The organism is Bacillus horti (assembly GCF_030813115.1).
Lineage (GTDB): Bacteria > Bacillota > Bacilli > Caldalkalibacillales > JCM-10596 > Bacillus_CH > Bacillus_CH horti.
Genome location: NZ_JAUSTY010000004.1, coordinates 1 through 230,686 on the forward strand (window position 1 = coordinate 1; position 230,686 = coordinate 230,686).

A 230,686-nucleotide genomic window follows, 5' to 3' on the forward strand; every position below is an offset into this window, starting at 1 on the left:
TTACCTATGGAAAGAGCTCAAAGTAGTGATAGCTCTTATGAAATCGTGAATGAATTACCTATGGAAAGAGCTCAAAGTAGTGATAGCTCTTATGAAATCGTGAATGAATTACCTATGGAAAGAGCTCAAAGTAGTGATAGCTCTTATGAGATTGTGGATGAACTTCCTATAGAGAGAGCTCAAAGTAGCGACAGCTCATATGAAATGGTGAATGAATTACCTATAGAAAGAGCTCAAAGTAGCAATAGCTCATATGAAATGGTGAATGAACTTCCAATAGAGGGAGCTCTAAGTAGCGACAGCTCACATGAGATTGTGAATGAATTACCTATAGAAAGAGCTCAAAGTAGTGATAGTTCCTACGAAATAGTGAATGAACTCCCTCTAGAAAGAGCTCAAAGTAGTGATAGCTCTTATGAGATAGTGAATGAACTGCCAATAGAGAGGGCCCAAGGTAACGATAGGTCTTATGAGATAGTGAATGAACTCCCTCTAGAAAGAGCTCAAAGTAGCGACAGCTCATATGAAATTGTGGATGAATTACCTGTTGAAACTGGCGAAAATTTTGGACGTGTAATTGAAGCTACAGATATAAGAATTGAAGCAGGAGATTCCGAGAGTCAACGCTATGATGTCACCTTAAGTCAATTTGAAGCATTTGAAAATAAAGAAAGCTATAGGGAAGGTAAATTAGAGCAAGTGGAAGACTTCAGTATGGATCAAAGTCAAGTAGATAGCTACATATCTTCTTTTGATTATGCTGATTTAGCGTCAACGATCGCCGAAACTGATGAAGTTTCGTTAGATAGCTCTAACTTATCTACTATATCTTCTGAGCTAAATGTAGCAGATTTAGAAAATGGTTCTTTTGATGATAGATATACAGATACAAAACTAAATAAACTTGATCAAAGCTATTTTTCAGATCTAAATAATCAAGGGCACATTGAGTTTAGTGAAATCTCTGAAATTAGCAATCTCACAAATGAGGTTCATTCACTTGATATTAACCAAGCTCATGGTCCATTCGATAATCAAATGGCTAGTATGACAGAAGAAGATCATGCAAGCCGGGTAAGTGACACTAATATGGTTGATTTAATAGAAGAAATTACATCAACATCCCATAAAAATGGGGAGATAGCTCTTATAGATGAAGAAAATATGGGAAGCATTGTATGGAATAACTCGTCTGTATTACCTCTAGAAGAAGAGGAGTCGTATAAAGCTTTTGAGACAAAATCACTTATTAGTGAAGATGAAACTGGTATGAGGAAAAAACGCGAGCGAAAAATTACTCTAACTGAAGATAATAAAGGAGTTTGGAAAAAGGCACGCTTGATTAGGCCTCCTGCTGAGGATGATGAAGGGATTGGTCGATTACCAGATCCAGATAGACCACCAGTAGATCCAAAAGATAAGAAAAAATCTTGGTTAATCATGGGTAAACCTTACCCAGGCTGGAACGGATGGAATCCTAAAAAGACTAGATAAGGGGAATATGATGAGTATTTACAGAGTCAGAAGTGGTTTGATATTTGATGATAGATTTTCTTCATTAAATACTGAGAGATGGACAATATCCCCTTCTGGCTCCTACTCTCTCCCAGGAAATGGGCTGTCCTTGAGACATAGTATGGTAGGTGAAACAGTTGCCTTGTTTCAAATTCCACAAGAGGAGGAAGAATGGTTATTTGAGGTCAAGGCAAGCTATACACCTGTGAGGGTAGGAGATGAAGGGGGCGTAGTGATTTGGAAATCTGCAACGGAAAAGGTTGAATTTCTGGAGAGTATAGATTCCACAGCAGATTCTGAATACAGCAACTGGAGAATTATAAAACGGGGAAATCTATTTACATTCTTTGCAGAAAGAAATGGAGCTTGGGAGTTATTCGACTCCTCGGTCTGTATCAATCCAGTAAGAGCAGGATTAGTTTTAAAAGGGCAGAATGATGCTGGATATACGCCTTTGTTAGCAAGAAGATCAATCCTATGCAAAAATTCACATATTACAGTAGCCAATGTAAATAGTGGATACATGATTAGACTATTAGACGAAAATCAGCGAGTAGTAAGAAATCAAGAGGTTCCAAAAGGCTTTTCTGGAATTAAGATAGAGCTTCCGACTATACCTTTTGTAGGAAAGATACAGATTAGTGAAATAAATAGGGAAACTGGCCGAACAAACGTTATTTCTGAGATGGATGAATTCGTAGACATGTATGGTGGAGATGAATTTCTTTCAGGTATAGATTTGCATGTTTACTGGAATGACACGCAGCTGGATCAATATATACCAACACATTTAGGTGCTATAAAAAGAGGCACTCTTCTAGAGAAGATGACTTTAGTCAATCCTTCCTCAGGAAATATAGCTGATCAAATTAAAGTAAGGATTGCAAAGTATGAGGAAAGTTTTGGTTGGGAATGGGCAGATATAGCAGAGGATGTAGCTGGGAGTCCAGGAGAATTTGGGCATGAGATATCCCTAGGAACACTTTCACCAAATCAGTCTAAGGATTTCTGGATAAGAATTGAAAGACAAGACTATGAGGGCTCCAATCAACCTACATACTTCTTACTAGATATAGATAGTGAATAGGAGGTAAGTGGAATGGCCGGAGGGACGAAAATGACTCTTCTTAGGTATAGTCCTGTAACCCTAGATTGGAACATTATAGAACTTATTGTGGATCAAGATTTTATTGATCAGAATGGTTTAGTCATTCCTATCGAGCATCCTTATGGATTAGGTTTAGGTTTGCTAGAAGTTTATTATAATGGGCAGCTTCTCCATCCAGGAGGTGGGTATTCAGAGATTGATCAAGCGATTCAGCTTCATTTAGGGATCGACTCAGACTCAGGGATACCGAACCAACTGGAGGTTGGAGATGAAATTTATATAAAGGTATATAGGAATCAATATTGCAGTCGTGGTGGAGGATCATTTGCTACTTTCTCGGAGTTTAATGATCTAAGAAATGAAGTCTTAGAAGCTAGAAGATACAGATCATCTGATCAAGCATTTCCATCATTAGATAGCCGACTAGACTTTATTCAACGATCCATTGAATTGATAGAGAACGGCATGGCCAATGTAGATATTGAATATGAACATAACGAAAATGGCCAAATCACAAGGCAAATTATAACTGGTGAATATAACCTACAGAGAGAGTTTGAGTTTAACTCAATAAACCAAATTTCTAAAGAAATCATTACTCATAACGAAACAACATTGATTAAAGGTCATATCTGGGATCTAGATACGGGAAGGCTTTTACGAACTCGTGTGAGAATTATCTAGGTATTTCTTATAATAGCTTACACAAACAATAAAGGAGGTTTCCATATGGCAGGAACAAGAGGTATTGCCAAGTTAAGAGGAGAACAGCTTAACGATAAAATTATTCGTAATCGACATTTTGATGAGAATCAAAAGATTGATGAGAAATATATTGCACTTAGTTGGAACGAACACAAAGAAATCTTAGAGGATACAAAAATTGATGTTTGGGTGCAATCAAATGGTCATGCTGTAGATGGATCAGATAGCATTGATGTTACAAACGCAATTTCTGGCAGACCCGTTTCTACAAGTATTGATACAGAGGGAGTTGTACTTGGACAAAAAGTAGAGCTACGTAAGGCTGGCACAGATGATACACCAAAGATTTCTTCCACAGGTAAAAAGGTTTATGGGCGCTTAAGAGGCGGAGTAGGAACAGATGAGGGTAACTTCTATCTTGATTTTTACATTAATGGAGATGCAGGAGAGGAAGCGTATATATTCTCCGCTGATGCTGAGGATATTGACTTTAGATTTATAGTAAGAACGAATCTAGCTGTATTGCCTGTAGATGCGTTAGTTAGTGGTGGATCAGGATTTGTTGAAGGAGCTACAGATGCTAAGGCTTACATGAATTTACTACAGCTTATGAAGGACCTTTACGGTGCTGCGGGCTCTCTTAACGGAGATGGTAACGTTACATTAACTAAGTCCATTATTCAGCAGCTTGAGGATGAAGCATTGGAAAGAGCTGAAGCAGATCAACTGATTGTAAGCAACCTGTCTGATAGAAATGGTTCTGGATTAGTAGGAGTTGTTCTAGATCCTAATTACAGTGGCGTAACTGTTCAACAGGTAGTAAGTGAATTAGCTGAACGATTAAATGCTCAAGAAGAACTTAGTAACTCAGATGTAGTTGCTGCTAGAACTAGGGATGAAGATACTCCAAATGGTTTCTTCGAAGCTAATCAGTTTGATACTTTAAAGGACAGATTAGTAGATACAGAAAACAAAATGGATGCGACCTTAAAATCCCACGCGGATAGATTGCTAGAAATTGAAGTGCAGGATGAAAGAGAAGTATATGAAGCGGTTGGAGGAGAGTCAAGCTATGTGTTAACAAATGGAGTAGCAAAAGCTAATACTCTGTTTCTCTCCTTGAATGGACAGCTTCAAGCTCCCGGACTTCATTACAGTGAAATTTTAGATGCTGATGGGAATATTACCGGGGTAGAATTTGAACCGGACTTACTAGAGGTACATGAGGAAAAACCTGATGTTTTGCTACTTTGGTATAAAAAAGTGATCAATCTATCTGCTTAGGTAGACGTACTTCACGTATTTCATACTAATCATACAGTTCGCTCTAACTAACGAATTATGGTCACGTAAGGTGGATAAATATGAATTTTAATTCATTTAATAGAACCATATTAAATAGTATAAAAATTAATAGCTTAAAAGCGAGGACAATGGTTTTCGTGCTTCCGGGACATCTTGCTTCTAGCGCTTCGGGAATAGAGCTTAGATTTCCTGAGAAGGGAAGAATTGTTGATATCTATGCCTCGTGCTCAACACGTGGTTCAACGGATACAATTATGACAATTGAGAAATGCAATCAGATCGATTACGACACTAATCCCTACTGGGTAAATATTTTAAGTTCAAATATTATATTAAATGCTCATTCAAAATCTACAAACACGTCTGCTAGCCTTCCTATTGCTGTACAACCGAATGTGGAGAAGAACGATCACTTTAGAATAAATGTTTTAAGTGTAGGACAGGGTATTGCTGGTGTCACAGTAGAGGTAGTTGTAGAGTTGGATATTAAATAAGGAGTTGAATAATATGGCAGTTTCAACGAATCCCGTTATTTCATGGTGGAATAGGGATAATACAAGTCAAGTTACTTTATGGGACATTGGAGTTGTAGATGCAGGTACTGAATCGAACCATCTTGGTGTCCTTATTTGGAATAATAGAGGTGGCGATGAGGATGTAGCAAACATTGTAGAAGCTAGCTTAACAACTAGAGCTATGGATGCTTCAGAAACAGGATTTGTCGTAGAGGGAAAATGGATTAGAGCGAAAGTAGATTCTTTACACGAGGTAGGATTTACACCAATCGGAAAAGGCGCAGATCATCCAGTAAGAACAGAGGGATCAACGATTGTTGATGGGATTTCCCATACTCCTAGTGATCCTGATTATGTAACTGATGCAGGTAGAGTTAGTGCTCTAGGTCTTAAAAATGATGGAACTAAAGAAAATTCAGCAGGAAATTTTATTGAAGTAACATTAATGGCTTTACCAGACGCATTAGCTCCTGCGGGAACCTTCGATTTCGTCGTCCGTTTTTCATATACTTTTACGTAAGTTATCGCCCCAATGGGGCGATGTATTTTTATTCGAGGGGGATTTTTCGGTGATACTACGTCAAAAAATTAAGAGCCCTGTACCCCAACAGATGCTGTGGGTCGCGGAATATTCAAATGGTACGTATCTGTCTGAGTTTGATCTGCAAACACAAAAACCGAATCAGTTTAACGCAATTAGAAGACAGGATGTTATTCGATTTGGTTTAGTTGGAATTGATGTGCCCGTTTATTATGAAGTGTTCGGTGGATTTTTTAATATTGCTGGAAGAGGAATTCAAGCTAAGTATGTTACTCAAGATGGAAAAGAATATTTCCTCATTGGTCACAACAAACCATATAACAATATCATTCAATTTAAGCGTGGCGAATCAGAACTAAACCTTCTTCAACCCAAGCATGATTCAGTAATTTGGGGGAAAAACGCGGGTGAGGTTGTGGAGCATAGCTTCGGCTACAAAGCGAATATCAGCGTAGAGGATGTTAATTTTGAATTTGAAGCGTTGTGTAGGATTCCCTATCAACAGCCGGTTCTTATGACTTTCAAGCTAACTGCAGATAAAGATTTAAATGGAGCATTAGTTATTTTAAGAAATAGCACTGAAGTAGCCAGTATTGATGCTCCACTAGAAGTTGGTATTCAAGGTGAAACATCGTGGGTGGTGAAATAAGTGAGTACAGTAGCATTAAGGTTTCCTAGTAACGCTTCTAGAGTAAATTCAGCGAATCTAAGTACACACAGCTTTGATGAAGGAATTACATTTGAAGTTTGGGCTAGGAGAGAGGGGAATGGAAATCGCGGAACTAGAGGAATTGCTTTTAGTAATGGGACATGGTATGTAGATTTCTATAATTCTTCTGTCTTTCGAATTTCTACTAGAATAAGTAATACACAAAGGACATGGCACTGGGGAACCATGGTACCTAACCATGGTTGGGTGCATCTAGCTTTAACCTACAATAGACAGACTGTGAAATTTTATGTGAATGGAGAACTAGCAGGATCTACAAACATTTCAGGAACAGTAACAGGAATAGGTGAACAGGTTCTAGGTGGATATTCTGGGGGAACAGATTATTCCTTCATTGGTTCAATAAAAGGGCATAGAGTTTACAATTTAGAAAAAACACAAGAACAAATTAAACATGATATGTTTCTTTCGGTCCCTACATACTCTAAGGGCATTATATTAAATCATTCATTAGAGGAAGGTACTGGAGAAACAGTAAAGGACCTCTCTCCATATCAAGTGGAAGGGCAGGCTATATCATGTGAATGGGTAAATGATGGTATATTCCTAACTTCTCCTATAGACCTAAAGATAAAAGAAAATGAAATTATTGTTCGGAGAGCCACTGATTATCCCTTTGAGTTTCAAATTATAAATAATGGTGTTGGACAATGGAAACGAAAAGACTTTGATTCAGTAGCTTCACATCAATTAGGTAACCTAACCGTAACGGAATATGATGTAGAACCTGAAAAATGGGAAGATATTACGAGTTTAAGGGTGAAATAGCATGGATTTAGAAATGCTAGATTTAAGAAGAGGAAACTCTGACAGGAGTTCAGTTTATATAGCCGCAAACGGTGTTGTTGTAACTTCATCAGCTAACACTTACTCTAGTGGCAGTAATTATTACCTTGCGTACCTTTTTAATAGATCGTATGGTACAAGTAACACTCAATACTGGATGACCGGTTCAAGTGGAAACCAATCGCTAACCTTCGACTTGAGATCAGTGTCTGGCTTTCATACGAAAAAGATAAGGATATACCCATACTCTAGGACAAACGCATCTTCTAATTACAGAATTGATGTTTCTCGCGATGGTCATGAGTGGGAGCAAATAACAGGCTGGATAAACAACCATCATAGTACCAATAACTCAAATTATATACCTTCAGGACAATACAGAGAGCATGATGTAGATTCCTATCTCGACATTCGCTTTATACGATTAACGTTAACTAGAAATGGTAGTTATGGAGTAGCCCTAAATGAAATTGAGTTATATGGAGTAACTGTTCCTCCCCCTAATAGAGTGCGAGAGGTATTTGTTCCAAGACAAAGATATTTAGCTGGTGAGCAAATTTTGGTAAATTGGTTACCAACAACAGATCCTGAAGGGAGACCTATTACCTATAAAGTTGACATACTCATTGACGGAGTATGGAGAAACATGGCCCAGACTACAGGGCGAGAGGTAATGTTTACTGTTCCTAATATTACCACTTTTATGGATTCAAAAATAAGGGTTATCCCATGTAATAGTGAACACTGTAATGAACCTACCGAAACGGAGATCATTGTCATTGCTCCTTATGTGACATTATTAAGGGAAGGTAATGACTATCTAACCATTAATGAACAGGGAGCATTAGAACATGTAAATGCTGATCAAGTGAGTATGGTGGAATCAGGAATGCTTACTTTGTCTAGTGTAACTCAAGATATTCTATTACGTTTAGAAAATCCTAAAATAATTATAATAGAGCATACACCTTTAGAGAGAAAAGTAGAGACAGAGGGGATTGCAAAGATAGGGTTTACTTATGAAGCTAAGTTAATCAGTAATGGAGAAAGTACTTTTATCCCCTTAAGCCCAACCTTTTTTGACAATAGTAACGTTGTTACTATAATTCAGAGTTCTATTTTTAATATAATTCCTTCCTATAAAGTGCTTGTTTATGTTTACTTAGAAAATGGCATTACTTTGCTAGAAGCAGCAACTGTTTCAATTATTAATACAGCGCCGGTTATTGATGCTAGCTTTCGTGAAAACATGCTGAATATAGTTATATCTGACCAAGAAGGGGATTTGTTCAAGTATCAAGTGAAGCTGAACGATCAAGTGATTTATCCCGTTCATAGAGAATGGTCAGATTTTACTACTAGGATGGAATTCAGTAGGCAACTAAATAGCCGTCAAATGAACATAAGTGAGCAAAACAGAATAGAAATTACAGCTAAAGATCACTATGGTGAAGAAAATACAAAGGTCATAGAGTTCATAGGGGAATATATTGGATTAATGTTTACTGACATGGCTGGAGACTTCTATTCTACAGAGCTAGGGGAAGTATTGAAATACATGCAAATTGCTCCTATGATGGCTGGTCAGTCCTCATTAATCTATTCAGTTAAGCTCATAAATTTCTATAACTTTAAGGTCCAGAACGTTCTGTTATGGTCTTCTAATAGAGACATAGATGGTCTGCAAATCCAATTAAGTAAAACAGCCTCACCGTTTGAACCCATATTTGAATTGAATTATGGGGAGTTAGAATTAAATAAGTATGATGAGATCATATTTTATGTCAGGCTTGTATCTCATCATAGTGCTCTAATTGGAGGAGTTTTTGATGTCTTTACTAAAGCTAAGGCTGTTGCAAGCGGATAGGAGGTGCTGAATATGGCAGATGGAAATTTTGCCGGTGGAGACGGGTCGGTTGAATATCCTTTTCTTATTGAGGATATTTATGATTTAAGTGCGATTAGAAACAATACTTCTGCTCATTACAAGTTAATAAAGGATATTGATCAGGAAAAATTCCCTCTGTTTAACAATTTTATTCCGATTCCTACTTTTGATGGAAAATTGGATGGGAACGGGCATTGGATATATAATTTTAAAACTACAGGATCTGGTGCTAGAGGAATGATAGTAAGTCTATTAGGAAACTCAATGATTTGTAATATTAATTTTTCAAATGCTCTAAGTAGTAGCAGTGCCTCAAATTCTAATTTAGCAATTATAGTTGGTGAAGCTTTTGGAAATTCAATATTAAAGAATTGTTATGTATATGGAGTAACTTCTAGTACAAGTACTAATAATGTTTCAGCTAGCTCTGGATATGGTCTAATAGCGGGTGTGTTAAGTGAATACAGTTCGATAAAAAACTGTTATGCAATAGGTACAGTAACATATAGTAGGAACAATTCGTCGGGTGGGAGGAGAGGAGGCATTTGCGGTAGAGCTCAAAATAATGCAACCATAGAGAATTGTTATTCTAGAGTTATTGTAAATGGGTCAAATGCTGTTGGATCTGGGTTAGTAGCGGTGGTATCTGACGATGCACAAGTCATTAACTGCTTCTGGGACTCTAGTATAGAGAGTAGAACGGGTACACCTGGAACAGGAGCCAACCAAACAACAGGAACACCATTAATAACAGAACAATTAATGGAATCTATAAATTTTGTGGAGTGGGATGGAGACTACCAAGAGCCTGTAGGGGACGAACAACCAGTAAAGACTTGGTCTATAGTGAATGGATACTTCCCTAGATTATTCCACCAGATTCGGAACAGAATGATGATGGTTGAACCAAGAGATAATACAGAAATCACAGACATTAACTTTGGTTATATTGTAGCAGGTGGCCAATCTGCCATACGAGAAGTGACACTCAGAAGTAAATACTTATTGGACTTAGAAAAAATAGAGGTTTGGTGGAACAGAAAACCTACAATAAGTCCATACACCAGACTTAGATTAAGTCGTACAATAGAACCTTTTGAGGAATTAGAGGTCATACAGCTTTCTGAACTGGAGTTGAAATTTATGGAGGAAGTTAAATTCTATGTAAAGGTAAGCACAGATGAAGAGTTGGATGAAGGTGGAGCATTCGACCTTAACGTAAGAGTGACACCGAAATAATTAGGAGTTGGTGAGCATGTCTAATAATGGTGGTGGGATTATACTGTGGACACAGGGATTTGGCATGTCTCACAACACCTATATAGATCATATTGGAAAAGAAAACAGCCATTTTACCGCACACCACAATGTGCTTCATATAAATACTTTATCTACATTTAATGTTTATCACTCTACTCCTTCTAGTGAAGAAGCAGATTTCAGAGGGAGAATATCCGTACCAGATTACGGAGAATCAGACGTAGAGGGTCTTATTTATGTACGGGGTGGAGAGCATTTACCTGCCAAAATTAAGGTCATTAGATTCCATACATTTGATGCTTTAATTGAAGTAGCTAATCGAAAGTTCTCGGATCAAGAAGCTACGATAAGAGTAAATCCTTACTATGACTTTAGATGTCGCATTAAAGTCTTAAGGTTTTCTGATATCCTTGGAACAATGACTGTCCGTTCCTATGAGGACATGAGAGGACAAGTCTCTGTTCCACCTGGGAACCAGATGTCTGGATTTGTGGATTTAGTTCCGATACCAAGGATGAATCTAGAATTAGAGCCTATTAAGGATGCTTTTTTTAGAAACGGTGTCAGAAGTCTAAACTATGGAACAGAAAGCACAATGGTTACAGGTAGCATAAGTGACAGTCCATATACATTTGACCGACATGAAGTTTTCAGATCAATCCTACAATTTAACCTTGAGAGATTACCGGAGACAGCCATAGTGGAAAAGGCTATACTCCGCCTAACTCCGTCCTCTGCCCTCTCTAATCAACAGTTAGAGGTGACAGATTCCCTAGGAGATTGGCAAGAGACTATAGTCGCTTGGATTAATCAGCCAGCTATGGGCTCTTACAGCAAAGTAGTGCAAACGAATCAAGGGCAGCTTTCAAGCATCGAGATCAATATCTTAGAGCTTGTAAAAGATTGGGTTGAAAATGGTAAAGAAAATAGTGGCCTTTTTCTAAAAGCTTTAGATGAAACACAGCTTGGGTTAGCAGCTTTTTTTACCAGAGAAGCTCCAATCTCATCAAACAGGCCGAAACTAGAGATTGTTTACTATGATCCTGCTATGGTAATTAGTCCAGGAGCAGCAGATCTTAGAAGCAGGATTTCAATTAATGCCCATCGCTCAGAGGACCTGAAATCAAGTTTAGAAATTATAAGCCGTTTGGGTGAGCAATTTCTCCCTGCCACAATGTATGTTAGTAATCCTAATTTCCGTGAAGGCAGGATAACGATTAATAGAAGAAAGCTTCATGCTATTCTTTATGCTAGACAATTTGCAGACAAAGGGATATATGGACGTATCATAGTAAAGTCAGCACGATTAGCAGAAGAATTAAATGCAGCAATTACTATAAACAAACGTTTTATAGTGGGTAGAATCCACATTAGGCACTATGGTCATCATCATCAAGATTCTACTATTAGAATTTCAAATAATAAAGAGCATGATGAGATCTTTAAGGTAACAATAAACCAGCTTCTAGTAAGAGGGATTCTTACTGTTAAAGAAAGAAGCTTATTAGACTCGAGTATCATTATTCCAAATGATAGGGAAGAGCTAACTGATTTCAAGGTCACCGTAATAAGGAAACACTTAGTTTCTTGGATAACAATTAAAGCTAATGATAGTTTGGAAAGTTCGATTATCATACCGAACGAGATGGATGATACCTTACCTGGTCAGGTAATAGTGAATAATGATATTCTTAAGAGTAGGATTAAGGTTTTACGTTTTGAGGATTTAACTTCTAGAGTAATAGTAGGTCAATACTACGATCAATCATTTAACTCAAGGATATCTGTTCACAGAAAGATATTAGTAAGTAGGATATCTATCACTAAGCATGACTATATAGAAGGGCAAATGATTGTCAGTAGGACTGAGGAAGATCAATTACCAGCTCTTATCTTTATCAGAGGTAGAAGTGAATTTACAGGTAAAATAGATGTTGAGCCAGCTGATTACTTACAAGCCGTAATTCGCACAATTTCTCCATATCTGCCCTCTAGAATAGCGATACCTGGCAGAGATGCTCTTAATATAAACTCAAATATTACAGTAAATGTAAAGATGATTAATGAGTTGGATACCAACCTCATAGTTAAGAATCCAAGAGATTTATATTGTATGATTGAAATAATAGGCAGAGAAAGGCAATCAGCCTACGCCTTTATCATGTAATAGCCATTTGAAAAGACTAGCCTCTTACGTAACGGAGGCTATTTTTTTATGCTTTTTCCTTATAATGTCTTTGAGAAATAAGTGTAGGTAAAAGCTTTGGACAAATCATTTATCCAAATTTTATCTATTATTTTTTTTATACAACTAGAACATTTTACTAGAAAAAGAAGGTGGGTATCATACTAGCAGAAAATATTGTAACCTCCTTAGTAAGCTTAGCAGGCATGTTTATAACAGGACTCTTTGGCTATTTGGTTGCAAAGGGAAAAGCAAGAAAGGAATTTATTATTAGTGACAGAAAGCTTTTGTCTGTAGATGAAAAGCAATTTAGAGCAGCCTTAATGGAGGAGCTTCATAGAAACAGAAAAGAGATTACAAGCTTACGTAAAGAGGTAGAAAACCTTCGGCGTATGAACATTAACCTAGAGCTTGAGAATAAACAACTGCAGGCTAAAATCGATGGACTTAGAGTTGAGCTAAAGCGTTGGGAGGCTAATGACAAAAAGAGAATGTAGCCTTTTTTACTTAAGCTAGAAAGGATTGTATATGCAAATAGTAGACATTCGTAAGGACATGCCTAGACATCCAAATGTAGGACTATCTTATAGGAAAGAAACTGATATTCGATCATTGGCCATTCATCACTCTTTGACAACATCAGGATCTCCTCAGGCATTTGCTAATTATCATATTCATACTAATGGCTGGTCTATTATGGGTTACACCTATGTCATCATGAGAGACGGTACGATTTATTGGTGTGCAGATCATACGATCGTTACTCCACATGTGGGAAACTCTAATAGACATGCGTTAGGTATAAACCTAGTTGGTGATTTTAGGAGAGGAAAGCAGCAACCTACCGTTGAACAAAGGGCATCACTTTCTTGGTTAATCGCTTTCCTTAAAAGTACATTACCTAATCCAAACTTTGATATTTTAGGTCATCAGGAATACCCTGGATACTCACGTAAGGATTGCCCCACTAATTATCAAGATGTTAGGGCATTTATGGATAAGATTCGATTAGATAGTAATCAATTTATGAAACTGAAGGAGGCTGGAAAAATGCTTAAGTTAGACAAGCCCTGGATGTATGAGACTCTTGCTCAGAATCTTAAAGGGCTATATAACGCTAAAATACTGAATAGCTTGGAATGGTATGAGAAGGCTAAGAAACAGAAAATCACTGTAGATGAGCTGGCTTGGGTTAACAATGTATGCTTAACAAGACATATTACAAATAAATAGGAACATACTATGGGAGGTATTCCAAAATGAAAATGGAAGGGATATTTATAAAACTATCAAGCAGAAAGTTTTGGAGTCTTCTGGCAGGATGGTTGACTAGTTTATTAATATTATTCAACTTTGATGAAAATACAACGGCTCAAATTGTAGCAGTAGTTGGGGCATTTGGATCAATAGTTGTTTATATCTTTGCAGAAGCGTATGTGGATAGTAAGTCAGTCCAGTCAGTCAAAAATAGCAAACGTTACACAGATGATATCTAGAAAATTTATTTGGATAAAAACTACGTTATAATAGTTATAGAGTAAACGAAAAGAGGTCATTCTACAGGATAGAATAGACCTCTTTTAATATCTTTCATTTACCCACAGGTAGTTAAGAAATTGCTTCACTAAGCAAGGAATCATAATAATGAGCAAATAGATTATAATATAAATTAGGAAGAATCTTAATTGGTTTTTTCTAATAATTGAATGGCTCTTTGACGAATGTAATATAAGATTCTTGCTGAGTATTTATTTATATCATAACCACATACATCAAGAAGTTCCTTAATCTCGTCTATCTTCAAAGTAGTGCCTGTTTCCTCCATTTCTTCGAAGATAAGCTTGACCTCTGGATCATATTTAGAGTTCCTTTTATCTGTCATAACCATTTTATTTTTTATCTTTTCTAAGGCTCTACTAATCGTCATAGGATAGACCCCAAGTGTAGTGGCGATTTGAGAATTATTTAATCCATTCATAATTAATTCAGTAATCTTTTGTTCGAAAGCAGTTAGGTTTGCTTTATCCATTAAGCTCTGGACATATACTTTATTAATGACGTCTTTTTCAAAGCTATAAGACGAATTTATTAAGTCAAAATCATTTGAAGATTCAAAATATTTAAGGTCCGAAGCGAAGCGGAGAACCTCCTCAATCCGTTCTAACGGAACTTGTAACAGGCCAGACATTTCTTGTTGTGAAGGAAAATAGCCTAATGAATTTTCGATTTCCTCCATTTGTTTAATCAAGTCAACTGCACTACGGCTTAATCTCACTAACTTTGAATCTGAGTATAATAGCTGATTCACTTCCCAAATGATAGGCCTAAAGGCATAGGTTGAGAATTTTATTCCTTTATCAAAATCAAATTCTCTAAGAGCTGTTATCATGCCAATATAAGCATGTTGAAGTAATTCCTCCTCAGATACATTAAATCTGTCTTTTAAGAGCTCAATATTACCTTTATATTGGGATAAGATCAGAAAGATAAATTCTTTGTTTTTCTTTAAAAACTCCGAAAGAAGATCATTATCCTCTTTACAGGCACGTAATAGTTCGTTGTTGTGGAGGTCAGGAACACCCTGCTTTGCTAAATTCCTGTACAAGTCGCTCAAATTCGTTTACCTGTCGAATCTTTTAATAAAGACTCAATTAAGTGTTGATAGTTAGTCTCTACTGAACGCAATAAGGCTTCAGAAATAGGATGATCTTCAAGATTTTTAATAAATCGTTCTGTTAATGATTGATTGTTGTACAGGTTCAGCAGAGTCTCAATATCCTCCATTTTTTTCTCAAAAGCTGCTAATGTTTCATCCTGCCATTTGATGATACTAACTAGTTTATTTTGACACTTTTCTATTTCTTGCTTTGCTACTTCTTTTACTAGCTGCATTTCTATTTGAGTCTCTGTCATTAGATTTATTAAATCTATATCAACGGAACGATTTACTGTCCTTGAAGCAGCTTTTTCTCTACCTTTCTGCTTACTGTCAATATCCCCACGTAGATTACCGCTCAAAAGTGATTCCTCCTCATTCATTCTTCTCTATACAAATCGAACTGGTGTGCCCAAGAGTTGCAGATATTCATAAAAGTTTTTTAATTTCAACGTTACTCCTGAGAGTGATTGATTTATTGGTTTGTTGCTTATGTCTCATTCATTGCACGAGGATTTCAATCATGGTAGTTCTCCATAACTTACTATAGTGATATCTATGGTTTGCCGCCCTAATTTAATGGCCTCTTGTTTGCTCTGGACAAGGAGATCAATACGGTTTCCTTTGATAGCACCACCAGTATCCAAAGCTATAGCTTGTCTAGTCGAGCCCTCAAGTTCAAACTCTATAATGGAATAAGGTGGGATCACATTTGGGTCAGTAGCCACAATATTCAGTTCTTCATAATAAATCGTTTCACGGACGTCATACTCTCCCCATCTAGTAAATCCCGTACAGCCCTTACATTTAGAGGTATAAAAACTAAATTCCATTGATAATACTTCTTCCCTAGCTTCTCTTTCAATGTGACCCTCAAATTGTTCATTTTTTTGAAGTAATTGTATTTCTCCTTTTATATCTTTTGTATTTACGAAGTTCTCAGATAGTTGTTCGACATAGCTACGAGTTTGTTCGTCATTGATTTGGGAAGGATAATGAACCATGTCTTTAGCGAAGTTTACAGGAATATTTGCATAGAACGGTAGCAAGCAAGAGAATGTAAACCAGGAAAAAGCAAAGAAGTAGTGTAATTCTTTCAGTGTAAGTTACTCCCTTCGTTATATAAGCTAACTTAGATCATTTTTTACTCAGTGCCTCCTTCTTTGAGTTAGTATAGGTATCGTTATTTAATGTAGGTCAGTTGCAGAGAGCTAGATTTAACGAGTAACTGTTCATAAAAAAGACCAAGAGCGAAAGCCCTTGGCTAAATGGAAAGATCAATACATTCAAGACAACGATTAAGAGACAAAATATAATCATCAAACGATATATCTTTAAAACTAAACTCACTGTTCAGCAGTTCTCTGTATGCCGATTTAGTCCTAACTAAATCTTTTTCTAGGATACATTTGACTGAGAGCTCGCATTCTGAGTTCATTATATCTAATTCCATTTGTTCAATAGCACTTTCTATGCTTAAAACCTCTTGATATAGATCATTTAGTTTTACGTTCCCCATGGTACATCTCCTTTAAGGTTAGCGTGAAGCTCTAAATCCTATGATTGATTTATAGTAGGATAACCCAATATTTCTTGCTTACCGGTGTATTGCCTGATACAGCTACCAGTACATACTTTCTTTTTCTCTAATAATTTTTGTAAATTCAAATCAGATTCTAGCTCAGATTTAAGTAGGTCTTCTCTAATTCCCTCTATTTCAGCAACAATTTGTCTTATAGTATCTACTGAGTAAGGAGTAGAATGCCTCATTTTTTTTCTAAGCTGAGTAATGATTGAATCTATTTTTTTTAAGTGCATAACAGTTGTTTCTAAATCTTTAGCCATACTAACCTCCTTATTAAGTTTTACTTTATTATAGGAAAAGTGGAGAAAGCCTTAACGTATTTAGGTAATGAGGGGTAGGTTGTTCATTATTTAATAATTGCTCTTTCATCTCATCCTTTGTATCTAATACGGAATCAGTTGCATAGATTGTATTAAGCCTTATCCAAGTAGATAACATGATCTAGGCTGTCAGAGAATATATTGAATAAAACTTCATATTTGAATACGTCATACTCTGGGTAGCCAATTTATGAGAGGAGGGAGCCCATGGATATTTTAAAGAAGATTTCAGACTATCGGGCTAGAGAAGAAAGCTTGCGTTGGGAAGGAACGTTTAGGGAATATTTAGATATTGTAAAAGGCAACCCTCATGTTGCTGGTACTGCACATACACGCGTATATAACATGGTTAAGGAAGCGGGAATAGAGACGAAGAAGGATGGGACGACAGAGTATTTATTTTTTAGCTCAGAAATGTTTGGCTTAGAGCGCTCCATCCAGCGTTTGGTGGAGGAGTATTTTCATTCGGCAGCTAAACGCCTTGACGTAAGAAAGCGTATTTTGCTTCTTATGGGACCAGTTAGTGGAGGAAAATCAACGATTGTGACCATGCTCAAAAAGGGATTGGAGAGGTTCTCTAGAACTGAGGCAGGGGCGGTTTACGGGATAAAAGGTTGCCCAATGCATGAAGAGCCTTTACATCTCGTTCCAGATGATTTGAGAGAGGAATTTGAGCAGGAATTCGGAGTGAAAATAGAAGGGAAACTATGTCCTTCATGCCGTCTAATGCTTGATCAAGAATATGATGGGCGAGTTGAGGACGTTATTGTAGAACGTATTTTCTTTGATGAGGATCGTCGAGTAGGGATAGGTACATTTAGTCCTTCTGACCCTAAATCTCAGGATATAGCTGATTTAACAGGAAGCATCGACTTTTCAACGATTGCTGAATATGGTTCAGAATCTGATCCAAGAGCGTATCGCTTTGATGGAGAGCTTAACAAGGCAAATCGAGGACTGATGGAGTTTCAGGAGATGTTAAAGTGTGATGAGAAGTTTTTATGGAACCTCTTGTCCTTAACACAGGAAGGGAATTTTAAAGCTGGACGGTTTGCCTTAATTAGTGCTGATGAGCTCATTGTGGCGCATACTAACGAATCAGAGTATCGCTCCTTTATTTCTAATAAAAAGAACGAGGCTCTACAATCTAGGATGATTGTTATGCCTGTACCCTATAACTTGTCTGTCTCAGAGGAAGAAAAGATATATAGTAAGCTCATTAAACAAAGCGATATTGGTCACATGCATATTGCTCCACATGCCCTCCGTGCTGCTGCTATTTTTTCCGTGCTAACTCGTTTAAAGGAGTCCAAGAAGCAGGGGGTAGATCTGTTAAAGAAGCTGAAGCTCTATGATGGTAAAGAGGTTGAGGGCTTTAAGCATGCTGATGTTGAGGAGCTATATAATGAGTACCATGATGAAGGAATGAGTGGAATTGACCCGCGGTATGTGATAAATCGGATTTCCAGTGCACTCATAAATCAGGATAAGGATTATATTAACGCACTCGATGTCTTGCGTTCTTTAAAGGACGGCTTAGACTCTCATGCTTCTATTTCTAAGGAAGCACGTGAAAAGTATCTTAATTTCATCTCTACAGCTCGGAAGGAATATGATGAACTGGCGAAAAAGGAAGTACAAAAAGCATTTGTTTACTCCTATGAGGAGTCAGCAAAAACGTTATTAGACAACTATCTAGATAATGTTGAATCCTATTGCAATTGGCAGAAGATTCGGGACCCTATCACTGGGGAAGAGCTAGATCCAGATGAGAAGCTAATGCGATCTATTGAGGAGCAAATTGGTGTTTCCGAGAACGCCAAAAAAGCTTTCCGTGAAGAAATTCTCATCCGCATATCTGCTTACGCTAGAAAAGGAAAGAAATTTGATTATAATGCTCATGATCGTTTGCGCGAAGCGATTCAAAAAAAGCTGTTTGCTGACCTTAAGGATGTCGTGAAGATTACAACCTCAGTTAAAACACCGGATGAGAACCAGCTAAAGAAAATTAATGAAGTAATCAGCCGACTTGTTGAGGAGCATGGCTATACGGCTACATCAGCTAATGATCTACTGCGTTATGTAGGAAGCCTATTAAATAGATAGTTCCGTCCATCATATAAAAAAGGGGGGAGCAGTAATGAACCACAAGCAAACGTTCATATTGTCCAAGGAAGATTGGTCCCTCCATCGAAAAGGGCATGAGGATCAGGCTAGACATCAGGAAAAAGTGAAGGAAGCCCTTAAAAGCAATCTACCCGACTTAGTGACGGAGGAAAGTGTCATTCTATCCAATGGACGTGACATTATTAAGATTCCCATTCGCTCCTTAGATGAATATAAATTTAGGTATAACCATCAGAAGCAGCAGCATGCCGGACAGGGAGATGGGGACAGCCAGGTTGGTGATGTAGTTGCTCGTGATGGGACGCCGAAAAAAGGTGCGGGAAAGGGTCAGGGTGCAGGTGATCAAGCCGGTGAGGATTACTATGAAGCTGAGATTGACCTTGAAGAGCTAGAGGAACTACTATTTTCGGAGCTTGAATTGCCGAACCTGAAGCAAAAGGAAAGAGATCAGATTACCGTAACTGATATTCAATTTAATGATATTCGCAAAAAGGGTCTAATGGGTAACATTGATAAAAAGCGTACCCTACTTGAAGCAATACGTCGAAATGCGTTGAAACAAAAGAAGGATTTGTTAAGGATTGGGCTAGATGATTTGCGTTTTAAAACGTGGAATGAAACCATTCAACCTCACTCAAACGCTGTAATTATAGCCATGATGGATACGTCTGGCTCGATGGGCATTTTCGAAAAGTATGTAGCTAGGAGCTTCTTTTTTTGGATGAGCCGCTTTCTACGAACTAAGTATGAGCATGTTGAGATTGTTTTTATCGCCCACCATACCGAAGCTAAGGAAGTGTCTGAAGAGGACTTTTTTACAAAAGGAGAAAGTGGTGGCACTATTTGTTCATCCGCGTATCGGAAGGCGCTCGAGGTTATTCATAGTCGCTATTCGCCTGAGCGCTATAATATTTATCCCTTCCATTTCTCTGATGGAGATAATCTAACCTCTGATAATGAACGCTGTTTGAAGCTTGTAAGAGAGCTTATTGAACTCTCGAACATGTTCTGTTATGGCGAAATTAATCAATACAATAGAAGCTCGACTCTAATGTCCGCCTACCGCCACATAAAAGATCCGCGATTTCGTTACTCCATTATCAAAGAAAAAAACGAAGTGTATCACGCCTTAAAAACATTTTTTCATAAGGAAAACGTTACTGCTGTATAGCATATATAAGATCGTGGTACTTCAGCTGCCGCGATCTTTATTTTACAAATGTTTATTGAAAAATTTTACAGCAAAAATGTTGACTAACATCTTTTCAAAAAGGAGGAGAGTGAAGTGACTCCCCAAGAACATAAGGACTTAGAAAGAGCCATTCATGACATTACTGAGATTGCGGAGGGCTTTGGGCTTGATTTTTATCCCATGCGGTATGAGATTTGTCCTTCAGATATTATTTATACGTTTGGAGCGTATGGAATGCCTACTCGTTTTTCTCATTGGAGCTTCGGTAAAGCGTTCCACCGGATGAAGCTACAATATGATCTAGGCTTAAGTAAAATCTATGAACTAGTGATAAATTCGGATCCGTGCTACGCGTTTCTCCTAGAGGGGAACAGCTTAATACAGAATAAGCTTATTGTAGCTCATGTACTGGCCCACTGCGATTTTTTTAAAAACAATATCCGTTTCACGAATACGTCACGCCATATGGTCGAAAGCATGTCTGCTAGTGCAGATCGGATACGTAGGTATGAGCTAGAGTACGGCAAGGACGAGGTAGAAAAAGTGATCGATGCTGTGCTGGCCCTTCAAGAGCATATTGATCCCTCAATCCTACGACCAGGACTAGAGTGGAAGAAGAGGCTTGAAGATAGACGACCAGGTAAGAAAGAGCATGGGCTTGAAATAAAGCAAAGCTATGATGATTTATGGTCACTGGATGAAGAGTGGAAGCTAAAAAAGGAACAAGAGCTTGTTCAGCAGCAAAGGAAGAAGCGTTTTCCAGAGAAGCCAGAGAAGGATCTTTTACTTTTTGTAGAGGAATACAGCAGTCGTCTAGAAGAATGGCAGAGAGATATAATAACAATCCTAAGAGATGAGATGCTCTATTTCTGGCCTCAGCTAGAGACTAAAATTATGAATGAGGGGTGGGCTTCTTACTGGCATCTTCAAATTGTTAGAGAGCTTGATCTAACGGAAGAGGAAGTCATTGAGTTTGCTAAGCTAAACGCCTCTGTGCTTGCTCCTTCAAGCACTAGTATTAATCCGTATCATCTGGGCTATAACATGTTTGTAGATATTGAAAAGCGCTTTAATGAACCTACATTAAAAGAGCAGGAGCGATACGGTAGAAAACCAAATAGTGGGCGTCAGCAGATCTTTGAAATTCGTCAGGTAGAAAATGATAGCTCATTCATCCGTAATTACCTCACAAAACAATTAGTCGAGGACCTGGATCTATATTTGTTTCAGAAAAAAGGTAATGATTATGCGATTGTGGACAAGGATTGGAAGAATGTTCGCGATCAGCTTGTGAATATGAGGGTAAATGGAGGATTCCCTTATCTGATGGTGGAGGATGGAGACTATCAGCAAAGAGGAGAATTGCTTGTTAAACACTACTATGAAGGGATGGAGCTAGACCCTAAATATATTGAAAAAACACTACCATATCTTCATTATTTGTGGGGTAGAACAGTTCATTTACTAACAATTGTAGATGGCAAAGAGGTATTATATTCGCATGATGACAAGAAAATAAATAGACGTTTTGTATAGACAAAAGTAGGAGATGGTGAGATTCTACCTGAGGGCTAGCTGGAGATGCTACATTATCATAAAATATGTATAAAAGTACAATTGTTTAGGAAATATATGTTATGAAGTGAAACATTTCCTGAAGAGGTGATCAACATGGCTAATCGGTCAAATCAATTGGTGGCTCCACAGGCTCGGGATTCATTGGATCAGATGAAGTATGATATTGCACACGAGTTTGGCGTTCAATTAGGTCCAAATTCTACCTCGCGAGCGAATGGATCAGTTGGTGGAGAGATTACAAAACGTTTAGTGCAAATGGCAATGCAGCATATCTAATCCCTAATTTAATCGAAAGAATCAAAGAAGAAGTTTTGTTCTGTAATAGGCTTGTTTAGATCAGGGCCAACTCTTACTCAGCTCATGGTATAGAGGGGGCTTTTTCTTTTATATCTCCGCAAATATCTCCCTTCCACCTTTCAACAAAGAGGCATAGATTATAAATAGAAGGGAATGTTACTCAGGCGTTAAGGAGGATTTTTATATGGTTAATAAAGCAAGAGGGAAAAAAATAGGCTTTCTCATGTCATTCCCATTTCAATCAACAATGAATCCGTTTCAGCATCCTTTTTTCGCTACTCCCCCGCAAGGAGGAGCAACCGTTCAACAGCAGCAATCCACTCCACCTTCTATTCAACAAAATCAACCAACTCAACAGAATCAAGCAACACAAAACTCATCAAATCCTAGACCCCAAGGCTTTTCTTTTCAAGGTCTAGATTCAATGTTCCAAAATACAAAGAAGTTCATGGGATATGTTGATCAAGCTAAGCCTTTATTTAAAAATCTAGCTCCTATGCTCCAAATGTTTACTGGAACTCAGGCGAACGCAGCCATTTCCAGGGCACAGAAAAGTGTAGGCGAAAGGGCTATTTATAAGCAAAAAAAGGGATGATCTTGAGGTTTCAGAGATGGTGTGAAGAGAAGAAGTTGAGAAAGAGCTTATTGAAGGAAACTGATAATGAAGCCACCAAACCATCATCATTATTTAAGAGGGTAGAGCGGCTTCTTCTTTTATTATACTTTTTTTCTGGGACCTGACACATGCACTTCTGGTCCATGTACTTCAACATGTGGGGCGGGAATATGGAAGCCACCACCATGAACTGGAGCCGGATAGTGTGTGACACTACCATGACTGAATGGAAGATGAACGCTCCCCTGTGGAATACTGACATGACTAACTGGATAATGAACGCTTCCCTGTGGAACAATAGGAAAACCTTGCTGAGTAGGCTGAGCGATGTGAGTAATATTAGGCAAAGTACCATATGCGGCTGAGGGATACGGGTACTGAGGATAAATAGGATAGGGATAAGGATAAAAAGAATAAAAAGGGTATGGTTGCTGAGAGAAGCTAGGGTAATTAGGGAAAACGGGGTAAGGATACATAGAAAACGCTCCTTTATATATATTCTTTTATTCTTAATGTATTCTGGGTCTTTCTAGTTGACCGCCTATTTTAGATTTAGAGTTAAATTAATGAATTAAATTTGAACAAAGTAAGCAATAAAAAATGTTAGTTAGGAGAGTAATCATGTATGATGTTATTGTTATTGGAGGTGGAATAGCAGGCTTACAGGCTGCTATTCAATTAGGAAGATATATGTATCAAGTCTTGGTTATTGATTCTGGAATTGGTCGTTCTACGATTAGTCAATCCTATCACAATATTCTAGGCTACCCTGATGGGGTGAGTGGAAATCAACTGAGGTTAGTAGGTCAACAGCATGCTGTCAAGCTAGGTGTGAAATTTATAAAAGGGTATGTTCACGAAGTAAAAAGAAGGGGAGAGGCTTTTGAATGTTACGTAGGTGAGCAGAAGCCTCTTTTAGCAAAAAGGATTCTTCTAGCTACAGGTGTCATGGATCGTATTCCCGCTTTTCCCGAGCTTTATCCCTGCTTAGGTCTTTCTGTGTTTGTTTGTCCTGACTGTGATGGCTATGAGGTGAAAAATAAAAAAACAATTGTACTTGGTGCGGGAAATACAGGCGCTAAAATGGCCTTAACTTTAACACACTGGACAAATCAACTTGTCTTTGTTAATCATGAGAAAAAAGGGATAGATGATGAAATAAAGAAAACGGTAAAAGAGAAAAATATAGAGATCGTCGAAGAACAGATTGTAAAAGTGTTAACCCAAAACCATTCAGAGTTTACAGGTGTCGAGCTAGTAAATGGACAGGTAATATATGGACAAGCAGGGTTTATTGCGTTTGGAGGAAATGAGGTGAAGTCTCAATTAGCTGAAAAGCTAGGAGTTAAATTGTTAGAGAATAGCCATATTGCTGTCGATCCTAGAACCAAACAGACTAGTGTAGAACATGTTTGGGCAGCGGGAGATATTGTCGCTCATTCAGAGCAAGTAACGATTGCCATGGGAGAAGGATCACAGGCAGCGATTTGGATTCATAAAAGCTTAAAAAAGTAAAAGCCTAATAAAAGTAAAAAACGCTAGGAAACATCCTAACGTCTTAATCATTTCTTATTCGACTTTTAGCATATGAAGATAAAGAACTACTCCTGCTTTTCACTTTCCTCAAGCACACGAGTTACACGTTTTGTTAGCATCTTCATCCCACCGTCACCAGCCTGAAAGTGACGTAAAACACCTGTTTTATCGAATACGTAGTAAGCAGGAACATACTGATTTTCAAATGCATCCGTAAGCTTATGCTCGCTATCTACATAGGTTGGCTGAGAAATATCAAACTCAGCAGCTACCTCTTTGATTTGCTCTAAGTCAAGGTCCTTCTCAGAACGCGGCATGTGTACAGCAATCACATTTAGCTTACCTTTATACTCGTCTCTAAACTCATTAATCTGTGGCATAGCTTCTTTACATAGACCACAGCTAACAGACCAAAAATGAATTAAGGTTGGCCTGTCTCCAACAAGCTCATCCTTTGTCACTTCTCCATTTAACCACGCTGTTGCTCCTTCAAGCTCAGGCATTGGTGTACGTAATCTCATTACGATCGCCTCCAATCTATCTGAATAGACAGTTCACATGTCAGAATACATTTCAGCTGGGTGAACTATCATCTAATCAGTTCTAGCAAAATGAATCCTAATCCTACTATTTATAAAGGTACCCACTTAACAGCTAAGTTAAGCGGATACCTACATTTAAGAAGCGTGTTTAGCTTATACAGATAGTGTAGCTTGTCCTGGCTTCCAGTTAGCCGGGCAAAGTCCGCCTGTTTGTAAAGCTTGAAGTACACGAAGAACCTCATCTACTTCACGACCAATGTTATTGTGATGTACGACAGAGTACATTAACTCACCCTCTGGGCTGATGATGAATAATCCACGTAAAGCAATCCCTTTGTCTTCAATAAGAACACCGTACTCACGTGATACTGTATGGTTTGTATCAGCAGCAAGTGGATATTTTAAATCACCTAAGCCGTTTGTGTCTCTTGGAGTGTTGATCCAAGCTTTGTGAGTGTGAATGGTATCAGTAGAAACACCAATAACCTCAGCATCTAAATCTTCGAACTCATCATAGCGATCACTGATCGCGATAATTTCAGTCGGGCAAACAAATGTGAAGTCCATTGGATAGAAGTATAGAACTGTCCACTTGTCATTTTTGATGTTTTCCTCAAGGCTAACTTTTCCAAACTCCTTATTTGGTAATACAGCTTCCATTTCAAAGCTAGGTGCAGGTTTCCCTACTAAACGATTTACTGCCATAATATGATTCCTCCCATAATTATAGTTTCTATTGAACTGTGTAACAAATACACAGCCTTTAATCATTATTTTATCCATAAAGTGAAGCAACAAACAATACATTTGCTCAAAAAATGAACAAAAAGATGACTTTTGTCGAAAAGACAGCAAAAACGAAAGAAAATCTGCCATTGATTGTAAAAAAATATGTTAATTTTTATGACAAAGTGAAGGATTCCTACTTTATCATCACATATACTGTTCTTAATACTAACGATCCTATTCCATAAAACTAATCATACTTTAAACTGGGGCTTCATATAACTATTTGATAGGAGAAAAGAGGAGGTGGAAATGTTGGAGGTTTCCTTTATGATTGATCCAGGGAGAAGACTAAATTACGAGCAAATGCGGGAATTGGTGAACGGAGCAAACTGCTATCAATGTTCTATTCTAGCGGAGGGGGATTCTAAAGAAATTAATATGAAAAGCTTAATGAGTCTCCCATTACTATTTCGATTTAAAGGAGGGATTAAGATAAAAGCGGTAGGGAATGACGCAGAAGAAGCTATTAATCATCTGAAGAAAATCATATAAAAAAGAGCATCGGATTACGCGATGCTCTTTTTTTTGTACGTTGTTCTTGGGACACTATATATATAAAATCTTCTCGTGACTTCAGATCAAACACTTAGTAAAGCGCGAATCTAGACTATTCTTAGCTACATTAGCTTAGTTCTTTAGAGCTTCCTCTAGCTCATACCAATAATAGCAAAGAGTACGTAGTCCCTGATCAAAGTTTTCTAAGTGAAAATGCTCATTAGGAGCATGGAAGTTTTCTTCAGGTAGTCCAAAGCCCATTAGCACAACTGGAATATCTAGAAGAGTGCCAAACGTCTCAACGATAGGAATTGATCCCCCCATTCTCGTATAGGCAGGTTCAACACCATAGGCTTTTTGATAGGCACGACCTGCTGCTTGAATAGCAGGATGATCAAACGGTGTAACAAATGGCTTTCCTTGATCAAACAAAGAAGTAGTTACGGTGACACCCGGAGGAGTATGCTCCTTAATATGTTCAATGATAAGTTCGGCAATTTCCTGTGGATCTTGATCTGGCACTAGGCGACAGGTAATTTTGGCGTGAGCTTCAGCAGGCAGAACTGTTTTAATGCCTTCTCCTTGGAAACCACCATATACGCCGTTAATTTCTAAAGTCGGGCGGACCCATGTTCTTTCCAATGTTGAAAAGCCTTCTTCTCCAAAAAGCTCAGGAACCTCAAGCTCGCAGCGATACTGCTCAGCATCAAAAGGTAAAGCCTCATACGCTTTACGCTCCTCTTCAGTTAGCTCTTGAACTTTATCATAAAAGCCTTTGACCATAATTTTACCCTGATCATTTCGTAGTGTGCTAAGAAGCTGGACAATGGCATGTAGAGCGTTTTGTACGGCTCCACCATAAAGACCTGAATGCAGATCCCCTTTTGCTCCTTTTACATCAATTTGCATACCACATAATCCGCGTAGTCCATAGCAAATAGCTGGTTTTCCTTTAGCGTATAGAGTTGTATCTGAGATAACGAGCACGTCCGCCTTTAGCTTATCCTTATATTGCTCAACAAATTGATCTAAGTTGACGCTGCCGATCTCTTCCTCTCCTTCAATACAGAACTTCACATTAACAGGTAATGTACCTTCTGTTTTTAATAAAGCTTCAATGGCCTTGATATGCATAAAAACTTGACCCTTATCATCACTTGCGCCACGGGCATAAAGCTTTTCATCTCTAATCGCAGGCTCAAAAGGAGGTGTATCCCAAAGGTGGAGAGGATCTACGGGTTGTACATCGTAATGCCCATAAATCAACACAGTAGGTTTTCCTTCAGCTTTTAACCATTCGCCGTAAACAACCGGGTGACCAGCTGTAGGCATAATTTCAACATTTTCAATTCCTATCTTTCGTAGTGCATCGGCTGTCCATTCGGCTCCCTTTGCTACATCTTGTTTATGATCAGATAAAGAGCTGATGCTTGGGATAGCTAAATACTCCTTCAATTCATCTAAGTGTTTCTCGCGATGTTCCTTGAAATATGATTCTATAACGGTGTGCTTCATTGAAGCTCACTTCCTTCCGTTCTAAGATTTAGTTAACCAGCGGTCCAAAAATCGGGCTACTTCCGTATACGCTGTAATATTATTTTCTGTACGCACAAAAAAATGTCCTTCATTCTCAAAGCAAATATACTCAACAGGATGATCTCTTTTCTTGAGATCAGCTACAATCTGCTCCGCTTCTTCCACTGGTACTCGCGGGTCATTAGCACCATGCAGAACAAGGAGAGGAGCTTTAATTTTGTCTGTGTAGTGAATGGGATCAATTTGATCGAAGAAATCGCTATCCTCTTCAAGCGACCCATATTCAGCTTCACGTAGCTTTCTACGCCAGACACTCGTATTCTGCAAGAAGGACTTGAAGCTTGAAATTCCTACAATATCTATAGCTGCCGCCCATAGATCAGGATGATGGGTAATGGCTGCGAGCACCATAAATCCACCATAGCTACGTCCCATAATTGAGATCCGTTTTGGATCTGCGTCACCTTCAGCTTTCAACCAGTCTACAAGAGAAACCAAGTCTTGAACAGAGTCCATTCTTTTGCGCTTATCATCGAGGTGGATGCTTGTCTTCCCGTAGCCTGAGCTTCCTCTAACATTTGGTGTACAAACAGCATACCCATGATGAATAAAATATTGCAAGAAAGGGTTGTAGGTTGGTCGAATTTGGCTTTCTGGACCACCGTGTACAAATACTAAAACAGGCAAGGGGCCAGTCGTATTTTTCGGTTTATAATAAAAAGCAGGAATTTTTAGCCCGTCAAAGGATATATATTCAATGAGCTCTGGTTCTACTAGCTCTTCTTGAACAGAGGGTGAACAGGAAACGTAGGTTAGCCTTTTCGTTTCATTTTTCACAAGGTCGTATTCCCAAAGGTCTGTTGGATGTGTAGCTCCGTTAAGAACAAAAGCTAGTTTTTTTCCGTCAGGAGAGAACGAGATTTTCTCAATAACCCCCTGAGGGTGCTCCCAATGTGTTTTTGTACCATCTTCTAGTCTGTACAATACAGCCTTTGAGTACCCACCTTCATTAATGGAGTAGGCTACATGTGTTTTAGCTTTATTTATAGCAAGCTTTTCTAAGTCCCAAAATTCTTGATCTAGCCATGTCAGCTGTCCAGTGGTCGTACTGATTTCAGCTAGCCCGACATATTCATGATCCATATTCGTAAGAACAAAGATCGAATCTCCAGATTGGCTAAAATGAGCATGATAAAATCCTGCTTCACCATTATGAGAAGTTAGCCACTTTACCTCACCAGATTGAAGATCTAGTAAGCCTAAATCCTGATCTAGATTTGTATTCGTCTTTTCAATTAATAGAGCTTCCTGCTGAGGGTGCCAGGCGATAGGAGCATAGCTTCCATCTACTTCATAGACACATCGAAACTCAAGGGATTCGAGGTCCTGAACATAGATATCAAAAAAGCGTGGGTTACGACGATTGCTAGCCCAAGCAATCCGTTTGCCATCAGCGGACGCCCCGCCATATTTATGAATGAAATCAGGCTGATCTGTTAATGGAGTGAGAGTAGAATCAGAGTGAAGTAAATAAAGCTGCTGCCTCTCATTGACCCCTTCATCCATGCCAATAATTTTTTGTGAGCTACCAGAGATGTATCCTACAAACATGATTCTCTCACTCGTAAAGGAAAGCTGGTAGTTTAACTCTTTTTCGCGATCATATTCCCATACCTGAGGAATACCAGTCATATTACTAAGATAAGTAACTCTGTCAGCAGTAGGATGATAGACAGGGTGTGTAGCTGATTTTACAAATAGAAAAGGTTCAATTCTCAACGTGCTGTCGCCTCCTAGGTTTTACTTTTTCAAGATAAGTTATGTTATACTATTCTGAAAAAATAGAGTTAATAGTCTCTCTGAAAGCTCTCTATACAATAGTGTACATGAAAATCTAATATTTCGAAATACGAATTATAATCTGATTAATTTTGAGATAGATTTGATCTAGTGGTAGAGATAGTGGATATAATAAATGAAGAAAGGTATCATAGACTTTAAAGTTGATAATATAAGAGGAGGAAGCTAAATGAACATTGCTATGATACAGGTTTCTACTTTACTCGGTGAGCCTCAAAAGAATAGAACTTTGATGGAACCCTATATTCAGCTAGCTATTCAGCAGGGGGCTGATGTGCTGGTATTACCTGAAACCTGGAATGTAGGCTTTTTCCCAAAAAATATTCACGAGCTTGCCAAGGAGGCCGAGCAGGATGATAGTTTAGCTTGGCTACAGAAAATAGCACAGACCTATAAGGTGAATGTAGTTGGTGGTTCTATTGCGATGAAAGAGCAGGACAAAGTGTACAATAGATGTTATGTATTTAATAGAGAGGGCGCTCAAGTCTATAGCTATGATAAAATTCACTTGTTTTCACCAGGATCAGAAACGAACTATTTTGAACAGGGCAAAAGCAATCAAATTTTTGAGCTAGACGGTATCCCGTGTGCGGTTCAAATCTGCTATGATTTAAGGTTTCCTGAGCTTGCTAGGGGCTTAGCTCTTCAGGGAGCGAAAATCCTATTTACTCCAGCTCAATGGCCACACCCACGTTCAGAGCATTGGTTAACGTTAAATCGTGCCAGAGCAATAGAAAATCAGCTTTACGTTGTGGCTGTAAATGGCTGTGGGGAGGCAAACGGTGTTCATTCCTGTGGTCATTCTGTCATGTATGATCCGTTTGGAGAGGTGCTTGTTTTGGCTGATGAGGAGCAAGGAGTTTATATATCGCCTGTATTTGAGGAAAAGGTTGACCATGTAAGACAGCAAATCCCTGTATTTGTTGATCGAAAACCTAATTTATATAGAGAAATAGAGAGTAAGAATATAACAAGCGAGTAAAAGATATGTACCCTTATATAATTGGTACCATATCCATAAGATTGAAAGTTGTGGTAGGTTAGATTTGAAAATAGTAAGGAGAGCTGAGGGGATTCTTCAGCTCTCCTTTTGAAAATGTCGCCCTTTGGCGGGGGCACCTCCCATTGTACAAAAAATAATGAATCAATAACATGTGTAAATTATGGAAGGAAAAAAGGAGAAAACCTCCTATCTAAAGAAACTATAGGGTTACACTGGCCAATTTTTTCATACTAGTTAGGTGTACAGGAAGACGAAATAAAATTGGATACATTAGTAGAGAGGAAGTGAGTGGATATGACACAGCAAGCTTTTATTGAAGCCCTTGTCCCCCATGTGACTAAACTTTTTGCTGAGGGATCCAGTATTTTTCCCTCTATTCGTATTGCTCAATCTGCTTTAGAGACTGGATGGAAGGTTCCGAGTTGGAACAATCTTGGAGGCTATAAGGTAGGAAACGGAAGACCTAATGAGTTTTGGACTGGAAGAGTGGTTAATAAGGGAACCTGGGAGGTGTATGACGGTCAGCGTGTAGATATTGTTGCGGCCTTCAGAGCTTACGAATCTATTGAGCACTTTTTCCATGATCAGGATTTGCTTTTCGAACTCCCACGGTACCAACGAGTAAGGGAAGCCAGAAGTCCTGAAGCACAAGCTGAAATGCTTTATCAGTGCGGATATGCCACAGATCCTCAGTATGCGAACAAGCTACTTTCTATTATCAATAGCCATCAGCTTAAGCAATATGATGAAAGGAGACAGACGTATATGCTCAAAAAAGAGGATGCTGACAAAATGATTAGGTTTTTAAGTGCTGGCTGGTTTACTGTTCAAGGGAATAAAGAAGCGGAAAAAGAATTTAATCGCCTAGCCAATGAGTTAAGAAAGGCAAGTGGACAAGAGTCTAAATAAAAAAAATAGGGCTAATAACCAAACAAATTAATAACTAAACAAAACAAGTGCTTAGAGTAGGATGTGACTCTTTGCACTTATTTTGTTTTAGATATTTATTCAAGGAGCTTATAAATTGCCCTAATTTAGAACATCTTCCTTAGTCCATTCTCCTCCTCCAACCCATACTGTAGGCTTTCCTGTAGGTCCTTCAAACAAATGAAAGGCAACCAATCCATTATCCAAACATACCTTAAGACTAGGAATATTATCTAGGGCAATTCTTCCGTATATTTTGTTAAGCTGAGAGATAACCGTTTGAACCATACGCTTTGCAATACTATGATTTCGATTTCTCCGATCTACAACAATAACGCCTTCTTCAATGCCATAATTGGCAGCAATCAAAACACCGATTACCTTGTTCCCTTCACTAGCCACGATGACTACTGTTTCCTCCTCGCTAAGCCTAGTAGGATTAACACGCTTGACCCATTCAATCGCGTCCTTTGTAATTCTTTTATCTCCGTTTTTCTGAATGAAGAGAGTAAGCTTTGCTCTATGCCTTTCGAACTGAGCAGGGCTAAGATTTTTAATATTCAAAGATATGTTCCTCCTTGATGCTTAAGAGTACATTATGAATGGTTAAATGTTAGATGCTTGGAATAATCAATAAGATTATTAAGTGATTTAGTGCGTATCGTAGGCTCATCAAATTTCATAGGTTTTGAATTAGCTTCAAAGAACCAAAGTCTCTTTTTTTTATCCAACCCAATATCCATGGACATCTCACCGAGAACATGATAATTAGCTTCTAGGATTTTGGCAATGGCTAAGGCTAACTGATGGATGTTTGCCAAAATCAGTGGGGCTTGATTCGGATAAAGAGCTTCAAGCACAGAATTAGAATTTTCTATTCTTCCCCCCTGAGGAACATGTGTTGTAATCCTGTTTTTTCCGGCTACCCTTGTTCCAACTCCTGTAACCTCCCATTGTCCTGTCTTATTTTTCTGTACGAGTACTCTAAAGTCAAAGGGCTGATCTTGAATGGTCTCAAGTTCTATACCTTGTTGAGCAATATATGGAGAGGATATTCTGTATTTCTGGTAGAGTCTCCATAGTTTTTCTACACTAGTTACGGTCATTGAAATGATTTGGTTAGAAAGCTGTGAGGTAAACAGAAAGTTTCTTTCATTGGGCTGTATAATGATTCGTAAAATGCCTTTTCCTGCTTTACCCTTAGTGGGTTTTAAATAAATCGTTTGATGCTTGCGAAGCATTTGAACTAAATCCTGTTTTGTTTGTAAGATCTGAGTATCAGGAAGAAAGCTACTTAGCTCCCTAGACGATTTTAATAGCTGAAAGGTATCCTGCTTATTAAAGAAATGTGGGTTAAACAGGGTAAGTCTTTTACCATACGCTTGAAATCTAGATATGGCTTGCTGTGCGTCTGAAGATGATTCCTGTTCACGAGTAGAAATACGGTTGTAGATCACATTTGGAAATGGAAAGAGGGCTTCTTGCCATCCTTTAACGGAAAAGTTGTAAAACCAGCCTCGGATTTGTTCATTTTCCCAATCAATTTGATCAGGGGTAAACACATAAAGAATAGCTCCATTTCTTTTTCCGGTTCCAATAAGATCTATGAAATTTCTGCGATTTCCAGTAAATGGTGCATTATTCCCTTTGGCTGCCATAATTCCAATAAGCGGGACAAGGTACCCCTTTTTTCTTGATTCTCTACTTTTAACTGTATTAATAGAAAAAGAAGGCTGTGAGTCTGGCAGTTTCGGAACGAAAAGCTTTTGAATCGGGGCATGATTCGCCCCCCAGGAGTACGTACTTTCCTCTTTACTTCTCTGATGCTTTTTGATAAACCAAGCATTCTGTTTTGGATGATAATAAACTTTCACTTTGCTTGAAGAACTCATGAAGCATGCACTTCCTTCTTAGTAAAGCCGGATAAAAACAAGGAATAATCTAAAATATTGCGTCTTGTAATGACATCCCATTCTTTTAGTTCGGGCAAGGCAAACACATGTCTTCCGGGCTGTGAATTGGCCTCAAACATCCAAGGATGTCCAGTAGCATCCAAACCGATATCAAAGCCTATCTCTCCGACATAGCCTGGCAGACTATCCTCGATCACTTGTGCTAGAGTGAGGACGGCTTGCTTCAGCTCCTGATAAATTTTGTTCTGGGTCTCTTTTGAGAAAAACTTTTCCATAATGGAATCAAAGCTTAGCACATGGCCACCTGTTCGAATATGTGTCGTCACACTGCCTTTTCCAGATATTTTTCCTGCTATACCAGTCATGTTCCATTGACCATGTTCATCCTTGTTAACGTGAACCCGGAAATCAATATTTCTCCCTGCATTCTGAAGTAGGGAGATACCCTGCTGAGCGATATATTTTTTTAAAGATCGCCCTTTAAAGAATTGCTTGATAAATAATTTCATGGAAGGATAAGGCTTGAGATGGTTTTTTCCATGACGATTAAAGCGACATGAAATACCTTTTTCTGGATTCTTGTTGATTTGGATGATCCCTAAGCCCATATAGCCTTCAGCAGGCTTAAGATAGATCATTTTATGCTTACGCAAAAGTCTTTTTAAATCCTGTAGACTTGGATCTAAAATGCTTTCAGGCAAATACTCTTGTACAGCTGGGTTCGTAGAGATGAGCTCATGGATATTCCATTTATTAAACGTAAAAGGGTTAAAGACTTTGGCTCCAGCATTCTCAAGAATGGCGCGCCCATGCTTGACGACACTCATTTTTTCCCCACGCCTAAAAACTCTATTATAGACAACATTAGGAAAAGGAACGCTGTATTTCTTCCAGATTTTCTTTCCCTTATTTTGGATTAGAAAGTATCCGCTTACTCGATTAGATACTGTCGAAACGTCTAACGGAGAAAAGAGAAAATAGGAAGATGGGACATATTTCTGACATACGATATACTCCTTAAAAAAATCGGTGCGTGGGCCAAGTGGTGCCTTCGAACTCGGGGTGAAATTTGTCGTCATGATGCCTACTAATGGCCCTAGGCTAATTTTTTCGTGATCCGTTTTTACATGTAACTTGTGTGGGAAGGGAAGGGAAAGTCTATCCCATACATCCTTAGAGAAAATTACATGCTCAGAATTCTTGATCGGAGTAACGATTGCCTGTACCTGCTCTAAACCATAATGAACCGTTATAATTTCTCCTCTTTTGTAATGTGAAGAGAACTCGGGACCTAAGAAAATTCTATTTTTTGAAGCTTTATGCGCTTTAATTGATACGGTATACAAGGCACTCATTAAACAACGTTACCCCCAGACTGTGAAGCGATAAAACAGGCATAGTTAATAGGGCTCTGAATAGAAGCCTGATACGCTTTTAGGTTTTTAGAAAGTTTTAGGGATTCTCTACCAGGCTTTGAGTTAACTTCTAAAATCCACACATGACCTGACCGATCAACTCCTAAATCGACGCCTAGTTCAATCAGTTGACCATGTCGCTCTTCAAGGTTTTTAGGTACATGCTTTAGGATCGTCGAGATGTCCTGATTAATTTGTTTGACTTGAGTCGGTGCAAAAAACTGATTAAGCAGGTAATTTGCCTCAAGAGCTGTCCCTCCACCTTTTATATTAGAGGTGAGGGTAAATTTTTGACCTATTCGAGCAGCTCGCCCTGTTTCTCTCCATTGTCCATGCTCATCCTTTTGCAGAAGTATCCTTAGATCAAAAGGGTGCCCTTCCGTAGAGTCTAATTGTAAATAAGGTTGGATAATATAGCTTCTAGAACTCATAAAGCTTTTAATCCACTCATTGGCCTTCTTAACGGAAGGAAAGGTCCTTTGGAATACTTTGTTGGCTTTATTTCTCCCTTGGATCAAAACCTGCTGATTTACTGTCCATACTCTGAATACCCCTTTTCCGTTGCTTCCTGAGGCTGGCTTGAAAAAGATAGATGTATGCTCCTGCAGCTTTGCTTCCCAATTAAGGTCTGGTTGATAAAGAATGGTTTCAGGTAAAAAAGATTTGATTTCCGGGATATCTTTGACCATGTTGTAGACATTCCATTTGCCTGGAAGACCTCTCCCGAGTAAAGAAATATTTCTATTTTGAACTAGCCTTGTAATAGCAGCATGGTGCATTCTAATTTGAGATCGATTGGAATAAGCAATACGATCATATAAAATATGGGGTACGGGGTAGTCACCCTTTTCCCAGATCTTCTTTTTCTGGTTGTAGCGATAGCCTTGAACCTTTTTTGCTTTCCAATCCATAAAAAGAGGGGAAAATACCGTAACCGTCACTCCTGTTTTTTCTCCATAAATAGATAGATTTTTGAAATAGGATTGCTCTATAAATGGAGGATGCTTAGTTGTAGATTGATAACGAACTAAAATACCTAGGTGAGCTTTTTTCATAGTAAGAAGACACCTCATTTTAATAATTGATTGGACAAAAATTGGGTATAATCCAGCAGGCGGTGCACAGAGGGGCGGCCTTTTGATCCCTTTGTCTCTATGGAAGGAATTGTATCCTCTGTTTTTGAAGGCTTTGAGTTGATTTCTAATAAATAGATACGACCTTGTTTATCTAAACCAAGGTCCACACCCAACTCGCCAAACTGATCCTTGTATGAATTCTCAATGCCCTCACAAGTTTTCTTAGCTACGTGAATAAGCTGCTGTCTCATTATTTTGGGCTCTTTAAACCCACATGCCGACAATACTGAATTAACCTTAACAATTTCTCCGCCTCTTGCTATATTTGAAACAAAGCGATTAAGTGGGCCTACTCGTGCAACCATCGAGGTTACGCTCCATTTACCAAGTTTGTTTTTTTGCATGAGTGCTCTAAAATCAACGGTACGCTCCTGAAATTGAAGGAGGGGTATGCCCTCCTGGATGATATGCTTTTTGGTTGATACTCTTTTACTTAAATAGCTATATAGCTGATTTTGATGAGCAAATTGCTTATGAATTTGCCCGTTTCGTGTAGAGTATTGGGTTATATACCCATCTCGGTGTTTACTTATCTTATAAATGCCATTTCCTAAAGAGCCATGAATTGGTTTTACATAAACAGTCGAGTATTGACTAAGCATCATCCGTAAAGGATTAGCTCCAAAAAGTTTAGTTTGTGGAAGGTATGGAGAGAAAGCTCGGTCTTCACTCAGTTTGTCGTAAACCTCCCATTTATCTAAAAACGTTTGATTAAATAAATGCACTTTTTTCTTTTCTAGTAATTCCTTCAGATCACGATATGCATGAGAGTTTTCTACTTTTCTACTTCCAATACGGTTGTAGATGATTTGCGGATAGGGGACTACTTCTTCCGTCCAACTGCCCTTGGAAAAAACCCAGCCCATTATTTTATCCGTGCCTTTAAGCAACTGATCTATAGAAGTTACGTAAGGAAGGATATGACGATTTCGAGCATAAAGGATGACTTCTTCAAAAAATGGGTTAAGCTTAAAATAAGGTGGGTGGCTTTTGGATATTTTGCTCACAAGAATAGCTAAAACTGGACCTAGTTTTAGCTTGGCAGTAATAGGTGAGTAACTTATTTGTAATTGACATTGATCCGGAATCCCTAAATGCTTAGCAAACTTTTCATCCACTTGTACATGTCCCAGCTTGTAGGGCAATGGTCGACAAAGCACTTGGTTATGCCCAGTTGAGAACTGTAATTGGAGAGGATAATCGTATGGAATGCGAAGTTTTTTTATGAGTGCAGCAGGTATGTTGATCATTGGTAATCCATGTGAAGAATCAGGTGTGTGTGATATGATTACTTTTGAATCAGTCATCGGCTTCTTCCCCTCTAAAAAGCATAAGTAGATAATATAGACTATGTTTCATTCACAGACTAGGTGAAAATTTGATGAAGGATGGGCGATAGATGTGGTGGATTAGCTTTGTTTGGATAATTAGTATCATAGCAGGAGCTTTTATTGGAGGGATAACGAATGTGGTCGCCATTAGCATGCTTTTTCGTCCATATAAGGCCAAATTTTTCTTTAGCTGGAAGCTTCCTTTTACCCCAGGACTTATTCCGAGGAGACACAAGGATATTGCCTATCAGCTTGGGCAAATCATTGAGCAGCATTTAGTTACAAAAGAATCTCTCGAAGAGTATCTACAGACACCAGAAGTTCAGCACCAGCTTCGGCAATGGCTAGATGATACTTTTCAAGACTATCTACAGCGTATAAGGTTAGTTAAAGTAGGAGAAATAACGAGCAAACTTGGATTGGAAACTGAACAAATGGCGGAGCATGCAGCAAATGAAATTTTGAAGAGAGGCAATCGGCTTGTTACTTCCATAGAAGGTGAGCGTTTAATTTATCAATTTATGCAGAACGCTTTACAAAAGCAAAGTGGTTTTCGAAAAGTGATAGACGCTTTACTTCCCAAGGAACGAATTGTGCACAAAATTCAAGAGGTTATAAGTGAAGGCTTAGCAAGCTATACAACTAAACATTGGGTTAGGGAATATATATATACTGAGATGAGAAAGCTTGAGCTGATGGAACTAGGAGAGTTATTAACGATACAGACTGAAAATAAAATCCAGGAACAAATTCCAAAACTTCTAGAGCAAATTGTGAATACATTAAATCAACAAATTGTGCAGCTTGTGGGTAGGCTTAAGCTAGCTAAAATCGTTGAAAATCAGGTTCTATCCTTCCCGTTGCCTAGGCTTGAGGAATTAATTAAATCGGTAGCTCATCGTGAATTAAAAATGATTACCTGGTTTGGTGCTTTGCTTGGAGGTATACTTGGTGGAATTCAAGCGCTAATTTTTACCATTCTTCAATTTGTTTCATAACACATACAAAAACCTATCTAATGAGAGGAAAAGGAGGAGAAGCATTTGGAGAAAATCTATTATTTTGCTTATGGTTCATGCATGGATCAAGTGGACTTTACCAGAACAATAGCAGAGTTTGAGGTGCTTGGGTCAGCGATACTAAAGAATTATCGTTTAGCCTTTACACTATACGGTGAGAGTCGCTATGGGGGTGTAGCAGATGTCGTTCGTTCCTTAGGTGATGAGGTTCAGGGAGTATTATATTCTTTTGCTCAGGAGGAATTACCTCACCTTGATCAACGGGAGGGTGTTCATCTTGGGAAGTATGAGCGAATAGAAGTAGACATTCATTTTCAAGGAAAAAGGGTAAGAGCCTACACATATCAAGTTGTCGATAAAGCACAACAGGAAATTGCTCCGTCTGCTTATTATGCAGGTCTAATGATTAATGGAATGAGCAAGTTTGCAACAGAGGAATACAAAAAAAGCTTTACAAATCGACTACAGCAAGGCTTTGGCTTGAAACTATAAGGCAAAGAGGGGATGCTGAAATCATGGTAGCAGGTCAGGAAGGCAAAACGCTAGAATACTCAGTTCAAAAGCAAAAGGATTATTTTATATCAGGAGCCACTAAGAGTGTATCTAAACGATTAGAGCAGCTTCAATTATTAAAAGAAGGGATAAAAGAATTTGAACAAGACATAGTAGACGCCCTAAAGCAGGATCTTAATAAATCGGAATATGAAGCATACACCACTGAGGTTGGCATTTTATTAGAGGAAATTAAATTCACGGAAAAGAGGCTACACAAGTGGGCAAAGCCCAAAAAGGTGAAAACAGCTATAACCCATATCGGCTCAAAAGGGATGATCATTTCTGAGCCTTATGGAGTAGTCCTTATTATAGCACCTTGGAACTATCCTTTTCAGCTTGCAATTTCCCCGTTAATAGGAGCAATTGCTGCAGGAAATACGGCGATAATAAAGCCTTCAGAGCTTACACCACATATATCGAAAGTGATTGTAAAGCTAATCGAGAAGGTGTTCAAGCCTGAGTATGTTACGGTGATTGAAGGTGGTGTAGAAACTAGTACTGAGCTTTTAAAGCAACCCTTTGATTATATCTTTTTTACGGGCAGTGTGCAGGTAGGGAAGGTTGTCATGGAAGCAGCAGCTAAGAATCTTACCCCTGTAACCCTTGAGTTAGGTGGTAAAAGTCCCTGTATCCTTCACGATGATGCAGATATAAAGCTAGCGGCTAAACGAGTGTTGTTCGGAAAATTTACAAATGCAGGCCAAACCTGTATCGCTCCAGATTATTTGTTAATGCCTAGCCGTATCAAGGCTGAGTTTATAGAGGAATGTAAACGAGTGCTTCAAGCGTTTTACGGAGAGGATCCTGTGCAGTCTGACAGGTATGGACGTATAGTAAGTGAAAGACATTTTGATCGATTGTTACGTTTTATGGGAAATGGTAATGTAGTGATAGGTGGTCAGTATGATCGGGAGGCTTTGAAAATAGCCCCTACTTTTATTGACCAAGTAAGCTGGGAGGATCCTATTATGCAGGAGGAGATTTTTGGACCTCTTTTACCGATCTTAGAGTATGAGTCTATCGATCAGTGTATCGCTAAAATAGTAGAAAGACCCAAGCCTCTTGCTCTGTACTTATTTACCAAAGATACACAGCTACAAGAAAAGGTTATGGAGCAGGTTTCATTTGGCGGTGGGTGTATTAACGATACTTTAATGCATATTGGCACTCCTTATCTACCGTTTGGTGGGGTTGGTGAAAGTGGAATGGGTAGCTATCATGGTAAGCAAAGCTTCAAAACATTTTCTCACGAAAAAAGTGTATTAAAGCAAACGAATCGTTTTGATATGGAGTTTCGTTACCCTTCCTCAAAAAATGGTCTTAAGCTGATAAAGAAACTTTGGAAATAAGAAAAAGCACCGTCAATACTCTTTTCTAGCAAAGGTAGTTACTCGAGAAAAGATTGCAGACGGTGCTTATTTTATAATCTATTTCGTATTATAATGAGTAAAAAAGGTTTGGATGATCTATTGGTGTTTTATACGAAAATTTGACAATTACAAGATTTCCGCTATGATACGAAGTAGAGAAAACAGATAGGTGAAGCATCATAATCTAAAATAGCTGGAGCAAGGAGATTTAGGATGAAACCATTATATAAGCTTTTGACAAACCTATCGTCAAACAAACTCATTTCAAGAACTACAGGTAGATTCGCTAAGCATAGAGCAAGCAAAGTGTTCATTCACCGTTTTGCTAAAGCTTATAACATTAATATAAATGAAGCGGAGAAATCCATACATGAATATGAAAGTCTTAATGAATTTTTCACTAGAAGGCTGAAGAAGGAAGCTCGTTTCATAAATGTAGAAGAGGATATTGTCGTCAGTCCTGTGGACGCAATAGTAACCGGAATAGGAGATATTAGACAAGGAACTATTCTTAATGTAAAAGGACAAGCCTACACGGTGGGAGATATTTTAGCCGATCCACAGAAGGCAGAAGTGTATCAAAACGGTACGTTTATCGTCCTTTATCTTAGTCCTACTGACTATCATCGAATTCATTCTCCGATAACAGGTACAATTAAAGAGCATGTTCATTTAGAGGGAAGGGTGTACCCTGTGAATGATTTCTCATTAAAAAATATGAAGCAGGTTTTGAGTAGAAACGAGAGATTAATTACATATATAAAAAATGAGCATACAGAACTAGCCCTGATTAAGGTAGGAGCGTTAAATGTAGCAAGCATTCAGCTAACCGACCGTATGCGCTCAACGAAAATTGGTAAAGGGGAAGAATTTGCTTATTTTGAGTTTGGTTCAACGGTTGTTCTTCTAATGAAAGGCCAGAGTGTTCTGCTCAATCATAATCTGGTTGTAGGAGCAAAGGTGAAAATGGGAGAAGAAATTGGGCGGTATTCCTACAACTAAAGCTACACAATAGGAAGAAAATAGCTGGAGGACAACATGACTAGTTGTCCTCCTTCTTTGTGTGGTGTTTTTTACTTATAGGATGACTAGCTGAGCGGTATGCTGTTCCATTTAGTTGTTCATATCCCTTTTATGAGCATAAAACGAATCTTTGTAAAAAAGAGACTGATCAAATAAAATCAACACATATGTTAACCAATAAAAAAAATAAGTTGATATATATAGTTCTATTCCTTTATACTATAGAAGGATTCATTATTGAAGGGTTATTTTTAGAGTGATTTAGTTAAGGGAGAGAATGGATATGAAAGTCAAGGATATGGTATACGTATCAATGTTTACAGCTATTGTAGCAGTCTTAGGAATGATTCCAGCCTTTTATTTACCACTGTATACAGTTCCTCTTACTGTACAGACGATAGGAGTTATGCTGGCAGGATCTATTCTAGGAGCAAAAAGAGGGGGATTAAGTTTGCTGCTCATTGTATTACTAGTAGCAGTCGGAGCACAAATCCTTTCAGGTCCAAGAGGCGGATTTGGAGTGATTATTGGTCCTACAGGAGGGTTCCTCTTAAGCTGGCCAGTTGCTGCTTTTGTGATTGGTTATTTGGTCCAAAAAAATTGGTATACCCTTTCCTTTTGGAAGCTACTGTTGATTAATTTTCTTGGTGGTGTGTTAGTGATCTATGCGGTTGGTATTCCATACGCTGCATTCATTAATAAGGTACCTTTGTGGCTAGAGGCTACAAGATCACTGGCCTATATTCCTGGAGATATCATAAAAGTCATCATAGCTAGCTATATAGCGTTGAAGGTCAAAAAAACAATGCCTTTTATTCAGGCACCTGTTGAAAGCAATAAAACGATTGCATAAAAGCTTCATCATTCACCGATTTAAGGAGAATATGCTTTAATACCATTAAGAGAATAATGAACGTCTGCTATAAATTGACTTCCCCTGTCTAGGTCATGGGGTTAAGCTTTGCTAGCAGACGTTTTTATATTTATCTACAAATTTATTTTTTTCGGGTCATTTTATCTGTTTTGGGAAAAATATAATGGTATAGAACTGAGAATTAAATAAAGCGAATGATAAGGAGAATGGTGAATGGACTATGCTGTACTTTTACAATACCTATGGGTTCTTGTTATCCTTATAGCTCTTGAGGGCATTTTAGCAGCTGATAATGCGTTAGTGATGGCGATTATGGTTAAGCATTTGCCTGAAAAGCAAAGAAAAAGGGCATTATTTTATGGGCTAGCTGGAGCTTTTGTCTTTCGATTTGGTTCGTTATTTGCCATTTCCTTTTTGGTGGATGTGTGGCAGGTGCAAGCGATTGGAGCCATTTATTTATTTTTCCTAGCGATCAATCATTTAGTACGTAAATTTGTGCTAAAAAATAGAAAAAATAAAACCGGTAAGGAACAGAACTCAGGCTTTTGGATGACGGTGCTGAAGGTTGAAATTGCCGATATAGCTTTTGCTGTAGATTCTATATTAGCAGCCATTGCCCTTTCAGTGACACTCCCAAGAACGAATCTTCCCATCATTGGAGGAATGGATGGGGGTCACTTTTTAGTTGTGTTTACTGGTGGACTTGTCGGTTTAATTATCATGCGTTTTGCAGCTACGTTTTTTGTTGGTTTGCTCCACCGTAAGCCAGGCCTTGAGACAGCCGCTTATCTTGTGGTTGGTTGGGTCGGTGTAAAGCTTGGAATGTATACATTAGCCCATCCTAGCATTGATGTCATTTCTCATGATTTTGTTGAATCCACAGTGTGGAAGCTCATTTTCTGGAGTGTATTAATTTTATTATTTGTATTAGGATGGTTTTTATCTAAAGAAGTGAAAGACACTACTGAGCTTACAGAGGAGCAGGTTGTTGAAGCTGAAGAGCTGATTGAGGAAGCTGAGGAACAAATAGAAGAGCATCAAGTGGGGGAGGAAGAGGACTCTATAGTTTTTAGAAATAAAGATAAGGTATAATAGAGCAAGCATGGGGAGAGGAGAGTGTAGAATGAATATAGAAAAGCTATATAACATACAGAGGGAATTAGATCAGAAGATCGTTTCTAATCATCAGTTACAGAAGGATAACCTAGTTCCAGCAAAGCTATTAGCTTTACAGGTAGAACTGGGAGAGCTAGCGAATGAAACGCGTTGCTTTAAGTATTGGAGTCTAAGGCCAGCCTCGGAAAAAGAAGTGATTTTAGAGGAATTTGTGGATGGTCTTCACTTTGTTCTGTCAATTGGGCTCGACTTATCCTTTGATAAGGACGTAATTCAAGACTTTTTCTTAGATAGCGAGGAGGAGCCGATGGTTGAGCTTCAGGATATAGATGAGGGGAGTAAGACAAAGAACAAGGCCTTGGAAGGCTTCTTAGAGGTATATGCTCTTATTTCGGCCGTTCATCAGGAGGCATCAGTAGTTAATTACAAATTATTACTCAAAAAATACATTCAATTGGGCTATACTTTAGGTTTTCAGTGGGCTGCCATTGGACAAGCCTATTTATCAAAGAATGAAGTAAATCATCAAAGACAAGCAGAGGGATATTAGAGAAGATTTCACGTTATAAAAGCTAAATTAAAAACCATTTTTTACGAAGGAGGTTCGTAGAAAATGGTTTTTTTGTTAGATATCATAAATTGTAGTGTGTAGTCTTAATCCTTCCATTCATCGGCTCCAAAGAAACCGCTTGGCTTGGAATCTGGATCAGAAAAGCGTTCCTCTTTGAACGGGTTAGCCGTCATGGAGTAGCCCCTATTTTCCCAATACCCCGCTTGATCCTCTGTCATAAATTCAATGCCTGAGACCCATTTTGTGCCCTTCCAAAGATAGAACGTATCAGGAGGTATAAAACGTAAAGGATAGCCATGCTTAGGGGAGATGTTAGCCCAATCATGAGTATCATCCTTCCAACGATAAACAAATAAAGAGTCATCACCTAATAAGGCATCAAGAGGAAGGTTTGCCGAATACCCGTAGGGATCGTCATCTAAGTATCCATAAATACGGATAAATTTAGCGTCTGAGTGAGGCTTAATTAGCTTTATGAACTCACGGAAAGGAATACCTTCAAACGTAGTTCCAAATTTAGACCAGGTGGTTACACAGTGCATATCCACTGTTTTTTGAAGCTTCGGTAGCGTCATCACCTCGGAAAAGGAAAGACTTAGTTCTTCTTCAATGGCACCAAAAAGCTTAAAGCTCCAGCTTGCTTCATCAAATTGATAAACGTCTCCTTCATGGAGGATGGGCCATTTTACAGTTGCAATCTGACCAGGTGGAAGCTGTTGAGACATGTGTGAACTCCTCCTACTTACTATGATTTGCAACATTATATCACAACACTTTACTAGCTAAAAGCTTTTCCGTTTTGTCTAGTCACTTCCTTGATTCGAAGTGTGCAAATGTCTGAAAAATGAGTGAACTCCCTTTCCAATCTTTGGTTAGATGCGGTATAATAAACGAAGGAAAGCGCATTCATAAGATACTGATAAATAGAAAAAGGGTGGGAGGAATCAGAAAGTGATGAATGAAGTGTTTTCATTGAAGGGGAAAACGGCTCTTGTTACAGGGGCTAGAACTGGTATCGGACAAGCTATATCTGTTGGATTGGCAGAGGCAGGGGCTAATTTAGTCTTATTGGGTCACCAAGATAATATGCAGGAGACAGAGCAGCTTATTAATCAAACAGGTCGTTCTTATAGCACTTTTCTTGGAGATCTTTCAAACACGTCTCAAGTTGGTGAGCTATGTAAAGAAATTCTTGAAAAACACCAAATTGATATCCTAGTAAACAACGCTGGAATCATAAGACGTGAGCCAGCAGCTGATTTTTCACAGGATAATTGGGACGCTGTCATTGCTACAAATCTTTCATCTTTATTTTTCTTAACACAGAGCCTTGCTCGTCCAATGCTTGAAAGAAAACAGGGTAAAATAGTTAATATTGCTTCCCTTCTTTCTTTTCAGGGAGGCATTACGGTTCCCTCCTATACGGCGAGTAAACATGCCGTTGCAGGTTTAACGAAAGCATGGGCTAATGAATGGGCAGCTCACAATATTCAGGTTAACGCTATTGCACCGGGATATATTTCAACGAATAACACGGAAGCCTTACGGAATAACGAGGATCGAAACACATCCATTCTCTCTCGTATTCCTGCAGGACGCTGGGGGGAAGCTTCAGATATGGCTGGAGCTGCTGTATTTTTAGCATCGCCTGCTTCTAATTATGTGAATGGTCATGTATTAGTTGTAGACGGTGGATGGCTAGCCAGATAATATAGTGCAGTAAATTGCTTGTGATAATGAAAGGACAATAGGTTCAATCTGAGCCTACTGTCCTCTTTTGAACTTTAAATGTACTTGTTACCTTAGAAGTCTTAAACCGTTCAAGATGACTAGAATAGTTAATAGCATACCCTTAGTTGTTTCAAGAAGGGTATGCTATAAAATCATTATATGATTGTTCTAATAAAATTTTAAGTTATTATGGCATCATGGTTTAGTGACATTATCATCTTCTTCATAACGTTTTGTTGCTTCATCTATAGCTTGCTGTCCACCTTTAGCTAGCCACTCTGCCACCATCGTGTCGTGATACTCAATAGGTTCACGACCGAGGATAATTCTTACTGCTCCACTCATCCATACATCAGGAGGTGTATCACTTCCAGGACGAATATCGGGGTTGCTTACTAAGCTTTCGAGAGGAGGATCAAATTGTATCGAATCACGTCCCTCCTGATCCAAAACACCGTCAAATGCTTCCATTAAAGTTTGACCTTCCTCTGTAAGCTCTAAGATACCTTTTGTATAGGTTGCATCTTTTATTAACCAGAGCCAATAGGAGCGATAGCGTTGTTCATTAAGACCATTTGAATCTGTAGGGATATCGTAACGAATTTCTCCATTTTCTACAGTGTACGTATCTCCTTCAATTCCATAGGTAAAGAATCTTTGTGCTTCTTCAGAAACCTGCCAGTTAAAGAATTCAATGAGCTTTGCCGGATCTGCTTTAGTGTTGTTATTAATATAAAATGAACGTGTGAGGCTGTTATACAAGTAATGCCCTCCCTGACCATCTGGGCCGACTGGTGAAGGAATAATGGCTACTCTTGCCTCAGGAACATGCTGTTGAATTTCTTGCTCCCATGCTATAAGCTCCTCTGCGTTCATGCTCCACATCCCTGCATTCCCTGCGATAATATTGCTTCTGAACTGCTGCTGAGGGGTTGTTAAAAATTCTGGATGAATCAATCCCTCGTTATACATAGTACGATAAAACTCTAAAGCATCCTTGATTTTGTCGCCAGCCATGAATTTTGGAACAACCTGACCCTCGTAGTATTCCCATTGATAAGGGAATGCGTCAAATGCTCCAAAGAATGTATCAGCATACTTGAAGTTTTCCCTTCCTTGATATGGATTTTGGACGCCAAGCTCCTTAAATGCCCGGAGTACTTCTAAATATTCCTCAGTAGTTCGAGGGATGTCTAAGCCTGTTTGCTCAAGCAGATCCATACGAATAAATGTAGCTCTCCGTGAACGGTTTGAAAGATAATCAGGAATCGCGTAAATCTTCCCTTCATACGTAACCTGATCCCATGCTTCTTGAGGAATCACCTCTAACAGTTCCTGCCCGTGTTCTGCTAAAAGATCATCTAAAGGCATAAATACGTTGGCTTGAACAGCTCCTGCTAATTCTGCTCCCCAAATTCCGCCTGATGCCTGAACGACATCTGGAATATCTCCAGAGGCAAGCATTAATGTCATTCTTTCGATATATTCAGCGTGAGGAACAAGCCTGATGTTAATATCCGTATTCGTTAATTTTTCAAGCTCATGTACCCATTTGTCATCATTGATCTCAGGGTGACTTTCAACATAAGGTGTAGCTAGAGTACGCATAGAAATAGAAAATTCTAAGGGTTTTTCAGTGTCAGTAGCTTGATCTGTGTCTGCAGAACTTGAATCATTCGCTTTGCTTCCTGTTTCCTCATTGCCACAGGCAGCTAAAATAAATAAAACGCTTAGTAATAGGATAAGTGTAAAATAAGCCTTTTTACGCATAACCGACCTCCGTTTTCTTAAAATCAAGAAATGTAAGTGCTTTCATAACTAAGGTAACAAGGAATGAAGAATTAATAAATGTCCTCGTTTTAGTTCTTCTTGTGCATTTTTTAGCTCCGATCCTTTCGTTCCATTTAGTTATAGCACCTAACGCTATAAAAGTGAATGTCTATACATTCCTCTATTCCTTAATTCCTCCAAGCATAAAGCCTTTGATGAAGAACTTTTGTAGAAAGGGATAGATCGCTAGGATAGGAATGGTAGCTACAACAATTGTAGCCATCTTTATTCCTTCAGGAGAGCTCGATAACATAGATGAAAACATATCCGAGGTTGGATCAGCTACTAGAGTATCATCTACAATCATTTCTCTTAGCTTAACTTGTAGGGGATATAGCCTTCTATTCTCAATATACATAAGCGCATTAAAGTACGTATTCCAATGGAAGACTGCGTAAAAGATCGCCAAAGTAGCTAATGCTGGTTTAGATAGAGGTAAAATGATTTTAAATAAAATGCGCAGCTCTCCACAGCCATCAATTCGGCTTGAGTCTATTAGCTCAGAAGGAATCTGAATAAAGAAGGAACGCATAACAAAGAAATTGAAAGCACTGATGGCTGTTGGTAATATGAGAGACCATACTGAATTAAGTAAACCTAGCTTTTGTACAAGTAGGTACGTAGGAATTAAAGGTGCCGAAAAAATCATAGTGAAAAGGACCATAAACAATACATACCTTCTCCCGATAAATTCCTTGCGGGACAAAGGATACGCTAATGAGGCTGTGGCTAGAAGATTAATGGCCGTACCCACAACAGTAATAAAAATGGTTACCCCAAAGGATCTCCATATAGAAATATCCTGAAAGACGTATTGATAATTGGCGAAGGTGAACTCTATTGGCCATAGAATAACATCCCCGCGATCAATAGCCTCCGAGCTACTAAAGGATTGAGCAAAAACATGTAGTAGGGGAAGGAGCATAATAAGGGAATATACAATTAATAAAGTAAGGTTAATTTTTAAAAATAGCTTCCGAGATGGACTGTCCTTTATAGACATAAGAACTCCTCCTTATTAATACAAGCTGTTTCCTGTAGTTTTTCGGCTTAAAAAATTGGCTCCAACGAGAAGGATAAGTCCAACGACAGATTTAAAAATACCAATAGCTGTCGTGTAACTAAATTGATTCTGGAGTAATCCAACCTGATAAATATACGTATCAAAAATTTCCCCATTTACCCGATTCAGAGGATTCAAGAAGACGTAAACACGTTCAAAGCCAAAGTCTAAAAAGTTTCCAATTTGCAGAAGGAAAAGAATGGTGATAGTAGGCAACAGGGCGGGCAGGGTAATACTCCAAGTCTGCTGCCATCTATTGGCTCCATCTACCTCAGCCGCTTCATAAAGATTTGGATTAATACCTGCTAATGCGGCAAGGTAGATAATTGTTCCCCAGCCAGTGTCTCTCCAAATCCCTGATCCAACAATGATGGACCGGATAAAGCTTTCATCCCCCAAAAAATAGATAGGATCAAAGCCAAACATTTTAACCACAGCATTTACAATTCCTGTAGAAGGTGAAAGGATACCAATGAAAATCCCACTGATAATGACCCAAGATAAGAAATGGGGCATGTACACAATCGTTTGAATAAGCCTCTTAGCCAACACCTTGCGCACCTCATTAAGCATAAGCGCTAGAATAATCGGAGCACTAAAGGCAAAGAGAATGTCGTAGGCGTTAATGAGCAAAGTGTTTTTTAAAATCCGTCCAAACTCTGGATAGAGAAACATTTTCTTAAACTGATCAAGTCCTACCCAAGGGCTATCAAAGATTCCTTGAAAGATATTATAATTCTGGAAGGCAATAACGGAGCCTAGTAAGGGAACATACTTAAACAGTAGAAAATATATGATTCCAGGTAACGCAATCATATAGAGTGCTTTGTATTTCCACATCGAACGCAGTGTAGCCGAAAGCTTCATGCAACAACCCCCAATCAAACGTAATGTACTTAAAATACTAGGATTTGAAAAGGCTTACATCAAGAGACTATATTTTGCCTGGCTTGTGTTTTTTTTAGATGACAATCAGAAAATTATTTCAATTTAATTTGTTTTCTGTATAATAGCTATATAAGAAAGCGCTTTCTTTTGGGAAGGGGGTCAACGTGATGAAGGTGTTAATCATTGAGGATGAGCCTTTAATTCGAAAAGGATTAAGTACCTTACTAAGGCAGGTGGATGTGAAGGATTTTACCCTTGAACAGATCGTAGAGGCTGAACATGCAGAGGAAGCGGAAAGATGGTTAGAAAGGCAGAGCTTTGATTTTGTTTTAACAGATATTGAAATGGGAGAAATGAACGGTCTGCAATTAATTAAAAGATGGCGGCAGAAAAGAGAGGATACTCAGTGGGTGATTATCTCTGGATATGATTATTTTGAGTTTGCCCAAGAGGCGATCTTAAATGGAGTACGTGAGTATGTCTTAAAGCCTGTCACAAAAAGGAAAATGAAGGAAGTAGTTGAGCGTCTAGTGGAGCATTACCGTGCCAGGCAGCCCGATTTCATAGGGGCCGATGAAGTAGAGGAGATCATTGGTCATTTAGAGGAGTTTATCTGGTCTCTAAAGCAAACAGAGGTGAAAAAGATAATTGATGATTGGTCAGAGCAAATGAAGACACGCCAGCTTAGTCTTGCTTACTTCAGCAGATTAGTTGAGCATATTTTCGGGGTGCTACATTCTCGTTTAGGTCAGAAAGGGAGTCATTTTTCCTTTGAAAAGCAGGTTCAAATGGAGGGAGAGAGCCTACGGGATATCTCCCAAAAATTTGAGCAGCAGTGTTTGTACCTCTTGCATAAAGTAGAAGACCAACGCAAAGGAAACGAAATTGATCCAATTGAGGTGGCAAAGTCTTATATCCTAGAACATATTGATCAGGAGCTAGGACTTGATGATGTAGCTAGAAGACTTGGTCTAAATTCCTCCTATTTCAGCCAATTGTTTAAAAAGGAGACCGGGGAAACGTTCGTAAAATATAGAATGAGGTTAAGGATGGAGCGGGCTAAGGAGCTTCTTTTGCGAAAAGATATTCGGATTATTGATATCCCTAGCTTAATTGGCTGTAATGATCACCCACATTTCACTAAAACATTTAAAAAGTATACAGGACAGACTCCGTCTAAGTTTCGCGTCCAAATGGGAGTAGATCATTGAAAAAATGGCTCTATCGCTTGAATCTTAATTTGCGTTTGCTTTTATACTTTTCTTTCGTCATCACTATAGCCATTGTTTTAGTTACGTGGATGATTTACCTCCAATCGACCTATCAAATTAAGGAGCAGGTAGAGACATATTTAGAGCACATCGTAGAGAATACAAGCTACCAAACAGATCGATATATTCACGATTATGAGCTAGCTACCTTGAGTTTGTTAACGGACACTCGGATCAAACGATTTTTAGATTTAACTGAAGGTCAGAGCTTTGAAAGATATACACATTACCGTGAAATAAAGAAGAAAATGAGTAATATTTCTCTTCAGTACCACGATATTAATCTAATTTATATTATTGGGGAAGAGGGGCAGGCTGTACTATCTGAGGATAGAGTATTTAGTCAGGATGAGCTTTTTCCAACGAAGGAGGTTTATGAGAAGCTGTATGGCAGTACCCCTGAAAGTGGAAAAATCGTACTCTCTGCTGATGCGAGTATTTATCATCAAAACCAGTATGTCATCACAATAACTAGGAAGGTAAGAGGAATGTCTAGTTTTGCTCCTAAAGGTATATTAGGAATTGAAATAAAAGCTAGGGCACTTGCTGACCTGTGGAATATTGCTCATTTACAGAATAATACTTCTTTGTGGATCTTGGGGCCAGAAGGAGAAATTGTCTATCATTCGGATGAAAGCTACTTAGGACAGCAGTTGGAAAGAACTCTGCATGAGGAGCTGAAAGAAGCGGATCAAGGAAGCTTTACAGGGCAATGGGGGGAGGAGAAAATGCTGTTTTATTTTACAACGTCTCCCTACACAAATTGGAAGCTAGTAGCAATGACTCCGGAAAAGGATATTCTAGAGCCCATTTCAGGAATAAAAAACACGGCAATAAGTGTTGGAGTGGTGGCTTTTTTTATAGCTATTCTTATTTCAAGTGCTTTTACAAAAAGTATAGTGAAGCCCTTACGCAAGGTGCAAAAAGGGATGAAGAGGATGGAGCAAGGAGAATGGGAACGAATTCCTCAGCTCAAAGGCAATGATGAAATTAGCAGTGTAGTTGAAAGCTATAATAAAATGGTGGATAAGCTTTCGCAGCTAGTGGATGATTTATACAAATCAGAGCTTAAGAATCAGCTCGTTGAGATTGAAAAGCAAAGGATTGAGCTCCAAGCGCTACAATCACAAATTAACCCACATTTTTTACACAATACTCTTGAAACAATGAATGCATATGCCATTATGAATGAAGCGGATGAAATATCGGAGATGGCTGAAGCCCTGTCCTCCATGTTCAGATACTCAGTGCGTAATCTTGAAGTGGTGACCTTATTAGATGAGCTGAATCATGTAAAGAATTTTTTAGTGGTTCAGGAGCACAGGTTTCAGAAAAAGATGATCGTTTCCATTAACGTGAGTCCTGAGCTATATGAAGAAGAAATTGTGAAACTAACACTCCAGCCCATCATAGAAAATGCCATTCATCACGGATTACGCAAAATGAACTATGAGGGTGTTATTTCTATTACAGCCAGTGTGGAGAAGGAGTTCCTCCTTGTTCAGATACAGGATAATGGAGTAGGGATTTCAATGCAGCGTATGGAAGAAATTCAAAGAAGGCTGGCTTCAGATCAAGCACATGAAATTTCGAAGCATATGGGTATTGGAGTAAGTAACGTGGATCGCAGGATAAAGCTGGTTTTTGGACAGGAGTATGGTCTTAGGATTAGTAGTAGTGAAGGAGAGGGAACGAATATTCAAATGAGGTTTCCTCGCAGCAATTGGCTTAAGAAGTATGGGTAAAAGAGCTAAAAAAAAGACAAGGCTAGCTAAAGCTAGCCCAATTGCAAAGTCAACCATCTGCTATAATAAGCATCAAGACTATTTAATCTATAGAGGAGTGAAACGAATGGCGGTAGAATGGCAACAAGCAGAGCCTGGTGTAAAAAGAAGGATATATCCACCTGGTGCTACTTTGATGATGATGGAGGTACATTTTGAAAAAGGAGCTAGAGGATCAGAGCATAGCCATCCTCATGAACAATTCACCTACTGCTTGAAAGGGTGCTTTGAATTCACTATTGATGGGGAGAAGCACATTATTAAGCAGGGTGAGACTTTATCCATTCCTAGCAATAAAGTACATGGAGCGCTGGCGCTAGAAGAAGGGGCTTTGCTAGACTGCTTTACACCATTGCGAGATGATCTTTTAAACTCATATTAAGCGCTAATTCAGGGAATAGCTTAACGATAAGTATGAAGGTCTAAAATAGGATATGTATTAAAAGCTTAGGTTACGAAGATATTCTTTGTAGGCTAAGCTTTTTTAAGTGAAGGGTTCAAATTAAAAGTTCGGATTAAAGTTGCAGCATGATTCCCTGAGGATCTAAAAAAAAGCGATAGCAAGCTAAAGAATATCCCTAGAGCCCGCCTGTAGGAGTGCTAAAATGAGGAGGAATACGAGTTTAACAGAGTAAGCTGAAATGTAAGCGTTTTAAAGGAGGGTGCTCTATGGAAAATCGTTATGCTACGAATCCACAGGAGGCTAAGCATTACACAACAGAAAAACTGAGAGAAGAGTATTTAATTGAGCTATTATTTGAGGACAACAAGCTTCACCTTACTTATTCTCACGAGGATAGAGTAGTGATAGGTGGGGCAGTTCCGAAAGACAAGGTACTTAAGCTCGATGCGGGAAACTTTCTAAAGACGGCTTATTTTCTTGAACGGAGAGAGATTGGGATTGTTAATATAGGCGGTAATGGTGTAATTATGGTAGGAGACATGACCTACGTATTGTCTACGAAGGAAGCTCTTTATATTGGTAAGGGGAATAAAGAGGTACTTTTTGAAAGCAGGGATATAGCCAATCCTGCAAAATTCTATTTAGTCTCAACAACGGCACATCAAAGTTATCCTACAGTTAAGGTATCACTAGATGAAGCACAGCCTGTTCATCTGGGTTCTGATGCTGAATCCAATAAAAGAACAATTTATAAATACATTCATGCTGATGGAGCAAAAAGCTGCCAGCTTATGCTTGGTATGACTATTCTTGCCCCTAATAACATGTGGAACACAATGCCAGCACATCTTCATGACCGGAGAATGGAGGTTTATCTCTATTTTGATTTAACTGAAGCAGGAAGAGTGTTTCACTTCATGGGTCAGCCCCATGAAACGAGGCACCTCGTAGTGAAGAATGAACAAGCGATGATTTCCCCACCTTGGTCAATTCACTCAGGGGTAGGAACGAGTAACTATACGTTTATTTGGGCGATGGCAGGGGAAAATGATAGCTTTGCCGATATGGAGCCTGTAGCTATGGAAACTTTGAAATAAGGGGATTAGACCATGGGTCAGAGTCATTTAATGGATCGCTTTATGACACTATGTGACTGGGTGTATAGACTCTCTATCCTACAGCTTCTATGGTTTGTCTTCACCTTGCTTGGTGGGATAGTTCTTGGAATTTTTCCAGCTACAGCAGCTCTATTCGCTTCGCTAAGAAAGCTACAGAACGGAGAGTCCATTCACCTGTTAAGTACGTTTGTCAAAGCGTATCGAGCTGAATTTTGGAAAAGCCAGCAGCTGGGCTATTTGTATCTGTGTACGGGTCTTTTTATCTATATTGATTTACTCTTATTAATTAGTTATCAGCATCCAGTAGCCATGATAGGAATTGTACTATTTACAAGTTTATTTATCCTATTTCTTAGTGCAAGTATGTATGTTTTTCCTATATATGCTCATTTCAGAATGACTCTAGGGACAATGATAAAACTATCCTTTTTTCTGGCTGTTACACAGCCACTTTTAACACTAGGAATGGCTCTAGGAACTGTGCTTATTTATTGTATTCTATGGTTTATTCCAGGATTGCAGCTGTTCTTGAGTATTAGTGTATTTTGCTTCGTTTATATGAAGCTAGCCAGTATTGGCTTTGAGAAAATCCAGAAATCTGGATTTATTAAGGATAGATATGAGGCAGAATTAGGAGCCTAATAGGAACCTTACTAGGTGTATGTTTTAGTTAGAAGAAACAATAAAAGAAAGGGAGAGAAGAGCTATGAAGGTGGATCTAACAGGTAAAAAAGCCTTGGTAACAGGAGGCGGAACTGGTATTGGAAGAGGGATTGCTATCGGTCTAGCAGAAGCAGGTGCTGATGTCGTTGTGCATTATGGGAGCAATGTGAGTGGTGCTGAAGAAACGGTAGCAGAAATTCAGAAGCTTGGGCGTCAAGCGAGAGCTGTCCAAGGTAATGTGAAACATAAAAAGGAAATTACTAGCTTAATGCAAGAGGTAGAGCAATTTGCTCAAGGAAAGCTGGATATCCTAGTGAACAATGCAGGGCATCTCGTACAGCGTTCATCTGTTGAAGAGATGAGTGAGGAGCTGTGGCATAGCATTATGGACGTAAATGTAACAAGTACATTTCTTGTTTCTCAGCAAGCGATTCGTTTAATGAAGTCTCATGGTGGAACAATTGTCAATATGTCTTCAGTTGCCGCACACAACGGTGGTGGGCCCGGTGCAGCTGCATATGCTGCATCTAAAGGGGCTGTATTAACTTTTTCAAAAGGGCTAGCCAAGGAGCTAGCTCCGTACAATATAAGGGTCAATACCGTTTCGCCTGGATTTATAGGTGAAACTCCATTCCATGACACGTTCACCACGGAGGAAGGTAGGCGAAATACGGTTAAAGGAATTCCTTTAGGAAGAGAAGGACGACCAAAGGATGTTTTAGGAGCTGTCCTTTATCTAGTTTCAGAATTAGGAGAGTATATTACAGGAGAAACGATAGAAATCAACGGAGGTCTGTTCATGAGATGATGGAGGAGAGAAAAGTACAAGAATCATTCATTGCTCTTTATCAGCCAGAAGCGGGAGAATTAAATGTACCGTACAGTCCTTCAGAGGAAACAATTATCTTAGAGAATCCACCACGTTTTACATGGATGCCAGCAAAGCTAGAGAATGATGCCTATGTCCTTGAGCTCTCCACAACGGAAAGCTTTGAGCAGGAGCACACATGGATCTATCAGCCCATACAGCTTAATTTCTTCACTCCTGACCATGCGCTAGAAGCCGGTCACTATTATTGGAGGTATGCCCTGTTAGATCAGAAGCAGGAGCAACGTATTTCTTCTTGGAGTGCTGTTCGAGCCTTTGAGCTACATGAGAGCCTTCCAGAGACACCACTTCCAGGCAGAACAAATCGCTATAAAGGAATAAGTGATAGCCATCCACGTTTATGGCTGACACAAGAAAAGCTCCTATCATTCAGAAATAGCATCCAGAACGATGCTGAATATTGCGGATGGGAAAGCTTTTATGATCATGCAGTAATGCCTTATCTTGAGGGAGAGCTTATGCCTGAGCCTGCCCCTTATCCTAACCAACAGCGTGTTGCAGAGCTGTGGCGGAAGATGTACCTAGATTGTCAGGAGGTACTATATGCTGTCAGGCATTTAAGTGTAGCAGGTGTCGTTTTAGAGGACAACCGTTTGCTTCAAAGGGCTAAGGAGTGGTTGCTCCATGCTGTCTCATGGAACCCTGAAGGAACAACCTCTAGAGATTATAATGATGAAGCTGCCTTTCGCATAGCTGGTGCCCTGGCTTGGGGGTATGACTGGCTTTATGATGAATTGTCAGAAGAGGAGAGGGAGTCAGTTAGAAGGATTCTTTTCATAAGAACGGAACAGGTTGCTTTTCATGTGATAGAGAGATCGAAAATTCACCATGTTCCGTATGATAGTCATGCTGTACGTTCCCTATCCTCCGTATTAGTGCCGTGCTGTATTGCTCTATTTGAGGATGAACCTAAAGCAAGAGAGTGGCTTGATTACACATTGGAGTATTATAACGCTCTTTATACCCCTTGGGGTGGAATGGATGGTGGTTGGGCAGAAGGTCCTCATTACTGGATGACAGGAATGGCATATGTAATTGAGGCAATGAACTTGATTAAGAATTTTAACGGGCTAGATTTATACAAACGACCATTTTTTCAAAAAACGGGGGACTTCCCACTATACGTATACAGTCCAGATACAGCCCGCACAAGCTTTGGAGACATTGCTAATTTGGGAGAAAATCCAGGCTTAAAGGTTGGCTTTAATATTAGACAATATGCGGGTGTTACAGGTAACCCATATTATCAATGGTATTACGAACGTACTAAGGAATGGGATACGGATACTAAGGATGCGTTTTATAACAAAGGATGGTGGGATTTTTACTTTGATGACATGCTTTATCAGCATGACTATCCTGCTGTGGAGGCTCAGGTTCCAGTTGATATTGAACCGGTCAAATGGTTTAGGGATGTAGGTTGGGTAGCTATGCATCATAATATGCATGATCCAGAAGAGCATATTATGTTCCTTACTAAAAGTAGTTCATATGGGTCAATTAGCCATAGTCATGGTGACCAAAATGCGTTTGTCTTACATGCTTTTGGTGATCCCTTAGCTATTCACAGTGGATACTATGTTGCCTTTAATAGCACGATGCATATGAAGTGGAGGAGGCAAACGATCTCCAAAAATGCCATCTTAATCAATGGCAAAGGGCAATTTGCCGAGAAAGATAAGTTTCTAGGCAAAGAGGCAAGTGGATTTATTGAAACCGTAGAGTCTTATTCACACTATCATGTCGTTCGCGGTGATGCAACAGCAGCGTATCAGTATTACGTTCCTACACTGCAGAGATATGTACGAGAAACTTATTTTGTGCAGCAATCCTATTTTGTCATGGTGGATTATGTAGATCTTGAGGAAGAGGCTAGTATTGATTGGCTCTTACACTCACTTCATGAAATGAAGCTACATCATCAAGCTTTTATGGTTGAAGGAGAGAAGGGAGCCCTAGAGGGGCGTTTCGTGTACTGCTCAAGTGGAGAGCTTGAACTTAAGCAGTATAACGATTTTCCCGGTGTTGATGATGCTGAGCTTGAAGGTCTGCCTGACCAGTGGCATTTACAAGCGAAGACTAAGCCGGCCAAACGTCACCGGCTCGTTACACTACTGACACCAATGAAGCTTCAATCACCAAAGTACATTTCATATGTAATGGATGATCAGGATCACGGTATTCAGTTCTATTTTACTGAAAATGGTCAGACGTTTCGATTAGAGGTTGCTAAAGCGTACTCTCTGTAATAATGTTTTTCTATTCGTCAGGTGCAGCATGCTTAGGGGGAAATGTTGCTGTTACCTGATCAATAGAAAAAATTTTTAATTCTAATAGATGGAATATTACAAAAAAATAGGAGGAATCAAATGTCTAAAAAAGGAGTAAGTAGAATTCGTGCTTTGTGTCTGATGTTTAGCTTCATACTTATCCTTACGACCGTACTAGTAAATCCAAGTACTTTAAGCTATGCCCAACAGGTAAGTAATGATCAACCTCCAGTAAAGCTTGAAGTGGTAGAAGTAACCGCCAGCGAGCATGATGGGAATTTTCCGGAGAATACGATTGATGATGACCTTTCTACAAGATGGTCAGCACAGGGAGAAGGACAATGGATTCAGTTTGGTCTTGGTAGTGTCCAAAGAGTTGGTTATCTAGGTATTGCTTTTCATAGTGGGGATATCCGCAGTAGTACGATAGCTATTTCAGTATCTACTGATGGTACGACCTGGGAAGAGGTATTAGGGCATTCTGAAAGCAGTGGGACAAGTGTTCAGCTAGAAGCGTTTGATTTTGATGATGTTGATGCTAGATATGTAAGGATCACGGGGTATGGCAATTCGGTGAATCAATGGAATAGTTTGACGGTTGTTCATATCTATAGCCCGAATCCGGATGGTCCAATTGTGGAGGAGCTTGAGCAAATTGATCCTGGACCTATACCAGGGACAAATCCTTTCACTACACCGGGACTTCATAATCCGGATGGTACAGCACACACTATTCATACGCCCAACCCTGTATTTGGAAGGACACTGAATATTTTGGATTATGGAGATTTTGAGGTAGAGGGAGTACAGGATGCTGTTCTAGCTATTATCGCTGCGTTAGAGGATGCTGAATATGGAGACGAAATTTATTTTCCAAACGGTGTGTATCAGCTTATAAGCACTTGGCCAACAGACGGAACCTCTAATATCTATGTAAAGAACGGTGTGAATTTGAGAGGAGAAAGTGAAGAGGGAGTACAGCTTATCTCTCATTTTGATATGCAGCAAACACCTAATAGTAAGATTATCACTTCCTATGGAAGGCACGATGTCCAAATTTCAAACCTTACATTAAGCTCTACATTCGACAGGGAATTCTCTGACGTTCCTGATCAAAATAATCCAGAGCGTGGAGGCCCAGCGTATGGAATATTTATTGCGGATTATGCTGGAAATCCTTCGTATCATGTGACTATTCAGGATGTTACGATAGAAAAGTTTCAACGAATGGGAGTGAGAATTGAAAAAAGTAGGGACATTGTCATTGAAAACAGTACATTTAAGAACGCCACAGATGTTGGTGGTGGAGGGGCCGGATATGGAGTTGCCATTCAAGGGGTCCAAGGTATTGACCGTTTAGGACATAAAAATGATACTCATTTTAACGTTGTAAGAAACAGTACATTTGAGGGACCATATCTTAGACATGGAGTGTTAATTCAAAATTTCGCTCATAACAATCTTGTCGAAAAGAACGAGTTCTATGATAATATTCACGATGCCATTGACTTACATGGCCAGGGTGAATATCTCAATGAAATTAAAGGCAATATTATTGAAGGTGTGATAAGAGGGGGGATTGGAGTTGGCAATACGGGTGGTACACCTCCAAATTCACATTCAGCCTCTGGAGCGGGGAATCTGATTCACTATAATAAGCTCACTAATACAAGAGATGGGATTACGGTGATTATGGGTTCACCAGAAACAATTATAGAAAAGAATATAATTAAGAATACGCAGAATCCTGCGAATTCTAAAGGGATTTATCTGCTTAATGCCCCTAGAACGGTTGTTAAGGATAATATTATTGTAAATAATCATGCGCATAACTTTTGGGGAATCCTTGTAGCAGAGGATCATGGGGACAGGAATAATGACAATAAGGGAGCAGGAATCCCTGAGGATATTCTGATAAGCGGAAATAAGCTTATAAATAATTCAAATGGAATACGCTTGGAAGCGGGTCGAAACATTGTTCTTGAAAATAACACGATTAAGAAGTCACTAGGTGATGATTTTGTGAATTTAATACCTGAGGATTAAACAAAAGCAGCAAGCAGTGAGATTACTTATAAGACGATCCCCTGCTTGCTGCTTTCTTTTCATTTTATTTGATTAATGAGGATTATTCATTTTCAGAGCGATTTACAATCTCTTCTTGGACTAGCTGCTCAAGCTTTTTAATTCTTCTCTTTTCTCTCCGCCGCTCCTCTGTTATTTCCGCTCGCAGAGCTTTGTTAATAGAAACGGTCATAAAGAGCATAATGATGGCAAATGGTAAAGCTGCCACAATCGATGCTGTTTGCAAGCCGTTGAGTCCCCCACTGAGTAATAAAGCTCCAGCGATAGAGGATTGTAATACTCCCCAAATTAATTTAATTGAGTTTGCCGGATTATGTGTACCGTTGGAGGTGAGCATTCCCAAAACAAATGTTGCTGAATCAGCTGAAGTAACAAAGAAGGTGACAATTAAGATGACAGCTACAACCCCAATAATCCAACCAATCGGTAACTGCTCCAGCGTAACAAATAAGGCTAGCGTTTCGTCAGCCTCAACAGCATCAGCAATCGGGAAGATATTGTTCAATTCAAAGTTTAGTGCTGTTCCCCCAAACACGGCAAACCATATGCATCCTAAAAGCGTAGGGACAAAGAGGACTCCAAGGACAAATTCCTTTACAGAGCGTCCTTTTGAAACGCGGGCAATAAATGCTCCAACAAATGGTGCCCATGCGATCCACCATGCCCAATAGAATAACGTCCAGGTCCCAATCCAATCTCCGCCGGTAAAAGGCGTCATACGAAAGCTCATCGGAATAATGTTGCCAATATAGCTTCCAATGGTTGTAGTGAAAGCTTCAACCATAAATTGTGTTGGTCCTAGAAAGAATACAAATAGAAGTAGACCCCCAGCTACAGCAATGTTCAGATTACTAAGATATAAGATTCCTTTATTTAGACCTGTCATTGCCGAAATCATATAGATGATCGTGACTACACCAATAATGGTTAATTGTGTTGCGACATTATTAGGGATACCAAATAAGTGATTTAATCCTCCACTGATCTGTAAGGCTCCTAATCCTAAGGAGGTTGCTACACCAAATGCTGTAGCAATAGCTGCAAACGTGTCAATGGATTTACCAAGTGCTCCATCTACTCGATCCCCAACTAAAGGGCGAAATGTAGAGCTGATGATTCCTGTTTCCCTTTTTCTGAATTGGAAGTATGCAATCGATAGACCTACGATTGTATAGATAGCCCACGGATGAAGACCCCAGTGAAAGAAGGAATAACGTAAAGCCATGGAGGCGGCTGCAGTAGACCCTGCTGGAACATCAGATGAAGGAGGTGCTAGATAATGGAGGACAGGCTCTGCGACACCCCAAAACACAAGTCCAATTCCCATTCCAGCAGAGAATAACATCGCTAGCCAGGACAAATAAGAGTATTCAGGTTCATCATCATCAAGACCTAGTTTAATTCTCCCGTAGGGGCCAAATGCTAAATATAGAGCGAACCCCAAGAAAATAAAGGTTGCTAATACATAAAACCAGCCAAAACTTTGGGTTGTAAAAGTAAGAGCTTGCTCAGATATCCTTTCTAAATGATCAGGAAAAAAGAAGCCCCATAAAACGAATAAAGCTACAACTACGACTGAAATATAAAAGACGGATCCAATTTTACCATTAGATTTCATTCAATCACCTCTGTTTTAATATTCTAAGATGTTGTAAAAACTATACTTGTCCCAATGTAAAGCTCGTATGTACGCCGTATGTTTCCAGTTCCTATTGCACAGCACTTTTCCCATCATAACGAAAAATTCACCCCGTACACAAAATGGATTAGAGGGCATATGGCATGAAATAGTGTATTCACATTGTTCCTATCGCATCTATACCCTGATTTCACAAAGATACTTCAAAATGCTTTTGAATATGAAAAAACGCAATGCTCACTCTGATAAGTGAACATTGCGTTTATCATCATTTTCAAACACAAGCTGATACATATATAATTTGTACAATTAAACGTTAGTTAGAAATCCTATTTAGTTAGCTCTAAAAATTCTTTTACATCCTCAATAGATAAATCAATAGCACTCTGCCAAAAATCAGGTTTTGTCAGGTCAACACCCAAGTGCTTAGAGGCTAGCTCTTCAACAGGCATACTTGCCGTATCCTGAAGTAAAGCAATGTACTTATCCTCAAAGCCTTGCCCTTCCTCAAGAGCACGAGCATAAATGCCTGCACTAAAGAGATAACCAAATGTATAAGGAAAGTTGTAAAACGGTACTCTTGTTAGATAGAAATGAAGCTTTGAAGCCCAGAAATGTGGATGATAATCCTTCAGTGAGTCCTTAAACGCTTCTTTTTGAGCTGATACCATGAGTTCATTTAATCGATCAACACCAACAAGTCCTTTTTTTCGTTCCGTATAGAAGTTCGTTTCAAAGATGAAACGAGCATGGATATTCATATAAAATGCTACTGAACGTTGAACCTTGTCCTCTAACAGAGCTAAACGTTCCTCTTCATTTGATGCTGCTTTAACTGACGCATCAGCAACGATCATTTCGGCAAAGGTAGAAGCCGTTTCAGCAACATTCATAGCGTACTGCTGGGCAAGTGGAGGTAAATCATTCATCACATGCTGATGGTAGGCATGTCCAAGCTCATGAGCTAATGTTGAAACGTTTGAAGCTGTTCCAGAATAGGTCATGAACACACGAGTTTCTTTGCTGTCAGGTAAGCTTGTACAGAAGGCCCCTGGTCTTTTTCCGGCACGATCCTCGGCTTCAATCCAGCTTTGATTAAAGGCATGAGTTGTGAAGTCAGCCATTTTGGGACTGAATTTATTAAATTGTTCAACAATGAAATCTGCAGCATCATCATAACTAATCTTGTTAGAATCACTGCCAATCGGAGCGTTCACATCGTTCCAGGACAGCTTATCAACACCAAGAAGCTTTGCTTTTCTTTCGAAATACGTCAAAAAGATATCCTTGTTTTTATCAATTGTTTCCCACATGACGTTCAACGTTTGCTGAGACATACGGTTATAGTCTAGAGGCTCTTTATGTAAGTCCTCCCAGCCTCTGTGTTTATAAAGACTTAGTCGGAAGCCTGCTAAATGATTGAGTGCATCTGCACAAAAATCGGCATTCTTACTCCATGCTTCCTCCCACCTATTAGACATCTCATCTCGTACTGCTTTATTAGGATCACTTAATTTATTCTGTGCCTGTCCAACGGAAAGGTCTTTAACTTTTCCATCTTCCTCAAACGGTATAGTCATTTGGCTTACGGTTGTGTTATATAGCTCACCCCAGCCATGATAACCGTCAACGGCTAGATCGTTGACCAAAGCTTCTTGCTCTGGTGGAAGCTTGTCGCTAGCGAGTCTTCGCTTCTCATCTAATGGAAAGGCAATGTCTTTAAAACGATCATCATTTAGGATTTCTTGCCAGGTAGATCCATCAATCTCCATTAGGATCTGTTCGAATTGAGTTAGAGCAGAAGCGTATTGGGCGGAAATGGTCTTAGTACGACCGCCTAGTAGGATTGCTTGCTTATCTTTTTGATTTTGTGCCGTAAGACACCCAATAAATGCACCGGCTTGTCGAATCCTAATAGCAACACTCTGTAGAAGAGTTACTACATCCGCTAATGGCTGAATATCCCGTGCATTTTCGGGAGTTTTCAGTTTTTTTATTTGAGCAGAAAGCTCGTGGATGTCTGATTCGTTTTTTTCCAAGTAATCATGAAAAGGTTTAGAGCTGCTTCCACCCGGGAATAAAGACTCTAAATCCCAAATCTGAGAAAGTGGCTTTTTCATCGTTAGATCTCCTCTCAACTTAGACATAATATAAGTCCACAATAAAACTATATCAGATTATATTTCGTTAAGCTAAATTTTTTTCTGATCTCAGAAAAAAATTTTTTCCAAAAATATTGTAGAACCTTATAATCTACTTTTTAATCTAATTCATGAACAAAGTAGCTTATTCTAGGTTTTGCCTTGTTTGTGTTGGGAATTGAGCTTATCGTTTTGTATTTTGATCACTCTCTTTTTTCACATTATCACCTGTACTTAATTATCATTAGCACTCATTACATGAAATAGGATTTAGATTCACATTAAATTTTGACACTTACTACTTGTGCAATTTCTTACGGGTATTATAAACAAACTGAATAGGAGCGAGCTATTGCCTATGATCATTTTTTTAGATGATAGCCTGGGATTTAAAGAGTTACTTCCAGAGCTAGAGAAAAAGTTTGATTCTTATTCTTTCAAAGAGGTACCTACACAACTAAAGGCAACAGATGAGGATTTACATACATACCTAGCAGCTAAGAAGCCTTTTTGGAGAAGAAGAATTAAAACAACGCCTTACACGCTAGAAGAACAAATTCAATTTTTTATTGACAAACTTGATGAGTATAAGAGAGAGTGTGCTAAATCTCAGGATAACAGGGATCAGAATCAAGGAGAGGAATCGAAGGTCGTCCTATACTTCTATGATTCTACAATTACAGATTGGGAGCTTGTTCGAAGGGTAAAGAATTTGATTTATCCTGAACATATCCTTATACCTATTTATTTGAACCAAAACCGAGCCATTCTATTGTATTTCATGTATGAAGTTCTATCCAAAATCCAGTCCAAAGCACTTCCTCCAACAAGTGTTCATATTGAACTGGAGAAGAAGAAAGTACTGGAGTCAAGTGATCAGTTTATTATTTCAAATCGTTTGAAGCCATGGAAGAGAAAAATGAAAATCTGGAAGCTTTACTCACAGAAAAAAAAGGATCGTTATTTTTTACTAAAAGTAAATCAAAATGGTGGAAAAAAGAAGCTGAGTAAAGGAACCTTTGCTGAAGTGATAGCAGCCTTTGAGGAACAGCACTCAGGAGAGAAGAGCTTTGCAGTGACTAAGCAAAAAGAGACAGATGAGCATGTAGAGCAATTTTCTACTCATATATCACTTTCTGATCATACATTACCGTCTAAGGTGAGCTATGTTCATATCGTCTGCCGTCGGACTGATACGTTTAATTGATTAATGGAGGATTAGCATGATTGATTCGAAAAGAAAAGCATTTATTTTTTTAACATTGGCTTTTTTATTAGCCGTTTTTGCCGCTTCCCTTTTTGTTTCTGAGGTTCGCAAGGCCCAGGAAGCGTTAGGAGAGACCGTACAGGTGGCAGTCGCCAACGTTGATATCGCTACTTATACAGAAATTACAGAGGATATGGTGAGATGGGTTGATATTCCCAGGAATGAGCACTTAGAATCCTCATTTATCCGTCATAGCAATGATTTTCTTGATTCTATTTCTATCGTTTATGTTCGAGAAGGAGAAATTGTTACCAAAAACATGATGCGCTCCAAGGTTGATCTGCCGGAGGATCACCGAATTGTTTGGTTAAATGCCTCTGACAACGTTTTGATCGATCAGCAGGTTGGAGAAGGTGACATTGTTGATATCATAATCAGCTACGAGCAGGAGAGTAATCGAATTACCAAGAGACTATTCACAGATATTGCTGTTGTAAGCTCAGAGCGTGGGGAAGAAGGTAGTGTTGTCAAGGTCTCAGTGCCTATAGAGGACGCGGAAAATCTTATTCATTATCAGAATCATGCTCGTCAAATTAGGGTGCTTCTAGTCAATCAAGTAGCAAGAGGTGAGAATCTAGATAGCCAGGCAGATGATGGTCAGGAAGAAGGAGAGCTAGAAGACGATTCTCAAACTGAAGTAGAAAATGAAGAAGTAACCCCAGAAAATAATCAAACTCAGAATGAACAAGGCTCTCCATCTATTGAAGGAGAAGAGGAAGAGGAGCAGCCTTCTAACGAAGGATGATCTGATGAATTCCAGCAGTAGGTGCAGAACGAATAGAGATCTAACAGTGGGTTCTAAGTAGAGAAAGAAAGGAAGGAAATCACTATTTTGAGAGAGATAAATGCTTTAATCGTATCAACAAACCAAGATTTAGTAACACAGCTTTCAGCTATTCTAAATGAATACGGAATTAAGCCAGATTTTAAAGAAGAATGGCAAGCTTCATCAAGAGGCTTAGATTCCTATACGTATGCTTTTGTTGATGCTCAACAATTAAAACAGAGTACCATACAGGATTTTTCTTTAAGTCGTTATGTCATCGTATTTGATAGGCAGGCATCTGTAGATTCTGTAAGGATATGGTTAAAGAGTGGGGCTCACGATGTTGTTCTTCTACCCGAAGAAGGATCAAGGGTCAATGAATTACTTCAAAATTCTATAAGTATGGTTCAAAACAATGAAGCTATCCCTCAAATGAGCGACCAACAAGATAATAAAATATTTAGTTTCTTCAGCAGTAAAGGTGGATCAGGGAAGTCGCTAATTTCAACCCTATTTGCTCAATCGTTACAGCTTTACAATAATAAACGTGGAATTCTCATTGATCTGAATACCCAATATGGAGGATTAGAAGTATTATTCGGACTTGAACCAGCAAGGTCATATTTGGATTTGGAACCGGTTATTAAGGAGCTCTCCATTAATCACATCCAGAACATCGTACATAAAGACGAGGGAACGGGTCTTGATATTTTACTTGGACCTGCCAAACCAGATATGACAGATAGAATTTCACAGGAGCTCATTGTCAATACACTTAGGGTTTGTAAAAACCATTATGATTTTGTGGTTGTTGATCTCCCAAGTGGCTTTAATAGGATTAGTTATACAGGATTATCAGAGTCAGATGAGATATTTTACCTCATTACACCAGACAGTTTATCTATAAGAATGTTTAAGCATGCTCTTAAGCTTCTAGAACAATATCAGGTATTAAATAAAGCTCAGCTACGGTTAGTCATGAACCGTAAGGATAAAAAAAGTGAGCTTACTGAGAAGGATATTCAGAAAATCGTGAATCAAAAAGTCCTTGGAACGATTCAATCCAATTACTATGCTGTTCAGCCATATGTCAATATGGGAAGAACGATGTTTGAAAAAGGTAAGCCTAAAACAAAAGTAGCTTCTGATGTAAAGCGTATTGTTGAGCGCCTACTCCGTTAATCAAAGCTTGAAGGGAGGGATAAAGCGATGTTTAAGGGTTCAACTGAGATAAGCACCACACTTAACTTTTCTGATGTACAAAATGATTTTACGTACACCAAAATCGAAGAATATGTCAGGCATTATAAAGCTCGATTAATAAAAGAAGCCAATTTGGATAAAATTATTGTTCTTGAGCCAACCGAAAGAAAGCAGAAAATTGAACGGCTCATACACGGCATGATTGAGGAAGAGCGGGTTATCATACCTAGCTTTGATATAAAGAGAATCATCGAGGAGATCATTAATGAGTCTGTAGGATATGGGCCACTAGAAGAGCTACTTAGTGATTCTAGTATTACAGAGATTATGGTTAATGGACCCGACGATATACACATTGAGAGAAAAGGTCGCTTAGAAAAAACATCGATCCGATTTAAGGATGAGCAGCATATTCGTCATATTATTGATCGAATCATTGCTCCCTTGGGCAGACGAATCGATAGCAGTTCACCGATGGTAGATGCAAGATTACATGATGGAAGTCGTGTAAACGCCACTATACCACCTGTAAGCTTAGATGGCCCTGTTATATCAATTCGAAAATTTAATGCCAAACCCTTAGGCTTAGATAATCTTATTTCCTACGGAAGTTTAGTTCCGGATATGGGCAAGTTTCTACAAGCAGCTGTCCAAAGTAAGGCGAACATTTTGGTATCTGGAGGTACAGGAAGTGGTAAAACGACACTTTTAAATGTCCTTTCAAATTCCATTCCCGTGGGGGAAAGAATCATTACGATTGAAGATATGGCTGAATTGCGCTTCCAATATGAAAACATGGTAAGAATGGAAGCAAGACCTCCAAATATGGAGGGAAAAGGTGAAATTAGCATTCGCCACCTTGTGAAAAATGCTTTGCGGATGCGTCCAGATCGAATCATTGTGGGGGAGGTAAGAGGGTCTGAGGCGATTGATATGCTTCAGGCTATGAATACAGGACATGAAGGATCCTTGACAACGATTCACGCCAATTCACCAAAGGATGCAATTGGAAGACTAGAAGCGATGGTTATTATGTCAGGACTGCCTTTAACGGTAGATGTTATTCGAGGGTATTTTGTAGGAGCTCTGGATTTAATTGTTCAGACCTCTCGTCTTGCTGATGGTAAAAGAAAGATTGTGAGTATTGCCGAGGTCGTTGAAATAGAAGGAAGCATGCAAATCAATGAAATCTTTCGTTTTCGCAGAGACGGTGTGAATGAATCAGGTGATGTTATGGGGGAGTTTGAAGCTACAGGATATCTGCCTGAAATCGTTCAGCGCTTTAAAAGCTTTGGTGTCTCTCTTCCAGATTCTTTCTTTGAGCAGAGGAGCCTGTCATGCTAGATCTATTTATTGTCCTAACCCTATCTATATTTTGCTTTTTTATAGCCGTCTTCTTTATTTGGAAAAGAATCAGTTATAAACAAGCGAATAAAAGGATGAAGCCTTGGTTCAAAGAGTATGCCGGAGATGAACGAAGCAGTTTTTTCTTAGCCCTAGGAGACAAATATGATCAATCAGAGCTCTCAGAGGATTTGAGAAAGAGATTGAAGCAGGCAAACTTATCCATTAAGCCCTCAGAGTTTACAGGACTTAGAATCGTTATCTTTCTAGTTTTGTGGGCACTGTTTGGAATGGTATTAGGCTTTGTTTTTCCATTAGACCTTGCCTTAGCCCACCTTACGGTGTGGCTTAGCTCAAAATTCTATTTAAGCTCTAGAAAAAATAAAAGGTCTAAGGATTTCAACCAGCAGCTTCCAGAAATCTGTCGTATGCTTAGCAGCACGGTGAAGGCAGGATTGACCTTAAACCAAGGGGTTTCAAGGCTTGGTCGGGAGTTCTCTGCTCCTGCTGGCCAGGAGTTTGCCACTATGGATAGAGAGCTAAGTCTTGGCGACAACTTTGACGCCGTTTTTAACCGTTTGAAGGAGAGAATCTCTAGTAAAGAGCTTAATATTTTTGTAAACACAGTAGTAATCCAGCGGAAGGTTGGAGGTAATTTGGCTGAGGTTCTACAACTAATGGCAGAAACTTTAGAGGAACGCTCACGCATAAATAAGGAAGTTGATACAGTTACTGCTGAATCAAAGTATGTTGCATATATTCTACCTGTCTTACCAATAATTATGGCGTTTATGATGAATATGATCATACCCGGTTTTTTAGAGCCTTTATTTTCACCCATAGGTCTGATCCTTCTTGCCGTTTGTGCAGGTATTCAAATTCTAGCTTTTATCATTATCAAAAGAATAAGTGAGGTCAAGGTGTAGCTATGAATGGTGCAATAATAGGACTCATCTTAATACTAGTTATCCTTGTGTTTCCACTCCTGCTGATATCGTTCATTTATTTGTGGATGTATGCAGCCAAAAGGCAGAACGTTCACGCTTATATTAACAAGCATGAGCGGGAGGTAAGGTCAAAACGCAAGTTTAAGGAAGGGATTCAGGATAAGCTGTTTCAAGCGGCAAATTATGTAGCGCCAACAGCTGCTAAATATCCGTTGTTTGCTAAGAAGGAACGGGATGAAACCTTGCTCGTTCAAGCCGGCAATCCTATGGAAATGAATCTGAAGCAGTTTTACGGAATGCGTTTGGTTGTCTTTTTTATCGTATTTTTTATCGGATGGTTTTATTTCATATTGGGATTCCCATTTAGAGGCTTTGTTTTTCTTATTTCCATGGCAGGTGGACTATTCGTCACGAATCTATGGATATGGTTAAAGGCTAGAGAAAGACAAGAGCAAATTAGTCTAGAAATGCCAGATTTTCTTGATACGGTAAGTGTTTCATTAGTTGCCGGAGCTTCCTTGGATGGAGCGTTAAAGCATGTTTCTGAGCAATCAGAAGGACCGTTAAGTGAAGAAATTAGGAGATTGATTAGAGAGCTTGAGCTAGGTGTTCCGAGGCGTAGAGCGTATCACAATCTATTAAAAAGAAACAAAGCGAAAGAGCTGGAGGTGCTAGTTCAAGCTCTTTTACAGGGCTCAGAGCTGGGGGTTCCCGTTTCTACAACGTTCAGGGTTCAGGCTGAGGATTTAAGAGCATCGAGAGGCTTTTCAGCAAAAGAAAAGGCAGCAAAGGCAAGTCCAAAGATTACAATTGTTACAACGATGCTAGTTGTTCCATCTATCTTTTTGTTTATAGTAGGGTTGCTATTCTTAAACTTTATGTATCAGCCAGAAAGATTTGGAATTAATGCCCTATTTCAATAGAAATTGAGGCATTTAACATAGATTAAGCTATATAAAAGGAGAGGGTATATCATGTTAAATATTTACGTTAAAGCAAAGGCAATGGCTTCTAATCTGAATCAAAGGGTAGAGTCGCTAGTTAAGAACGAGAAGGGATCTATCTCTCTTGAGTGGATTATGATTGGACTACTTGGAGTTGCCATTATTGGAGTAGTAGCCACATGGCTTTCTGAAAGTGGAAGTGGTGGAACGTTGGGGAACGCTATTCTTAGCAAACTAGCTGATCTAGTAGGAAATATTGGAGGCGGTTGATCTCTGATAGGAGGCTGGTTAGGTTGAGAAAAATTAGAAGGCTGATTAAAAATGAACGTGGCTCACAGCTCTTAGAGTTTGTGGCCATGTTCCCGCTTATTATATTTGCCTTTCTGTTTATTTGGCAAATGGCCCTAGCTGCCTACACGGTTGTAGTGGCTGAAGCAGCTGCTCGTGATGGGGCGAGGGTTGCCGCTGTAGGGGCTGATGCAGGTTCTGTGCAAAATGCGGTTCAGCGCTCGGCTTATGGTTTAAACACTACTTCAAGTGTTCAAGGGCCTCAAGCTGCTTCATACGGTGGCGAAGAGATTACTGTTGTGGTAAAAGCAGAGCTACTTACGATTCAGGTTCCTTTTATAAATGAGCTTGAATTTACTGTAACGGCTTCCGCTACAATGCCTTTTGAAGGAGTTGATGAGCCATAGCACGCCATTTAAAGAATCAAAAAGGCGGTACGATGATCATTGTTATTGGCTTGGTTATGGGCGCTATATTTATAAGCTTTATTTTCTTTGATATGTTCACTGTGTTTATGAATAAAAGAGTGAGTCAGACAAGTGCTGATGCGGCTGTGTTAGGTGCTGTACAAGAAATTAAAACAGTCTATGAAGAAAGCTTGACGGAGCAGCTTAAGACCGAAATGGAAGAGCTTGAAGAAAAGGTAGAGGAACGACTTGAAGAAATTCTCGCTATCATTGGAGACGATGAAGGGGATGATGAAGAAAGCAATGAGGATCCGCCTTATGATACAGATGACAAGGATGAGTTAATCAAATTGATTCTTGAGGACATGGACGTACCTGAGGAGCTTCATTGCTACTTTGAAAGTCCAAGATGCCAATTAAATGCAAATGCTGCATTAGCCTATTTCTTTGAGGATATCGGGACGACCAGTCGGGTCTGTCAAGCGATCGGCTCTAACTGGAGTCGTGTTGAGCAGGCTGCTCAATACTATGCCACCAAAAATGGGGCACAGGATGAAGTTGAACTCATTTTTCCATATAGAGATCAGTTTGCTATCTATGCTGCTGTATATACCGAGGCTTCCTTTGTAACGGTGGATGATGCTAGCTTCGGAGCGGGTGCTCGAAATGTGGAAGCCGCTGCTGCAGCAAATATTGTTTTTCCTGAGGGACTAACGTTTGTTTTAGGCTCTTGTAGGTGAATAAATATCTTCAACAGATTTATATATAGCTCAAAATTACTTAAAAATACTGAAGGGAGAGTTCAATGAGTAATCGAATGAATAAAGAAAACAACAAAATAGCCTTGAAATTACAACGATACTCAAAGGATGATCAAATCGTGCACCAAGCAGGATACAATAGAGAGGCGTTGAATGGGCTTTACCGCTTCATTATGCTCTCTATGATTCTGCTAGTTCTCATTGCTTCTTTGGTTAGCACTCTTCCTTCAACTACATATGCAGTTGAATTACCAACAGACTTTATTTTTGATTACGATTACCCACCACACCTGATTCCTAGGGAAATTGATATACCTAATTGGGGTGGTGGTGGCCCAGGAGGTTCAAGCTGGTGGGATAGATTTACTGGCTGGCTAGGATCTGGAGCTAACTGGTTAGGTGATCAGTTTAGTAGCTTTGGAGGCTGGATTGCAGATGGTTGGAATTCTTTTTGGAGCAGCGTTTCTGGATGGTGGGATGGCTTATCTGATTCAACTCAGGGACTAATCCTTGGAATATTAGTAGGGCTAGGTGTCGCCATTCTTGTCGTCATTGTTGGTTTATTGATCCTAAAATTAGGACTTGTACTTGTCATTGTCGCTGCAATAGCAGCCGTAGTGGCAGCTGCTATTTATGGATTTATGGTTGGGGCAGAGAATTTCAGTTTCCTTGAAGCTGCATTATATGCGGTAGCTGGTGTTCTTGCCGTTATAAGTGTGGTAAAGCTTGGAGGTATCCTTGCAGGAACGTTTGCTTTTCTTCGCACAGGATTGCCATTACTATCAGCTCCATTAAAGGGTTTTTTCTCAGTTGCAGGTTTGGCTTTTCGTTCATTCTTTACTAAACTAGGAGGAGCTGCACTTGGGTTCCTGACGCGTATGGGTGGAGCACTGAAAGGTATGTTTACTGCCTTGGGACTAGGGAAGGCGCCGTTGATACGTGGAATGGTAGGTGCATGGCAAGCTATTGCAGGAAATATGCGTCTTGCCTGGATGGCATTCCGTACAGGAAGTTGGTCTGTCCTTTTTGGAGCAGTGGGTAATGCATTTAGAATGGCAGCAAGCCAGTTGTTCTCAGGCCTAAGGATAGCTGCCAGTAGAATATGGGCTGGAGCGATGGGTACAGGTGGGCTGCGTGCTGCTTTCCAAACGGCTTGGAGTGCTGGTGGGGCATTAATGCATGGAATTCGTGCAGCTTTTAGCACATTGGGAAGAGGTTTAAGTATAGCTGCATCTCGATTCAGCTCTTTATTTGCTGGTACAGCAGCAAGCGCTTGGGCGCCAGCCCTAAAAGGAATAACACAATTTTTTCAAGCATGGGGAATTTGGACAGGTGTGAATTTAATGACCTCTGTATTCTTTGATTATATTACTGGAGGAGACATTAACATAGGGCAATCTTTCAAAACTGCACTAATAGGTGGAGGAATTGCGGGACTCCTGTTACCATCTAGTCGTTTTGCTACCATGCTGGCAACTACTCAATCACGCTTATCTGCTACTGGGTTCGGTGTATCTGTTGCTTCTATAGCTGGTATAGGAAATGTGTTTGGAACATGGTGGGCAACTGGAAGTGTCTCTATCTATGATTTTTATGTTGGTTTTGGTGTAGGTTCAACTTTATTTGCTTTTAATATTTTTGGTGGAAATTTCTTGTCTAGTTTAACAACTGCAACCGCTACTGCGTTTGATGCTGTAGTGACAAAACCTTTAGAGAATCTGTTCAATTCAATAAAAGACTTTTTTAAAGGAGATAGTGCCACTTCTGGAGAAAAATGATGATTTGAGGGGTGTAGATATGGGTTTTAGAAAAGTGAAGCAGTATTGGAAAGAAGATAAAAGAGGAAGCTTGACAGCCTATTGCTTTTTTATGGCACTCCTTTCCTTTACTCCATTCTTTGCTCTCATTATGTATTTTGGTTATAGTGATGGGATTATTTATCAAGATCAAATACCAGCGTTTGTGAGATATATTATTTTTCCTTTGTCCTTTCCATTAGTTATTATATTTGGTGTCCTTGCTTTTACTGGGCTCTATGCTCAAATATACAATAAGAAGCTAAGCAAGCATTCTCTTATTGTAGGAATCTTTATTTTTTTAATTATGATATCCACCATTATAATACCTAGAATGTTGAGCTGAGGTTTTGCCTATTCAGATTTGAGAATTGGTTATGAGGTTTAAGAATAATTAATTTTTTCAGGGTGCAGAAATGGTACATAAAAAAATCAAGAAATTTTGGGACAATAATGATGGAAAGAAGCTATCTACTTTTTCCTTTTTTATGATGGTTGTGTCTATGACACCCTTTGCTATTTTAGCGTTTTATTTCGGCTATATTGATGGAAGTATTTATTATGATAGGCTGCCATGGTCTGTCATGTATATTTTGTTACCAGTATCTATGACTATCTTTACATTTTTTTTGGTTCTTACACTTACTGGGCTGTATGCTCAAGTGTATAAAAAGAAGCTATCAATGCATAGCATCCTAGTTGGAATAATTATGGTAGTTATTATGTACTTAATCAATTTCTTACGCTGAGACCATAAAAGAGAGAGTAGGTATGTTTTTACGAAAAGTAAAGAAGTATTGGAAGGAAGATAAAAGAGGGAAATTAACAGCATACAGCTTTTTTATGGCATTTCTCTCTTTTGCACCATTCTTTACTCTCATTATGTATATGTCAATTCTCCCCTCAGAAGCAAGTTCTAATCTTTACACTATTACTACACTTTGCGTATGTTGATGGAAGTATCTACAAGAATTTTAGTTAATTGTATAAATGAGAGGGATGACATGGTAGTAAGGGAACAAGTACCTTGGTTTGTAACGTATATAATCTTACCATTAACAATTCCTTTTACTACTTTTTTCTCTGTACTTGCTTTAATTGGACTTTATGCTCAAATTTATAAAAAAGAATTAAACAAAAGTAGTGTCATTGGTGGAATTGTACTATTCTTAATTTTATTACTGACTATTATTATCCCAAGAATTTATAAGTAATTATAATTTAACTTATTATTCCATTTGGATGTATGGGTATTACTTGAGTTAATAAATGATTACACATCAGTATAGGAGGCTACTACATGATACTAAAAAAAATTAAGAAATACTGGGATGGTGATCAACCTCGCGAGCTTACTAAATTTAGTGTGGTCATGACGCTGATTTGTATAGCTCCATACTTTCTCATGATGCTCATATTCAATGGCTTTGAAAATCCTGAACAAGTTCCAACGGTATTAGGTTTTGTAGTGCAGGCTTTTAGCACCATTACTGCTTGTGCATTCGGTGTTTTCGCTTTAACTGGAATTTATGCGATGATGGCAAAAAGAAAATTAGAAAATAATACTTTTTTTGTAGGGTTAGTATCCTTGTTGATCGTATTGTTTATCATTACTAGGTAGTATCAGTTGTTTTAAGGGTTTTTATTAGAGTGTGATACACTAATAGAGTAACTGAGAACTAAATGAGAACTATTTGATATATGGCAAAGCATTTTTAGTGGGGTGGAAAAAATTGTACATAGTATCTACAGCAAAGTTAAGTGATAAACATCAAGCTAACCTAGAAAGAGAGTTTCCTAGTAGCACTTTTGTTTTTTATGATCATATGAAGCAGGTTCCCGCGGATGTGCTGGCTCAGGTGGAGGTGCTGGTGACGTATGGTGAAGATATTACTCCTGAAACAGTTGAACAAATGCCGTCTTTAAAGTGGGTGCAGGTGCTTAGTGCAGGACTAGAGCTTATTCCATTTTCGGAGCTTGAAGCAAAACAGGTTGTCCTTACTAATGCCAGAGGAATTCATCGGATTCAAATGTCTGAGTATACATTAGGTATGATTCTGCAATTGGCTAGGAAGGGCTACGAGTTCTATGATCAGCAAAAAAAGGGGATCTGGAATCGCTCACTTCGAGTAAATGAGATACATGGAGCAACTTTGGGAATCCTAGGACTGGGAGCAATTGGTCAAGAGATTGCAAGGAAAGCAAAGGCCTTTGATATGAAGGTTATTGGTTTACGTAGAAGTACGGATCAGGCATCATTGGATTACGTAGACGAGCTTATCCCTTCGGAACAGAAAAGCAGGATATTTGAAGAAAGTGATTATGTGGTGGTTATTTTACCGCATACTTCTAGTACAGAGCATTTTATCAGTGAGAAGGAATTAGCTCAAATGAAGGAATCAGCCTACCTAATTAATATTGCAAGAGGCAAAGTAGTTGATGAGAAAGCTCTTATTCAAGCGCTAGAGCAGAAAAAGATCGCTGGTGCAGTGTTAGATGTATTTGATGAAGAGCCTTTGCCAGAAGAACATCCACTATGGAATATAGACAATACTATTCTCACTCCCCATGTTTCTGGTCGTTCGCCTATGTACATGACCAGGGCGTTAGACATTTTTACACATAACCTTAAGCTGTATCCAAATAAAGCTGATATGATAAACCTTATACCGATGCAACGAGGGTATTAAATGCAAAAGCTAAGCACCGAAAGTATCATGAATACTTCGGTGCTTTTTCTTTTGTGCCTTAGTTTGTCATAAAATAACTAAAAATTTAAGCAAAAACATCTTGAAATGAGCAGAGATAATAGGTATACTTACAATGATAATGATTCTCAATGTCAAATTTTCTCCGATAGATGAACTAACCGTTGAATTTATTACACTTCATAGATGTTGTGTAACAGATGGGCAACAGAAGGATTAGATGAACGTATGTCGAGTCAAGAATCAAAAACGAATCAAGAATTAAGTGATCAAAATAAACAGGTCAAAAAGGAAGTGAAGCTACGCTCACGCCCGCTGATAGCTACAATAATTTTAATTGTAGGCTCAGTAGCCTTAGCCCTAAGTCTAGGACTATCTATTTCTGTAGGTGCGGCAGATATTGATTTTGGAACAGTTTGGGAGGGTGTCTTTCAATTCAACCCTAATGAAACGGCTCACCAAATTATCCAAGAGCTGAGAATGCCTCGTGCTCTAGCAGCTGCATTAATCGGTGCTTTTCTAGCCGTATCCGGAGCTATCATGCAAGGGATGACACGTAATCCCTTAGCTTCACCGTCCATCATGGGAGTTACGGACGGATCAGCGTTTGCGATTGCGATTGCCTTTGCTTTTTTCCCTGGAACCTCGTATGTTGGTTTACTTATGTGGTCCTTTGTTGGAGCAGGTCTTGGTACTCTTCTTGTATTCGCCATCGGCTCATTTTCCAAAACAGGATTAACTCCAGTTAAGCTAGCTTTAGCTGGAGCAGCTGTGGGGGCTTTACTGAGCTCACTTTCCTCAGCTATCGCTATCCGCTTCGATGTGGCACAGGATATTAGCTTCTGGTATGCAGGAGGCGTTGCTGGGACGAAATGGGTTAGTATTCAGCTTATTGTTCCCGTGGCTATTGTCGGTCTAATCCTTGCCTTTATACTAGCCAGATCTGTTACCGTGTTAAGCTTAGGTGAAGATGTAGCTAAAGGACTAGGTCAGCGTACCGTTTGGGTGAAGATCATTGGTACGATTGTGGTTTTACTTTTAACTGGTGCTGCAGTTTCCGTTGCAGGTCGGGTTGGATTTATTGGTTTGGTTATTCCACATATCACTAGATTTTTAGTCGGAGTGGATTATCGTTGGATTATTCCTAACGCTGCTATCTTAGGTGGCCTGCTATTGGTTTTAGCAGATGTAGGGGCTAGGATGGTGAACGCTCCTTTTGAAACACCTGTGGGAGCCATTACGGCGGCAATAGGTGTACCCTTTTTCCTTTACTTAGCAAGACGTGAAGGGAGGGGCTTATAGATGCAGCATTTGAAACAGAAGAGTAAAAATCCAGTCTTGATTATGGTGACTTTATTTGTCCTGATTGTGATTACTTTTTTTATAAGCCTTAATCTAGGAGTTATTCGTATTCCTCCTATTGATGTGTTGAAAACCTTTTTAGGGCAAGGTACAGATAGAGATCAGCTAGTATTGTTTGATTTTCGTTTACCTAGAATGGTGATATCGATTCTAATTGGAGCAGGTTTGGCTGTTTCAGGTGTTATTCTACAAGGGATATCACGTAATGGTCTTGCTGATCCAGGGATTTTAGGAATTAATGCAGGTGCAGGGTTAGCGGTTGTTTTATTTATTTACTTTTTCCAAGGTAGCTTGACTGGACTAGGCACTCTTTCCATCTTTATTATGCCGTTCTTTGCTTTAGCTGGTGCTACCTTAGCGGCGGTCCTGATTTACGTCCTTGCTTGGAAAGATGGTGTAACACCTGTCCGTCTTATACTAGTTGGGATTGGGATCAACGCAGCATTTGGTGCAGCCTTGATTATCTTCCAATTGAAGATGAATCCTAGGGACTTTATGCAGGCAACGATTTGGTTAGCAGGGAGTATATGGGGAACGAATTGGAAGTTTGTTTTTGCTACATTGCCATGGATTTTAATCCTTATTCCGATAACCTTACTTAAAGCAAGATATTTAAATGTACTTAACTTGGGAGATCAGACGGCAACTGGTTTGGGGACAGCCGTTGAAAAGGAAAGACGAACCCTTCTTTTACTTGCTGTTGCTTTAGCAGGTTCTTGTGTAGCTGTCGGAGGGGGAATATCCTTCTTAGGATTAGTAGCTCCCCATTTAGCTAGGAGGCTTGTTGGACCAAAGCATCAGCTTCTTATTCCTACCGCTGTACTTGTAGGAGCACTTTTATTACTTGCTGCTGATGCGATTGCCAAAAATCTGTTGAGTCCAGCAGAAATACCAGTTGGAATTGTTGTTTCCGTATTAGGCGCTCCGTATTTTATCTATTTATTAATGAAAGCAAACTAGAGGAGGAAAAAGCATGGTCACTTTAACGACAGAAAAGCTAGGCATTGCTTATGGTGAAAGAGATATTGTGAAGGACCTTAACCTTAAAATTCCAGAGGGTAAAGTTACTACAATTATTGGTCCTAACGGCTGCGGAAAGTCTACGATTCTAAAGACTATGGCCCGTATTCTACAAGCGAAGACGGGAGTGGTTTATCTAGATGGTAAGGCCATTCACAAGGAGTCTACAAAGGAAATCGCTAAGAAAATGGCCATTCTACCCCAAACACCTGAAGCCCCTAGTGGTTTAACGGTGACCGAGCTAGTTTCCTATGGTCGTTTTCCTCATCAACGAGGCTTTGGTAAGCTGACAGCAGAAGACAAAGATATTGTCCGTTGGGCGTTAGATGTTACGGGGATGACCGAATTTCATGATCGCACAATTGATGCGTTATCTGGTGGTCAGCGTCAGCGCGTCTGGATTGCGATGTCCTTGGCTCAGGAAACGGATTTACTTTTGTTAGATGAGCCTACAACATACTTAGATTTAGCTCACCAGCTTGAGATTTTACAGCTTCTTGAGCGTTTAAATCAAGAGCAGAAAAGAACGATAGTCATGGTTATTCATGACCTGAATCATGCCGCGCGCTTTGCTCATCATATGGTGGCAATTAACGGTGGTAATATTGTCAAGGAAGGATCGCCAAGCGAGGTTATGACCTGCTCTGTATTACAAAAGGTATTTAATATTGATGCGGAGATCGTAACAGATCCTAGAACACAGAAGCCAGTTTGCATTACGTATGACTTACTTGGAAAATGCCCGGTGATGCAGGATCATCCATTAGGTCTAGCGAAGGCTCTTTAATATTGTAGTTCTATTTAGGCATGAGCTTGTCCTATAAGTTATATGCACAACTTTCTCTAGTTCAAAGAAGCTAAGCCTATGTGCTTTATGAGATTTAAAACCTCTATTTTCCCCAATGCGTGTGGAGAGATAGAGGTTTTTTGTAGTACTTGAAAGTATAGAATTGATACAATGTTTTGCTTTTGAAAAAAACGTTACTTTTTTGATACAGTACCGTAAGATAAGAAGATGAGCAAATTATTGAGGAGGGAAGTATGTGATTGAAGTAAAGGGAGTTAGTAAAGCTTTTCAAGATAAGAAACAAACGGTATATGCAGCTAAAGACATCTCTTTCACAGTGAAGCAGGGGGAGATTGTCGGGTTATTAGGGGAAAACGGCGCAGGGAAAACCACGCTTTTGAGAATGATAGCGACACTACTTGAACCTAATGAAGGTAATATTACAGTTGCAGGCTATGATACGTTACAGCAGCCCATGGAGGTTAAGAAAAGAATTGGGGTACTGTTTGGTGGTGAAACGGGACTTTATGAACGTTTAACAGCTAAAGAAAATTTAGAGTACTTTGCTACTCTATATGGCATGAGTAAGCAAGAAACGAAAGAGCGAGTAGAAGTGTTAGCTGTTCAATTTGGGATTGAAGATTTTTTAAATAGAAAGCTTGGAGGGTTTTCTAAAGGAATGAGACAAAAAGTAGCGATAGCTCGAGCCTTGATTCATAATCCTCAGATTATCTTATTTGATGAGCCGACAACCGGATTAGATATTACCGCAGCGAACGTTTTCCGTCAGTTAATCCATCAGCTACGTAAGGAAGGAAAAACGATTATTTTTTCTAGTCATATTATGGATGAGGTAAAACATCTTTGTGAGTCCATTCTATTGATTCATAAAGGGGAATTAAGGTATAACGGAACATTGCAAAATTTGTATGCAGAAGCACAAAATGATGATTTGAATGATATTATGATGTCAAAACTAATGAGGGTAGACAAATGATTAAAAGGATATATGTAAAAGAGCTTAAAGACATGTTCCGTGATACGAAGACCTTACTACTGAGTGTTGTCGTTCCTGTTATCATGATTTCCTTAATGCTTTTCTTCTTTGAAAGCATGTTCTTCTCAGAAAACAAGGTAGAGCTAAGTAGAGTAGCCGTTACTGCTGAGCTTAATCCAACGATTAAGGAGTCTCTAGAGCAAAATCCGACCATTGAGCTGCTCACCGTTAGTGATCCTATGCAGGCTGCAGTAGATGGAGAGGCTAGACTTGCATTATTAACGAGTGAGACGGCTTCAGCAGCTGATGCAAATTCCTTACCTAACATAACGATTTATGCGGACCAATCAAGTACGAGTTCATCAAATGCAGTTGGAGTTGTTATGGGTCAGCTAGAAGTACTTAAAGATCAAATTATGTTAGAAAGACTGAATAGCCTTGGAATAGATAGACAAGATATAACGGCTTTTGAAACAAGTGTTCAATCGTTAAGTGGGGGAGAAGAGGTCTCCTTAATGCTCTTATCTATGCTCTTCTCTATAGTTATAGTGATGTCCGTTATGCTAGGCGGCTTTCCTGCGGCAACTGATTTATTTGCTGGAGAAAAGGAACGAAAAACAATGGAAGCCTTACTGATTGCACCGGTAAGTAGAATGAAGCTGATTACAGCAAAATGGTTGACTATAGCAACAATTGGGAGTATCAGTGGAGTCTTTTCAGTATTAGCCTTCCTGCTCATTACGAGGACATTAACTCCTAACATAGCTCAAGCCATTGACTTTGGAAGTCAAAGCGTTATTCTATTCCTATCCGCTGTTGTAGGTATCGTTGCCTTTGCCTTGATGTTTTCAACGATTCAAATGATGATTAGTATCATTGCAAAAAGCTTCAAGGAAGCACAGAATTATCTGTCTCCAGTTATGTTTGTAGGAATGGTTCCTTATTTCTTGCTTCTAGGAGTTGTTCCAAATGAATTTACCTTTGGACACTATGTCATTCCTTTTATGAACATTTACGTCCTATTAAAGGAATTAATCTATGGAATCTATTCGATTCAGACCATTTTGTATGTCGTTGGGAGTACAGCACTTGTCGTTGCTGTTGCGTTTACCATAGCAAACTGGATGTTTACAAAGGATAAGTGGGTGCTAGGGAAGTAACTTTATATCATACTTGCTTATTTGCGGATTATGAAAGGATAATAGAGGGTACCTTACTTAGTGATAAGAAAGCTGAAAGGAGTTTTGTAATTATGGCAAATGATGTAGTCGGTCAAAAGGTTCCTGATATTAAGCTTCCAGCTAGTGATGGAACAGAAAAGTCTTTACTTGATTTCGAAGGAAAAAATGTGGTGCTTTATTTCTATCCAAAGGATATGACTCCAGGCTGCACGACACAGGCCTGTGATTTTAGAGATTATCATCCGAAGTTTGCAAAGCTTGATACGGTAGTAGTAGGAGTAAGCCCGGATGATCTAAAATCTCATGATAAGTTTATTCAGAAGCATGATTTACCCTTCTTATTATTAGCAGATACGGAGCAAAAGCTTGCTGAGCACTTTGGTGTATGGAAGCTTAAGAAAATGTTTGGTAAGGAATTTATGGGTGTTGAGCGCTCAACTTTTGTGCTGAACAAAGAAGGAGAGATTGTTAAAGCATGGCCTAAGGTTAAAGTGGATGGGCATGTTAAAGAGGTTCTTTCCTTTATTGAAGAGATTTAGGTGAGTATCTTAGAGAAAATTAGTTCCCGTATCGTATAGTGTATAAAAAAGTAAGGGTTCCCTGAATATATTTAGGGAGACCCTTACTTTTTAATCTGTATAAGTCACGCAAGTACCTGCAATGAGGTCGTGCAGAGCTCGTTTATCTTCTCTTACACAGACCATAACGACACTTACAATAGCTGCTATCCCAAAAGTAATTCCGTAAATAATACCACTAACAATAACTCTTAGCAACATATTCCCTATGTGAACGTCCTCTCCGTTCGTTTTTACAATCCGGATACGACAGATAGCTTTCCCTACGGTTTGTCCGGACCAAAATAGAGGAAGGAGTAAGTAATAAAGACTTGATAAGAGCCTTGAGATATCTTCAGCAAAATCTATCTGAAATAAGAAAAAAAGAACAATATTAATAGGTAAAAAAATGATAATACTATCTAAAAGTGTGGCCCATAACCGAATCCAAAAGCCAGCAGGAACAATATCCTCTTCGGTAAAATCTCTTGTGTCCATAAAACTCTCCTTTTGATTAATATCGTTCTCATTTTACAGCATAAATGGATGGAAATCTTCATTTTTTCTATATTTTTTCTGTTTTTATTTTTCAAAACAAATATTTTGGCAAAACTAACATTTTGAATTTTACCAAAAATCAGTGATTGGATATATCAGTATGGTAATGTAGTTTAAAGGATGATTAATAGCGCAGAGGAGATGACGCAGATGAGCGGTAAGTTAGATTTTTTTCAAGAAAAGATTTCTTTGCAGGACCCAAATCATGTTGAGCAAAAATTAGCTCAGTTACTGCAAAAGGAAATCCATTCGGTGGAAGACCTTGAGCAATTCTTATTAGAAGAGACAGAGCTAATAGAGGCTATAGATGAAGTACTAAGTGGAGATTATATTGCTTTTAATCGCTATAACAATGATCCTGAGATCAAGAAAAGATACGAACATAATCAAGAGGTTATTCAACCACTTCTTAAAAAATATGAAGCTCTACTAGACAAAAAATTCTACGAAAGCCCATATAGAGAGCAGTTAGATCAACAGAAATATAATGTGCTTATCAAATCTAAAGTGAATTCCATTGAGATTTTTAGAGAAGAGAATATTTCTTTACAGGTGAAAGAGGATCAGCTACACAATAGGTACTTTGAAATTACGGGAAGCATAACAATAGATTGGAATGGGGAAGAAAAGACAATTCCTCAAATGCGGAAGTTCCTAATGAGCTCAGACCGTCAGATACGTGAAAAAGCCTGGAATTTAATTTGGGATGAAGTGGGTAGTAAGGAGCAGCAGCTAAATGAAATCATGAATGAGCTTATTCGGCTTAGACATCAGATTGCTCAAAATGCGGGCTTTAAGACGTATAGGGATTATATGTTCAAGAAATACGAGAGATTTGATTATACACCAGAGGACTGCTTTCAGTTTCATGACGCAGTAGAAAAGCATGTGGTCCATTTGGTTCAAGAGATAAAGAAAAAGCATCAGCTTGAGATCGGGGTAGAGGATTATCGACCTTGGGATACACAAGCTATTCCTAAGGGGCAGGAGCCCTTAATCCCGTTTAAGGAAGCAGATGAGCTGGTAAAAGGAACGATAGATATATTTGAGCAGCTTGATCCTGTCTTTGCAAAGCTTGTTCAAGATATGAATGATCATGATTTGCTTGATTTAGAAAGCAGGAAAGCAAAATCTCCAGGAGGCTTCTGTTCGAGCTTACCTGTTACAGGATTGTCCTTTATTTTTATGAATGCTGTTGGAACACAGGATGATCTTTCTACTATGGTTCATGAAGGTGGACATTGTATTCATAATCTGTTGGCCAAGGAACAAGCTTTGGCGAATTATAAATCTGCTCCGATGGAGTCTGCTGAAGTGGCCAGTATGGCTATGGAGCTATTTACGATTGATAAATGGGATCGTTTCTATCAGGATGAGACTGATTTGAAGAGAGCGCAGAAGGAGCACATTGAGGGCATTATATCCTTTTTCCCATGGGCAATGGTTGTGGATCGTTTTCAGCATTGGATATACGAAAATCCGCAGCATAGTATCAAGGAAAGAAACAAAGTATTTATGGATCTAATTCAACGCTTTACATTGCCTGGTATCAACATTGATGGAGTAGAAGAGAAGATAAAACTTCGATGGCTATTACAACTCCATATCTTTGAAGTTCCATTTTACTATATTGAGTATGCTGTTGCTCAGCTGGGAGCTTTACAGCTCTGGAAGAAGTATACGGAGGACCCTAAGGGGGCTATTGCAGGATATAAGGAGGCATTAGCTTTAGGCGGATCAAAGTCACTACCAGATGTGTATGCAACTGCAGGAATAAAATTTGATTTCTCTACTGATATGATTCAAGAAATGATGCAGTTTGCCAAAGTGCAGTTAGACAGATTAAAAAGCTAATGTTTTTAACTATAGCTCTTCTTTCAATACCTATTGTTGGCTATTTATTCTTTTTGAATCTCGTAGCCCTATTAAAGAAGATAAAGCAAGGTGAGGTGACTCATGAAAATACTTTCTTTGGGGGACTAATGCTTGCTTGGATTCTTTCCTTAATGATGTGGCTAATTATAAATTCCTAATAGTATGTCGATTATTGCCAAGGAAATAGTATACATTTAATAGGGTAATAGAGAGTGACTTGAGAGAGAGGATGTCTTTTGAAGGTCACTCTTTTTGGACAGCTAAGAATTTATAAATTTGAACAATGATTTCTTCAAGTTTTATAAATTCTGGCTTCATGTAAAAGTTTCCTCTAACGATGGGCTAGGCAGCCTCTTCGATAAGGCTTCAATAGAAGCTTTTCTAATGAATTAGTTTATTGAAATGCTGTAATGACCAAGTAGTTACACATAAGTTGAGCGGATTGGGCATATATATTTCCTTGAAGCTATTTATTTTTGCTTTGTTTTTGTCGATATTATATAGAGGGGAAGTAGGGATGGTCGTTTATTTATTGCCTGATACGTGTGTCGGACAAGCTTAGTGGAGAGGTCCATGATGAAGGAAAAAAATATTTTTTAATCAGTCGGGAAAACGGAAACTTTTTATTCAAAAGCAACGTTATATAATTGATCAAGGAAAATTAAGGTAAAGAGTAGGAGGAGCAAGTGTGAAAAAAATAGTCGCTATTTTTACACTAAGTATTTTAGTGCTTTCTAGTTTATTTCAAATTCAACCAGCTTCTGTAGAGGCATCAACCACAAAAATTGTGATTAACGGTACGGAGCTGAAAACAGACCAACCACCTGTCCAGCGCTCAAATCGAACAATGGTACCTCTTAGAGCCATCTTTGAAGCTTTAGATGCGAGGGTAAGCTGGAATCAAAGAACGATGACAGTAGGGGCAACAAAGGATGGTACGTCCATCTCATTAACGATTGGTTCGAGTGTCGCTAGAGTAAATAATCAATCTGTAGCACTAGATGTCTCAGCAATGACGATTAATAATAGGACGATGGTTCCTATCCGATTTGTCAGTGAAGCTTTAGGGGCAAACGTAAGATGGGACGCTGCAACACAAACTGTATTTGTTACAAGTAATACAGAATTAAGAAGCGCTTCTAATGTTAGAGTCAAAGATATTAGTGACCATGGCGATGGACGTGACCTAGAGGTTACCTTTAATAGATCTGCGGACGAGGCTAATGTTGATCATTATCGTGTATTGGTTGTTAAATCAAGCAATGCTAGAAACTTTAACCTTTCTAGAGCAGAAGAGCTATCATACCGTAATTACACAGTAGTAAACAAAACGGGTCAAAATCAAACAGTAAAGCTTACCGACCAAACTCGTGATGTAGATGGGAACTTGATTCGTAACAATGAATCCTATGTCGTCTATGTTTTAACAGCAGGAAATCAAAGAGTGAGCAACAGAAATGTATTATCTGGTGCTTCTCAGGCTATCGTTCTAACTGAAAACATGACTTCCTCTAATGCTGCTACTAATGTAAGAGCTTTAGATGTTAGTGATCATGGTGACGGAAGGGACTTAGAAGTAACTTTTACAAAAGCAAGGCAGGATACGGGCATTGCTAACTATAGAATTATGGTTGTAAAAACAAGTAAAGCGAATAACTTTAATTTGAGTTCAGCTAACAATGTAAATAGTGCGAATTACACAGTTGTATCTAAACAAGGATCATCATCTTCAAGTACAACTATCAGATCTTTGTTAAATTCAAATACTAGAGATACAGATGGAGATTTTATTCGTAACGGAGTTTCTTATACTGTATTTGTTCTATCTGTAGCTAATAACTCTAACTCAAGCAACAATCGACTTTCATCTGCTTCTTCTACTATTACGTTAAGTAGCAATAGCCCTATTCAAGCACCGACAAACATTCGGGCTGAAGATGCAGGGGATTATAACGACGGTAGGGATTTACGAGTTTTGTTTAACAGATCAAGTGATGAGTCTAAGGTTGCTAATTATCGTATTTTTGTAGTTAGGGAAATTGATGCGAACAGCTTTAATCTAAATACAGCAAACAACCTGGCTAACTCAAATAATACTAGAAATCGGTATGTAGATGTTCCTAAAACAGGATATGACATTACTACAACCTTGCCATCTTCTGCTAGAGACACAAGAGGAGACTTAATTTCCAATAACGTACCATACAGAGTATTTGTTATGGCGGTAGGGAACAATCAAGCTAACTACACGAATGCGTTGTCTTCTACTTCTGCTTATATTAGTTTAAGTACGAATCAGCGAGTAGAGGCGGTTACAAACGCTACTACGGACGTTGCTAGTGTTTATGGGGACGGGAGAGATCTAAGGGTAACAATTGCTAAACCAATTAATCAAAGCGGTATTAATCAGTATAGAGTTTTTGTTGCTAAATCAAATAGTAGCTTTAGCTTGGAGGATGCAAGAAACAATGCTAATTACCTTACTATATCTACATCTACATCTACTAACCAAAATAGTGTAAATTTTAATGAGAACTCTACAGATACAAGTGGCGAAACTTTAAAAAGTGGTGTAACTTATAGAATCTATGTTCTGTCAGTGAGCTCTAGTAATACAAATACTACTAATGCATTATTTAGATCATCGTCTATTTTTTCACTTACTGCAACTCCAGTAGATGCAGTATCAATTAATAATTCTGATATCGTACCTAGCTGTGAACAAGGGGGATGTTCAATAACTGTAGAGTTTACTGAACCTGAGAATAAAAGTGGAATTGGACAATATAGAGCATTTGTTGTTCCAGAAAATATAAATTTCACTTTAGGTATGGCCAATGCACGAAGTTCCTTTTTCACTCAAATCCCAGTTGTTCAATCATCAGGCTCTCCGTCATCACCGGCAACTCTAAGCATTAAAAGCGACTACAATGGTGGCACTAACAACGGTGGATATAGAATCTATATTCTTTCAGTATCATCTAATAGCAATTCATTAAACAGCCTTTCAAGTCCATCTAGAACATTTATGCTAAGCTTTGACCAACCTACCTCAGGTGAAAATGATTAAAGATAAGATGAATGTTATTGAGAATCATGCCGAGTTTACGGCATGATTCTCTTCACTTTTTTATATACTTGAATCTCATCCGAAATTAAGGGAAAATAAGGATAAAGCTAAGACGAATCATAGAAGTACTATATAATGGGTACATAACAAGCAAATAGATAAATAAAGGATGGGATCGATGTGTCGGCATTGCTACAGGTAGATCAGCTTACTGGAGGCTACGGAAGTGCGACTCCAGTTTTACATGATGTTTCTTTACAAGTGAATGAGAGTGAGATTGTAGCCCTTATTGGATTAAATGGGGCAGGGAAAAGTACAACCATCAAGCATATTCTAGGACTTCTCCATCCACATAAAGGGACGATACAGATTAATGGTAAAACCTTTACGGAAGACCCTGAAGCCTATCGTTCTCAGTTCAGTTTTATCCCGGAGTCACCAGTTTATTATGATGAACTAACCTTGTGGGAGCATCTTGAGCTAGTAGCGATGGTCTACGGATTAGATAAATCCACTTTCGAGACACGTGTACATGCCCTACTTAAGGAATTTCGGATGGAGGACAAGGTTAAGCGCTTCCCATTCCAATTTTCAAAAGGGATGAAGCAGAAGCTGATGATTATGATGGCTTTTTTAGTGCAGCCGCCTCTTTATATCATTGATGAGCCCTTATTAGGATTGGACCCACTTGGGATTCGTTCTCTATTAGAATGGTTAACGAAGGCTAGACAAGAAGGCTCAGGGATTTTAATGTCCACTCACATTCTTGCTACAGCCGAGAAGTATTGTGATCGTTTTGTTATTATTCATGAAGGTAAGGTCAAGATACAGGGTACTCTTGGTGAGCTTAGAGAGGCGAGTAAGCTACCGCATGCGTCTTTAGATGAGATATATATGGAGCTTACAGTAGGTGGGGCTCAATGAAACTCGATGTAAAGGAACTTTATCAGAAAAGGTTTAAGGAGTTTACTGTGGAAATTCTGAAATACCGCAGTGCGTTTGCAAACAACGGGTTATTGGTTACGATAATATTCCTGACCATTTTAGCAGGTGTGTACTATAGGCAAATGATTGATTTAATTCCAGAGCAGTTTCCAGTGGACTTAGCGTTGACTGTATTGCTTGCCATTGTGCTCACTGTCGGTCGTCATCGGACGTTTCTAAAAGAAGCGGATATGCTGTTTTTACCTACTCTAGAGCGTGAGATGGAGCATTATTTTAGTAAAACATTAAGATACAACTTATTGCTTCAGTGTGGTCTTGTTTTTGTACTACTCCTTATGCTAAAGCCCTTATACGATGCAAAAATTCCACTTGAGCAGCAGAATCTACTATTATTTTATCTGATCCCCGTCTTGGCAAAGGGTTGGAACGTTTATTCCTCTTGGAATGTCCTTAGGGTTCCTTATCCAGATAAGCGCTTTCTGCATGGAGTAGCTAGGCTGTTATTCAACGGGGCACTCCTGTATTGGTTTTTTTCAGGAGGAACATTTCTTATTTTTGAGAGCTTCATCATCGGGGGAGCTGTACTCGGATTAGCTGTTATTGCTTTCTTTATGTACGAGAGAAATATGATTAAGCGTTATTTATATCGCTGGATGAATTTATTAGAGATGGAGCAGAAGCTTCAGGCGAAATTCTACGGGTTTATTAATCTGTTTGTAGATGTCCCGCATATTGGGAAAAAGGTAAAGGAGCGAAAATGGCTAAGCTGGCTAGGGAATATATTGCCCTTTAATAGGAAGCAGGCGTATTTATATCTCCTTTTAAAAACATTTATGAGAACAGAGGAATATTCAAGTCGATTTTTCAGATTAAGTATTGTAGCTATGCTACTGATTTGGTGGCTTCCAAATATTTATGTGAAGGCTGCAATAGGTCTTGGTTTTATCTTTATTACGTTTACACAGATGAAAGGAATGAAAAATTATCATCAGCGTCAGTTTTGGCAAGGGGTTTTTCCTTGGCCGCATCATCTGCAACAAAGCTCATATAGAAAGCTAACCATTAGTCTAATGATGGTTCAGGCTGTTCTATTTAGTCTAGTTCTATTTGTTACTCAATGAGGATAAAGAAAGCTAAAAAGCCTTAACCGACCGCCACCACTGTACAACATCCTAGCCCGAGAGTTTCGCACGGTGCGAAGAAGTAAATGGGTTAGATGAAAATAAGCTCACATGGAAAAGAGGCTGTTGAATTACTCAACAGTCTCTTCCCATTTCCAAACACCGTCTGCTTTTGTTAAAACCTTAGAATGATCTCCAAGACATTTACCACAGGTGTCAACATAGGAATCAAATTGCTCTGTAATTACATCACTACATACGCGACAATGCTTAGGACCGACATTTGAACTGAGAGGGCTCATTTTCATTTCTCCTTCTTTCTATATTTTTTATAGACAGGTAAGAAAAGCTTTTATTGAAGCCTTTTCGAAGAAGTCCTCTAGTCCATCGTTAGAGGAAGCTTTTACATGCAGCCAGAATTTATAAAATTTGAAGAAATCATTGTATCAAATTTTATAAATTCTTAAACGGTAAGAAAAACAGAATGGGGAAGAGGACGATGTCGTATTTAAATGCTAAATGTATTATACTCATTTTATTCTGTTATATAACAATATGACACAATATTTAAAATTATACAACAGTTAATGGCGGAATTTTTAGAAAATAATTTCAAGTAGGTCTACGATTAGTCCCATTTATCACATCATTGCTTGATAAGCTTACATACAAAAAGACCACGAATGATTGTGTAATCGTGATCTTTTGCTAGCTTATTATGTTATTGGTTATTTATACGTAAGCTTACGCCAAATCCATTCTGCTGGTCCAAACTGATAGCGCTTGAGCCATAAATGGCTAAAGAAAATTTGTATAACATAGATACTAAGAGCTAGAACAACAGTCCAGAAAGGAGAAACATCACCATAAAGTCCTAGTCCATAGCTATAAAAAATAGAAGTACAGATGATAGATTGTAACAAGTAATTGGTCAAACCTAATCTTCCTACAGGTGCTAATAGCTGTAGCCCTTTTTTAACAGCAGATTGCTTATACAGAAAGGTGAGCGAGATCAGGTAAAAGATCGTCATAGCAGGTCCACCGATTAAGGCACCTAGGATTTCTATTGTCGCACTATGTGTGAAGGTAGCATAGGCAATTGAAAGTGGGATACCCACAAGCATACTTATAAGCCATGCCCTTTTCAGTTTAGATTTTAATTCATCCATACGTTGGAAAACATGAATGCGAATCATAAACATCCCTAATAGGAACATCCCAAGCACAGTAGGAAGACTGACGATAGAGTTAGCGTACATAAACATGAGCTCATTGATTCTAAAAGTTAAAATTTGAGCATACGTACCTTCACTATAAACGTTTAAGGCCTGTTCAGAGATTAGTGTATAGGTCTGTATCATGCTTTGATCATCTAGATTACTTAGCTCACTTGAAGCCCCCAGCAACAATGTAAACAATAGAGCAGGGAGGATTAAGAGTGAAAAAGCCCATTTTAAAATGGTTGAAGGCTTTCTGTTTCTAAACAGCAATAGAAACAAAGACAGCAGTGCATAGGTCACTAGGATATCGCCCATCCAAATAAAGATGGCATGAATCAAGCCAATTCCTAATAGGATGAATGCCCTTCTTTTATAAAGAGCACGACTGTTAACCTGCTTTTGTTCAGCTCTGGTCATGAATAACATAAAGCCTGCTCCAAATAAGAAGGAGAACATGGGATAAAACTTACCTTCCGCCAAAAAAGCAACCAACCACTGTGTGCCTCGATCTAAGGAGCTATCCCACCATTGGATATTGGCCACATTCAGATAAATAGAAGGATAGGAAAAAATACTCATATTGACTAGAAGAATGCCTAGCAGAGCCAATCCACGAATACTGTCTAGTAATTCAATTCTTTCATTAGCCTTTATTGGTTGAAGCTGGTTCATTACGTATCGTTCATCCTTTCAAACTAAAGAATCTCACTAATGTGAGATCCCTTCATATAGAATGATATTAATATTTACTATCTGGATGATGAGTTATTCCTAAAAATGTTTCAATTCTAGTGGTAAGCTCCTGTGCCGTACTAGCTAGGTCATAGTTTGGGATCACAATATCACAGGATGATTGATAGTCCATTATTTCATCGTAGTGGCTTAGATGTCTTTCGATTGTTTGTGGGTCGTCACCACGTTGGATTTGTCTTTGAGTAACCGTTTCCTTGTCTGCTTGAACAAAGATAGTTAAGGTCTTGTCAAAAAGCTTCTTAAAAATCTCACAGCCTTCAGGGCTTAAGATAGCAAAAAAGCTACCATTCTCCTTCAAGAGCCTTTCACAATCTACTTTTGTGATACCGTAACAAATACCATCCGCTTGAACAACTTCAATAAATTCCTCATTCTGCTCCATTTGCTTAAACTCAGACTCGGTAATATAATGATATTCCTTTCCTTCTGTTTCCTTAGTCCTTTTCTCTCTTGTTGTATAGGAAACAACGCGGGGAATATGCAGAGTAATCCCGATGGCCTCAGCTAAAGTAAATCGTCCAGATCCGTCAGGTCCAACAAATAGCAATGCTCTCCCGTCCATCATGATCCCTCCTTAGTTAAATTTTAAATCTTCAAAAAACAGATGATTATTTCCAGTATATCATAATAGAAGGAAGAATGACAGGGGAGAAGGGGGAATGCGGGGAGAGTATGATATAATAGTAAGGAACACGAAGTATTGAGTTAATCGTGAAGTGGAGGAAAATAATACATGAACGCTGAGCAAGACAAAACTATTCCTCATTCTGAACCATCAGAGCGTCTTTGGACGCCAAGGTTTATCACATTAAGCTTTGTAAATTTCTTAATGTTTACAAGCTTTTTCTTTCTTACCCCTACCTTGCCTATCTATTTAGTTGAGGAGCTACAGGCTCAAGAAAGTCAGGTAGGACTATTAATAGCGGTATTTACACTTGCTGCCGTTGTTTCTAGACCACTTACAGGCTATTTTATGGATAAATCTAGCCATAAGAAAGTGTTTGTATTAGCCGTTATCATATTTTTAATGGCTACAATTGGTTATTTATGGGTAAAAACATTAGCTTTTTTTATGCTCGTTCGTTTGATTCATGGCTTTGGCTTTGGGATGGCCACAACGGCTGGAAGTACTATGGCAGCAGAATGGATTCCTGCTAATCGTAGGGGTGAAGGAATAGGCTACTTTGGAATGTTTGTCGTGGTAGCCATGGCTTTAGGTCCATTAGTGGCAGTCTATCTTGTAGAGATGTTTACATATACTCAGTTTTTTGGCATATGTGTCTTTTTTGCCGCTTTAGGCGTAATCCTCGCTATGTTTTTACGCCCACCTACAAAAATAATTGATGCACATAAAAACAAGAATGAGGTAAATCCCTCAAACGAGAAGAATGAATCAATTCAGCCTAATGAGGAGAAACAAGAAAATTCACTTACTAAGCTTAAGAGCTTATTTTACAAGCTTTTTGAACCAAAGGCTTTCCCAATTTCACTTTGTGTTCTCTTGATTGCCATCGTATTTGGTGGAACGGTAACTTTTATTCCACTCTATGCTGTAGAGCTTGGGGGCTCTAAGCTGGCAGGTGCTTATTTTTCTCTTTATGCTTTAGCTCTGGTATTCTCTAGACCCTTAGCTGGAAAATGGTTTGATCGTAGAGGTCCATTTCTCATTGTTTTACTTGGAGGGATTATCTATTTTATTGGTATTATCACTCTTGGGCTTGCTACAGGACCAGCCTTGCTTTACATAGCGGCCGTTATTATTGGTATTGGCTATGGAAGTCTTCAGCCTAGCTATCAGGCCTTGGTGATTGCTGTATCCCCTGAAAATCGCCGTGGAGCAGCGACAGCCACATTTTTCTCAAGCTTTGATATTGGAATTGGTCTAGGAGCTGTTTTATCAGGCCTTGTTGTTCAATGGGTTGGCTATGGTTCTATGTTTCTGATCTTCTCTGGATTTATTTTAGTATCATTGACTCTTTTTCTTATTTATCATAAACGGAGTACTAACGAATTAGAGATTAATAAGCAGAGTTGAAACCTCTTACTGCTATCCTCGTAGTGATAGGAAGAAGTTAGGGATGTCTGATCGTTAAAGAATACGATTCTGTAGAGGCAATGAAGATAATTCAAAACATCAAGTCACTGTAATACTATAATTGACTAAGAGAACCTGACCGAATGAATCATTAATTGGTCAGGTTTTTTGGATTGTACAAAATAGAACCAATAAGCCCTAGCAGACTTATAATAAGGTAAATCCATTGAGTGGATGAAAGACCTAACAAAGCAGAAGTAGGCTGATAGATAGCTGTAGAGATAGCTAATAAGCCGATCCCTAACAAAAACAAAGAATGAATGGTGCCTACACCACTCCCAAATCTATCTTTTAAGCTTAATAGATATAGTAAAATTGCTGTTCCTAGTAAAAATTGATATAAAAAAATGGGATGATAATTCACAATATTTTCGGCAGATGGGTTAATTATGATTACCTCGTCTAGAGGGATGCCCCAAGGCATTTGAGTAGGCAAGCCGTAGGTTCGTTGGACTACCCAATACAAAGTTAACGTAGCCGTTAGCCACACAGTGAACACATCAAAAAAACGAGCTATAGGGAGATTTCTCTTTTTTAAAGAATATAAGAGCATTCCTAAAGCCGTCAGGACACCTAAAACCATTCCAATCGTACCACCAGTTGCATAAAGAATAGCACTTGGGTTCTGAAAAAGAATCAAAGGCTCGACTAGAACAAAAGAAAACTTCCAAACGATCAAGTATCCAATTATGGCATTCGTCCACACATCACGCCATTCCAAGTAAGGAAAACTAACTTTATTGCACAGCCATTTTACAGGGAATAACAAAGCTAAGCCTATTAATAATAAGATAAGAGTCCTTAGAGGAATGGCTAGTCCTCCAACTGAAAGGAGTTCAGGAATAGAAAACATACCTAATCAACCAGCTTTCTTAACTGTTCTTGTAGCTGTGACCTTGTGGCAGCTCCAACATGCTTATGAACAATGACATTATTTTTATCTACAAAAAACGTTGTCGGGACGGCTAAGACTTGATAGCTCTTACTAACAATCCCGTCTTGATCCAGAAGGACAGGTAAAGCAAACTGATAGTCCTCCATAAATTTATCAACGTTTGGTCTATAGTCTGTATCGGTCATATTAATCGCATAGAATTGAACCCGATCCTTATACTCTTCGTAAACAGAGTTTAAATCAGGTGCTTCATCCTTACATGGACCACACCAGGAAGCCCAAAAATTGATGAGAATAGGCTGATCATTAGACTCAAGGCGATGAGTAACCTCTTCATTTAGGCCTAGCAATTCAAATGGAGGAGCTTTAAAACCAACCTCCGGTTTATGTGCCATAGTTTCTGTTTGGCCTGAGAATGCGCTATAAAATGTAACACCAACAACGATAACAAAAAGGACTAGGAATAAGCCTTTAGATTTCATGTGCAACCTCCTATGTCAACCTAGGTAAATTTTATCATAGTTCCGATTCCTATATTATGAGCATATTATGAAAAATTTAGTATAAGAATTGAAAAAAGCAGCACTCTAAAACGCCGATTTAAGACAAGCGGATGAGTCTAAAATCGGCGTTTTAATAGCTTTAATCTATGCTTTCCTTGCTAACATTTATCAATGGCATTGCTTATAGCTTATGACCAGCCCCGCTCATATTGGTTAGGAGGAGCTAATTCTACATTCAGCTCTTTAGCCGCTGTACGAGGCCAATAAGGATCTCGTAATAGCTCTCTAGCTAAGAATACTAAATCAGCTCTTTCGTTATGCACAATTTCTTCTGCCTGTACACCGGATGTTATAAGACCAACAGCCCCCGTTGCAATGTTAACCTCTCGACGGATAGCTTCAGCATAAGGAACCTGATAACCGGGAAAAGCATCAATCTTGGCCGGTACCACAGCCCCAGAGCTACAATCGATTAAATCAACACCCTGCTCCTTCATTTTTTGTGCATAGTATACGTAATCGTCGATACCAAGTCCTTCAGGGTGAAAGTCATTAGCAGAAATGCGAACAAATAGTGGGCCTGACCATACAGCTTGCACACGATCAATCGTTTCCTCCAGAAAACGATAACGCTTTTCGCGATCTCCACCATATTGGTCCGTACGCTCATTCGTTAATGGAGAAAGAAATTCATTGATTAAATAGCCGTGAGCTGCGTGTAGCTCAATAACATCAAAGCCAGCTTCCTTTGCTCTTCTAGCCCCGTCTAAAAAAGCCTGAATCGTCTCTTCAATTTGCTCGAGACTCAATTCTACAGGTGTCTTGAATTTATCATTAAAAGGAATAGGGGATGGAGCAACAATATCTCCTTCAACCATCGCTTTACGACCAGCATGGGCAATCTGAATCCCTACTTTAGCTCCTTGCTCATGAACAAGCTCAACAAGCTCTCTTAGCCCTTCGATGTGGTCGTCACTCCAAATTCCTAAATCCTGAGGAGAAATTCTGCCTTGAGGTGTAACAGCAGAAGCTTCTAAAATAATGAGCCCAACCTGACCAACAGCTCTGCTTGTGTAGTGTGTCTTATGCCAGTTCATGACCTTTCCATCCTGATTCATACATGAGTACATACACATTGGTGACATAACAATACGATTGGGAAGGGTGACTCCTTTAATCGTGTATGGAGAAAATAAATGAGCCATTTTCAACAGTCCTTTCTCGGTTAATTCAATCACTTAACGAATGTAAGAGTAAAGCTATAAGCTAAGACTAAACTTTCTAAGATATGTTTATTTGAAAAATGAAGTTTAAGCTTATTAAGTAAAGTCTATCAGATAGATGAAACTTCTAATGCAGATTGGAACTCTTCTTTAATCTTCCGTAATAAATCAGCATCCTGTAGAACAGCAAGACCTGTTAAAGCGAGTGCCTTTGCTCCTATTAGCATGCCCTCAAATCCTTCTGAACTTAACGCAGCTTCTCTAAATTCATGGGTATGCCCGATTATTGGTGTCTGTGAAATCCTTATGTAAGGATGAATAGCTGGCGTGGCCTGACTAACATTCCCCATATCTATGGAGCCACTGCCACCACCTTCCTTCTCCTTAATCTCATCATCGCTAATACCAAGGACTGAAAGCTGTTTTGTAAAAGTATCTGATAGTGCCTGGTTTGTTAGCATATCATCATAGCTGAGCTCGTAAAAGGACGTCCCCAAAGTAGCTCCAGTAGCTAAGGCTGCGGCTTCAGCACATGAAATAACTTTTTGCAAAACTTCCTTTAAATATGAACGACTTGCCGCACGGACATAGAATTGAGCTTTGGCATAATCAGGAACAATATTAGCCGCTTGTCCACCCTCAGGGATAATGCCATGAATTCTAACATCAGGCTTTACATGCTGGCGAAGCGCATTGATTGCGTTAAACGTTTGGATCACAGCATCCAATGCATTGACTCCCTCATGAGGAGCAGCCGCCGCGTGAGCCGCTTTTCCGTGGAACTCAAACTGTATGGCATCCATAGCAAGAGATGAGCCGCTTTTTTGATAATGAGAAGAGGGATGAGCCATCATAGCTACATCTAAGTGATTAAATAGTCCTTGCTCGGCCATTGTAACTTTACCTCCACGAGTTTCCTCTGCTGGAGTTCCATAAACAAAAACACGTCCTCCCGTGTGTTCAACAACCTTGCTTAAGCCGATTCCTGAAGCAATGCCCATCGTGCCAATCAGATTATGACCACAAGCGTGGCCTAGACCCGGTAAGGCATCATATTCACACATATACCCTATAGTTGGACCAGGCTTTCCGCTATCAAATTCTGCTGTAAAAGCAGTAGCTAGTCCTGCTGTTCCCAGCTCAACCTGAAATCCATGAGCCTTAAGCTCTTTAGTTAAAATTTCAGCAGCTTTAAATTCTTCATGTCCAAGCTCAGGGTGATGCCCAATATACTGACTAATCTCAAAAAAACGCTGCCTTAAAGCATCAATCTCCTGCTGAATTTGCATCGATAATACGGAATCCTGTAGCCCCATTGGTTATCTCCTTATCATTTCAATTAATTGAATACTATATTAAACCTAGTATTTCATGAAAGGAATAGTTTTGTAAATATTTCTGCTTACTTTATATTAGTGAGAAAAAAGGCATCAAGTTTCTTTTTTCAAAAAGGTCTTCAGTAAGTTAATAGAAGATCACGAGTATTTGCTAGTACAAGCAGACAGATTGGTTAAAATTTTATACAAAAAAGAGGCTAATAGATAGCCTCAAATTTAAAAAGTGTATTCAATTCGATTTTTGTTTAAAATCTCTTTTTAGCGTTGGTTCATCTTTGGATTGATTACGGATTCTATCCTTCAATTCTTCCTCAGATATTTTGCCTTTAATGAAGGCTAAGATATTTTTTGATATGGATTTAGACATTTTTCTTCTCCCTATAGATGGAACATTGGGGGTCATTTCATCTGAGAGGTTTACTCTTATGCAACACCACAATATTCTTCATCATGAATATGTTATATTCTATGACTACAGGGGAGAAGAATATACATTCTACCTATATCTTTTTATCCTTTATCAACTGATTTTCCTAAAATAGACCTACTGCTTTACCTTCGGCATCAACATCCATGGCTAAGGCAGATGGAATTTTCGGTAATCCAGGCATCGTCATCACATCACCTGTTAGTGCTACGATAAACCCTGCTCCGATAGATGGCTTAAATTCACGGATCGTAATACTAAACTCTTGAGGGCGACCAAGCTTTGTTGGATCATCACTTAGTGAGTATTGTGTTTTAGCCATACAGATAGGTAAGTGCTCCCAGCCGTTCTTTTTAAACTCAGCGATTTGCTTTTGCGCTTTAGAGCTTAATTCAACATGTGAAGCTCCATATACCTTCGTTGCAATAGCATGTAGCTTCTCTTCAATCGTTTGCTCTAGCTCATACGTGTGAGTTAGCTTTGTGTTTAACAGGGTCTTCGCTTCAATCAGTGGCAATAGCGTATTGGCCAAATCCTCACCACCTGCTCCACCTTTAGCCCAAACCTCTGTAAGAGCAACAGGAAAGCCTTGCTTCTCACACCAGTCCATGAGCACCTTGATTTCTGCATCTGTATCAGTAACGAAACGATTAACAGCAATGACAAACGGAAGTCCAAAGCCTTGAATCGTTTGAGCATGCTTTTCAAGATTCTTTAATCCGTTCAATAAGGCATCAACATTTTCTTGCTTCAACTGATCCTTAGGAACTCCTCCGTGCATTTTGAGCGCACGAATAGTTGCTACAATGACAACGGCACTTGGATCAAGCTGACCAATCCGTGCTTTAATATTTAAGAATTTTTCTGCTCCAAGATCCGCACCGAAGCCAGCCTCGGTCACAGTATAATCAGCAAGCTTCAGGCTTAGCTTTGTGGCAGCTAAACTGTTACAGCCATGAGCGATATTGGCAAAAGGCCCACCATGAATAAGAGCAGGTGTGTTTTCTAGTGTCTGAACTAGATTTGGCTTTATAGCTTCTTTTAACAATAATGTTAAGGCTCCTTGAGCTTTTAAATCGGCTACAGTGACAGGCTTTTTCGTGTATGTATAGCCAATGACGATTTGAGCTAAACGAGCTTTCAACGCATCTATATCCTCACTTAAGCAGAGGATCGCCATAATTTCTGAAGCTACGGTAATATCAAAGCCATCCTCACGTGGTACACCTTGGAGCGGGCCACCCAGCCCAATAATGACCTTCCTTAGAGCACGATCATTTAAATCTACAACACGCTTCCAAATGACACGTCTAGAGTCGATTCCAAGCTCATTCCCTTGATGGATATGGTTATCAATCATGGCAGCAAGAGCATTATTTGCCGTTGTAATGGCATGCAAATCCCCTGTGAAGTGTAAATTAATATCCTCCATAGGTAAGACCTGTGAATAACCTCCGCCAGCTGCTCCACCTTTAATTCCCATTGTAGGACCAAGCGATGGCTCACGAAGGGCGACAATCGTTTTATGTCCTAATCGATTAAGAGCTTGCCCTAAACCGACCGTTACAGTTGATTTTCCTTCACCTGCTGGAGTTGGATTAATAGCTGTCACTAGAATCAGCTTTCCGTCAGGCTTTGTACGTAATCTATTTAATACTGTACCATTAATCTTAGCTTTATAATGACCATATGGCTCTATATCATCCACTGATAATCCGATTGAGGCAGCAATGTCTGTAATCCTTTTCATTTTTGCCTGTTGGGCAATAGTAATATCATCTTCAATTTTAGTCTGTTGTACCATGTTAGAACCTCCCTATTTGGTTTACTTTTCTATGGAAATGAACACCGTAATAGGGCATTAGACATAGTAAGACCGCCCTATTATAGACACCCCCCTTATTCTACACTTAACTGTTTCTAATTTCATTACTTTTCACCATAATTAGCTTATTCATTTTGTTTTCAGAAGAGACAGTTATCTATCCATATGGTTTGCTTTTTCACAATCCCTTAAACACCAAAACTTAGCAAAGGGATGCTTAAGGAAATAAATTGACAATTTGAATAGATCAATGTTAGTATGAAGCCATATTTTCAAGTAGGAGGATTGCCATCTATGTTACATTCCATGCGTATTCGTTAAGCGTGAACAAAAGAGAAGATATTTCCACAAATGTGGGCTTTTTTGTACTGCTAATTTATACGTATATAGGGACATAGATGACGATTAGGTGAGCGTAGTAGCTTTATTTGCTATACCTGTTAATGATGATGTTCTTATATATAAATGTATTCAAAGGCAGATCATAGCCCCTAGTGGACTTGGTCTGTTTTTTTATGAGTTAACAAATAGAAAATTAGAAAAGAGGGTTGAGAAAATGCCAAAGATGCATTGGTACTTCTTCATATAATCTTCACTTCTTAAATCGCAGATATTCTGCGATCAAAAACTGCGATTTTTGAAGGAGGATATAATAATGAATAGATTAATTAAAGCCAAAGAAATTTATGTTGAATATGCAGGACGAGAGATATTGGATATCGATAAACTAGAATTCTATAGCTATGATCGGATTGGTTTAGTTGGAGCAAATGGGGCAGGAAAGAGTACTTTATTAAAGGTATTATTGGGTGAAGTAATACTTTCAGGTGGAAAGATTGTTCGAGACGGTCATGTTTCCTATCTTCCTCAGCTTGAGGATGAAAAAATGGATGAGTTTATGGACTATGCTTTAATGGGGAAATTAAAAATTACTCAAAATGATGTAAACACCAAAAGCGGCGGAGAAGAAACGCGAATGAAAATTGCACAGGCTTTATCGAGCGATGCTCATGCTATTTTTGCTGATGAACCTACAAGCCATCTTGATCGAGAAGGAATAGATTTCTTAATAAACCAATTCAACTATTATTCTGGAGGCTTACTTATCATAAGTCATGACCGCTATTTTCTTGATCAGGTAGTGGACAAGATTTGGGAGCTGAAGGATGGAGAAATTACAGAGTATTGGGGAGGCTATTCCGATTATCTAGCACAAAAGGATGAGGAGAGGCACATTCAATCTGCGCAATATAAACAATATACCTCAGAGCGTAATCGGCTAGAAAAAGCTATCGAGGAGAAGAAGACTAAAGCCCAAAGGATGGATCAAAAAGCTAAAGGCTCCTCCAAGAAGAATAAGTCTGAAGGTGGAGGAAGACTCGCTCATCAGAAGACAGTTGGCAGCAAACAGAAAAAGCTCCATAATGCAGCTAAGAATATGGAGCATCGAATTGAAGCACTTGGAGATGTAACGCCACCGGAAGACTTGCGTAGCGTTCAATTTCGACAAAGTAAAGCGTTAGAGCTTCACAACCCGTATCCTATTATGGGAAGAGAGATCAGTAAGAAGCTTGGAGATAAGGATATTTTCGAGGGAGCATCATTTCAATTTCCTCTTGGAGCCAAAATTGCTATCACTGGAGCAAATGGAGCAGGTAAGACCACTCTGTTTCGCCTAATACTAGAGGGAGATGAGGGCATTACTTTATCTCCAAAAGTAAAGATCGGCTACTTTGCACAAAATGCCTATAAGTATAGGCAAGATCAAAGTGTCATGGAGTTTATGCTAGAAAGCTCAGACTACCATGCTTCTGAGATACTCTCTGCTCTAGTATCGATGGGATTTTCACATCAGGATGGCAAGAAAAAGCTTGCTAATTTAAGCGGGGGAGAAATGATTAAGCTGCAGCTTACAAAAATCCTTCTAGGTCAATATAATATCTTGCTTCTAGATGAACCAAGCAATTTCCTTGATCTCATGGTGATAGAAGCGCTAGAAAATATGATGAAGGAGTATAAGGGAACGATTATTTTTATTACACATGATGCTCGTCTGGTGGATCATGTAGCGGATGTAGTCTTTGAAATTAAGGATAAACAGATATTGAGGAAGAGATAAAAGGAGTTACATCTAAACGTTAAAACGGTTTGCCTAGAATCTTTTGTCCAATCTCTCCAATAAACTAGAAAAACGACCTCACCGTCTTATGATGGCGAGGTCGTTTCTTTTTAGAAATAATAATTATTTATTTAATTGACGAAGGACAGTTTGCAGGATACCACCGTTACGATAGTAATCTACATCTACAGTGCTGTCTAAACGTACGATTACTTGGAAATCAAACGTAGAGCCATCTTCACGAGTAGCTTTAACCGTTAATTTTTGACCAGGAGTCACGTTATCGTCTAATCCAACAAAGTCGAATGTTTCTTTACCAGTGATTCCAAGAGAAGACCAGCCTGTACCCTCTACGAATTGTAATGGAAGAACGCCCATTCCAACAAGGTTACTGCGGTGAATACGCTCAAAGCTTTCAGCAATAACAGCTTTAACACCTAGCAGGAATGTTCCTTTAGCTGCCCAGTCACGAGAGCTTCCTGTACCGTACTCTTTACCAGCTAGAACAACAAGTGGAGTTTGATCTTCCTTGTACTTCATTGCTGCATCATAGATGGACATTACTTCGTCTGTTGGAAGGTAAGTTGTGTACCCACCCTCTGTACCTGGAGCCAGTTGGTTACGGATACGAATGTTAGCAAACGTACCACGCATCATCACATCGTGGCTTCCACGACGTGAGCCATAGGAGTTGAAGTCCTTACGCTCAACACCACGAGCAGTTAGATACTTACCAGCAGGGCTGTCCACTGCGATGTTTCCAGCTGGAGAAATGTGGTCTGTTGTTACAGAGTCTCCAAGAAGGGCTAATGTTTTAGCTCCATTAATTCCGGAAATCTGCTCTACTTCAGGAGCAAGATCCGTAAAGAAAGGAGGCTCTTGGATATAGCTAGAGCTATCATCCCACTCATAAAGCTTCCCAGCAGGAACTTCGATTTGATTCCATCTTTCATTAGAGTTAAAGACGTTGTTATACTCCTTCTTAAACAAGTCAGAGTTCACATTGCTAATCGCTGCTTTAAGCTCTTCAGATGTTGGCCAAATATCCTTCAGATAAACAGGCTGACCGTCTTTCCCTGTTCCAATTGGGTCATTTGTTAGGTCGATATCTACCGTACCAGCAAGTGCATAAGCAACAACTAGTGGTGGTGAAGCAAGATAGTTGGCTTTAACTTGAGCATGGATACGTCCTTCAAAGTTACGGTTACCACTTAATACAGCAGAAACAGTTAAATCCTCAGCAGAAATAGCTTCAGAAACTTCGTCAGGTAATGGACCGGAGTTACCGATACATGTTGCACAGCCATAACCAGCAACATGGAAGCCAAGTGCTTCTAAAGCATCCATAACGTCAGCATCATAAAGGTATTGAGTAACTACCTTAGAGCCTGGTGTTAGTGAGCTTTTTACGAATGAAGGCTTAGTTAAGCCTTTTTCAACGGCTTTTTTCGCCAAGATTCCAGCTCCAAGCATTACACTCGGATTGGACGTGTTTGTACAGCTTGTAATAGCCGCAATAACTACAGATCCTGTTGTAATAGATGTTCTTTCTCCATTTGGATGCTTGACTGGAGATTGCTTAGCAATTTCTTCATCAGAAAGCCCAAATCCACCTTTATCGATTGGTGTTCTTAGAACATCATTAAAGGCTTCCTTCATGCTTGTTAGCTCTACACGATCCTGAGGACGCTTTGGACCAGCAAGGTTCGGTACTACAGAGCTAAGGTCTAATTCGATCACATCTGTAAATACTGGATCTGGAGTACTATCCGTACGGTATAGCCCCTGAGCTTTATAGTATTCCTCAACAAGCTTGATTTGTTCCTCATCACGACCAGTCATTCTAAGGTAATTCAACGTTTCTTCATCAACAGGGAAGAATCCAACTGTAGCGCCATACTCAGGAGCCATGTTAGCTACAGTAGCACGGTCAGCTAAGCTAATGCTGGATAAGCCTTCACCGAAGAACTCGACAAATTTACCTACAACGCCTTTTTTACGTAGGATTTCTGTTACTGTAAGGGCAAGGTCAGTTGCTGTTGATCCCTCAGAAAGCTTGCCTTTTAATTTAAAGCCGACAACGTCAGGAGTAACGAAATATAGAGGCTGGCCAAGCATTCCAGCTTCTGCCTCAATACCACCAACACCCCAGCCGACAACTCCAAGACCGTTGATCATTGTAGTGTGAGAGTCTGTTCCTACAAGAGAGTCAGGGAATACAGTGTCTTCACCGTCCTCTGTTTTTGTAGCCGCAACTGTTGCCAGATACTCAAGGTTAACCTGGTGGACAATCCCAGTTGCCGGAGGTACAGCACGGAAATTATTAAATGCTGTCTGTGCCCAGCGTAAAAATTTATATCTTTCTTCATTACGTTCAAATTCTAGGTTCATATTATACGTAAGAGCATCCTTAGAACCAAATGCATCAACCATAACAGAGTGGTCAATAACTAGATCAACCGGCACTAATGGATTGATTTTTTCAGGGTCTCCGCCTACCTTTTTCATTGTAGAACGCATTGCTGCTAAATCTACAACAGCAGGTACACCTGTGAAGTCCTGAAGCACGATACGTGCAGGCTTAAAGGGAATTTCCTTCCCTGCTCCCTCACCGTCAGCCCAGTTAGCGATTTGACTAACATGCTCTTTTGTAATCGCTCTTCCGTCAAACTGACGTACAGCTGCTTCTAACAAAACTTTAATGGAGAAAGGTAATTTCGATACAGAAGAAAAACCTTGTTCTTCAAGCTTTGGAAGAGAGTAATATGCATATGATTTACTTCCAACTTGAAGCTCTGACTTTACTGAATATTGATCTTTAGCCATGTAAAACCCTCCTAATCCTTTGGAATTCAAACACAAGAAAATAGTAGGTAGAAAAACTTAGCCTATCCCTAGCAATTAGCGGAAATCTTATTTTTCTTATCTACAAACTGCCCACGAATATATTAAAATGACCTAGTACAAAAAACACCTGTTTCATAGGGTGAAACTACGTTTCCTCTACTGATATAATTATATCGTAAAAAGCACCTCTCGTACATAGTAAGATCATCTTTTTAGGAAAAAAATCGGTTATTATGGAATCAAGTATGAAGCTTGAATAAGATGGTGGTATACGTACTGATAGTGATATATACTTTACAAATATAACCTATTCTATCCATAATTTAGATACAATAGGTTTGTTTTCATGTAAAGAGGATGAAAATCTGAGGTGAGTTCATGTTAAAAAAGAGTTATTTAGCCTACGGGCTATTCTTTGTAATAGCGATCATTTTGATACTTGTCTACAGACATAGTCAGCCTCCAAGCGAGGATGATGTATTTTCCCAGAATTTGTATTCAGCCCCTATTGAGGAGGTATATTTGATAGATCAATCTTATGGTGAATGGGTTACTTTCTTTGAAATGAATCATTCTTTTCATATTAGTAAGTTGGAAAAAGACTGGTTAGGGAACTGGAAGCTTGTTCATTGGGATGGAGAGCCAGGATTTATTGGGGGAGCAGCTATGGATTTATCTAATAATGATGGTGTTATTTTAGGCGCATCAAGTATAACAAACGATCATGAAAACAAGCATACCTCCTTTTACTATGGAATGATTGCAAATTCAAAGGTTGATCAGATAAAGCTGGAAAAAAAGGAGTGGACTGATAAGAATGTAGCTTTGATTGAAACCGAACGGTATAGGTTTTTCTTTTATGTTGCTTATGATAGGCTTGATCCTTTCTCACTACAGGCTTTATCAAATGGAGAGGTCATTCAGCAATTTGGTGGTGGTATACCAGATTAATTAAGAAGAAGTCTAAGTCCTGTAGATCTTTATAATAACAACAGTTCATTATTCAAATGCTCTTTTCTTGTATTTACATTTCCAAATAGAAGGTTATAATTTTAAGAAGCACAATCATGTGTTTTACTTAGTGGAACAAATTATCGTTCCATTCACATAATAGAAACTAGCAGACTAACAACATGATAATACCAGATGAATCCATTTATTAAGACTGATGAAGGTGGTTCCAGTATGGGAGAACAAACGGCAGTACGCTCTGTTGAAAGAGCATTGGATATACTACTATGTTTTACAGATAAAACAGAGCTGAGCCTAACAGAGATATCACAGCGGGTAGGGCTGAATAAAAGCACAGTTTTTCGTTTATTAGCATCCCTTGAACGTAAAGGCTTTCTACAACGAAACGCTGAGAATGAGAAGTATAGATTAGGATTTAGACTGTGGGAGCTGTCCGCACATTTATCAAGAGTGGATGACCCTGCGGTTATGCTCCTGCCTGAGATGGAGCGCTTGAGAGACGTACTTGATGAAACGATCAGCTTATATGTGAGAGACGGGAAAGAAAGAGTAAGGGTTCAGGCCGTTGAAAGTAAGCAAACGATTCGGAGGGTGGCCCCAATTGGGTCAAGGCTTCCTTTATCTGTAGGAGCATCAAGTAAAATTTTAGTTGCCTATGCAGATCCAGAGACTCAGAAAATGATTCTTAATGAGCTCAACTGGAGTTCCTCTAAGGATAAGGAGGAATTTATGCTTCAATTGCTTCATATCCAGCAAACAGGGTATGCTACAAGCATTGAGGAAAGAGAAGTAGGAACATCAGCCATTGCTGCTCCGATACGGAATGGTGCGGGTCAGCTAGTTGCTGCATTAGCTATTTCTGGCCCAGTTGGAAGACTTACCATGGAGAAAATGAAAGAGTTTGCTCCTATTGTCCTTAACTTTGCTTCGCGTATGGGGAGTATGGTTAAATAGTGGGAAGACGCGCCCTTTATTGATTTTCTATGTGCATGAAAATAGGAGAAGATCAAAAAATAAAGTATTGACGAATAAAATTCTGAGTTGTATAGTATATTCAATTATTAACGTAGTTTAATGCATTTGCATATTACTACGTTAAAGTAGAATTGAACTGAAAACAAAATAATAACTACTCTTATCCAGAGCAGGCTGAGGGACTGGCCCGATGACGCCCGGCAACCGACCATTTATCGAATGCTATCATTCATATTTGATACGGTGCTAACTCCTACAATCACAAAAGATGTGGTTGAAAGATAAGAGGCCGAGTCCATGTTGTCAGAAGCCTCTTTCTTTTTATAGAAAGAGGCTTTTTTTCTTAACAAAACAATCATAATTGGGGGAGAGAACAGTGAAAATCAGAGGAAGAAAATCAAGCTTCATAGCCATAGCATGGGTTTTGCTACTTAGTGTATTTTTAGGTGCATGTGGTCAAGGGGCTACAGGTGGAACAGGAGATCAGTCAGGTGGAGAAGCAGAAAATGGACTTCAAGGAAAAAGGATTGCTTTAATTATGCAGCTTAACATCGGTACCTTCTCTGCACAATATATTGATGGAGTTAGGGATCAGGTGGAGAAATTTGGTGGAGAGCTACAGGTGTTCAACGCTGAGGAAGATTTAGCTCGGATGGCTTCCCATTTAGATTCAGCGATCACTCAACAATTCGATGGTATCTTAATTGACCATGGAACACCAGAAGCGCTAGATCCGGGTATCAGAAAAGCACTTGAAGCGAATATCCCGGTGGTAGTCTTTGATGCAGCTATAGATATTGAGGGTGTGACGCTAGTTGAACAAGGTGATCTACTACTTGCTGAGCAGACACTAGAGAAGCTAGTTGAGGACAATGGGACAGATGCTAATATCGTAAAAATTTGGGTGGCAGGCTTCGCCCCTATGGAGCGTCGTCAGGTAGCCTATGAAGAATTCCAAGAAAAGTATCCAGATGTAACAGAGCTAGCAGCTTTTGGTTCAGCAACATCAAATACAGCTCTTGATACACAGTCACAGATGGAGGCTATTCTAAGACAATATCCTAATAAGGGAGATATTACAGCTGTATGGGCAGCGTGGGATGAATTTGCCAAAGGAGCAAGCCGTGCTATTCAACAAGCGGGTAGAGATGAAATTAAAGTGTACGGAATTGATTTAAGTGATGAAGATCTACAAATGATTCAGGACCCGAACAATCCGTGGGTAGCGTCAGCGGCCGTTGATCCTTCCGATATCGGTCGAATCCAAGCACGTCTGTTGTATAAAAAGCTTAACGGAGACTCAGATACCCCAGATCGCCATATCCTCAAGCCAGTTATGGTAACAAGGGATGACCTTCCTGAAGAGCCTGTGACCATGAGTAACCTGCAAGAGCATGTAGAAGAATGGGGACAAAGTGATGATGTGTATGAGGATTGGATGAAAGAGCTAGAAGAACAAGTGAAGGGTGAGTAATATGTCTCACCTTCTTCAAATGAACAAGATCATCAAGAATTTCTCTGGCGTGCAGGTTTTAAAACAGGTGGACCTCACACTGGTAGGTGGAGAAATTCATGCCCTGTTAGGAGCAAATGGAGCGGGAAAAAGTACCTTGATTAAAATCCTTTCTGGAGCATATAGCCTTGATGATGGAGAGATTATACTGGACGGTCATGAGGTATCCATTTCTTCACCACAGGAAGCTAAGGAATTAGGAATTCATACGGTGTATCAGGAGGTGGATACGGCTTTAATCCCTACTTTATCAGTAGCAGAAAACATCTTTATTGACGATTATGCTAATCTAAAAAGTTCCTTCTTTGTAGCTTGGAAGGATCTATATAGTAGGGCGGAGGAACTCCTTAACAGGGTCGGAGCAAGTATTTCGGTAAAGGCAAACATATCAGAGCTTTCACTTTCCGATAAACAGCTTGTCCTTGTAGCACGTGCATTAGCCCAAGAGGCTAAGTTTGTTATTTTAGATGAACCAACAGCTCCTTTAAGTGTGACTGAATCAGAGAACTTATACAGGATTATGCGTCAGTTAAAGGATAGTGGGGTGGGAGTCGTTTTTATTTCACATCGTTTAGCCGAGGTGTTTGAGCTTAGTGACAGAATCACCGTTCTCAGGGATGGACAAAACGTATCTTCAGAATCAAAGTCAGAAACCTCAATGAATCACGTGATTGAGGCTATGCTAGGTCAAGCTTTAGTAGAGGAGTTCCCTAAGTCATCTGTTAGTATTGGGAAACGCTTATTTGAGGCACAAGGGTTAGCTGATGGTGGTCGAGTGAAGAAGATAAACCTTCATGTATCAGAAGGAGAAATCGTTGGTATCTTTGGTCTAGTAGGGGCAGGGAAGACCGAAACAGCTAGACTGCTATTTGCAGCAGATCCTGCGAAGTATGGAGAGCTTTATCTATATGAGTCTGGTAAAAGGAGAAAGCTCCAGCTTAAGCAGCCTATAGATGCTGTTCAGCATGGCATCGTCCTTGTGCCTGAAGAAAGGAGAAGGGAAGGGCTAATTACGCAAGAAACGGTGCGTAAGAACATCTCCTTATCCACGTTAAAAAAATGGTCTAAGCTTGGATTTATTCAACAAAAAGTAGAGAAAAGCACAGTTGAACAGATCATTTCAAGCCTAGGAATTAAGACGAACTCGATGAATCAGCATGTGCATGATTTAAGTGGGGGTAATCAGCAGAAGGTAGTCGTTGGCAAGTGGTTGCTTGAGGAGGCAAACGTATATATCTTTGATGAGCCAACAAAAGGAATTGATGTCGGAGCAAAAAGGGATATGTATCAGCTCATAGGTGATCTAGCTAATCAGGGAAAAGGAATTCTTTATTTTTCCTGTGAGCACAATGAGCTTATAGGTATTGCAGATCGCGTTCTTATTATGTATGAAGGGCAAATCGTTAAGGAGTTAATGAGAGAAGAATTAACTCAAGAGAAGCTAATGTATTATGCAAGTGGGGGGCAAGAGAGTGGAAACAATCAAGCGGGATGATGGACAAACAAGACGATCAACGGACTCTACTGTAAAGGACACAGTGTTCCAATTTATTTTCCGATATGGGACACTGCTTGTTACCCTCTTTGTATTGATTTATTTTAGCGTGACGAATCCATATTTTCTAACCTACTCAAATATTACGGATATCTTGCGTTCTATATCAATCGTTACTTTAGTAGCCATTGGCGTTACTTTTTCTCTAATAGTAGATGGGTTTGATTTATCTGTTGGTTCAACGGTATCTTTAACAACGGTAATAACAGCGTCATTGATGGTCTGGTACGAGCAGAGCTTATTGGTCATATTAACTGTTCCTATACTTATAGGAGCAATTGTGGGACTTTTAAACGCGTTTTTTATCATTAAAATCAAGATTCCAGATCTCTTGGTTACACTTGCCATGCTTTATATTATAAGAGGGATTCACTTGACGTATACGAAGGGGTATTCTGTGTATACTAACATGCCTTTAGGTGGAGGGGTAAATGCTCCAGGAAAGTTCTCAGATGCTTTTTTATGGCTAGGACAGGGCTCCCTATTTTCTTTTACAATAGGAGGTCAGTTAATTTCTGTCCCTGTTCCAGTTGTAATCATGCTCGTTATCGTTGCTGTCGTCCATATCTACTTAAATTACACGCGACAAGGGCGACTTTTGTATATTACGGGTGGTAATCAGGAAGCAGCAAGGCTATCAGGAGTGAGGGTGAATCGGTATAAAACCCTAGCATATGTACTATCAGGAATTTGCTGTGGAATTGCGGGTATTCTTCTAACGGCTAGGATCGGTACTGGACAGGTTGATGCAGGTGGGTCTCTACTCATGGATGCTGTTGCTGCCGCCTTTGTTGGATATTCGGTATTTGGTGCAGGAAAGCCTAACGCTATAGGTACATTTGTAGGAGCTGTATTAATTGGAATTCTATTAAATGGTCTAACCATGCTGAATCTACCCTATTATGCCTATGATATTATAAAGGGCTCGGTGCTTCTATTAGCTTTAGCAATAACGTATTATCATATGAAACAAAGGAACAGATAAGAGCTAATTATAGCTTTCTTTACAAATTCCCTTCAGTTCAATACTGGAGGGAATTTAATTTGGATAGAATTCTGTCTTCAACGGACTATTGGAATTTGGATTTCTTGAGTTCTATAGCTTGGGTTAAGATTTTTATCTAACCTATACCATGGGTACCTATCTGTAGGGAGGTTGGCTTCTACGAAATAAAAATGCTGACCAATTCAATATTTTGAAACTCAACGTTCTATATATCGTATACTAATAGTAAGCGCAAAGTACATATGGTTCAAGATTAGAGTAAAAATTTTACATCCATTCACTGAGGGAGTTTTTTAAAATTGATGTGAAAACCAAAATACCTGTTTTCTAAAGGGGGATAAAAGGGTAATACATATAGCAGGTTATCATTCATACATATGCCTCCTTCCTTCTCTACTTGAGGAGCCATAGCGTGATCACCACAATACTTAGAGATAAAGGAGATAGCTAATGAGAAAAACATTTACATTCCTATTAACCTTACTTATGGTGTTTTCGCTTGCAACTGGAGCCTTTGCGGAAGCACAGCCTATTTCGGTTCACTTAGATGATGTAGAGCTAAGTTTTGGCAGTCAGGGAGTTGTAGTTGAAAACGGGATTTCCTTAGCTCCAGCTCGATCATTTTTGGAAGCTCTTGAGCTAGAGTTCTTATGGGATCAACAGTCAGGTGAATTAACAATTATGAATGATGGAACAACGTTAACCTTCAAAGTAGATCATCCTTACGTAGAAATGAATGGTGTAACAGAAGCGTTGCTTGCACCAGTTAGGTCTTTTGAGGGTGAAACGTACGTGCCCATTCGTTATATTGGAAAAGCCTTTGGCTACGAAGTTGAATGGGTTGGTTCAGATAAAGCTGTAGCTATTTATTCTGATTTAGTAACTGGTCCAGAGCCTGAAAATGAGGAACCAACCCGTGGTCTCATGTGGGAGGTTGAGCATGAAGGGAATACTGTTTATCTCGTAGGCTCTATTCATGTTGGAATCGAAAGCATGTATCCAATCAATCCTGCTATTGAAGAAGCGTTTGCTTCATCTGACAGTTTAACACTTGAGATTGATCTATCTAAAGCAGCAGATCCAGAGACTACACAAATGATGCTTGAAAAGAGCATGTATCAGGATGGAACGACACTACCAGATCATATCTCTGAGGAAGCCTATGCAGAGCTTGGTGAATTTTTAGAGGAGATTGGGGCAGACCCTACTGATATGGATCTATTCAAGCCTTGGTATGTGGCGACAAATATTGAAATGCTCCAAACTTTTGTTGCTGGATACGATACGGAACTAGGTATTGATATGCATTTTGTAAGACATGCGCTAGAGCAAGATATTCCGATATTAGAGCTTGAAAGCCTTGAAAGTCAATTAGCTATGTTTGAGGACTTTTCTGATGAGCTACAAGAGCAATTATTAAGAGATACGATTCGTAACTTTGATGCTAGCCTAACAGAGCTTGATGAATTAGCAAATCTTTGGATTGAAGGAAATGAAGATGATTTACTTGCCTTTATTGCAGAGATTGAAGACAATGATGAGTACAATAGAGGTATGTTGATAGATCGTAATATTCCAATGACTGATCAGATTGCCGAGTATCTACAATCTGGAGACGGAAACACTTACTTTGTGGTTGTTGGAGCGGGTCATATGCTTGGTGAATATGGGATTGTTACATTGCTAGAGGAGAAAGGATTTACTGTTGTAAGAAGATAATAGATATTTAATGCTCGCAAAAATAAAGCAAGCCGGAAGCGTATGCTGAAATACGTACCGGCTTGTTTATTTACAGTCTAAGAATTTATACAATTTGATACAATGATTTCTTCAAATTCTATAAATTCTGGCTGTATGTAAAAGCTTCCTCTAATGATGGACTAGACAGCCTCTTCAAGAAGGCTTCAATAGAAGCTTTTCATATCTTAGCTAGTCCTTAGCCATTGAATTATGACCTCATATGGGAGAGAATAGGATATAGTAGGAAGATAAATCTATGAATATGGTAATGATAATCATAACTAGCTTTTACAACAAGCATATTAAGGGGGAACTATGGAACCACTAGCTACCCAAATCTATTATAAGGTTCAGCGTGAAGTGGATGGTTTATCACAAAGGAATGTTGAGTATGAACGAACCATTTATCTGTATGAAGACCGAGTAGTGACCCAATATCGCGAATTCCCATTTTATGATGTGTATGATGTTTCCTATCGTAGAATGGGGAAGGAGAAGGGGCTGCTATATTTGCACACAAGAAATGGGATTTACTCTTATACAGTAAAGACAGATCCAGATAAATTTATAAAAGTATATAAAAAGTATAAGAGAGAAAGTCAGACTCTGAGGGATGGAAAGGGAGAATAGTTAAGCAGGTAAAAGAAAGTGAGACAAGCAAAAAGAAGTGAGAACAAAGTGATAGAAAAATAATGAGAAAGGGTGAAGATAATGTGTAGAAACATTAGACCACTATTTAATTTTGAGCCTGAAACCACTTCGGAGGAAGTAGAAGCAGCAGCCCTACAATTTGTCCGTAAGATTTCTGGATATAACAAGCCTTCTAAAGCGAATGAAGAAGCTTTTAATTTGGCTGTCCAGGAAGTATCACTGGCTGCTCAAAAGCTCTTAAGCTCACTGGTCACTAATGCAGAGCCACGTAATCGTGAGGAAGAAAAAGAAAAGGCAAAAGCTCGAAATGCCAAGAGATTTGGGACGGCTTAAGCCCCCAATGAACAAATGAAAAAAAAACTTAGACAAATCATCTAGAAGGAGCAAGGGGAAAATCCCTTGCTCTTTACTATTTTGTGCCCGTTGTAAGCTATAAAGCACAGCGTGTGAACATTACGTGATAATAATCAAAAAATTCTATTGTCAAATGAAAAAGAACGGGTTATAATTCTAAATGAAAATGATTATCATCATCACATTTTATAGATGTACTGGGGGAACAGAAATTGAAAAATCAACGTAAGCTAGTTTTTTTAGCCCTTTTCGTTGTTGCTATATTCACTATGCTTGCTGGATGTGGAACGACTAGCGACGGGGAAACAACTGGAACACAGCAAGGTGATAGTCAAGGCACTGAAACAGAAAGTCCTAGTGAAGCTTCAGGGGAAGCAGAAGTTGAAGAAGCTGGAGAGGTTAATCTTTACTCTGCGCGACATTACGACATTGATGCTGAGCTTTACGGCATGTTTGAGGAGCAAACAGGAATTAAAGTAAATGTAGTTGAGGGTGACGCTCCAGAGCTTATAGAACGTATGAAGCGTGAAGGAGCAAGTACACCAGCTGATCTATTCATCACGGTAGACGGTGGGATTTTAAATACGGCAAAAGTGGCCGATATTCTACAACCAATTGAATCAGATGTGATAGATGCTCAAGTGCCAGCCGATTTAAGAGATGTTGATAGCCATTGGGTTGGACTTTCAACTAGAGCAAGGGTGCTTGTTTACGCTAAAGATCGAGTGGATCCAAGTGAGTTATCTACATATGAGGATCTAGCGACTGAGAAATGGCAAGGAAGGGTGCTTGCACGCTCTTCATCTAATCTATACAACCTATCATTGATTGCATCCCTAGTTGCTATTAATGGAGAGGAAGAAACACAGGAATGGGCAAACGGAATAGCTGCTAATTTAGCTCGAGATCCAGAAGGTGGAGACCGTGACCAGGCTAAAGCTGTTGTAGCTGGAGCAGGAGACGTAGCTATTATGAATACGTACTATATTGGTCGGATGACTGTCTCTGATGATGCTGAGGAGGTAAAGGTTGCGGAAAGTGTAGGCATTTTCTTCCCAAATCAAGAGACGACAGGTACACATATTAATCTAAGTGGTGTGGGTTTAAGTAAATACAGTCAAAATAAAGAGAATGCTATTAAGCTAATTGAATTTTTAACGGATGTTGAAGCACAATCAATCATCTCGCAGGCAAACTTTGAGTATCCGGTAAATACAGATGCAGAGTGGCCAGAGATCCTAGAAAGCTGGGGAACTTTTGAGCATCAGAAGATAGATTTTGCAGCGTATGGTGAAAATAATCCGAAGGCTGTAGAAATTGCTAATAAAGCAGGCTGGAAATAAGGCGTGCGTGGAAGAACATTAATTAGAAACGCCAAGCGTCAGCTGAACGCCTGGCTAGTCATCAGCTTAATTGGGGCGGCAGTTATTCTGCTGCCTATTGCCTTTGTTTTGTTTAGTTTGTTTCGAGCAACTAATGATAATTGGGCTCATGTTAGAGAATATTTATTAGTTGATTATGTGCTTGGCTCATTAACACTAGTGATGTTCACAACTGTATTTGCTACCATCATTGGTGTAGCTCTTGCTTGGCTCGTAGTAGGGTATTCTTTTCCTTTAAGGCGTTTTTTTCAATGGGCTTTAATTCTCCCCTTAGCTTTACCGCCTTATATTGTGGCCTTTACGTACCGTACGATGACGAGCTATACCGGCTTTATTCAATCGACCCTGAGAAATCAGTTCGGTATTGTTATTCCACCTGATACCATCGAAGTGATGTCGACAAGGGGGGCCATCTTTGTCTTAACGATGTGTCTATTCCCGTATGTGTTTATGATTACCCGTACATTTTTAGAGAGACAAAGTGCTTCTTATATAGAAAATGCGAGCTTATTAGGCAAAAAGAACTTCAATTTGTTCTTCCGTGTGGTAGTACCTATTGCTCGACCAGCTATTATCGCTGGAATGATGCTTGTTGTATTTGAGGTATTAAGTGATTACGGGGTGGCTACGTACTTTGGAGTACAAACCGTATCAACAGCCATTTTTCAAACGTGGTTTGGTATGTATGACGTAGACTCTGCTCTACGATTAGCCGCTTGGCTGATGGTCATTGTGATAGGAATTTTTGTGTTAGAGAGATTTCTAAGAAGGAACCGCCAGTTTTCAGCAACGAGTAGTCAGGGAAGACCACTTACTCCTCGTAAACTCCGTGGTTTTGCTGCCGCTGCCGCAGTAGGGTTTTGCTCACTGATTTTTCTACTTGCCTTTGCTATACCCGTTGTCCAAATTATGGTCTGGAGTACATGGACCTTCGATAAGGTTTGGACTAGTGCATTTTTTGATCTTGCTGCTAATACGGTTAAAGGTGCAGCTATTGCTACCACGTTGATCGTTCTCATATCATTCATAACCGCAAGAGTTTGCCGTCAGATGTCTTCGTCCTTTGCTTACGGACTTTCTCGTTTAATGACAGCAGGCTATGCGATTCCGGGAGCAATTATAGCAATTGGTGTTCTAGCGGTTTTTATTGCCTTAGATAATTGGCTCTCGCCAGTCTACGCCAGCCTGGGCAAAGGAGAGGGAGCACTAGTTCTAAGCCTGTCCCTAGTCATGCTGATTACAGGGTATGTAATAAGATTTATGGCTCCAGGCTATAACGCTGTTGAAGCAGGATATGAGAAGATACCCCGCTCGTTCTCGGAGGCTTCTCGCACGCTAGGTAGGGGAGCTACTTCAACCTTTTTCAGAATTGAGTTACCTATGCTAAAAGGAACCGTATTGGCAGCCTTTGTCCTAACGTTTGTGGAGATTGTCAAGGAATTACCACTTACTATGCTTCTACGACCGTTTAATTTTGAAACGTTAGCTACACAAACATACAAGTATGCGATCGATGAAAGAATCTATGAGGCAGCCTTACCGTCTTTGTTATTAATTTCGGTTAGCCTCGTGTCCATTATTATTTTTAATCAAATTGGTCAAAGAAAGAGGGAGAAAGCATGACGTTTGTTTCGATTGAACAGTTAACCTACCGCTATACAGCCCAACAAGATCCGGTTATTGATGAGCTTTCGTTTACCATGGAGCAAAAAGAAATTGTGGGGATTTTAGGGCCAAGTGGAAGTGGGAAAAGTACATTTTTACGTTTAATGGCAGGCTTAGAGCTTCCTGAGAAGGGAAGCATTACCATTGCTGGTCATACAGTAGTTGATGAAAACAAATTTGTTGATGCTGAGCACCGGGGAGTTGGCATGGTTTTTCAGGATTATGCACTATTCCCACACTTGACCGTAGCGAAGAATATTATGTTTGGTCTGCACCAAATGAATCGGACAGAACGTCATCAAAGACTAAAGGAGATGCTCGAGTTAGTTCAATTAAGTGAATTTGCTCAGCGTTATCCTTACGAGTTAAGCGGAGGACAACAGCAAAGGGTAGCATTAGCCAGGGCTCTTGCACCGAAGCCGGCCATTTTATTAATGGATGAACCATTTAGTAACCTAGACACTAATTTGAAGGAATCGATTAGGAAGGAACTGAGAGATATTCTTCATAAAGCAGGGATGACGTGTATTTTAGTTTCTCATGACCATGAGGATATTAAAGCGATTTGTGGTCGGACGGTTCAGCTTGAATCAGCTCGCGTTCTACAGCCTTCGTAGCTGTTGATTACAATCAAACTATTGCAAGCTCCTACTTTATAAAATGAAACCTCTTGATTAAAAATGGACCAAAAGATAGTCATACATCGTATGGCTTTTTTTTGTTTGATTTTGAATGTGCTCGAAAAGGTTTAAAGGACAGCAAAAAAAGGAAAAGTTAGATACATAATTTGCTGCGGTTAGCTTAGTTACATTCAAGAAAGGAAGAAGTCCCATGAGGAAAGGATATACAAAACTATATATTATTTTTGCCATTGGAAGTATCCTTTTATTATTGTCAGGCTGTCTAGAAGATGCTGGTCTTGGAGAGGGGATGGCTACAGAAAATGAAAGGGAGGATCATTTAGAGGCTCAGATCGAGCGTATAGAGCGGGAACTTGAACAGAAAAATGAGCAGCTAGCCGAATATGAATCCCATGGAACAGAAGAGCAGGGTATGGAATCACCTGTTGCAGAGCTACAATTCCATGTTAATTTTGGTATGGAGTCCAAGATTCTGGTAGATGAAATAACAGATACCGGTATTGTGTATAGGTATTATGATTATCAGCATCAGGCTGAGCCTGGAGCCAATCAGGAAGAGATGACTTTTGAAGAGCTATTTCGAGATGAAGAGTCGGGGAATTCCGATCCATTTCCAGTCCATATCCTAGAGCTCTACTTAAATTTCGGGGATAAGCAGTATCAGCTTCATGTTTCCACAGAATTTGAGGAAGCGTTTAGGAAGGACGCACAGTTTAGACAGCGGGTAGCTAATCACATAGGCGAGCCTATTAGTACTGAGTTTAATGACATAATTAATGGCAACAAATAAACACCTAGTTTTATTTTAAAAGGTGTACTGTTAAAATAGCAGTGTACAAACCAAAATGATATGTGCACTGCTAAATTTGGATATTAATCATTCTTTTTTAATGATAAGTACTTTGGCACAACTTCTCTCTTTAGTTTCAGTTGATTATTATCTGAGAATTGATCTTCGATATGATCTCTTCCATCTAGGTTGTATTTTCCGTGATTGTAAGACATAATATTCCAAGCAAATTCCTGATCTCCACTAACCCCAAAGTCAGATTTAGCTAAGAAAAGGACATATTGAGCATTTTCAACCAATGGAGAATATCCTGATGGAGTAAAAACATAGTCATTTTCTAAATCCATAAAAATGTGTTGGGCAATAATGATTTCTTCTTCTTCAAATTCTCCTTTAATGACCTGATGAACCTTCACAGGAGTATCAACCCAAAATTCTCCTAGAATTTCATTCTCTCTTAGTTTTATCTGGCTCTGTTTTAAAGATTTTAGATTTTTAGTAGGTTCTCCGATTATAATTAGATCTACATCCTGTTCAAGATCTTCTAAATTATTGTTTTGCTTATAGAATGACTCACCTGCTTTCTTGATAACGAATCCCTCAAACTCTACTTCAACTGAAGCTTCTGAATGGTCAAGTTGTTGATACATTACACCACCTATTATGACTAATGCTACAAGAACTACACTAAAAATGAGCAATGTTTTATTTCTCATAGCTTTATTCCCCCCACTTCTGGTGAATATGGTCTCTGTCGGCGCTTAAGACTCCTAATTGCATAGGTTAATTATACAAAATTGTTTGAACAATGAAACATAATAAATAATAAAGAGGTCAAATATATCATAATTAGGATTTCTAAAGTTTAATGAAATCTCTAGTGAATGTTAAGGAGGCTAAACTATGAAGAAAACAAGAAAACTACTTCTGATTCTATCTGTTGCGACTCTCATATTTACCTTCAACCCTAACTCTACCTCTGCCTGTTCCTGTGCTGAGCCACGTCCAGTAGAGGAGGCTTTAGAGGAGAGAACCGCAGTGTTTTCAGGGAAGGTTAAAGATATCTATATAGCCAATAAAGGGCTTACATTATCATCAGTTGATCCAGTGATGGTTACTCTTGATGTATATGAGGTATGGAAAGGTGATGTGCCCCAAACGGTCATCATTGAAACAGTTAGATTTACTGCAAGCTGTGGGTACGATTTTTCTGTAGGTGAAGAATATATTGTCTTTGCGTATGGTGAGCCAGATGCTCTGAAAACAGGTCTTTGCGAACGAACTAAACCTCTAGACGCAGCATCAGAAGAGCTTGCCGTCCTTGGTGAAGGAAAAAGACCTGAGCCACTTGATATTGATTCAAATAATAGTATGGAGCGTTCTGCCATCCAAGAAACAGAGAACAGAGCATTCATCCGTTCAGGTCAGTATATTACTACGGCTATACTTGTTCTGTCAATCCTAGTCATCAGACGAATTGGGTATAAGCCATAAAGTCTTTTGCTATCCTTCTTGCTATCATATAATAGCAGGTAGGATAGCATTTTTTTAGTAAGGAGTGGAGCAGCTTTGAGTAAACAAACAAGCGAAGGAGTCACCTTAGAAAAATTAGAAAAAGGTGATGCTGAACAATTGGTAGAGCTTGCCGCATTAGTTCAATGGGATTATACATTAGAGGATGTACATACGATTTTAAGTTCTGGAACGGTCTTTGGGCATAAAACTGAACAAGGAAAGCTTTTATCAAGTGCTGCTCTTTTCCCTTATGGAGGAGGAAAGCACTCATTTGCTTCATTAGGTATGGTTATTGTCCATCCTGACGCTAGGGGAATGGGACTTGGTCGTAAGGTTACAGAGGCTTGTGTAGCTATGGCACAAGGAGAGCCAGTTGTTCTTGTGGCAACAAAACAGGGAGTTCCTTTATACGAGAAGCTAGGCTTCAAAAAGGTGGCGACTCTACAGAAGCTTCTAGCAGAATCAGTGGGATCTCCGTCTGCACCTATCTTAGCAAATATGGAATTACCGAGTATATATCAATGTAGAGCATATGAAGAAGCAGACTTTGAACGAGTTGTAGAGATAGATTCTGCTGCCTTCGGAGCGACTAGAGAGACGTTTCTTAGAGTGCGAATTAAGCAATCTAGAAAGGCGATAGTTCTTATTAATGAGCAGCAAGATGTGGTTGGTTTTGGGTTAGGAATAGCTGTCTCTCAATTGCTGCTTATTGGTCCGTTGGTAGCCCCATCCGACTCTACAGCAGAATTAGTAATGAGAGAGATAGTCAAAGGACATGCTGGACAGGTAAGAATCGACGTCCCTGAAGGTCATTCTAGTTTTATAACATTACTGAGTTCATATGGGTTCCAAATTGCTAATCAGCCACCAGTGATGCTTTGTCATGCTAATGAGTTACCTAAAAGAAATGGTTGTTTATATGGTATTGCTAGTCAAGCATTTGGGTAACAGCTGAACTGGTGAATATACAAGCAATTCATATAAATCATGAGAAAACCCTGCTACAGAGCAGGGTTTTCTAGTATCCTACAGCGCTGATTTTCAAATAAATTTCCCCCTTGACTTAGAGTGCGCTCTAGCTTGTAGGATGAACATAATAGGAGGAATAATCATGAAAAATGAATTAACTATTCAAGAGGTGGCAAAAAGAACGGGTCTTACTCTACATACCTTAAGATATTACGAAAGGATTGGATTAATGGATCCTATTAAACGAGAGGCGAATGGGCATCGTTCTTACAATGAAGACGACCTCGAATGGATTACGATACTCCTACATCTACGGTCTACAGGGATGCCTATAAGTGAAATGCAGCGCTTTGCCAATTTAGTTCGAGATGGACATTCGACTATTTCGGAGCGTAGGGAGCTGCTGGAAGGTCATGAGCAGAAGCTTCAGCTACGGCTTAAAGAAATTAAAAGCACACTGAAAATCTTAGACAAAAAAATATCTCACTACAGAAATTTAGAGCAAGAGGAAAAGTGAAAAGGAGCTGTTGGAAAGATGAGAAAATTACCTTTAGGGAAAACGGGATTAACCGTTAGTGAATTAAGTTTGGGCTGTATGAATTTTGGTACTCGTACTGATGAGGAGACATCAGTAAAAGTCCTGGATCAATATGTAGAGGCAGGTGGAAGCTTTCTAGACACATCTAATAATTACTCATTTTGGAATGAAGGAGGTGCAGGAGGAGAAAGTGAGAGGCTACTAGGAAGATGGATGAAGGAGAGAGGGAATCGGGAGAAGCTTTTTGTAGCTACGAAGGTTGGAGCGATGCCTACAGAGCCTGGGGCAGGTCTAGAGAAGAAGGAAGGACTAGCCAAAAAAGTCATCGAAAAGGCTATCGACAAAAGCCTTAAGCATTTAGATACAGAATATGTAGACCTTTATTATGCCCACATTGATGATCGAGATACTCCGTTAGAGGAAACGTTAGAAGCATTTAATAGCTTAATCCAATCTGGAAAGGTTCGAGCTATTGGCTGTAGTAACTATCTTACTTGGAGAATAGAACAAGCAAGGCAAATAAGTCTTTCTAATCAATGGGCAGAATACAGCTGTGTCCAGCAAAGATTTACCTATCTTAGACCTAAGACAGGATCAAGCTTTGGTATTCAATACAGTATTAATGATGAAATGCTAGACTATGGCAAAGCACGTGAGGATTTAACTCTGATAGCTTATTCCCCTTTACTAGGCGGATACTACTCAAACCAAAAGAGTTTGATAGAGCAGTATGAATGGACGGACTCAGATCATAGAATGAAGAATTTGTTTGAAGTAGCAAAAGAAGTAGAGGCCACCCCTAATCAGGTCGTTCTAGCTTGGCTTCTTCAAAATTCACCAACAATTATCCCTATAATTGGGGCTAGTCATTTAGAGCAGCTAAAGGAGAATATTGAATCATTGAAGGTTAAGCTGAGTAAGGAGCAACTTGATCGATTAAATAATAATGAAGTGTAAGATTCTAAAATACGTTCATTTCAGCCGCTTGATATGATAGGGTAGAGATTAAGAGATATCTGATCAGAGAGTATGAAATATGTGACTAGGGGGCAATGTACAATGAAGACGATCGGTTTATTAGGAGGAATGAGCTGGGAATCGACACAGGAGTATTACAGAGTTTTAAATGAGGAAGTAAAGGCTCGGTTAGGCGGCTTACACTCTGCAGAATGCTTGCTTTACAGTGTCGATTTCGCAGAGATAGAAGAGTGTCAAAGAAATAATGATTGGGATCGTGCCGCTGATATACTAACTGAAGCAGCGAAAAAGCTAGAAAGAGCTGGTGCTGAAGCAATCGTGATTTGCACAAACACAATGCATAAGCTGGTTGATTTTATCCAATCCAATATCCAAGTACCGATTCTTCATATTGCTAATGCTACTGCAAAACAAATTCAAAAGAAAAGCCTAACAACCATTGCACTATTGGGCACCAGATATACGATGGAACAGGATTTCTACAAAGAAAGAATTGAAAGCCAAGGAATCAATATTTTAATTCCTGACAAAGAAGATCGGGATACCGTTCACCGAGTCATTTATGAGGAGCTTTGCTTAGGAGTAATAAATCAAGATTCTAAGGCTGAGTATAAGAAGATTATTGAGAGTCTAAGAAAGAGAGGGGCAGAGGGAGTTATTTTAGGTTGTACAGAAATCACCCTACTAATTAAGGATGAAGATGTTTCTCTCCCTCTCTTTGATACAACTAGAATTCATGCGCAAGACGCTGTAGATTTTATGTTAAATAAGTAAGCCGAGGAAAGGCGTTTAATATCAATGACCTATATAGTTAACTATGCTTTGAATTGAAAAGTGCCTGAAAGATACTATTTTGGCTCAATCATATCCTCAGGACGTACGAATTGCTCAAATTGTTCTTCGGTTAGCTCCCCACTTTTTATAGCAGCTTCTTTGAGGGTTAGACCTTCTTGGTGGGCAAGCTTAGCAATACCGGCTGCTTTTTCATAGCCTATATGTGGATTTAAAGCAGTTACTAGCATAAGAGACTGCTCCAAATGCTTTTGGATAATCTGATGATTCGGCTTAATTCCTTTAACACAATGCTTGTTAAAAGACGTGATCCCATCAGCCAGCAAACGAACAGATTGAAGGAAATTGTAAATAATAACAGGCTTAAACACGTTAAGCTCAAAATTCCCTTGGCTAGCAGCGAAGCCAATAGTGGCATCATTGCCAAAGACCTGACACGCTACCATCGTTAACGCTTCTGCTTGAGTTGGATTGACCTTGCCGGGCATGATAGAGCTGCCGGGCTCATTAGCAGGGATGGTAATCTCTCCTATTCCAGAGCGTGGTCCGCTTGCCAGCCAGCGGATATCATTAGCTATTTTCATCAGATCGGCTGCAAGAGCTTTTAGTGCTCCATGAACGTAAACAAGTTCATCATGACTCGTTAGCGCATGAAACTTGTTGGGAGCGGAAACGAACTTTTTACCAGATAATAGACTTAGCTCTTTAGCCATTTTATCCCCAAATTGAGGGTGTGCATTGATCCCCGTTCCTACGGCTGTCCCTCCGATAGCTAGCTCCTGTAAAGATTGAGCGCTCTCCTGAATCATTCGCTTTGTTTTCTCTAGCATTCTTAACCAGCCACTCATTTCCTGTCCTAGCGTTAACGGTGTAGCATCCTGAAGATGAGTTCGACCAATTTTAATAATGGAGGTAAACGCAGTGCTTTTTTCCATCAAGGTTTCTTTCAGCTCAGTTATGGCTTCCAAGAGACGTCCGTCAATGGCAATGACTGCAGCTATGTGCATAGCTGTGGGAAAGGTATCATTTGAGCTCTGTGAACGATTGACATCATCATTCGGGTGAATGCGCAGGGAGCTTCCTGAAACTTTCAATTTTTCATTGGCTAGGTTAGCAATGACCTCATTCACATTCATATTTGTTTGTGTACCGCTACCTGTTTGCCATACGGCTAAAGGGAAATGCTCATTCCACTGACCAGCAATGATTTCATCTGCTGCTGAAACGATAGCTTCGGCCTTTTCTGCTTCAAGCCTCCCAAGCTGTTGATTGACGGTAGCTGCGCTTTTTTTGAGCATAGCAAAAACTTGGATTAGCTCAATTGGCATGAGCTCTTCACCGATTCTAAAGTTCTCTATACTTCTCTGAGTTTGGGGCCCCCACCATTTATCTGTGGGTACATTTATTTCTCCAATCGTATCTTTTTCAACTCTGTATTTCATGCTTTTTTCACCTCATTGTCATCTTGTTAATCGAGACTTAATAGATACTAGTAGCTATTCCCCTTTTTATTTTTCTATAATCGAATCTTATTCCAAATCAAGATCAAATATCTTCAAAATTTTACAGGAAAGTAATAGCTTCGTAGAGAAATTTGTAGTTTAGAGTAGGAAAAATGAATAGGAAGAGCTACAGAAACGGTAAGAGTAGGGGGAGTATCCGTGGAGTACATGAAAGGATTAAGAAAGCTAATTGGTACTAAACCTGTTATTATGGCGGGTTCATGTGTTATTGTAAAGAATTGTGAGGATAGGCTTCTTTTTCAGCAGAGGTCAGACACCGGGGAATGGGGGCTTCCTGGAGGGGCGCTTGAGCTAGGAGAATCACTTGAGGAAGCAGCAAAAAGAGAATTGTTTGAGGAGACAGGATTAATCGTTAAAACTATGAAGCTATTAGCTGTTCTTTCTGGTCAGGAAATGTACTTCAAATATCCTCATGGTGATGAAGTATATAACGTAACGGCTGTATACGAGACTACAGAGGTGGAAGGGAGTTTAGTTATGAACGATGGTGAAAGTACAAAACTACTCTATTTGTCTGTTGACGAAGCTCAAATGAATTTAAACTCAGTAGCTTATCAAATTTTAAAGAAAACAGGCTATCTAAAGTAAAGGGTAGTTAGTCGTATTTATTACTTTAATGAAAAAAAAGGAGTATAATAGATGGGGAATTTTTTAGAAAACGCAGGATATGTTCTAACAGCTATAATCTTAGGTATTATTTCTTTTTTTACTCAAGAAATTGTTACCTATTTTATGTTGGGTATGATTTTGATTGCCCTAATTAACATTCTTAATGTACTAAAGGTCATTTCAAAGAAATTAAATTATTAAGCTCAGACCACTTTAGAGGAGAAGGACGATGAAACAAACAAACGTAGAACAACTAATTTTACATATCCCTTTGCTAAAAAACGCAAAAAGAATCACTCAAATAAATAAAGGCTATTCCCATGATCAAAAGCTTCTTGTCCTGCTTGAGAATGATGAAAAAGCTCTTCTGAGATTAGCAAAGCAAGAGGAGTTTAAAGCTAAGGAGCAGGAGTTTCAGCATTTAGAGGCTTTACAAGGCTTTGGTGTAAAATGTCCCCAACCATTAGCAGTAGGACGAATACCCGAGCTTGATTACTGCTACTTTCTTTTGAGCTTTTTGGAAGGAGAGGATGCACAGGAGGAGCTTCCTCAGCTTGAGGAGGGGGTTCAGTATAGGATCGGGCTTGAGGCAGGACAGGATTTAGCAAGGATCCATCAGTATGTAGCTCAGTCAAATCTACCTTCTTGGTATGAAACGAAAAGTAAAAAAAGTGATCGATACATAGAAGCGTATAAGAATTGTGGGATAACATTCCCTTATGAAAAAGAGACTTTACAGTTTATCGCTGAGAACAGTAAATATATGAAGGACAGACCTAATCTGTTTCAGCATGATGATTTCACCTGTGGAAACCTCATTGTGAAGGATCAATCGTATGGTGGGGTCATTGATTTTGGTCGCTTTGATTGGGGAGACCCAATTCATGAATTTATAAAAGTGGGTCTTTTTAGTACGGAGGTCAGTATTCCTTTTAGTATCGGTCAGATTAAAGGGTATTTCAAAGAAGGAATTCCAGAGTACTTTTGGAGGCTCTACACCTTATATATGGCGATGGCTGTTATCTCCTCTATCGTGTGGAACAACAAATTTTTCCCGGAACAAAATGATGAGATGCTCGCCCGATTAATTCGAGTAACAGAGGATCATAAAGGCTTTCAAGAGCTAAAGCCAACTTGGTTTAACGAACAATATGAAGGATAGAGAAGGGGATGAGACGATCACAGTGAATATAAAAGAGAACCTTCCTAGTGAGTTGAAAAGGTTGATTGGAGACGCGACCTGGCAGCAAAGCCAAGTAGGACATTCAGGAACAGACGTGTATAAGCTAACAAAGCTAGCAGACGCAGAATCAGCCTACCTTAAAATAGCCAAAGATAACAACGACCAGGAATCATTACGGCGTGATGTAGAAGTATTACATTGGCTAGAAGGAAAGCTTCCAGTTCCACAGGTATACGCTTACTTCGAAGATATAGATAATGGTTATCTGCTTATGTCTGAGATCAAAGGTCAGCATGGGGCTACACAGGAGCTGCTAGAGAATCCCGAGCTTCTGGTTCGCTGTTATGCAGATGGACTTAGAGATATTCATTCTATTGCCATAGAGAATTGTCCCTTTAATCAAAGCGTAGAGGTTAAAGTAGAGCTTGCTAATAAAAGAGTACAGCTAGGCTTAGTGGATGAAGGTGATTTTGAAGAGGAATACAAAGGCTTTTCAGTAGAGAAGTTATTTACTCAACTAAAGAAGACAAGACCTACTACGGAAGATATTGTGTTTACTCATGGAGATTATTGCTTACCCAATCTGATTATACAAGAGAATGAAGTTAGTGGGTTCATAGATTTGGGTAGAGCTGGATTAGCTGATCGATATCAAGATATCGCTTTAGCAGTTAGAAGCTTAAAGCACAACAATCTAGGCCAATGGGTCGACTCTTTTCTTGATTGCTATGGGCTTCAGTCTATCGATCAGGAAAAGGTGAAGTTTTACATCCTACTCGATGAATTCTTCTGATGGAGGTGCTAACATGATACGCCAAGCAGTTGGAGGCTTCGTATGGTGGGGAGAAAAGCTCTTACTTATTGAAAAAGTAGAGTTGTCCGATACTCTAAGTAACAAAAAAGATAATATTAAATCCGAATGGGATATTCCCAAGGGTGGAGTGAAAACATCGGATACAAACCTAGAGCGCGCATTGCTGCGAGAGCTAGAAGAGGAGACAGGATCTGTAGCTTACTCGATACAGTTTAAATATCCTGAGCAGCTAACCTTTACATTTCCCAAATCAGTACAAGAGAAAATAGGATTTATCTCTCAGAGCACGAATCTTTTTCATGTGAATTATATAGGAGATGGTACAGACCTCATACCCAACGATTCTGAAATTCGGCAGGTGATGTTTGTTCCAGTTGAAGAGGCGCTTAATAAGTTGACCCATGCAGAAACAAAGAAATTTATTACAAACATTATTCTATAAGTAGGTGGAATAGATGATGTAGCAAAACTATTTGCAGGACTCTAATGGAAAAAGGTCCATTGATGAAGGGGGATGAGGATGATACGTAAAGACTCAGGTTATTTTTGGCTGATAAGTGGACTTCTAGTTTTAGCTGTCGTTGTGTATACAATAATAGACTTTAATCAAGCTCAAGCTGAAATCAATGAAGCAAGTCTGCTAGAAGCTACAAGTACATCAGAAGTAAAACCGTACGATTCAGGGACCTTTAGCAAAATAAGCTATTCTTTTCTTATTCAGCTATCGCCTGATATGACAAAGCAGGATATTGGTCAGATTAAAATACAAACTATTTTTCCTGAGGAAGCGATTCATATCCTAGGGCATTCAGCTAGTGGGATTAATCAGGGTGGACTTAAAGAAGTGAATGAGGAAAAAGGAATGTATGAATACCAATATTCCTTCGGTGGAGATCATTTGACTGAAGCTGATTTAACTAGACTTCAAGAGCTGGCACCTCTTGTTCAATTGAATCTTAGTTATAAGAAAAAAGACGTTATACTTAGTTACAATGGAGATTCATAGATCCTACTTTGAAATACAAGCTTGTATTTAGCTTTGTGGACTGCAGCCTTAATGATAAAATATAATAAAACAGCAGAGAAAGAGTGGTATTGATATGTTATCCGAACGATTACAGCAGCAAGTTACATTCCTTATGGAAATTGATAAAGTAAAGCAGGTCTTTCGAAGATCATTTCTAACGGACAAATCACGTAATGAAAACGACGCAGAGCATTCCTGGCATCTTGCTGTATATGCGATTTTACTTGCAGAATACTCAAAGCACGATAATTTGGACTTATTGAAAGTACTTAGAATGATTCTTATTCATGATCTTGTCGAGATCGATGCCGGAGATACGTTCGCTTACGATGTAAAAGGATATGAGGATAAAGCAGAGAGAGAAGAAAAGGCGGCAAAGCGGATTTTTGGTCTTTTACCAAATGATCAAGGAGAAGAGTTCTACCAGCTTTGGACAGAGTTTGAGGAGATGCAAACTATTGAAGCTAAATATGCAGCAAGTCTAGATCGTCTTCAGCCTTTGCTTCAGAATTACTTTACTCAAGGGGCATCATGGCAGGAGCATAACATCACAAGTGCTATGGTGCTTGAACGTAACAAGCATATTAGGGATGGCTCTGAGGAGCTATGGAGCTTAGTAGAGTATCTAGTTGAGGAATCTGTAAAGAACGGATATTTGATCAGGTCTTAAGATACCTGAGATTTTTCTTGCATAGAGTATGGACTCCATGAATTGAAACTAAATAGGGAATAAACAAGTATCTGTCTATGTGATTAGTAAAGAACAAACCTGCGTTAGGAAGTAGAACGAAATGGATTCAGCTTGTATGAAGTACAAACTCCCACATCTAAACTTCAGTAAGAAGTGGGAGTTTTTTATGATCCTAATGTTTCGCTTGAGCTAATAGTATCAAAATTTATTTGCCCCTAGGGTCTTCAGTCTCCCAATGACCATCGGTATTTCTAATGTAATAGAAATAAGGTATATCTTCATGATTTAGGACAATGACGTAGCCCTCTGACTCATCGTTGTTCAGATACACAAAAGGAGCATCAGTTCGTTCAACTTCTCTATCTATAGTAGTCAATACAGGTCTCAAAAGATTTTTATATATAAAAGAATAAAGCTCCTTGTTACTTTCTAGTTCATTGAAATTCTTAAAGGAATAATTATTTATGGGGATACTAAACTTTTGTGCTACTTCCGCTGCCTCTTTTAAATCTCTCTCGATAAATGTAGGAATAGAGTCTGAAAAAGGCTGAACGTTAATAACGATATCCCCAATCATTTGGTCATCCACATACAGAAATAATTTCCAAAGACCGTTATCTGGAAAAGCAAAGAACTGTCTAGCCTGCCAAATTTGATCGTCATAATGCTGTAGCTCTGTGTCAGGAACAAGTGTAACGGATTCGCTAGGATAATCAAAATTTTGGGCAGTGACTTTAAACTGCTGACCATCTATTTCTTCAGAAGGATTTAAAATATACCAGTTGTTAGAGTATCCCTCTTCGGCAAAAAAGAACCTTGGTAAAGACGGATCCTGTGGGGATGTTTCGATATGAGGAATCGCTTCAGATAGCACCTCTGTGATTTCTAATCCATACTCTTCCTCATCGCCTATAGCATAAACTGGCGAAGAATCTTCAGGTCCGGAGCGTATTTCAAAAACGGGGCTTTCCTCCCACACTTCAGGTGCTTCACCAGTAAGCTGCTGATGATCTTGAGAATTTGTAAATGGTAAAGGAAAAGAGAGTTCAGATTGAGACACCCAATTGGCGCTTAGGATGATGGCAAGGATCATCGGAACCGTGATCATGGCACGTCTTATCCATTTAATACGATGTTCTCTAGCTTCAATCTGTTCAATCTGTTCCATGATTTCAGATAAATTTGCTGAGGAACGCTCTTCATTCATTTGAAATGCAGGTGGTTGATCAAGAAGCTGTTCAAGTAAGTGAAATTCATTATGATTCTTTCTCATACCAAATCCCCTCCTCTTTCTGTACTGAAGCCATGAGCTTTTTTATAGCTCTATGAAGCGTTATTTTTACCTTGCTTTCCTTCCAGCCTAAGATTACAGCTGTTTTCTCAACAGAAAACCCCTGAATCTTGCGCAGAACGATAACCTCTCTATATTCTCTTTTAAGTGTATCCAGCAATCTAAAGATTTCCTTTGCCTCTTCTTTTATTTCTAGCTTTTCAGGTGGGCCGCTTTCCTCTGAAGCTATATCATATAACCGGTCAATGGAAACAAGTGACATAAATTTCTTTTTCCGTTGATGATCTATCACAACATGTCTAGCTATAGTAAATAACAAGCTTTTTGGATTATGTATATGATCAAGCTGATAATGGCTTTTATATAACTTAATAAATACCTCCTGCAATAAATCCTCAACATCTAGATGACTTGAAAGATAAACGAGAAAATTGAAGACATCTTGGTGATACTCTAAATAAAGCTCCTTCACCTCTTCTTTATCCATGGCATAACCTCCATTTCTACTACAGTAGACGAAATTTATCTAATGAGGTTACACTTTACATTTTTGAAGTCAAGAAGAAATCATGACTGAACAGATCATTGGCTGTTAGAGATAGAAAAATCATGGTCTTGCTTCAAGGGCTAGAACATGGTATGATTCAAAACAGACTAATGAAAATTTCATAGAAATTGCTCATATAATAGCAGTAATATGGTCTGCAAGTTTCTACCGATCCACCTTAAATGGAGCGACTATGAGTGATAATCGGTGCTACTGTTAGATTAACATAGCTTGTTTTGAAGCTTGTAAAGCCAGATATTTTACTGATCTAATGGATTGATATTTGGGAGTAGAATTAGCTTCTACTCTATTAAAGCCTACTAGGATTGTCACTTATGACAGCCATAGTAGGCTTTTTTTGTTGGAAAATATCGGTTGGACAAGCTTTACACACTACAACACTTTATAACGATGAAAGGGAGAGGCTCCTACATGCAAGAATTGAAGAAGAAAATCCTGCAAGAGGGAAGAGTATTATCTGATCAGGTATTAAAGGTTGATTCTTTTTTGAATCATCAGGTTGATCCACAGCTTATGGTGGGTATCGGCAAGGAATTTTCCGCAAGAATCCATGAAGGCTACGCCACAGAAAACAAAAAAGTAACTAAAATCTTAACGATTGAATCCTCTGGAATTCCTGCCGCTTTGACAACTGGCTTAGAGCTTGATGTACCAGTTATTTTTGCCCGCAAGAAAAAATCCTTAACGATGACAGACGAAAATTATGTGTCTCAGGTTTACTCCTTTACAAAGGAAGAGACAAACGATATCACCGTATCAAAAAAATTCTTGGATGCTGATGAGCATGTGTACATTATTGATGACTTCTTAGCACATGGTGCAGCAGCTCACGGATTAATTGACATTGTTCAACAGGCTGGAGCTACAATTGCTGGAATAGGAATTATCATCGAAAAGTCCTTTCAGGATGGTGGTCAAAAGCTACGGGATTTAGGGTACCCTGTACACTCTTTAGCCCGAATTAAGAGCTTAAGAGATGGAATCGTAGAATTTATGGAGGATGAGCATTCATGATAAACAAGCAGGCGGTAAAGTACCCGTGGTACAAAAAAGAAGACACTGACGCTTTTTTCGCGTTGTTTCAAAATAATTTAGCTAACTTCGTTATTATAGCGGTAAGTATGCTGGGGATGGGTTTCCCTGCGAGTATTGTATTTGGTAAGGTCATTCCTGGTGTGGCGGTAGCTGTATTGGTAGGGAATCTCTACTACGCCTATATGGCCAATCGCTTAGCTAAAAAGGAAAACCGTACGGACGTAACAGCGCTATCTTATGGAGTAAGTACACCCGTTATGTTCGTCTTCCTATTCGGAGTTCTGCTTCCAGCAATAACGATTACTGGTGATCCGGAGTTAGCTTGGAAGATTGCTTTAGCGGCTGCATTTATTAGTGGATTAATCGAAGCATTAGTAAGTGTTACAGGAAACTGGCTACGTGACCATCTTCCAAAGGCTGCTATTTTAGGGGCTTTATCTGGGGTTGCCTTAACTTTTATAGCGGGAGAAATGCTTTTTAAGACGTTTGAATTACCTGTGGTGGGGCTATTAGTTTTAGCTATTATTTTAATTGGAATCCTTGGAAAGCTCACCATGCCGTTTAAAATTCCTGCTTCATTGTTCGCTATTGTACTCGGTACGGTGCTGGCCTATGCATTAGGTCAGGTGGATACGGGTCAAATTCAAGCAGGGCTAGAGAACTTTGGGTTTTATCCAATGCTTCCTTCCTTTGCTGCCTTCGAGGGATTAAGCTATTTATTTGGTACATTAATTGCTTTGTTTGCTGTTGTTCTTCCCATTACTCTATACAATGCGATTGAGACGATGAATAACGTAGAAGCGATGGCTTCTACAGGAGATCGTTATGATGTTAGAGAATGTCAGGCTGTGGATGGAATCGGAGCTATGGTAGGGGCATTGTTTGGTGGGCCTTTCCCAACTACTGTGTATATCGCTTCTGTTGGATCTAAATGGATGGGAGCAGGACGAGGATATAGTATTGTTAACGCTATAGTGTTTGGTCTTACAGCGATTACTGGTGTCATTGCAGCCTTGTCTGCGATTATTCCTGCTGCTGTTGTAGCACCAATTTTAGTGTTTGTAGGGATATCTATGGTATCAACAACGTTCCAAACGAACGAAACGAAATATTATCCAGCGGTAGTCATGGCTATGCTTCCTTATCTGTCTAACTATATTATGACTCGCTTTAACAATAATGCTGGTGAAGTGGTTCAAGGGATATCGACTGGTATTGTGCCTTTGGGCCATGGAGCAATGTTTACAGGTATTATTTTCGGGGCAATAACTGTGTACATCATTGATCGTCAATTTAATAAGGCTGGTGTGTTCTCGCTTGTCGGTGCTTTACTTTCCTTTATTGGTTTGATTCATGCACCTGCGTTAAGCCTTGGGGCAGCTAATGATTTTGCTATCGGTTATGTCATAATGGCGATTTTCTTCTTTTACTACAGCTGGTACTACGCCAAGAAGGGACGTTTAGTGGATAAGGCTAATCTTCCTTTAAATCAAGGGAAGTAGAGTCAGTTCTCAGACATAAAATTTCATTTATCCAGATATAAACGAAACTATTCTTCGACGAGAGGATGGTTTCGTTTTTGGATAGTTAAAAAATTTATATGTTTATAAGCTATCTAAAAAAAGTGAAGATAAGAGTAATTGCTTTGACTCCGAGGCTAATAAAAGAAGAGGAAGATTTTTTATTGTAGAGAGCGGAGCGTATCAAATTTCCAAAGTACGAAAAACGAAAAGAGAATGACGAAGCTACTACAATAAAGTAAGATTAAAGATATAGAAATATTAAGTGAAAGAGCAACAGAAGTCATACCATATGACAATGGTATTAAACCATTGGAGGCCGTTGACATCATCCCCATTACGCGACCTATTTTATCAGAATCTGTTTGTTCTTGAATGATGGCCCTAGTTGGATATCATATAAGCAAGATTCTAAGCACGGCATATATAGAGCTATGGTATAATAAACAAAATGAAACCGTTCTTCCTTTTGGGAGAATGGTTTCGTTTTAGGTAGATCATTTAGAAGATACAAGTTAGAATTTTGTAAAGGGGATAAAGGAGAACAAAGAGATGAAAACGATAGCCTATTATCAGGAAAGTATAGATTCTGCTATTCAAGCATTAGGTGGTTATTGGAGACCTTTATCCAGCCTAGCTCGACTGCTTGAAGAAATAGGGGAGGTTAATGAACTTCTTCTACAGGAAACTAGGGATATGGCTTGGAAGGAAGAATTGGCTGCTGAGCTAACAGATTTATTTTTTATTTCAACCTGTCTGGCTCATCAGTATGCCGCTCAGTTAGAGAATGAGTATAAGAGAATTCATTGCCCTGTTGTTCCTGAGGAAATGTACGCGGAGCTTGACCAGTTTGAAACTCCTATTCAAGGGCTACTGCATGTAACCGCCCAAAGTGGTCAGATCGCTCGGATTCTTAATCACTACGAGGGAGACAAGAAGAAAAAGCCAAGTGAGCAGCATAAAAGTGTGGCAACCGAAGTAGCACATCTTCATAAGCTACTAATTAAGTTAGCCAATACGGTAGAGGTTAAGCTTTTTGATCATGTTGAAGTCATCATTAGCCGAAACCTTGTTAGAGATAAAAATAGGTTTGATATCACACATGACCCGATAACTGAAGGTTCAAGGGCAGAGTATTTGCAAGCCTTAAATGAGAATGGGCAGGACAATACACCAAAGGTGTGGGGAGCCAATGCTTGGGATTCTCAAAAGACCATTGAAGAGAACATTCTTCATTCTCTTCCTACCATTAAAAGGTGGGTCAAATGTGGACAGGCTGAAGGCATTGAAGCGGTGGTTTTTCAGCTTCCTGGTAAGCTTAAAGAAGCTGATCATATAATTATTACACAGAGAATGATTGACTTTATTGGATCGAATATAGATAGTCAAATAGAGCTAACGGCTACAACCTATATTCCGCAAGCTAATGAGCATGTATTTGTCCTTTTAAAAAGAATGAATAGGTATTCTAATATCAGAAAGATGGATGGGAGGAAGTAATAATGAGGATACAAATGGCCAGTATAAGTGAAATCCCTAAGATTGCGGAATTAATTTCACGATTAAATGCTTTTTCAGAACAGCATATTGGTTATTGTGGGCAGCAACAGGATGAAATTGAACAAACCTTAAGGAATGATTGGGGAAACGAAGGTGAATTTTCTATCGACCAATCCTTTGTTGTTGCTTTTGATGGTGAACAGCTAGTTGGAGTGCTTGGCTTTGATATCGACGTTGAAGGTGGTCAAGCTGAGGTATGGGGTCCATTTGCAGCTGATCAAAACTTGATATCTCATGAACAGCTATGGAGCTACTGGCTTTCAAATGGTGTAGCAGAGCATGTGCAGCACTATTTCTTTTTTGTAAATACAGCGAATAAGACAGTGATTAACTTTTTAGATCACATTCAAGCTAAGAGAAGAAGTGAGGAGGTTATACTTGTGCTAGATAAAGCTTCCTTCAGCTCACCAGAGCATGCTGCTACAGAGCTACCTCCACAGCTTGAAAAGGACTTTATTCGGCTTCATGATCAAGTGTTTCCTGACACTTACTACAGTGGAGCAGATATACTTAAACGCTTAGAGCAAAAGGAGCACCGAGTTTTTATACATAAAGAGGATGAGCAGCTAGCAGGATATATTTATGTGGAAGCTGATCTCGAATTTGGAGAGGCAAGTATTGAGTTTTTTGGCGTTCCGGAAAAGTATAGAGGCAGAGGGATTGGAACAAAGCTTATTCAAACAGCTATTTCTTGGTTTTTCACCTTTGATCAACTATCTGAAATTAGGCTTTGTGTTGGGGCTGAAAATGCAGAAGCATTGCATGTGTATGAAAAAGTCGGCTTTGGCGTTAAGCATAAACTAATCGCGTATTTAAAAGAAGGGAAGAAGAGGGATGGGTCTTGAAATTGAAAGAAAGTATTTGCTTGAGAAGTTTCCGCAGGATAGGATTAGTCAAGGTCAGTTTAAAGTTCTAGCTAGACAAAGCTTTGAACAAACCTATTTAGCTCTAACGGATTATCAGGAGCTAAGAGTTAGAAAGATTGTCGAAGAGAAGGAAGGACAATGCACGAAAAGCTTTGTTCATACGTTTAAAGAAGGGCAGGGTATAGCAAGAAAGGAAATTGAATACGAGATCTCAGAGGAGCTGTATGATCAGCTTATTGAAGGAAAAAAACCATTAAAAAAGGTGCGGACAACGGTAGTAGAAGAGGGTATGGTTTATGAAATAGATGAGTACAGCGGCTTTGACATGATGACCATAGAGGTCGAATTTAAGACGGAGGAGGAGGCTAAGAGTTTCTCTGCTCCTGAATGGTTCGGTGAAGAAGTTGGAAGCGAAAAGGAGTATCGTAACAAAACCCTATGGGCTTCCTTACAGAAAGAAGATCACTATATTGCTTTGAAGAAAACAGACATATTGAATGAGGTGCAAAAATCTCGGGGTGTAGATTCTCCTGCTTTCTCCAATGTACTCGCACAGCTAGCTCATACTTTTTCAACGAGTGGTGTAGTTTGGGGAGTTGGGGGTTCTACTCTTCTAGCTCAATACAACCTTGTGAAACAGCCGAGAGATTTGGATATTATTGTTCAGCAGGAAGATACCGCTCAAGCTGAATTGCTCCTGACACGTGAAGGGGAGAGACGAGCTCTAGAATCAAGAGCTCCCTTTTTGACCAACAGATTCTATCAAATAGTAATGAAACAGGCAGAAATTGATGTCATGTGTGGTCTCAGAATTGAGCATGATGAGGGAATATTTGATTACACATTTAACCAATCTACGATTGCTTATCATAAAGAGATCCAAGGTCAGCTCGTACCATATTCATATTTAGAGGACTGGTATGTTTTATATAGCTTAATGCCGGGCAAGGAGCAAAGAGTCCATGTTATTGAAATGTACTGGGCTAAGCATGGAATGGAGCATCCAGATCGAATTCAAGCTTTCCTAAATGAAGAAGTTAATTTGCCACAGAGATTGAAGGAAAAGCTACTCGTGCTCAAAGAGCAATATAAAAGTTATACAGAGAATTAAGCACTTAAAATTAAGCACTTAATTAATTAGCAGCCTATGCTGATCAACAAATGTATGGTCGCAATCAGGCTGCTTTTTTATATATAAAAAGACACAAAATAAAACTTTTAGTTGCAATATATGCTATACTTAATATAATTATATTATAATTAGTATAACCTATATTGAGGAGGAAACAGATTAATGACAACCAAAATTGCAATTAATGGCTTCGGGAGAATAGGGAGAATGGTTTTCAGGCGTGCTATTAAAGATTCTTCTCTTAAGATTGTTGCCATTAATGCCTCCTATCCGGCTGAAACGTTAGCTCATTTAATTCAATATGATTCGGTACAAGGCAAATTTGATGTACAGATTGAAATAGAGGAGAAGGCTCTTATTGTAGACGGTAAGCGTATAGAGCTTTTAGCGAAAAGAGACCCTCTTGAGCTTCCTTGGGGAGAGCTAGGGGTAGATATAGTCATAGAAGCAACAGGTCAATTTAATCATCGTGAAGCGGCGTCCAAGCATTTTATCAGTGGAGCGAAAAAGGTCATCTTAACCGCTCCTGGTAAGCAGGAGGATATAACGATTGTTATGGGAGTGAATGAGAGAAAGTACGATCCTGAACAGCATCACTTGATTTCTAACGCTTCCTGTACGACAAACTGCCTTGCTCCTATTGCCAGCATCCTAGACAGTCAATTTGGGATTAGGGAGGGAATGATGACAACGATTCATTCCTACACAAACGATCAGAAGAATTTAGATAATCCACATAAGGATCTTCGCCGGGCTAGAGCCTGTGCTCAATCCATTATTCCTACAACAACGGGGGCTGCTAAAGCGGTATCTAAGGTTCTTCCACAGTTAGAAGGTAAGCTTAATGGATTAGCCCTTCGTGTCCCAACTCCTAATGTTTCAGTTGTTGATTTAGTTGTGAATGTGGAGCAAGAGGCTACGGTTGAGCTGGTCAACCAAACGCTACAGCAGGCTAGTGAACGTCAGCTTAAGGGAATTATAGAGTATACGGAAGAGCCACTTGTATCTATAGATTATGTGGGAAATTCACATTCAGCTATTATTGATGGATTATCTACCATGATGATGGGTTCAAATCAGATTAAGGTGATTGCCTGGTACGATAACGAGTGGGGCTACTCCTGCCGTGTAGTGGATTTAGCTAAGTTTGTGGGGGAACGATTATTGATTAATAGGCAGGAAGCTGTTCTTCATTCATAAGCTTCTTGATTAAACAGAACTACCTTTATGGATAGCTTCTAATGACATAGCTATTTAAATGACAGATATATTTATTAGATAGTATTTGTAGGATAACCATACTCAGGCGTGGTTATCCTTTTTGCGATTTGATTTTGTATGTCATAAAGTTATAAAGCCATAAAGCCAATATAGAATATAATCCTCGAAAGGACCTATTTCTCTTTGCTCTAATCTAGAAGGCTTTGCTATAATAGATGGTAGTGTGTTAAAGAGGAGGAGTGTTCATGGGATTTAAGGATTTTTTTTCTAATCGAACGGAAACATTAGAGCAGCATCGAAATAAAGATTTGCAAACTAGATACTACAAGGCCAATAAATCTAAAGTCATGCAAGCGGTTAAGTCGATTATTGAAAGTGATCCACAGCTTCGTCTACTAGACTACTCGGAGGATCATGGAGAAATTACAGCAGAATACATAAAACCAAGAAAAGCATTTGTTGTTGTAAGTGTCATTACGGTGTTTCCATATCGGACAGCTGTAGATTTTACGATTACAACTAGTACACTTTTTCTGCCTATCGATTGGGGCTTCAGCCGAAAGGCAACGTTACATCTTTATGAAAAGGTGAATAAAGAGCTGGAATTCATCGGAGTAGGATTGACTGAAAAGAAGGATGCTTGATCTTTATCGTCATTAGGCACCTGCACAGCTTCTTGAATAAGGTAAGTTATGTAGTAAAGCCCTAAGAGAAATCATATCCATATTTAGGTACAAAAAATCCCCCAATCATTGCTGAAAGGGGGATTTTATTATGCCATACAATGGTTGTCAGCATGTATCTATTTCTATGCAACAACCTTTGCTTTTAATTTTAGCTCAGAGTGAGAGCCTTTTAAAATATGCATGGTTACTTCTGGTCTGCAACCAAGACGAAGGTTAGCCCCTGTTTGTCCTAGGCCACCACTAATATAGTAAGGACCATGCTCGTGCTCCTGGAGTCCACATAGATACTTTTTGAACGGTTTTAGTCCCATTTTTAAAGAATGAACAGGGAGCGGATAATAAATTTGTCCAGAATGGAAATGACCACAGATTAAATAATCAAATGACTGTTCGATATCTTTAACCACTAGAGGATCATGCGTTAAAATGATGCGAATGCCTTCATCAGTAACATTACGGAAGGAGGCTTCAACATCGGCATGCCCTGAATAGCGATCGTCAATCCCAATGAGCTGAAGAGGAACACCAAAATCGTTTTCCTCAATCACATGTGTTTCATTAGAAAGCACTACAACACCGAGTGCTTCTAGCTTCTTCTGGATTTCAGGTAAATGATCAGCTACGATCCAATCATGATTACCCCAAACAGCGTAAACGCCATATTTGGTTGGGATCTTCATAATAATTTTCATGAAATCAATAAAGCGATCAATACTCTGTACCCGATCTAAATAATCCCCTGTCAGTGCAATGAAATCAATTTCTTCATCTTTAACTAACTCTAGGACTTTTTCAGGCTTAACCGAAAGTTTCTCAATGTGAATATCTGTTAAATGGAGGATTTTGAGCTCTCCATTAAATTTTCTTGTTGGTTGGAATTCTATATCAATTTGCTTGTATTCCGGTCTAAACGTATTCCAATATGCTTTTGACAAGATTGAAAAACCAGCTATCGTAGCTAATGAAGTTAAAAGCACGGATCCATCTCCTTTATAGATTTACTTCTCTATCTATCCAATCCTTTTTTCATACATATTCTATCATATAGGAATAATACTTCGAACTCTACCCCAAAAATATGACAATTGGATGAGGAGTAATAAGCTACTCCCTGCAAATTGCTTATAGCAAAGCTATTGTAAGTATAGCATAAAACAAAAAAGCCTTCTTATGGCAGAAGGCTTGAATTTTTTAAGACTTAGGTCGTACTTTTACTCTTATTCTCCATATAAAACATATTGAGCAATATTCTTTGAATGATCACCCATACGCTCTAAATTACTTAGGATATCCAGAAAAACAGCGCCTGAATTTCCACTACATTGGTTCTTGTTAAGACGCGAAATATGATTTTTACGGAAGGTACGTTCCATTTTATCTATTTCACTTTCATTTTGTAGAACCTGCTCGGCAATTTGCTTATCTTCATTTTCTAAAGCAGCTATGGCTAGACCTATCGTTTTATCTGTTAGATTGATCATTTCCTTTAATTCTTTTATCGCATCCTCAGAAAACTCAACTTTGTGAGCAACAGAGAACTCGGCTAGCTCCGCAATATTTTCAGAATGGTCCCCAATTCGTTCAATATCATTAATGGTTTGCATCAAAATAGAGCTTCGTGCTGATTCATCCTCACTTAGTGAGCTTTGCTGAATACGGACGAGGTATTCTGTTGTCTTTTTATCTAAATCGTTCACAATTTCTTCTTTCTGAAGAGCTAATTTACCAAACTTTTCATCTCTAGTGAAGAAATAATTTACAGCGTCATTCAGTGTTTCTTTAGCGAATTCTCCCATGCGCAGAATCTCGTGAGTTGCATTACCAAGAGCCACAGACGGATTAGACAACAAGCGCTCGTCCAAATGGATCGCTCCGAATTGAAGCTGTTTCATCTGTCCTGGAACCACCTTTGTGACTAAGATGGCGAGTAATGTGACAAATGGCAAATGAATTAATGTATTGGTCATGTTAAAAATACCATGGGCATATGCAATTTGCATTCGAATATTTGCTCCAGTAATATCTCCTAGCCAAGCTATGAATGGGATGAAAAAGCTCATCACAGACATGAAAATAAAAACTCCGATTAGGTTGAAAATAACGTGAAAGGCTGCTGCTCTTCTAGCTGCTACAGTTGCTCCAATAGAAGCAAAGACGGCTGTTATTGTAGAACCCAAATTATCTCCTAGCAGGACCGGTAATGCTCCTGCAAGTGGAATCAATCCTTCATAGGCAAGAGATTGAAGAATAGCAATTGCCGCTGATGAGCTTTGAACGATGACTGTAAAAACTGTCCCTACAATAGCTCCCAAAATTGGGTTTGAAGACAAATCGGTAATAAAATCATGGAAAGCCTGGAGATTAGCTAATGGTTTGACACCACTGCTCATCGTTTTTAACCCTAAAAATAGAAGTCCAAACCCTAAAACAATTTGTCCAACGTACTGATATTTGCGCTGTTTAACGAAAAGAAATAAAAGCACTCCTACAGCGATAATAGGCAGGGCGTAATCATCAATTTTTATCCCAATAATAAAGGCAGTCAGGGTTGTTCCAATATTAGCTCCCATAATGACACCAATTGCTTGTCTCAAGGTCATTAACCCTGCATTGACTAGACCAATCGTCATAACCGTAGTTCCCGTCGAACTAGATATTAAGGCCGTTACCAATATACCAGCTAAAACTCCTTTCAACGGATTAGAGGTGTATTTCTCTAAAATACTTCTCATTCGGTCACCTGCGGTTTTTTGTAATCCGTCAGACATAAACTTAATCCCGAATAAGAAGATGGCTAGTCCACCAACAAAATTAAATAATAATTCCTGCCAGTCCATAAAAGATGAGCTCCCCCTTGTCCTATGCCGTTCTTTGAAGTCATGTGAATGTATGCTACAATTCAATATATTTACATAAAAACAATGTTGTTAACAAAAAAAACACTCGTCACATATTATAGCGGAATATGACGAACAAGAAAAGCGTTAATCATTATCTCTTCTTGACGAAAAACACAGAATAAGCGACACTAAGGATAAGCTAAATTGGAGTTGATGATTATGCGTTGTCCATACTGTGGGCATTTAGGGACAAGGGTTTTGGATTCTAGACCTTCTAATGAAAATCGTTCAATACGTAGAAGACGGGAATGCGAATCCTGTTACCAACGATTTACTACTTTTGAAATTGTCGAAGAAACTCCGATCATGGTCATAAAAAAGGAAGGCACGAGAGAGGAATTTAGTCGAGATAAAATTCTCCGCGGGCTTATTCGTGCTTGTGAAAAGAGACCGGTTGCTCTTGAAACGTTAGAAAATATCGTGCACAAAATTGAAAATGATCTACGAAATACAGGACAACAGGAGTACCCTAGTCAGGAGATCGGAGAAAAGGTGATGGACGAGCTCTACCTCATTGATGAGGTTGCCTATGTCCGATTCGCTTCTGTATATAGACAATTTAAAGATATTAATGTATTTATTAGTGAGCTAACAGATTTACTAAAGAAAACATGAGCGCTTTGACATTTATATAAGAATGGGTGATTACTGTTATGGCTCTAGTTTGGAATGAGGTCAAACCTATAGACGGATTTCGTGTACAGGCCAAAAGGATTTTGAGTCATACTGAACATAAAACACTAACACATCTTTACCAGCCTATTATTGGCGCACTATCCTATGCGTTATACCTAACACTGTTAGATGAAGTGGAAGGAGAACGCTTATTTTCTGTTGAAAAGAATCATCAATGGCTAATGAAGGTCATGAATCAATCATTAGATGTGATCTATCAATCGAGGCTGAGATTAGAAGCATTAGGATTATTAAAGACATATGTGCTGCATAAGGATGAGGATCAGACTCTCTTTGAGTATGAGCTGTATCATCCACTTACCCCTGAGCAATATTTTGGAGATGATTTGTTAAGTATCTGTTTATATAATCAGGTAGGGGCCCAGCGGTATAAGGAGCTACGAGTTCGATACTCAGCAAATACGATTCAAGGCGGAGAAAATCTCCAGAAGCAAAAGCATGAAATTACAAAGGAATTTCATCAGGTTTTTTCTTCCCTTTCTCCTTCGGAGCTTGTAGCTAAACGAGGTAGTGAATTAAATGATCAGCTTAGTGAATTAGAGCAAAGCTATCCGCTACCAAAGCAGGCGGATTCTTATTCTGGTTCCCCAACCTTTGAGCGGTTTGCATTAGATATTGATGTACTAAAGAGTTTGCTCATGAAAGGGTTAAAGGCGGACGAAATTTACAACGGACAATCCCTTCCTTATATTAAAAAGATCGCTTTTTTCTATCAGCTAGATGAATGGAGCATATCCAGAATCGTCCAAGATTCACTGTCAAATCAGGAGCAGCTGGATTTAGGTGTACTGAGCGAAAAAGCAAAGGAATGGTATCGTTTTCAGGAGGGGGGACAGCCTCCTCGTATCATTCATGATGTACAGCCTATTGAAAAAAGAGTGTTCACTAAGCCTGAGGAACTGACGGAAGAGGAGCGACATTTGTATCAGCTTGAGAATCTTAGCCCCCTGCAGCTGCTAGAGCAATTTCAACGCGGAGGTAAGGTAGCTGAAGCTGATGTCAGGTTAGCCGAGGAGCTTTTATTGGAGTATAAGCTAGAGCCAGCTGTTATTAATCTTCTTCTGGAATACATCTTTTATACCAATAACTACAAGCTGCCAAGAAGCTTAGTGACGAAGGTTGCCGCTCATTGGAAAAGGTTCAACGTGCAGACGGTTAAGGAAGCACAAGAGCTTGCTTTGAAGGAGCAGCAGCAATATAAGGAATGGCAAAGTAAACAAGAGCAAAAGGATGGGGGCAGTAAGAGTACTGGAAGGGCAAATTCACGGAATAAGCAGCCTATCCGGACAGACAAGCTTCCTCCATGGATCGAAGCTCAGCAGAAGAATGAAAGGGAAATGCAAAGAGCTGATAGTAAGATAGAGAAGGAAGAGAGTATGGGGCTTACTGAGGCAGAGCAGGAACGAAGAAGACGAATAGAAGAAAAGCTAAAAAGTCTAGAAAGCATGAGATCAAAGTGAGGAGGCTAAAGGATGGAACCCATTAAGTATGTTCTGCAGGATTGGTTAAGAGAGCGTGGAGTTTCACAGGAGGATATTCAGAAGCAAAATCACTACTATCTCAGTCATCCTATATTTCAAAAGTGGTGGCAGCATCATCCTGAATGGCAGCCCGATCAGCTCCTTCCATATATGAATAAGATTAAGGAATTTGTAGGTGAGCAGCAAAGCTGTCAAAGCTGCCGAGGTCTTCATGAATGTAGCAATATGATGAGTGGGCATGCTGCACACCTAGAGACCTACCACACGATTATTGAAGCTACTTATAAGCCTTGTTCTTATCTGCTAAGAGCAGAGGAATCCAGTAAGAGACATACTCTTGTAAAAAGTCATAAGATACCTAAGGACATTATGTCTGGTTCAATGAGAAATGTTGATTTAGACGACCCACAGAGAGCCGAGGCGTTTGAAGCTGTTCTTGATTTTGCTAAAAAAGCTACTCCAGGTGAGGACTTGATCGGTCTTTATTTGTACGGCCCACTAGGTGTAGGAAAAAGCTACTTACTTGGTGCTGCCTGTAATGCGCTAGCAGATCGTGGCATTGCCTCATATATGGTCTATAGCCCGGATTTCTTTCGCGAAATGAAAGGGGCCATTGCTGAGCAAAATTTAGAGGAGAAGCTACAAGTATTAAAAGAGGTCCCTGTGTTAATATTTGATGATATAGGAGCGGAAAATATTTCAGCTTGGGCCAGAGATGAGATTCTCGGAGCCATTCTCCAGTATCGAGTAATGGAAAAGCTACCAACGCTATATACTTCAAACTATGATTATGATCAGCTAGAGGAGCACTTGTCCTATTCTCAAAAAGGAGGAATAGAGCAGCTGAAAGCGAAAAGAATTATGGAACGGATTAGGCATTACACAGATGCATATTTTATTGAGGGACGTAACCGCAGATCAAGAGCATAATAGTTTCATTGTACTATCAGAATTTATAAGCTTAGAGGTAGATAGTAGAAAAACTAAGGCTTTCGCTAGGACTTGGCGATAAGCCAAGTTTTTCTAATAACGGGAGAATGCCTTTTAAGTATGTAGGAAAACGTTAATAGGAATGTGCCATATAGAAAGGAGATATAAAAAATGTCTAAAGTAACGATTCAGGTTAGAGATGATGGTTCATTATTTGTATCAGGTGGGGAGTTTGAGCTTATTGATGCGGAGGGGAATGCATTTGAAACAAGACCAAAGGTTTCCCTTTGTCGCTGTGGATTAACGGCTAACAAACCTTTCTGTGACGGCTCTCACAAAGGAAAATTTCAGGATAGAGTTAGAGCGCCGAAGCCTGAAGCTTCGGAATAATTGAGTATGGAATGCATTTGATGAATGGTGGATTAATGGATTTATTATCGATTTAAGTAAGTATCAAACAAAGTAAGTATCAAATGAAACTAAGTATCAAATGCAATAATACACCTATATCAAGGGATTCATGTTCCAAAATAAGCTTTTAGTGCAAAAATACACTTATTTTTTGAAAAACGGCTTTTTCAGTCGTTATAACATTAAATAAGTGTATTTTCGTATTTATTTACCTATTTCCTTTATAGAGTAGCTGGATTAAGTGTATTTTTGCACCTATTAGTTTAGAACTTAGCTTGCCACTAATTAAGGTAATATTGCGAGAAACTAAGTTAATCAATGAGAAAAACAAAGTTATTCTTCAAGAAAAGTTATTCTACAAGGGGCTAAGTTTTTCTGCTAGAACTAAGTTATTCTGTGAGAGCTAAGCTGTTCTGCAAGAGCTATTACTCTGAAAGAACTAATAAAGCTCTAGGATGTTGTGTAAGGTACTCCTTTTTCCAATCTATTTTTATCTGATCCCATGTTTCACCTTTGTCTACAGAACAAAATAGCCCATGATTATTTAATGCATAAAATGTATCATACTGAGAAGGATCGGCTGCTAAGCTGGCGATTAAGCTACCTTTCGATTGAGGTAGCCCCTTTGTTACCTCTTTCCAAGGATAACCTCCATCTTTGCGATAAATAGAAGAACAGGCAGAAGAACTATTGTAGGCTGTAGTCGGATTTTCAGATGCTGAGACGATTAACGTATTAGGATCATTGGAGCTAATAGCTAAGTCATAAAGATATGGTTTTGTATCTAGCCCGTGTCCAGTTGCTATCCAGCTTTCTCCTTGATCGAAGCTTTCAAGAACTGCCCGTTCAGAGATAATCATCCCATCTGCGCCACAAGCAGCATAGATTCTTTTGAAAGCTTTGTGATGTGTTTTTAGGGTATGCGCATCAATTGGGTGACCTTCTTTAGTATCTAACCATGTGTTTCCTCCATCCTGTGAACGTAAAACAGCTCCAGCTTCAATAGCAACCTGAATGGTTCCAGTGTTAGGCTCTTCAACAATAGAGCGGACATGATGAGTGTGTGGCTTTGGTGGGAACGCCCACTCTGAAGATGAAGGCATAGAAGGAATGTCTGACCATTCATTCCAGGCAGAGCCTGCATCAGCAGAATAGTACACAGTACTTGGCTGTGTTCCTGCATACACCTTTCCAACATTTCCGTTACTTTTTGTTGGACTAACCACTACTGCTGTAAAGGTTTTTGAGGGCAGCTCCTGCGCAATTTGCTTCCAGTTAAGCCCTGTATCTTCACTAAGCCACAGACCGTGTCCAACTGTCCCACAGTAAATACGCTGTTGATTAAAAGGATCAGCAGCTAAACAGATAGGATGTTTATCCTGAAGCTGATACGTACATGCTACAGAGCTTTTTTTGTCTTCAACCTTAATTAATTCATTTTCCATACATAGAAAGTAAGTTTTCATATAGATATCCTCCTTACTAGTAATAAAAGATATTCATACGTAAGGTGTCCGATTTACTCAGGATAATCGTATTGCTTGTATTTCGTATATATTTGTATTGTTATAATCCCATACCTTTTTCATAAAGGAGGAAAACTCAAATTTTTTGGGCTCAATCCCAGAAGGGCGAATGCATAGATTAGAAGGGAAGTATAAAAGGGAAGGAAGATTGCACATGTATCCTTATCAACAGTACGGCCAAATGCCTGCCTCCGGATCTGGACAAATGCCACATTATCCTATCGAGCCATCTAATCAGTATCAACAACAGCCTTTTCCACCTCAGCAGATGCCTTACATGCCACAAGAGCCACATCACCACCATGCTCCACAGTATGCTCAGCTAAAAAATGAAACCTTACAAACCGTTGAACCTTTCGTACAATACGGCTTGAGAGAAGCTCAACATACGTCGTACCCTCATGCTTTTAGGGAAGTAGCTGCTATTACTTATCTAATAGGAAGAGGATTTAGTCCTAGGATGGCTCATCAAATTGTTGAATCGTGGGAGATGAATGAACACTTTTAGTAAGGTATAGGGATTAATATATGTTTGGTAAGTCAGTAGTAATTAAGTATAGATAAACTAGTTCGTTTGCAGAATAAAACAATTACTAAGAGCCTAAGATAATGTGTGAAGGGAGTGAGTAGCTTGTTCCTCAATATTAGCTTAGGTTTTATTTTGCCTTGGATTGTGGCTTTTTTTCTGATTAAAAAGGATAGGAAGCTCTTAGTTCTCATCGCTCCATGTGGTTCTGTTATTGCCTCAACCTTTGATCTTTTAGGAAAGGGGTTCGGCTTTTGGAAAGTTACGCCGTTTTCTCTTGAGCTTATGAACGCAATTCCCATGTATTTAGGGATATATCCCGTCCTAGCTACATACATGATTTTTTTTATAAATAGAAAAAAATGGCCTAGATTAGTTGGAATTCTTGGATTCACTTTATTCACGACAATTCTCGAAGGGCTTGGTGTTGTCTTCGGTAAGGTTCATTATTATAACGACTGGAATATAGGGTGGACGTTTATTTCATATTTGATTCCATTTATATTGGTTTACTTTTATTATTCTTATCTAAAGAGGCTAAGGTTAATATAGGACTGAGCATAATCAGTTAAATAAAGTGTAATGCATTAGTGCGGCTTAATTTGTGTGTTACATTTTATATTGCAATAAAGGTTTAAATTTGCTAAAATAATTCTTGCAGTCGCAAATAACTTAATGATTTATAGGGAGATTAATTAAGAGTGAAAACAATTCGGGGCCTTAGCTCAGCTGGGAGAGCGCTACGCTGGCAGCGTAGAGGTCAGGGGTTCGAGCCCCCTAGGCTCCACCAAACATTACAAGCGCACACGCGCACACTCATTTATTTGAGTGTGCGCGTTTTTTGCGTTATTGGGGAGGAAATACTTAATGAACCAAGTGAACAACATAGGTGATTTGTTTTGGGTGGATTTGAAGTCGTTAGATGTTGAAAAGAGTAAGAAATTTTACCGAGAAGGGTTTGGCTGGTCATTTAGAAATGAAAATTGGGGCCACCGAAATCAAACGGTGATTTATTCTGGGACGAAACGCATTGGGGGATTAACAGATCTTCGTTCACCGGTCTATTCTCCTGAGACGGAGCCGCATGCTAGTATTTATATTTTGGTCAATCATGTAGATACAATGCTGGATAGAGCGGTAGAAGCGGGTGGAAAAGTTATGCTTGAGCCTTTTCATCTCCCTGGGATGGGACGTATGGCGACGCTGCAAGATCCGCAGGGGGCTGTGTTATCTGTTTGGGAGCAAACTGGGGTTTTTACGGGGATAGGAAAGCAAGAAGGGGCTGAGGAGAGGCTAAGCTGGATCGTACTTTTTTCGAGGGAAGTGATCCAAGCAAGTCAGTTTTATCAGCAAGTGTTTGATTGGGAAATGCAGCGCATGAGTGACGGGGATCGGGTTAGAATTGGGATTTGGAACAAAGGAGAGCAGATTGGTGTCATCATGGAGAGGGATGGAACAGAAAAACAGTTGTCAGACGAGTGGATCATCGGATATAAGGTTGGAGAAATGGAGCAGCTATATGCCGGAGCGGTGTGTTTGGGTGCACAGGTTACGGAAATACAGCCGAAGCGTCAAGGAACAAGTAAAATGGCGTATGGGGTTGGTCCGGATGGTATTCCGATTGTGCTTATTCAAATTTAAAAATGGCTATACTTGATTCAATTGTACGTAAACGATGAAAGGCAGGATTTTTATAATTTATCATACAAAAAGAGATTGTATAATATGAAAAACAGATAATTGTAATGGAAACTTGACATTGAAAGTGAATGTAAAGTATAGTTTACGTAAAGGGTACTTTACATGAAGGGTAGAGATAGGATGAAGCATCGTTTGAAGGAATTAAGAGCTACACATGGATGGACGCAGGAAAATTTGTCTGAGCAAGTTGGAGTTTCACGGCAAACGATCATCTCCATTGAAAGTGGTCGGTACAATCCATCATTGGAATTGGCTTATAAAATTGCTAAAGTATTTCGTTGCAAAATCGAAGATGTATTTATTTTTGAGGAAGGAAGTGAGAAGTCATGAATATAGAACAGATTAGTGGCTTTCTTGGCATACTTGTTGGCGCTTCTTTTGGGGGCCTTGGTGTATGGTGGGGACTCAAAAAAGCAGCTAAGAACAGAGGGATAGATGAAAGATTCAAGGTCATTTTTGCCAAATCGCATAGTACTTCCTGGTTTATTACATTGGGATCAATCTATTGTTTATTTATTTTATACCTCTTAGGTGTGGAGTTTTCTGTCCCATTCGTTCTAGGTATCCTTATCTTTATTCAATTAGGGGGCTATACATTGTCCTACTATTTCTATCATAAAAAATATTAGAAGAGAGGTAAGTAACGGAACTGCTAGACGCACAAGATACTACAGTTGTTGACCAACGAATGGGTTTGATTTCCGTCGTCGGCTAGCGTTTATCTTTCATAGTTTGTTTATCTCGATTAGAAATTTTCGATTTTATACATTTATACAACTACACTGTGTTCTGAACAGGCTAAGATGAACATGATAGTCTAAGATTCCATAGGTAGTGTAATACCCAATTGTGGTAGAGCGTTACGCTGGAACCGTAGAGGTCAGGGGTTCGAGCCCCTTAGGCTCCACCATAATTTTAAGCGCAAATATAAATTTTTTAATACGTTGTAAGGGAACGGTTTGAAACGATTTTTCTACCCTCAGGTCTGAAATACCATGAAGCAGCGGTTAGAATGAGAAAGAACAAGGGAAGTAATAGCTATCAATGGGTTGTCCCAATATCATGTGGGAAATAAGCGCTCCAGCCACGGTAAAGAAAAAACCGGCATAAGCCCATTCTTTAAGGAGCGGAAATTTTGGAACAAGGATGGCAATCACGCCCAAGATTTTAGAGACCCCAAGTACTATCATTAAATAGGGGGGATATCCCAATATCGTAATCGTCTCCACTTCTACGTCCAATTTAATTAATTGGACGATCCCCACGTTAAGCATGCCTACCGAAAGCAAAGCGGTAGCAATCCAATAAATTATTTTATTTCTTTTGCTCATGTCAATTTTCCTCCTTGATTGTTCACATATCATAGTCCATAGCTATAAATCTCTTAAATAGACACTATTTGGTGACGTTTTAAATTATATGACACCGATAGGTGTCTTTTCAACTATCCATCGATTATTATGGTGATGTCGAGTTGACTTCGGCGAATCTGACGAAATGGAATTAATAATGCAGCCGATCGCGGCACAGGGAAAAGGTGAAGGGTGGTTGGAGGACAGCATGAAAGGCGCACCTGGCGTGCTCGTTGAAGACAGCGCACAAGCCGAATTTGGGGAAGCGTTCGTCGAATTGATCTCCAAACACCGGTACTGGAACCGGGAAGAAGCGTAATCATGAAGGAGGGGGCTGTCCAGAAAGTCAGTGGAAAATGACTGACTACTGGACAGATTCCATTTTTTTCCTGAAGACATAGCTGAATATATATATAAAGAAATGAAATCGTATTATGATGATAAAGAAAATAGTAAAGGTTAAATTGTTATCGAAATTATTGGGGTTGGAAATGCAAAGCCAATAACTCATCATCAGGTTACTAGAACTAAAAAAAGCTAAGTGAGCTTGTCCTTCACTTAGCTTTTAAACTACATTCTCATTGTTAGATTAAAAATAGGTATGTTACGTTGTAAAGAAAATAAAACCTTAACTACTAGATTAAACGATCAAGAAATTTACTCGCATCACTATTGAACTTCCACATCACTCCAAATTTATCAATTAATATACCAAAGCTCGATGACCAAGGTACAGAAGATATGGGCATAATAATAGTGCCTTCCTTAGAGAGGTTCTCAAAATATCTCTTAGTAGTATCTGGATCGCCATCAATGATACTAATAATAACATTAGTTCCTTGTGCAACTGCACCTGTCACAGCCTGCATGGAAGGTAAGACGTCAGACATCATCAATATGTTATTTGAAAACTCAATGCGCGACTCCATAATCATATTTTGTTCTTCCTCTGAAAGTGGGGCGGTCGGATTTTGAGGGAGTGCTCCAAAGTTCACTTTCATTACCTTTGCTTGTAAGGCTGTTTCATAAAAATCTAATGCCTCCTGTGTGTTACCATTGAATTGTAAATAGGCGATTGCTTTCATAGTTTGTTGCCTCCTTTAAGTGATATACGTAGTATAATAGGTGATAGGTGACAACAGTATGTCGTATATAGGAGGATTTATGCAAAAGATTGAACGACTTATTTCAATCGTTATGATTCTGTTACAAAAAGAGATTGTTTCGGCAACAGAGTTCAGTCATCTCTTTGGTGTTACTAAGCGTACCATTCAACGGGACATTGAATCATTAAGTTTTGCGAATATCCCTATCTATGCTAAACATGGGTATAGGGGCGGATATGCGCTTATGCAAGAATATAAATTTGATAAACGATTATTGAATCATAAGGATATCGAAAATATTATTGTAGCTTTAGATGGCTTTGAGCAGCTCACGACTAATCATAATATTCAAATGACGATTCATAAAATTAAAGGAATGAGTCATGCCGATCTAACACCTGCACTTCATGTAACGTTCTATGATTGGCTAGGAAGAAGCGAAATAAAGAAAGAGCTGACGTTTATCATGCAAGCCATTGAAAATCATTGGCTCATTGAATTTGATTATGTGGATCAAAAAGGAAACCTAACACATAGAACAATAGAACCCTATAAACTTCAGCTAAATGAGATGAAATGGTACGTCTATGGATATAGCTTAGAACGAGAAGACTACCGAACCTTTAAGTTAACGAGAATAACCAAATTCCAAAGAAAAGGTTCTTTTGTCCCAAGAATTTTAAAAGAAGACAAAAGAGAAAAAGAAATGGTTGAACAGCGTCACTTGACGAGCGTTGCATTAATGATTGATATTACAGTTAGAGACCAATTTATTGAAAGGTATGGCAAGCAATCTGTTACGAAAAAGTCTACGAGAAATTACATAGCACGTATTGAATTACCCGAAAATCAATTTGCTTACCAGTTTCTCGCTGGTTTCGGTAATAAAATTAAAATTATTGAGCCGGCAAGCTATATCGTTAAATACAGAGCTTTTTTAGAGGAAGCTTTAAGGCTTTATAAATAAATTCTGCTGTTAATCATCATTTTAAGCGGATACTATCCAGCCTCTCTAAATGAATAATTAAAAAGGAGGGTAGCGCCCTCCTTTTTAATGCTCTAAAGTAGCTTATTCGCGTGCAAATGGGTCAAAGGATTAGCTAGCCCTTGGGATGACAGCAGCCACTGCAGGATGAGCTGCTGAGAATTGTAAGGCTGCGGCTTTGAGGCTAATATTATGGCGCTTTGCAATCACATGCCAATGAAGGCACGTTTTTTGTTATGTGGGGCCAAAGAAGAGACTTAAGGCGACGCCCCACTCGGAAGAAGTGAAGAAGTAGCTTCGAGATTAAGCTTCAATGGAGGAGTATGGCGTCTAAATCAGCCTTAGCGCTCTACTTAGGAGAATTTGTCGAAATGGAACTAATAATGCCAGATTGAAAACTGACTTAGGTGGATGTAACCAGTTCATTGAAAACGCTTATCTTATAATTGACGGGGATTGCGATAATTTTCGAAGTTCCCGTTTAATTCCAAATGTTTAGGGGTAATTACTGCTTGTATACGTTAAACTCTTTCACATTTTCACGCCTAGGAGGGACAAGACTGTATGAGCAACAAGAAACAACCATCCAACCGAAAGCAGGAGCAGCTTGAGCAGTACCGGGTCGACGATCGAGGACAAGCGATGACGACTAATCAAGGACTTAAAGTATCCGAAGACGAGTTCTCGTTAAAGGCGGGAGCAAGGGGCCCGACGCTGATGGAAGATTTTCAGTTCCGGGAAAAAATGACACATTTTGACCACGAACGCATTCCCGAGCGGATTGTGCATGCCCGCGGTTTCGCAGCGCACGGCGATTTTCAATTATATGAATCACTCGAAGCGTACACCAAAGCGAAATTCCTCACTGATACCTCGGTCGTCACGCCGGTGTTTGTCCGTTTTTCTACGGTTGCCGGTTCGCGCGGATCGGCCGAAACGGTGCGAGACGCACGTGGATTTGCAACGAAATTTTATACGGAAGAGGGAAATTATGATCTAGTCGGAAACAACATTCCGGTGTTTTTCATTCAGGATGCGATGAAGTTCCCAGATTTGGTTCACGCCGTAAAGCCGGAACCGCATAACGAAATGCCGCAGGCGGCATCGGCGCACGACACGTTCTGGGATTTCGTCGCCAACAACCAGGAGACCGCTCATATGGTCATGTGGAAGATGTCGGGCAGGGCGGTGCCACGAAGCTTGCGCATGATGGAAGGATTCGGCGTTCACACGTTCCGGCTCGTCAATGCGGAAGGCAAATCGCATTTTGTTAAATTTCATTGGAAGCCGGTTCTGGGCGTACACTCGCTCGTCTGGGACGAAGCGCAGAAAATATCCGGCAAGGACCCAGACTTTCACCGGCGCGATCTATACGAATCGATTGAGAACGGAGATTATCCCGAGTATGAGCTAGGTTTGCAGTTGCTGGAGGAAGAGGACGAGTTCAAATTTGATTTTGATATCCTCGATCCTACCAAAATCTGGCCGGAGGAGGAAGTGCCGGTCAAGCTGGTGGGCAAGCTTACGTTAAATCGTAATGTCGACAATGTGTTCGCGGAAGCTGAGCAAGTGGCCTTCCATCCCGGACACGTCGTGCCAGGCATAGACTTTACGAACGATCCGTTACTGCAGGGCCGACTTTTTTCATATACGGATACACAGTTGATTCGGCTGGGTGGTCCGAACTTCCACGAGCTTCCCATAAATCGCCCGGTATGTCCGTTTCACAATAACCAGCGTGACGGATATGGACGTCACACGATTAACAGGGGGCCAGTAAGTTATCACAAAAACGCGATCGCAGGCAACACACCTTCTCCGGTTAGCGAGGAAGAGGGAGGATATGCCCACTATCAAGAGAAGATAGACGCACATAAAGTCCGGGCACGTAGCGATAGTTTCAAGGATCATTTCAGCCAGGCGGCGATGTTCTGGAACAGCATGAGCAAACCGGAGCAAGAACATATCGTGTCTGCATTCAGCTTCGAGCTGGGCAAACTGGAGCGAGAATCGATTCAGAAAGCCGTGGTGGACATGTTCGCCAATGTAAACTACGATATGGCGTCCCGTGTGGCGGAAGCGGTCGGCGTTCAAGCGCCGGAGAAGAAGCCGGAGCCGTCCACGGCGAGTTCTCCCGCCTTAAGTCAGGAGAACACGATTTTCACCGCGCGTACTAGGAAGGTCGGCGTGCTGGTAAGCGAAGGGTTCGACGGGCCGCAAGTACAGGACATCCTGGACAAACTCGAGAAGGCCGGGGTGCAAGCGGAGATTGTTGCCGAGAGGCTAGGTCAAATTCAAGGCACGAATGGCGTATCGTTGAAGGTCAAGCATACGACGCTCACTTCCGATTCTGTGTTGTTTGACGCACTGTTCGCCGCAGGGGGAGACGCCAATGCAAATTTCAGCAAACAAGCGGCATACTTCCTGACGGAGGCGTTCGAACACGCAAAGCCGATCGCGGCGCACGGACAAGGCGAAGGGTGGTTGGAGGACAGCATGAAAGGCGCACCTGGCGTGCTTGTTCAAGACAGCGCACAAGCCGAATTCGGGGAAGCGTTCGTCGAATTGATCTCCAAACACCGGTTCTGGAACCGGGAAGAAGCGTAATCGTGAAGGAGGGGCTGTCCAGAAAGTCAGTGGAAAATGACTGACTACTGGACAGCCCCGTTTTTGTTAATGTAAAGAAGTACACAATACCATGCAACAGACCTGTATTCAATAGTTAGATGTGTAATTTCTGTACGTTTTCCCCTTCCATAAAGTGATAAGAGCAATCATTAATCCGACGATAGAAAAGGACAAAATTACCAATTGAATATCAAATCCTCTAGAAACTAGTAATGTTACACTTGCATAGGCAAGCGGATCAAACCCGTTCATGGCTAAGAAGATAATACTCATGACCCTCCCCATAATACGAGGATCCGTATCTTCCTGTGCTGAAGTGAAGAATGGGATTGAAACAAATGTCATGGTAAATCCAATTAAGAACGCTAATGCTGTCAAAATATATAAATTAGGAATTTGACTGAATGCTATAGCTACAAGTAATGTTGCAATTAATCCTACAATCGAGGTTAATCCCCTACGACGCATTTTGACCATCCCGATTATTGCTGTACTTACTAGCATCCCGATCCCTAAAGCAGCATCAATGTAACTAAGATTAATGGGTGAGCCTCCATACGTTTCTACTAGAATTGGAATGGCAATAGAGATCGCTCCGAAAGCAAAGAAATTTAACGTAATTAAAATAAGAATACCTGTCATTAAAAATTTACTTGCTTTTACATAGGAAAATCCTTCTATGAAATCCTTAAGCGGTGTTTGTTTAATGGTGTTGTCTACGGGACCTTCTTTTAAGAAAGGTGGAAACATAAAAAAGGCAGACAAAAGAACGATAATAGCCGCAACTAAGTAACCAGTTGTTACGCCACCGAATTCCATGACACTCCCAGATATAATAGGTCCAATAACAAAACCAATCTGGCCCAATCCCTGAATAACGGCATTGGCTTGTTTTATTTGGCTTTTCGGCACTATTTTCGGGATTAGTGATGTTCCAGCTGGTCCAGAAAAAGCATCTAATGTTCCAAAAAAGAATCCCAAAATAATCAGGTACACAAATGTTAATTGATTGGCATTGTTCAGTAAAAATATAGTAACGAGTAGAATACCTTGGATGGTACTCGTACTGAACATAATTGTCGTCTTCTTGAATTTATCAGCGAGAACCCCACCAAATGCCATCATAAAAATACGTGGCACAGTAATGGCAATGAGTATAATGCCTAATGAACTAGCAGAACCTAAATCAGAAATGACAAACCAAGTTGTTGTCATGAAAAACATGGTAAATCCGATAATCGCTAAAAAGCTACCGAGAAATAGAAATAAAAAAGGGCGATTTTTAAATAAAGATTGATTTTGTTGCTCCATATATAACCTTCCTCTCAACTTTAATATAGAACCGATTATAGGTTGTGACGTAATGTCCTGAGCAAGCTTTATTTTAATAAAAAATATCCCGATCTAGTTTCTTTAAATTTATTGTTATTAAAACTATTAAAAGGGTATTGATTGTGACGTTACGTAACAGGATATAATTCAGTAGAGGAGGTCTTAACATGGAAGTGACAATTGGTCAGTTTGCAAAATTAGTAGGTTCAACGGTGAGAACACTACGGTACTACGATAAGATTGAGATACTTACTCCGAAAAAATATAATAAACATGGTCAAAAAATATATACACAATTAGACTGGGAGCTTTTTCAGCAAATCATGATTTTAAAACATCTTGGTTTATCTCTAAATGAAATCAAAGAACAATTGACTAATGAGAAGTTAAACAGTCGAGAGCTATTGCAGGTACAGAAGCAGTTAATTGAACAAAAACAAGCAGAGTTAAATGAGATTTTAGAAGTCATTACAAGAATGGAGCGGCTGTACAACATTGAAGGTGTTTCTGAGGAAGAATTAAATGAGTTTTCTTTTATTATGCTTGATTTATTTAGGCGGGAGAAAAAACAAATCCAGGTCATAGAAACATATTTTATGGCTGACAAGCAGCTCATGAAAGAAATAAAGCTACTAAATGATCCGGAATATAAGGAGAAAATGGATCGAGAATTATGGAATTTACTTCAGGCGATAAGAACGGCGATTCAGTTTAATGATTCTACAAGCCACAAAAAAGTACAAGAAATTTTAAGTAATATGGATGCTTTATCTCCAGCGAGTAGAAGCTTTTTAAGTCTTTCGGATGACCCTAATTTTCTTGCCGAGCACCAGCAAGTGTTTAATAATTTTTTTCCTGAAGACATAGCTGAATATATATATAAAGAAATGAGATCGTATTATGATGATAAAGAAGAGTAAAGCTTAAATTGTAATCGAATTGTAGGGTTGGTAATGCAAGCCAATAACTCATCATCACATGTCAATGAAGACAGGTTTTTGTTATGTGGAGTCAAAGGAGAGACCCCCAAGAGGACGTCCACACGGACGGAATGAAGTCTTACTCTGGTTTGACCTCATTCCAATCCGGCTGTTTTTTAATAAAAAGCTGTAAGGTAACAATGGAGAATGAGAACGGAATAATCCCTAGAATCATCATTTCTATCAGACCAGGTGAACTGATCGAGATATCATATTCTCCACGATTCGTAAAAAACTGCTGCATGGTCTGAAATGCCAAGTGCAAGCCGATTGCTGACCAAACATTTTGCGTCACAACACGGACGATTCCAATGACGACCCCTACACCAAAGAAAATAATGATGCGGGACCAATCCGATGCTGCGCCAATCATGAAGGCAAACAGCACAAACAGGATTGCTTGACCAATAACGGCTTGCCTTCTTGACCATGCATGATTCAGGTTGCGATAGAAATATCCGCGGAATAGTAGCTCTTCGGGAAAGGCCTCATATAAGAATACGAGGAGCATGACGGTCAATACGGCAAGGAGAAATTCTCCTGCTGACATCTGTATGCTCACTGATGTCCATCCCATTAAAATAAACACGGTCAGTGCGCCAGCCGCAGGGATCGAATAGCACAACGCTCCAATCAGGAAAGATTTCCAGCCAGCTCTAAAGGAAGTGAGGCGCAATCCTTTCCAGGGTCTACGGTCTAAATATCGACGAGCTAAAATGACAATTGGGATAATGAGAAGGGAAATGAAGATCGCGGACATCGCATGGTTCGTTCTGCTGTACTCCTCGTCAGACAAAAAGCCGTTTAAAATCCAAACAAGTGTCGCCAGAGAAAAAACAATTGCTATTCTCCATATAAGATGGAGGCGTTTTTGAGAAGCAGACATGTTTTAAACCTCCTGTCCATTAATCGAATCTTTTAATCGTAAGTGCCTTGTTTAAACAATAGCATTGTAAAAAGGACAGCTGTAGTGACATTTGTAACAAGTTGTGTTCTCTTTAGTTCACATTTTGAATGATGACATTATTAGAATAAAAGACTCGTTGTGGAGAATGAATAAAAATAAAAGGATCCTAGTAGCATGGTCCCTTTATTTTATCCAAACTTATTTTTTAATTATCTGCTTGCTATGTTTTAACTGTTTTTACCACCCATGGGCCATTGTAGTCGTAACAAAGCCAATATATGATTTACAAATAGCTCAGCTTTTCGTTCACCTCTCTTGATGTTATTTTCCAGCTTCGAGCGTTAAGTCTACGATGCCATAATTCCTTATAGATTCCTTCTTGACCTATTAATTCATCATGTTTCCCTTTTTGAACAAGCTTCCCGTGATCCATGACTAGGATTTGGTCAGCTGATTTGATCGTAGAAAGTCGGTGCGCAATAACCAAGACTGTCTTCTGTTTGACCAATTCATCTATCGCTTGCTGAATGTAATGCTCGTTATCAGGATCTACGTTGGCTGTGGCTTCATCCAATAAAATGATAGGGGCATCCTTAAGAATTGCCCTAGCGATAGATATACGCTGCTTTTCGCCACCTGATAATGTCGCTCCTGCTTCTCCAACAATTGTATCGTACCCTTGCTCCAATGACATAATGAAGTCGTGACACCGTGCCTTGCGTGCAGCTCTTATGATCTCTTCTTTAGTAGCAGCAGGGTTACCAAATTTGATGTTGTTGTAAATGGTGTCTTGGAATAAATAAACTTTTTGAAACACCATACTGATATGGTGCAATAGGCTTTCATTGGTCATTTTTTTAACATTAACTCCACCGATCTTGACTTCTCCTTCCTGTACATCCCAAAACCTAACAATTAAATTAGCGATTGTAGTTTTTCCTGATCCTGACATCCCTACTAGAGCTGTTTTGCTTCGCTCAGGTACTTGAAAGCTAACATCCCTTAACGTTGTCTGTTCATCATAAGAAAAATGAACTTTATTAAAAGTAATATCATAATGGTCTAGTTTTAATTGTTGGCTGTCAGCATCTTGAATTGGAGTTTCTTTGAGCTTTTCATAACGATCCAGTCCAGCCTCCATTAAACGAATATGTCCGGTTAAAGCAGCTAGCGCCTGTACAGGTATAAAGAGATAAAAGACATAAATCACTAGAACTAGAACCAGCGATAAGGGATTGCTTCCTTCAAGATAGAACCAGGAGGCCAAGAAAATAGTTAGGGCAATAGCAACAGAAAACCAAGTTTTAAAATAAATCGTTGGGGGAGAAAAAGTTTCTTCGAACTGAATGGCATGATCCCTCGTGCTTTGGATTGCATCTTTAAGTGTTTTCGCTTTTCTAGCTGTCATATTCAGTGATTTGATGATGGCAATACCCCGTACGTACTCCAAAACAGATGAAGTTAACTTTGCTTGTTGAGCTTGACGTATACGAGATTGAATACGTCCAACCCCCTGCAGCTTGCTAAGTGAAAACAGTCCCCCAATGGACAAAAGGAGCGTGAATAGGCCAATTCGCCAATCCAAAACCATTAGAATGATGCAGCCAATGGCTAAGCTTAAGTAGCCATTTATCACCTTATCCATGGCGTTCATACCATGTTCTTCAATGAATAATAAATCATTTGAAATGACCGAACTAATATTTCCGATGCTTCCTTCCTTAAAGTGACTCATCGGGAATCGTTTTAAGCGATCACCGATCTCAATCCGCTCTCTAGCGCAGATTTCGTAGGCAGTTCCGCTTTGCCAGGTTAAAAAAAGACGTCTTAATAAGATTCGAATGAATAGAGCCGCAGCCATGACGATGAAGCTCAGCCAAGCATCTGTTGCCGTTAACGTTTGCTCCAGCATTTTGCTAAGCAGGTAGAGAACGACGAAAATCGGGACGTTAGAAAATAATGATTCCAGAAAACTGATGACGAAAGCCCGTTTAATCCTTCCAGAAAAAGATCCGGATAAAGTTAACATTCGACCAATAAACTTAAGCATGAAAGTGCCTCCCTTCCTCAGAATGCAGATCAGTTGCTAATGAATCGCGATGAGCTTCCCACATTAGTCGATAAGCGGGAGAAGTGCTGAGTAAAGACTCATGATTTCCCTGCGCTGCTATCCTGCCTTCTTCCAATAAGATTATCTGGTCTGCCTCCTTTATAGTCGAGAGACGATGGGCTATTACAATTAATGTTTTATTTTGAATTAAACCGTTTAATGCTGCTTGTATCCGGTCTTCATTCTCTGGATCTGTTGCTGAGGTCGCTTCATCTAATACGACGATTGGAGCATTCTTTATCATTGCCCTAGCGATGGAAATACGCTGGCGTTGTCCACCTGAAAGCTTATCTCCTGCATCTCCAACAAGAGTGTTGTATCCTTTTTCTGTTTCTAAAATGAATTCATGGCATTGAGCAAGCTTGGCCATAGCGATGACTTCCTCATCAGAAGCATCCGGCTTGCCCATACGGATGTTTTCCATAATTGTTGTATTGAATAAAAAAACATCCTGTGAAACGTAACTAACAGTGTTCATCAAGGTTTCAAAAGTAAAATCCCTAACATCGGTATCGCCAATCCTAATTTGACCTTCGGAAACGTCCCAAAAGCGCACTAATAGCTTGGCTAAAGTGGATTTTCCTGCTCCAGACTCCCCGACTAGAGCTGTAATCGAACGGGGTGAGGCGGTGAAACTAACTTGATGAAGTACAGGCTTGTCTTCATAAGCGAATGATACACCATCATAACTTACGCTACAGTCCGCTGGAATGTTCTTCAGAGAGCCTTCGACCAATTCTGGTTCTGCAAAGAGTGACTCGATTTTTTGCACTTTTTGCTGAAGATTAGGAAATAGAGGCATGAATTCTACCAGTCGTACAAGTGGAATTCCTAAGCTCATAGCGAGTAGGATAGATAGGACAAATTGGCTGGTTGTCAGTGAACCGTCGACATAAAACCATGTGCCCGCAGGTAATAAAAAAAGGAGTGTGGAAGGGAATATAACACTATATACGGATAGGTAGTTCCATGAAACCTTATACCACTCCAGCGCAGTTTCCTTGTAATGGCTGACAGAAGTACGATATTTATCATACGAGGAGGTTGTTTGGTTAAATACCTTTATTACTTCCATGCCGGAAATGTATTCTACTATATTTTCATTCATTTCTTCAGAAGCACGGTAGTAAGGCCCCATTCGCTTCATACCATCCTTAAACATCATGCCAAAAGCGATAATCCCTATGGGCATAACGGCCATTGCAAATAAAGCCATACGCCAATCCACGATCCATAACGTTATACTAACAATAAAGAATGTTAGCAGGTTGGAGATACCCTCAGGTATGGCATGGGCAAGAATTAATTCCATTTCTTCAATACTTTCAACAAAGTTTTTCTTCAAAGTTCCGTGTCTGTATTTTTGAACATGTCCGAGTGGCATTTTTCGTAATTTGTCGGCTAGTCGTTTCCTCATCCCCATTAAGGTGTCATAGGCAAGGCGATGGGAGGCGGAAAGGCCCCGAGCGTGTGTAAAAGTGCGAAAGATTAGACAAAACAGAATCAGGCCGGACATCACACCTATGTAGGTCCACGATATAGACTGTTGAGTAGTGAAAGAGACAATCATATGGTAAATTAATACAAAAGGGGCGATTCCAAAAAGAACACTGATTGTTAATAAAATGATAGCTGCCAGCATGACTTTTCCATAAGCTCCAGCATAACTATAAATGCGTGCAAAGTCTCTCATGTTCATTTTCATCCTTTCTTTAAAAAAAATATATAGAAATAGTAGTTATGAAGAGATATTAATAAACTCATTTATTAATAGTAATAATTAATATTTAATAAATCAATAAAACTATTAAGTAATATGGCAAATTCAACTTTAACATTATCTATATAGTATTTTTTGATGATTAAACAATTGTAACAAAGGTAATCTTTTGTTACAATAATCGTAATTATTACGATTTATTAATAATACCATAATTTTTATATAGGGGGTTATCATATAGCAGAAATAAATACAGATTTCGAAAACTCGTTGACAATGTATGCTTTTGAAGGCTACAGGTATTTTTAGCTTAATTTAAAAGGTATAGGGTTAAACAGGTATTTAACAAGGTATTCAAATAAGAAAATCGAATTTATTATGATTATAAGAGGGATGAACGTGAAGAAAAAATTGAAAACAAAAGATTATATATTACTTGGGATTTTTAGTCTCTTATTTTTTGCTGTTAATTCAGCAGTTGGTTTTATTTTAACTCCTTTTATGGCTACATCAGCCATGCCTTTAATTTCCGGGGGGAGCTTGTTTTTTGCAGCCACTGTTTACATGATTATGGCTATGAAAATTGGAAAACGTGGCGTTTTGCTATTTTTGTCTATTGTAACTGGACTTATTTATGCCTTGATGGGGATTCCATTGTTGTTAGTCTTCTTTACTTTGGCAGGTGTTTTAGGGGAAGTAACGCTTATCAAAGGTGACGGAAATCAATACCGAAACGTTCATCGTCAAGCTCTTGCTTATGCCGTTTTCGGAGCACTATTCGGAATGGGCGCATATGTAACGGTATATGTGTATGGAAGTGATTATTTAACAGAAATGTACGATGAAGCGATGAGGGAAAGTCTTATGCAGTTCACGTATTCACCTGCTTGGATGATTGGTGGGTTTCTTTTTTCTTTTGTCATGTCTATTCTTGGATGTTTACTTGCCACAAAGATATTAAACAAACATTTTATTAAGGCGGGCATGGTTAGATAAATGAGCGATCAGCGTAGAAAATGGCAAGTAGAGTTTGATCCACGTTTACTTTTATTACTGTTGCTATCCTTAAGCGGAGTCGTTTTTTTAGCAGAAAAAAATACATTGCTGTGGCTTGTTGGTTTTATGTCGATTTTATTGATACTACAAGGGATGACAAAAGCGGTAATTTCATTTCTGCTCGTTGCTGTAGCATGCTATAGTCTGCAAGTATGGGATACATTATTTCAAAAGGGTTTACTCACAATTGTTTTGTTTTTTACTCATATTGGGTTACGCTTATTGCCTGTTATGATGGCGTCTTATGCTCTAAGCTGTGTACCTTCTGGTAAATTGATAGCAGCTTTGCGTAAATGCCACATACCTGCAGGTATTTTAGTTGCCTTAGCTGTAGGAGCACGTTTCCTTCCAGTCATTCGTTCGGAATTTGAAGCTATACAACTATCTGCGCGTTTACGAGGTCTTTCAATCGCCACGCCTACGAATTGGATCAGACCATTAAAAACGTTTGAACATTCGATCGTTCCGCTTCTAATGAAAAGTCTAAAAATCGCTGATGAATTGGCTGCCTCGGCTACGACTAAAGGGATCGATGCTCCTTTTGTAAAAACGTCACTACACCGAGTTGCCTTTCAAGGGAGAGATATAGTAGTCCTCTTTACATTTGGTATGGTTATGTGGGCAGCATTTTATTTCGGAGGTCAAACATGATGAAAAAGAAGAATATGACCCAACTTTTGGATGTATCATTTCGATACGATCATGCGGAGGAAAGGCTGTGTAACATACAGTTAACTATTAAAGAGGGTGAATGTGTGGTAGTAACGGGTCCATCTGGTAGTGGAAAGACTACACTTACCCGCATTGTTAATGGTCTGATTCCTCATTTTTACGAAGGTGAACTTACTGGTCAGGTACTTGTTCAAGGCAAGCCTGCTGATCAAATCCAGCCTTGGGAGTTTGGAAGCATTATTGGGAGCGTTTTTCAAGATTCTCGTAGCCAGTTCTTCGCCTCCCGTGTGGAAGATGAAATAGCCTTTAGTGGAGAAAATTACGGCATGCCTTCAGAAATGCTTCGAGAGCGTGTGGATCAATTGGCTAAGGAAGCTGGACTTGTGCACCTCTTAAAGCAGGAAGTACGGATGCTATCCAGTGGAGAAAAGCAAAAAGTTGCAGTGGCTTCAGCATGTTTAACGAACCCACACCTGCTTGTCATGGATGAGCCTTCGGCTAATTTAGATATGACAGCAGCTGGAGAATTGACTGTTCGTTTGGCGTCCCTGAAGCAAAACGGTAAAGCACTATTGATTGCTGAGCATCGGCTCTATTATTTACTGCCAATTGCTGATCGTATCATATACATGAATCATGGTGAGATCTTGGCAGAATGGACTCCTGAGGAATTGCTTGGTTTATCGTCTGAACAACTTGTGCGATACGGGCTACGCTCGCCTTCTCTTGGTACGTTACCTATTCGTATAGGTGGTGACCCGTTCAAACAAACGGAACAAAAGCAATTGTCACTCCAACAGGTGGAGATATCGCCAAATAAATGGGCAAGTTCGTTGCTAAAAGAAATATGCTTTTCAATAGGAAAAGGAGAAATGGTAGCCCTGACTGGAGCAAACGGAGCTGGAAAGACAACATTAGCTAAAGCAATTTGTGGGTTGCTAAAACAGCGCCAGGGAACCATCGCATTAAACAATCAGCCTGCCAAAGCTACAGAAAGAAACAAGAAAGCTTGGTTTGTTCTACAGGATAGTGATCACCAGTTGTTCGCGGATAGTGTCTTAAATGAAATTATGCTCACATTTGAGAAAAACAAAGAGGCACGAACCAGAGCTGAATACCTAATGCGAGAGTTAGACTTATGGTCGTTGAGAGAACGTCATCCCGCATCTTTGTCTGGTGGTCAGAAGCAGCGTGTTACCTTGGCCGTTGGTTTAATGCGAAGGCCAGATGTGTTGGTATTAGACGAACCAACATCCGGGCTTGATGGTAAAAATATGCTTCGAGTAGTTCGACTGCTTCGACAAATAGCAGGAGAAGGTGTGGCTGTTTTAGTAATCACGCATGATGTTGAATTTATTTTTGAGGCATGCGCTCGAGTCCTATTTCTAGCCAATAAGCAATTAAAGAGAGATTTACCAGTTAGGGATGAGAATAGATCGAAGATTATACAAATGATGAAGTCTATCGGGTTAAATAAGTTATTCTAGCTCCTTTTTAGGAGGTGAAACTGAAGTATACTCATTTGACAGAATAGGATTAGTTAGCATATTATTTTATTTAAATCGTAATTATTACGATTTGATAATGAGGAGAGAATAGATCAAAATCGCTGAATTAATCGTGTGATGCATTTGGTTATTGTCCAGACTGCCAAGAGGCTTAATAGGATAGAAAGGATGTTAGTAGAATGCTAATAGACCCATTAGATGCCGATCAAGCATCGAAATTACCTGTTACCGTTTTAAGTGGTTATTTAGGGAAAACGACGATATTGAATCATGTGCTACACAATAGAGAAGGACTGAGAGTAGCGGTCATCGTCAACGATTTGAGTGAAATCAATATTGATGCCGCTCTGGTTCTTGAAAAGGGTGGGCTGAGTCGTACTGAAGAAAAACTTGTTGAAATGTCAAACGGATGTATATGCTGTACATTACGTGATGATTTACTCCAAGAGGTTGAGAAGTTGGCGTTGGAGGGACGTTTTGATTACATTCTTATTGAATCGACTGGAATTGGCGAACCGCTCCCTGTGGCTCAGACATTCACTTATGTGGACGAAGAACAAGGAATTGACTTGTCGAAGTGGACACGTTTGGACTGTATGGTAACTGTTGTGGATGCTCAGAATTTTTGGCTAGATTATCACACTAGAGAATCGTTAAAAGACCGCAACCAAGAAGCAGGGGAAGAAGATAAGCGAGGTGTGGTTCATTTACTAACAGATCAAATAGAATTCTGTGATGTTTTGATATTAAACAAGTGTGATCTTGTAAGCGAATCGAAGCTTGATGAACTTGAACGTGTACTGAGAACCTTGCAACCACGAGCTGAAATAATTCGCACTAGTCGTGGGCAGATCGATCCGAAAAAAATCTTACATACAGGCTTATTCGATTTTGAGGCTGCTAGCCAATCGGCAGGGTGGATTCAAGAGCTACAGAAGGAAGAGCATACGCCAGAAACGGAGGAATACGGAATAAGCTCATTCGTATATTCTCGTAAGCGTCCCTTTCATCCTGAAAGATTTCTAAACTGGCTTCAACGCTGGCCAAAGGAAATCGTTCGATCCAAAGGTATTCTTTGGATCGCCAGTCGTAACAATCGAGCGTTCTCATTTAGTCAGGCAGGAGTATCTCGCCAGCTGGCATCGGCTGGGCTATGGACGGCAGCCTTATCTCCAGAAGAAAAACTAGCCTATTTCGACAGTGAAGACAATTTTCCTAAATCAAAGGATTGGGATGATGAGTGGGGAGACCGGATAATCAAGCTGGTGTTTATAGGAATACACTTGGATAAATATCATATCAGTCGCTCACTGGATCAAGTTTTGTTAACTGACGATGAGATGAAGAGTAATTGGCGTGAAATGAATGATCCATTGCCACGAATATAATATATTTTACGAAAAAGGAGAGATGTGAAATGGCAAAAAAATCAAAAGTAGTTAGGGAAAAGAAACGTCAAGCAACCGTCGCAAAGTATGCTGAACGTAGAAAAGAATTGAAGGAGAAGAAAGACTATGCAGCTTTAAGTAAGCTCCCTAGAGACGCGTCCCCAACCCGACTCCATTCACGATGTGAAGTGAGTGGAAGACCAAGGGGATTCTTACGTAAATTTAAGGTTTCTCGTATTGTTTTTCGTGAGCTGGCTCATAAGGGACAGATTCCTGGCGTCAAAAAATCTAGCTGGTAAAAGAGTAGGCTATGGATGACTTAGAATTTCGTAGACTCAACAAATTACTCGACGCTTACATTGAACTGAAAGTTCCATCTCATGTCCGTTCATCTGTCCGATTGAGCTATCGATGGGAGCGCTCATGTTTGACTTTACGAGAAGAACGACCAGATTACGATTTGCGTATATGGTATAGTCAGGATATTGCGCAATTCCGGTACGAACAAGGAAAATGGACCGTTTGGTCGATGAACAGGGACAATGAGTGGTCTAAGGTTGTTTCAATACAGCCCGAGAGCGATTTCGAACGTCAGTTGGAGTTAGTAGAATTGGATCAGGAGGGAGTCTTCTGGGTTTCATAAAATTCAAAGAAGAAGGTATCCTCTGGTCAATTCTGTAGTCTGAATCCACCAATACTTTCACCGTACTAGAAGTAAATATAAGCTAACCATGGAAAGATAGCGCTAACAATATACTTCCAAGGGGGGACGCAGTAATAATAAGATTTATTGATTGTTAGGTTGTATACCAGATCCTTATACTTGTCCCTTTACCAGCTTGGCTTTCCAACCCAACTTCCATGCCGTGAGCTTCGATAATATCACGAGCAATGGCCATACCAAGGCCTGTCCCTCTGCTATCGGTGTTGGTTCCGCGATAGTAGCGATCAAAGATTTTCGCCTGCTCTGCCACTGGAATCCCTTTTCCGTTATCCTCAATAGAGATGAATTCATCTTGAATGGTTATTGAAACAGCTGTATTATCATCGTTATGAATCAATGCATTATAGGCAAAATTGAATAAGGCTCTCTTCATTAGATGCTGGTCAATGGAGAGCTTAAGCTCTGGAGCATCACTGGTAAAGGAAATTTCTCGTTCTCCATATTGCGAATCATTCAGTAGGTCAATCACGATCTCTCTTACAAAGGATTCCATGCGTGTTTCCTGTAGCTCTAATGTCACTTCCTGGTTTTTTAATCGCATCGTTAAATTGAAGTCATCAAGTAAATTTTTCATATATATCGATTGTCTTTCAATCACTTCTGCGTATGCTAATCGTTCATGAACAGGAACATCTTCATCACGTAATAATTCGGCATAGCCCTGTACGGAAGCAAGTGGTGTTTTTAGATCATGGGACACGTTACTTATCCATTCATTGCGCATCTTCTCTAATTTAAGTCGTTCGTTTTCATGCTCCATTAATGTTTCCGATACGTCATTCAAATTGGAAAAGACAGGCTTAAACACTCCAGTTCTTTGGGGATGCTGTGCGTAAAAATTTCTATGCTTAAGCTGAGAAATACGTTCAATCATTGAATTCACAGGCTTTGTTAGAATTGTACTGAACAGAAGTCCAATGAGTGCAGCAATTATTAGATCGACGATCGTAATCACGATAAGAGATTTCGAAGCGAATGAAACGATTGATTCAACATTTATCATGCGGACAAACCTTGATTCTCTTGAGTAAGGGACGCCGACGATATAACTAAAACCTTCATACTCTCCAAGAAAGTATGTATTGAATTCGTCATCCATATATTTGTACTTATGAACAATTTCCATAAGGGTATAGTTGTTTGATGCTGTATCAGGGGCTAGGTAGGATGAAAGCACTTGCCCATTATCGTCAAGAATTTGTATCCATGCACCGAATTCTTCAAGCGCTTGTTTACCGTCTTGTGACACAACGGGTTCTTCATCTCCAAGAGTCATATATTGACCGAAATCACGTGTAAATGTCTCTGCTGAACCACTTGTAACCTCCTCAATACCTCTAGTTTGCTGATAAATCAGCATACCGATCAAAATAACGGTGTTCACAACAAGTACGATGAATACAATGCTGAGTATTGAGAATAAATAACGCCCCGTTAGCTTCCATTTCATTTGACTCACCTATTTTCCCTGGAATCGGTAGCCTAAACCTTTGACATTGGTAATATATTTGGGGTTGGACGGAGATTCCTCAATCTTCTCCCTAAGTCTACGAACATGAACCATTAACGTGTTATCTGCACCATAATAGTCTTCTCCCCAGACCATTTCAAATAGACTTTCCTTACTTAAAATGCGACTAGGATTTCTCATAAAGCAAGCCATTAAACCGACTTCCTTTGCTGTTAGCTCCAACACTACTCCATCCTTTATAATCTCAGTTTCCTCGGCATTCATCGAGAAGGGACCAATAGTAATGTCACTTTTTTGCTTTGCAGACTGGTCTGAATCCATAGCGTACAATCCAGCACGCCTTAGCTGTGCTTTTACCCGATAGGCGACCTCTTTAGGGCTAAAGGGCTTAGTTATATAATCATCTCCTCCTATAGCAAGCCCTAATATTTTATCTACCTCATCATCCTTTGCTGATAAGAAAAGGATTGGAATACGAGAGACTTCACGAATCCTCTTACATAGGTCATAACCTTCTCCGTCAGGCAGCATAATGTCAAGTATCGCTAGGTTGGGCGAGAATTCTAGAAATTTATCCCAGCCCTCCTGTACACTTCCTGCGGTTTCAACCCTAGTTAATCCTTCTTTATGTAAAGCCGTTTTCAATAACTGGCATAGGTCCTTTTCATCATCTACAACTAATATCCTGGGCTGCTCCATTGTTTTCAACATCCTTTCAGGAAAAGTCTTTTATATATATTACCACGTATTGTAATCGGTTTAACTTATTTAAGGATTTTGTAAGGTTGGCGTGATTCTGAGTTAAGGACGGAGGGATATAGTAAAGGCAAGACATAACAGAGAGGTGCTTAAAACATGGATTCATTATTAGTTGTCAAAAATGTTGAAAAAACGTATGGAAAAGGCACAAACCGTTTTAAAGCCCTTGAGAATATTTCCTTTACGATTGATTACGGAGAATTTGTGGGTGTCATGGGCCCCTCCGGATCGGGAAAATCAACACTCCTTAATGTGCTAGCTACCATTGATTCTCCAACTCAAGGCGATATTTATATAGAGAACGATAATATTGCAAAAATGAAAGAAGAAAAGCTGGCGGATTTCCGTCGTAACCATTTAGGATTTATTTTTCAAGACTACAACTTACTAGACTCATTAACGGTAAGAGAAAACATTTTGCTATCCCTTGCGATAGCCAAAAAATCAGTGGTAGAGATGCAGAAGAGAGTAGAAACAATAGCAGCCAGCTTTGGCATTGCTTCACTATTAGATAAGTATCCTTACCAAATCTCGGGGGGACAAAAGCAACGTACTGCCGCTTGTCGAGCCCTTATTTCTGACCCCAAGTTGATTTTTGCTGATGAACCGACAGGGGCTCTAGATTCAAAATCAGCAACTGATTTACTTGAAAGTATGAGTATGTTAAACGAATCTCATGAAACAACCATTATGATGGTTACGCATGATGCTTTTGCTGCTAGCTTCTGCCGAAGAATCGTATTTATAAAGGATGGTCAGATCTCAGATGAAATTCTTCGCAGGGGACAATCACGTAAGCAATTTTTCCAAATGATATTGGATAAATTGGCCGATATAGGCGGTGAACCAGATGACGTTATTTGATCTTGCTCTAAAAAATGTACGTCGGAACCTTAAGAACTACGGGCTATATATAGGTTCCACCATTTTTTCTATCATTATTTATTTTACTTTTGTCACATTGAGATATAGCGAGGATATTAATGCTCTAGCAGAAAGCTCGCAGAGAATCAGTAGTATTATGAACGCTTCGGCCTTTGTATTAATGATCTTTGTGGCCATTTTTATCGCTTACTCTAATTCGTTTTTTATGAAGAAACGTAAAAAGGAAATCGCCCTATACTCTTTGATGGGCGTGCGCAAGCGCTCCATTGGCTGGATGCTCTTTTTCGAAAATATGGTTATTGGCTTACTTTCGTTACTAGTAGGTGTGGCCTTAGGTTTCCTATTATCTCAGCTATTTCTATCTATACTATTAAAGCTGATGGGTCTGGAAATCGCCATGGGATTTGCTTTCTCCTTAAGTGCTGTGATTCATACGATGATTGTGTTTCTGATTATCTTTTTTATCACATCGCTGCAGGGCTATCGTGTTATTTATCGCTTTAAGCTAGTTGAGCTATTCCATGCCGAAAAAAAGGGAGAAGAGCTACCGAGGGCACGATACTTTTCTAGTATTATAGGTGTTTTTACACTTGTAGGTGCGTATTGGCTGGCCCTTCAGGATATAACCTCTTCAGAGGCTTGGCGAGTACTCGGTATCGCTACACCTCTAGTCATCATCGGTTTAACAGTTTTAGGGTCGTATTTACTATTTCGCAGTGTACTTGTTTATTTCCTTCAGGTGTTGAAGAAGCGAAAATCGTTCGCCTGGAAGGGTCTTAATGTAATGACGCTATCCCAATTGTTGTATCGCATAAGAGTGAATGCTCGTACACTAACGATTATTGCCACATTAAGTGCAACAACGATTACAGCAGGAGGTGCAGTATTTGGATTGTACTATAATGCTGAGAAATATGTACAAACGAATACACCTTTTACATTTATGTGGGAGGGTGAAGAGCAAACGATCGATTCCGATGTTGTTACATTTGACGAGACGATTTACAGCAAGTCAGTTCGTGTTACGTACGGAGATAGGGAGATGGAGTATACTCTTCTGAATTCCACCACATTTGTTAAATTAGCTGAACAGCTTGGCTGGGAGAATATTCAAGAACCTGCTGAAGGTCAAGTATTTTCCATTGATCCTTTTTTCGATGAGCGTTGGTCAACAAGGATAGACTCGATACAACTACAAAATGATCATTATTCCGTTGCTGCTCTCTATACAGAACCAGTGTTTAATGTATCTACTATGGGAGGTAACGCGTTCATTTTAACTGACCAACACTATGATGAGATAGCGACGGAAGAGCAAGAATTTCAAGCGGTTCAGGTACAGGATTATAGAAATCAACTAGAGCTCTCCCAAGAGCTGTCCTCAAAAACGGAGAATTTCTCTAGTGCTGTAGAAAATTATAGGAATACGATTGAAACGTCAGGGTCTACGCTCTTTGTTGGAAGCTTCTTAGGACTAGTTTTCTTAGTGGCAACAGGTAGTATTATCTATTTCAAGACGATAACTGAAGCAGAGGAAGATAAGGCAAAATATGCGGTCCTGCATAAGATAGGTGTTTCCAAAAAAGAAATGAAACGAAGCATACGTCATCAAGTTGGTATGATATTTATTGCTCCGTTAGCCTTAGGGTTATTACATGGAGGAGTAGCTCTACTAGCCTTTTCTGAGTTGCTACAAGTGAATTTGTGGGTACCGATTTTATTATGGATGTTTGCTTACACTTTCATCTATATTATCTATTACTTTGCGACTGCTCGAAGCTTTAAACAAACCGTTCTAAAGAGACTATAAGGAGGAATTTACAATGAAGAAAATTTTTGCAACACTTTTGACGGTTGTTGTTGTTTTTATGGGGATGGTGCTTGCTTTAGCTACTGTGGATATTAACCGTTTAGGAAAAGATAATCTCTATGTTCAAATCAGTGAGCATACGGATATAGAGGAAACAAGATTAGATTCAGGTGAAGTTGTGAAGCGTTACTGGTATGAGCTGCCTGCCTATGATGAAAATGGAGTAAAGAATATGGTTGAATTCTCTGCTGCAAGGGAGCTGAGGCTAGACGCTTATCTGATGCTTTACGTAAAGAATGAAAATGAGGTAACTTCATATGATGAAGTACAGTGGAATGAGATCCCGACTCAAGCTCAAGAAAAGCTGGATAATTAGATTCTTACTTGTGGCAGTTGAGCTAACAAAATTCTTAATGGGAGATTCGTCTTAAATTTTATCTAAAAAATATTGGTCAAAAAATCCGTAAGTTTACGCTTACGGATTTTTGTATGACTTCTTTTTTATGAAATCTTCAACAGGGAGGGGATGAGGTGATGTGTATCACAGTATTTGTTTAATTCCTTCGGTTTGTTCCATCTGACTCACCTCCCTAACGAAATTTAATTTTCTATTCAGCCAAGGTTTTTGGCTGTTGAATACAATGCAGCCATACCACCATAAAGGCAATAAAAGAAAGCTTGTCGGCGCATTCCCCCTGAAGAATGAATTGGGGCTTACGAGTTGATTATAGAACGGGTAGTCAGACAACTTTGTGATCCCAATCACAAATGAATTAAAAAAACGAAGCATACCGATGAAGGAATGCTTCGTTTTAAACAAAGGAGTATCAAATTACTTTTGTTTTTTTACAGGGTAACGAAGAATTGTCTTTAAAAGAGAGGGCTTGACTTTTCGAGGATCGGATATATAGATTTCGTGATGCAGCCCATTTTGGACAAAATCATGGGAATGCATGAAAGTATGAATATGCTCAATCGTATCTGGCTCCGTGCTGTAAGGACCAATGTGCATCATTTGCACGCATGCTCCTTCATTTATGATTTCAAAGGTTATATTATGGATTAGATCAAGCTTCTTTTTCTTAGCGATGGCAACCTTACAGGCGTCATCAGCGATCCTCTCACTGACAAAGTCCGGCATTCGGATCATTAGCTTCCAATGCCAATCTCCACGCGGGACCTCAAGCATTTCATTCTCAGAATTTACCCACCAAAGTCCCTCTAGCTTAGGAACGACAAAGTCCTTGGCATCCTTCTTACTAATATTTTTGATTGCGTAGGCAACTGTATATAGAGCTTCTACTGCATTTATAAACATATCGCTTTCCGGAGCTCCATATCCCGTAATCGTAAGATAGGGGATTTCATTCAGTTGTATCAATTGGGGAGTACCTGTTGCAGAATAATAATTTTTGTCTGTTCTAGATAGGTCAAGTTTTTGTTGAAATAGGCTCATGATTCCATGGCTCCTCTCTATTTATCATGGATTCATCATATAATAACTTCGCTGACAACATGGGTGTCAGCGAAGTTCAGGTGCTTCATAAAATTTTGCTAAATCATACGCTAGAGTAGACATTATTTCATTTAAGGAAGAGGGCTTTAAGACTTGAACACTTTTTCCAAAAGATAGTAGAAGAGGGGGGAAGTATTTCTTCATTGCTTCATCTTCTAGGGCAAATTCCGCTTTATTATCGCTACGCTTAGATAAATGCGCTTGAAGAAACCAATGATTGCAAAACTGATCTAAGATTTCTTCACTGCCTACCAAGCATACTGTAACTGAGTTTCCCTTCGGTTCTTTTTTGACATGTATGCAGTGAAAGAGGTCTTGAATTGAGATAATGGAAGGCTTATCGAAAGTACCTCCGGAATAAGACAAGTCGCTTATTCGGTCGACACGAAATACTCTCTCTTGCTGACGTATATGACAGTATGCAACCAAATACCATTTATTTAAATGAAAAACCAATCCATACGGATCAACTTTCCTCTCTATTGGTATGTTTCTTTTGGATTTGGCATAGTGGATGAACAAAGTCGCATTTTCTAAGACAGACTTCTCCAACTGGCGTAATACAGATTGCAGAGATAAACTGCGGGACTGCTCAACGATTTGAAGACCATTGGATTGACGCTGTAGCTCTTCACGCTGAGAATCGTTAAGTCGATGTGTAATCTTTTGTAATGCGCTATCTAAAGAATCGGCATAGGGATACTCAGCTTGACGGGCAAGAAGTGCACTATGTCCTATTGCTTTAAGCTCCATCGTTTCAAAAAAGAGAGGTAAACTAACAAACGACTCAGGTAGCTTAAAGCCTCCTCCATGACCTGGCTCGGCAATGATGGGCACACCGCTCGTGCAAAGTATATCAATATATCGATATACTGTTCTAACACTAATCTCCAACTGTTCAGCTATTTGTGCAGCAGTCGTTTTTGGATTCGTTTTAAGAATCCATAGTACAGATAACAAATAGTCTAGTTTCACCATTATGTACCACATACTTTCGTTTTTTTCTTACTTTACATGCTACATGATGAGAGGTGGTGTGTACATAGTGACTGATTCTAAAGCATATCTCTTCGTTCAGAACTGTAGATTAACCAGGGGGCTGAAACGTTGCCGGCAAGGGGTAAAGAGAGAGCTAACCACATCATTGTAATATTTCTGATTTGGCTCAAGGTCTGTACTTTGGATTAAACAAACTTTTCTGTTCGAAACGCGAATAGTCTTCTTTTCATTAGGAGTATTCGTCATTACGAAAGTGCGCTATAACAATAAAGAACGCAAGCTCCAGCTTCTCAAGCGCTGTAACTTGCGTTCTTTTACATATGAAATAATAAATGCTTGTGATGAACCATTCCTTAGTAGAAAAATAGCTCTTTTTTTGATGGTGATACTTAATCCTGTAGTCCAGAGATTGAGTTCCACGATGTGACCTCGTCCACGCTCAGACGAGTTTTTGGAAAACCAGCTCCGTCTGCTTTACCAACAGAAATGAGCATGACAGGTACATAGTGAGATGGGATATCGAAAGCCTCTACAAGCTGTTCGGCTGAGAAGCCACCCATCGGAACTGTATCATAACCGTGAGCTTTGGCTGCTAGCATAAACTGCATCGCCACTAGACCACCGTCGATTAGGGCAACACCTCGAGCTGTCTCACGATCCATGTTCGGGTACATTTCAAGTAGGCGGGGTACATAGGAATCTTTTACTTCCTGTGGCATACCGTTCTTAACAGCAAGGCTATAAATCTTATCCGCATTGTGATAAGCTTCTGTATCTCCTAGTAAAATCAAGGTAGCTGCTGCATCAAGCACTTGCTTTTGGTTATAGGCAATAGGGAAAAGCTTTTGCTTGACATCTGGATCTGTGACCACAACAAAGCGCCATGGCTGTAAATTTGATGAAGATGGAGCTAGGATGGCTTCTCCGATTATCTCTTTAAGCTCATCCTCTGAAATGCTAACAGAAGGGTCATATTGGCGAATCGATTGACGTTCACGGATTAATGTGTAAAAATCGGCAGTTCTCTGATTTGTATTCATTATAATTCCTCCTAAGGGATGTTTAACTGTGGTAAAAATAACACAGTTACTATGCGACTTATACTGTGCTAATTTTAACACAGTATACTCCACAAAAAAAGATGTGTCAATGGTTTAAAGTTTTCTTAATCCTCTCTGCAAAATCGGCAAGAGTATACTGCCTAAGAACCTGTAAAGCGGATTGCTCAAGCTCAACCTTCAGTTCTGTAAAAGCATGACTCATCTGCTGTCCAAATGGGTTAGAGCCTGTTGATTCCGATAAATGGCATAGCCTATCTTCTTCAGTTTGCAGCGCCATGTAAACGTCAGCTAATGTGAAAGAGTCTGGGCTTTGTTTTAGGCGATAGCCACCATCTCGACCCTCTCTCGTTACCAGTAAGCCACTTCGGACAAGCTTTGCTAAAATCCTTCTTAACTGGGTTGCTTCAGATTGCATGTAGGCAGCGATATCACAGCTTGGACAAGTATCAGAGCGAAGGGACAGTACTACCAAGGCTTGTACAGCTACTCCAAACGTTTTATCAGGTATTGCACTAGCACTTTTCTTAACCAATGATCTCGCTCCTCTCCGTTTCAAAATGTACTGTTATTATAGCACAAGTAGGCTGTCTTGAGGAGAAGAGGGCCTTTTCTCTAATTTCAGGTAAAGTTATAATGCTTAAAATAACGAGTGGTGTCATTGGAATGAATAAAGTTTTAATACGACAAAAATGATTGTTTTTTTCTAGCATTGAACAAGAGAGGAATTGCCTAGTGTTGTATGGCTTTAGGTCAGGAGAAGTGATATAAAATTTCAATTTCTGTTCACAATACTAGCACTTCCTAGTCATGTGGAATTAACGATGTTACTTTACAATTTTCCTTGACTTAACTTTCTGTCATTACTCACAAGCTAGGAAGTTAGTGCGATTATGATTGAAAGAAAAGGAGGGATATTGGTTGTGAAAGAATGGATGAAAAAACAAGGGTTATTCCGTCTTAGATTATATCTAATCATTATGGTAGGGATCCTTGTTCTCTTTGCTATGTTGATGTTTATTCCAGTGGATCTTGGACCCCATGACAATACACGAATGATAGTTGATCAGACGTACAGGATTTATATTGCACCCCCTTGTTATGAGCAAACGGAAGTTACGAACAATTTACTTGAAACGACCTTTGGGAGTGTCGTGGAGAGTAGCCTTCAGCCCGAATCAGCTTGTACAGCAGAAGCCCTTAGTACGATTAATGTGACAATGTGGAGTGCTCTTAAGGAACGACTTTTTCCCACACGATGGAATTGGTAAATGGATGAATTTAATGAAAAGGAGGTTAGCTCGTGCTAAAACGTAACTCTACAGGATTGTTCGTTTTTATCTTTATAGTTGTTTTAGTTGGTTGTAGTTCTGCAGCTAATGAAAGCTCTGACAAGTCAGTGACAGCAGGACAACGGAGTGAAGACGGAGCTTATTTTGCTTTTACTGATGATGAAGAGAAGATAGTGGTGTTGGATCATAAGCCTGAAAGCATTGTTGTTCTTAATAGTGAGGTCCTTCATTCTTTTTATCAAATTGGGGGTAGAGCTGTGGGTATTACAATGGACGTTGTGATTGAACCTCCAGAGCAAGCAAGGGATATTGCCATTGTTGGCATGATGCATGAAGTAAATATGGAGTTGGCATTTAGTCTAAAGCCCGATTTAGTGATTGGACAAACTTTTTGGCATGCATCATTAAGACAGCAATTTGAAGAGGCTGAAATCCCTTTTATGAATTTATCTACGTTGACTATTGACGATTTGCAAGCCAATGCTCTTTTACTAGCACGAATTTTAGGGAAGGAAGTTCAAGGGGATTCTGCTATCCAAGATATGAAAGAACGCATTCAAGTCATTCTGGAGCAGATACCTGATGAGTCGTCCACCTATGCTATTTTAACTCTGATGCCTGGCTCCATCTTTTTGGAACAAGGTCCGACGATAGCTGTAGATATTGTTGATCAATTTGGATTTACGAATATTTCCACCTCACTAGAATCGGGGGAAATGCCCGGATATATTCCTTTCAGCATGGAGACATTGGTTAAGCTAGATCCGGATTATCTGTTTTTACTGGTGCATGGAACAAATGAGGAAGGGCAACGCATTATTCAGAACGAATTGGAAACCAATGAAGCTTGGCATGCATTAAAGGCAGTTAATAATGGCTCCGCCCATTTTCTACCTTCAGATCTATTCGTCATTGCACCTGGCTTAGACGTCTACCTTTCATTTGAGTATTTGGCAAAGTTATTATATCCGACTATATTCTCAGAAACAGATAGTTTTGGAGTTAGGAAATGAAGATTAGAGAGAAAAAATCATGGAAAGTCTTTTTACTATCCCTATTTCCTTTACTTGCTTTGATGAGTCTGTTGTATAGCCTGTCTTTCGGTTCGGTAGAAGTCAGTATTCCGGATATTATTAACATTCTGCTTGGCGATAAGCAAGGCGAATACTATACGATCATCTGGAGTGTGCGGCTTCCACGTCTATTGATTGCTGCTCTTGTTGGAATGAATCTTGCATTAGCAGGAGCACTTCTACAGGGAGTTATGAGAAATCCGATGGCAGATCCCCATATTATTGGAGTTTCCTCTGGAGCTGGATTGTTTGGTGTGTTTATAATGCTAGTTTTTCCAGCATATAGTCATCTACTTGTTCCTGCTGCTTTCATAGGAGCTATGACAGCCGCTTTCATTGTATATATCCTAGCGTGGAACAAGGGAGTATCTCCTATACGAATCATATTAGCTGGAGTAGCCGTATCCGCTTTTTTAAACTCCGGAGTATCTGCCCTATATACCTTTTACAGTGATCGTGTTCCGGGAACGATTTCCTTTATGGTTGGGAGTCTTTCAGCGAAAAGCTGGCAGCAATTTGATGTACTATGGCCCTATTCGTTGATTGGGATTTTTCTGGCGATGATCGGGGCACAAAGAATGAACATTTTAATGCTCGGAGATGCGGAATCCCGTTCTTTGGGTTTAAATACTGAGGGATATCGTTTGTGGTTTATTGCTATCGGAGCCTTGCTTGCAGCAAGCGCAGTCAGTGTAGTCGGGCTACTTGGATTTGTAGGTCTTATTGTCCCACATGCTGCAAGACTTTTGGTAGGGAATGACTACCGTGTTCTGCTTCCATGCTCTGCTTTTCTCGGAGTAATTGTTGTATCTGTCTCCGATACCCTTGGGAGAACACTGTTTAGCCCGATCGAGCTACCAGTGGGAATCATTATGGGCATTATTGGAGCACCATTTTTCATATATCTACTAAGAAAGAAGAGTTCAATATGATGCTAGAATCAAAACAAATTCATTTATCCTACAACCATTCACCTGTACTGTCCGAAGTCAATGTGAGTTTTATTGAAGGGAAAATTACAAGTATCATCGGCCCGAACGGCTGCGGAAAAAGCACCTTTTTACAGGCAATTGCTCGTCAATTAACTCCTGATCAGGGAAAGATTTATTTGCGCGGAACAGATACAACCCGATGGAAAAGAAAAGACTTTGCCAAGGAAGTTGCTTTTTTAATGCAAACCCATGCACAGACTCCCGAAATTACAGTTAGCAGGTTGGTAGAGTTTGGGAGGTTTCCCCATAAAAAAAAGTTCCAGAGGTTAGCGCAGGAAGATTACGAGGTTATAGAGTGGGCAGTCCATATTACCCAACTGGAACCGTTGCTTGACCGTAATGTACAAAGCTTGTCTGGAGGAGAGAGGCAAAGGGCATGGATTGCGATGGCGTTGGCTCAGCAGCCTCATTTACTTTTGCTTGATGAACCGACTACCTTTTTAGATATTCACCATCAACTTGAAATTATTAATATGTTAAAAAGGCTGAATAAAGATCACAAGATGACTATCATTACGGTTCTACATGATATGAATCAAGCGGCATTTGTTTCCGATCAAATTGTCGTTTTCAAACAAGGAAAATTATATAGAGCTGGTTCGCCAAATGAAGTTATTACGGAAATGATGCTTCGAGAAGTATTTAATATCAGCGCGAAAATTACGACTGAGGACGGGATTCCACATATCAGCCATATGGAATTAATTCGGTAAATATTTTTCGGTTGTCGGGAGATGAGATAAAGAGCCTAGTTGAATGGTTGTCCACGAAGAAATAAGGGAGTTAAGATCTTGATGATGATTTCGTTGCCTGACTTGCGATAAACGATATGAGACTAGTAAACTAGGAGGAGAAAGTTAAGATGCAGAAATGGAAAGTGGGAATTTTGTTATTCGATGACGTTGAAGTATTAGACTTTGCAGGCCCTTTTGAGGTCTTTTCCATTACGACTATAAATTACGGTAAAGCTGATGCCTATCAGCCTTTTGAGGTATCAACTATTTCAGAAACGGGGGAGCCCATAAGGGCAACAAACGGATTGAAAGTTATTCCGGACTATAGCTTGGGGACGGCACCTTACTTTGACCTGTTAGTTATACCTGGAGGGTTAGGAACAGACCGGGAGAGAGAAAATAAAGCCATGCTACATTGGATTTATAACCGTTACGAGGATGTGAAGTGGATGACGTCCGTATGTACAGGAGCTTTTCTACTCGCTGAAATTGGACTTTTAAATCATAGGAGGGCTACGACTCATTGTCTGTCTATAGAGACTTTGAAGAAAGATTTCCCTGAGATTTCGGTAAAGGAAAATGTGAAGTTTGTAGACGAGGGTAAAATTGTAACTGCCGCAGGTGTATCGGCGGGTATTCACATGGCCTTCCATATGGTTCGTCGATTGCTTGGAACAGAGGCAGCGGAGCAGACAGCTGGTTTTATGGAATATGATATAAGCTTCGATGAGCTTGAGGGTATTTAATGTAAGAAACATTCTAATGAAGATACAACAGGAGGGATTACAGGATGAATTCATCCATTAGCTTGAAGCAAACGATTCCGATCTTTCGCATTGTGGTGATTGCATCATCCACTTAACGGAGCATCATGGGGACTCTACCCCTGGATCAGCTATTCGTGTAGAGATACAGAACATCGAAGAATTTCATAAAGAGCTTGCTTCTAAGAACTATGCATATGCACGTCCGGGATTAGAGGAAACTCCTTGGAAAACGCGTGAAATCAGAGTTGGTGATCCCTTTCATAACCATCTTTTGTTCTATGAATTTACAAACGAATCATAAACTTGCCTTGAAGAAGGCTTTATGATCTTATCATCTAGTTGATTGTAAATTTGAAAAACGTAAAGCGCACACTCTTATCAAAAAAGAATGTGCGCTTTTCATGTTTGTTTTATAGTCTACAACACGAAGTATTGTTCACGTTTTAGAACAGATCCCTAAACAAATTAATAAATCGATTCCAGAATCCTTCTTTTTCCTCTGCTTGATTTTCTGTCACTTCAGGCTCAGGGTGCTTTAAATCCGCTGTTCTGAAAACAAATTGAACAAGGTTGATGTTTTCATTTTCCTGAGATACAAAGGATACGACTTCAAAATCAGAATGATCGTAGTCCGCCATTAGCTGATCCACTTCGTCTTTCATTTGGTCTGGTAAATCTCTGGTGGATGAAGACAGCTCTGCGGTTCCAGCGTGAAGCTCGCCAACCCCATCTTTCAATTCTCCAATCCCATCAGTTAAACCTTCTATTCCTTGATCTAACTCTCCATAGGAATTAGATAGCTGACCGATTCCTCCCGTATAGTCTTCTAAACCTGTGTGAAAGGCTTCGTAATTCTGAGCAAGACTAGAGATACCTTCCTGTAGCTGAGCTAAGGATTCTGCAGGATTTTGGTTAGTTGGGGCAGACAGCTCCGCTGCTATGCCCGTCATTTGACCAGCCATTTCTGTAAGGGAGCCATTGACTTGCTTCAATGTCGTTTCCATGGCGTCAAAGCTTTCCTTTACAGCATTATAGGTTCCTTTAGCTTTTTGTGCAGCAGCATACGTACTGATCAACTTATCAAGCACAGCACGATTCGCACCACTAGCATAGAGCTGCTGAATGTCTTCTTCAGTAACGTCATGCTCTGGGATTTCCTCCATCGCATTGTTCAGCATCTCGTAGGATGTTCCGAAGTGTGTACCTAACGTTTCAAGTCCCGTAGCCATTTCCCGTAGGCCATTTGCCATTTGCATAAGCCCATCTTCAAGCTGCTGCAATTCGTCCAAGCTTCCTTCTCCTAAACTGCCTCTAAGAGACTGATCTAACGTTTTAAGAGCTTCTCCAATAGTTGCAGATGCCTGGACTAAGTCAGCTGAGGAGTCATTAATAGCTGCAATTCCATCTCTATATTCCCTTGAACCACTGCGAAGCTCACTTGCACCATCGTGTAACTCAGTAATTCCATTCAGCAGTTCAGTAATACCATTATGAACCTCTTCAATAGCGTCACTTAGCGTAGCGAAATCTCCAGTCATAGAATCCATATCTGGTAGCTCTACGGACATGGAAAAAGGAACGGCTGCAATATCAATGCCAGCTAATTCAAAATCTGTTACGTTTGCTTCTAACAAGAGAGTTTCCTCTTGTTCGGGCATTACCGTAAAAGTAATCTGTTTATTCTTCCCAGCATTAGCGAATACTCCGTCAGGAGCTTTAATGTCCTTAAATTTTTCTAAATCGAATGAAACGGAGATCTGTAATAAGTAATTTTCAAAAAATATAGGATTGACGGACGCATTAGCAGACGTTTCAATCTGAATTTGAACATCCCCATTCTCGCCTATAAGCTCATCAGGAGCAATTTCTTCTCCATCGAGCCAATAGGAGATAGAAAAGTTCCAAGGAAGACTATCATCGTCAATATTACCTTGATAATAAAACTTTCCTTCAGGAGCTACGAATGACACAGAATCATCCTGTTGTTCAATAAGAGATAGATTTGATAAATTTTTCAGGCTTGAGTATTGACCAAAATCGGTGATCTCCCCAGCTTTGGCTACATCTAAAATATTGACAACATAGATATGTTCACTTTTACCGCTAGGATTTAGCGTTGCATAGACCACTTCATCCTTGGAAGAGACCTCTCCCATTTCTGTAGAGGCATCTTCTTGGGATGTGCTAGAATTTGAGTTCGCTGTAGTAGCCGACCATGAAGGTAGTAATAAAAGAATGGTCATTAAGATAAGTAGATACTTTCTTATGCTCCTCATCTAATCATTTCTCCTTATAAAAATTTGCTTTCCAGGTTGTTTTCCTAATGAGCTTGTCAAACACAAGAAGAACGGCTGGTAGGAAGAAAACAACCATGATAAAGGCAAGCAGTGCGCCTCTTCCAAGTAATAACCCGATTGAGCTTACAATAGGGTTGGATGAGGTAATCCATAAAATAAACCCGACACTAGATAAAATGGAGGCCGATATTGAGATGGCAAAAATTTTCTCATCCAAAGCTTTTTTTAGAGCCTGTAGTGCTGGCATATCCTGACGATATTTTTTGTAAGCATCTGTTAGAAGTATGGCGTAATCAATTGTTGCCGCAAGCTGAATGATGCTAATCAGTAGATAACCAACATAAACCAATGTGGACTCAGTAAAGTAAGGAACTGATAGATTAATCCAAACCGATGATTGAATGGTTAATAGCATGACGATAGGAATGGAAATAGATTTAAAGGTTAAGGCAAGGACAAGGGCAATCGTACTAAGCGTTAAAATATTGACTAGGGTGTTATCCTTTTGCACTGTATTTTTAATGTCGTACAGTGTGATACTTTCCCCCACAGAGTAGGCTTCCTCTCCGTAATAATTCCTAGCCGTATCCTGAACCTGTTCAATGACTTGAAACGCTAGATCTCCCTCAGTAGGGGTGTTGGCTTGTAGGATAATGCGACTATAGTTATCCGAATAAAATTGCTCCGTTACGGAAGCATCTAAATATTCTGGTGGAATAGCAGTACCTACCATATTTACATAGGCGAGGACACTTGAAACATGCTCTATCTCCTCGAGATCTCTTACCAATTGCTCTTCTTTAGCGATGTCTTCTTTAGGAACTAGCAATACAATTGGAGTCGTATCTCCAAAATGCTCTTGAATTTTTATAATATCGCTTCCTGCTCTTGTCTCCTCTGGCTGTTCGCCTATACCATAAATGAAGCTCGTCTGACTTTGTGCTAGAAAAGCGGGTACAATAAGGACAAAGATAAGTATAAGACTAGGAATCTTCATTTTCACAACAAAATTCCCTACTCCTTTGAAGCTAGGTATTAAAGGCTTATGCTGTGTTTTATCAATCCATTTGTATAGTAAAACGGTTAAAGCAGGTAATAGAACCATCACACTAATGAAGCTAAACAAGATCCCTTTTACCAAATTAATTCCTAGATCAGATCCGATTTCAAATTGCATAAATGATAACGCCATAAAACCAAAAAAGGTTGTTGTTGCACTGGCTCCGATAGCAGGAAATGAATCCTTCATGGCGTGCTGCATAGCGATCCGAGGATCTTTAAAAGTCTTTCTATGATCGGAAAAGCTATGAAGAAGAAAGATGGCATAATCTAGTGATACGGCCAGCTGTAAAATCGGAGCAACTGATTGAGTAATAAAGGATACTTCACCAAGAAAAATATTTGTTCCCATGTTAATTAAAATGGAAACACCGATAGCAATTAAGAAAAAGATAGGCTCCACCCAAGAGGTAGTCGAAATAACTAGGATAATGATAATGATCGGGACTAACAATGCGGCAGCGTAAAAGCTTTCCGTTCCCGTCATTTGCTGTTGTGTAGCAGTATCAAGCGATTCTCCTGCCATAGCATTCTCTTCACCAATCAATTCATAGATTTCATTGGTAATGGAAACCTCTTCTCCGCTACGAATACTAAACATAAATAAGGCTTTATCATCCTTATAATAGGCTTCTACCGTATCAGTATCCGCCATCTCAAGCGGGGCTTTTAGATCAACAACATCATCTAGCCATGTGACATCCGAAACACCATCTATTGCAGAGAGTTGCTCTTTAAAAGCAATAGCTTCCTGTAGAGTCACACCCTCAATCATAACGCGATTCGTAGGGATATTACCGCCAAACTCCTGCTCCATAATTTGAAGAGCTGTCGTAGATTGAGCCTCTTCGGGCAAGTAATCCTTCATATCGTAATTTACTGAAACAGTAAACTGTGCAAAAACACAAATGACCGTAAGGATTGTGAAGATGGTCACGATGGCCTTTCTATGCTTTATAATATTTTCTGCAATGCGTATAACGTCTCATCCTCTCTTGCCATTATTTTGTGCACACTATAACATTATATGGACACAGTGTTGAGTATTCAACAAACAGTTTAACTATAATCGTGATTTGAGCAACATTATTGGCATTTGTGTTGGCTAAAAAGTGAAAAGAAAGTAAGTAAGTCATGAAAGGAAGATAGGATGCCTAACTCAATAGACAGAAGGAAAAAGTATACGAGGATGGTACTAAAGGATAGTCTTATACAGCTTTTAAAGGAAAAACCGATTTCATCTATTACCGTCAAGGAGCTGTGTGAATTAGCGGATGTGAATCGCTCAACCTTTTATGCCCATTACTACAATCAGTTTGATCTGCTTGACAAAATTGAAGAAGAAACCATTGAAGATATGAAGGGCTACATGAATAAGTTCAAGTATGAGAAAAAGGAAGATGTTCCACATATCATGGAAAATTTATTGGGCTATTTTTCCTCAAATCGAGACGTCTGCCAAACACTGCTTAACGAAACAGAAACGACGTTTCAGAGCAAAGCAACAGTTGTTGCGCACCAATTCTTCTTAAAGAATTGGACCTATATGAATGATCAAGAAGAGGATCTGACTGAATATCTAAGCACGTACGTGATTAACGGAGCAATCCATGTTGTTAAAGCTTGGCTTGCAAATGGAATGGATAAGTCACCCGGAGAAATGGCTAAGATTTTAAATCATTTTATCAACAAAGGTCTAGAGCGTTAATATATCTATTAATTAAAATTATTTACTCATGGAAACAACCTGCTATGTGAAGGGAAATTCGTTATGCTGGCAAAGATATATAAATTCGTAAATATGGTCGTTTAATTTATCTGCTGCCTTTGTTGGTACCTGATGCTTCATATCTTTAAAGATAACAAGGCGACTGTTGGGCAATCGTTCTTGTAATACCCGTGCATAAGGATGAAAGGTTTTATCCTTCTCTCCGTAAACTAACAGCATTGGTTGATTTATATCACTAAGTTGGCTAGTGCAATTGTAATGCATGCTGTATTGGTAATATTGTTCAGCATTTTTGGCATTAGTTCTTTTTGCATCTTTAAACAACAAACGAATGAGGGATAAATGGGATAGCTTTGTAGTAGCTTGTGCCCATGATACAGAGAGTGCAATTGTATGAATCATGCCATAATGCGAAAAAAGACGACCTAGTGATATCATCTGCTTAAGCTTCCTGTCACTGACTTGAGACATACCGCAAATAACAACGCCACCTAATGCTCGTTCAGGGTAGGCTAAAAAAAATTCAAGCATGACTGATCCACCAGTCGAATATCCACATAAAAAGGCTTTTTCAATCTGTAACTCGTCCATTAATTTCTTAATATCTTCAACAATTAATGGATAGGTTACTTCCTGTTCAGAAGGCTCACTGTGCCCATGACCGCGAATATCGAAAGCAATTGTTCGAAAATACTTTGATAAATGATCGATTTGATATGTGAAATTTAAGCTGGTTAATACTGGTGGATGGATAAATATGATCGCCGTTCCTTTACCTTTATCTGTGTAATACATATTGTAGCCATTGATATAAGCATGGGGCATCTTCACTTCACCTACTTAGTTTTTATGATTAATATGGCTATTATGTAGAATCTCTATTCTATGAAACCTAATAATTCCGATTGAAATGAAATTATGGAGGGCTATCAAGGAACAGATAGCGCCTACTCACTGGAATTGGTAACTAGAGTATTTTCTTGTGCAAATCAGGAGCTATCTAATAACTGTAAATGTGTTCTTCGTAACAATATATTCACAATATGACCCCAAGGGGCTATTTTTTAATAGTGCATTTCATATTATGATTTATTAGAAAAGGATATATATGCTAACTGTTAGGATTAGCTATAGGGAAACGGGGGATTAACAATGAAAAAATCTAACAAGTATTTTCGCTTAGGAGTTATTTTGGGTATGTTTTTACTTGTCCTTGCAGCTTGTTCTTCTGATCAGAGTGAGCCAGCAGAAGAGCCAGGTGAGTCTGAAGAATCTGGAGGAGAAGTGGCATTCCAAGAAGCGATAGACACATACCAGAATAGCTGTATTTCTTGCCATGGAACTGATTTACAAGGCGGAGCTGGTCCAGATTTAAGAGAAGTGGGAGCAAACCTTAGTCAAGACGAAATTGAAACAGTTATTCGCGATGGCAGAGGGATTATGCCTGGATATGCGAGTCAATTTAGTCAAGATCAAATTGTTGAATTGGCAGAATGGCTTGCATCTAAAAACTAATAATTATGCGTTACATAAAACACGCACATTCTTAAAGTATTGAATGTGCGTGTTTTTTACGGTCTAAGAATTATAAATTTGATACAATGTTATAAATATATAGAAGCTTTTAGAAAGGCTTAATTCGAGGGAAATCCTTTAAATGGGTCGATTCCCTCGGGCAAAATACTATGGAATGGTACATAGATTTCCGGAAATCCAGCAGCATAACTTGTATATTCATATTGATCAAAGAACAGGACAATTCCTTCATTTCTTAGGAAGAAACGTGGATCCGCATCTAATCCTTCAAAACCACCTATATACCCATTCATATTTGGTAGCTCCTCAGAAACAATATGATTTAACTCCGTTACGTAATTCGGATTTCCATCAAGAAGCAGATCTTCTAATTGAATTCTCTCGCCAGTTTCTAACACGAACGTCAAACTCTCCCGAGTATTTAGCCCGTGTGCAGCTCCAGTAAAGGCATTTTCCTGCATTAGAATATTGACAACACCATTTTTGTTATAGGTAACATTAAATGTTCCTATAAATTGATATGGGCGCTCTCCTTCCACGTATGACTGTAAGGCTTCTTCAGCATAATCTGTATAAGAGGTAACATGAGCCTCAATGGCTTCATTGATCTGCTCGATACCTGCAGCATTCCCGCTAAGGACAGGATACTCCAATGATATGGTTGAATCTCCTTCACTTCGTTCAACAAAGCTGCGTTCAAAGTCTATCTCATTTTGTTCGGAAGTTGTTAAGTCGAGCGTCTTTTGTGTGCCATTCCATACTCCATCGAATGACATATAATCACGAAGTAGACTAAAAGGAACGTATAGATGTCCATCCCTATTTATTGCTTGATAAATGTTAGTGTTTACCTGGTTCACAGTTAAAGAGGTGCCTAAATTCTCACTTACAATGTTAATTCTGTTTGGCTCAGAACCCACGACGTAAGTATTTCTTTCGCTATCATACTTAACTTCAATTCCGAGTTCATCTCGCAATGTAGCAAGAGGAATCATTGTGTTTCCATAAATGAGAAGTGCAGGACGTTGTAGATCTTCACCCTCCCAGCTTAATACAACTTCAGGTGCAGTAACCTGATTCGTAGTATAATCAGAAGCCGCTACATGCGACAAAGTGGCACTACTCAACACTATTCCTGCTGTTATAGCGAGTGAACTCCAAAGCTTTCTCTTTTTCACAGATGGTCATCCTTTCCTAAGCTTATAAGCTTTTATAGTATGGTGTCGCCATAATTTCCCTTACCCGCTGATGGTTTGTTGTAATCAACCTTTTTAATTGTTGTCATGTCTTTCATAGAGTTGGCATGATAAAATATAGCCATTACTATCAGCATAGAGGTATTCTCTTGGACTAATTTTGTAATTAAATAATAATGAGTAGAGGTGTCAAGTATGGGAGAGACGAATAACCTTTCAAAGCAATTATTGTTTTGCCCGCCTCAATCAGGACGTGAATACAACATGGGCTCTATGACTAGTATTTTTTATGCTGATGGGGCACAGACTGAAAATCGCTATTGTGTATCAACTTGGTGGCTAGAGCCTTTAAGTGAGGGTTCAGGTCCACATTCACATGATGAAAATGAAGAACTGTTCTATGTACTAGAAGGGACAATGACCTTCCGGTTAGGTCCGGAATATGTTGATGCTCCAAAGGGTTCGTTTATTAGGGTGCCAGCAGGGGTGATTCATGACTTTATGAATCGAAGTAACGAACGGGCAGGGATTTTAAATGTTTTCATCCCCGGGGGATTTGAACAACAAATGCCTAAAATTGTGCAATGGTACGAAGAAAACAAAAAATGAACAAAATAAGTAGTTCGAGTAGATGAATGGGAGTATAGAGGAGTGGCGTCAAATTGGGTAGCATCTGACCGAGCTACAATGAGGGTTCACGGGGATGGAGGATGTGATGGCTAAGAAAGAAATTCTAGAAAATATAGTTAGAAAGTGGATCATGCGACTTCGCATTAATAAAATGTCTATAAGCTCAAAATACAAAAGCTTTGAACGGAGTTGAAGAAATGGGTCAGGAAGTAGGTAAGGTACAGAGATTGTGGAGGTATCCGGTCAAATCCTTGCTCGGTGAACAATGTAGTCAAATGCGAATTGATAAACGTGGCGCTTGGGGAGACCGATTGTATACAGTACGAGATGAAAATGCGAAATTTGGAAGTGGAAAGACCACCCGCTTATTTACTAAGATAGACGGTTTATTTAAGCTATCTTCCTACTATAGAGAGGAGCAGCCAATCGTAGTGTTTCCGGATGGAACAGAATTAGCTGCTCCTAGCGTTGAACTAGACGGGCGTTTATCACTGGAGCTTGGAAAACAGGTGACAGTAGAACGTGAGGGTGACATTTCTCATTTTGATGATTGCCCCATTCACATCATTTCAACCTCTGGCTTGTTAGCGTTAAAGAATGCTTTACCTGAAATAGCTATAGACGAAAGGAGATTTCGTCCAAATTTAGTGCTGAATACAGTTGGAAGAGGTCCAGTGGAAAATGAGTGGATAGGCAAACAATTGCAAATTGGCAATGAGCTTATACTTGAAATTATTCAGAAAACAGAGCGCTGTGGCATGGTCACATTTGCTCAAGGTAATTTACCGCGAGAACCGCATGTGCTGAAGCATTTGTCTCAAGAGTATGACCTTTGTTTTGGTGTATATGCACATATAATTCAAACGGGTAATATTGCTGTACATGATCAAGTGAAACTGCTTTAAATTTCATATTAAAAGTAGGACAGGTCTGTAAGTGCTGGGAAGAAAAGCATTACGGAAACCTGTCTTTTATTTATAAGCTATGCAGTTCTATTGATAAAATTTATGAAACTATTGATTATGAACCTTGTCTATTCTGCCACCAAGACCGATTAAAGGCTCAGATAATAGGATAGCAATCAGTGCGGATTGTAGGACATAGCATGTTAATGAGCGTTTACCTGCTGCGGCAAGCACTTTAGTTATAAAAGCGGGTTTCTGTCCGATTTTTTTAAGAAGAGGTATATGGTCTTGAAGCAATGTAGCAATTCTATATGGTCCAAGGATTTAAGAAGAACAGGAGCATTGAACATTTTTTCATACACTTTAATATGTGAGTATTAATATATTGTTATTTACAATAGTGTGCGTCATACAGTATAATGAAGACCGGGAGTTGATCTTATGGCTGATGTGAAAGAAACGATCAATGCAATACTCAGTGAACTGCGAAGAGGAACGATTGTGATTGGTGTTTTAAGTCAATTACTTAATGAACCTCAGTATGGATATTCGCTAGTACCGGTATTAAAGGAGAAAGGGATTGCCATTGATCCAGGTACTTTGTATCCCTTGCTTCGAAGATTAGAAAAGCAGAATTTGCTTGAAAGTAGCTGGGATACGAATGAAACGCGTCCACGTAAATACTATTTGCTTAGTCCATTTGGACGAGAAGTTTACAATGGCCTTTGTAAAGAATGGCATATGCTTATAAAAAGCATGGATGAGATTATTGGAACAGATGAAGGAGGGGAAAAGGGTGGAGTTAATTGATCGTTACATTTATGCGGTAACAGAGCGATTACCTGAAAAACAAAGAGATGAGATAAAAAAGGAGCTGAAAGGCTTAATTGATGAAATGCTCGAGGAGAGACTAGCTGGCCATCAGATTGATCAAGTGACTCAAGAGGATGTCGAGAATGTTTTACAGGAGCTTGGAAATCCGAAAGAGCTGGCAGCGAAGTATCGTGGCTATGACCGATATTTAATTGGACCTATGTTTTATGGATCATATCTTAGTACTCTAAAAGTTGTCCTGCTATCCATTTCTATTCTAGTAACCGTTATGTTTGCTATTGATACTTTTTTTGCTTCTGTAGGTGCACTAGAGCAGCTGGTAAGCTACTTTGCTTCAATTTTTACAGTAGGGGCTCAAGCCTTTTTCTGGGTAACTGTTATTTTTGCTTGGATGGAGTACCGTCAAGGAAATGAAAGATCAAGCCTTGACAATAAAAAGGTAGGGGAGTGGAGCCTCACAGAACTGCCTCAAATTCCTAGCGAGCAAGCTAAGATTAAAATGAGTGAACCTATTTTTGGAATATTTTTTGCTGTTCTTTTTACAGCGATTAGTCTCTATGCTGTAGAGTGGTTTGGTATATGGAGATTTGAGGAAGGAAGTCGTTCCGTTATTTCCTTTCTGAATGCAGAGGCTTTCCACACCTATTTGCCACTTATATGGGGAGTTGCTGCTCTAGGAATCTTAAAAGCGTGTGTACAAATAATAGCCCGCAAAAGAAGCACTAGACTACTAGGTTTCAACATAATCGTGTCAGTTGTTATCGTTGTTCTAACGGCTATCATCTTCTCCGATAGTTCCATCTACAATGCTGATTTTGTTCAACAGATGGTGTCGGCAGGTATTTTATCTCCGGCTGGGGAAGGATATAGCACTTTATCTGCGATTTGGGATGGAGTAGCAGGGTGGACTGTCGTTTTGGTAGTTATTTTTACTCTTATAGACTTGGCAACGGACGCGTATTACACGTATCGAGCAAAAGTTATAGCTTAACATAATAGAAAGGTGCCAGTGAGAAAGTTGAACAATCCTTGTTCAATTTACCAGCTTGGGTACCTTTCTATTTATAGGTTTCATTTCTCTTAATGCTGGAACAATCAGTTTTGAGACGCATTGCATTCCTCAAGTACCTTTGATTTATCTCCATGAACCTTATCTAAATGATCTTCTCCCCAATAACATAAACTGTCTAATGCCCCTTTTAATCCCCAGCCGTATGCTGTTAATTCATACTCTACTTTTGGAGGTACCTGTTTATAAATCTTCCTAGTAATGATTCCATCATTCTCTAGCCCTCTCAATTGATTAGTGAGCATTTTTTGAGTGATATTGGGAATTAATCGACGAAGCTCAGATGTTCGTTTCCTTCCAGTCATCAAGTTATAGATGATCAATGGTTTCCACTTTCCTCCAATTACTTCTAGTGTGGCCTCAACTCCAACTTGATATTTCTTTTGAATATCCTTCGTTTCTTTAGTCATTTTAATCCTCCAATATAAAATTTTTTTGAGAGATTATTATTCAACATTCAGTCATATTCTAGGGTACTCCAATGTTCCTATGGAACCTGTATTACCCTATAGAACTTAAAAGTGCGTACTTCCAAATGGTTGTTCTTGCTGTTTATAATAACATTAGTCATTGATCAATAGCTAGATATTTAGCAGCTTGAAAGGTAGTGATAATACAGTATGAAAGTATTAACAGTTGTTTCCCACCCGAGGGAAAATTCCTTGACCTTTGCGGTTACCCGTCGATTTATAGATGGACTTGCAGATGCTGGACATGAATCAGAGATAGTAGATTTGCATCGTATTGGTTTTGATCCTGTATTACGTGAACTAGATGAACCTGATTGGTCAGCTACTGAGCAGCGATATTCTGCTGAAGTGGAAAAGGAAATGAGGCGGATGAAGGAGCATGATGCTTTAGCTTTTATTTTTCCCGTTTGGTGGTGGGGATTGCCAGCTATGTTAAAGGGTTATATAGACCGTGTATGGAACAATGGCTTTGCGTATGGTTCGAATCAACTTCATCATCAGCGTGCTTTATGGATTGGTCTAGCAGCAGCTACTGAAACCCAGTTGAAGAAAAGAAATTATGATGAACTTATCACACATCTCCTCAACGTCGGTGTGGCAGATTATTGTGGGATTTCAAATTCAAAGGTTGAATTCTTGTATGATACCTTGAATTCATCACCTGGGCATTCAGAGTTATTGCTGCAACAAGCTTACAGTATAGGCTTGAATTACGCCAAAGAGTAAGCAGAAAGTAGATTAGTTTGAACACCTAGGAGTCTGGACACATTCATAAAACTAATGCCCGAATACGATTGCACCCGGGCGCTAGTTCTGCAATCGAGACTTTGAATGATCTGTTGACAAAGCAATAAATATCAGCTATCTTATTATTTAGACGGCTAAATAAAAATGGAGGTAGCTTTATGAACGAAGAATATACATATACGACTAGTTTTTTTATTGTACAGCTTGCCAAGCTGCATCGCCAACGTATAAGTGATGAGTTCGCAAAATTAGGTATTTTTGTAGGGCAGGATATGATTCTAAAGCTACTCTGGGAAGAGAATGGTTTAACACAAACTCAAATTATAAATAAATTGAAGGTTGAGCCCCCTACGATTACAAAGATGATTCATCGAATGGAAAAAGCAGGTTTGCTGAGAAGAAAACGCGACTCTCAAGACGCTCGTGTATCTCGTGTCTATTTGACGGAGCAAGGATACCAATTAAAGGAGCCTATTATCCAAGTATGGTCAAGGCTAGATGAAGCACTCATGGAAGGAATTACTGACCAAGAGCAAGCTTCTTTAAACAAAATGTTGAAGCGTCTATTACGAAATATGAGCTAATCTTTTTAATGAGTCAATGTAACAAGGCCTACCTAATTGTTTAGCCGTCTAAATAAATAACTAGGAGTTGTTGGCACATGAACACAGAACTCAAAAATCAGGTAGCATTGGTCACTGGAAGTTCATCTGGAATTGGTAGAGCTGTTGCTGTTGCGTTTGCTCAAGAGAATGCTAAGGTAGCTATTACCTATAAGAGTAATGCAAAAGAAGCTGAAATAACAGCTGACATGGTCAGAAGTGCAGGGGGAGAAGCTTTTATCGTTCGTTATGATTTAAATGATGAGGAATCAATAAAGTCTGCTATTAGCGCTGTTGCTAGTCATTGGGGAACGATTCATATATTAGTTAACAATGCTGTACAGTGGGCATCGAGAGGAGAGGCAACGGGAGCGAGTTTGTTCGAGGACACTCCTTCAGATCAATGGAAAACCATGATTCGTTCTTCAGTGGAGGGTGCTTACTACACGATTCAACAGGTTGTCCCATATATGCGTAAAAATCACTGGGGAAGGATTATTAATGTTTCGTCTACATTGGCAGAGGACGGATTAAGCGGTTCGGGTTCATACTCAGCAGCAAAAGCTGCATTGCATGGTTTGTCCCGTTCGATGGCAGTGGAATTGGGAAGAGTGGGGATTCATACGAATGTTGTCATGCCAGGAATGACTTTAACTGAACGTGCTGAACAGGTTATACCCAAGGGTATTAGGCAGCAAGTAGAGGACCAAACTCCTACTGGTCGATTGAGCAAACCTGAGGATGTGGCATCGTTAATTGTTTATCTAGGTTCGAATGCGAATGGACATGTGAATGGTGAAATAATTCGTGTCTCGGGTGGACTTTAGAGTTATTTGGATAGATAACCGAAAAAAGTCGTTAGGCTAAGTAGGAGGAAGGATATCTATAGTACTAACCTCATAGCTACAAAGCATTCAAAGAACTATACGCACACTCTAATTAGGAGTGTGCGTATTTTCTGTTACAGGATAACGGGTGTTCGTTTTTTTATTTTCGAGAACCAGCTACAATCCGCATCAGCATATCCGCATCTGGCATTTGATGATCATTGTCAATAGGCATATTAAACGTCATTATTGCTGAAAGCATAGTCAGTAAAGCAGAGATTAGTTGGCGGATATCACCTTGTGCAAATTCGCCCGCTTGCTGTCCTTCTTCAAACAAGGGAAGCAGCAGATCGATATGACGCTTCACAGAAAATTGCTGTAGGAGTTGGTTCACTTCCTTGGGAACGTCGTCAGCGGTGTGGGCATGATGTATCAGCATAAATGGGTATTGTGCATCCTTATTTTCCATAACATATGAGATAAAATGATGCACTTTTTCAAAAGGGGAACCGGGGAGCTGGTATATCATCTCGATTCCCTGAGTTGATTCCAAGACTGCTTGCTGGATAAGTGTAGTGAATAGCTCTTCCTTGGATTCGAAAAAGCGATAAAGCTGCCCAGCGCTTAGTCCCGCTTCCTCGGCAATCATGCTCATCTTAGCTCCGTTTAATCCACGGAGAGCAAAAACTTTGAATGCAGCATCTACTATTTGTTTTCTGCGCGATTCTCTTCTTTTGATTAATTGTTCTTCAGTTAAGGGTGTCACTCTTTTCACACTCTTTTCATTCAAATATCACTTTCCTACATAAGTTGATCCATGGAAGCAAATGACGCGTTTTCGAACGAAGGGAAGTGTTGATTTAGTCGTTCTTCCAACGGTTGATCAGATTCCCGGACCCATTCATCGAACCATTGTTTATCCTCTTCGCTACCACCTGCGGTAAGTAGCGATGTAATCATTTGTGAATTGAACAGTTCGCTCGGAGACAGAAATAGAGAGTTAACCAGCCAATACAATCCATATATTTCGTAATTGGCTTGCTCCGTTGACTGCTTCAAGACGAAATCCATGTACTTCTGAGCAAATTTCAACCCTTTTATTGGCTCCTCACCAGGATACTCTACTCCTGGCCAGCGCAGATCAGCTACGGCATTTAACCACCATGCGGCTTCAATGTTATCCTGCATTTGCTGGAGGAATCGAAGCTCAAAGTCTGGCTCAGGTTGGTTCAACTGATTTCTAAGAGAGGTCTCTAATGCTTCTGCTTCAATAGCCGCTATAGTCATTCCCTGACCAAATACAGGATCAAGCTGGCAAAAGGCGTCTCCCATGACCAACAGGCCAGCCGGCCAGCGATGCATCTGTTCATAATGCTGCCTTGACAATTCCTCTACTCGGTAACCACGTGGATTTCCTAAGGGCTCAAGCCCTTGTAGTGCTACGGCAAATAAGGGACTCGCCAACTGGGCAACCTCTTGTTCGAATTGTTCTGGATTGATCGAAGGATAGCGGCTTCCTAGATTCCAGATTACCATTTCTACAGTGTTGTTTTCAATAAGTGAAAGTACTCCTGTAGTCGAAGCTTTTACAGGATCACCTTCCATGCGTATAACATTTAATTCTCCCGTTCGATCAGAAGGGATGCGATAGCGGCGAGTGCTATAACCAAGAGATATTTTTAATGTCTCTGCCTTTGGTACGTCATAACCGAGTTCAGTAAGCCAATTGGACATTTTGGAGAACCGTCCACTAGTATCTAAGACAAGATCAGCCATTATCGTATGCTGCTTTCGTTCACCTGAGCTACGCTCCATGAGTTCAACACCAGTGATCGCTGAACGGTCTTCCGTTGAAAGAAGTTGAATGACCTCATTCAAGCCAAGGAAACGAATCTGTGCTATAGTCCGAATTCTTTCGCGCAATACCCATTCAAGCAAAGCTCTGCTGTAGACAGCATCTTTATTCTGACCTGGCATAACCATTGTTCCGTAAGGATTGATCAAATGAGTGGTTTTCCCCAGAGTAGGAGCTGCTCCATATTTTAATAAGTCATCAATATAGCCTGGAAAAAGCCGTTCCAAGATCAAGCTTCCACGAGGAGTAAGTCGATGGGGCTGAAAGGCTTGTGGTGTACCAGGTCGGTTCTCCGGCTGATCCGGAAAGGCGTCTTTATCAACAATTACTACCTCTTGATAAAACTCGGACAAGACTTTTGCGGCAAAGAGGCCTGCAATCCCTCCACCAATAACAATGACGCGTTCTGTTTTCATTTTGATATCCCTCCAAAATTAGATGATGAGGATTGCTTTTCTATAATCGACTTTAAGTTCTGTAAATCCTCCTTAACAACTTCAATCATTTGTTTATAATCTTCATCTGGCATTCCGTCATGCTGAAAGACCGTCATAAAAACCTCGCTATGTGCTCCGTTTGGTAGGATACGCATCGCATCAAACTCTGTTTCGGAGGATGTGGATACGAAATGGTCGATTATTCCCAAATCGTTTCGCTTTGTGGTTCTTACCTTCATGGAACCGTGTGTGGTCTCCATGATCCAATCTCCATTTTCTTGCCGGATTGATTGGCAAAGGCCAACCCAGGTCGGAAAATTCTCTAGGTTGAAAGTAAACTCATACACTTCATTTGAGTCGCATTCAATAAAAACACTTACGGTTGTAGCATGAGAAAAGGAATTCATGTGTTAATTCTCCTTTGAAAGTATTTAAGAATGAACTGTTCATTCTTAAATTAAACCATAAATTATTATAATGTCAACTTCTTTTTGTAATTGCGTTATGCTGTACTATTGATTTTGAATAGTGGTTGAAAGGAAAGTATACAGATTAAGTCTTCTCGTAGACCTTTACTTTGAGAAGATTGAGGGGAAAAAAGCCGATGAACATGAGATCATCAGCGTACGGGAGATTTTATGAAATTTGTGATAAACACTAGGCTGTTTCAAGTTATTCGAAAGGTGCAGAGGAAGTGTGGTTTCTTATTGAGTGTCCAAATGTTGTCTGTAAGTATTTGGGGACTGACCAATAACAGCCTTAAAATCTTTAATAAAATGGGCTTGATCGAAATAGCCAAGCTGTACCGCTATTTCTGCCCATTGCAGGGATTCGTCTCTTTCCAGCCGTTCCGCTGCTTCCTGCAGCCGAAACCGTTTGATAACCCATTTTGGAGTGACACCGATGTATTTACGAAAAAGGCGCTGCAACTGACGAATGGATAATCCAGTTCGGGTGCTCAGTTGTTCTACTTTAATGATCGTTCTGTCGTTCAATGTTTCTTGCACGATGGCTGTGGATAGTTCTGCCTGTAGATCAGATTCCGGTAATCTTTCTAACAAAACGTTTTCTGCTACCGTAGCCATTGCGGCATCACTACCAGCGTCCAGTATAGCATCAAGCCAAGCTTCTCCTTCTTGACCGAACACCCTCGAAGCTCCAATAGTTGTTCCTGTCAGTAATGAAACATCCTGTAACCAAAACGGATAAAATCCACCAGCATGAAACTTGATGCCGAGCACATGTCCTACACCGCTTAATTCGCGAACAAACGGCTTCCTTGGAATGCCGTACACTAGTGCTCGGCGCCCTTCTTCATCCTGCTCAAAAGCAAGATGCACGTTCGGATAGGACAAAACCTTCTGGGTATATGGTGACTCATCCTGCAAATTGAAACGAATGACCCAATAATGCTCGACGAAAGGTTTTAACGTTGAATCTGGTTCAAAGCGAGACAGCGTAAACTTCTCTTTTCCAGCAGCTGCACGTAAGATTCCACGCGTTGATGAGCTATTCATATCCTTCACCATACACACCCTCCTTAAGAAAGCTTGTACGTCGCCTTTTTACAATACGTAATAAATGGAAGACTCTATAATGAAATCTATCAGATAGAAGAACACTTTACAATATGAAGACCAAATGTGGTTGATACGTGTGTAGCAACCTACTTACAAATTGGAGGTATAAAAATGGCTAATCAAAATAATTATGCAGGGATTACAGGAGACTTCACCAAAAATGGTACACCTAACAGTCACACTGCTATTACACCGTTTATCGCTGTGAGCAATCCAACTGAGGCGATTGCCTTTTATGAAAAGGTATTTGAGGCAAAGACTAAAAGTGTGACAGAGTTTGATTACGAAGGAAATAAAATTATCGTGCATGCGGATATCGATTTTGGCAACGGCTTTTTACAGTTGGGAGCGGCAAACCCTGATTATGGACTGGTATTACCACCAGGCGAAGGGAACGCATGTTATTCCCTGAGCATCTACGTAGCTGATGTAGATAAAACATTTGCTTTGGCTGTGGCTAACGGAGCATCAGTAAGAGAGCCAATTACAAATTTTGTTTCGGGTGATCGCTTTTGCAGTATTCTTGATCCTTGTGGAATAAGGTGGTCGATTATGTCACGTATCGAAGATATTTCAGAGGAGGAAAGCTATCGCAGAGTTGCAGAATGGAGTAAGAGCCAGTAAAGAATGCTCTGTTTTTATTTTCAGTACGTGTCTATACACGCCTATCTACAAGTAAGCCTAAGTCGCATATTTTTGTACTAAATGATATAGAAAATCCCGCTTTTCAGGTATTGAAAGCGGTTTTTTTATGCTTACTACTTATAAAATTTGTGATGACAAGACAAGCGCCTCATTTCCATGATTTAGACAAGAAACTAACTCAAAAAAGTTGTAACACCATAAAATATACAAATCAAGCTAAATTGGAGGCCATAATTATGTCACAAAGAAAGGTGCCTATTATTGCCATTACGGGTAGCACGGGCAAAAGCACTACCAAGGAGATGACCGACTCGATCCTTCGCCAGCGGTTGTCCATTCTTAAAACACCTGGGAATAAAAATCTGCCCCTTCATATCAAGAAAACAATGAGTGGCTTAACTCCAAAACACAAAGCCGTCCTTCTAGAGGTTGGTATGGGAAGAAAAGGCGCTGGACATAGGGCATGCAGGTATATGAAGCCGGATTATGTGGTCTATACCAACATAGGATCAGCACATATTGGGAATCTAGGGAACAGCGTTCAAGATATCGCCACTAATAAATCAGTGTTAATGAAGTATATGAATAAGGGTGGGATTGTACTGCTAAATCAAGACGATCCCCATTCAAATATGCTTGATCTCAACTTACACAAAGGGAAATTTTTAAAGGTAGGTATTCATAATGAGGCAGATTTTCGAGCAACTGATGTAAAAAGCTACGAAGATGGAATCGAATTCACCCTAAAAACGAAAGTTCATTCAATTCATTTTAAAATACCTATTTACGGGTTTCATAATGTTTATAATGCTTTGTTTGCTATCGCTTTGGCTAGGCAATTTCGTTTTTCATATGAAGATATTAAGGCTGGTTTGGAAAAATTTAAACCCCCAATTAAAAGAATGAGAGCTTATAAGTTGGCAAACAACTCCCTACTTCTGGACGATTCCGTTAACGCAAATCCAGAATCTGTGGTAGCAGCTATAAACGTTCTTAACGAGAAGAGGGGGAGGAAAAAAGCAATTGTTGTATTGGGAAGTATGCTGGAATTAGGTGAAATGACGGAAAAAGCTCACAGGGAGATGGGTACTTATTTAGCAAGCAATAAAATTGATGTTATTTACACGTATGGTCGAGAAACCTTAAAGCTAAAAGAAAGTGCCCTTGCTGCAGGGTTTATAAAGGAAAAGATACATTGTTTCAATGACAGACACGAGCTTCATAAAGCTTTAATGAAAGCGGATATGACAAATAGCGTGATATTAATAAAAGGATCTGCTGGTACCAAAATGGGACTAACTGCGGAATTAATTAGGCAACACCACAGCTGTCGTATTCAAATTCATGATGATCAAAGTTCAGAGGAAGTTCAGATGCATCCGGTTACTTTTACTAGTCTATGTCTATCCTCTAAGCTTATGATACATTTTGGATCATTCTCAAAGAAAATAAATGTAAACCAAAATGAAGGAATTCCTCTAGATACCATTCGTATTCCAAAGAAATTAACCAAAGAAATAACAATCCCTGATTTAGAATATGAAACTCGCTTGCAGGGCAATCATTTGCATATAGGTCCGGTTATTGGTCTTGCTGTTCTACCACTATACATTAACGATCCTGAAAAACAAAATATTCGTTTTGCCGGTAAGAAGTTTAAAGGACTCATCTATATGTTTAGACCAAGATCTGATCATAGACATAGCAAAGTCATTCAGGGTTACTACTATGACCCAAAAAAGAAAACATTTATTGAAGGAACTTTTCCGTTTCCATCTGCTATATTTAATCGAGTCATGCTTAAGCCTACGTTACATCGCATTTATTCAAAGAAAATCGGTCACAAAATTTTTAATTATCCCTACAGCAATACAGACAAATGGACTTTTTGGTCCATCCTTTCAAAAAATAAATCGATCAAAAAATATTTGCCTAAAACGGTTAAGTATACGGGTGTCTCCTCTGCTTTAAAGATGGTCAAAAAACACAGAGATGTTTATGTTAAACCCAGAAATATGGCTGGTGGTAGCGGTATCCTCGTTCTACGAAAGTCGAATAAAAGAGTTACACTCTATAATCAAAAAGGTAAAAAATGGGATGTGCATTCAAGTTCACACTTGAAATCTTTGCTCAAGAAAATAATGATTAAGGGTAAATCATATATCGTTCAGGAATCCATTTTTTCTGACTATGAAAAAGGAAAAATTGATTTTAGAGCATACGTTCAAAAAGATTCTACAGGGAATTGGACATTCACTGGATTGGAAACAAAGGTGGGTAAATCAGGAAGTATTATCTCTAATTCAAAAAATAGGCAAGAGATTATGCCTGGAGAAAAAGCTCTTCAAACTATTTTTCGATTGAACGAGCAAGAATCAAAAAGAAAAATCAATGGAATCAGTACATTAGGAATTAAAATCATGAAGTTGATGGAACCTCATCATAAGCTGTTGGGGGATGCAGCTATCGATTTTGTCATTGATCCACAATTAAGAATTAGAATACTAGAGGTGCAATTAAATTATGCGGCAGAAATAAAACAAAACAGAACAGAAGACGAACGTCAAATCCTACCTTCTATTTTATTTACTCCATTTGAGTATGCCACATACTTGGCTGGTTTTTCCTCGATGCCTCTTGAAGAATAATTTGATAAAAGGTAGGCGGTACGCTCTATGAGTAAAGTGGTAGGTATCTTGGGAGGAATGGGACCGTATGCGACAATGGATTTTGTTCACAAAATATTAATTAATACACCTGCGAAGGTGGATCAGGATCACCTTCGCCTCCTTCTGTATAATAACCCCAAAATTCCTTCAAGAATGGAGGCATTTCAACCGGGTAAAGAAAGTCCTGTAAAGGAATTGATCCATACGGCAAAGGCTTTGGAAAAGGGAGGAGCAGATTTTATCATGATGCCCTGCCACTCTGCCCATTATTGGATAGAGGAAATCAGACAAGCGATTTCAATCCCATTTTTTAGCATGGTTGAATGTGTAGCAGAATTCTTCCTTTCTGAACAGAACGCAGATAAGGAGGTATTGTTATTAGCCACAGAAACCACCATTCAAAGTGGACAATATCAATCCATTTTTGTTAACCTTCCTTTATCCCTCTTCATACCTAAGTCGTCAGAGCAGAAAAAAATAAATGATGGGATTCGTTTGATCAAAGCGAACCCTTATCAAACAGAGATGGTTGTAAATGATTTGAACGAGATACTCTTGAAATATAAAAATATGGGCGTTCGCCAAGTGATAGGAGGCTGTACAGAAATTCCTTTGATTCGTTCCCAGCTGGATCAAGATATTCAATTTATCGATCCCACACTATTGCTTGCTCTTAAAGCGATAAAAATAGCAGCTGAGAGATGATAGTGTTCCAAGACAATGAGAGAAAAGTTTAGTTCACTATCCAATTGATTAATATATGTGTATGTGCAGGAGTTTTATGATCCTGCGTTGTTTAATAATCATTTCTAACATATAAGCAACCATTGCAACAACTTACTATCCTTGATGTTAATTTTGCTCCTTTAGATCTTTGAAGAAATCATAAAGCTCATGTCCAGTTCTTTTTTATAATCAACAATGAAATTCTCGTCATATGGAACCCAGCACATTAAACGTTCAGATAAGTAACTTTGTTTCCTATATTGTGCAATTTTTCCTCCATACTTCTCCAATGCTATGACTTAAAAATAACAATGGGATAAACAAAAGGGCCACAAGCAGAGTTAAGCCAATCGTACTAGCATCTATTAGGTTTTCTTTCTGCATGACATTAAAAAGAATTAAATTGTAGGGCAGTATAATGAAGATACTAGTCCAAAGACCGGGAACATATCTTCTAAGAAAAAGAGCTTGTAAAGGATGAGTGATGATATTGAGAGCAAAAAATAAATTAGCACCTAGAAATAGAAAATAAAGCTCTGTTGTTAAAGAAAGAGGCAAAAGCACTGAAATCGGAACAAATAAGACAAACACGGCCATTGTAAACTGTCCTGCGGTCATTGTTTTAGCTTCATTCATTTGTTGCTGAACGAAGGTAGGCATTTGATCTTTTACAGCAGGATATACTCTTTTAAACCAATGCTCTATCGTAAAAATCTCTTCAAAGTTATGAAGCATAAAAACGATTAAAAACATCCATATCCAAAATTGAAAATCCATTAGCTTTCCTCCCTTGCTGATGTGGTGATAAGCAACGTGCTCTTCTAAGTTAGTTATTGTGAATTAGTTACTTTTTGTTAATACTCCGTGACAGATAATTCCCGCTAGTGAACGTCCCAGATCCGCAGCAGAGTAGCCAGTCTCGCCGTCTAAACTGTAACGATCAACGATTCGTTCAATGGAAGCAACCAGTAGTTCTGCAAGCAATTCTGTGTCAACTTCTGTCCTAATGATCCCTAATGCTTGGTTTTCCTTCATGTTTTCACGGATTTGGTTTATTATTCTACCACGGAGTTCCTCACCCTGATCTCCTATTTGAAACACGATTTTAGTCACATTTTTATTGGCACCAAATAATTGAAATAATCCGATATAGGAGTGCATGAGGTTTCCTTCTACTTCTGTTAAAGGGTTTTCTCTGATTTGAACACCAACATCAGCAAAATGAGCAAGCTGCTGTTCAAAGGTTAGCAGGATTTCATCAAGAATGTCCTTTTTGCTCTTAAAGTATAGATAAAAGGCAGCCTGTGTGAGTCCAGCCAGAGCAACGATTTGACTTACAGTTGTCCCGTGAAAACCTTGAGTAGCAAACAAGTGTTCAGCAGAAGAAAGTATTTTTTCTCTACTAACTTCACCTTTTCTTTTGGACATAGATAACCCCTCCTTTTAAATGTAACTAATTAATTAGTTAGTTATATATCAATGAGATTTAATATACATGAATCATGAATTAAAAGTCAAGAGATACAAAGAGAATGTGTAGAATTTGAGACGGTTCCGTACAGAAGTTGTAGTTGGGAGTGGTTGAGAGGCTACTATTTTTTGATTGGATGTTTCCTTTAGGAGGGTGGGGTCTATCAGGCGTTATTTTTCATTCGATCGGTGGGCGATTTTCGCTAGTTCCTGTTCGCTTTATCGCTGAAGCTCTTGGAGCAAAAGATCAAATGATCGAAAGAGGACAATAGTATCTACATTGAGAACAGTAATAAGGTTTATTGGATACAGATTAAGAAATTGGCATGTAACCACACCAGTCTGGGTGTGGTTTTTTGTTTGACAAAAGGAAAGGCATAGCGTACACTTTTTTTATTCTGACCATTCAGTATAAAAAAAGAGGTGGGAAGATGCCGAAAATAGGAATGGAACCAAAGCGCAGAGCAGACGTGATCAACGCTACGTTAACCTGTATCAGTAAATATGGTATGGATGGTATGACTTTGGATAAGGTTGCTGAGTATGCGCATTGTTCAAAGGGAGTTGTTCTTTACTATTTTAAAAATAAGGATAATCTTACATATGAAGCGTTTAAGGCTTTCCTGGGCTATTATGGCCTCAAGATAGAATCAGAAATTGAAAAAACAATGTCAGCTGGAGAAATGATTGACGTTACTTTAAAACACATATTACCGCTATATAGTGATGATTCGGATAAAGAAATAAATGTTTCCCAATTGGATGGCATTGAAGCAATGTTTATTCCGTATGATGATCAAGGAAAGCTCTTTTTGCAATTCTTCTCAAAAGCTGTATTAGATCACAAGCTACAGGAGATCGTATCTAAGAGCTACTTAGCTGATCTTCAAGGTATAGCGAAGATTTTTGATTATGGCAATATCACGGGAAATATGACTGTAGATGATTCTAAAAGCGCAGCCTATGGCTTGCTTGCCATGGTCATAGGGTTAAGCTTCTTTCGTGTAGCGAAAATCCCTCCAATTAATGGTGAAGATAATAGATACATCATTGAAGACTATGTCAGAAAACTAAGTGAGAGAAAATAATAGAGAGCTGTCCAAGTAAGAGGTATGCAAATAGTATTCCTAAATAGCAGGAAATTTTAAAAGTATAGGAGTTGTTGTGGGAATGTTGGATATTAAGAAGGTTGAAGTAAGTGGGGTAAATATAGCCATTGTCAAAAATACAGAGACAATTGTAGAGCATGTTCAGTCAGCATTAGATCTTATGGCAACGGTACAGTATGAAGCAGACAGTAATCTCATGGTTCTAAACAAAACTGTTCTAAGCTCCCTTTTCTTCGAATTAAAAACAGGTATTGCCGGGGAAATTCTGCAAAAGTTTATTAATTATCGGGTAAAGGTTGCTATTGTTGGGGATTTCTCAATGTACCAAAGTAATGCTCTGAAAGATTTCATCTATGAATGCAATAATGGACAGGATATATTCTTTGTACCTGATGAGCAGGAAGCGATTGAAAGGTTGAGCAGGGCAAGGTAAAGTAGTTGAATTTGGGAGGAAGATACGTGTCACAATTAGAAGATTACTATACTAAGGATAAGTTGGTGAAGATTCCTGCTGGTGAGATTGAAATGAGGGATGATCGGATAAAAACCACATGGAAGGTAACGTTGGATTCCTTCTTACTTTCGCCAGTTCCAGTTACGAATGAGTTATACTATTCAATCATTCAAAAGACTAATATACCTAATTATGAATCTCAAGCTCCGGTTGTTGATGTCTCATGGAATGATGCGATTCTCTTTTGTAATTTGCTCTCACAGTACTCAGGACTAAAGGAATGTTATTCGGTAAGTACTGATAGTGAGAGTGTTGTTTGTAATTGGGAAGCAAATGGCTATCGCCTTCCTACAGAAGCGGAATGGCAATATGCGTGTAAAGCAGGGACTAATGGATATCGGTACGGCGAGCTTAATGAAATAGCTTGGTATCAAGCAAACTCTGATAGCAGGGTACATGAGGTAGGTCAAAAGCTACCAAATGAGTGGGGGCTTTACGATATGTTAGGTAATGTCTGGGAGTGGTGCTGGGATAAATACGATGCTGAGGTGTACGGCTCTTATAGAATATTCCGTGGAGGGAGCTGGGCGGAGGAGGCTAGGGGCTGTGGGGCGACGTGCCGGAGGCGCAGTCATCCTACGTTTCGAATTGAAGATCTAGGTTTTCGTATTGCCAGAACACTTAAGGAAGAAAGTAAATAAGAATGCGTTTATTTAAAGAGAAGGGAGGTTCGACTGGTTGACTCTAAGCTACTAGTCGAACCTCTTCTATTATTAAAAATATTATGTTTTGTTAGTCTCTATTTACTATACGAGATTACCACTTATCTTGAAGGTAATCATTTGCGATAAATCAATCTGCGCAGTAAAGCATCTGCAGGCCCTGGCCACTTCCTATTTTCTAGCCATGAGGCCAATAGGACTCCAGATATCCATATTAGTATGGCTAGAATAAATACTCCTGTAGCATCGAACTCGCTTCCAAGACCAAATGCTACTGGGGAAAGGAGCACAACAAGCAGGGCCTCCTGATACAAATAAAATGTGAGGGATCTTTTCCCCACTGCGGATAAGAACCAAGCTGTTTTAGGTATTTTATTACGGGCGTTTATACTGATTAACGCTATAATCGCTGTATAAGCAAAACCACCCGCTAGACCTGTAATAATATGCAAAATGACCGATAAACTTAATACTTCTAAAGAAGGTTCCCATAGTTGCACACTTACTAAAGCAAGAGGAAATCCTCCAACTACTGATATCATTAATCCCCATATAGCAATGCGCTTCAAGGTTTGCCGAAATCGGTATGGCTGGTCTAGCCATTGTTTGCCTGCTACCCAGACACCTATTAAGATCGCCAAAAGCATTGGATACATGGACAACTGAACAAGGATAACAAAAGGAAATGCCATAGTATGTTCGATGACTAAGCCGAAGTAGGTGTGTTCTGCAGTTAATCCTACCTGCATACTAGCTCCTCCACTAGTCATGATAAGCATAAACCAGGAAACAGGGATAATAATGAAGTATGCCACACCTACAATAATAAGTGTACGCAATTGAATTTTCCCCGAGCTAAACAATAACCAGCTAATTAGCAAACCAGAAAAGCCATATAAGCCAAGGATGTCTGCTCCACCTATAAATACAAAATGAATAAACCCAAATAATAGTAAGAACCAAGAGCGACGTCTTAGGGATTTCTTTATTAATTCTTCAGCAACCCCTTTTTCCGTACGTTTTTTGACCATAAAGGCTAACCCATAACCAAAAAGGGCTGCAAACATTGGAAAAGAACGACTATCTACGAATAGTACTCCAATAAAATTGACAATATGATCAATTAAGCTCTCACCAAATGGTCGACTTATAATCCCTGGTCCTGCTGTATACAAATAGAAGGGAGCGTGGGCAATAACTATGAGTAGTAACATGAATCCACGCCCTAAATCTGGGGCTAGATTCCTATCAGTGTCGTTCAGTTTTAAAGGTGAATTCAATTTCTCCTTTTTAGTCAATGAATGACCTCCTTAAATTATTTGACTGCACCTGCTTGAACGGCTTTCTAAGATTTCTTATGCTTATACTGTTTTGGTCACTTTTCAAAATGAATCATCCTTTCTTTATACAAATAAAGGTCAATATTCTTCGATCAAAGTATATTAACTGACCTAGTCAGTTAATATACTATAAAGAATTACCTACTATGTCAATAAAAAAAACTGCTAATCATTAGCAGTTTTCATTTCTTTTATTTTTCGATCATTCGGATCAGTAGTTGGATATTCCAATTCTCATCCTCAGTAGCCCAATGTACCTCTTCCATAAGTAAGCCGGAAAGTACCGTTAAATAGAACTCCACAAGCTTGATAGGTTCTCTTTCAATAATCTCATCATTGGTCTGACCTTCAATAAAGATTGGTAGCAAAGATTCAATGTAGAATGATTCAAATTTCGCAACGCTCTTTTTTGTATTCTCATCCAATTTATCAAATTGGAGCGCTCGTTGTATCATTCTAAAGGCGGCTTGTTTTTGAGGAGATAATGAGCTTTTAGTAAAAAAGAAAATCTTTTCAATTGAAGTTCCCGATAAGTTGTTAACTTCATGGATTAAATGCTGAGAGTCTTCAATTGCCCAGTTTAAGCTTGCCTCCAATATTTCGTCCTTTGAAGTGAAATAATGGTACATTAATCCTTTACTTATCCCAATTTCTTCTGCGATTTTAGACATCGTTGTCTTTTCAATACCATTATCTGCGAAGATTTTTAGAGCAGATGTGACGATTTCCACTGTACGTTTTTTGTGTATTTCTATAGAATTTTTCTTACTGTAACGAGCCATTATATCTCCTCTATTATACGTATTAGTAGAGTTTCGTTATTCAAACTTGAGCATGTTATTTCACATAGGAGTAGTGAAGCTTCTCTTGATTATACAACATTTGAGACTCATGAGCGAATTGGGTAATGTAGCTTTGGTTACCCTCTATGCTAACATGGATAATTAGCTTGCTTCTCTTTGTTCAGAAGACCTATAATTTTATAAAGCAAGTAAAATCGATTAACGGCTACTATATAGGCTAAGAAAAGGGGTGAGCCAATGATATTTAAAATGCATACTCCTCAGCACAAGGAAGTGAGCCAATATATTAAAGAGATTTGGTATATATCTCAGAATGGTGAGGACGTATTGGGAATGAACCCAAAAATGATTCCTGGCGGCTACTATCATATGGTAATTAATCTAGGCTCCCCTCATTTTTATATGGATAGAAACGGCAAGAGTTTTAGCCCAAAAGCTAGTCACATCAATGCGAAGCAAAATGAATATGTTACGATTCAGCGAAAAGGACACGTGGAAATTATGGGTATAGTTTTCCGCCCCTATGGATTGTATGCCCTAGTTAATATGCCTGTAAGTGAACTGGTCGGAACGGTTCAGAATATGGAAGAATTGATAGGTAATAGAATAGGGGAGTTGGAAGAGCAACTTGCTTCGGTCACTGGAATCCAAGAAAAATTTATGCTTTTAGAAAGACGATTACATGAGTGGATAAGTATCGACAAACCAATAAAAGAAGAAATTAGGTTTGCTGTCGATATGATTGTGAAGCATAAAGGCTCTGTATCCTTAAAGCAGGTTCAAGAGTATGTTAACCTGAGTGAGAGATCGTTAGAACGGTATTTCAAAGCCTATACGGGAATAAGTCCAAAGCAATTTTCAGATATACATAGGCTTCAATTTGCCTTAGATTTGATGAGAGACAACTCCGATAAACTTGTCAATCATGCTTTATTTGCTGGCTACTATGACCAAGCCCATTTTAATCGTTCCTTTACGAAAATGGTAGGTTCGACTCCAAAAGAATATCTTACTAGCCGAAATCTATTGTCGGATTTATACAAGAAATAATCTCTCGAAATGAAGTAATATAACAATGAAAATAATAAAGGAGAGTGGATGTAATGAAAAGAACAATTGGACATCTAACAATTCTAGTAAAAGATTATGATGAGGCGATCGCCTTTTACAAGGAGAAAGCAGGGTTTGAGCTGTTAGCAGATAATGACTTTGGTAACGGAATGCGCTGGGTTAGCCTTGCACCCTCCAAAGAAAGCCAAGCTGCCATTGTCTTAGTTAAAGCAGATACTGACGAGAAATTAGAGAGAGTTGGAAATCAATTTGCCGATCATGTTGGCATAGTTGTAGAGACGGATGACTGTCGTCGTGACTATGAGGCTATGAAAGCTGCGGGAGTGCGTTTTTTAGGGGAGCCTAATGAGGTACCTTGGGGAATTGAGGTCGTATTTGAAGATCTTTATGGAAATCGGATTGACTTGCTTCAACACAATGGATTCTAAATGAAACCTTGTTAATGTCACAAAAGATACTAGAAAAATAATATAAGACAAAAGCTCGCTTCATAATAACTATGAGTAGCGAGCTTTTTGCTTTTCCAGTATTCATTTTATTCTACATAAAAATTCTTATCACATGATTAAAGGCTGTAGTTCTCCAGGGATTCATCTTGAATGTATTGGACATAGGCTAAGGCATCCTGTTCTAATTGTCCTTCCGAGGCTTGGTCTGCATCATACGTTTCCCAGGAGGGCAAGAACGTACCATTACATCTAGCTATTGTAGCTTGCCATGGCTTCATATACTCACTCATTGAAAACCAATCATATCCTCCAGCACGGTAATCTGCTTTCCCACCGCCAGCACTAATGGCGAGAATAAATTGCTTTCCTTTTAACTGTACACCATTGCTTCCAAATGCCCATCCATACTCCATGACATCATCAAACCATTTTTTTAATAGTGGTGGTACGCTATACCAGTAAAGGGGGAACTGAAGAACAATTCGTTCATGTGCCAACAGTAATTGTTGCTCTTGCTTCACATTAATGGCCCAATTTGGATAGGATTCGTAAAGCGAATGAACAGTAATCTCTGGTTGAGCTTTTAATGCCTCTACTTTCTTTAGATTGGCGCGAGAGCCTTCATTTAAATGAGGGTGTGCTACTATAACAAGTGTTTTCATTTTTGTTCTCCTTTTAGGTTTTAAGTAATTAGTAATTAAACATAGAAAAGAAATACCAAAACAATTCAGGAACGATCGTTCCGGAAACAGAATAACAAGCGTAATTAGTATTTAGAATGGCTAAAAATAAATTTCGGAACAATCGTTCCGAAAGTGGAGAAAAAATCGGTCAGATTAGCTTTAATGCTTCCTCGACCAAATTCTCATACGTTTTCTTGTCCTTATTTACCTTGGACATCACATTGATCCCATGATTTATGCTATGGAATACGGATACAAGAGCATCCATATCTCGCTCTACGGAGATTTCACCGTTTTTCTGCCCTTGCTCAAGCAAAAGACGCAGGGATTGCTCAAAGCAATCAAAGCTATCCTGAATCAACTCCTGCATCCTGTGATCCATTAGATCAAATGACACAGCTGAATTGGTCACAAAACAACCGCTAGGGCTCTCCTCATTTAAAGCCTGATCAATATGATAATAGAAGAATTTCCGCAGCCCTTCTTTGACTGAAGGGGCTTGTTGCCATAAATTTAATCGTTGTCTGCCTGATTGCTCGTAATGCTCCAGCGCTTCGGAGAATAGAGTTTGTTTGTCTATAAATGATTCATACAAGCTGGAGCGACTAATGCCCATGCTTGTTAATAAATCCGGGACACTCGTAGCGGCATAGCCTTTTTCCCAGAACGTATACATCGCTTTTGCAAGAGCTTGCCCTCTGTCAAACTGTTTTGGACGTGCCATTTTAATCACCCAAGCCTATTATATCATTTCGGAACGAACATTCCAATAAAAATATTAAGTAGATAAAAACCCCTTAAAGCCAAGAGGGAGCTCCCCTTGGCTTTAAGAATAATACTCTTAATCTGCAAAAATATCAATGACCTGCTCCAGGAACTATCGGTTAACCAACACCAAAGACGCTTCCTAATCCACATAAAGTGGAAGGAAGCGTCAATTTAATTATACGCATTACAGTTGTTAGACAATTGATAATTTATATTTACCCTAAACCTCGAATACATTTTCCTATTATTGTAGAAGGATAATCTTCTTTTTTTATAGAAATCGTTAAATAGAATAAAGCTTCATGCCAAAATGATTAATTTTATATAATGAATGAATATATAGGAATTTCATTATTCACCACATCATTAAGAAACCACAGCAGGAGGGGATTGAGGAATGATGGTGCAAAGCTTTAAGATCGTTGATTTTAATGAAGTGAAAGATATGATTCCAGAAGATAGCTGGATGAAAAAGCAAATAAAGCAATATGGTCATGAGATTGCTAAGGAATCCATCCTATACCATCGTGGGGATTTACGGTTGGAGAAGCTTAATTTCGATGATTTCCTCTATACTAAGCAAGGTCGAAACTTTTTGTTAATTGTGGTAGAGGGTCATGTAACTATAGATGGATATATATATAATACATTAGTGCATTATGATGATTGGTTCGGTGCTGTGGGACTAATTGTATTAGGAGATTTACACGCTGGTAACATAGTTATAGGAGGACAAGAAATCCTAGTAACGGGAAACCTAACTGTGCGAGATCTGTTTTACGGTGATTACAGTGGCTCACTTCATGTTAATGGAAGGGCTACAGCAAGTGTTTTCTTTGCTAATTGGGGATATTCAGTCACCCTACTAGGTGAACAAAGCTTTGATCTACATGTAAAAGATATAGATGAGTTAGTAGGTGAAAAAGCTATTGCAGATATGGATGAGCTGCTAGGTTTTCATTCCGAAAACTTTTATTTTGTACGAAGTAAGGTAGAGGAGCGTTTGGAGTCGGGGAAGCCAATTCTTAATCGGCACTGGAAGGATAATCTAAGAGACAGGAACAAGTCAATCCCTTTTGCTTTTCTAAATGCAGAGTTATGCATAGAGAACATAGATCGACTGATGAAGCCCAATCTACTCCCAAGAGATCCTTATTCAGGAGAGCATTATAAATACGAGATTTGGCAAAGGGATTTATTTATACGTGTAGTAGCTACCATTCAAGGTGTAGGACTAAAGGTGAAATACAAAGCTATCTATATCGAAAAGGTAGGGGAATATGCCGTAATGATTGAGGCTTTCCCGAAAAAATGGATGCCTAGAAGTTGGGGCCCGTTAAGAATCTCAAGTAAATTGATGAATAGAGGGAATACAAACTGGTATTCCTTTGACTCAACTACACCAGAACATTTTAATTCCCTACTACAAACGGGCTGGAAGTCTCTATTAAACGCGGTTTCTCAATATGAGTATGCTAGCAGGATGATTCATAGACATGAAATAGAAGAGCTTCTATGCTTACCAGTTGTTCAGCCGTATGATGATTATTTGGACACCGAAAGAAACGGCTTTTGGATTGGAAGTCTTTATTGCTCTTTTAGACAGAAGGGTGTCGATGAAAATGGACATCCGTACAACGAAATTTTAAAGCTAGCTAGACAGTATACTGATGATCATGGAGAGCAAAAGATGGAGTGCTATATCTATTACATGAATCCTCAATTGGATGGTTCTGACACTGTAGAAATTAAGTACATTCCTGATCAATACAGAGAAGAGCATGTCATTGTGAGCTATACGGATCAAGATAGATTAATTTTGGCATGGCGTCTATTTGAGGCAGCAAAAATGAAGCTGCGGCTTTGTAATGAGGGACTTTTAAACGGAAAAACACCTTATGCTGCGGAAGATTTTGCGATAAAATATTGGGAAGAACAAGGATACATAGAAAAAGGGTAAGATTCATTCGAACTAGCTGACCAGAAAAAAGAATAGTATTACTTGCACATTAATAACTTTACAATCAGGGGAGGATTTCAATGTCTACCGAAATGTTTCAAAGCGTTCTGTTTAAGGAGATTAAGTCAAAATTACCACAGGATAGCTGGGCTGCTCAAGTCAATAAGATTAACAATGACGAGTTTTTGGAGGAGATCGTTTTTTATCATAAAGGTGACCTACAGTTGCAGAGTCTAGACTTAGATCATCTAGCAAATGAACACGAGGATCAAATCATTTTTTTAATCCTTGTGGAGGGGAGCTTAACGGTAGATACATTTATTTGTAATGAAAATACGGATGGTTCTACTGGGCTGATTGTTCTTGGAGATTTAAAAACCACAAGTATGGTAGTGGGGGGACAGGAGATTTTTGTGACAGGTGATGTAGAGGTCAGTGAGCTGTTCTGGGGAGATTACAATCATGGCATGCTAAATGTGCAAGGTCATCTGAAAGCAGCTCTCTGTCTACAAACAGATGAATATAGTATTCAAGCTAAGACAAAAGAGGTTGCCATCCTCATTAATGATGCCCATGAATTAATCGGTGCGGAAATAATAGCTCAGGAATGCTTGATTGAAGAAGATGAAGAAGTCATCATTGATCGAGAAGAATTAATGAAGCTGCTTTATAATGGGAAACAAGTGGTTACTGAATCTTTACTAGAAGATTTAAAAAATGGTGGGGCAACAATCCCTTTTGTTTTTCCAAATGCTGAGATTAACATTGCAAATTTAGAAAGGCTTAGCTTGCCGTCTTTCATGAATGTCGAACCAGTTGATGGCCTCTATGAGTATGAATATTGGCAGGAGGACATTTGTACAAGGGTATTACTAGAAGTAGATCAGGAAAGTAACTCCAACTATAAAGCAGTGTACCTTGAAAAAGAGGGACAATATGCAGTATTTCTAGAAGCGAGAAGAGAAGAAACAAACTCCACTGCTTGGGAACCACTTATGATAACCTGTAGAAATATAGCTGGTGAGGATACACAATGGTACTACTTTGATGCTGGTTCACCAGAACATTTTCACCTTCTATTAAAGTATGGATGGGGTGCTTTGTTAAAAGGTGTATCACAATATGAATATGCTAAAAATTTAATTAATCCATCAGAGCTTCGAGAGCTATTGAAATTACCTTTGGTGCAGCCCTACGACGATTATTATGATGATGAAAAAAATGGCTTTTGGCTAGGGCAGCTTTACTATGCCTTTAGGGAAAAGGGTGTAGATGAAGACGGCAATGAAGAACCGGAGCTTATTAAAGTAGCCTACTCTTACATAGGGGAAGATGGGGAGGAGAAACTTGAATCCTTTTTCTATTATATAAGCAAAAAGCTAGATCGGTCGGAAGTGGTCGAGATTGAGTATAGAGCGGATGAGGATGATGAACAGTTCAGTATACTTAGCTATATTCACCCTGCCTTGCTCAAACAAGCAATTCGCTTGTTCCATGCTGCAAAGAGAACGTTAACAAGGCAAAATCAAGTTTTGATGAATGGTTATCCACCGTATGATGCAGATAAATTTGCTTTGAAATATTGGAGAAAACAGGGTTATCTAAGTAAGTAAGTTATAGCAACAAATAAAAGATCATGAAATTGACCCTCCAAAAGTTCTTCCTTTTCAATAATGGAGGGCTTTTGTTGTAAAGTTTCGAAGTATTGAATCACTATACTTGCTAAGTGTGTCCATATGTTTATAAAATAGGATATAGGCATTTCTTTTGAAAGTTTGTTTCCAATGAATAGTGGGAATGATAACGATAGAAGCGTACATTTAGTAAGGTACAGATGCAGAATGACGAAAGTCACAGATTTGTTCCCAACAACATAGAAAAATGATGTAAAATATAGATAAGACAAGCTATGCTGTTTGACGGAAGGAGTTTTTTTGTGAACGAAGCTATGATCATGTTGAAAAAAACGAGTCGCACTTTCTTTATCCCCATTAACCGTTTGGAGGATGGGCTGAGGGAAGCTGTTACGTCTGCTTATTTATGTATGAGAGCGATAGATGAAATTGAGGATCACGAGGAGTTAGATAATGACCTTAAAGTAGAGCTTCTTGAAGGCGTTCATGACGTGTTTCAATCTTCTACGGAATCTCCTGATACGAAAGCACTCCTTTCACCACATCGCGATACTCTTCCCGATGTAACGACTCAGATTGATGACTGGGCTATACTATGTCCTCCAACCGTCAGAAAAGTTGTGTATCCTTATATTGCAAAGATGTCCAAGCAAATGGCTGAATGGGTGAACAAAAGCTGGACAATTAGTACTGAGGAAGATTTGGATAAGTATACTTATAGTGTGGCCGGGATGGTAGGCGAAATGCTATCAGATATTTGGTATTGGTATGATGGCACAGAATCTGATCGCGATAAGGCCGTAGCCTTTGGTAGAGGATTACAGGCGGTTAATATTTTGCGGAATAAATCAGAGGATTTGGAGCGTGGAGTGGACTTTTTTCCAGATGGATGGGGGAAAAAAGAAATGATCGAATATACACGTCGCAATCTTAAGCTAGCTGATGCGTATATTAAGGAATTGAAAGGAAGTCCAGCGATAAAGTTTTGTAAGATTCCTCTAACCTTAGCACACGCAACAGTTAATCTCATTGCAGCAGGTGGGAATAAGCTGACTAGAGATGCTGTAAAGAAACTGGTGAATGGCACGAATTAAAGAGTTTTAGCTTCACTTAGTATGTGGAGCTAAGGCTTTTTTTGTTTGGAAATATTTTTTGCTTATATATTTGGGTGTGGAACGTAAGGAGTATACACATTTCCCCAAAATAGAAGTGTGAGGTTGTCGAATTATGTAAAAAAATGCTCAGAAATTGTTCAGAGCTCCTAAGTACAATAATGAGGTCAGAAAAAGAAGGAATAATTATATAGCAATTATTGAAATTTATTGAACGGGGGAGCCGTTGATGAAAAGAAGGTTTACACTAATTCTAATTAGCACGTTGATTGTCAGTCTACTCTTGCCAACACATGGATTCAAAGTAGGGGCCAGCACTTCGTGGGAACTTGAGGACTTTTCCTTACCAGAAGCCACTATTAGCTCTGGTACTGCGTATATGGATGGTAAAATTTATGTCGCTGGTGGGGCAGGAGTTGATAACAGTATATCGAATTCATTCTATGCTTTCGATTTGACTACAAGGCAATGGCATAACTTGGCGGATTTGCCTCAACCGTTGCAAGGTCATTCTCTTATACCTTTATTTGGGAAGTTATATGTTATCGGAGGAAATGCAGGCAATATCTTTTCTAATCAAGTGTATGAATATGACCCGACCACAAATGAATGGGAGGCAAAAAGTCCGCTACCTACAGGACTTTCTTTGTATAATTCTGCAGTTTTGAACAACAAGATTTATATTTTTGGTGGGTTAACTTCAGGAGCAGTAATAAATTCAATTTTGGAGTATGATCCTATTTCAGATATCTGGACAGATAAAAACTCAAAAGCACTGACTTATCTGTATAGGGCTTCTGCCTCAAGTAATGGAAAAGTATACTTTTTTGGAGGAGAATCTGCTACCTTTAAGCAACCTCAAAGAAATGTAAGTGTTTTTGATCCTGAAGCTGATACTTTTAATCCGGAGCTTTATCCGGATGGAACTGGTTCTACTTGGTCATTCAGATTGAGAAGTGCTGCTGTTAGCTTACCAGACGGTGATTTAATGGTAATGGGTGGCCAACAGTTAGGGAACACTGTGACAGATTTAGTTCATATTTATAATCCAAGCACTAATTCATGGAGTGATGGAGAAAGATTGCCTGTACCTCTTCATAATACTAATTCACTTCTTATCTCTGAAGATGATAGCGATTATGTCTTAATACTAGGTGGACAAGACACCACTGGGGATATATTATCTACTGTGTATATGAAGGAAATAGAGCGTCCATTGGAACTAGATTTGAACGCTGTAGACTTCAATGTAGCAGATGGTACTCTAACTAATACAACTTCAGCGATGGAGTACAGTCTTGCTGGAGGGATAGAAGGAAGCTGGGTAAAGGCTGAAGATGTTACAACGCTGGTGGACTTCGTGCCAGGAATGGTGTATGTAAGAGAGGCAGCAGATCCTTTGAATAACAGGTTTGTTGGCTTTGTTACACAGCCTAACCATGCTCCAGATGTTCAGGTAGATGTGTCAGCAGGAATGTCTGAGCTGAAGCTTTTAGGAGCAACGGAGGATATGGAATACACGACGAATGATGGAGCAAAGTGGAGAGTGATAACTCCAGGAATAGCTAGTGGAGAAGCTACAATTGATGCAAGTGGTGAGCATGACGTTCTGCGTGTTCGTTATATGGCAACGAAAACGGCACTTCCTTCTCCACCAACGATCCAACTTAATGTGGAGGGACCACAGCTAAGCTCAGATGCTTCATTACAATCGATTACATTAACAGGTATCAATCTTACATCTACCGTGACTGCTGATGTGTACAACTATACAGCTCTACTAACGACTTTATCACAGACCTCAGCGCACTTAGTAACTGGTAGCCCTGCTGCGACGGTAAAAATGTTTGTTAATGGGGAAGAGGTGCAGAATCCGATTGAATTGGCTTTAGGTAAGAACAAGCTTGCTTTTGAAGTCACAGCGGAGGACGGAACTAAGGAGACTTATCGAGTCTCTGTCGAGCGTGAAGCCTCAAAGCCAGATGGAGAGATTGTGAACCCTGGTTCAGGAAATCCTGGTGGCGGGAGCTCAGGAGGTGGATTACCTGCTGGAGGATCAAACAGCATAACACCTCCTAGAAATGGAATTGATATATATGTAGATGGTGTTAAGCAACCAAGCTTTGCTTCAGCTAGAACAGAACAAATTAATGGTAGAGAAACGATGCTTGTTACCGTAGATAGTGCCAAAGTATTAGAGAAATTAGAGCAAAATGAAAGCAAGATCGTGACTATTCCAGTTACTGGAGATCAAGAAGTAGTTTCTGCTAAATTAAATGGGCTATTGTTTAAGAAGATGAAAGGGGAAAACGTATTAATTGAACTAGTAACAGATCGAGCAACTTATTCATTGCCAACCTCTTTAGTAGATGTGCCTGAATTAACGCAACAGCTTGAGGCAGGAAATCATGATAGACTTGATGAAGAGCTAAATATCGAGATTACAATTTCTCTACCTGATGAAACAACATTAATGCAAGTTTATAAAGATGTAAATAATTTAGGTCAGTCTGTTATTGGAGAGCCCGTGGAATTTGGAGTCTACCTCAGCTTTGATGGGAAACAGATTGAAGTAAGTCGTTTTTCCGAGTACGTGGAACGATTGATTCCAATTCCGAATGATGTAGAGCCCACACGTATTACAACAGGTGTAGTGCTAGGAGCAGATGGAGAGTTATATCATGTACCAACTAAGGTGATCACACAAAATGGGAATCATTTTGCCCAAATTAATAGTTTGACAAATAGTGTTTATGCGGTGATTTGGAATCCACAAACATTTGAAGATGTGAAACAGCATTGGAGTGAAGATGAAGTCAATGATATGGCATCTCGAAAGATCGTTCATGGTGTAAGAGAATCTGTTTTTGATCCGAATAGAAGTGTTACTCGTGCTGAATTTACCGTTATGGTTGTGCGTGCACTTGGTCTTCGTCCAGATGTTTCTAACAGTGCTTTATGGAGGGACGTTGAGCTGAGGGACTGGTATGCTAATGATTTACGTACAGCGTTAGAGTATGGGTTGGTGGAAGGCTACGAGAATAGCTCCTTCCAACCACTTCAAACGATTAGCAGGGCTGAAGCTTCAGCTATTCTTGCAAATGCATTAAATGTGGCAAAGTATGAAGTGGAGCTGACTGCTGAGCAATCGGCTCAAATCCTCGCAACATTTAAGGACAGTAAAGAAGTGGCTACCTGGGCAATGGAAGGTGTAACTACAATAATCCAAGCAGGTATCCTACAAGGGGATCACAGTTTGATTCGCTCTAGGGAGGAGTTAACACGTGCTCAAGCGACTGTTATGCTTCACAGATTATTGCAAACTACAGATTTAATCAATTACTAATTTTATAATAAAGAAAATCATAAGGCGCTGTCCAAAAGTCATGATAAATGATTGGACAGCCAATATAAGAAAAGAGCTGTCGATATGATATCGACAGCTTTTGTTATGTTCTTCAACAGCAATGGAAATCCATTTTGTTAATGTTTAGTTAAAATTAAAAAAATAATATTAAGTAAAATATTTTGAAGGATTTTACACAATTTTATAGAATATTGTAATTATACTATTAAAAGGAGGTTGTATAAAATGAAAAAGCTGTCTTTATCTGTTTTGAGTTTTGTCTTGATTTTTGGAGTTTTTTTTACCGCAGTAGGAGCAACAGGACTTGGACAACATGAGCGACAGATGAATCTGTCGATTGAGGATATTGAGCTTGAGAATATAACTGATTTGAGTGGACAAGCAGCAGAGATTGTAACGGAAGATATTCAATCTGAGGTAGACGCAAATGTAGTATCAAAGGAATTGGACATTACGGTTACAAATCTTATCGAAGAGAACTTAAAGGATATTGCTACTCAATCTATTCCTCCGATTATGCAATATGCCACTACGTATAACTTCTCCAATCGAGATATTGGTAACTCTGTTATTCAATCTAATGACGGAGGTTATGTTATCCTTGGAGAAACTCATATTTATGGAGACACAGACCTTCTTTTTCTCAAAGTTGACTCCTCATTTAATATCGTCTGGGCGTATGCGTATGGAACGGAGTTAATTGAGGATCCAGCAGATGTAAGGCAGACAAGTGATGGTGGGTATATTATCGGCGGAACGAGAGTTGGTGGTGGAGCTTCAGATATTTTTCTGATCAAAACTGATGCTAACGGTGTTATTGAATGGTCTAATACGTATGGAGGACCTGCCGATGAGAGAGCGTATGCTTTAGAGATCGGACATGATGGTGGGTATATCCTTGCCGGTACAAAAATGACAAGTAGTGGTTCTACAGACGCGTATTTACTTAAAGTGGCCTCAAATGGGTTTATTCAATGGAATCGCAGCTTTGGAGTGAATCAAATAAGCATGACTGAGGAATTCTCTGGCGTCAGCCCAACGACTGATGGAGGATATGTAGCTGTTGGAAGCAAAATGGTTCAGACTGGCTTCGGCTCGTTTCAAAGCCACGGTTCTGTAGTAAAGGTTTCTGGAAACGGCACACCGGCCTTCACATCAACATTGGCTCATGCTGTCTTCCTAGAAGATGTTGTAGCTGCAGGAAATGGATTTATTGCCACAGGTACAATATATGTTCAGCCTGGTGGAAATATCTATGTAGTAAGGATGACAAATAGTGGGGGGATCAATTGGACGGAGCAGTTTAGTGCAACCATATTTGATACAGGAGTTGCTATTACCCCTGCTATTGATGGGAATTATGTCATAACTGGGTTTACAACCCCTTTAGTTGGACAAGAAAATCTCTTACTAATGAAGATAAATAATGCTGGAAATGCAGTTTGGTCCTCAATTATTGATTTTGGGACTTCGAGTGAGATAGGACGTAGTGTAGATATAACTTTTGATGGAGGTTATATTGTAACTGGACCGTATCGCCTTAATAATCTCTCTGATGTACTACTTGTCAAATTCTCAATGGATTGATGTTAACTATCAAACACTTTTCACTGAAAAAACCAAGAGTCTCGGCTCTTGGTTTTTTCAGTGAAGAAATAAATTATCTAGCAACCTCTGGAGTTTCAGCCGTTACGGCCCATTGCCATCTCCGGTATTCAAAATTGTCACCTACAGTGTAGTTTGTTACTCGATTGTTTACTGGTTTTAAGCTTGCACGATATACCGTCGGGAATACAGGCACTGCATCCACCATATAAGCCTGCCATTCATTATAAATACCTATACGCTTTTCAACATCAAAGGCATCTTCTGAAATACCATCTGTAAGTAAACGATCATTTTCATCAGAAGCATAACGAGCAAAGTTATATATGGCTTCACGCCCATATAAACCACTAGGGTCTACATTGATACCAACGGACCAAGCTCCTTGATAAATATCAACATCAGGATCATCGGTCCCTGTATCTCCTACACGATCATAGAACGAGTTAAACTCGTGTAAGCGTCCTTCCATGAGTTGAACCTTTAAGCCTACAGCTTCCCAAGCCTGGATATAATACTGGGCTAACGGCTCAGCCGTGTCTCCACCACTCATTGACATAAAATTGATTTCAAGCTTATTCCCATCTGGATCTTCACGGAAACCATCTCCATCAACATCTACAAACCCAGCATCATCTAATAGCTGTATAGCTTTTTCAGGATCATAAGGGCGGCCTGGGTTTGTTTCATCATGGTATTCAGGATGAGATGGAGGGATTAATGTTGTCGCATTCCACCTTAAACCATGATAAAAGCGTTCACCAATCGCATTGTTATCAACAGCATGCCACATGGCTTGACGAAGGGATTTGTTCCCCATTTTAGAGTTTTCAGGGTCATAATTCACCACATTATTTTCTGCATCCCAATTACCTAGTTTGAAGCCAATGTATGTGTAAGCACGATCAACATGCCCAAGCCAAGTTAAGTTAGGGAGTTCTGAATTATCTGGGAATTGATCAACAGGGAAAGAATCTACAAGATCAACATCTCCTGATTTTAAGGCTTCTGCTACTACACTCGGACTGATAACACGTAAAGTTACTTTGTCCAAAGCTGGCTCGCCTCTCCAGTAGTTTTCGTTCTTCACATACGTTACTGATTCACCAGGAACAATCGTATCAAGAATGTATGGTCCAAATCCAATTGGGTTCACACGAGTTGCATCATGTGCAGACATTTCTGCAACTGGAATATCTTCAAAAATATGCTTTGGAATAGCAGAGGACCATACTCCACCCGTAATTAAAGAAGGTGTAGCCTGAATATAAGTTATCCTTAAGGTTTTATCATCTATTACCTCTATACCAGAAATTGTATCAGCATCACCATTGTGATAGTCGACAATACCTTCAATATTACGAAGCGTGGCATTAAATCGTGGCCCATCATAATCAGGATCAGCGATAACATAATGAGCGAACTCCCAATCATGAGCGGTTACTGGCTCACCATCATGCCAGTTCACGTTATCTCGAATTGTGAACGTCCAAATTCTATTATCCTCCTCATCAATTTCAAAGGTTGCTGCTCCTTCGTTGTTATAAACAAAGCTTGTGTCCCAAGTTAACATTCCCTCGTCAAACCAGCCCATTACTTGACCATCAGGAACACCACTAGAGAACACGGGGTTTAAAGTTCCTTCAAATGGAGTGTCAGACACTAAACCAAATGTAAGCTCTCCACCACTAAGTGGAGTACCATCATCCTTCAGATAGCTAAAGTCTTCAATAGAATAAGTTCCTTCTGGACGTTCCTGCTCTGCAGTTTCTTCATCCACTGGTGTTTCCTCTGTTCCTTCAGAAGGTGCTTCTGCATCTACATCAGTTGTGGCTTCATTATTATTACAAGCCACCATGAATAGAACAAAAACTGCAAGTAATGCCATGAGTAACAAACGTGCCTTGCTCTTCGTCATGTAAATTCCTCCCTTTTTATCCTCTTCTTTGTTTTGCGTCTGTCGCACGCTTTAACGCTTGACCGACGTTATTTATACACAACATCACTACTAAGATGAGTAATGATGCAGGTAACCAAATCCACCAGCGATGCTCCAACGTTTGGGGGTTAGTTGCATAGCTGACAAGTGTTCCTAAGCTCGGGGTATTTTCGGGTAATCCGAATCCTAGAAAGGATAATCCAGTTTCTATGCCAATATTGGCTGCCAAATTTAAAGTCATCATGACGATAATTAATGAGCTTATATTTGGTAGGAGCTGTACAAAGATAATTTTTATGTGTGAGCTTCCCAAGGTTTTAGATGCTTTTATATAGTCAAGCTCCTTTTCTTGTAATGCTTTTGAACGAACCATCCTAGCTATTCCCATCCAAAGGAAAGCCGACATGACTAGAGCAAACGTCAAGACATTATATTTGGGGACGATTGTAACGAATACAATAATAATCATCAAGGTTGGTAAAACCATAAAGAAATCAAGAATGCGCATGAACACATTATCAATCATTTCACCAAAATAACCTGAAACTATCCCGAAGGTAATACCAACAAGCCCACTAAGTAAAGTAACCAGTATACCTATTGACAATGAATTTTTTGCCCCGATAATTAATTGACCAAATATATCACGTCCACCGTAGTCTGTACCTAGCCAAAATTCAGATGAAGGGGATTGATGAATAGAGAAAAGGTCTACTCTAACAATTTCTCTTTCATCTAATAAGAATGATGCACCGTATACAAATCCACTAATTAAAATTAATAAAATAAGGGATATTAAAGCGATTTTGTCTCGGACAATTTCTCGCCAAATGACATTCAAGCCTGATGGACTTCGTAAGGGTTCATTATTTTCAACTTCTATATAATCAGCCATGTCTGTACACCTCCGCGTTATTTAATCCGAATTCTTGGATCAATAATACTTAAAATAATGTCTGATAGTAATGCACCTAAGATAGAGGCGACCCCAAACAACAAAACTAGTGCAGTTACAACACTGGTGTCTCTTTGTCTTATAGATGAAATAAATAATTCACCCATCCCTGGGTAACTAAAGATATTTTCGATAAAGATAGTTCCACTAATTAAAAACGTAATCTCGTATCCAAAAAAAGCGGCAATAGGCAGTAAAGAGTTACGAAAAATGTGGTGGTTATAGACACGTGATTCAGACGCTCCTTTTGAACGAGCCGTTAAGATAAATTCACGTTGTTTAATATCTATGATTTCACTCCTTAAATACTGAACTGTCCCAACGACAGAAATTAATGCCATTGATAGACTTGGTAAAAGAAGATGTCTTAATTTGCTTAGGAAGTACTCAAGGGTTCCTGGAGTTAGACCCGGTGCAACACTTCCACCAGTAGGGAACCAGCCTATCCTAAAACCAAAAATGAATAGCATTAATAAGGCAAAAATGAATAATGGTGCTGCAAACCCTAGATAGGTGTAACCAGTAATCATACGATCAGCAAGTGTATCATTATAGCGACCACTAATAATCCCTAATGGTAGAGCAATGATATATGTAAAAATAAGAGTAAGAATGGAAAGCAAAATGGTATTAACCATACGTTGATTAATTAAATCTGTAACAGGCATTTTATATCGGAAGGATTGCCCTAGGTCTCCCTTTAAAGCTCTAGTTGACCAATCGTAGTATTGAACATACCATGGATTATTTAGACCTAGCCGTTCACGTTGCTGTTCAAGAACCTCAGGCCCAATATTTGGGTCAATTAGCCCAGTTAAAGCATCTCCAGGCATCATCTTGGCCAGGATAAAGATGACAATACTTAACATGAGGATCTGTGGAATCATAATAAAGATACGTCTAATCGTAAATGTCCACATATGTTATTTGCCCTCCCTTAGCATAGCAACAGAATGAGTGCTGGATATTGGTCTTAAGTCATAGGCTAATCCATCTTGATCAAAATAAAACTCTTTAGACCTTTCATATTCACGTTTAACCTCATCACGTAAAATGGTCTGTTTGGTACGGTTTTTTGGGTCAATATCGGGAATAGCAGAAATTAATCTTTTTGTGTAAATATGCTGAGGATTTGTATAAATGTCTTCAGATAAACCTTCTTCTACGAGTCGTCCCTTATACATAATGCCGATTCTGTCACACATATGGCGTATAATTCCTAGATCATGACTGATTAATAAATAGGTCAAATTTAAATCCTTTTGAATGTCCTTCATAAAATTTAATACTTGGGCTTGAACGGACACATCTAACGCTGAAACAGGCTCATCTGCAATGATTAGTCGTGGATTTAAAGCAATGGCCCGAGCAATACCGATCCTCTGTTTTTGACCACCTGAGAATTCATGTGGATACTTGAAAATGCTTTCTTTACTAAGTCCCACCTGCTCTAAAAGCTCTTCAACTTTTGCTCTCCGCTCCAGCTTAGTAAAAGACTCATAGTTTATTAATGGTTCTGAAATAATATCGATAATTCGTTTTTTAGAATTTAAGGACGAATAAGGGTCTTGAAAGATCATTTGGATATCACGACGGTTTGAGGCTGAGCGTTTCATCGCCGCTAAATTAACGCTGTCGAATAAAACACTACCAGATGTGATATCATTTAAACCGATAATGGCGCGTCCAATTGTTGTTTTACCTGAACCTGACTCACCAACCAAACCGTAAGTTTGTCCTTTTTCTAAGGTTAATGAGACTCCATTCACTGCTTTTACATGATCAATAACTCTTCTAAAAACTCCCCCTCGAATCGGATAGTGGACATGTAGGTTATCAACTCTAAGAAGCGCCATGACTCATATCCTCCCTCTTTTCACATTTGAGAAGTAAAACTCTCTATAGCAGGTGCATCGTACAAAATGGCCTTGATTAACTTCGTGTAGGATTGGGTTTTCCTCATGGGCTTCATCTGGGATCCAAGGTATCCTAGCCTTGAAGCGGCACCCTATTCTTGGCAAGCTTTGCAATGGGGGGACAATTCCTTGAATAGAATGCAATCGTTCTTGCTTATTAGAGACAGATGGAACTGACTCTAACAGAGACCGAGTGTAAGGATGTTTTGGATTAGCAAAAAGCTCTTCTACTGGTGCAATTTCAATAATTTGTCCAGCATACATCACTGCTACTCGATCAGCTACTTCTGCTACAACTCCGAGGTCATGAGTAATTAACATAACTCCAGCATCCATCTTTTCTTTTAATTCTTTTAATAATTCGAGAATCTGAGCTTGAATTGTTACATCTAAAGCGGTTGTTGGTTCATCAGCAATAAGAAATGAGGGATTATTAGCAATTGCTGTTGCAATAACAATACGTTGACGCATTCCTCCTGATAATTCATGTGGATATTGGCTATACACTCGACTAGGATTTGGTATTCCTACTGCATCCAATAGCTCTATTACTCTAGCTGTACGCTGCTCCTTGCTCATTTTAGTATGTAAAAGTAATGTTTCATCAATTTGGGCGCCTACAATCATTAGGGGATTTAAGGCTGCTAATGGATCCTGGAAAATCATGCCTAAATCGGAGCCTCGAAGATGGTTTAAATTTTCGTTTGGAATATTTGCCAAGTCATAGTTTTTAAAAAAGATATGTCCATCTACCCGTGACCATTTTGGATCATGTAGACCCATAATTGAAAAGGCAAGGGCGCTCTTTCCACAGCCAGACTCTCCAACAATCGCTATAATTTCATTTTTGTTAATGTCAAGGGAGACATCATCGACAGCAGCATAATAATGATCTCCAATACGGAAGGAAGTCTTTAAATTCTGAATATGTAGTAGGTTATTCAATGTTTTATCACCCCAAATTAAAATTCTTTAGAATGTTTCGACATTTTACGCGAAAAGTCATTCAATGTTTCACGAAATATAGTTCTATATTAATGTAAAGTAAAATAAACCATTTTTCAAGATTTAATTTGAATTTTTAGATTATTTATTTTTTTAAAAGTTACAATTATTCACAAATTAAATATTATTTATCTAGATAAAGTAGAAAAAGAAGTAAAAATCGAAGTCTTTTTAAAATTTTATGTTGCGACTTATCTTTTAATGATTTATAATATTTCAAGTATTAATACACTCAGTAAATTTTAAGTCATTGCTTTTATCTTAGGCAAAGCTTAAACGAGTGGTACATATCCATTTCATGATGCAAGCAGGGCGACAAGGACTGCTGCTCTTTTTTTCTCCATTTAAACATGCTTAGTGAAGATTGACCTTTCAGTATTAGCTGAGAAGGTCTGCTTGTTTTTAGGCATCTTTTCTCAATTTCTTTTCTTTCTCATTTCATTTAATTAAATGGTTCCTTCATCACAGAAACAAACGATTATATATTAATTTTACAAAGTTATTACTAGTTAAATTATGTTTTTAAAAGCGTAGGGAGGTAAATTTCATGTGAAGATCAAAGCGGTTGGTCACGGGTAATGTGACCTATTTCCTTTTTTGTGTTCAGTGAGGAAATGAGGATTGAATAATAAGTGGGAAGGTACAAAAATTGCAAAATGTAAGCCTAAGAAGCGAAATAAGCACGAGGGGAAAAAGGGGAAAGAAAAGTCTTGAAAATTATTTCGAAACCCGATATATTATGTTTATTGTCTATTTTGCACTATCAGAATTTTATGCACTTAGGTAGAAAGTATAGTAAAACTAAGACGCTCGCTAATTAAATTTGGCGATCATCCAGGTTTTTTTAATGAAATTTTTCAGGAGCAGCTAGGGGGGAATGCGAATGGAAACGTTTAAACGACTTAAGGAGTTTTATTTACCGTATAAACGGTACTTTATTATCTCCATGATAGGTCTGATTATAGCTACTGCTATAACAGTGATCTATCCATTAGTGCTAATGTTTACGATTGATGATGTTATTGGTGAAGGGCAGTGGAATTTAGTGCCCTATCTTGCCTTAGGTTTTGTGGGCATCATGGTATTTAAGGGAATAGCTACTTATTTTCATCAGTACTACGGTGATCTATTTGGGATAAGGGCTGTTTACGAACTACGAAATGAGCTTTATAAGAAGCTTCAATTTTTACCATTTAGATATTATGATAACGCTAAAACGGGAGATTTGATGTCGCGGCTAACGGCAGACGTTGAAGGTTTCCGGTTTTTCTTGTCTTTTGGCTGTGCACAGCTCTTAAACTTCATTCTATTAGTTGGGTTTGGACTTGGGATCATGCTTTTTCTAAGTGTAAAACTGGCTCTTGTGACCTTAGCAGCTATGCCTTTCCTTGCTGTTGTCGTTTATCGCTTTGACAAAAGAGTACATCCAGCCTTTAAAGGGATACGCCGTTCTTTTGCTCAATTAACAACGAAGGTACAGGAAAACATCAGTGGAATGAATACGGTTAAATCCTTATCAAGAGAGGATTTTGAAATCGATCGATTTGTCGATAGAAATGAAAACTATAAGGATAAGCAAATTCATACAGCAAAAATCTGGGCTACCTTCTTCCCTCTAATGGAGCTGATCGGACATATTTGTGTCGTTGCTCTTTTGGGCTACGGAGGATACTTGGTTATTTCAGGTGAAATGTTTATAGGACAGCTCGTCGCCTTCTTCAGTCTTGTATGGTACATTCTTGATCCTATTATGCAATTAGGCTTTATTATTAACACGTTTTCACAATCAAAGGCTTCTGGTGAACGCCTTCTTGAGGTGTTAGACGAGAAGGAAGACATTCAGAGTCTCCCAGACTCCTTGCAAGCTGAGCGCTTAGAAGGGAATGTAGAATTTGTTGAAGTTACACATAAATATGCTTCTAATGATGCAGATGAGGCTTTACATGCCATAAGTTTAAAAGCTGACGCTGGTAAGGTTATTGGCTTGATAGGAGCAACAGGTGCAGGAAAAACGAGTATTATCCAATTAATTTCCCGCTTTTATGAGCCAGCGAGTGGAGAAATATTCATTGATGGAAGAAACATTAAGGAGTACACAGTTGAAACATTGCGTAAAAATATCGGAATTGTTCTTCAGGAATCCTTCTTGTTCTCCTCTTCTATCAGGGATAATATCGCTTATGGAAATCCGGATGCATCCATGGAGGAAATCATAAGGGCAGCTAAAAGAGCTCAAGCTCACGATTTCATTATGGAGCTTCCAGATGGCTATGACACATTGCTTGGGGAAAGAGGAATGGGATTATCTGGTGGTCAGAAGCAGAGAATTTCAATTGCTAGAGCCTTGTTAATTAACCCTAGTATTCTAATCCTTGATGATGCTACAAGTGCTGTAGACATGGAAACGGAATTTAAGATTCAAGAAGCGTTCCGAGAGGTAATGAAAGGGAGAACGACTTTTGTCATTGCTCATCGTATTTCTTCTATTAAACAAGCCGATGAGATTCTTGTACTAGATCAAGGACGTGTTATTGAAAGAGGAACTCATGATCAATTGATACAGAAGGACGGAGCGTATCGTCGAATTTACGATATCCAGTTTAAAGATAGACATCTTATTATGCAGGATCAATTGGCATAGGAAGGAGGCAGGAGAAAATGAAAGAAACTGTACAAGATGTCATCAATCAAAGACAGGGGAAGCGAGAACGCTTTCGCTACTCCGTTGATACGATTATTGAAAAGCCCTTTAATTGGGCGCAAATGTTACGATTGATGGGGTATATGAAGCCCTATGCTTTTACCCTGCTTCCACTAGCTATTATTGCTATGATTGTAGCAACAGGAGTAAGACTTGCTGTCCCTTTACTCATTTCATATGCGATTGACAATGCTATTGAGATCCCTAATGTTTCTTTGCTTCAGATTCTAGTAGCTGTGATCGCTGGGTTGTATGTCCTTTCTTATATAGCTAATACCTTCCGTATCCGCTGGATGAATATTTTGGGGCAAAATGTTATTTATGACTTAAGGCAGCATTTGTTTTCTCATATTCAAAGGCTATCTCATCGCTTCTTTGATCAGAGATCGGCAGGGTCAGTCCTAGTGCGCGTGACAAATGATATTAATTCGATGCAGGACTTGTTTACAAATGGGGTTATCAACCTATTAATGGATATGATCATGTTAGTTGGGATCATTGTTATCTTATTCATACTGAGTCCAAGTCTAACCGTGGCCATTATGGTCATTTTGCCACTCATGTTTTTCATCTCTACTGGCTTAAGAAGAAGAATACGTCGTTCGTGGCAAACGGTAAGGCTTAAGCAATCTTTGCTTAACTCGCACTTAAATGAGAGCATTCAAGGAATTCGAGTGACTCAGTCCTTCACACAAGAGCGTGAAAATATGGGCTTTTTCAAGAGAATTAATGCGGATAACTATGAGGCTTGGCGGGATGCGACCAAGAAAAACGCCACCTTTAGACCGCTTGTGGAAATCTCGGGTGCGATTGGTACGGCAATTCTGATTTGGTATGGAGCTCATTTGTTTCAACAGGAGGCATTGACGATTGGAGATTTTGTAGCCTTTGCTACGTATTTAGGGATGTTTTGGGGGCCGATTTCTCGGTTAGGGCAGCTTTATAATCAGCTTCTTGTGGGGATGGCGTCCTCGGAAAGGATTTTTGAATTCCTTGATGAGCTACCATCTGTCCCTGAAAAAGCAAATGCTAAGAGATTATCACAGATGAAGGGACACATTAGGTTTGAGGATGTTCAGTTTGGTTACAATGAAAGCAGAAAAGCTCTCAATGGAATTAATATAGAAATCAAGGAAGGGCAAACCGTTGCCTTAGTTGGACATACAGGCTCAGGGAAAACAACGATTACAAACCTTATTTGTCGCTTCTA

At 39.3% G+C, this 230,686-nt stretch carries 221 protein-coding genes, 1 tRNA gene, 1 pseudogene and 2 riboswitches (1 of these 225 cut by a window edge); of the genes and pseudogenes, 151 read left to right on the top strand and 72 right to left on the bottom strand.

All coding sequences use genetic code 11. The features are described 5' to 3' along the window. Positions 1–45 precede the first annotated feature (45 nt). From J2S11_RS05125 to J2S11_RS05190, 14 genes are all read left to right on the top strand, one after another. Positions 46–1,494 carry a hypothetical protein gene (locus tag J2S11_RS05125; RefSeq protein ID WP_307391842.1) on the top strand — a complete coding sequence of 483 codons (1,449 nt, stop codon included), beginning with the start codon at positions 46–48 and terminating at the stop codon, positions 1,492–1,494. Between the two features lie 10 nt (positions 1,495–1,504). Then, positions 1,505–2,602 (top strand): hypothetical protein, encoded by a 1,098-nt coding sequence (locus J2S11_RS05130; protein WP_307391845.1) that lies wholly within the window; start codon positions 1,505–1,507, stop codon positions 2,600–2,602. A 12-nt stretch (positions 2,603–2,614) separates the two neighbouring features. Continuing rightward, the gene (locus J2S11_RS05135; protein ID WP_307391846.1) at positions 2,615–3,307 is read left to right on the top strand and encodes a hypothetical protein; all 693 of its coding nucleotides are present in this window, start codon (positions 2,615–2,617) and stop codon (positions 3,305–3,307) included. Positions 3,308–3,352: 45 nt separating this feature from the next. Continuing rightward, positions 3,353–4,612, top strand: coding sequence for a hypothetical protein (locus J2S11_RS05140; RefSeq protein WP_307391848.1), 1,260 nt, complete (start codon positions 3,353–3,355; stop codon positions 4,610–4,612). 80 nt (positions 4,613–4,692) lie between these two features. Beyond that, the gene (locus tag J2S11_RS05145; protein ID WP_307391849.1) at positions 4,693–5,127 is read left to right on the top strand and encodes a hypothetical protein; all 435 of its coding nucleotides are present in this window, start codon (positions 4,693–4,695) and stop codon (positions 5,125–5,127) included. A gap of 13 nt (positions 5,128–5,140) precedes the next feature. After that, the gene (locus tag J2S11_RS05150) at positions 5,141–5,668 is read left to right on the top strand and encodes a hypothetical protein (RefSeq protein WP_307391852.1); all 528 of its coding nucleotides are present in this window, start codon (positions 5,141–5,143) and stop codon (positions 5,666–5,668) included. 49 nt (positions 5,669–5,717) lie between these two features. Continuing rightward, complete coding sequence (locus J2S11_RS05155) at positions 5,718–6,338, top strand: hypothetical protein (RefSeq protein ID WP_307391854.1); 621 nt, start codon at positions 5,718–5,720, stop codon at positions 6,336–6,338. Further along, the gene (locus tag J2S11_RS05160; protein WP_307391857.1) at positions 6,339–7,187 is read left to right on the top strand and encodes a LamG domain-containing protein; all 849 of its coding nucleotides are present in this window, start codon (positions 6,339–6,341) and stop codon (positions 7,185–7,187) included. It begins immediately after the preceding gene. A gap of 1 nt (position 7,188) precedes the next feature. Continuing rightward, on the top strand, positions 7,189–9,072 hold the full coding sequence (locus J2S11_RS05165; protein WP_307391860.1) for a discoidin domain-containing protein: 1,884 nt from the start codon (positions 7,189–7,191) through the stop codon (positions 9,070–9,072). 12 nt (positions 9,073–9,084) lie between these two features. Next, positions 9,085–10,332 (top strand): hypothetical protein, encoded by a 1,248-nt coding sequence (locus J2S11_RS05170; protein ID WP_307391863.1) that lies wholly within the window; start codon positions 9,085–9,087, stop codon positions 10,330–10,332. 16 nt (positions 10,333–10,348) lie between these two features. Then, the gene (locus J2S11_RS05175; protein ID WP_307391865.1) at positions 10,349–12,520 is read left to right on the top strand and encodes a DNRLRE domain-containing protein; all 2,172 of its coding nucleotides are present in this window, start codon (positions 10,349–10,351) and stop codon (positions 12,518–12,520) included. Between the two features lie 170 nt (positions 12,521–12,690). Then, positions 12,691–13,035: a hypothetical protein gene (locus tag J2S11_RS05180; protein ID WP_307391868.1), complete on the top strand. Its 345-nt coding sequence runs from the start codon at positions 12,691–12,693 to the stop codon at positions 13,033–13,035. Positions 13,036–13,066: 31 nt separating this feature from the next. Next, positions 13,067–13,771: a peptidoglycan recognition protein family protein gene (locus tag J2S11_RS05185; RefSeq protein ID WP_307391871.1), complete on the top strand. Its 705-nt coding sequence runs from the start codon at positions 13,067–13,069 to the stop codon at positions 13,769–13,771. A gap of 26 nt (positions 13,772–13,797) precedes the next feature. Beyond that, positions 13,798–14,034: a hypothetical protein gene (locus tag J2S11_RS05190; RefSeq protein WP_307391872.1), complete on the top strand. Its 237-nt coding sequence runs from the start codon at positions 13,798–13,800 to the stop codon at positions 14,032–14,034. Positions 14,035–14,219: 185 nt separating this feature from the next. Here the strand turns inward: J2S11_RS05190 and J2S11_RS05195 are convergent, their stop codons facing one another. The 5 genes from J2S11_RS05195 to J2S11_RS05215 all read right to left on the bottom strand — a co-directional run bounded on the left by J2S11_RS05195 (position 14,220) and on the right by J2S11_RS05215 (position 17,039). Next, positions 14,220–15,152: a sigma-70 family RNA polymerase sigma factor gene (locus J2S11_RS05195; protein ID WP_307391874.1), complete on the bottom strand. Its 933-nt coding sequence runs from the start codon at positions 15,150–15,152 to the stop codon at positions 14,220–14,222. Then, on the bottom strand, positions 15,149–15,556 hold the full coding sequence (locus J2S11_RS05200) for a hypothetical protein (RefSeq protein ID WP_307391876.1): 408 nt from the start codon (positions 15,554–15,556) through the stop codon (positions 15,149–15,151). Before J2S11_RS05200 ends, J2S11_RS05195 begins: the two co-directional genes overlap by 4 nt. Before the next feature lie 159 nt (positions 15,557–15,715). Continuing rightward, positions 15,716–16,027 carry a 3D domain-containing protein gene (locus tag J2S11_RS05205; RefSeq protein ID WP_307391879.1) on the bottom strand — a complete coding sequence of 104 codons (312 nt, stop codon included), beginning with the start codon at positions 16,025–16,027 and terminating at the stop codon, positions 15,716–15,718. A gap of 431 nt (positions 16,028–16,458) precedes the next feature. Then, positions 16,459–16,713 (bottom strand): hypothetical protein, encoded by a 255-nt coding sequence (locus J2S11_RS05210; protein ID WP_307391882.1) that lies wholly within the window; start codon positions 16,711–16,713, stop codon positions 16,459–16,461. Between the two features lie 38 nt (positions 16,714–16,751). After that, positions 16,752–17,039, bottom strand: coding sequence for a hypothetical protein (locus tag J2S11_RS05215; protein ID WP_307391885.1), 288 nt, complete (start codon positions 17,037–17,039; stop codon positions 16,752–16,754). Positions 17,040–17,306: 267 nt separating this feature from the next. On the opposite strand from J2S11_RS05215, the gene J2S11_RS05220 reads away from it, so the two are divergent. From J2S11_RS05220 to J2S11_RS05240, 5 genes are all read left to right on the top strand, one after another. Next, the gene (locus J2S11_RS05220; protein WP_307391887.1) at positions 17,307–19,205 is read left to right on the top strand and encodes a PrkA family serine protein kinase; all 1,899 of its coding nucleotides are present in this window, start codon (positions 17,307–17,309) and stop codon (positions 19,203–19,205) included. Positions 19,206–19,239: 34 nt separating this feature from the next. Then, positions 19,240–20,397, top strand: a complete 1,158-nt coding sequence (gene yhbH, locus J2S11_RS05225) for a sporulation protein YhbH (RefSeq protein WP_307391890.1) — start codon at positions 19,240–19,242, stop codon at positions 20,395–20,397. Positions 20,398–20,511: 114 nt separating this feature from the next. After that, positions 20,512–21,954: a SpoVR family protein gene (locus J2S11_RS05230; protein ID WP_307391894.1), complete on the top strand. Its 1,443-nt coding sequence runs from the start codon at positions 20,512–20,514 to the stop codon at positions 21,952–21,954. A 135-nt stretch (positions 21,955–22,089) separates the two neighbouring features. Beyond that, complete coding sequence (locus J2S11_RS05235; RefSeq protein WP_307391897.1) at positions 22,090–22,272, top strand: alpha/beta-type small acid-soluble spore protein; 183 nt, start codon at positions 22,090–22,092, stop codon at positions 22,270–22,272. 205 nt (positions 22,273–22,477) lie between these two features. Beyond that, positions 22,478–22,888 carry a hypothetical protein gene (locus J2S11_RS05240; RefSeq protein ID WP_307391899.1) on the top strand — a complete coding sequence of 137 codons (411 nt, stop codon included), beginning with the start codon at positions 22,478–22,480 and terminating at the stop codon, positions 22,886–22,888. A gap of 122 nt (positions 22,889–23,010) precedes the next feature. Here J2S11_RS05240 and J2S11_RS05245 read toward each other — a convergent pair whose 3' ends face one another. After that, entirely contained in the window at positions 23,011–23,385 is a 375-nt protein-coding gene (locus J2S11_RS05245; protein WP_307391902.1) for a hypothetical protein, read from the bottom strand. A 145-nt stretch (positions 23,386–23,530) separates the two neighbouring features. Here J2S11_RS05245 and J2S11_RS05250 point away from each other — a divergent pair, with 145 nt between their 5' ends. Beyond that, entirely contained in the window at positions 23,531–24,424 is an 894-nt protein-coding gene (locus J2S11_RS05250) for an NAD(P)/FAD-dependent oxidoreductase (RefSeq protein WP_370875451.1), read from the top strand. An 86-nt stretch (positions 24,425–24,510) separates the two neighbouring features. Here the strand turns inward: J2S11_RS05250 and J2S11_RS05255 are convergent, their stop codons facing one another. Then, positions 24,511–24,966, bottom strand: coding sequence for a TlpA family protein disulfide reductase (locus J2S11_RS05255; RefSeq protein WP_307391905.1), 456 nt, complete (start codon positions 24,964–24,966; stop codon positions 24,511–24,513). 174 nt (positions 24,967–25,140) lie between these two features. Further along, positions 25,141–25,692 carry a peroxiredoxin gene (locus tag J2S11_RS05260; protein ID WP_307391908.1) on the bottom strand — a complete coding sequence of 184 codons (552 nt, stop codon included), beginning with the start codon at positions 25,690–25,692 and terminating at the stop codon, positions 25,141–25,143. Positions 25,693–26,025: 333 nt separating this feature from the next. On the opposite strand from J2S11_RS05260, the gene J2S11_RS05265 reads away from it, so the two are divergent. Further along, positions 26,026–26,268 carry an HPr family phosphocarrier protein gene (locus J2S11_RS05265; RefSeq protein WP_307391911.1) on the top strand — a complete coding sequence of 81 codons (243 nt, stop codon included), beginning with the start codon at positions 26,026–26,028 and terminating at the stop codon, positions 26,266–26,268. Between the two features lie 135 nt (positions 26,269–26,403). Here the strand turns inward: J2S11_RS05265 and J2S11_RS05270 are convergent, their stop codons facing one another. Together J2S11_RS05270 and J2S11_RS05275 are read right to left on the bottom strand one after the other, a co-directional pair. Next, positions 26,404–27,786, bottom strand: a complete 1,383-nt coding sequence (locus J2S11_RS05270) for a dipeptidase (RefSeq protein WP_307391914.1) — start codon at positions 27,784–27,786, stop codon at positions 26,404–26,406. A gap of 21 nt (positions 27,787–27,807) precedes the next feature. Continuing rightward, positions 27,808–29,586, bottom strand: a complete 1,779-nt coding sequence (locus J2S11_RS05275) for a S9 family peptidase (RefSeq protein WP_307391916.1) — start codon at positions 29,584–29,586, stop codon at positions 27,808–27,810. A gap of 250 nt (positions 29,587–29,836) precedes the next feature. Between J2S11_RS05275 and J2S11_RS05280 the strand changes: the two genes are divergently transcribed. Together J2S11_RS05280 and J2S11_RS05285 are read left to right on the top strand one after the other, a co-directional pair. After that, positions 29,837–30,649 (top strand): carbon-nitrogen family hydrolase, encoded by an 813-nt coding sequence (locus tag J2S11_RS05280; RefSeq protein ID WP_307391918.1) that lies wholly within the window; start codon positions 29,837–29,839, stop codon positions 30,647–30,649. 315 nt (positions 30,650–30,964) lie between these two features. Beyond that, positions 30,965–31,579 (top strand): glycoside hydrolase family 73 protein, encoded by a 615-nt coding sequence (locus J2S11_RS05285; protein WP_307391921.1) that lies wholly within the window; start codon positions 30,965–30,967, stop codon positions 31,577–31,579. Between the two features lie 120 nt (positions 31,580–31,699). Here the strand turns inward: J2S11_RS05285 and J2S11_RS05290 are convergent, their stop codons facing one another. The 5 genes from J2S11_RS05290 to J2S11_RS05310 are packed head-to-tail and all read right to left on the bottom strand — an operon-like array spanning position 31,700 to position 37,368. Beyond that, positions 31,700–32,161, bottom strand: coding sequence for a GNAT family N-acetyltransferase (locus tag J2S11_RS05290; RefSeq protein WP_307391924.1), 462 nt, complete (start codon positions 32,159–32,161; stop codon positions 31,700–31,702). A 32-nt stretch (positions 32,162–32,193) separates the two neighbouring features. Then, positions 32,194–33,489, bottom strand: a complete 1,296-nt coding sequence (locus tag J2S11_RS05295; protein WP_307391926.1) for a YheC/YheD family endospore coat-associated protein — start codon at positions 33,487–33,489, stop codon at positions 32,194–32,196. Further along, positions 33,486–34,865, bottom strand: coding sequence for a YheC/YheD family endospore coat-associated protein (locus J2S11_RS05300; RefSeq protein ID WP_307391928.1), 1,380 nt, complete (start codon positions 34,863–34,865; stop codon positions 33,486–33,488). Before J2S11_RS05300 ends, J2S11_RS05295 begins: the two co-directional genes overlap by 4 nt. Beyond that, positions 34,865–35,980, bottom strand: a complete 1,116-nt coding sequence (locus J2S11_RS05305; protein WP_307391930.1) for a YheC/YheD family endospore coat-associated protein — start codon at positions 35,978–35,980, stop codon at positions 34,865–34,867. The genes J2S11_RS05300 and J2S11_RS05305 overlap by 1 nt, the downstream gene beginning before the upstream one ends. 14 nt (positions 35,981–35,994) lie before the next feature. After that, on the bottom strand, positions 35,995–37,368 hold the full coding sequence (locus tag J2S11_RS05310; RefSeq protein ID WP_307391932.1) for a YheC/YheD family endospore coat-associated protein: 1,374 nt from the start codon (positions 37,366–37,368) through the stop codon (positions 35,995–35,997). Between the two features lie 92 nt (positions 37,369–37,460). Between J2S11_RS05310 and J2S11_RS05315 the strand changes: the two genes are divergently transcribed. The 7 genes and pseudogenes from J2S11_RS05315 to J2S11_RS05345 all read left to right on the top strand — a co-directional run bounded on the left by J2S11_RS05315 (position 37,461) and on the right by J2S11_RS05345 (position 43,899). Then, a complete protein-coding gene (locus tag J2S11_RS05315) occupies positions 37,461–38,390 on the top strand; it encodes a DUF445 domain-containing protein (protein WP_307391935.1) in 930 nt (309 codons plus the stop codon). 45 nt (positions 38,391–38,435) lie between these two features. Continuing rightward, positions 38,436–38,903 carry a gamma-glutamylcyclotransferase family protein gene (locus J2S11_RS05320; protein ID WP_307391938.1) on the top strand — a complete coding sequence of 156 codons (468 nt, stop codon included), beginning with the start codon at positions 38,436–38,438 and terminating at the stop codon, positions 38,901–38,903. A gap of 23 nt (positions 38,904–38,926) precedes the next feature. Beyond that, a complete protein-coding gene (locus J2S11_RS05325) occupies positions 38,927–40,315 on the top strand; it encodes an aldehyde dehydrogenase (RefSeq protein ID WP_307391941.1) in 1,389 nt (462 codons plus the stop codon). Positions 40,316–40,549: 234 nt separating this feature from the next. After that, positions 40,550–41,338 (top strand): archaetidylserine decarboxylase, encoded by a 789-nt coding sequence (gene asd / locus J2S11_RS05330; RefSeq protein WP_307391943.1) that lies wholly within the window; start codon positions 40,550–40,552, stop codon positions 41,336–41,338. A gap of 304 nt (positions 41,339–41,642) precedes the next feature. Next, positions 41,643–42,212, top strand: a complete 570-nt coding sequence (locus J2S11_RS05335) for a biotin transporter BioY (RefSeq protein ID WP_307391946.1) — start codon at positions 41,643–41,645, stop codon at positions 42,210–42,212. A gap of 234 nt (positions 42,213–42,446) precedes the next feature. Beyond that, positions 42,447–43,178, top strand: a pseudogene (locus tag J2S11_RS05340) (TerC family protein); the annotation flags it as partial. 178 nt (positions 43,179–43,356) lie between these two features. After that, positions 43,357–43,899, top strand: coding sequence for a dUTP diphosphatase (locus J2S11_RS05345; protein ID WP_307391951.1), 543 nt, complete (start codon positions 43,357–43,359; stop codon positions 43,897–43,899). Positions 43,900–44,003: 104 nt separating this feature from the next. Here J2S11_RS05345 and J2S11_RS05350 read toward each other — a convergent pair whose 3' ends face one another. Next, positions 44,004–44,645 carry a molybdopterin-dependent oxidoreductase gene (locus tag J2S11_RS05350; protein ID WP_307391954.1) on the bottom strand — a complete coding sequence of 214 codons (642 nt, stop codon included), beginning with the start codon at positions 44,643–44,645 and terminating at the stop codon, positions 44,004–44,006. Between the two features lie 229 nt (positions 44,646–44,874). Between J2S11_RS05350 and kduD the strand changes: the two genes are divergently transcribed. Further along, positions 44,875–45,630 carry a 2-dehydro-3-deoxy-D-gluconate 5-dehydrogenase KduD gene (gene kduD, locus J2S11_RS05355; RefSeq protein WP_307392577.1) on the top strand — a complete coding sequence of 252 codons (756 nt, stop codon included), beginning with the start codon at positions 44,875–44,877 and terminating at the stop codon, positions 45,628–45,630. 216 nt (positions 45,631–45,846) lie between these two features. Here the strand turns inward: kduD and J2S11_RS05360 are convergent, their stop codons facing one another. The 3 genes from J2S11_RS05360 to J2S11_RS05370 all read right to left on the bottom strand — a co-directional run bounded on the left by J2S11_RS05360 (position 45,847) and on the right by J2S11_RS05370 (position 49,411). Beyond that, positions 45,847–47,421 (bottom strand): extracellular solute-binding protein, encoded by a 1,575-nt coding sequence (locus J2S11_RS05360; RefSeq protein WP_307391957.1) that lies wholly within the window; start codon positions 47,419–47,421, stop codon positions 45,847–45,849. Between the two features lie 181 nt (positions 47,422–47,602). After that, positions 47,603–48,484, bottom strand: a complete 882-nt coding sequence (locus J2S11_RS05365) for a carbohydrate ABC transporter permease (RefSeq protein WP_307391960.1) — start codon at positions 48,482–48,484, stop codon at positions 47,603–47,605. A 15-nt stretch (positions 48,485–48,499) separates the two neighbouring features. Continuing rightward, a complete protein-coding gene (locus J2S11_RS05370) occupies positions 48,500–49,411 on the bottom strand; it encodes an ABC transporter permease (protein ID WP_307391961.1) in 912 nt (303 codons plus the stop codon). A 188-nt stretch (positions 49,412–49,599) separates the two neighbouring features. On the opposite strand from J2S11_RS05370, the gene J2S11_RS05375 reads away from it, so the two are divergent. The 8 genes from J2S11_RS05375 (at position 49,600) to J2S11_RS05410 (ending at position 59,876) form a co-directional block, all read left to right on the top strand. Next, positions 49,600–50,643, top strand: coding sequence for a response regulator transcription factor (locus tag J2S11_RS05375; protein ID WP_307391964.1), 1,044 nt, complete (start codon positions 49,600–49,602; stop codon positions 50,641–50,643). Continuing rightward, positions 50,640–52,448 (top strand): cache domain-containing sensor histidine kinase, encoded by a 1,809-nt coding sequence (locus tag J2S11_RS05380; protein ID WP_307391967.1) that lies wholly within the window; start codon positions 50,640–50,642, stop codon positions 52,446–52,448. The genes J2S11_RS05375 and J2S11_RS05380 overlap by 4 nt, the downstream gene beginning before the upstream one ends. A 106-nt stretch (positions 52,449–52,554) precedes the next feature. Next, positions 52,555–52,869: a cupin domain-containing protein gene (locus J2S11_RS05385; RefSeq protein WP_370875454.1), complete on the top strand. Its 315-nt coding sequence runs from the start codon at positions 52,555–52,557 to the stop codon at positions 52,867–52,869. 287 nt (positions 52,870–53,156) lie between these two features. Continuing rightward, positions 53,157–53,987, top strand: coding sequence for a 5-dehydro-4-deoxy-D-glucuronate isomerase (gene kduI / locus J2S11_RS05390; RefSeq protein WP_307391969.1), 831 nt, complete (start codon positions 53,157–53,159; stop codon positions 53,985–53,987). A gap of 12 nt (positions 53,988–53,999) precedes the next feature. Further along, positions 54,000–54,650, top strand: coding sequence for a YesL family protein (locus J2S11_RS05395; RefSeq protein WP_307391972.1), 651 nt, complete (start codon positions 54,000–54,002; stop codon positions 54,648–54,650). Positions 54,651–54,714: 64 nt separating this feature from the next. Further along, a complete protein-coding gene (locus J2S11_RS05400) occupies positions 54,715–55,479 on the top strand; it encodes a glucose 1-dehydrogenase (protein ID WP_307391976.1) in 765 nt (254 codons plus the stop codon). Further along, positions 55,476–57,809, top strand: coding sequence for a DUF4962 domain-containing protein (locus J2S11_RS05405; RefSeq protein WP_307391979.1), 2,334 nt, complete (start codon positions 55,476–55,478; stop codon positions 57,807–57,809). The genes J2S11_RS05400 and J2S11_RS05405 overlap by 4 nt, the downstream gene beginning before the upstream one ends. A 120-nt stretch (positions 57,810–57,929) precedes the next feature. Continuing rightward, positions 57,930–59,876, top strand: a complete 1,947-nt coding sequence (locus tag J2S11_RS05410; protein ID WP_307391981.1) for a right-handed parallel beta-helix repeat-containing protein — start codon at positions 57,930–57,932, stop codon at positions 59,874–59,876. Positions 59,877–59,958: 82 nt separating this feature from the next. Here the strand turns inward: J2S11_RS05410 and J2S11_RS05415 are convergent, their stop codons facing one another. Together J2S11_RS05415 and J2S11_RS05420 are read right to left on the bottom strand one after the other, a co-directional pair. Beyond that, the gene (locus J2S11_RS05415) at positions 59,959–61,533 is read right to left on the bottom strand and encodes a glycine betaine uptake BCCT transporter (protein ID WP_307391984.1); all 1,575 of its coding nucleotides are present in this window, start codon (positions 61,531–61,533) and stop codon (positions 59,959–59,961) included. A gap of 350 nt (positions 61,534–61,883) precedes the next feature. Further along, positions 61,884–63,674 carry a M3 family oligoendopeptidase gene (locus tag J2S11_RS05420; RefSeq protein ID WP_307391987.1) on the bottom strand — a complete coding sequence of 597 codons (1,791 nt, stop codon included), beginning with the start codon at positions 63,672–63,674 and terminating at the stop codon, positions 61,884–61,886. A gap of 373 nt (positions 63,675–64,047) precedes the next feature. Between J2S11_RS05420 and J2S11_RS05425 the strand changes: the two genes are divergently transcribed. The 21 genes from J2S11_RS05425 (at position 64,048) to bcp (ending at position 82,012) form a co-directional block, all read left to right on the top strand. After that, entirely contained in the window at positions 64,048–64,902 is an 855-nt protein-coding gene (locus J2S11_RS05425) for a hypothetical protein (protein ID WP_307391990.1), read from the top strand. 16 nt (positions 64,903–64,918) lie between these two features. Then, the gene (gene cpaB / locus J2S11_RS05430; RefSeq protein WP_307391993.1) at positions 64,919–65,707 is read left to right on the top strand and encodes a Flp pilus assembly protein CpaB; all 789 of its coding nucleotides are present in this window, start codon (positions 64,919–64,921) and stop codon (positions 65,705–65,707) included. A gap of 87 nt (positions 65,708–65,794) precedes the next feature. After that, the gene (locus J2S11_RS05435; protein WP_307391995.1) at positions 65,795–66,910 is read left to right on the top strand and encodes a CpaE/TadZ family protein; all 1,116 of its coding nucleotides are present in this window, start codon (positions 65,795–65,797) and stop codon (positions 66,908–66,910) included. A 27-nt stretch (positions 66,911–66,937) separates the two neighbouring features. Then, positions 66,938–68,275, top strand: coding sequence for a TadA family conjugal transfer-associated ATPase (locus J2S11_RS05440; RefSeq protein ID WP_307391998.1), 1,338 nt, complete (start codon positions 66,938–66,940; stop codon positions 68,273–68,275). After that, positions 68,269–69,201 carry a type II secretion system F family protein gene (locus J2S11_RS05445; protein WP_307391999.1) on the top strand — a complete coding sequence of 311 codons (933 nt, stop codon included), beginning with the start codon at positions 68,269–68,271 and terminating at the stop codon, positions 69,199–69,201. The genes J2S11_RS05440 and J2S11_RS05445 overlap by 7 nt, the downstream gene beginning before the upstream one ends. 2 nt (positions 69,202–69,203) lie before the next feature. Beyond that, positions 69,204–70,145 (top strand): type II secretion system F family protein, encoded by a 942-nt coding sequence (locus tag J2S11_RS05450; RefSeq protein ID WP_307392001.1) that lies wholly within the window; start codon positions 69,204–69,206, stop codon positions 70,143–70,145. 51 nt (positions 70,146–70,196) lie between these two features. Continuing rightward, complete coding sequence (locus J2S11_RS05455; RefSeq protein WP_307392005.1) at positions 70,197–70,436, top strand: hypothetical protein; 240 nt, start codon at positions 70,197–70,199, stop codon at positions 70,434–70,436. Positions 70,437–70,459: 23 nt separating this feature from the next. Continuing rightward, positions 70,460–70,861: a TadE/TadG family type IV pilus assembly protein gene (locus J2S11_RS05460; RefSeq protein WP_307392007.1), complete on the top strand. Its 402-nt coding sequence runs from the start codon at positions 70,460–70,462 to the stop codon at positions 70,859–70,861. Between the two features lie 32 nt (positions 70,862–70,893). Beyond that, on the top strand, positions 70,894–71,601 hold the full coding sequence (locus J2S11_RS05465) for a hypothetical protein (protein WP_307392011.1): 708 nt from the start codon (positions 70,894–70,896) through the stop codon (positions 71,599–71,601). A 65-nt stretch (positions 71,602–71,666) separates the two neighbouring features. Continuing rightward, positions 71,667–73,400 carry a hypothetical protein gene (locus J2S11_RS05470; RefSeq protein WP_307392012.1) on the top strand — a complete coding sequence of 578 codons (1,734 nt, stop codon included), beginning with the start codon at positions 71,667–71,669 and terminating at the stop codon, positions 73,398–73,400. A gap of 19 nt (positions 73,401–73,419) precedes the next feature. Beyond that, entirely contained in the window at positions 73,420–73,764 is a 345-nt protein-coding gene (locus tag J2S11_RS05475) for a hypothetical protein (protein WP_307392015.1), read from the top strand. Positions 73,765–73,834: 70 nt separating this feature from the next. Further along, positions 73,835–74,167 carry a hypothetical protein gene (locus J2S11_RS05480; protein WP_307392018.1) on the top strand — a complete coding sequence of 111 codons (333 nt, stop codon included), beginning with the start codon at positions 73,835–73,837 and terminating at the stop codon, positions 74,165–74,167. Positions 74,168–74,422: 255 nt separating this feature from the next. After that, on the top strand, positions 74,423–74,632 hold the full coding sequence (locus J2S11_RS05485) for a hypothetical protein (protein WP_307392020.1): 210 nt from the start codon (positions 74,423–74,425) through the stop codon (positions 74,630–74,632). A gap of 86 nt (positions 74,633–74,718) precedes the next feature. Next, complete coding sequence (locus J2S11_RS05490) at positions 74,719–75,039, top strand: hypothetical protein (RefSeq protein ID WP_307392022.1); 321 nt, start codon at positions 74,719–74,721, stop codon at positions 75,037–75,039. A 112-nt stretch (positions 75,040–75,151) separates the two neighbouring features. Further along, positions 75,152–76,108 carry a D-2-hydroxyacid dehydrogenase gene (locus J2S11_RS05495; protein ID WP_307392024.1) on the top strand — a complete coding sequence of 319 codons (957 nt, stop codon included), beginning with the start codon at positions 75,152–75,154 and terminating at the stop codon, positions 76,106–76,108. Between the two features lie 246 nt (positions 76,109–76,354). Beyond that, positions 76,355–77,428, top strand: coding sequence for a FecCD family ABC transporter permease (locus J2S11_RS05500; RefSeq protein WP_307392026.1), 1,074 nt, complete (start codon positions 76,355–76,357; stop codon positions 77,426–77,428). Then, positions 77,429–78,448, top strand: coding sequence for a FecCD family ABC transporter permease (locus J2S11_RS05505; RefSeq protein ID WP_370875456.1), 1,020 nt, complete (start codon positions 77,429–77,431; stop codon positions 78,446–78,448). Between the two features lie 13 nt (positions 78,449–78,461). After that, positions 78,462–79,295, top strand: coding sequence for an ABC transporter ATP-binding protein (locus tag J2S11_RS05510; RefSeq protein WP_307392030.1), 834 nt, complete (start codon positions 78,462–78,464; stop codon positions 79,293–79,295). A gap of 256 nt (positions 79,296–79,551) precedes the next feature. After that, positions 79,552–80,292 carry an ATP-binding cassette domain-containing protein gene (locus J2S11_RS05515; protein ID WP_307392032.1) on the top strand — a complete coding sequence of 247 codons (741 nt, stop codon included), beginning with the start codon at positions 79,552–79,554 and terminating at the stop codon, positions 80,290–80,292. Continuing rightward, positions 80,289–81,452 carry an ABC transporter permease subunit gene (locus tag J2S11_RS05520; protein ID WP_307392042.1) on the top strand — a complete coding sequence of 388 codons (1,164 nt, stop codon included), beginning with the start codon at positions 80,289–80,291 and terminating at the stop codon, positions 81,450–81,452. Before J2S11_RS05515 ends, J2S11_RS05520 begins: the two co-directional genes overlap by 4 nt. A gap of 92 nt (positions 81,453–81,544) precedes the next feature. Beyond that, the gene (bcp, locus tag J2S11_RS05525) at positions 81,545–82,012 is read left to right on the top strand and encodes a thioredoxin-dependent thiol peroxidase (RefSeq protein WP_307392045.1); all 468 of its coding nucleotides are present in this window, start codon (positions 81,545–81,547) and stop codon (positions 82,010–82,012) included. Positions 82,013–82,102: 90 nt separating this feature from the next. On the opposite strand, the gene J2S11_RS05530 is transcribed toward bcp, so the two are convergent. Then, positions 82,103–82,528, bottom strand: a complete 426-nt coding sequence (locus tag J2S11_RS05530; protein WP_307392048.1) for an RDD family protein — start codon at positions 82,526–82,528, stop codon at positions 82,103–82,105. Between the two features lie 210 nt (positions 82,529–82,738). On the opposite strand from J2S11_RS05530, the gene J2S11_RS05535 reads away from it, so the two are divergent. The 4 genes from J2S11_RS05535 to J2S11_RS05550 all read left to right on the top strand — a co-directional run bounded on the left by J2S11_RS05535 (position 82,739) and on the right by J2S11_RS05550 (position 89,599). Beyond that, a complete protein-coding gene (locus J2S11_RS05535) occupies positions 82,739–84,442 on the top strand; it encodes a M3 family oligoendopeptidase (protein WP_307392050.1) in 1,704 nt (567 codons plus the stop codon). Between the two features lie 709 nt (positions 84,443–85,151). Next, positions 85,152–87,533, top strand: a complete 2,382-nt coding sequence (locus tag J2S11_RS05540; RefSeq protein ID WP_307392053.1) for a copper amine oxidase N-terminal domain-containing protein — start codon at positions 85,152–85,154, stop codon at positions 87,531–87,533. A gap of 180 nt (positions 87,534–87,713) precedes the next feature. Beyond that, entirely contained in the window at positions 87,714–88,457 is a 744-nt protein-coding gene (locus tag J2S11_RS05545) for an ABC transporter ATP-binding protein (protein ID WP_307392054.1), read from the top strand. Then, positions 88,454–89,599 (top strand): ABC transporter permease, encoded by a 1,146-nt coding sequence (locus J2S11_RS05550; RefSeq protein ID WP_307392057.1) that lies wholly within the window; start codon positions 88,454–88,456, stop codon positions 89,597–89,599. Before J2S11_RS05545 ends, J2S11_RS05550 begins: the two co-directional genes overlap by 4 nt. Before the next feature lie 131 nt (positions 89,600–89,730). On the opposite strand, the gene yhfH is transcribed toward J2S11_RS05550, so the two are convergent. From yhfH to J2S11_RS05565, 3 genes are all read right to left on the bottom strand, one after another. Further along, positions 89,731–89,901: a protein YhfH gene (yhfH, locus tag J2S11_RS05555; protein WP_307392059.1), complete on the bottom strand. Its 171-nt coding sequence runs from the start codon at positions 89,899–89,901 to the stop codon at positions 89,731–89,733. A gap of 426 nt (positions 89,902–90,327) precedes the next feature. Further along, entirely contained in the window at positions 90,328–91,491 is a 1,164-nt protein-coding gene (locus tag J2S11_RS05560) for a DUF418 domain-containing protein (protein ID WP_307392061.1), read from the bottom strand. A 67-nt stretch (positions 91,492–91,558) separates the two neighbouring features. Further along, a complete protein-coding gene (locus tag J2S11_RS05565; protein WP_307392063.1) occupies positions 91,559–92,134 on the bottom strand; it encodes a guanylate kinase in 576 nt (191 codons plus the stop codon). 171 nt (positions 92,135–92,305) lie between these two features. Between J2S11_RS05565 and J2S11_RS05570 the strand changes: the two genes are divergently transcribed. Further along, positions 92,306–93,607, top strand: coding sequence for an MFS transporter (locus J2S11_RS05570; protein WP_307392065.1), 1,302 nt, complete (start codon positions 92,306–92,308; stop codon positions 93,605–93,607). Between the two features lie 151 nt (positions 93,608–93,758). On the opposite strand, the gene J2S11_RS05575 is transcribed toward J2S11_RS05570, so the two are convergent. The 6 genes from J2S11_RS05575 to J2S11_RS05600 all read right to left on the bottom strand — a co-directional run bounded on the left by J2S11_RS05575 (position 93,759) and on the right by J2S11_RS05600 (position 99,856). Beyond that, positions 93,759–94,520, bottom strand: coding sequence for a prolipoprotein diacylglyceryl transferase family protein (locus J2S11_RS05575; RefSeq protein WP_307392066.1), 762 nt, complete (start codon positions 94,518–94,520; stop codon positions 93,759–93,761). 2 nt (positions 94,521–94,522) lie between these two features. Further along, positions 94,523–95,044, bottom strand: a complete 522-nt coding sequence (locus J2S11_RS05580) for a TlpA family protein disulfide reductase (protein WP_307392070.1) — start codon at positions 95,042–95,044, stop codon at positions 94,523–94,525. A 209-nt stretch (positions 95,045–95,253) separates the two neighbouring features. Next, positions 95,254–96,270: an NADPH dehydrogenase NamA gene (gene namA / locus J2S11_RS05585; RefSeq protein ID WP_307392072.1), complete on the bottom strand. Its 1,017-nt coding sequence runs from the start codon at positions 96,268–96,270 to the stop codon at positions 95,254–95,256. Positions 96,271–96,398: 128 nt separating this feature from the next. Beyond that, entirely contained in the window at positions 96,399–97,604 is a 1,206-nt protein-coding gene (locus J2S11_RS05590) for a M20 family metallopeptidase (RefSeq protein ID WP_307392075.1), read from the bottom strand. A gap of 250 nt (positions 97,605–97,854) precedes the next feature. Next, positions 97,855–97,992 (bottom strand): hypothetical protein, encoded by a 138-nt coding sequence (locus tag J2S11_RS05595; protein ID WP_307392078.1) that lies wholly within the window; start codon positions 97,990–97,992, stop codon positions 97,855–97,857. Between the two features lie 166 nt (positions 97,993–98,158). Further along, on the bottom strand, positions 98,159–99,856 hold the full coding sequence (locus tag J2S11_RS05600) for a formate--tetrahydrofolate ligase (protein ID WP_307392080.1): 1,698 nt from the start codon (positions 99,854–99,856) through the stop codon (positions 98,159–98,161). A gap of 676 nt (positions 99,857–100,532) precedes the next feature. On the opposite strand from J2S11_RS05600, the gene J2S11_RS05605 reads away from it, so the two are divergent. Next, positions 100,533–101,996, top strand: a complete 1,464-nt coding sequence (locus J2S11_RS05605) for an Msr family ABC-F type ribosomal protection protein (protein ID WP_307392082.1) — start codon at positions 100,533–100,535, stop codon at positions 101,994–101,996. A gap of 123 nt (positions 101,997–102,119) precedes the next feature. Here the strand turns inward: J2S11_RS05605 and acnA are convergent, their stop codons facing one another. Continuing rightward, positions 102,120–104,822: an aconitate hydratase AcnA gene (gene acnA, locus J2S11_RS05610; RefSeq protein ID WP_307392085.1), complete on the bottom strand. Its 2,703-nt coding sequence runs from the start codon at positions 104,820–104,822 to the stop codon at positions 102,120–102,122. 543 nt (positions 104,823–105,365) lie between these two features. Between acnA and J2S11_RS05615 the strand changes: the two genes are divergently transcribed. From J2S11_RS05615 to J2S11_RS05670, 12 genes are all read left to right on the top strand, one after another. Then, positions 105,366–105,794 (top strand): hypothetical protein, encoded by a 429-nt coding sequence (locus J2S11_RS05615; protein ID WP_307392088.1) that lies wholly within the window; start codon positions 105,366–105,368, stop codon positions 105,792–105,794. 234 nt (positions 105,795–106,028) lie between these two features. Next, positions 106,029–106,769 carry an IclR family transcriptional regulator gene (locus J2S11_RS05620; protein WP_307392090.1) on the top strand — a complete coding sequence of 247 codons (741 nt, stop codon included), beginning with the start codon at positions 106,029–106,031 and terminating at the stop codon, positions 106,767–106,769. A gap of 178 nt (positions 106,770–106,947) precedes the next feature. Further along, positions 106,948–107,078: riboswitch (SAM riboswitch) on the top strand. A 94-nt stretch (positions 107,079–107,172) separates the two neighbouring features. Further along, a complete protein-coding gene (locus J2S11_RS05625; RefSeq protein ID WP_307392583.1) occupies positions 107,173–108,264 on the top strand; it encodes a sugar ABC transporter substrate-binding protein in 1,092 nt (363 codons plus the stop codon). 1 nt (position 108,265) lies between these two features. Beyond that, on the top strand, positions 108,266–109,798 hold the full coding sequence (locus tag J2S11_RS05630) for a sugar ABC transporter ATP-binding protein (protein ID WP_307392093.1): 1,533 nt from the start codon (positions 108,266–108,268) through the stop codon (positions 109,796–109,798). Then, a complete protein-coding gene (locus J2S11_RS05635) occupies positions 109,776–110,843 on the top strand; it encodes an ABC transporter permease (RefSeq protein ID WP_307392095.1) in 1,068 nt (355 codons plus the stop codon). The genes J2S11_RS05630 and J2S11_RS05635 overlap by 23 nt, the downstream gene beginning before the upstream one ends. 471 nt (positions 110,844–111,314) lie before the next feature. Continuing rightward, positions 111,315–112,583, top strand: a complete 1,269-nt coding sequence (locus J2S11_RS05640; protein WP_307392098.1) for a TraB/GumN family protein — start codon at positions 111,315–111,317, stop codon at positions 112,581–112,583. Between the two features lie 336 nt (positions 112,584–112,919). Further along, positions 112,920–113,234, top strand: coding sequence for a hypothetical protein (locus J2S11_RS05645; RefSeq protein ID WP_307392101.1), 315 nt, complete (start codon positions 112,920–112,922; stop codon positions 113,232–113,234). 81 nt (positions 113,235–113,315) lie between these two features. Next, a complete protein-coding gene (locus J2S11_RS05650) occupies positions 113,316–113,588 on the top strand; it encodes a DUF2277 domain-containing protein (RefSeq protein ID WP_307392103.1) in 273 nt (90 codons plus the stop codon). A 290-nt stretch (positions 113,589–113,878) separates the two neighbouring features. Continuing rightward, positions 113,879–114,952: a Fe(3+) ABC transporter substrate-binding protein gene (locus tag J2S11_RS05655; RefSeq protein WP_307392584.1), complete on the top strand. Its 1,074-nt coding sequence runs from the start codon at positions 113,879–113,881 to the stop codon at positions 114,950–114,952. 3 nt (positions 114,953–114,955) lie between these two features. Further along, positions 114,956–116,614, top strand: coding sequence for an ABC transporter permease (locus tag J2S11_RS05660; protein WP_307392107.1), 1,659 nt, complete (start codon positions 114,956–114,958; stop codon positions 116,612–116,614). Continuing rightward, positions 116,611–117,273, top strand: coding sequence for an ABC transporter ATP-binding protein (locus J2S11_RS05665; RefSeq protein ID WP_307392109.1), 663 nt, complete (start codon positions 116,611–116,613; stop codon positions 117,271–117,273). The genes J2S11_RS05660 and J2S11_RS05665 overlap by 4 nt, the downstream gene beginning before the upstream one ends. Positions 117,274–117,487: 214 nt before the next feature. After that, complete coding sequence (locus J2S11_RS05670; RefSeq protein ID WP_307392111.1) at positions 117,488–118,087, top strand: hypothetical protein; 600 nt, start codon at positions 117,488–117,490, stop codon at positions 118,085–118,087. A gap of 83 nt (positions 118,088–118,170) precedes the next feature. On the opposite strand, the gene J2S11_RS05675 is transcribed toward J2S11_RS05670, so the two are convergent. Beyond that, positions 118,171–118,803 (bottom strand): hypothetical protein, encoded by a 633-nt coding sequence (locus J2S11_RS05675; RefSeq protein ID WP_307392113.1) that lies wholly within the window; start codon positions 118,801–118,803, stop codon positions 118,171–118,173. Positions 118,804–118,990: 187 nt separating this feature from the next. On the opposite strand from J2S11_RS05675, the gene J2S11_RS05680 reads away from it, so the two are divergent. The 5 genes from J2S11_RS05680 (at position 118,991) to J2S11_RS05700 (ending at position 122,861) form a co-directional block, all read left to right on the top strand. After that, entirely contained in the window at positions 118,991–119,581 is a 591-nt protein-coding gene (locus tag J2S11_RS05680) for a hypothetical protein (RefSeq protein WP_307392116.1), read from the top strand. Between the two features lie 75 nt (positions 119,582–119,656). Beyond that, complete coding sequence (locus J2S11_RS05685; protein ID WP_307392119.1) at positions 119,657–120,550, top strand: GNAT family N-acetyltransferase; 894 nt, start codon at positions 119,657–119,659, stop codon at positions 120,548–120,550. A gap of 163 nt (positions 120,551–120,713) precedes the next feature. Further along, a complete protein-coding gene (locus J2S11_RS05690) occupies positions 120,714–121,088 on the top strand; it encodes a MerR family transcriptional regulator (protein ID WP_307392122.1) in 375 nt (124 codons plus the stop codon). Positions 121,089–121,106: 18 nt separating this feature from the next. Then, positions 121,107–122,066, top strand: coding sequence for an aldo/keto reductase (locus J2S11_RS05695; RefSeq protein WP_307392125.1), 960 nt, complete (start codon positions 121,107–121,109; stop codon positions 122,064–122,066). Between the two features lie 102 nt (positions 122,067–122,168). Continuing rightward, positions 122,169–122,861, top strand: coding sequence for an aspartate/glutamate racemase family protein (locus J2S11_RS05700; protein WP_307392127.1), 693 nt, complete (start codon positions 122,169–122,171; stop codon positions 122,859–122,861). Between the two features lie 74 nt (positions 122,862–122,935). Here the strand turns inward: J2S11_RS05700 and fumC are convergent, their stop codons facing one another. Further along, positions 122,936–124,321 (bottom strand): class II fumarate hydratase, encoded by a 1,386-nt coding sequence (gene fumC / locus J2S11_RS05705; protein ID WP_307392130.1) that lies wholly within the window; start codon positions 124,319–124,321, stop codon positions 122,936–122,938. A gap of 219 nt (positions 124,322–124,540) precedes the next feature. Here fumC and J2S11_RS05710 point away from each other — a divergent pair, with 219 nt between their 5' ends. The 7 genes from J2S11_RS05710 to J2S11_RS05740 all read left to right on the top strand — a co-directional run bounded on the left by J2S11_RS05710 (position 124,541) and on the right by J2S11_RS05740 (position 128,705). Continuing rightward, the gene (locus J2S11_RS05710) at positions 124,541–124,990 is read left to right on the top strand and encodes an NUDIX hydrolase (RefSeq protein ID WP_370875459.1); all 450 of its coding nucleotides are present in this window, start codon (positions 124,541–124,543) and stop codon (positions 124,988–124,990) included. Between the two features lie 51 nt (positions 124,991–125,041). After that, the gene (locus tag J2S11_RS05715) at positions 125,042–125,212 is read left to right on the top strand and encodes a hypothetical protein (protein ID WP_307392133.1); all 171 of its coding nucleotides are present in this window, start codon (positions 125,042–125,044) and stop codon (positions 125,210–125,212) included. Between the two features lie 28 nt (positions 125,213–125,240). Continuing rightward, the gene (locus J2S11_RS05720; RefSeq protein WP_307392136.1) at positions 125,241–126,173 is read left to right on the top strand and encodes an aminoglycoside phosphotransferase family protein; all 933 of its coding nucleotides are present in this window, start codon (positions 125,241–125,243) and stop codon (positions 126,171–126,173) included. Further along, the gene (locus J2S11_RS05725; RefSeq protein WP_307392138.1) at positions 126,163–126,987 is read left to right on the top strand and encodes an APH(3') family aminoglycoside O-phosphotransferase; all 825 of its coding nucleotides are present in this window, start codon (positions 126,163–126,165) and stop codon (positions 126,985–126,987) included. Before J2S11_RS05720 ends, J2S11_RS05725 begins: the two co-directional genes overlap by 11 nt. 13 nt (positions 126,988–127,000) lie before the next feature. Then, complete coding sequence (locus J2S11_RS05730) at positions 127,001–127,450, top strand: NUDIX hydrolase (protein WP_307392141.1); 450 nt, start codon at positions 127,001–127,003, stop codon at positions 127,448–127,450. 78 nt (positions 127,451–127,528) lie between these two features. Further along, positions 127,529–128,014: a hypothetical protein gene (locus J2S11_RS05735; protein WP_307392144.1), complete on the top strand. Its 486-nt coding sequence runs from the start codon at positions 127,529–127,531 to the stop codon at positions 128,012–128,014. A 94-nt stretch (positions 128,015–128,108) separates the two neighbouring features. Beyond that, positions 128,109–128,705, top strand: a complete 597-nt coding sequence (locus tag J2S11_RS05740; RefSeq protein WP_307392148.1) for an HD domain-containing protein — start codon at positions 128,109–128,111, stop codon at positions 128,703–128,705. A 226-nt stretch (positions 128,706–128,931) separates the two neighbouring features. Here the strand turns inward: J2S11_RS05740 and J2S11_RS05745 are convergent, their stop codons facing one another. Together J2S11_RS05745 and J2S11_RS05750 are read right to left on the bottom strand one after the other, a co-directional pair. Then, the gene (locus J2S11_RS05745) at positions 128,932–129,999 is read right to left on the bottom strand and encodes a hypothetical protein (protein ID WP_307392149.1); all 1,068 of its coding nucleotides are present in this window, start codon (positions 129,997–129,999) and stop codon (positions 128,932–128,934) included. After that, positions 129,983–130,504 (bottom strand): RNA polymerase sigma factor, encoded by a 522-nt coding sequence (locus J2S11_RS05750; protein ID WP_307392151.1) that lies wholly within the window; start codon positions 130,502–130,504, stop codon positions 129,983–129,985. The genes J2S11_RS05745 and J2S11_RS05750 overlap by 17 nt, the downstream gene beginning before the upstream one ends. 172 nt (positions 130,505–130,676) lie before the next feature. Further along, positions 130,677–130,778: riboswitch (purine riboswitch) on the top strand. A 218-nt stretch (positions 130,779–130,996) separates the two neighbouring features. Here J2S11_RS05750 and J2S11_RS05755 point away from each other — a divergent pair. The 7 genes from J2S11_RS05755 (at position 130,997) to J2S11_RS05785 (ending at position 138,563) form a co-directional block, all read left to right on the top strand. After that, entirely contained in the window at positions 130,997–131,599 is a 603-nt protein-coding gene (locus J2S11_RS05755; RefSeq protein ID WP_307392154.1) for a xanthine phosphoribosyltransferase, read from the top strand. Beyond that, positions 131,596–133,122, top strand: coding sequence for a SulP family inorganic anion transporter (locus J2S11_RS05760; RefSeq protein WP_307392156.1), 1,527 nt, complete (start codon positions 131,596–131,598; stop codon positions 133,120–133,122). The genes J2S11_RS05755 and J2S11_RS05760 overlap by 4 nt, the downstream gene beginning before the upstream one ends. A 570-nt stretch (positions 133,123–133,692) precedes the next feature. After that, a complete protein-coding gene (locus J2S11_RS05765) occupies positions 133,693–134,640 on the top strand; it encodes a nucleoside triphosphate pyrophosphohydrolase family protein (protein WP_307392159.1) in 948 nt (315 codons plus the stop codon). Positions 134,641–134,642: 2 nt separating this feature from the next. Next, complete coding sequence (locus tag J2S11_RS05770; protein ID WP_307392162.1) at positions 134,643–135,545, top strand: GNAT family N-acetyltransferase; 903 nt, start codon at positions 134,643–134,645, stop codon at positions 135,543–135,545. Then, the gene (locus tag J2S11_RS05775; protein ID WP_307392165.1) at positions 135,535–136,677 is read left to right on the top strand and encodes a CYTH domain-containing protein; all 1,143 of its coding nucleotides are present in this window, start codon (positions 135,535–135,537) and stop codon (positions 136,675–136,677) included. Before J2S11_RS05770 ends, J2S11_RS05775 begins: the two co-directional genes overlap by 11 nt. Positions 136,678–136,860: 183 nt before the next feature. Continuing rightward, positions 136,861–137,898, top strand: a complete 1,038-nt coding sequence (locus tag J2S11_RS05780; RefSeq protein ID WP_307392167.1) for a glyceraldehyde-3-phosphate dehydrogenase — start codon at positions 136,861–136,863, stop codon at positions 137,896–137,898. Positions 137,899–138,164: 266 nt separating this feature from the next. Further along, complete coding sequence (locus J2S11_RS05785) at positions 138,165–138,563, top strand: cytosolic protein (protein ID WP_307392171.1); 399 nt, start codon at positions 138,165–138,167, stop codon at positions 138,561–138,563. A gap of 164 nt (positions 138,564–138,727) precedes the next feature. Here J2S11_RS05785 and J2S11_RS05790 read toward each other — a convergent pair whose 3' ends face one another. Next, on the bottom strand, positions 138,728–139,582 hold the full coding sequence (locus tag J2S11_RS05790) for a metallophosphoesterase (protein WP_307392174.1): 855 nt from the start codon (positions 139,580–139,582) through the stop codon (positions 138,728–138,730). 240 nt (positions 139,583–139,822) lie between these two features. Further along, on the bottom strand, positions 139,823–141,442 hold the full coding sequence (locus tag J2S11_RS05795; protein WP_307392177.1) for a Na/Pi cotransporter family protein: 1,620 nt from the start codon (positions 141,440–141,442) through the stop codon (positions 139,823–139,825). 222 nt (positions 141,443–141,664) lie between these two features. Here J2S11_RS05795 and nrdR point away from each other — a divergent pair, with 222 nt between their 5' ends. The 4 genes from nrdR (at position 141,665) to J2S11_RS05815 (ending at position 145,002) form a co-directional block, all read left to right on the top strand. Beyond that, the gene (gene nrdR, locus J2S11_RS05800; RefSeq protein ID WP_307392588.1) at positions 141,665–142,120 is read left to right on the top strand and encodes a transcriptional regulator NrdR; all 456 of its coding nucleotides are present in this window, start codon (positions 141,665–141,667) and stop codon (positions 142,118–142,120) included. Positions 142,121–142,158: 38 nt separating this feature from the next. Further along, on the top strand, positions 142,159–143,661 hold the full coding sequence (locus J2S11_RS05805) for a replication initiation and membrane attachment family protein (RefSeq protein ID WP_307392179.1): 1,503 nt from the start codon (positions 142,159–142,161) through the stop codon (positions 143,659–143,661). A gap of 12 nt (positions 143,662–143,673) precedes the next feature. Continuing rightward, entirely contained in the window at positions 143,674–144,612 is a 939-nt protein-coding gene (dnaI, locus tag J2S11_RS05810) for a primosomal protein DnaI (protein ID WP_307392182.1), read from the top strand. Between the two features lie 171 nt (positions 144,613–144,783). After that, positions 144,784–145,002 carry a CDGSH iron-sulfur domain-containing protein gene (locus tag J2S11_RS05815; RefSeq protein ID WP_307392185.1) on the top strand — a complete coding sequence of 73 codons (219 nt, stop codon included), beginning with the start codon at positions 144,784–144,786 and terminating at the stop codon, positions 145,000–145,002. Between the two features lie 446 nt (positions 145,003–145,448). Here J2S11_RS05815 and J2S11_RS05820 read toward each other — a convergent pair whose 3' ends face one another. Beyond that, on the bottom strand, positions 145,449–146,489 hold the full coding sequence (locus J2S11_RS05820; RefSeq protein WP_307392189.1) for a WD40/YVTN/BNR-like repeat-containing protein: 1,041 nt from the start codon (positions 146,487–146,489) through the stop codon (positions 145,449–145,451). A gap of 214 nt (positions 146,490–146,703) precedes the next feature. Here J2S11_RS05820 and J2S11_RS05825 point away from each other — a divergent pair, with 214 nt between their 5' ends. From J2S11_RS05825 to J2S11_RS05845, 6 genes are all read left to right on the top strand, one after another. Further along, on the top strand, positions 146,704–147,057 hold the full coding sequence (locus J2S11_RS05825) for a hypothetical protein (RefSeq protein WP_307392607.1): 354 nt from the start codon (positions 146,704–146,706) through the stop codon (positions 147,055–147,057). A gap of 165 nt (positions 147,058–147,222) precedes the next feature. Beyond that, positions 147,223–147,627 (top strand): CBO0543 family protein, encoded by a 405-nt coding sequence (locus tag J2S11_RS22275; RefSeq protein WP_370875470.1) that lies wholly within the window; start codon positions 147,223–147,225, stop codon positions 147,625–147,627. 162 nt (positions 147,628–147,789) lie between these two features. After that, positions 147,790–147,865: transfer RNA gene (locus tag J2S11_RS05830), tRNA-Ala, on the top strand. A gap of 77 nt (positions 147,866–147,942) precedes the next feature. Continuing rightward, the gene (locus tag J2S11_RS05835; RefSeq protein ID WP_307392192.1) at positions 147,943–148,716 is read left to right on the top strand and encodes a VOC family protein; all 774 of its coding nucleotides are present in this window, start codon (positions 147,943–147,945) and stop codon (positions 148,714–148,716) included. Between the two features lie 180 nt (positions 148,717–148,896). Then, the gene (locus J2S11_RS05840) at positions 148,897–149,106 is read left to right on the top strand and encodes a helix-turn-helix transcriptional regulator (protein ID WP_307392591.1); all 210 of its coding nucleotides are present in this window, start codon (positions 148,897–148,899) and stop codon (positions 149,104–149,106) included. After that, positions 149,103–149,405 carry a hypothetical protein gene (locus J2S11_RS05845; protein WP_307392196.1) on the top strand — a complete coding sequence of 101 codons (303 nt, stop codon included), beginning with the start codon at positions 149,103–149,105 and terminating at the stop codon, positions 149,403–149,405. The genes J2S11_RS05840 and J2S11_RS05845 overlap by 4 nt, the downstream gene beginning before the upstream one ends. Before the next feature lie 378 nt (positions 149,406–149,783). Here the strand turns inward: J2S11_RS05845 and J2S11_RS05850 are convergent, their stop codons facing one another. After that, positions 149,784–150,107 carry a DoxX family protein gene (locus J2S11_RS05850; RefSeq protein WP_307392199.1) on the bottom strand — a complete coding sequence of 108 codons (324 nt, stop codon included), beginning with the start codon at positions 150,105–150,107 and terminating at the stop codon, positions 149,784–149,786. A gap of 178 nt (positions 150,108–150,285) precedes the next feature. On the opposite strand from J2S11_RS05850, the gene J2S11_RS05855 reads away from it, so the two are divergent. After that, positions 150,286–150,447 carry a hypothetical protein gene (locus tag J2S11_RS05855; RefSeq protein WP_307392203.1) on the top strand — a complete coding sequence of 54 codons (162 nt, stop codon included), beginning with the start codon at positions 150,286–150,288 and terminating at the stop codon, positions 150,445–150,447. A gap of 316 nt (positions 150,448–150,763) precedes the next feature. Here J2S11_RS05855 and J2S11_RS05860 read toward each other — a convergent pair whose 3' ends face one another. Next, positions 150,764–151,213, bottom strand: coding sequence for a VOC family protein (locus J2S11_RS05860; protein ID WP_307392206.1), 450 nt, complete (start codon positions 151,211–151,213; stop codon positions 150,764–150,766). Between the two features lie 79 nt (positions 151,214–151,292). Here J2S11_RS05860 and J2S11_RS05865 point away from each other — a divergent pair, with 79 nt between their 5' ends. Further along, positions 151,293–152,201, top strand: coding sequence for a helix-turn-helix transcriptional regulator (locus tag J2S11_RS05865; RefSeq protein WP_307392209.1), 909 nt, complete (start codon positions 151,293–151,295; stop codon positions 152,199–152,201). A 582-nt stretch (positions 152,202–152,783) separates the two neighbouring features. Beyond that, positions 152,784–154,826, top strand: coding sequence for a catalase (locus tag J2S11_RS05870; protein ID WP_307392212.1), 2,043 nt, complete (start codon positions 152,784–152,786; stop codon positions 154,824–154,826). Between the two features lie 108 nt (positions 154,827–154,934). Here the strand turns inward: J2S11_RS05870 and J2S11_RS05875 are convergent, their stop codons facing one another. After that, positions 154,935–156,158, bottom strand: coding sequence for an MFS transporter (locus J2S11_RS05875; RefSeq protein ID WP_307392215.1), 1,224 nt, complete (start codon positions 156,156–156,158; stop codon positions 154,935–154,937). A 188-nt stretch (positions 156,159–156,346) separates the two neighbouring features. Here J2S11_RS05875 and J2S11_RS05880 point away from each other — a divergent pair, with 188 nt between their 5' ends. After that, entirely contained in the window at positions 156,347–157,099 is a 753-nt protein-coding gene (locus J2S11_RS05880; protein ID WP_307392219.1) for a MerR family transcriptional regulator, read from the top strand. 139 nt (positions 157,100–157,238) lie between these two features. On the opposite strand, the gene J2S11_RS05885 is transcribed toward J2S11_RS05880, so the two are convergent. The 3 genes from J2S11_RS05885 to J2S11_RS05895 form a co-directional block, all read right to left on the bottom strand. Continuing rightward, the gene (locus tag J2S11_RS05885) at positions 157,239–157,919 is read right to left on the bottom strand and encodes a CPBP family intramembrane glutamic endopeptidase (RefSeq protein WP_307392223.1); all 681 of its coding nucleotides are present in this window, start codon (positions 157,917–157,919) and stop codon (positions 157,239–157,241) included. Positions 157,920–158,349: 430 nt separating this feature from the next. Beyond that, positions 158,350–160,116 carry an ABC transporter ATP-binding protein gene (locus J2S11_RS05890; RefSeq protein WP_307392226.1) on the bottom strand — a complete coding sequence of 589 codons (1,767 nt, stop codon included), beginning with the start codon at positions 160,114–160,116 and terminating at the stop codon, positions 158,350–158,352. Next, positions 160,109–161,881 carry an ABC transporter ATP-binding protein gene (locus tag J2S11_RS05895; RefSeq protein ID WP_307392229.1) on the bottom strand — a complete coding sequence of 591 codons (1,773 nt, stop codon included), beginning with the start codon at positions 161,879–161,881 and terminating at the stop codon, positions 160,109–160,111. Before J2S11_RS05895 ends, J2S11_RS05890 begins: the two co-directional genes overlap by 8 nt. Before the next feature lie 408 nt (positions 161,882–162,289). Between J2S11_RS05895 and J2S11_RS05900 the strand changes: the two genes are divergently transcribed. The 6 genes from J2S11_RS05900 to J2S11_RS22385 all read left to right on the top strand — a co-directional run bounded on the left by J2S11_RS05900 (position 162,290) and on the right by J2S11_RS22385 (position 167,163). Further along, positions 162,290–162,892 (top strand): MptD family putative ECF transporter S component, encoded by a 603-nt coding sequence (locus J2S11_RS05900; protein WP_307392231.1) that lies wholly within the window; start codon positions 162,290–162,292, stop codon positions 162,890–162,892. Then, the gene (locus tag J2S11_RS05905) at positions 162,893–163,603 is read left to right on the top strand and encodes an energy-coupling factor transporter transmembrane component T (protein WP_307392234.1); all 711 of its coding nucleotides are present in this window, start codon (positions 162,893–162,895) and stop codon (positions 163,601–163,603) included. Continuing rightward, positions 163,600–165,111 (top strand): ABC transporter ATP-binding protein, encoded by a 1,512-nt coding sequence (locus tag J2S11_RS05910; RefSeq protein WP_307392237.1) that lies wholly within the window; start codon positions 163,600–163,602, stop codon positions 165,109–165,111. The genes J2S11_RS05905 and J2S11_RS05910 overlap by 4 nt, the downstream gene beginning before the upstream one ends. 200 nt (positions 165,112–165,311) lie before the next feature. Then, a complete protein-coding gene (locus tag J2S11_RS05915; protein WP_307392241.1) occupies positions 165,312–166,520 on the top strand; it encodes a GTP-binding protein in 1,209 nt (402 codons plus the stop codon). A 29-nt stretch (positions 166,521–166,549) separates the two neighbouring features. Then, a complete protein-coding gene (gene rpsN, locus J2S11_RS05920) occupies positions 166,550–166,819 on the top strand; it encodes a 30S ribosomal protein S14 (protein WP_307392244.1) in 270 nt (89 codons plus the stop codon). Between the two features lie 11 nt (positions 166,820–166,830). Further along, on the top strand, positions 166,831–167,163 hold the full coding sequence (locus J2S11_RS22385; RefSeq protein WP_472924666.1) for a DUF3024 domain-containing protein: 333 nt from the start codon (positions 166,831–166,833) through the stop codon (positions 167,161–167,163). A gap of 154 nt (positions 167,164–167,317) precedes the next feature. Here J2S11_RS22385 and J2S11_RS05930 read toward each other — a convergent pair whose 3' ends face one another. Both J2S11_RS05930 and J2S11_RS05935 read right to left on the bottom strand, forming a co-directional pair. Next, a complete protein-coding gene (locus J2S11_RS05930; RefSeq protein WP_307392249.1) occupies positions 167,318–168,694 on the bottom strand; it encodes a sensor histidine kinase in 1,377 nt (458 codons plus the stop codon). Between the two features lie 9 nt (positions 168,695–168,703). Beyond that, on the bottom strand, positions 168,704–169,414 hold the full coding sequence (locus J2S11_RS05935) for a response regulator transcription factor (RefSeq protein ID WP_307392252.1): 711 nt from the start codon (positions 169,412–169,414) through the stop codon (positions 168,704–168,706). 156 nt (positions 169,415–169,570) lie between these two features. Between J2S11_RS05935 and J2S11_RS05940 the strand changes: the two genes are divergently transcribed. Genes J2S11_RS05940 through J2S11_RS05950 form a run of 3 tightly spaced genes read left to right on the top strand, consistent with a single transcriptional unit; the run spans position 169,571 to position 172,545 of the window. Beyond that, a complete protein-coding gene (locus J2S11_RS05940; RefSeq protein WP_307392255.1) occupies positions 169,571–170,338 on the top strand; it encodes an ABC transporter ATP-binding protein in 768 nt (255 codons plus the stop codon). Beyond that, a complete protein-coding gene (locus tag J2S11_RS05945; protein WP_307392258.1) occupies positions 170,325–172,169 on the top strand; it encodes an ABC transporter permease in 1,845 nt (614 codons plus the stop codon). The genes J2S11_RS05940 and J2S11_RS05945 overlap by 14 nt, the downstream gene beginning before the upstream one ends. A 13-nt stretch (positions 172,170–172,182) precedes the next feature. Continuing rightward, positions 172,183–172,545, top strand: coding sequence for a YxeA family protein (locus tag J2S11_RS05950; RefSeq protein WP_307392261.1), 363 nt, complete (start codon positions 172,183–172,185; stop codon positions 172,543–172,545). Between the two features lie 456 nt (positions 172,546–173,001). Here the strand turns inward: J2S11_RS05950 and J2S11_RS05955 are convergent, their stop codons facing one another. The 4 genes from J2S11_RS05955 to J2S11_RS05970 all read right to left on the bottom strand — a co-directional run bounded on the left by J2S11_RS05955 (position 173,002) and on the right by J2S11_RS05970 (position 176,277). Continuing rightward, the gene (locus J2S11_RS05955) at positions 173,002–173,625 is read right to left on the bottom strand and encodes a GyrI-like domain-containing protein (RefSeq protein WP_307392264.1); all 624 of its coding nucleotides are present in this window, start codon (positions 173,623–173,625) and stop codon (positions 173,002–173,004) included. Positions 173,626–173,691: 66 nt separating this feature from the next. Further along, positions 173,692–174,663 (bottom strand): helix-turn-helix transcriptional regulator, encoded by a 972-nt coding sequence (locus tag J2S11_RS05960; RefSeq protein WP_307392267.1) that lies wholly within the window; start codon positions 174,661–174,663, stop codon positions 173,692–173,694. Positions 174,664–175,073: 410 nt separating this feature from the next. After that, entirely contained in the window at positions 175,074–175,724 is a 651-nt protein-coding gene (locus J2S11_RS05965) for a nitroreductase family protein (RefSeq protein WP_307392270.1), read from the bottom strand. Positions 175,725–175,830: 106 nt separating this feature from the next. After that, positions 175,831–176,277, bottom strand: a complete 447-nt coding sequence (locus J2S11_RS05970) for an RrF2 family transcriptional regulator (RefSeq protein ID WP_307392273.1) — start codon at positions 176,275–176,277, stop codon at positions 175,831–175,833. Positions 176,278–176,635: 358 nt separating this feature from the next. Between J2S11_RS05970 and J2S11_RS05975 the strand changes: the two genes are divergently transcribed. The 6 genes from J2S11_RS05975 (at position 176,636) to J2S11_RS06000 (ending at position 180,901) form a co-directional block, all read left to right on the top strand. Further along, positions 176,636–177,013, top strand: coding sequence for a hypothetical protein (locus J2S11_RS05975; RefSeq protein WP_307392275.1), 378 nt, complete (start codon positions 176,636–176,638; stop codon positions 177,011–177,013). A gap of 32 nt (positions 177,014–177,045) precedes the next feature. Further along, the gene (locus tag J2S11_RS05980) at positions 177,046–178,047 is read left to right on the top strand and encodes an ABC transporter substrate-binding protein (protein ID WP_307392278.1); all 1,002 of its coding nucleotides are present in this window, start codon (positions 177,046–177,048) and stop codon (positions 178,045–178,047) included. Continuing rightward, positions 178,044–179,039, top strand: a complete 996-nt coding sequence (locus J2S11_RS05985; protein WP_307392280.1) for a FecCD family ABC transporter permease — start codon at positions 178,044–178,046, stop codon at positions 179,037–179,039. The genes J2S11_RS05980 and J2S11_RS05985 overlap by 4 nt, the downstream gene beginning before the upstream one ends. Beyond that, positions 179,036–179,812, top strand: coding sequence for an ABC transporter ATP-binding protein (locus tag J2S11_RS05990; RefSeq protein ID WP_307392282.1), 777 nt, complete (start codon positions 179,036–179,038; stop codon positions 179,810–179,812). The genes J2S11_RS05985 and J2S11_RS05990 overlap by 4 nt, the downstream gene beginning before the upstream one ends. A 149-nt stretch (positions 179,813–179,961) precedes the next feature. Next, positions 179,962–180,579 (top strand): DJ-1/PfpI family protein, encoded by a 618-nt coding sequence (locus tag J2S11_RS05995; RefSeq protein ID WP_307392284.1) that lies wholly within the window; start codon positions 179,962–179,964, stop codon positions 180,577–180,579. A 106-nt stretch (positions 180,580–180,685) separates the two neighbouring features. Further along, on the top strand, positions 180,686–180,901 hold the full coding sequence (locus J2S11_RS06000; RefSeq protein ID WP_307392592.1) for a glyoxalase superfamily protein: 216 nt from the start codon (positions 180,686–180,688) through the stop codon (positions 180,899–180,901). A gap of 142 nt (positions 180,902–181,043) precedes the next feature. Here the strand turns inward: J2S11_RS06000 and J2S11_RS06005 are convergent, their stop codons facing one another. Both J2S11_RS06005 and J2S11_RS06010 read right to left on the bottom strand, forming a co-directional pair. Beyond that, on the bottom strand, positions 181,044–182,876 hold the full coding sequence (locus J2S11_RS06005; protein ID WP_307392285.1) for a YhgE/Pip domain-containing protein: 1,833 nt from the start codon (positions 182,874–182,876) through the stop codon (positions 181,044–181,046). A 4-nt stretch (positions 182,877–182,880) separates the two neighbouring features. Next, positions 182,881–184,824 carry an efflux RND transporter permease subunit gene (locus J2S11_RS06010; protein ID WP_307392594.1) on the bottom strand — a complete coding sequence of 648 codons (1,944 nt, stop codon included), beginning with the start codon at positions 184,822–184,824 and terminating at the stop codon, positions 182,881–182,883. A 282-nt stretch (positions 184,825–185,106) separates the two neighbouring features. Between J2S11_RS06010 and J2S11_RS06015 the strand changes: the two genes are divergently transcribed. Next, the gene (locus J2S11_RS06015; RefSeq protein WP_307392287.1) at positions 185,107–185,664 is read left to right on the top strand and encodes a TetR/AcrR family transcriptional regulator; all 558 of its coding nucleotides are present in this window, start codon (positions 185,107–185,109) and stop codon (positions 185,662–185,664) included. A 42-nt stretch (positions 185,665–185,706) separates the two neighbouring features. Here J2S11_RS06015 and J2S11_RS06020 read toward each other — a convergent pair whose 3' ends face one another. After that, positions 185,707–186,510 carry an alpha/beta fold hydrolase gene (locus tag J2S11_RS06020; protein ID WP_307392290.1) on the bottom strand — a complete coding sequence of 268 codons (804 nt, stop codon included), beginning with the start codon at positions 186,508–186,510 and terminating at the stop codon, positions 185,707–185,709. A 327-nt stretch (positions 186,511–186,837) separates the two neighbouring features. On the opposite strand from J2S11_RS06020, the gene J2S11_RS06025 reads away from it, so the two are divergent. Continuing rightward, positions 186,838–187,200 (top strand): c-type cytochrome, encoded by a 363-nt coding sequence (locus J2S11_RS06025; protein WP_307392293.1) that lies wholly within the window; start codon positions 186,838–186,840, stop codon positions 187,198–187,200. Positions 187,201–187,319: 119 nt separating this feature from the next. On the opposite strand, the gene J2S11_RS06030 is transcribed toward J2S11_RS06025, so the two are convergent. After that, on the bottom strand, positions 187,320–188,399 hold the full coding sequence (locus tag J2S11_RS06030) for a DUF3298 and DUF4163 domain-containing protein (RefSeq protein ID WP_307392296.1): 1,080 nt from the start codon (positions 188,397–188,399) through the stop codon (positions 187,320–187,322). 213 nt (positions 188,400–188,612) lie between these two features. Here J2S11_RS06030 and J2S11_RS06035 point away from each other — a divergent pair, with 213 nt between their 5' ends. After that, on the top strand, positions 188,613–189,026 hold the full coding sequence (locus tag J2S11_RS06035) for a cupin domain-containing protein (protein WP_307392299.1): 414 nt from the start codon (positions 188,613–188,615) through the stop codon (positions 189,024–189,026). A gap of 218 nt (positions 189,027–189,244) precedes the next feature. Next, positions 189,245–189,952, top strand: coding sequence for an MOSC domain-containing protein (locus J2S11_RS06040; protein ID WP_307392302.1), 708 nt, complete (start codon positions 189,245–189,247; stop codon positions 189,950–189,952). Positions 189,953–190,060: 108 nt separating this feature from the next. Here the strand turns inward: J2S11_RS06040 and J2S11_RS22280 are convergent, their stop codons facing one another. Then, on the bottom strand, positions 190,061–190,249 hold the full coding sequence (locus J2S11_RS22280; protein WP_370875461.1) for a DUF418 domain-containing protein: 189 nt from the start codon (positions 190,247–190,249) through the stop codon (positions 190,061–190,063). Between the two features lie 144 nt (positions 190,250–190,393). Between J2S11_RS22280 and J2S11_RS06045 the strand changes: the two genes are divergently transcribed. Both J2S11_RS06045 and J2S11_RS06050 read left to right on the top strand, forming a co-directional pair. Then, the gene (locus J2S11_RS06045) at positions 190,394–190,762 is read left to right on the top strand and encodes a PadR family transcriptional regulator (RefSeq protein WP_307392305.1); all 369 of its coding nucleotides are present in this window, start codon (positions 190,394–190,396) and stop codon (positions 190,760–190,762) included. Then, positions 190,749–191,777 carry an HAAS signaling domain-containing protein gene (locus tag J2S11_RS06050; protein ID WP_307392308.1) on the top strand — a complete coding sequence of 343 codons (1,029 nt, stop codon included), beginning with the start codon at positions 190,749–190,751 and terminating at the stop codon, positions 191,775–191,777. Before J2S11_RS06045 ends, J2S11_RS06050 begins: the two co-directional genes overlap by 14 nt. Before the next feature lie 104 nt (positions 191,778–191,881). Here the strand turns inward: J2S11_RS06050 and J2S11_RS06055 are convergent, their stop codons facing one another. Next, positions 191,882–192,265: a winged helix-turn-helix transcriptional regulator gene (locus tag J2S11_RS06055; protein WP_307392310.1), complete on the bottom strand. Its 384-nt coding sequence runs from the start codon at positions 192,263–192,265 to the stop codon at positions 191,882–191,884. A gap of 210 nt (positions 192,266–192,475) precedes the next feature. Here J2S11_RS06055 and J2S11_RS06060 point away from each other — a divergent pair, with 210 nt between their 5' ends. From J2S11_RS06060 to J2S11_RS06070, 3 genes are all read left to right on the top strand, one after another. Then, positions 192,476–193,051, top strand: coding sequence for an NAD(P)H oxidoreductase (locus J2S11_RS06060; protein WP_307392313.1), 576 nt, complete (start codon positions 192,476–192,478; stop codon positions 193,049–193,051). A gap of 179 nt (positions 193,052–193,230) precedes the next feature. After that, positions 193,231–193,656 carry a MarR family winged helix-turn-helix transcriptional regulator gene (locus J2S11_RS06065; protein WP_307392316.1) on the top strand — a complete coding sequence of 142 codons (426 nt, stop codon included), beginning with the start codon at positions 193,231–193,233 and terminating at the stop codon, positions 193,654–193,656. A gap of 77 nt (positions 193,657–193,733) precedes the next feature. Continuing rightward, positions 193,734–194,501 carry an SDR family NAD(P)-dependent oxidoreductase gene (locus J2S11_RS06070; RefSeq protein WP_307392319.1) on the top strand — a complete coding sequence of 256 codons (768 nt, stop codon included), beginning with the start codon at positions 193,734–193,736 and terminating at the stop codon, positions 194,499–194,501. A 160-nt stretch (positions 194,502–194,661) separates the two neighbouring features. On the opposite strand, the gene J2S11_RS06075 is transcribed toward J2S11_RS06070, so the two are convergent. The 4 genes from J2S11_RS06075 to J2S11_RS06090 all read right to left on the bottom strand — a co-directional run bounded on the left by J2S11_RS06075 (position 194,662) and on the right by J2S11_RS06090 (position 198,322). Further along, positions 194,662–195,291 carry a TetR/AcrR family transcriptional regulator gene (locus tag J2S11_RS06075; RefSeq protein WP_307392322.1) on the bottom strand — a complete coding sequence of 210 codons (630 nt, stop codon included), beginning with the start codon at positions 195,289–195,291 and terminating at the stop codon, positions 194,662–194,664. Between the two features lie 11 nt (positions 195,292–195,302). After that, positions 195,303–196,772 (bottom strand): FAD-dependent oxidoreductase, encoded by a 1,470-nt coding sequence (locus tag J2S11_RS06080; RefSeq protein WP_307392324.1) that lies wholly within the window; start codon positions 196,770–196,772, stop codon positions 195,303–195,305. Then, positions 196,769–197,200: a hypothetical protein gene (locus tag J2S11_RS06085; RefSeq protein WP_307392327.1), complete on the bottom strand. Its 432-nt coding sequence runs from the start codon at positions 197,198–197,200 to the stop codon at positions 196,769–196,771. Before J2S11_RS06085 ends, J2S11_RS06080 begins: the two co-directional genes overlap by 4 nt. A gap of 297 nt (positions 197,201–197,497) precedes the next feature. Then, on the bottom strand, positions 197,498–198,322 hold the full coding sequence (locus tag J2S11_RS06090) for a helix-turn-helix domain-containing protein (RefSeq protein ID WP_307392330.1): 825 nt from the start codon (positions 198,320–198,322) through the stop codon (positions 197,498–197,500). A gap of 162 nt (positions 198,323–198,484) precedes the next feature. On the opposite strand from J2S11_RS06090, the gene J2S11_RS06095 reads away from it, so the two are divergent. From J2S11_RS06095 to cuyB, 3 genes are all read left to right on the top strand, one after another. Next, positions 198,485–198,997 carry a VOC family protein gene (locus J2S11_RS06095; RefSeq protein WP_307392334.1) on the top strand — a complete coding sequence of 171 codons (513 nt, stop codon included), beginning with the start codon at positions 198,485–198,487 and terminating at the stop codon, positions 198,995–198,997. A 110-nt stretch (positions 198,998–199,107) separates the two neighbouring features. Continuing rightward, on the top strand, positions 199,108–201,666 hold the full coding sequence (locus J2S11_RS06100) for a YheC/YheD family protein (RefSeq protein WP_307392337.1): 2,559 nt from the start codon (positions 199,108–199,110) through the stop codon (positions 201,664–201,666). A gap of 27 nt (positions 201,667–201,693) precedes the next feature. Further along, the gene (cuyB, locus tag J2S11_RS06105) at positions 201,694–202,392 is read left to right on the top strand and encodes a cysteate racemase (RefSeq protein ID WP_307392339.1); all 699 of its coding nucleotides are present in this window, start codon (positions 201,694–201,696) and stop codon (positions 202,390–202,392) included. A 276-nt stretch (positions 202,393–202,668) separates the two neighbouring features. On the opposite strand, the gene J2S11_RS06110 is transcribed toward cuyB, so the two are convergent. After that, positions 202,669–203,190, bottom strand: coding sequence for an HXXEE domain-containing protein (locus tag J2S11_RS06110; protein WP_307392342.1), 522 nt, complete (start codon positions 203,188–203,190; stop codon positions 202,669–202,671). Positions 203,191–203,253: 63 nt separating this feature from the next. Next, positions 203,254–203,841 carry a TetR/AcrR family transcriptional regulator gene (locus tag J2S11_RS06115; RefSeq protein WP_307392344.1) on the bottom strand — a complete coding sequence of 196 codons (588 nt, stop codon included), beginning with the start codon at positions 203,839–203,841 and terminating at the stop codon, positions 203,254–203,256. Between the two features lie 143 nt (positions 203,842–203,984). On the opposite strand from J2S11_RS06115, the gene J2S11_RS06120 reads away from it, so the two are divergent. From J2S11_RS06120 to J2S11_RS06135, 4 genes are all read left to right on the top strand, one after another. Next, the gene (locus J2S11_RS06120) at positions 203,985–204,155 is read left to right on the top strand and encodes a hypothetical protein (protein ID WP_307392347.1); all 171 of its coding nucleotides are present in this window, start codon (positions 203,985–203,987) and stop codon (positions 204,153–204,155) included. A gap of 159 nt (positions 204,156–204,314) precedes the next feature. After that, on the top strand, positions 204,315–204,971 hold the full coding sequence (locus tag J2S11_RS06125) for a TetR/AcrR family transcriptional regulator (protein ID WP_307392350.1): 657 nt from the start codon (positions 204,315–204,317) through the stop codon (positions 204,969–204,971). 85 nt (positions 204,972–205,056) lie between these two features. Beyond that, a complete protein-coding gene (locus J2S11_RS06130) occupies positions 205,057–205,425 on the top strand; it encodes a DUF4180 domain-containing protein (protein ID WP_307392596.1) in 369 nt (122 codons plus the stop codon). 26 nt (positions 205,426–205,451) lie between these two features. Continuing rightward, positions 205,452–206,147, top strand: a complete 696-nt coding sequence (locus J2S11_RS06135) for a formylglycine-generating enzyme family protein (protein ID WP_307392354.1) — start codon at positions 205,452–205,454, stop codon at positions 206,145–206,147. A gap of 137 nt (positions 206,148–206,284) precedes the next feature. Here the strand turns inward: J2S11_RS06135 and J2S11_RS06140 are convergent, their stop codons facing one another. Then, a complete protein-coding gene (locus J2S11_RS06140; protein ID WP_307392356.1) occupies positions 206,285–207,466 on the bottom strand; it encodes a DUF418 domain-containing protein in 1,182 nt (393 codons plus the stop codon). Positions 207,467–207,699: 233 nt separating this feature from the next. Next, positions 207,700–208,290, bottom strand: coding sequence for a TetR/AcrR family transcriptional regulator (locus tag J2S11_RS06145; RefSeq protein ID WP_307392358.1), 591 nt, complete (start codon positions 208,288–208,290; stop codon positions 207,700–207,702). Between the two features lie 258 nt (positions 208,291–208,548). On the opposite strand from J2S11_RS06145, the gene J2S11_RS06150 reads away from it, so the two are divergent. Continuing rightward, positions 208,549–209,361 carry a helix-turn-helix domain-containing protein gene (locus J2S11_RS06150; protein ID WP_307392362.1) on the top strand — a complete coding sequence of 271 codons (813 nt, stop codon included), beginning with the start codon at positions 208,549–208,551 and terminating at the stop codon, positions 209,359–209,361. A 53-nt stretch (positions 209,362–209,414) separates the two neighbouring features. Next, positions 209,415–209,810, top strand: coding sequence for a VOC family protein (locus tag J2S11_RS06155; protein ID WP_307392364.1), 396 nt, complete (start codon positions 209,415–209,417; stop codon positions 209,808–209,810). 137 nt (positions 209,811–209,947) lie between these two features. Here J2S11_RS06155 and J2S11_RS06160 read toward each other — a convergent pair whose 3' ends face one another. Beyond that, a complete protein-coding gene (locus tag J2S11_RS06160) occupies positions 209,948–210,493 on the bottom strand; it encodes an NAD(P)H-dependent oxidoreductase (protein ID WP_307392367.1) in 546 nt (181 codons plus the stop codon). Positions 210,494–210,662: 169 nt separating this feature from the next. Continuing rightward, complete coding sequence (locus tag J2S11_RS06165) at positions 210,663–211,238, bottom strand: TetR/AcrR family transcriptional regulator (protein ID WP_307392370.1); 576 nt, start codon at positions 211,236–211,238, stop codon at positions 210,663–210,665. A 441-nt stretch (positions 211,239–211,679) separates the two neighbouring features. Here J2S11_RS06165 and J2S11_RS06170 point away from each other — a divergent pair, with 441 nt between their 5' ends. From J2S11_RS06170 to J2S11_RS06190, 5 genes are all read left to right on the top strand, one after another. Next, on the top strand, positions 211,680–213,242 hold the full coding sequence (locus J2S11_RS06170) for a hypothetical protein (RefSeq protein ID WP_307392373.1): 1,563 nt from the start codon (positions 211,680–211,682) through the stop codon (positions 213,240–213,242). Positions 213,243–213,322: 80 nt separating this feature from the next. Then, on the top strand, positions 213,323–214,855 hold the full coding sequence (locus J2S11_RS06175) for a hypothetical protein (RefSeq protein ID WP_307392374.1): 1,533 nt from the start codon (positions 213,323–213,325) through the stop codon (positions 214,853–214,855). A 335-nt stretch (positions 214,856–215,190) separates the two neighbouring features. After that, complete coding sequence (locus tag J2S11_RS06180; RefSeq protein WP_307392598.1) at positions 215,191–215,970, top strand: squalene/phytoene synthase family protein; 780 nt, start codon at positions 215,191–215,193, stop codon at positions 215,968–215,970. A 247-nt stretch (positions 215,971–216,217) separates the two neighbouring features. Then, a complete protein-coding gene (locus J2S11_RS06185; protein WP_307392377.1) occupies positions 216,218–219,334 on the top strand; it encodes a Kelch repeat-containing protein in 3,117 nt (1,038 codons plus the stop codon). Between the two features lie 246 nt (positions 219,335–219,580). Beyond that, complete coding sequence (locus J2S11_RS06190; RefSeq protein WP_307392378.1) at positions 219,581–220,942, top strand: hypothetical protein; 1,362 nt, start codon at positions 219,581–219,583, stop codon at positions 220,940–220,942. A 73-nt stretch (positions 220,943–221,015) separates the two neighbouring features. Here the strand turns inward: J2S11_RS06190 and J2S11_RS06195 are convergent, their stop codons facing one another. Genes J2S11_RS06195 through J2S11_RS06215 form a run of 5 tightly spaced genes read right to left on the bottom strand, consistent with a single transcriptional unit; the run spans position 221,016 to position 226,715 of the window. Next, positions 221,016–222,878 carry an oligopeptide ABC transporter substrate-binding protein gene (locus J2S11_RS06195; protein ID WP_307392380.1) on the bottom strand — a complete coding sequence of 621 codons (1,863 nt, stop codon included), beginning with the start codon at positions 222,876–222,878 and terminating at the stop codon, positions 221,016–221,018. A 16-nt stretch (positions 222,879–222,894) separates the two neighbouring features. Beyond that, complete coding sequence (locus J2S11_RS06200) at positions 222,895–223,794, bottom strand: ABC transporter permease (RefSeq protein ID WP_307392382.1); 900 nt, start codon at positions 223,792–223,794, stop codon at positions 222,895–222,897. 17 nt (positions 223,795–223,811) lie between these two features. Then, positions 223,812–224,774 carry an oligopeptide ABC transporter permease gene (opp4B, locus tag J2S11_RS06205; RefSeq protein ID WP_307392385.1) on the bottom strand — a complete coding sequence of 321 codons (963 nt, stop codon included), beginning with the start codon at positions 224,772–224,774 and terminating at the stop codon, positions 223,812–223,814. A 3-nt stretch (positions 224,775–224,777) separates the two neighbouring features. Then, positions 224,778–225,710: an ABC transporter ATP-binding protein gene (locus J2S11_RS06210; protein WP_307392387.1), complete on the bottom strand. Its 933-nt coding sequence runs from the start codon at positions 225,708–225,710 to the stop codon at positions 224,778–224,780. Positions 225,711–225,713: 3 nt separating this feature from the next. After that, positions 225,714–226,715, bottom strand: coding sequence for an ABC transporter ATP-binding protein (locus tag J2S11_RS06215; RefSeq protein WP_307392390.1), 1,002 nt, complete (start codon positions 226,713–226,715; stop codon positions 225,714–225,716). Positions 226,716–227,658: 943 nt separating this feature from the next. Here J2S11_RS06215 and J2S11_RS06220 point away from each other — a divergent pair. Further along, on the top strand, positions 227,659–229,416 hold the full coding sequence (locus tag J2S11_RS06220) for an ABC transporter ATP-binding protein (RefSeq protein WP_307392392.1): 1,758 nt from the start codon (positions 227,659–227,661) through the stop codon (positions 229,414–229,416). Positions 229,417–229,433: 17 nt separating this feature from the next. Beyond that, on the top strand, positions 229,434–230,686 hold the 5' portion of the coding sequence (locus J2S11_RS06225) for an ABC transporter ATP-binding protein (RefSeq protein ID WP_307392394.1). The gene runs 583 nt beyond the window's last position; 1,253 of the gene's 1,836 nt are visible here — the first part of the coding sequence; its start codon is at positions 229,434–229,436; its stop codon lies beyond the right edge, outside the window.

What these genes read in the sequence shown, in the direction of transcription:
- J2S11_RS05130 (WP_307391845.1), top strand. Translation starts at nt 1,505, where the DNA reads ATGAGTATTTACAGAGTCAGAAGTGGTTTGATATTTGATGATAGATTT.
- J2S11_RS05135 (WP_307391846.1), top strand. Translation starts at nt 2,615, where the DNA reads ATGGCCGGAGGGACGAAAATGACTCTTCTTAGGTATAGTCCTGTAACC.
- J2S11_RS05140 (WP_307391848.1), top strand. Translation starts at nt 3,353, where the DNA reads ATGGCAGGAACAAGAGGTATTGCCAAGTTAAGAGGAGAACAGCTTAAC.
- J2S11_RS05145 (WP_307391849.1), top strand. Translation starts at nt 4,693, where the DNA reads ATGAATTTTAATTCATTTAATAGAACCATATTAAATAGTATAAAAATT.
- J2S11_RS05150 (WP_307391852.1), top strand. Translation starts at nt 5,141, where the DNA reads ATGGCAGTTTCAACGAATCCCGTTATTTCATGGTGGAATAGGGATAAT.
- J2S11_RS05165 (WP_307391860.1), top strand. Translation starts at nt 7,189, where the DNA reads ATGGATTTAGAAATGCTAGATTTAAGAAGAGGAAACTCTGACAGGAGT.
- J2S11_RS05170 (WP_307391863.1), top strand. Translation starts at nt 9,085, where the DNA reads ATGGCAGATGGAAATTTTGCCGGTGGAGACGGGTCGGTTGAATATCCT.
- J2S11_RS05175 (WP_307391865.1), top strand. Translation starts at nt 10,349, where the DNA reads ATGTCTAATAATGGTGGTGGGATTATACTGTGGACACAGGGATTTGGC.
- J2S11_RS05185 (WP_307391871.1), top strand. Translation starts at nt 13,067, where the DNA reads ATGCAAATAGTAGACATTCGTAAGGACATGCCTAGACATCCAAATGTA.
- J2S11_RS05190 (WP_307391872.1), top strand. Translation starts at nt 13,798, where the DNA reads ATGAAAATGGAAGGGATATTTATAAAACTATCAAGCAGAAAGTTTTGG.
- J2S11_RS05205 (WP_307391879.1), bottom strand. Translation starts at nt 16,027, where the DNA reads ATGGAATTTAGTTTTTATACCTCTAAATGTAAGGGCTGTACGGGATTT.
- J2S11_RS05210 (WP_307391882.1), bottom strand. Translation starts at nt 16,713, where the DNA reads ATGGGGAACGTAAAACTAAATGATCTATATCAAGAGGTTTTAAGCATA.
- J2S11_RS05215 (WP_307391885.1), bottom strand. Translation starts at nt 17,039, where the DNA reads ATGGCTAAAGATTTAGAAACAACTGTTATGCACTTAAAAAAAATAGAT.
- J2S11_RS05220 (WP_307391887.1), top strand. Translation starts at nt 17,307, where the DNA reads ATGGATATTTTAAAGAAGATTTCAGACTATCGGGCTAGAGAAGAAAGC.
- yhbH (WP_307391890.1), top strand. Translation starts at nt 19,240, where the DNA reads ATGAACCACAAGCAAACGTTCATATTGTCCAAGGAAGATTGGTCCCTC.
- J2S11_RS05235 (WP_307391897.1), top strand. Translation starts at nt 22,090, where the DNA reads ATGGCTAATCGGTCAAATCAATTGGTGGCTCCACAGGCTCGGGATTCA.
- J2S11_RS05240 (WP_307391899.1), top strand. Translation starts at nt 22,478, where the DNA reads ATGGTTAATAAAGCAAGAGGGAAAAAAATAGGCTTTCTCATGTCATTC.
- J2S11_RS05245 (WP_307391902.1), bottom strand. Translation starts at nt 23,385, where the DNA reads ATGTATCCTTACCCCGTTTTCCCTAATTACCCTAGCTTCTCTCAGCAA.
- J2S11_RS05250 (WP_370875451.1), top strand. Translation starts at nt 23,531, where the DNA reads ATGTATGATGTTATTGTTATTGGAGGTGGAATAGCAGGCTTACAGGCT.
- J2S11_RS05255 (WP_307391905.1), bottom strand. Translation starts at nt 24,966, where the DNA reads ATGAGATTACGTACACCAATGCCTGAGCTTGAAGGAGCAACAGCGTGG.
- J2S11_RS05260 (WP_307391908.1), bottom strand. Translation starts at nt 25,692, where the DNA reads ATGGCAGTAAATCGTTTAGTAGGGAAACCTGCACCTAGCTTTGAAATG.
- J2S11_RS05265 (WP_307391911.1), top strand. Translation starts at nt 26,026, where the DNA reads ATGTTGGAGGTTTCCTTTATGATTGATCCAGGGAGAAGACTAAATTAC.
- J2S11_RS05270 (WP_307391914.1), bottom strand. Translation starts at nt 27,786, where the DNA reads ATGAAGCACACCGTTATAGAATCATATTTCAAGGAACATCGCGAGAAA.
- J2S11_RS05280 (WP_307391918.1), top strand. Translation starts at nt 29,837, where the DNA reads ATGAACATTGCTATGATACAGGTTTCTACTTTACTCGGTGAGCCTCAA.
- J2S11_RS05285 (WP_307391921.1), top strand. Translation starts at nt 30,965, where the DNA reads ATGACACAGCAAGCTTTTATTGAAGCCCTTGTCCCCCATGTGACTAAA.
- J2S11_RS05295 (WP_307391926.1), bottom strand. Translation starts at nt 33,489, where the DNA reads ATGAGTTCTTCAAGCAAAGTGAAAGTTTATTATCATCCAAAACAGAAT.
- J2S11_RS05300 (WP_307391928.1), bottom strand. Translation starts at nt 34,865, where the DNA reads ATGAGTGCCTTGTATACCGTATCAATTAAAGCGCATAAAGCTTCAAAA.
- J2S11_RS05305 (WP_307391930.1), bottom strand. Translation starts at nt 35,980, where the DNA reads ATGAAAAAAGCTCACCTAGGTATTTTAGTTCGTTATCAATCTACAACT.
- J2S11_RS05310 (WP_307391932.1), bottom strand. Translation starts at nt 37,368, where the DNA reads ATGACTGATTCAAAAGTAATCATATCACACACACCTGATTCTTCACAT.
- J2S11_RS05315 (WP_307391935.1), top strand. Translation starts at nt 37,461, where the DNA reads ATGTGGTGGATTAGCTTTGTTTGGATAATTAGTATCATAGCAGGAGCT.
- J2S11_RS05325 (WP_307391941.1), top strand. Translation starts at nt 38,927, where the DNA reads ATGGTAGCAGGTCAGGAAGGCAAAACGCTAGAATACTCAGTTCAAAAG.
- asd (WP_307391943.1), top strand. Translation starts at nt 40,550, where the DNA reads ATGAAACCATTATATAAGCTTTTGACAAACCTATCGTCAAACAAACTC.
- J2S11_RS05335 (WP_307391946.1), top strand. Translation starts at nt 41,643, where the DNA reads ATGAAAGTCAAGGATATGGTATACGTATCAATGTTTACAGCTATTGTA.
- J2S11_RS05345 (WP_307391951.1), top strand. Translation starts at nt 43,357, where the DNA reads ATGAATATAGAAAAGCTATATAACATACAGAGGGAATTAGATCAGAAG.
- J2S11_RS05350 (WP_307391954.1), bottom strand. Translation starts at nt 44,645, where the DNA reads ATGTCTCAACAGCTTCCACCTGGTCAGATTGCAACTGTAAAATGGCCC.
- kduD (WP_307392577.1), top strand. Translation starts at nt 44,875, where the DNA reads ATGAATGAAGTGTTTTCATTGAAGGGGAAAACGGCTCTTGTTACAGGG.
- J2S11_RS05360 (WP_307391957.1), bottom strand. Translation starts at nt 47,421, where the DNA reads ATGCGTAAAAAGGCTTATTTTACACTTATCCTATTACTAAGCGTTTTA.
- J2S11_RS05365 (WP_307391960.1), bottom strand. Translation starts at nt 48,484, where the DNA reads ATGTCTATAAAGGACAGTCCATCTCGGAAGCTATTTTTAAAAATTAAC.
- J2S11_RS05370 (WP_307391961.1), bottom strand. Translation starts at nt 49,411, where the DNA reads ATGAAGCTTTCGGCTACACTGCGTTCGATGTGGAAATACAAAGCACTC.
- J2S11_RS05375 (WP_307391964.1), top strand. Translation starts at nt 49,600, where the DNA reads ATGAAGGTGTTAATCATTGAGGATGAGCCTTTAATTCGAAAAGGATTA.
- J2S11_RS05385 (WP_370875454.1), top strand. Translation starts at nt 52,555, where the DNA reads ATGGCGGTAGAATGGCAACAAGCAGAGCCTGGTGTAAAAAGAAGGATA.
- kduI (WP_307391969.1), top strand. Translation starts at nt 53,157, where the DNA reads ATGGAAAATCGTTATGCTACGAATCCACAGGAGGCTAAGCATTACACA.
- J2S11_RS05395 (WP_307391972.1), top strand. Translation starts at nt 54,000, where the DNA reads ATGGGTCAGAGTCATTTAATGGATCGCTTTATGACACTATGTGACTGG.
- J2S11_RS05400 (WP_307391976.1), top strand. Translation starts at nt 54,715, where the DNA reads ATGAAGGTGGATCTAACAGGTAAAAAAGCCTTGGTAACAGGAGGCGGA.
- J2S11_RS05405 (WP_307391979.1), top strand. Translation starts at nt 55,476, where the DNA reads ATGATGGAGGAGAGAAAAGTACAAGAATCATTCATTGCTCTTTATCAG.
- J2S11_RS05410 (WP_307391981.1), top strand. Translation starts at nt 57,930, where the DNA reads ATGTCTAAAAAAGGAGTAAGTAGAATTCGTGCTTTGTGTCTGATGTTT.
- J2S11_RS05415 (WP_307391984.1), bottom strand. Translation starts at nt 61,533, where the DNA reads ATGAAATCTAATGGTAAAATTGGATCCGTCTTTTATATTTCAGTCGTA.
- J2S11_RS05420 (WP_307391987.1), bottom strand. Translation starts at nt 63,674, where the DNA reads ATGAAAAAGCCACTTTCTCAGATTTGGGATTTAGAGTCTTTATTCCCG.
- cpaB (WP_307391993.1), top strand. Translation starts at nt 64,919, where the DNA reads ATGATTGATTCGAAAAGAAAAGCATTTATTTTTTTAACATTGGCTTTT.
- J2S11_RS05440 (WP_307391998.1), top strand. Translation starts at nt 66,938, where the DNA reads ATGTTTAAGGGTTCAACTGAGATAAGCACCACACTTAACTTTTCTGAT.
- J2S11_RS05445 (WP_307391999.1), top strand. Translation starts at nt 68,269, where the DNA reads ATGCTAGATCTATTTATTGTCCTAACCCTATCTATATTTTGCTTTTTT.
- J2S11_RS05450 (WP_307392001.1), top strand. Translation starts at nt 69,204, where the DNA reads ATGAATGGTGCAATAATAGGACTCATCTTAATACTAGTTATCCTTGTG.
- J2S11_RS05455 (WP_307392005.1), top strand. Translation starts at nt 70,197, where the DNA reads ATGTTAAATATTTACGTTAAAGCAAAGGCAATGGCTTCTAATCTGAAT.
- J2S11_RS05465 (WP_307392011.1), top strand. Translation starts at nt 70,894, where the DNA reads ATGATCATTGTTATTGGCTTGGTTATGGGCGCTATATTTATAAGCTTT.
- J2S11_RS05470 (WP_307392012.1), top strand. Translation starts at nt 71,667, where the DNA reads ATGAGTAATCGAATGAATAAAGAAAACAACAAAATAGCCTTGAAATTA.
- J2S11_RS05475 (WP_307392015.1), top strand. Translation starts at nt 73,420, where the DNA reads ATGGGTTTTAGAAAAGTGAAGCAGTATTGGAAAGAAGATAAAAGAGGA.
- J2S11_RS05480 (WP_307392018.1), top strand. Translation starts at nt 73,835, where the DNA reads ATGGTACATAAAAAAATCAAGAAATTTTGGGACAATAATGATGGAAAG.
- J2S11_RS05485 (WP_307392020.1), top strand. Translation starts at nt 74,423, where the DNA reads ATGGTAGTAAGGGAACAAGTACCTTGGTTTGTAACGTATATAATCTTA.
- J2S11_RS05490 (WP_307392022.1), top strand. Translation starts at nt 74,719, where the DNA reads ATGATACTAAAAAAAATTAAGAAATACTGGGATGGTGATCAACCTCGC.
- J2S11_RS05500 (WP_307392026.1), top strand. Translation starts at nt 76,355, where the DNA reads ATGTCGAGTCAAGAATCAAAAACGAATCAAGAATTAAGTGATCAAAAT.
- J2S11_RS05505 (WP_370875456.1), top strand. Translation starts at nt 77,429, where the DNA reads ATGCAGCATTTGAAACAGAAGAGTAAAAATCCAGTCTTGATTATGGTG.
- J2S11_RS05510 (WP_307392030.1), top strand. Translation starts at nt 78,462, where the DNA reads ATGGTCACTTTAACGACAGAAAAGCTAGGCATTGCTTATGGTGAAAGA.
- J2S11_RS05520 (WP_307392042.1), top strand. Translation starts at nt 80,289, where the DNA reads ATGATTAAAAGGATATATGTAAAAGAGCTTAAAGACATGTTCCGTGAT.
- bcp (WP_307392045.1), top strand. Translation starts at nt 81,545, where the DNA reads ATGGCAAATGATGTAGTCGGTCAAAAGGTTCCTGATATTAAGCTTCCA.
- J2S11_RS05530 (WP_307392048.1), bottom strand. Translation starts at nt 82,528, where the DNA reads ATGGACACAAGAGATTTTACCGAAGAGGATATTGTTCCTGCTGGCTTT.
- J2S11_RS05535 (WP_307392050.1), top strand. Translation starts at nt 82,739, where the DNA reads ATGAGCGGTAAGTTAGATTTTTTTCAAGAAAAGATTTCTTTGCAGGAC.
- J2S11_RS05550 (WP_307392057.1), top strand. Translation starts at nt 88,454, where the DNA reads ATGAAACTCGATGTAAAGGAACTTTATCAGAAAAGGTTTAAGGAGTTT.
- yhfH (WP_307392059.1), bottom strand. Translation starts at nt 89,901, where the DNA reads ATGAGCCCTCTCAGTTCAAATGTCGGTCCTAAGCATTGTCGCGTATGT.
- J2S11_RS05560 (WP_307392061.1), bottom strand. Translation starts at nt 91,491, where the DNA reads ATGAACCAGCTTCAACCAATAAAGGCTAATGAAAGAATTGAATTACTA.
- J2S11_RS05565 (WP_307392063.1), bottom strand. Translation starts at nt 92,134, where the DNA reads ATGGACGGGAGAGCATTGCTATTTGTTGGACCTGACGGATCTGGACGA.
- J2S11_RS05570 (WP_307392065.1), top strand. Translation starts at nt 92,306, where the DNA reads ATGAACGCTGAGCAAGACAAAACTATTCCTCATTCTGAACCATCAGAG.
- J2S11_RS05575 (WP_307392066.1), bottom strand. Translation starts at nt 94,520, where the DNA reads ATGTTTTCTATTCCTGAACTCCTTTCAGTTGGAGGACTAGCCATTCCT.
- J2S11_RS05580 (WP_307392070.1), bottom strand. Translation starts at nt 95,044, where the DNA reads ATGAAATCTAAAGGCTTATTCCTAGTCCTTTTTGTTATCGTTGTTGGT.
- namA (WP_307392072.1), bottom strand. Translation starts at nt 96,270, where the DNA reads ATGGCTCATTTATTTTCTCCATACACGATTAAAGGAGTCACCCTTCCC.
- J2S11_RS05590 (WP_307392075.1), bottom strand. Translation starts at nt 97,604, where the DNA reads ATGGGGCTACAGGATTCCGTATTATCGATGCAAATTCAGCAGGAGATT.
- J2S11_RS05595 (WP_307392078.1), bottom strand. Translation starts at nt 97,992, where the DNA reads ATGTCTAAATCCATATCAAAAAATATCTTAGCCTTCATTAAAGGCAAA.
- J2S11_RS05600 (WP_307392080.1), bottom strand. Translation starts at nt 99,856, where the DNA reads ATGGTACAACAGACTAAAATTGAAGATGATATTACTATTGCCCAACAG.
- J2S11_RS05605 (WP_307392082.1), top strand. Translation starts at nt 100,533, where the DNA reads ATGAATAGATTAATTAAAGCCAAAGAAATTTATGTTGAATATGCAGGA.
- acnA (WP_307392085.1), bottom strand. Translation starts at nt 104,822, where the DNA reads ATGGCTAAAGATCAATATTCAGTAAAGTCAGAGCTTCAAGTTGGAAGT.
- J2S11_RS05620 (WP_307392090.1), top strand. Translation starts at nt 106,029, where the DNA reads ATGGGAGAACAAACGGCAGTACGCTCTGTTGAAAGAGCATTGGATATA.
- J2S11_RS05630 (WP_307392093.1), top strand. Translation starts at nt 108,266, where the DNA reads ATGTCTCACCTTCTTCAAATGAACAAGATCATCAAGAATTTCTCTGGC.
- J2S11_RS05640 (WP_307392098.1), top strand. Translation starts at nt 111,315, where the DNA reads ATGAGAAAAACATTTACATTCCTATTAACCTTACTTATGGTGTTTTCG.
- J2S11_RS05645 (WP_307392101.1), top strand. Translation starts at nt 112,920, where the DNA reads ATGGAACCACTAGCTACCCAAATCTATTATAAGGTTCAGCGTGAAGTG.
- J2S11_RS05650 (WP_307392103.1), top strand. Translation starts at nt 113,316, where the DNA reads ATGTGTAGAAACATTAGACCACTATTTAATTTTGAGCCTGAAACCACT.
- J2S11_RS05655 (WP_307392584.1), top strand. Translation starts at nt 113,879, where the DNA reads ATGCTTGCTGGATGTGGAACGACTAGCGACGGGGAAACAACTGGAACA.
- J2S11_RS05665 (WP_307392109.1), top strand. Translation starts at nt 116,611, where the DNA reads ATGACGTTTGTTTCGATTGAACAGTTAACCTACCGCTATACAGCCCAA.
- J2S11_RS05670 (WP_307392111.1), top strand. Translation starts at nt 117,488, where the DNA reads ATGAGGAAAGGATATACAAAACTATATATTATTTTTGCCATTGGAAGT.
- J2S11_RS05675 (WP_307392113.1), bottom strand. Translation starts at nt 118,803, where the DNA reads ATGAGAAATAAAACATTGCTCATTTTTAGTGTAGTTCTTGTAGCATTA.
- J2S11_RS05680 (WP_307392116.1), top strand. Translation starts at nt 118,991, where the DNA reads ATGAAGAAAACAAGAAAACTACTTCTGATTCTATCTGTTGCGACTCTC.
- J2S11_RS05690 (WP_307392122.1), top strand. Translation starts at nt 120,714, where the DNA reads ATGAAAAATGAATTAACTATTCAAGAGGTGGCAAAAAGAACGGGTCTT.
- J2S11_RS05695 (WP_307392125.1), top strand. Translation starts at nt 121,107, where the DNA reads ATGAGAAAATTACCTTTAGGGAAAACGGGATTAACCGTTAGTGAATTA.
- J2S11_RS05700 (WP_307392127.1), top strand. Translation starts at nt 122,169, where the DNA reads ATGAAGACGATCGGTTTATTAGGAGGAATGAGCTGGGAATCGACACAG.
- fumC (WP_307392130.1), bottom strand. Translation starts at nt 124,321, where the DNA reads ATGAAATACAGAGTTGAAAAAGATACGATTGGAGAAATAAATGTACCC.
- J2S11_RS05715 (WP_307392133.1), top strand. Translation starts at nt 125,042, where the DNA reads ATGGGGAATTTTTTAGAAAACGCAGGATATGTTCTAACAGCTATAATC.
- J2S11_RS05720 (WP_307392136.1), top strand. Translation starts at nt 125,241, where the DNA reads ATGAAACAAACAAACGTAGAACAACTAATTTTACATATCCCTTTGCTA.
- J2S11_RS05725 (WP_307392138.1), top strand. Translation starts at nt 126,163, where the DNA reads ATGAAGGATAGAGAAGGGGATGAGACGATCACAGTGAATATAAAAGAG.
- J2S11_RS05730 (WP_307392141.1), top strand. Translation starts at nt 127,001, where the DNA reads ATGATACGCCAAGCAGTTGGAGGCTTCGTATGGTGGGGAGAAAAGCTC.
- J2S11_RS05735 (WP_307392144.1), top strand. Translation starts at nt 127,529, where the DNA reads ATGATACGTAAAGACTCAGGTTATTTTTGGCTGATAAGTGGACTTCTA.
- J2S11_RS05740 (WP_307392148.1), top strand. Translation starts at nt 128,109, where the DNA reads ATGTTATCCGAACGATTACAGCAGCAAGTTACATTCCTTATGGAAATT.
- J2S11_RS05745 (WP_307392149.1), bottom strand. Translation starts at nt 129,999, where the DNA reads ATGAGAAAGAATCATAATGAATTTCACTTACTTGAACAGCTTCTTGAT.
- J2S11_RS05750 (WP_307392151.1), bottom strand. Translation starts at nt 130,504, where the DNA reads ATGGATAAAGAAGAGGTGAAGGAGCTTTATTTAGAGTATCACCAAGAT.
- J2S11_RS05755 (WP_307392154.1), top strand. Translation starts at nt 130,997, where the DNA reads ATGCAAGAATTGAAGAAGAAAATCCTGCAAGAGGGAAGAGTATTATCT.
- J2S11_RS05760 (WP_307392156.1), top strand. Translation starts at nt 131,596, where the DNA reads ATGATAAACAAGCAGGCGGTAAAGTACCCGTGGTACAAAAAAGAAGAC.
- J2S11_RS05765 (WP_307392159.1), top strand. Translation starts at nt 133,693, where the DNA reads ATGAAAACGATAGCCTATTATCAGGAAAGTATAGATTCTGCTATTCAA.
- J2S11_RS05770 (WP_307392162.1), top strand. Translation starts at nt 134,643, where the DNA reads ATGAGGATACAAATGGCCAGTATAAGTGAAATCCCTAAGATTGCGGAA.
- J2S11_RS05775 (WP_307392165.1), top strand. Translation starts at nt 135,535, where the DNA reads ATGGGTCTTGAAATTGAAAGAAAGTATTTGCTTGAGAAGTTTCCGCAG.
- J2S11_RS05780 (WP_307392167.1), top strand. Translation starts at nt 136,861, where the DNA reads ATGACAACCAAAATTGCAATTAATGGCTTCGGGAGAATAGGGAGAATG.
- J2S11_RS05785 (WP_307392171.1), top strand. Translation starts at nt 138,165, where the DNA reads ATGGGATTTAAGGATTTTTTTTCTAATCGAACGGAAACATTAGAGCAG.
- J2S11_RS05795 (WP_307392177.1), bottom strand. Translation starts at nt 141,442, where the DNA reads ATGGACTGGCAGGAATTATTATTTAATTTTGTTGGTGGACTAGCCATC.
- nrdR (WP_307392588.1), top strand. Translation starts at nt 141,665, where the DNA reads ATGCGTTGTCCATACTGTGGGCATTTAGGGACAAGGGTTTTGGATTCT.
- J2S11_RS05805 (WP_307392179.1), top strand. Translation starts at nt 142,159, where the DNA reads ATGGCTCTAGTTTGGAATGAGGTCAAACCTATAGACGGATTTCGTGTA.
- dnaI (WP_307392182.1), top strand. Translation starts at nt 143,674, where the DNA reads ATGGAACCCATTAAGTATGTTCTGCAGGATTGGTTAAGAGAGCGTGGA.
- J2S11_RS05815 (WP_307392185.1), top strand. Translation starts at nt 144,784, where the DNA reads ATGTCTAAAGTAACGATTCAGGTTAGAGATGATGGTTCATTATTTGTA.
- J2S11_RS05820 (WP_307392189.1), bottom strand. Translation starts at nt 146,489, where the DNA reads ATGAAAACTTACTTTCTATGTATGGAAAATGAATTAATTAAGGTTGAA.
- J2S11_RS05825 (WP_307392607.1), top strand. Translation starts at nt 146,704, where the DNA reads ATGTATCCTTATCAACAGTACGGCCAAATGCCTGCCTCCGGATCTGGA.
- J2S11_RS05835 (WP_307392192.1), top strand. Translation starts at nt 147,943, where the DNA reads ATGAACCAAGTGAACAACATAGGTGATTTGTTTTGGGTGGATTTGAAG.
- J2S11_RS05840 (WP_307392591.1), top strand. Translation starts at nt 148,897, where the DNA reads ATGAAGCATCGTTTGAAGGAATTAAGAGCTACACATGGATGGACGCAG.
- J2S11_RS05845 (WP_307392196.1), top strand. Translation starts at nt 149,103, where the DNA reads ATGAATATAGAACAGATTAGTGGCTTTCTTGGCATACTTGTTGGCGCT.
- J2S11_RS05850 (WP_307392199.1), bottom strand. Translation starts at nt 150,107, where the DNA reads ATGAGCAAAAGAAATAAAATAATTTATTGGATTGCTACCGCTTTGCTT.
- J2S11_RS05855 (WP_307392203.1), top strand. Translation starts at nt 150,286, where the DNA reads ATGCAGCCGATCGCGGCACAGGGAAAAGGTGAAGGGTGGTTGGAGGAC.
- J2S11_RS05860 (WP_307392206.1), bottom strand. Translation starts at nt 151,213, where the DNA reads ATGAAAGCAATCGCCTATTTACAATTCAATGGTAACACACAGGAGGCA.
- J2S11_RS05865 (WP_307392209.1), top strand. Translation starts at nt 151,293, where the DNA reads ATGCAAAAGATTGAACGACTTATTTCAATCGTTATGATTCTGTTACAA.
- J2S11_RS05870 (WP_307392212.1), top strand. Translation starts at nt 152,784, where the DNA reads ATGAGCAACAAGAAACAACCATCCAACCGAAAGCAGGAGCAGCTTGAG.
- J2S11_RS05875 (WP_307392215.1), bottom strand. Translation starts at nt 156,158, where the DNA reads ATGGAGCAACAAAATCAATCTTTATTTAAAAATCGCCCTTTTTTATTT.
- J2S11_RS05880 (WP_307392219.1), top strand. Translation starts at nt 156,347, where the DNA reads ATGGAAGTGACAATTGGTCAGTTTGCAAAATTAGTAGGTTCAACGGTG.
- J2S11_RS05885 (WP_307392223.1), bottom strand. Translation starts at nt 157,919, where the DNA reads ATGTCCGCGATCTTCATTTCCCTTCTCATTATCCCAATTGTCATTTTA.
- J2S11_RS05890 (WP_307392226.1), bottom strand. Translation starts at nt 160,116, where the DNA reads ATGCTTAAGTTTATTGGTCGAATGTTAACTTTATCCGGATCTTTTTCT.
- J2S11_RS05895 (WP_307392229.1), bottom strand. Translation starts at nt 161,881, where the DNA reads ATGAAAATGAACATGAGAGACTTTGCACGCATTTATAGTTATGCTGGA.
- J2S11_RS05900 (WP_307392231.1), top strand. Translation starts at nt 162,290, where the DNA reads ATGAACGTGAAGAAAAAATTGAAAACAAAAGATTATATATTACTTGGG.
- J2S11_RS05905 (WP_307392234.1), top strand. Translation starts at nt 162,893, where the DNA reads ATGAGCGATCAGCGTAGAAAATGGCAAGTAGAGTTTGATCCACGTTTA.
- J2S11_RS05910 (WP_307392237.1), top strand. Translation starts at nt 163,600, where the DNA reads ATGATGAAAAAGAAGAATATGACCCAACTTTTGGATGTATCATTTCGA.
- J2S11_RS05915 (WP_307392241.1), top strand. Translation starts at nt 165,312, where the DNA reads ATGCTAATAGACCCATTAGATGCCGATCAAGCATCGAAATTACCTGTT.
- rpsN (WP_307392244.1), top strand. Translation starts at nt 166,550, where the DNA reads ATGGCAAAAAAATCAAAAGTAGTTAGGGAAAAGAAACGTCAAGCAACC.
- J2S11_RS22385 (WP_472924666.1), top strand. Translation starts at nt 166,831, where the DNA reads ATGGATGACTTAGAATTTCGTAGACTCAACAAATTACTCGACGCTTAC.
- J2S11_RS05930 (WP_307392249.1), bottom strand. Translation starts at nt 168,694, where the DNA reads ATGAAATGGAAGCTAACGGGGCGTTATTTATTCTCAATACTCAGCATT.
- J2S11_RS05935 (WP_307392252.1), bottom strand. Translation starts at nt 169,414, where the DNA reads ATGGAGCAGCCCAGGATATTAGTTGTAGATGATGAAAAGGACCTATGC.
- J2S11_RS05940 (WP_307392255.1), top strand. Translation starts at nt 169,571, where the DNA reads ATGGATTCATTATTAGTTGTCAAAAATGTTGAAAAAACGTATGGAAAA.
- J2S11_RS05945 (WP_307392258.1), top strand. Translation starts at nt 170,325, where the DNA reads ATGACGTTATTTGATCTTGCTCTAAAAAATGTACGTCGGAACCTTAAG.
- J2S11_RS05950 (WP_307392261.1), top strand. Translation starts at nt 172,183, where the DNA reads ATGAAGAAAATTTTTGCAACACTTTTGACGGTTGTTGTTGTTTTTATG.
- J2S11_RS05955 (WP_307392264.1), bottom strand. Translation starts at nt 173,625, where the DNA reads ATGAGCCTATTTCAACAAAAACTTGACCTATCTAGAACAGACAAAAAT.
- J2S11_RS05960 (WP_307392267.1), bottom strand. Translation starts at nt 174,663, where the DNA reads ATGGTGAAACTAGACTATTTGTTATCTGTACTATGGATTCTTAAAACG.
- J2S11_RS05965 (WP_307392270.1), bottom strand. Translation starts at nt 175,724, where the DNA reads ATGAATACAAATCAGAGAACTGCCGATTTTTACACATTAATCCGTGAA.
- J2S11_RS05975 (WP_307392275.1), top strand. Translation starts at nt 176,636, where the DNA reads ATGATTGAAAGAAAAGGAGGGATATTGGTTGTGAAAGAATGGATGAAA.
- J2S11_RS05985 (WP_307392280.1), top strand. Translation starts at nt 178,044, where the DNA reads ATGAAGATTAGAGAGAAAAAATCATGGAAAGTCTTTTTACTATCCCTA.
- J2S11_RS05990 (WP_307392282.1), top strand. Translation starts at nt 179,036, where the DNA reads ATGATGCTAGAATCAAAACAAATTCATTTATCCTACAACCATTCACCT.
- J2S11_RS05995 (WP_307392284.1), top strand. Translation starts at nt 179,962, where the DNA reads ATGCAGAAATGGAAAGTGGGAATTTTGTTATTCGATGACGTTGAAGTA.
- J2S11_RS06005 (WP_307392285.1), bottom strand. Translation starts at nt 182,876, where the DNA reads ATGAGGAGCATAAGAAAGTATCTACTTATCTTAATGACCATTCTTTTA.
- J2S11_RS06010 (WP_307392594.1), bottom strand. Translation starts at nt 184,824, where the DNA reads ATGAAGGATTACTTGCCCGAAGAGGCTCAATCTACGACAGCTCTTCAA.
- J2S11_RS06015 (WP_307392287.1), top strand. Translation starts at nt 185,107, where the DNA reads ATGCCTAACTCAATAGACAGAAGGAAAAAGTATACGAGGATGGTACTA.
- J2S11_RS06020 (WP_307392290.1), bottom strand. Translation starts at nt 186,510, where the DNA reads ATGCCCCATGCTTATATCAATGGCTACAATATGTATTACACAGATAAA.
- J2S11_RS06025 (WP_307392293.1), top strand. Translation starts at nt 186,838, where the DNA reads ATGAAAAAATCTAACAAGTATTTTCGCTTAGGAGTTATTTTGGGTATG.
- J2S11_RS06035 (WP_307392299.1), top strand. Translation starts at nt 188,613, where the DNA reads ATGGGAGAGACGAATAACCTTTCAAAGCAATTATTGTTTTGCCCGCCT.
- J2S11_RS06040 (WP_307392302.1), top strand. Translation starts at nt 189,245, where the DNA reads ATGGGTCAGGAAGTAGGTAAGGTACAGAGATTGTGGAGGTATCCGGTC.
- J2S11_RS06045 (WP_307392305.1), top strand. Translation starts at nt 190,394, where the DNA reads ATGGCTGATGTGAAAGAAACGATCAATGCAATACTCAGTGAACTGCGA.
- J2S11_RS06055 (WP_307392310.1), bottom strand. Translation starts at nt 192,265, where the DNA reads ATGACTAAAGAAACGAAGGATATTCAAAAGAAATATCAAGTTGGAGTT.
- J2S11_RS06060 (WP_307392313.1), top strand. Translation starts at nt 192,476, where the DNA reads ATGAAAGTATTAACAGTTGTTTCCCACCCGAGGGAAAATTCCTTGACC.
- J2S11_RS06065 (WP_307392316.1), top strand. Translation starts at nt 193,231, where the DNA reads ATGAACGAAGAATATACATATACGACTAGTTTTTTTATTGTACAGCTT.
- J2S11_RS06070 (WP_307392319.1), top strand. Translation starts at nt 193,734, where the DNA reads ATGAACACAGAACTCAAAAATCAGGTAGCATTGGTCACTGGAAGTTCA.
- J2S11_RS06080 (WP_307392324.1), bottom strand. Translation starts at nt 196,772, where the DNA reads ATGAAAACAGAACGCGTCATTGTTATTGGTGGAGGGATTGCAGGCCTC.
- J2S11_RS06085 (WP_307392327.1), bottom strand. Translation starts at nt 197,200, where the DNA reads ATGAATTCCTTTTCTCATGCTACAACCGTAAGTGTTTTTATTGAATGC.
- J2S11_RS06090 (WP_307392330.1), bottom strand. Translation starts at nt 198,322, where the DNA reads ATGGTGAAGGATATGAATAGCTCATCAACGCGTGGAATCTTACGTGCA.
- J2S11_RS06095 (WP_307392334.1), top strand. Translation starts at nt 198,485, where the DNA reads ATGGCTAATCAAAATAATTATGCAGGGATTACAGGAGACTTCACCAAA.
- cuyB (WP_307392339.1), top strand. Translation starts at nt 201,694, where the DNA reads ATGAGTAAAGTGGTAGGTATCTTGGGAGGAATGGGACCGTATGCGACA.
- J2S11_RS06110 (WP_307392342.1), bottom strand. Translation starts at nt 203,190, where the DNA reads ATGGATTTTCAATTTTGGATATGGATGTTTTTAATCGTTTTTATGCTT.
- J2S11_RS06115 (WP_307392344.1), bottom strand. Translation starts at nt 203,841, where the DNA reads ATGTCCAAAAGAAAAGGTGAAGTTAGTAGAGAAAAAATACTTTCTTCT.
- J2S11_RS06125 (WP_307392350.1), top strand. Translation starts at nt 204,315, where the DNA reads ATGCCGAAAATAGGAATGGAACCAAAGCGCAGAGCAGACGTGATCAAC.
- J2S11_RS06145 (WP_307392358.1), bottom strand. Translation starts at nt 208,290, where the DNA reads ATGGCTCGTTACAGTAAGAAAAATTCTATAGAAATACACAAAAAACGT.
- J2S11_RS06150 (WP_307392362.1), top strand. Translation starts at nt 208,549, where the DNA reads ATGATATTTAAAATGCATACTCCTCAGCACAAGGAAGTGAGCCAATAT.
- J2S11_RS06155 (WP_307392364.1), top strand. Translation starts at nt 209,415, where the DNA reads ATGAAAAGAACAATTGGACATCTAACAATTCTAGTAAAAGATTATGAT.
- J2S11_RS06160 (WP_307392367.1), bottom strand. Translation starts at nt 210,493, where the DNA reads ATGAAAACACTTGTTATAGTAGCACACCCTCATTTAAATGAAGGCTCT.
- J2S11_RS06165 (WP_307392370.1), bottom strand. Translation starts at nt 211,238, where the DNA reads ATGGCACGTCCAAAACAGTTTGACAGAGGGCAAGCTCTTGCAAAAGCG.
- J2S11_RS06170 (WP_307392373.1), top strand. Translation starts at nt 211,680, where the DNA reads ATGATGGTGCAAAGCTTTAAGATCGTTGATTTTAATGAAGTGAAAGAT.
- J2S11_RS06175 (WP_307392374.1), top strand. Translation starts at nt 213,323, where the DNA reads ATGTCTACCGAAATGTTTCAAAGCGTTCTGTTTAAGGAGATTAAGTCA.
- J2S11_RS06180 (WP_307392598.1), top strand. Translation starts at nt 215,191, where the DNA reads ATGATCATGTTGAAAAAAACGAGTCGCACTTTCTTTATCCCCATTAAC.
- J2S11_RS06185 (WP_307392377.1), top strand. Translation starts at nt 216,218, where the DNA reads ATGAAAAGAAGGTTTACACTAATTCTAATTAGCACGTTGATTGTCAGT.
- J2S11_RS06190 (WP_307392378.1), top strand. Translation starts at nt 219,581, where the DNA reads ATGAAAAAGCTGTCTTTATCTGTTTTGAGTTTTGTCTTGATTTTTGGA.
- J2S11_RS06195 (WP_307392380.1), bottom strand. Translation starts at nt 222,878, where the DNA reads ATGACGAAGAGCAAGGCACGTTTGTTACTCATGGCATTACTTGCAGTT.
- J2S11_RS06200 (WP_307392382.1), bottom strand. Translation starts at nt 223,794, where the DNA reads ATGGCTGATTATATAGAAGTTGAAAATAATGAACCCTTACGAAGTCCA.
- opp4B (WP_307392385.1), bottom strand. Translation starts at nt 224,774, where the DNA reads ATGTGGACATTTACGATTAGACGTATCTTTATTATGATTCCACAGATC.
- J2S11_RS06210 (WP_307392387.1), bottom strand. Translation starts at nt 225,710, where the DNA reads ATGGCGCTTCTTAGAGTTGATAACCTACATGTCCACTATCCGATTCGA.
- J2S11_RS06220 (WP_307392392.1), top strand. Translation starts at nt 227,659, where the DNA reads ATGGAAACGTTTAAACGACTTAAGGAGTTTTATTTACCGTATAAACGG.